This window comes from Rhizobium sp. AN6A (assembly GCF_900215635.1).
GTDB lineage: Bacteria > Pseudomonadota > Alphaproteobacteria > Rhizobiales > Rhizobiaceae > Agrobacterium > Agrobacterium tumefaciens.
Genome location: NZ_OCNC01000002.1, coordinates 114,773 through 345,458 on the forward strand (window position 1 = coordinate 114,773; position 230,686 = coordinate 345,458).

Here is a 230,686-nt window from a genome sequence, read left to right on the forward strand (position 1 = left end):
GCTAGGATTATCCAGCACCGTGATTTTGCAGCCTCAGACCTTTCTCTGGCCACCAAAGTCTGCCTACCCTACCTGTCAACGAGAGCGTCACAACGGCGTCGTGCAACCCTTGGCCTACAAACGCGAGGTTTGTCGGATAGACTTCCGGCATCCAGACTTGGTCAATCAGCTCGCCTTGAGGAGAAATCACCGATATGCACCCGGTTACCAAGGTCGAGACACAGATGTTACCGGAAGCCGCAATCTTTAGGCTATCCAGGCGTTGGAAGCCGCCTAGTCCAATAACGAGCTCGCCGCCATTCTGGCTCGGAAAAGGTCTTTTATGGACTACCCCCGGCCCAGCGATGGCGTAGCTCCAAAGTCGTGCTGTTTCCATTTCGGCGACGTAAAGCGTCGAAAGATCGGGTGACAAGCCAATTCCGTTTGGTGCGAACAGTGGAAACACCACACTCTTTATCGAACTGCCATCGGCTTTTCCGTAATAGACAGCACCATGGTCGCGCTGAAACTCCCGGACCCTGCCCGTGTCTGTGAAATAAAAGCCGCCCTGATCATCGAAAACAATGTCGTTAGGGCCGCTAAGTCTCCTGCCCTCGCACTGGTCATACAAGGTCGTCACCTCACCCGTCGCGATATCGACCCTTTGGACCAATCCACCGGTGTAATCTGCGGCCAGACCAACGGGTCGCAACCACTCGCCTTCCTGCTGCCACGAGAACCCTCCATTATTGCAAACGTAGAGCGCTCCATCCGGCCCTAACGCCATCCCGTTAGGGCCGCCGCCGGTCTGGGCTAGTACTTCGTGTTTTCCGCCTCCGCTGATCCTAATGATCCGACCGGCACCGATCTCTACGACGGCAATCGAACCGTCTGGAAGTTCGACCGGTCCTTCCGGAAAGCGAAGTCCCGTCGCCATTATCTCAATGTCGGTTCTCGTCATTTGGCCCACCGATCCTGAACGAAGTCGGCATGCGACTTAACTATTCATTTCCACGTCCTCAGGTGCTCCACCTCTTTCCGCTGATCGGTATCCCGCCTCAAGCACGGCGAGAGCGCGCTCCGCTTCGAGCAGGCCTGCAACGGGACGGCTTCCGCTCGCTAGATCCGCCCAGCTCCGACGAAGGAAGACTGGGTAATATTCGTCGGTGTTGTACTCGATATTCACGGCAAAAGCCTTCTCCTGTTCGGGCGACTTGGCGTAGAATTGATCAGCATACCCGCGAATATAGCGTGCACGATGAGAGAGCGAAAAGGCAAAGTCTCGTTGATCATCGGCGGTCGAGGGGTACAAATAGCCAGTCTCGATGACCCCTATCTGTCCTGCGGCAGTTCGGCAGGTGAACACTGCCTGTTCGTCGACAGTTACGTCAGGTCGGTAGATCCGAACCTCGCCTGCGACACGGATGATCGGGCTTTGCGTGAGTGTCGAGATCAGGTCGATGAAGTGAATGCCAACATTGAGCATCGATCCACCTCCAGCGTGGTGCTTGTCGAGCATCCAAGCGCATCCATTCCGCTCGTAACGGGCAACCGACCCTACGATGAACCTGAAGGACAAATGTTGAAACCCGTCTGGCGTTAGTCCTGCGGCCGGCGATAAACGATCGGCCAATTCACTTACGCGTTGAATAAAAGGCACACTCACATAAACGCCGCGTTTTTCGGCCAAAGTGCGTATACGACGAACCTCCTCCAGATTCAGCCCGCATGGCTTTTCAATCAAAAAAGGCGTACCCTTAGCAATGAGCTGCTCAGCAAGTTCTGCCATGTCGGAGTGCCGGCTCAATACAAGCGCGAAGTCGAAATCTGCGTTCAGGAGCTCCTCATTGGAGCCGTAGAGTTTACAATTGAGCAGATTTGAAAAACGAGCGCCTGCAAACGAAGCGCTGTCCGATATCCCAACGACCTCGATTCCCGGATCTTTTAACGCAGGGATGTAAAGCGGAAAGTGCCAATGGCTGACGTCGAAAACTGCGATCTTCATCCCGACTCCGTTTATTGCGGGTTTATCAAGCAAGGAGCCGGTGGCTAAAAGTACTGGCCAGCCGGACGCGGACTGACGTGGTGACCGCCGTTGAGCGGCTCCTTGTGAAACGCCCTCCACAATGCTATTGGAATAGTATTCCGACAAACCGAATATCGTGGTACCATGCGCCTTGTCAAATCCCTTCTCGATCGTTGTTTCGACCTCATCACGCTGTTGAGTGAGAATGCCACTGGGTTGTCTTTGGGCGAGATCAGTCGGCGGCTGGACGTGCCTAAGAGCGCAGCGCATCGCTTGCTCAACAGTTTGTGTGACCTTGGTTGGGCCGAACAGGATCCCGAGAACGGGTTCTATCGCCTTTCGCTGCGTCTCGCCGTCATGGGCCAGCGTTTGCTGGCTGGGACAAGGATCCCCGACATCTGCCAGCCGATCCTGGACCGATTGGCCAGCGATACCAAGGGACTGGGCAGGATCGCGATCCTTGATCCTGACGGTCTGACGTGGATATCACATTCGCAAGGCATGCGGTCCGGCCTGATTTACCAGCCGGAACTTGTAGCAAAGGTGCCATTGCACACGACGGCCAACGGCAAAGCATGGTTGGCCACATTGGACCGCGAGGAAGCATTGGCCAGGGCCGTGGCAAGCGGGCTGGGCCGAACGGACCTCGGCGGTCCGCGGGCCATCACGTCCAGACAGACCTTCTCGGCGGCTTTGGACGAGACAGAAGAACGTGGATGGGCCACTGCGATCGAAGAAGCTGAACCGGGAGTCGCCGCTGTCGCAGCGGTTATACGCGTGGGAGGTCAGGTTGTTGGAACGGTGAGCATCGCAGGACCTATACACCGCTTTTCGGCACTTGTTTTACCGCAGTTGGCGGAACAGGTGAAGGCCACTGCACAGGAGCTTTCTGAACTTTGGCCTTATCGAATTGCCTCACCCAGCCCGCAAACGAACGCTTCTAGCAAGTCACAAGTCATTGGAAATATTATCTAAAGTTCGTCTTTAGCTGTGATTGCCACCACAGTCGCGCTGATCCTCCTTGACACCCGCTTTCCTTAATGGAATAACGTTCCGATAGCGATCGGGGAGATCGCACTGGCCAGGTAGCCGCTTCGGTGGCTGGTAGGAGGAAACAGTTGGCTAATGTTGAGCTGAAGGCCGTTCGCAAAGCTTACGGGGCCGTAAAAGTGCTTCACGGCGTGTCCGTCGATATCCGAGAAGGGGAATTCGTCACTCTCGTCGGACCCTCGGGTTGCGGTAAATCAACCCTGTTGCGGATGATCGCGGGCCTTGAAAATATCACGGGCGGTGAGATCCAGATCGGCGGACGTACCGTTAACGACATCCCGCCGAAGGCCAGGGATATCGCCATGGTCTTCCAGAACTATGCCCTTTATCCGCATATGACCGTTGCGGAAAACATGGGTTTCTCGCTGAAGCTCAAAAAGGCTCCGCGGGAAGAACGAGAGACGCGCGTTCAACGCGCAGCAGAGATCCTCAGTCTCACGAAGCTCCTTGATCGTTACCCTCGCGAACTGTCAGGCGGCCAGCGTCAGCGCGTGGCGATGGGTCGCGCGATTGTTCGCAATCCGCAAGTATTCCTGTTCGATGAGCCGCTCTCGAACCTGGACGCGAAATTGCGTGTGCAAATGCGCGCCGAAATCAAGGAACTGCATCAGCGGCTTAAAACCACCACCGTCTATGTCACCCACGATCAGGTCGAGGCAATGACAATGGCCGATAAGATCGTTGTCATGCACGACGGTTACGTCGAGCAAGTCGGCGCGCCGCTTGAACTGTATGATTACCCCGCCAACGTATTTGTCGCTGGGTTTATCGGATCGCCATCTATGAACTTCCTCAACGGTCGGGTGGAGGAAGGCCGGTTCGTTCTAGAGGACGGACACAAGCTTCCTTTACCTGCAGGCGTGGCGGACATCTCCGAGAAAGTGATCTACGGCGTGCGTCCTGAGCATCTCACGATCAGTGACGACGGACTGCCACTTACCGTGACAGTCGTCGAACCGACCGGCTCCGAGACCCAGATCATCGCTCGGCATGGCGCGCAAACCATCGTCTGCATATTCCGAGATCGCGTTCTTCCGAAGGTTGGAGAGACCATCACCGTGGCTCCGGATCTTTCACGCGTTCACCTCTTCAGCGAGAGCACTGGCAGGCGCTTGTCTTAACGACGCGACGTCACCGCCCACTTTGCCTGATACGGCCACAGGGGAATTATCGAATGTCGATACCACCGCTGCAAGTCAGCACCACTCAAAGCGCGGCGCACCTGGCGAGCGACGTTGGGGACGCCACTGAAAACCCGAACCGCTTTAGCTGGGCTCCCTTTCTCTGGTTTACACCCGCGATCCTGATCCTTTTTCTTGTCACGCTCTACCCGACGATCTTCGTGATCTGGTTGAGCTTCCAGAAAACAAAATACTATGAGCTCGTCGGCTTTACCGGTCTCGCCAATTACGTCGAAGTGCTGCGCTCATCCGAGTTCTGGGACACGACGATAATTTCCCTGACCTATGTTGGGGGCTCTCTGGCCGGCGCCATAATCCTTGGCATGGCCTCGGCACTGGTTTTGAACCGAGCGGGCGTTACCGGCTCTGCGTTGCGGGTGTTCATCCTTTTCCCTTGGACTCTGTCCATGTCGGTCGTCGGAAGTATCTGGCTCTGGCTCCTCAACCCCTCGTTTGGGCCGGTGCCCTATGTGATCCAGAAGCTGGGTATCGATCCGGGGTTGATGCTAGGGGATCCAGGTATGGCATTGCCCCTCATCACTATCGTCACGGCTTGGTGGTCGTTTCCCTATGTCATGGTGATGGCTACAGCGGCCATGCAGTCCATTCCGAAAGAACTTTATGAAGCGGTCGAGATCGACGGCGGCGGTGCGTTCGTGAAGTTTCGCTACGTTACGCTTACCGAAATCCTTCCCACCTTGGGAAGCACCGCGCTGACGCTTTCGATCATGTACCTGACCTTGATGACGCTGATCATTGTCATGACCGGCGGTGGACCACTGGGATCAACGACCACGCTCAGTTTCGAAGCTTTTCGTGGAACCGTACAGGCGGTCAATATTGGGCCCACTGCAGTTGTCTCGATTGTCGTCCTTATCATCAATGTCGCCCTTGGTGCTCTTTACAGCCGGCTGACCGGCCGCGCTACCGGATAGGATCAGATATGAGTAACGCTCTCTCGAACCGATCAAACGGACAGATACCCGCGATCCTGGGATCGCTGCTTGTTGCGATTATCGTTCTCGGACCAGTGCTTTGGGCCTTTGCGACGTCGTTCAAGACGGAAGTGGAAGCGGTTGTTATTCCGCCTACTCTTTGGCCGACATCACCGACGTTGGATAACTACACCAAGGTCTTCCAGGACCCGTCTTTCCTCAACGACCTTTGGAACTCTGTTGCCTACTCCGTTGGTGCCGTGATCATAGCTCTCCTCGTTGGAATTCCGGGAGGATACGCCGCAGCCCGCTTTTCTTTCAAAGGCAAAAGGGCTCTTATGCTGGTCATTCTAGGAACCTCAATGGTGCCGGGAGTGGCTCTGCTGGTTCCCACATATTATCTGCTGGAAAAGGTCGGTTTGCTGAACAGCGGCATCGTGGTGACGATCATCCTTTCAGCGAGAATTATCCCGCAAACGGTCTGGTTCATCGCCAATTTTGTTGAAGCCGTTCCAGTCGAGATCGAAGACTCCGCTATGATCGATGGCGCGTCTCGTTTCCAAATCATTTGGGAGCTGATCTTGCCGCTCATCCGTCCTGGCCTCGCAGCTGTCGCGACAATAGGTATCGTGACCACCTGGAACGACTATATCACGGTGGCGGTCTTTGCGCCCGAGGTCGCAAAACGGACCTTGCAGGTCGCCCTCGTCAACCAGGTCTTCGACGCCGTCGGCATTTCCTGGTCATACATGTTGGCCTTCGTGATGGTCGCATCATCACCGGTGATCTTCATGTTTGGCTTCGTCCAAAAGTGGTTCATCTCGGGCCTGACGGCCGGCGCTGTAAAAGGCTGATGACCTACAGAAACATCCACACACCATGTTCAACCTGGGAGGAAGACGCATGCATACCGTCTCAAAACGGAAACTCATCAGATCATCCGCGGCGCTGGCAATTGGGACCGCCATCTTCGCTTTCATTACACCGCAGGCCTTCGCCGAAAGTACGAAGATCATCTATCAGACGTACCTGGATCCGAACAATTCGAAAGACCCACGTTCGGCTGCCCAGACCAAAATGATTGACGCGTTTCAGTCGAAGAACCCTGACATCAAGATCGACGTGCTTGTCGATTCAACCGGAGCTACTGCATCTCGTGCGATCAAATCGGGAAGTCAGACTCCCGACGTGATCCGTGTGACTGGACAGGGTGTCGCAGAATTTGCCGCCACTGGAAATCTTCTTGAACTCGATGATTTGGTGAAGAAGGATGGCATTCCGGAGGACGACTTTCTCCTACCCCTTTCGAACGCACGAATTGGCGGAAAGCTGTTCGTGATTCCCCAAGATTTTCGTATTCCGATCCTGTTCTACCGCAAGAGCATGTTGGAGAAAGCCGGCGTCAAGCCGCCGACGACGTGGGATGAAGTGTGTGCGATGGGCGCCAAGTTTGGCCAATCGGACGTTATCCCGTTCGCTGTTCCACTTGGAGCCACCGGCGGCCTAGGTGGCGCTCAGGCTCTTGGAGAATTCCTCCTAAGTACGATGCTGCCTGAACAGGGTGGTCAATACTTCACCTCTGAAGGCAAGATCGCGTTCTCAAAGGAATCGTTCATCAAGGCGGCAGAGACGATCAAAGGCTTCTACACGACGTGCAACGTAACCCCGCTGCGCAGCGCACAGATGGGCTTCAATGAGTTGCATGACGCGCTCCGGTCCGGTGGTGCGGCGTCAGCGGTGTTCGGACTATATCGCTACAAGACGATTCAGAAGCAACTCGGCGGCGATGATCTAGCCTGGGCTCCGGCGCCTGCATATTCGGCAACCGACAAACAGACGGTCTACAGCTATAATATTGGAATTAATAAGAAATCCGCCAATCAAGACGCTGCTTGGACCTTCGTAAAGTTTATGGTGTCACCAGAGGCGCAGGCTCTCGCAGCCGAGGGTGGCGAAGTCGTATCGCGTAAGTCGGCGTACAATGCGCCATACTTCCAGAGCGACGCCGGTAAAGACCAGAAGAAGTGGTCTGAACTTGTAATACAGCGGGGTCAGACTATGACCTACACCCCCATCATCACAAACTATCACACCATCCTGGGCGAAGCTTTCCAAAGAATGGTCCTGAAGGACGGATCGCCGGCAGATGCTTACGACGAACTGATTGAACGATATGACGCAGCACTCGCGAAGGCGCAGTAGCTAGCCTCATTGTAACGAGGCTGGATGGCGGGTCACCGCCATCCAGCTCCCCATCGACAAGGCCATCTACGGTCGTTGTCGGAACCTCAATGCTAAATCTGGTGGTTTGGGCGGCCTCAGTCTCGCTCAACGGCGGCTGAAAAGCCGATGGGTACTGTTGTGCCATACGCACTCATATGTGGCGCGCAAACCCTGACCAGTGAACCACATTCAGACCGATGGAAGGCATCCGCCATGAGATATCGATACCTTGGAAGAACTGGAGTTCAGGTCAGCGAGTACATGCTAGGCACAATGAGCTACGGTTCTGATGGAAATACTGACGAGAAGGAATGCATCGAGATTGTGCATAGCGCGCTCGATCGCGGCATCAACTTCATCGACACGGCTGACACATACTCCCATGGTGAATCCGAGGAGATCGTCGGCAAAGCGATTGCGGGCCGTCGAGACAAAGTGGTGCTTGCGACCAAGTTTCGTTTGACGGCTGGCGAAGGACGCAACGAACAGGGTGCGTCACGCTACTGGATCATGAAACAGGTCGAGAACAGTCTGCGAAGGTTGAACACGGATCACATCGATCTCTACCAAATGCATCGGCCTGACCTTCAGACCGATCTTGATGAAACGCTCGGCGCTCTAAACGACCTGGTGACCCAAGGGAAAGTTCGCTACATCGGCTGCTCGACAATGCCGAGCTGGTATCTGGCGGAGACACAATCCGTAAGCCGATTGAACAAGACGGCGCGATTTATCAATGAAAGCTCGCCTTACTCTATTTTCCAGCGGGCCGTGGAAAGAGAAACCCTCCCCGCCGTTCAACATTACCGCATGGGTTTCACTGCCTGGAGCCCACTGAATGGCGGCTGGTTGACCGGAAAATACAAGGCCGACGGCTCGGTGCCCTCAGGATCCAGGGCTGAACGCGTCCAAGGACAGTGGGGACAGCACTACCCAATCCTGCAAACCCGCTTCGATATGCAACGCGAGGGTAACAGGCGCAAACTCGAATTGCTTCAGGAACTTGAGGGCGTTGCGATGGAGGCCGGTGTGTCCCTTATGCACATGGCTCAGGCGTTCCCGCTGGCGCACGCCGCTGTGACATCTGTGATCCTTGGTCCCCGCACGCTTGAGCAGTTCAAGAGCATGGAAGCGGGCTTTGAGACAGTCCTCCAGTCCGCAACGCTCGACCAGATTGACGCGCTTGTTCCGCCGGGATCACTCATCGAAGAAGCCGACCGTGGTTATGTTTCTCCGTGGCTAGCGCCAGAGGTTCGTCGCTATCCGGGGAAACCTGCTTGAGTGAAACCGACCGATCTTGCTTCGGTGTGAGAATACCGTCGGTTTGGTGATCGACGACTCGACCCTGACGCCGTTCCCGCGACCGAGCATGGTCTCACAACCATTCATATTCAAAATTAAGAGGGGCCGATGACGAACATTGTCTTCAACCACGCCACGGTGCGCGAGAGAGCAGATATGTTGACCTATCTTCGACTCTGCTCGGAGCGCGGGCTTGATACCGTTTCCATCTGGGGAGACGAGATTGTCAAGGTTGGCGAAAACGACGCCCTGTCTGTCTTGCAAGATTTTGGAATGACGGTCTCGGGATACAATCGTGTGGGCCCGTTAAATGAATATGCATATGACTCGGTTGAGGCGGAACTCGAGCGGGCGGCGAAATTCGAGGCTGACCATGTCTTCCTGTTTACCGGTGGCTTTCGGGGCAATGAAAAGGACTTGGCTTCAGCAAGACGACGGATTGAGGATACAATTGGTAAAGTCCTCGACAGCGCGCGAAAGATCGGCGTGAAGCTCGCCATTGAGCCGCTCCATCCCATGGTCACGGGCGACCGCAGCGTCATCTCTAGTCTCTCCCATGCAAATTCTCTGTGCGAAGCGCTGGGACCGGGCATCGGAGTGGTCGTCGATGTCTATCACTGCTGGTGGGATGAGCGATTGCAAGCCGAAATCGCGCGGGCAGGCGACGCCGGTCGGCTCTTTGGATTTCATGTCAACGACTGGCTCATCCCTACCCGTCATGTCCTGACCGATCGGGGCATGATGGGCGACGGGATCATCGACCTGCGCGGCATCTACTCGATGATGCGACGAGCAGGATACGATGGAGCGGTTGAGGTGGAGATATTCTCAACCGACTGGTGGGCTCGCGACCCGGCGGAGGTGATGGACATCGCCATCGACCGCTGCCGCGACCTGTTCAACGTGGATCGAAATCATGCGGGTTGATATCCCTAACCTTGACGGCAACTCGCGCGTCTACGCTGTGTTTGGTGATCCGATCCACCAGGTACAAACGCCGCGCCTGATCAATCCCATCTTCGCCGCTGCCGGGGTGAACATTTACGCAGTTCCCTTCCAGATTTCCGCTGAACATTTCGCGGCAGCCTGGGATATATTTTCTGCCATACCCAATCTCTGCGGTATAAGCACCACGATCCCACATAAGGTCGCAGCGGCCAAAAAATGTTCAACGCTTACGCCAACGGCGAAGGCCGTAGGTGCCGTCAACTGCATCCAGCGCGCTGAGGACGGGCAGATGAACGGTGCGCTGTTCGATGGCATAGGGTTTGTTGACGGTCTCGGTGAGGCAAAGTCGCGTTTGCGCGGCGCTCGCGTGCTGATTGTCGGAGCTGGTGGAGCTGGCCGCACGATCGCGTTTGCACTTGCTGGGGAAGGTGTTGCCAAGATCGATCTCATGGATCTCTCGGCAGAATCCGTCGCCTTCACTGCGGCAATGGTCAACACTTTGCGCGGTGAAGAATGCGCGGTTGCCGTCGATGGTTCGGCAGGCTGGGACTACGACATCGTCATTAATGCATCCCCGATCGGCGTCAAGGGAAATAGCAAATTCCCTATGCCGGCGTCCGCGATCCGGCCCGACATGCTCATCGCCGATATCGCCAGCCTAAGCGAGGAAACCGCGCTATTACGCACCGCCAAGGCGGCCGGTGCAAAGGTGTCTGACGGCAATGACATGCTGCTGGCGCAAATCCGCTTGATGGCGGGTTTTGCCGCAGGTTTGCCAGCAGGAACGCCACTTTGACAATCAGGAACAAGAGAAAGTGTACATCATGAAGATCCAAGCCCAAGGTATTGTCCCCGTCATGCTTACCCCGTTCACGCCGGATAATCGGATCGATTGGGGGGGTCTGGAGCGACTTGTGGAATGGTATATCTCGAATGGCGCTGACACCCTCTTTGCCGTCTGCCAGTCGAGCGAGATGCAGAAGCTGTCGCTGGAAGAGCGTGTCGAACTTTCGAAAAAAGTGGTCTCTCTGGCTGCCGGACGTGTACCGGTGATCTCATCGGGACACATCAGCGACAGCTCCGATGATCAGCGCGCAGAACTGGTTGCAATGGCGGACACAGGGATAGATGCGCTTGTCTTGGTCAGCAACAGGCTCGACACAAAAAATGAAGGAACAGAAGCATTTCGCTCAAGCATCGACGCGATATTGAGCTGGCTCCCGAGCGACCTGGCCCTTGGTCTATACGAATGCCCGGCTCCCTATCGCCGTCTCTTGAGCGATGACGAATTCAAGCTATGCCGCGACACCGGCCGCTTCGTAACGCTAAAGGATGTTTCATGCGACCTCGAAACCGTAAAGCGACGCGTGGCACTATCTGGCGATTCCGGCTTTGCGATTGTTAACGCCAATGCGGCCATCGCCGCCGCTGCTATACGGGCCGGTTCGAAGGGCTTCTCTGGCGTCTTCACCAACATCCACCCCGACCTCTACGCTTGGCTTTACAAGCATGCTTCGGAAGACAGCGATCTGCGCCACGAACTTGAGAACTTTCTGGCGCTCGCAGCGATGGCTGAACCTATGGGCTATCCTGGCCTTGCCAAGGTTTGGCACAAGCGCCTCGGCACGTTTGACAGCATCCATTCTCGTGTAACGGATTATGACATCGCCGAGCGGCACTGGGCAGTCATGGATCTTCTGGACCACATCCAGCAGGGGACGGAAAGGTTTCGCGAGCGGATCAAGCAGGCGTCCTAAGGGATGTGGTCGGCGCATTTTTCTCTGAGCAGCATATGTCGCCGAACACGCCTTCGTTAAAAGCGCTGGTCGTCAGACGATAGGATGCCTTCATCGTCCAGATACGCCGTCGGAATAACCGAGAGAGAGACATGACTTCTATTCTAGCTACTCCCGAAATAAGTACATTGGCTCAGCAACTATACAACCTCCGTCATGACGGAAGCCAGGTACCAACAGGCAAGCTGCTGTCAACGCCCGTAGCGCTTGAAGATGCGATCGACGTACAGAGCCAGTTGTCGAAGCTGGAAGGAGCAGACCTCCACGCCTGGAAAGTAGCAAAATCGCCTGGCGGCGACCCCGTCGCCGCTCCGCTACACCCCTATCTGAATGATGGTCCCACTGCGACCCTTTCTTGGCGGAGAGGTATGAAAATCGAGGTAGAAATTGCCGTTCAGCTTTGCCAGGATCTGCCTGTTCGCACGGCTAAGTCTTATGAACGGGCCGAGATCGAGACAGCCATTTCAAACGCCTACCTTGGCGCTGAGTTGGTTTGGAGCGGTATCTCGGAAGGCGGCACCATTTCCTTCCCAGCCTTTCTGGCAGATCGCCTAGGAAACATGGGGTATGTGCGAGGGCCAGCTCTGCCCTTAGTTGTGCTTCAGGTCGGTTCGACCATACCTCTCAAGGTTAGGCTCAACGGCCAAGTCACTTTTGACGCTGCTGGACAACATCCGACGAGAGATCCGCTCACTTGGCTCCGCGATTACGCGAACAATCAATCGAGGTCTGCAACGGCGCTCAGAGCAGGCTCGATCATCACGACGGGGAGCCTCTGTGGTGCAATCGAGGTTCCGGGGCCGGGCGACGTATCGGTTCAACTAGGCAACGACGCTGCGATGCACTTCGCATTGGCGTAGGCCCATCCAACACGCCCAAAGGAATCCGACATGATGCAGCCGAACGCTCCTTATACCGTCAACACCTATCCCTACACGGACCGTTACACCGCTTTGGAATGCTTGGAACATCTTGCTGATGTGGGATTTTCCAGCTTCGAGATGATGCTGATCCCGGGCCATTTCTGGCCGAGTACCTCCACAGCAGCCGAGCGCAAGGCAGTCGGAAGACTTCTGGAAGCACGAAAAATACGCATCGAAACCCTTAACCAGCCAAATCTCGACCTCAATCTTGCAGCTGTTACGCCCGAATGCCGCGACTATTCTTGCGGTGTTGTTGCCTCTGCACTTGAACTGGCGGCTGACTGGGGCGCATTCGGCGTCGTCGTCAACCCAGGAAAGTCAAATCCGGTTTTCCCGACGAGTATCGACAAGCTTACCGACGGTTTCCGGTACTCTCTCGATATCTTAGTGCGACGTGCAGCTGAACTGCAGGTCAAGCTGATCGTTAAAAACCATCCATTGTCGTGGCTATACAAGGGAGCCGACCTGTTAGCCTTTTTTGATCGTTACGGGTGGGCGAACATCGGGTTGGGCTATGACGTTGCAAATGCGGCCTTTGGACGCGACCCTGCGGTGGACGCGATTTCTCTAATCAAAGAGCACCTCTCAGCAATCTACCTGGCGGATACGCCGCTGAGCGATTTTCGTCATGATCCAGTCGGAGGAGGCGAAGTAAAGTTCGAAGCCGTTGCCGAGGCTCTAAAGCGCATAGGCTATAACGGACCCTCAATTTTTGAAGTTGTTTCATCTGAACCTGACAGCGCGCTTCTGGAAAGCGCAGACTATCTCAACAAACTTCGCTGGCCCCGATGATCGGAACATCTCTTCCGGAACCGGCACCGGCTGACAGTCGCGGGGAGTCCGCGACGAGAATTTACGTATTTCGGAAAAATAAATGTCGCGTTCGGCGCGGCTAGGAGGCACCGATGATCATCAATACTTTCTCATACCTGTGGAAGTCCACTGCAATTGAGGCAATGTCAGAACTTGCCCAGCATGGCTTCAAGGTCTTTGAAGTTCCTGTGAGCTCCCCACACTGCTGGCCGGACGAGATGTCGGCAAGTTCGCGCTTGGATGCGAGAAAACAACTGCAGGATTACGGGGCAAGTGTCCGGTCGCTAAATGCTGGTGGCTACGATATCAACCTCGCCAGCCCGGCTGCCAATATGAGGCGCAAAAGCACAGACCATATTAAGGATGTCCTTCAACTTGCAGTCGATTGGGGTGTTGCCGACGTTGTGATCTCTCCAGGGACGCGGCGTCCAATGATCTCTCCGACAATTCCACAGGCCCTTGGCTGGTTCTCTGAAAGTCTTGACGTGCTTCTGCCGGTAGCAAAGCAAGCGGGCGTGCGGTTGCTTATGGAGAATACCCCATACTGCTTCAGGCCTACGATCGGAGAGTTGGTCGATCTCGTGGACGATATCGGAGATGAGAGTCTGAGCATTGTCTACGACGTCGCGAACGCCGCTTACATAGGAGAGGATCCAGTTGCCAGTCTTCTGTCGCATCATTCACGCATTGGTCTCGTGCATATTTCTGACACGGGTACAGACGTGTGGGGACATGATCCTATAGGCACGGGCATTGTCGATTTTGAAGGTTTAGGGCAGGCCGTGGCCTCAGTGTTCAGTGTTGATGACGTTGTTCTTGAAATCATTCGTGAAGAACAACCCCTTCAGGAAATCAACGATGGAGTTGAGGAACTGAAGAAACGAGGCTGGAGCATCTCCGCGTGACACTTGCTCCATCCTTCGTGTGCCCTGTTATCATCATCACCGACGAGGCTACGCTCCCGCTTGCCCCGATCCTGGATAACATCCATCGAAACCAGACTCCGCAGCAGCGCGGAATTTGGATCCCGTCGACTTCGATCTAGCAGGAGTTAGTCCCATGAGAGTGTTGGTCAGCGGAGGAAGTCGCGGAATTGGCGCGGCGGTTTGTATCCGAATTGCTGAAGCAGCGGCATCGAGAGGAGAGCGTGCTCAGATTGCGGTATGCGGTCATGGGTTGTCTCGACAACAAGAGGACGTTGCCCAAGCCGTGCGCGCGACAGGCGGACAAGCAATCCTGCTGTCGGGAGACTTGGGTGACCCCGAGGTGCCAGCGACGCTGGTCCAGGCTGCAGTGGCAGCATTCGGAGGTCTCGACGGCCTTGTGGCCAATTCTGGGATAACGAGCCCCGGGAGCCTATCCGAATTGTCAGTTGCTGATTGGGATCACATGCTTGCCGTTAACCTTCGGGGTCCTTGGTTGCTTGCGAAAAGCTGCTATCCGCATCTAAAGGAGAAGCGTGGTGCCGTATGTTTCGTCTCCTCGATGTCAGGCCAGCATCCTCACGCTGGATCCGGCGCTTACAGTCCCGCCAAGGCAGGGTTGACCATGTTGGCGCAGACTCTGGCACTGGAGTGGGCACCGGATGGCATACGGGTGAATGTTGTATCGCCAGGCATGACGCGCACCCCCATGACAGAAAAGATGTATGCCGATCCAACGTTGAAGAAAGCGAGAGAAGACCTCATCCCGCTCTCTAGGATTGGCGAGCCCGAGGATATTGCCAACGCCATCGAGTTTTTAATCGGGCCGAATGCGGGATATGTGACTGGCCAGGATCTCTGCGTGGATGGAGGCTTCTCCAAGTCTATCCTCAGCCATATTCCAGGAAGGCCCACTTCACAGAGCTAGCCTACGTTCGGCCTAGTCTCAAATGTAAGTGTAAAGCCGGCTGCATGGAAGAACCATTTTCCCGCTAAAGCATATGCATGACACCAAAGCGGCTGTTGCCCCACTCGTACAGGAGTGTGAAAAGCCCGCACCTACTTCAATCGAAAATTTCAGAACGTAATTGCATTTTAGAAATGAATTCCATATTCTTTGAATTATCAACCGGAGAGGACGCTATGAGAGTATTAGTCAGTGGGGGAAGTCGGGGAATTGGGGCGGCGGTATGTATTCGGATCGCTGAAGCCGCAGCATCAAGGGGCGAACGTGCGCAAATTGCCGTATGCGGTCGCGATCAATCCGAACCGCAAGAGGAAGTGGCGCGTGCGATACGCTCAATAGGAGGGGATGCTATTTCGTTATCTGGCGACCTGAGCATTGCCGACGTGCCTTCAAGGCTGGTCGACGCTGCGGTGTCCGAATTTGGTGGCCTGGATGCTCTTGTTGCGAACGCCGGAGTGGCAAGTCCCGGAAAAATTTGTGATCTATCGGTGGCCGATTGGGACGACATGTTCGCGGTCAACACACGGGGAGCCTGGCTTCTGGCCAAGCATTGCTATCCACACTTGAAGCAGAGCCGAGGCGCAGCATGCTTCACCTCTTCAATGTCAGGGCAAGTTCCCCATGCGGGATCGGGTGCATATAGTCCAGCCAAAGCGGCGCTAACTATGCTTGCGAAAACTCTCGCTCTGGAATGGGCACCAGACGGAATTCGTTCGAACGTCGTGTCTCCAGGAATGACGCACACTCCTATGACTGAGAAAATGTATATCGATCCAGCGATCAAGCAGGCAAGAGAGGCTCTTATCCCACTCGCCAGGATCGGCGACCCGAGAGACATCGCTAATGCAATCGAGTTCTTGATAAGCCCGCTTGCAAGTTACATCACAGGTCAAGACATCTGCGTCGACGGGGGCTTCTCAAAATCCATCTTAAGCCATATTCCCGGGCGCCCTAGCTCAAATTCGTAGGCAGCGAAGTCGAAACTGCACGCTTTCATTCATTCAGCCGGGCAGCATGTGTGTGGTGCGCTCAGCATGGACGACGACTTCGATGTCGGTAATGGTGATGGTGATGGCGATGTTCTCGTGCTTCATACCCATCGCGGTCAGAAGTTACACGAAGCGATTTGAGCGTGGATCGAGCTCGTCAGGCACGTGCCAAAGGCTTGGTGTTTTGGTTCATCAGAATCCAACCCGCTTTTCCGTTTCGCGTTATCCCACCGGATTCTGCAGTAGTGCATTGTCGGATGCTAATTTTATCCGGAGTAAGTGGAACGCGGCGGAAGTGCAAAATGGATCAAATGCACGAAAACTAACAGCAGCGCTATTCGACTTAGATTGTCTCGTGACGTAACTGAATCAGTGGACGAGCCCCTTTCTTGGTGACATCAGCGCTGTCGAAGCTTGCCTGGGCTGCGGTGACCTCCGGCAGTTTCACCAGCGTCCATCTGTGCAGTTCTTGAAGAGGCTCGAGCAATGTCTGGCCGAGTGGCGTCAGCTGATATTGAACGGCCACCGGGGAGAGCGAAATGACCTCTCTTGCGACAAGACCGTTGCGCTCAAGGCGGCGAAGGCACTGAGTGAGGGCCTTTTGCGTGACGCCTTGCAAGCTGCGGCGGATCGCATTGAACCGCTGGGGCCCCTCGTTGAGTACCGCAATGACCATCATCGACCACTTGTCGGCAATCTGGTCGAACAGGGCTCGGCTCGGGCATTCGGAAGAGAAACAGAGGGGTTGAAGTTGGAGCATAGCAGTTTCCTTCAAGATACCTAGGCGACTTCAAGTGCCTGATTGACGCTAGGTTTCCATCATATACCTAGAGATCCGTTCACACAACGGAGTACTCCAAATGCCTAGTCTCGACACAAGCAGCCTGTTTCGATCCATTACCATCCGGTCGCTGGAACTCAAAAATCGTATTGTCATGGCACCAATGACCCGCCTGTTCGCGCCCGAAGGTGTGCCGGGATCGGCAAGTGCGGACTACTATCGCCGCCGTGCAGAAGGCCGTGCAGGACTAATACTGTCTGAAGGCACGGTCGTCGACCGCCCTGCATCCCGCAATGATGCCGGGATTCCCTTCTTTCATGGTGACGAAGCGCTGCGCGGTTGGAAGAATGTGATTGACGCAGTCCACGGCGCTGGAGGTCGGATGGGTCCACAGATCTGGCATACGGGTGCAACGCGCTACATCAACAACTGGGAGCCTGACGTCCCGGTAGAAAGCCCGTCTGGCCTCAACGCGCCTGGGGAGGCACGCGGCGTCACGATGACTGAGGAAGATATTGCCGATACCGTTGCAGCCTTCGCCAAGGCCGCGGGCGATGCCAAGCGGCTTGGGTTTGATACTGTCGAAATCCACGGCGCGCACGGCTACCTGATTGATCAGTTCTTCTGGGCTGGCACAAACCTCCGGACGGACAGATATGGTGGTCTGACGATCAAAGAGCGCTCGCGATTTGCCGCTGAAATCGTCGGCGCCGTACGAGAAGCCGTAGGACCAGATTTCCCGATCATCATGCGCGTCAGCCAATGGAAGCAGCAGGATTTGACAGCGCGTCTCGCAGAAACACCAAAAGAGATGGAAAGCTGGTTGGTGCCGTTAGTGGAGGCTGGGGTAGACGTGCTTCACGTATCCGAGCGTCGCTTCTGGGAGCCAGGCTTTCCCGAGATTGACGGCGAGAACGGTCTCAACAACGCAGGTTGGGCCAAAAAATTGACGGGCGCTGCGACGATTGCTGTCGGTTCCGTAGGCCTCGACAACGATGTGACTGCGAGCGCTTTTGTTGGCAAGAAATCAGCCAAGGCCAGCCTCGATCGTTTGGTCGACCGCATGGAACGCGATGAGTTCGATCTGATTGCTGTCGGGCGTGTGCTGCTCACGGATCCAGATTGGGTCGCAAAAGTCGAGGACGGCGATTTTGTTGCACTGAAGGGATTTGACCCCGCGTCCCTATCAGAGTTGGCCTGACCGTTGGAGTGACGGATGCAAGTTATTCTCATTCCGTCACTCATTCTCGCTCAGGCGATGCTGCCGCAACAGCGGTAGCGCCATCGAAAAGCATTATTTCGCTCACCGCAGGTATCAATGCACGGTATCGCTGGATGTCATTTCTAACGTGGAAAGACTTTCGGATTGTGGAAGAGTTCGCCTGATTGATAATTGACACAGCCTAGTCGAAAAGGCTTTCCCATTGGCTCATCAGGACAGCCCTCAAGTGGCTAGGGGGCGGCTCGCCGGTTCAGCGTTTGGCCATGCCTTGAACGGCAACGGACGGTGGCCGATGTCAGCTTTCTGGCCGAGATGAGCGAGAGTTCGTTTGTCCTAGGAGATCTGCTGTCGTTGAGACGGGTGACAGGCATATAGCTCAATTGCGCGAACGCATCGGGCGGGCCCTAGGTGGATTAGGCGTGGGCTTCTTCGGGACATTTGATAGGCTGCATCACGGTTTCCAACCTCACCCGGATTGTCGCCAATAGGTTGCGGACCATCGCCCCGCGCGGATTATCTCTTGCCAGCTGGAACGATGTAACAATGCATGTGCTTCTTTAGAGTGATACGGTGATAGCCGTCTTGGACCTCGTACCCCCCGGTGATCGATGACAATATTTACCGTCCGACACGTCACGTCCTATCGTTATAAACGGCTGGTTGAGTTCGGAGAGCACAGACTTTTGTTCAGACCGAGAGACAGTTTCGATCAGACGCTGCTGAGCTCCCACCTCCTCATCGACCCGGAACCGGACTATCTTCGTTGGATCCATGATGTGTTCGGAAACTGCGTCGCAGTGATCGGCTTTGCTCAAGCCTCACGTGAGCTCCGCTTCGAAACCGTCATTCGCCTTGACCATACACCCTATGTCGCAATTGATCTGCAAATCGATCAGGAAGCTTTGAATTACCCCTTTTCATATGATCCAGACGAAGCGCTGGATCTGGAACGAACCATCCAGCGCCATTACGCTGATCCACATGATCAGGTCGGTAAATGGGCGCGCCAATTCGTGCGAATCGGGCAACCCACTGAAACCGGGCACCTGCTGATGACGTTGTGCTACGCCATCCATGAAAGTTTCATCTATGCCCGACGACAAGAGCATGGAACGCAAGCGCCGACCGAGACGCTGCAGCTTCGCAAGGGAACCTGCCGCGACTTCGCGCTACTTATGATGGAGGCCGCTCGATCACTTGGGTTCGCGGCCAGGTTCGTCACCGGCTATATCTACGTTCCAGACCGAGACGGATCCACCACCCTCGGCGGCGGTTCCACCCATGCGTGGTGCCAGATCTATTTGCCGGGCGCCGGTTGGGCTGAGTTCGACCCAACCAACGGTATCGTGGGCAACCGTGATCTTATCCGTGTTGGGGTGGCGCGGGATCCGAAGCAGGCAGTTCCTTTGTGGGGAAGTTACGACGGAACAGCCGCTGACTACGAGGGCATGTCAGTCCAGGTCAACGTCACAACGGATGATCGCATCGAAACTGTGCTCAACTGATCGGAACGCATTGCCTGTCCCGGCGTTTGCCGCCCAAGCTAGTCTCACGGCAATTCGCCGGCGCAAAGGAATTTTATGATGAAGATACGTGCCGGCTTTCATCTCGGATACGAATGCGAGCAACCAACTCCGATGTTGCTTGTTCTCAATATTCATCCGTCCCGCCGCATGGATCTTTTGACAGAGCAGACCTTGAGTTTCGACCGACCGATCGAGGCATGGGGATATATCGACGGCTTTGGCAATGCCTGCAGTAGAATTGTCGCGCCAGCAGGGCTAACAACGATTTCGACCGAGTTTGAAATTTATGATGGCGGTCTGCCGGATCCCATTCCGCAAAACGCTTTTCAGCATGAGATCAAGGATCTGCCCGACGACGTGCTCGTTTACTTACTCGGCAGTCGCTATTGCGATACCGATCATATGGCTGACTTCGCCTGGAAACAGTTTTCCTCTACGCCGCTTGGCTGGCCACGGGTAAAGGCAATTCTCGACTTCGCGCACAACCACATCAAGTTTGATTATAAAAAGGCGGATCCGCTTCGGACAGCGTTTGGTGGATACACAGACCGCGTGGGCGTATGCCGTGACTTCGCACACCTCGCCATAACGCTCTGCCGCTGCATGAACATACCAGCCCGTTACTGCACCGGCTATCTTGGCGATATCGGCGTGCCAAAGGACCCAAATCCGATGGATTTCAGTGCCTGGTTTGAAGTTTATCTGGGAGGACATTGGCATACAGTCGATGCTCGGCATAACATGCCGCGCATTGGCCGAATTCTGATGGCGACCGGTCGTGACGCAACCGACGTGGCACTTACCACCGCGTTCGGATTAGCGAAATTGTCCCGTTTCGAAGTTATAACCGAGGACGCTCTCTAAAAGAGCTAACATAATATCAGATCCTGGTTGACCGATATGGACGGCGCACTGGTGCATGAAAACAAGGCGATTCCAGGCGCAGTAGAACTTATCCAGCACTGGCGGGCGAGCGATACACCTTTTCTGGTCTTGACCAATAATTCAATCTACACACCTCGCGACCTCAGTGCGCGGCTACATAATAGTGGATTGGACGTGCCGGAGGAACGCATCTGGACGTCAGCGCTGGGAACGGCTGCTTTCTAAAAGATCAGACCCCTGCGGGAAAAGCATTTGTCATTAGAGAGGCCTGGCTGACCACCGCCATCCATGAGGCGGGCTTCATCATGACCGACATCGATCCTGATTATGTCGTGCTTAGAGAAACCCGTTCCTACTCGTTCGAGGCAATCACGAAAGCCATTCGTTTAATTAATGCGGGTGCGCGGTTTATTGCAACCAACCCGGATGCGACGAGACCCAGTGCCAAAAGGCGCGCTTCCTGCAACGGGCGCCGTCGCCGCATTGATCACGCGTGCGACGAACCGCGAACCTTGTATAGCGGGTAAGCCAAATCCTATGATGTTCCGTTCCGCACTAAACAAACTCGGTGTTCATTCGGAAGGGACCGGCATGATCGGCGATCGCATGGATACGGACATCGTTGCCGGTATCGCGGCCGGATTGCACACAGTGCTAGTACTCGCCGAGGGAGCAGAGATTACACGCTATCCGTTCCGGGCGAAGCTGGTGATTGATTCGGTTGCGGATCCCCTCGATCACGTCTCGTAGCAGGCGCGTGCACATATAGTAAGCAATCGTCGGACAAAAGTGCCCGTTTGGAAGAAGAACCCGAACTCTCGCGGTTTCTGGAGATCTAACGCTCTTGAGTGGAATCGAACAGCGGTTCACCGGATAATGACTTTGGTCGAGTTCATTGGATTGACAGGCGCGCGTCAAAGCTTGAAGCGAGCATTGGCCATCTGGCCCTGATTGATTGAACCATGTGATGAAGGTCTCCATCTCAGAGGCAACCCGGCGAGACGGGGGAGCCTCGAAGTGGATGGTGGGCTTGTCCAATCGACCTGGCACGATCTGCACGGCGTCTTCATGCGTGCGGTAAGCACCAACCGTTTCAATATATTGGTTTCCCGCCATCAGCATTGAATGCCAGTGGGACAGTCCTTCTTCGGGTGATCGGCGGCGGGGCACCCATAGTGCAAACTTTCCTGCGAAGGTCGGCATCATGACGACGATTTCGAAGAGCCTTGCAAACGAGATTTCGCGAGTGCTTTGGGAGTTCGTTGAGAGTCGTGGCGCCACGCCGATTTAATGCCCAATGCTCAGACTCCCTTGGACCGGCGATTTGTATGACGCCTCATTCTCAGCCCACAAAGACAGATCCCGATCATCGCAGGTCACGTACACATTGGCGAGGGCCAAGATAATTTCTAGCCTACAGCCCCTACTTCGCAGAGCCATAGTAGGGGTGCCCCGCTGTACCAGTGCATCAGATGACTGCGTGGGCCTAACTCTCAAACCCGCCCGAGCTTTTGATGTCAATCGGCAAATACACAATCAACCTTAGATCGTTGGAGCCCTCGATGGTCAATGCAGCGTGTCTGTACGTTTGGGGACCGTAGGCTGGGTGACGGATCGTTTTCAATCCCTCTCCGATCGCCATCACATCCTGCCGCTCCCACATCAGCCGAAATTCCAGGCTTTGTGAGAGAAGATCCGTCACCACTGCTTCAAATGAAGGATCGTCCTTTGCTCGAGCGTAATCGAGGCGGAACTTTGCGACCGTACGATGTGCGTCGCCTTCCCAATCGAGCATGATCTGCCGCATATCCGGTGATGTGAACACGAGCCGGAGGAGATTCCGTTCCGGTAGGTCCAAACGGGCAAAGTCGGAAAACAACTCCCCAGCTGGAGCATTCCAAGTCAGGACGTCCCAACAACTGTTTTTAATATAGGCGGGATTGGGGAGCGATGTCAGAAGCGTCAGGACGGTTTCAGGAATGTCTTGCTGCATCCGGTTGACTACCGGGGGAAGTCGGTAGTGTGCCAGCATGAAGAGATGGCTGCGCTCCGTGGGTGACAGCCGGAAGGCGCGCGAGAGCCTTTCTAAGAAATCCGACGAGACGTTGATGTCCCTCCCCTGTTCGAACCATGTGTACCAGGTGATGCCCACGCCTGCGAGGTGCGCGACCTCTTCGCGACGCAATCCGGGCGTGCGTCTGCGCGACGAAGCCGGCAGGCCCCACATCCGCAGGCATGCTTCTCGAACGAAGGATTCGAACGAACACTGCCAGCGCCGCACGATGTTCAGCACGATCGAGTTTCCCCATTGGTCACCTTTGGTAATAGGATAAAATGTAATCTGGACCTGTTATTTCGAAACCTTATCCTGCCCAAATCGATAAGAAAAGGAGCCGGTATGGGCAGGATTGCAGACAAGGTTGTGGTGATCACCGGAGCAAGCAGTGGCATCGGCGCTGCGACCGCACGTCACTTGGCGGAGAAGGGGGCACGGGTCGTTTTGGCAGCCAGAAGAACGGTACATTTGGATTCGCTGGTGCACGATATCACCATCAATGGCGGGCAGGTGATCAGCTTCGTAGCCGACGTTACTCTCCGCGGCGATGTGGTAAGCCTCGTCGAACACGCCATCGCCTATTACGGGCAAGTCGATGTTTTCGTAAACAATGCGGGTATAGGCCCCATATCTCCGCTGGACGACCTGCGTGTCGACGAATGGGAGCAGATGGTTGATGTGAATATCAAGGGTCTTCTGTTCGGCATCGCCGCCTCACTTCCGGTTTTTCGTGCGCAGCGCTTTGGGCATTTCATCGCCGTCGCTTCAACGGCGGGCATGAAAACTGTCCCAACGCAAACTGTGTATTCCGGAACGAAGTTTGCCGTACGGGCGATTTGCGAAGGTCTGCGGCAGGAAGCTGGCCCTGACTTGCGTGTGACGGTCGTTTCGCCAGGTGCAATCAAAACACCGTTTGTTGAAGGTATAGCCAACGCGGAGGTCAGAGCACGATATATCGGTCTGCGAGACGACATCGCAATCGAGCCCTCAGCCATCGCCCGCGCTATCGCATTCGCGATCGAGCAACCCAGTAACGTCGACGTCGGCGAAATCGTTGTCCGACCGACTGCTCAAGCCTAGCGAAGAGGCTCCTCCTGTACGGACGGCTGAAACGCCTGTCTTTTTCAGTTCTTGACGTTTCCGCGGCGAGCAAACACAACTAACCGGAAATTACACATTAGAAGTGCGGGAACATGAAAACGATAGGCTTCATCGGAGGCATGAGCTGGGAGAGCTCGGCAGAATATTATCGCATCGCAAACGAGCAGGTGCGACAGCGGCGGGGGGGGTGTGCATTCCGCCAAAAGTCTCATGTGGTCCATGGATTTCGGTGAAATCGAAAAGCTGCAGCACGACGGAGACTGGATCGCTCTGGAGCGCGAAATGGTATCTGCGGCGCAAAACCTCGAGCGGGGTGGCGCAGATTTTCTGGTGATTTGTACCAATACCATGCACAAACTCGCTGTCGGTGTTGAACGTGCCGTCAGCATCCCGCTTTTACATATCGCAGACCCCACGGCGGAAAAAATCCGCCATGCCGGACTAACGCGCGTCGGCCTCCTCGGGACGGCATTCACGATGGAGCAGGAATTCTACAAGGGACGCCTGAACGATAAATTCGGGCTGGACGTCCTCATCCCCGATGCAGATGACCGTGCCGCGGTACACAAGGTAATCTACACGGAGCTCGTCGCAGGGGTTATCAATGACGATTCCCGGACAATTTACAGGGAGGTTATGGCGCGCTTGGTGGAACGGGGAGCCGAGGCCATCATTCTTGGCTGCACCGAAATCATGCTCCTGGTCGGCCCGGGCGACAGTTCTGTCCCTTTGTTTGACACCACCGAACTCCACGCCCTCGCCGCTGTCGATATGGCACTGGCTTAGCATGTCAGACGGTAGCATCGCCTTAACTTGGCAGAATTCGCAGCGAGAGTTTGTGTGCCGAGTTTCAGGCGGCGATGAAGGTGGAAGAGATTTGTGACCTGGCTTTGGGTTGAGACGAAGCGGTGCCATTGCCACGCTGTCTTGAAGCGCATTATCCGTCTCTCTCGCCGCCGTAGAGAAAGATGAGAATTCTCAGCCCGGTTGTTCGATCCCTTATGCGAGCGATGCTCAACGCCCGGCATCAACTCGGCCTTTGCGGCGGAGTACGAGCGCAGCTTGTCGGTCACCACGATCCGCGGGGTAACACCCTGGCCTTTGAGCAGCTTCGCATCCGCCGAAGAGCTGCACGCTTGTTCCTGCGGCTTTGCAGCAGAGCATCGAGAACGTATCTGGCGCCTGGGTATTGCGATGACCGCCTATGCGCCGCTTGCGCAAGGCCGGGCGGCAAAGGATCCCGTTCTCGCCAGGATCGGTGAAAAGCACAGCGCCACCGCCGCCCAGATCGCCATAGCCTGGCTTCTGGATCAGGAAAACGTCATCGCTATTCCCAAAGCCGCTCGCCAGCGAGCCAATCTCGATGCGCTCAACATTGACGTCGACGACGAGGACCGCGCGGCTATCGCCGCTCTGCCGAAGGATCTACGCTACGTCGATCCGCCTTTTGCTCCAGACTGGGAGGCTCCAACGCTCTGAAATTGCGGGCGCGGAGCCGTCATCGAGCATGGGCTTCCGTGGGCATCGACTACAATGCCCAAGACATCATCGCCTTGACAGGATGCGAACCACCGACCTAGTCCGCCCCGGAGGCAGACACTTTGCCGTTGAAAATTCATTCTTGACAGATCATTCCAGAATTCCTATTTGGCTTGCATGGCAAGGATAAAAGAGTTCGACAGCGAGAAGGCACTGGATGCAGCAATCGCTGTATTTCGAGAGCACGGCTTCGAAGGCACGTCTACCGAGATGCTGGTACAGGCGATGAAAATCGGCAGACAGAGCCTTTATGACACCTTCGGGGACAAGTGGGCGCTGTATCGCCTCGCGGTGGAACGTTACGCATCGGAAGAAACCGACGCGCATATCGCGATGCTGCGCAGCAAGCCGCGAGCAGTTGACGGTATTGCAGCAATGATCGATCGGGTCGTCGGAACGGCGAACCAGGCTTGCCTCGGCGTCAATTCAATCTGCGAATTTGGCCAGAGTCGGCCAGACCTCGCAGAGGTCCATCGCGCCGCCGATCATCGATTAAGACGCGCAGCAAGCGAACGGGTCAGGCTGGCGCAGGAGACCGGCGACGTGGATAGCTCATTGGCGGCAGATGCCGTCATTGATTTCCTCTTCGCCAGTATCACCGGAATTCGTGTCGCTGCGCGGGGGGGAGCCGGCCGTGACCAACTCGCATCGCTCGGGCAGTTGGCCCTCCGCGCGATCGTGTAGCGGCAAAAAATTTTATCCAATTCTGGAACAATCAGTCAAGAAAGGACTGCAAATGAAAGCTGTTGTCATGAACAGCATCGGGGATACCGATGTCATCGAGGTCGTGAACCATCCTGAGCCAGTCGCAACGCCTGGACATGTCCTCGTCGAAATCGCTGTGGCGGGCGTGAACTTCATGGACATTGGTGTTCGCCAGGGCATGGCTTGGACGGAAACCGCAAACCCGAAAATACTTGGTGTCGAAGGTGCAGGACGCGTGCTTGCTCTTGGTGAAGGCGTGACCGAGTTTGCAATTGGGGATCGCGTCGCCTGGGTCTACGCTCCGGGAAGCTATGCCGAACGTATATCGATCCCGGCGGCGACGCTGGTGAATATCCCCGATTATATCGACGACCAAACAGCGGCATCGCTCATGATGCAGGGATTGACCGCCAGCCATTTCGCGACCGATTTCTATCCCGTGCGCGTCGGGGATACAGCACTTGTCCATGCAGCGGCTGGCGGTGTCGGCCTGTTGCTGACACAGATCATCAAGTTAAGAGGCGGGCGCGTTATTGGTCGCGTTTCATCCCGCGACAAGGTCGAAATTGCCAAGCAGGCAGGGGCCGAGGCCGTTGTCGTGGACACGGAGGGACACTTCGCTGACGAAGTGCTGCGCCTGACTGAGGGCAAAGGCGTGGATGTGGTCTATGACGGCTCCGGCCCAAAGACCTTCAAGGGTTCGCTCGACGCTCTTCGCCGGTCAGGTACGTTCTGCTGGTATGGCCCAGTGCTCGGAGGGCCCGGATCTCTGGATATCATGAGCCTGCCGAAAAGCATCAAGATCGGCTACGCGGTCTTTTCAGACCACATCCAAACTCCCGAACTCCTTCGCGCTCGTACCCAGCAGCTTTTCGATTGGATCCTAGACGGGTCGCTCAAGGTCAACATCGGCGGGAGCTATCCCCTGGCAGACGCGGCAAGGGCGCATGCTGACATGGCAAGCCGCCGCACGACCGGCAAGCTGCTGCTGAATGCCTGTCCGACAGTCGGATGAAGCCAATTACCGTCGCTTGTTCGATCGCGGACGGGTCTTCTTTCAAACTGCCACGACACCCAAGTCCCACTGACCGGAGATACGAAATCGTGACGACGATCAACAATGCCAGCCCCCTGTCGCAGATGCTCAACAATGAGTTTGCGAAATTCGACAAGGACGGAGACGGAAAACTCAATTCTGATGAATTCAAGACATTCAACGAGATCCTGAAACCCGGCATCGCCCTTGATGAACAGGGTAAACCAACCGTCGATTACAGCGAACGCATGGACCACGACGGCGATGGAATGGTCAGCCAGGATGAGATGAACACGACGGGCCTGCTGATGCCGGCGGCCCTTTGCGATCCGACCTTGAAATCAATGCTCGAATACCTTCTTCTCAGCGCCGATCCCTCGGCTCTGGAGGCTGCGGCGCTACTCAAGGACAACGCCGACGAGTCCTGATGGTAAATGGGAGCGACCATTTTCGCAGTCGCTCCCTTTCCGATTTCCGGTCTATCTACCTTCGAAGACCAACGGCTGTGGCGAGCGCCGCCATAGGGGATGGTTCCGGCGAAAACACGTCATAGATGCAAGGCGCTGCAAAGACGGCAAGCGCCAGCATGTCAACGATCAGGCGTTTCATCGTACGCTCCATGGACTTCTCAGACTGCTCAGGCAAGCTTCAGCTCGACCGCGATATTGCCACGCGTGGCCTTCGAATAGGGACACGTCTGGTGGGCTTCGTCGATCAGCCCGCGCGCAACATCGGCATCAAGGCCCGGCAGGCTGATGTTCAAGCACGCCTGCAGGTGATAGGCGTCTCCGGTCATGCCGAGATCAACTTCCGCGTCGATGGCGGTCTCGGCCGGCAACCGGATCTTGCGCTTGGCTGCAGCCAGGCCCAAAGCCCCGATGAAGCAGGCGGACCAGCCGGCAGCAAAGAGCTGCTCGGGATTGGTGCCGGGCTTGCCGCTGCCGGGAGGCGAAAGCTTGACGTCAAGTTGCGCATCGTCGCTGCGCGCCGCGCCGTCGCGACCGCCCGTGGTATGGGTCTTGCCGGTATAGAGGATCTTCTCGATCTTCGTCATGGAACACTCCTTCGTTCTGTCGCATAGAGCGACGTTTTTGACGGGAGTGTTTTGCGGCCTCGATGTATCCGGCATGTTTTCGGAAAGGTCGGAATTGTATCAGAGCGTAGGCGCTGCTGGCCAAGCTGCCTTTTCATACAAAAGCCCACGAAACCGCCCATTCCTCAAGGCAGCGATATCTCCGCGGCAAGTCCCCCGCCCGGGCGATTGTAGATTCGCACTGCACCGTTGACCGAGACGGCAAGCTGCTGGGCGATGGCCAGTCCAAGCCCTGTGCCCCCTGTGTCACGATTGCGCGAAGTCTCGAGCCGGTAGAACGGCTGCATGGCGGCCTCCAGCTTGTCGTCCGGAATACCTGGCCCACGATCGGTCACCGTAATGATGGTAGTTCCCTCACCCGTCCGTTCGACGCTGATCTCGGCAGCCCCTGCAAACTTGAGGGCGTTGTCGATGAAGTTGGTGAGGATACGCCGCAACGCATGCGGTTTCGTCACGGCAGTGCCGTCGACGATGCCTGCAACCGTGACCGCCTTGCCGGTGTCCTGATAATCGTAGGCGATGCTGTCGATGAAGGAAGCAAGATCGATACGGGACGTGTTTTCGCCATTGCCGTGCGAACTCCGCGCATAGGCGATACCGTCCTGCACCAACCGCCCGATCTCGCGCAGATCGCTGATCAGCTTGTCCTTTTCGGGGCTATCATCCGCCATGTCGGCGCGTAGCCGCATGCGCGTGATCGGCGTCTGCAGGTCATGCGAGATCGCAGCGAGGATTTGCACCCGTTCTTCCAGGTAATGGGCGATACGGTCGCGCATGGCGTTGAAGGCGCGCGCCGCATTGGCGACCTCGCTCGGTCCACCTTCGTTCAATGGGGAACCTTTCTTGCTGGGATCGAGCGCATCGGCGGCGGCGGCGAGATCGCCAAGCGGGCGAACCGCCTGACGCACGGCAAACCAGGTGCAGAAGATGAGCAGAACCATCTGTGCGGCAAAGACATAAGGCAGCCATTCGGCCAAGGGCATCACTCCGCGCGGCGTCACGTCGATGGTGAGCGGTGAGCCGTCCGAAAGCGTCAGATGCCCCTGAAGCCGCTTTCCGTCACCTGGAATGGCTTCGACGCGGAGCGGGAACTTGTAGCCTGCCGCCTCCTCGATCCGGTCTGCGATCTCGGAACCACGGCCAGACAAATCCGGCGCACCGGGAAGTCCCGGCCCCAGAACAAGGCGGTAGTAGCTGCCACGGCTCAGGCGGTCCAGCCATTCGGCTCGCTCGTTGGCGGGAAGCCGGTCGAGAACTGCGATCGACGTTGCCAGATCGTTTTCCAATGTCCCGAGCATGACCGCCTTGGCCGACATGTAGCGCTCTGCAAAAAGAATGCTGAAAGACAGGCCATAGGCAACCGCCAATCCAGCAAACAGGATGACAAAAAGGCGCGAGCGTAGCGTGCTTGGCCACCAGCCGGAATTGAACTTGCCGCCCTCACTCATGTCCTGGGCACCGAAATCTCGACCGGCACGGAGAACACATAGCCTTCGGCCCGCACCGTCTTGATGTAGGTCGGCTCGCGTGCATCGTCGCCGAGCCGCTGGCGCAGACGGCTCACCAGAAGGTCGATCGAGCGGTCGAAGAGCTCGGCATCGCGGCCCTGCGTGAGATTCAGGATCTGGTCACGGTTGAGCACGCGTTGCGGATGATCGATGAAAACCCGCAGCAGTCGGTATTCAGCACCACTCAACGCAATCTCCGTCCCGTCCCTGTCGAGAAGATGCCGACCAACGGTGTCGAGCCGCCAGGCGCCGAACGTCAGGAGCTGGCCTATCTCGCTGATTTGAAGGTTGGGCGGCAGCATTCGGGTGCGCCGCAGCACCGCTTTGATGCGGGCGAGAAGCTCTCGTGCCGCGAAGGGCTTAGGCAGATAGTCGTCTGCGCCCATTTCAAGCCCGATGATACGGTCCATCTCGTCGTCACGTGCCGTCAGCATGATGACCGGTGTCGCCTTGTGCTTGCCGGCGCGAAGCTCGCGGCACAGCACCAGCCCATCATCGCCTGGCATCATAACGTCGAGCACGATCAGATCGACCGTGCCGCTCTCAAGAAAATTGCGCATCTGCCTGCCGTCGGCGGCAACCGTGGTCCGAAGCCCGTTCTTCTTCAGATAGCTCGATACCAGCTCGCGAATTTCACGGTCGTCATCGATGATCAGGATGTGGTCGACATGCTCCATCTTCGGTCTTTCAAACATCAAACTCGGCCGTACTTCAGGCGACATTAGTTCCGTGTCGGCTGCCGCGAGTAAAGCGGTTTCTAGCGGCAGCCTGACGGTTCAGAATTTCGCGACATCAAGGATGGCCTGGGCGAACGCCTGCGGCGCTTCCTGCGGCAAATTATGCCCGATACCACCCGTTACATCTCGATGCTCGTATTTTCCGGAGAACCTCTTCGCATAGGAGGATGGCTGCGGATGCGGCGCGGCGTTTTCATCGCCTTCCATGGTGATCGTCGGAACAGTAATGATCGGCCCCATTGCCAGCTGTTTCTCGTAGGCATCGTATTTCGCTTCGCCTTCGGCGAGACCGAGCCGCCAGCGATAATTATGGATTGTGATGTCCACGTGGTCCGGATTATCGAATGCGGCAGCCGAACGATCGAACGTCGCGTCGTCGAACTTCCACGTTGGCGAGGCCGTCTGCCAGATCAGCTTTGCAAACTCGTGCGTGTTGGCGGCATAGCCGAGCCGGCCGCGCTCGGTGGCGAAATAGAACTGGTACCACCAGGAGAGCTCTGCCTTCGGGGCTAACGGCTTTTTGTTGATTTCCTGGCTGCCGATCAGATAGCCGCTGACGGAAACCATCGCCTTGCAGCGCTCGGGCCAGAGAGCCGCCATGATGTTGACGGTGCGCGCACCCCAATCATATCCGCCGAGAATCGCCTTTTCGACGCCGAGTGCATCCATCAAGGCGATCATGTCAGCGGCCAGTGCCGCCTGCTGGCCGTTTCGCGGCGTCTCGTTCGACAGGAAGCGCGTCGTGCCATAGCCACGCAGGTAGGGAATTACGACGCGGTAGCCTGCATCGGCCAGAATCGTTGCAACATCGACATAGCTGTAGATGTCGTAGGGCCATCCGTGAACGAGCAGGACGACGGGGCCATCCGACGGACCGGCTTCTGCGTATCCGATATCCAGCATGCCTGCCTTGATCTGCTTTAGCGCCGCGAACGATGTATGCCCTGCCGCCTTGACCGCTGTTGAGGATACTGCAGGTGACTGGGCATTGGCGATCCCGGTCACGCCGAATTCGGCAGCAGCAATGGTCATGGCGGCGATGCCGAAGAAGCGGCGGCGCTGGTGATTGAATTCAGGGGACATCGTTCTCTCCATCTCGATTGATCGTGATGGGAAGAAAGCCGGCTGCATGTATCCCCCATGTGTCCCGCATCGCCCGAAATTGAATGCGGATGTAGCATCCGGCCGCATTGATACGTTCTGATACAATCAGGCCCGCATCCACGCACGGGCGGCAAACGATTTGTGTCGCTGTGTCGTGGACCCAGCAGGTTCCTACACTGCGGTACACTTCTTATGGAAGCCGGACACATCCCGGATACGTCGCTCCGACCAGATTGGCCGCGTTGCTGGTCGTGCCCCATCGCCGTCCAGAACCCGACCAACCGGTTTCAAGGAAACGACGATGACACTTCTCATCATTGCCTATCTCGGAGGGGCGCTGACCATCCTCAGCCCGTGTATCCTTCCCATTCTGCCCTTCGTCTTTGCCCGCGCGGGACAGCCTTTCATCCGAAGCACGCTGCCCATGCTGATCGGCATGAGTGTCACTTTCGCATTGGTCGCAACGCTTGCAGCGGTCGGCGGAAGCTGGGCGATCCGTGCCAACGAATGCGGCCGCCTCGCGGGGATCCTGCTTCTTGCGGTGTTTGGGGTCAGCCTTTTGTCGCCGCGCGTTGCAAGCGTCATCACCCAGCCGGTCGTTGACTTCGGCAATAGGCTGCTGAACGCGTCGGGCAAACCCGGGTCCTTGTCGACTTTAACAAGCTCCTTCATACTCGGCGTGGCGACCGGGCTGCTCTGGGCTCCCTGCGCCGGGCCGATCCTTGGCCTTCTGCTGACGGGTGCGGCATTGAACGGCGCCAATCTTCAGACAACTTTTCTGCTCGTCGCCTATGCCGCAGGTGCCGCGACATCACTTGCCATTGCTCTTCTTGTCGGGGGTAAGATATTTGCCGGCATGAAGCGGTCGCTCGGCGTCAGCGAGCGTATTCGCCAGGTGCTGGGTGCTGCAGTTCTGGCCGGCGTTGCGGTGATTGCGCTTGGCCTGGACACTGGTGTCCTGGCGCGGCTTTCCTGTGCCAGCACGGCCGCCTTCGAACAGACCGTGCTTGACCAACTGCACGACAAGACCGAAATCGAGACCTCATCCGAGGTTGCCAGCAACGGCACAACGTCGGCTGCCATTGATACAACACAGCCGTTCCGCAGCAATTTGCCAATCGAAGGCCGTGTATCGTCTTTGAATGGCGCCGTCGAATGGCTGAACTCGCCGCCGCTGACTACGGAAGACCTTCGCGGCAAGGTCGTCCTCATCGATTTCTGGACCTATTCCTGCATCAACTGCATTCGAACCGTCCCCTATGTCCGCGCCTGGGCTGAAAAGTACAAGGACCAAGGCCTGATTGTCATCGGCGTGCATGCCCCGGAATTTGCGTTCGAGAAGAAGATAGACAATGTCAAAAAGGCCGTCGAAGATTTCAAGATCGGCTATCCGGTTGCGATCGACAACGACTACAAGATCTGGCGCGCCTTCGAAAACAGCTATTGGCCGGCACACTACCTGATCGATGCCAAAGGCCAGATCCGCTACCATCATTTCGGCGAAGGCAACTACCGCCAGACCGAGCAGGCAGTCCAGGACCTTTTGCGCGAAGCCGGCAGCGAGGTGGGTTCAACTGCGCCAGTGACGCCGGACGCCAAAGGTGCCGAGGCAAGCCCCGACCTCAAGAACGTCCGTTCCGGCGAAACCTATCTCGGCTACAAACGCGCCGCCAGCTTCGTCTCTCCCGAAAACCTCCGCGCCGACGCCGCCAATGCGTATTCCATCAACGAACCGGGCCTGAACGAATGGGGCCTCTCCGGAACATGGACAGTCGGCGCTGAGCAAGCCTTGCTGGACCAGCCGGATGGCAGCATCGTCTACCGCTTCAGCGCCCGCGACCTGCATCTGGTTCTTGGACCTAGCGCCGCCGGCAAACCTATTCGCTTCCAGGTGACGATCGACGGCAAGGCTCCCGGACCCAACCATGGCGCCGATACCGATGCTGACGGCTACGGCACGGTGACCTCAACAAAACTCTACCAGCTCGTCCGCCAGTCCGGCGACGTGGAGGAACGCACTTTCGAAATCCGTTTCCTCGATCCCGGCGTCGAAGCCTACGCCTTCACCTTCGGCTGAAACCTCATCTCCCTTACCCAACACCCACAAACGACAGGAGTCAAACCCATGAACCGTCACTACATCTCGACCCTCGCTCTCGCGTTCGCCACGAGCGTGATTGCCTTCGCCGCACAGGCCGCCGAAGTCAAAAATATCGTCATCGTCCATGGCGCACTTGCCGATGGTTCGGGCTGGCGCAAAGCATCGGATATCCTCGTGCAACGCGGCTTCAATGTCACGATAGTACAAGAGCCGATCACGTCGCTTGCCGATGATATCGCAGCCACCAATCGCGTGCTCGACCTGCAGGACGGCCCGACGCTTCTCGTCGGTCACAGCTACGGCGGCATGGTGATCACCGAAGCTGGCCACAGCCCTGTTGTCGCAGGCCTCGTCTACGTCGCGGCTTTCCAGCCGGACAAGGGGGAAAGCCTGCTCAGTCTTGCTAGCTCCAAGCCGGCTGGCGGCATGAATATCCGCGAAACGAAGGACGGGAAATATCTCTATCTCGACCCCGCCGCCTTCGCGAACGACTTCGCCGCGGACCTGCCGAAAGACAACGCGGCGTTTCTGGCAAGGTCGCAGGTCTTCGCCTCGAAGGAAGCTTTTTCCGCCAAGATCTGGGATCCAGCCTGGAAGACAAAGCGGAGCTGGTCAATTGTTGCTTCCGAAGACCGCTCCATCAATCCTGAACTGGAACGCGAAATGGCGAAGCGAGCCGGCAGCGTGGTGACCGAGATCAAGGCAAGCCACGCTGTGTTCGCGTCGCAAGCCGAGAAGGTTGCCGACGTCATCGAGACAGCGGCGCGGCAAGTTGGTGCAAAGAGCAAGTAGGTCCATCTCCTAGGGCCGCACCCACGATTTCCTCCCCATTATTTATTCATTATTCACCCCCGAAAGGCCACAGTCATGAAACCGATCAACGCATTTGCCGCAGCCCTCCTGTTTCTCATGAGCGGAATGACGCCGTTGCAGGCATTCGCCGATGAACCGCTGCTCCGCACGGATCTCATCAAAAGCGATATCGACGTGCCCGCCCACGAAGTTGTGCAGGTCCGTGTCGATTTTCTCCCGGGCGTTTTGGCCGCCAGGCATTCCCACCCTGGAGAAGAGATAGCCTATGTGATCGAAGGTACGCTCGAGTATAAATTGGACGGACGCGAGCCGGTCACCCTTTCCGCCGGTCAATCATTCTTCATTCCCACGGGTGTTGTCCACTCGGCGGAAAATGTAGGCCCCGGCAAAGCCTCGGAGCTTGCCACCTATATCGTCCGGAAATGCCAGGCCCTGGTCGTCCCGTCCAAATAACGATTTAGCCGACAGCAGGCGCAGACAGCGGTGTTGCTGCCTGCGCCTGCCGGCACTGTCCGGGACATGACAACTCTCGCCGCCTGGCATGGCCGGAACACATTTCGCCAAAAAATTACGTCTGGATCGACAGGATAAGATTGGCCTCAGCCAAGCCGTATCGCTCTTAATGCGCTTCGCGAGCAGCGTTCAAGTCTGTCCGATAACAACGGCTAACACACGTTAATCGCGGCCCTAAGTTCGGGCCGCGATTATTCGTACTGCTCATTCAGATTCTTGAGCTGCCGCGCCGCGCCTCAACCAATGCGTTTATCGTGATATTTTCTGGGGTTGATGAATCTTCCGGTCTACGAGCGGCAATCGAACTTGATGGGCATAATCCTCAACGGCAGCAACATACCGGTGATCACGGATCAGTAGTAGTCGTCTTGCCCGCCATGCGGCCTCGCGTAAGCACGGGCTATATTCATTGCCTTGAAAGGATTTTGAACCGACTACCCAGTCATTCGAGACTTCGTGCATCCTGAACCCTATGGCATGCCAACAACTTATATTACTGCTGGAGAGGCCAGTTTTGGGCCATTCCAGTCTGACGGTTTCTTGATCTCAGTTACCACAAGCGGCAACAAACCGTTCGACAGCTCCGGTCCCAAGGCGGGTTGTTCGCGGAGCCGAGGGCGCAGCCAGAAATTTGCCGCTCGCGCGTGATCGGTCAGCGGCAGATAGCGTCATGTGACGGCAAGCAGGCCAGGACTGACACCGGTGACGTACCCTCTGGCAAACCTGCCCGGGGAGCAGCCGAGCCTTTTGCTAAACGCTGTGCTGAAGGCACTGGCGGATTCATAACCAATCTCTTCCGCGATTCGGTCGAGCGACTTCCCGCCGCTCAGGAGTGCATCCTTGGCAAGTGCAATGCGCCAGCGCGCCAGATATTCGATTGGCGCACAACCAAGAATTCCATGGAACCGCGCGGCGAAGGCCGATCGCGACATGCCCGCTATTCCTGCAAGATTGGCGACCGTCCACCTCGTCCGCACGTCCTCGTGTATGGCACGCAGGACACGGGCAATGGCGGGATCGCGTAGCCCGCTCAATAAGCCTGCCGACACTGCGTTGTTGCCGATAATGTCCCACCGAAATGCCTCTACCAGCAGCGTCTCCAGCAATCGCTGGATGATCAGTTCCTTGCCAGGATGGTTGGTAACGCACTCCTCAGACAGTAGTTCGATCAGGCGGCCAAATCGCGTCGCGCGCCCCGCTGAGGCGGAAATATGGATATGATCAGGCAGCAGCGCGAGCAGTAGCGGCGCGTTGACACTCTCAATCGAGAAGCTTCCGCCCAGTGCCGCGAAATCGGGCTCTCCTTCTTGCTCGCCGTGGCGGACAGCTTTAGCCAGAGGCTCAGCGGGAATGCAGGGTGCGCCTGGTTTGCTGCATAGCGAGAACGCCGGCGTAGTCGGCAAAAGGAGGAAATCGCCTTCGGCAATCCGAAGCGGCTCCCGACCACCTAATGTGACCCATGCTTCTCCGGTCAGGACGACTGTGAACCCGGGTGCGTCATACGATCTATAGCGAACCCCCCATTGACCGCGCCCAGAGATGGGCTTCGCTATTGCGGCGCTCGGCCGCAAGAGGGTGATGATATCGCTGAGAGGATCCATGAAATTGTACGATCCGTAATGTTTTATGGATTGCAAATTATAGATCGTATTGGAATGGCTGTCTATTGGTACCGGACCGAATCCAAGGAGCGTGACATGACCAAGACCATCCTCATTACCGGGACATCATCGGGCTACGGCAAGGCCACCGCGGAACACTTCCTTTCTCGGGGGTGGAATGTTGTCGCGACCATGCGGCGCCCGGACCCGTCGCTGTTTGCCGAAACCGACCGGCTGCGCGTGCTACCGCTCGATGTCACCAGTCCAGAGAGCATCGCGGAACTGATCGGTTCTGCCGGTTCGATTGACTTACTGGTGAATAATGCTGGGATTGGCGGTGTCGGTGCGTTCGAGGCGATGCCGATGTCCCTCATCCGCCAGCTTGTCGAGACCAACACGATTGGCGTCATGGCGATGTGCCAGGCTGTCATCCCGCAGATGCGCGAGCGCCGGTCCGGCACCATCATCAATGTCACGTCGAGCGTTACTTTGGGAGAATTCCCACTCGCGGCAGCCTATACCGCCACCAAACAGGCCATTGAAGGCTTCTCGGCTTCGCTCGCGCATGAGCTCGGCTATTTTGGGGTCCGCGTGAAGCTCATCCAGCCCGGTTATGCACCAACCACCCGGTTCGGGGCAAATGCCATTGTTCCTGTCTCGGAGCTCCTTCCTGGCGGATATGCAGACTTCGCACAGCCAATTCTCGAGGCGTTCGCGAATCCGGCCCTGACCACCACGGAAAGCGATGTTGCAGAAGCAGTCTGGCAGGCCGTTCACGGTACCGAGAATCAGCTCCGCTTCCCTGCTGGAGCGGATGCTGTCGCGCTTGCTCAGGCGCGCTGACGAGGATGGCGGCAAGGGCGGCAGTGGCTGGTTTTGCCACGCTTTCTGCTTTCTCTGTCTCCTCCCGCCCAGTGGTTGGCTTGGGCCGCATGGGCATAACGCTCAGTCTCCGAAGCCGACCATGCCTTTGATTTCGGTGAACTCGTGCAGACCGAACTTACCGTATTCCCGACCGTTGCCCGATTGCTTGTAGCCGCCGAAGGGGGCAGCGCCATCCCAGGCAGAGCTGTTGAGGCGTACTATGCCGGTCCTTAGCCGCCGTGCGAAGGCACGCGCCTCTTCCGGTGAACCCTGAATATAGGATGCCAGCCCATAAGGCGTGTCGTTGGCGATATTCACCGCCTCGTCTTCGCTGCCATAACCAAGGATGGCAAGCACAGGACCGAAAATCTCTTCACGGGCGATCGTCATGTCGTTCGTAACGCGCGCAAAAACTGTCGGCCGCACATAATAGCCGCTGTTCAGATGCGCTGGCCGGTCGAGCCCGCCGGCGACGAGCTCCGCCCCTTCCTCCACCCCCTTTCGGATAAGGCTCTGGATCTTGTCGAATTGCAGTTTGCTGGCAACGGGCCCGATATCCGTCTGGGCATCGCCGGGTGCACCGACACGGACCGATTCCGCCGCCGCACGGGCGATGCCGATCACCCGATCCATATGCTCCGCCGGGACGAGAAGACGGGTCGGCGCATTGCAGGACTGGCCGGAATTGGCAAAGCACCTGATCACCCCGGCGCGCACGGCGGCGTCGAGATCAGCGCTGCGGAGCACGATATTGGGCGATTTGCCGCCCAGTTCCTGATGCACGCGCTTCACCGTCGGGGCCGCCGCCTGCGCGACCGAAATGCCGGCGCGTGTCGAGCCGGTGAAGGAAACCATGTCGATATCGGTATGGCTCGCTAGTACCGCACCCACGGTCGGGCCGTCACCATTGACAAGGTTGAACGCGCCCTTGGGAACACCGGCCTCGTGCAGGATTTCGGCGAAAAGTATGGCGTTGAGCGGCGCGACTTCCGAGGGTTTCAGCACCATGGTGCAGCCGGTGGCGAGCGCCGGAGCCACCTTGCAGGCGATCTGGTTAATCGGCCAGTTCCACGGCGTGATCATGCCGACAACACCGATCGGCTCATGGACGATGCGGGTCGTGCCCTGCATGTATTCGAACGGAAAATCGCTCATGGCGCGGATTGTCTGCTCGAAATGCGCCACGCCGATACCCGCCTGCTCATCCCGCGCCATTTTTCTTGGTGCGCCCATCTCGCGCGAGATCACGTCGCCGATCTCGTCCTGCCGACGTTTCAGTATCTCAAGAATGCGCTCAAGCAGACCGAGGCGCTCTTCCCGCATGGTCTGCGAAAAGGCCGCAAAGGCGCGGCGCGCGGCGGCGATGGCGCGCTCGGCATCCGCCGCCGATCCCATGGCTATCTCCGCGAAAGGCTCTTCGGTGGCGGGGTCCACAACGGGTAGACGCTGGCCGCCAAGCGGATCGACCCAGTCGCCGTCGATGTAGAATTTGAGATAATTGTCCATATCCGTCTCCAATGATCTCAGCGGCCGGCCAGGATGAAGTCGGCGACCCGCTCCGCGATCATGATTGTGGGAATGTTGGTATTGGCGCAAGGGATCGACGGCATCAACGATGCGTCGCAGACCCTCAATCCTTCCACGCCGTGCACGCGGCCCGTAGACGACGTCACCGCCATGGGATCGTCAGCCGATCCCATGCGGCACGTTCCCGAAGGATGCCATGTGCCGCCCACATGGCGGCGGACGAATTCCGTCAACGCATCGTCGTCTTCAAGCAGCCCCCGCATGGTCGTTCCGAGTGTTATCGCCGAATGTACCAATGCGGGGCGCAGCGGACCCGCAACATCCAGAAGGCCCGAGAAAACACCCCGCTGTAGCGCGTTCCATGTCCCGGGTACAGCGACCTTCGCCACCCGGGGCGAATAGCTCGATGGAAAAACAGTGCCGCAGTGCCCCGCCATGAAAGGATCGGACAGGGCCTCCGCTCCCAGACGCAGCGCAAGCTTGAGCCGCCTCAGATCACGCTCGTCGCTCAGCATTCTGAAGTCGACCTCGGGCTCGACATGGGGATCAAGCGAAACAAGCTTCACGAAGCCGCGCGAATAGGACTTGTTGACCCAGAAGAACAGGCTGCCCAGCCGCAAACCGATGGAATGCCAGCCGGATCGCGACAGGATGGCGGCATGCATGTCACCCTGCGGCACGCCGTCGAGACCCGACGAGAAACGCCAGATCGCCTGTTCGTGGTGTTCGCTCCTGTCACGCACCCGCATCTGCGGCGGCAGATAGGCAGCGACGGCGATCGAGGGATGCTCCATCAGATTGCGCCCGACGCCGTTGCGGCTGGCCACGACATCGCCCCCCAAGGCGGCAATGTCACCGACGGGGCCGATACCGGAGCGCATCAGCAACGCGGGTGTGTGGATGGCGCCGGCAGAGACAATCACTTCCGACGCTTGGATCGTCTCCGCCGTCGCACCTGTCAATCTCGCGCCCGTGGCTCGACGGCCATCGAACAGGATGCGGTCCGCGACGCTTTCGGTGATGATCCTTAGATTCGGGCGTTTGCGCACATCCGCCGTCAGATAGGCAACCGAAGTCGGCAAGCGCTCCCCACTATCGCTGACGGCAATCGCACCGCGAAAGACGCCGTCTTCCCATGCTCCGTTCTGATCAGGTTTTATCGGATGGCCGCGGCGGTTGAGCGTTTTCATGACTCGGTCGACGAAAGGGGAAATCCTGTCGTCGGATATGCGCCGGATCGTCAGCGGTCCGTCCGCACCATGAAGCGGCCCGTCGAAATCCCTGTCGGCTTCGATCTTCAGGAAATAGGGCAGGCAATCGCACCAGCCCCAGCCGTCCGCGCCAAGCGCCTGCCATTCGGCGTAGTCGGCAGGTGCGCCGCGATTGGCCATCAGCGCATTGATCGCCGAGCCTCCGCCCAAAAGCCGCGCCTGCTCGTAGCGACGCGGTGGACGGGGCGCCGTGTTGGAACGGGGATGGCCCATCAACGCCGTGAGGTGCGACCAGATATTGCGCGCATCGAGATAGGCCCGACCGGGATAACGGCCGCGCACCTCATCCGGGATATCGTCCGCCGAAATATTACGCCCGGCCTCAACCAGAACGACCGTCCGCCGCGGATCTGCGGAAAGGCGTGCGGCCAGTACACAGCCCGCCGATCCGCCGCCGAGGATCAGGTAATCGACGATCATGTCGCTCGCCCCTGCGAATATTCGGTGTTGCGGGCATTGATCGCTGCCAGCATCAGCAGGATGAACGAGATCGCCGTCAGCAGGGAGCTGATCGAGGCAATGGTCGGATCGATCTCGTCGCGCAGCGCGGTGAACATGCGCTTGGTGAGCGTCTGGTATTCGCCGCCGGAAATGAAAAGCGAAACCACCGTTTCATCGATGGCAGAGATGAATGCAAAGAGCAGGCCGGAAATGACGCTCGGGCGGATTTGCGGCAGGGTGACGATGAAGAAGGTCCGCCAGCGGTTCATGCCGAGACTTCGCGACACCATCTCCTGCGTGTGGTCGAACTTACGCAGCCCAACGAGGACGGAGGTAACGACATAGGGCAGACCAAGCATGACGTTGGCGAGGACCAGTCCGGTCAGCGAGGCGAGAAGCCCGATCTGCGCGTAAACCAGAAAGACACCGACAGCGGTGATGACGATCGGCACGATCAGCGGCAGAAGCAGCAGCGCCTGCAGGCTGCGTACCAGCCGCGATTGCGTGAGGTTGAGAGCATAGGCCGCTGCAGTCCCTAAAATGGTAGCAATGACGGCGCTGAAGACAGCGACGATCAAGCTTACACGCGTTGCCTGCATCCAGGCGGCGCTGCCGAGATAGGCCTCGTACCAGCGCAGCGACCAGGACGGCGGCGGAAAAGCGAGGAAGCGCGCGCCGGAAAAGGACATTGGCAGGATGATCAGGATGGGGATCATCAGCCAGGCGAGAACGAGCGCTACAAAGCCGTAGAGAAGGATTTTCGACAGGCTCATGTGTCACCTCGTTCCCATGATGCGTTCGAACGGAATGATGAGGCTCGCCAGCCGGAAAACCAGAAAAACGCAGACAAGCAGGACGACGCTGATCGACGAAGCCGCGCCCCATTCGTTATACACCTCGATGTTGCGTGAAACGAGCATGGAGACCATGTAGGTGCGTCCGCCGCCCAGCAGTTCCGGCGTGATATAAAAACCAAGGGTGAGCACGAAGACCAGCACCATGCCGGCGATCATGCCCGGCAGCGACAGCGGCAGGAAAACCCGCCAAAAGACATGCATGGGTGAGCCGCCGAGGCTGGCACCGGCCATGGTCAGTTCCGCGGGTATTTTCTTCATCGTTGCATAAAGCGGCAGCACCATGAAGGGCAGCAGGATGTGGATCGTCGCCATGACCGTGCCGAATTCGTTGTTGACCAGCCGGAGCGGCGCATCGATCAGGCCAGATCCCGTCAACGCTGAATTGATGATGCCGTTGCGCTGCAGCAGGATGAGCCAAGCATAGGCGCGCACCAGAACGGATGTCCAGAAAGGCAGCAGTACCATGGCGAGAACGAGCACGCTCCGGCGCTGAGGCAGGCCCGCCGCCACATAGGCGACGGGATAGCCGAGGAGCACGGTCATCAACGTTACGACCGCCGCAATGCGGAAGGTCTGAAGGAAGGTCATCCAGTAGACGGAATCCGTCAGGAACCGCTGATAGTGAACGAGCGTAAAGCCGCCATCCTGGCGGATCGACTGCCAGCCCAGCCACAGAAGCGGCAGGACCAGCAGAACGACGACGACCGCAAGCGCCGGCGCCAGTAGCATCAGCATGAGCCTTTGCTCACGCTGCTCATGCAGCGCCGACGGATTTCGTTTCGACTGTGCCATCAGTGACCCTCCACAGGCCGAACATCATTTCTGGATGAACTGCGCCCAGCGTTTTTGCGCCTCCTCACCGGCTGGTGAACTCCACCACTCATCCGACACCAGAACCTGAAGTGCGGCATTGTTCGGCGAACTCGGCATTTCGGCAGCGCGTTCCGGCGAAATCTTGCCGGTCTTGTACGCTTCAGGATTGCCTGGACCGTAATCGATATAGGCCGGGAAATTCGCCTGGATTTCAGGGGTCAGCGCCGCGTTGACGAACTTGACCGCCGTTTCGAGGTTCGGCGCGCCCTTGAGAATGCAGAGCGACGTATACTGAAGGAAACCTTCGTTGAACGAATAACCGATCGGCGCGCCTTCCTTCACCACCGCAGCAACGCGGCCGTTCCACGCCATCTCCATGTCGACTTCACCATCGGCTAGAAGCTGCGCTGACTGGGCGCCGGAGGTCCACCACACCGTGACATAGGGTTTGATCTCCTCGAGCTTCTTGAAAGCCCGGTCGACATCGAGCGGATAAAGCTTGTCCACTGGCACGCCATCGGCGAGCAAAGCGGCCTCAAGTGTCGCCAGGGGATGGTTACGCAGCGCCCGCGTACCCGGAAATTTCTTTACATCCCAGAAATCCGACCAGCTCTTGGGCGGGTTGCCGCCGAACTTGTCCTTGTTGTAGGCAAGCACGCTCGAGTAGAATTCATAGGCGACCGAATAGGGGCTTTTGTATTCGGCCGGCATCTTTTCCGCATTGGGTATCTTGGAAAAATCGAGTTTCTCGATCATTCCCTGTTTGCCGCCGCGTATGCAATCCTTCGCCGGCGTGTCGATGACGTCCCAGACGATCTTGCCGGATGCGGACTGCGTCTTGATCACAGGCCAGGCATCCGGCGCGCTGTCCTGATTGACAGTGATGCCAAGCAGCTTGGCGACGGGATCGAGGATCGCCTTGGTCTGCGCCTCCTGGTAGGCGCCGCCCTGCGAGACGAAGGTGACCTGTTCCGCCGAGGCCAAGCCAGCCGAAAAGACGGCGGCGGATGCGGAAAGCACGAGCATGGAAAATCTGTATTTCATTTGTCGTTCTCCTCTTTATGGCGAGGCGCTGTCGCCCCTGTTGGCATGCGACTGTCGGGTCTTAGCGCCCGATTGCATCGAGGAACTGATACCAGCCGGCGACGAGCCGGACGGCTGGCTCCCTGATGGGATAAAAAGGCACTGGTTTGAGCAGCTCCGCGGTCAAGAGTCCGAGATCGGGACTTTGCCCGGCAACCATGGCCGCAACGTAGCGGCCCATGTTGGAGGCCATGGCCACCCCGGTTCCATTATAACCGACTGCATAGACGACCCGGTCGTCCAGCCGGCCCAGATGCGGAATGCTGTCCATCGTCATCGCCACGAGGCCGGACCAGCGATGGGTGACCGATACCGCTGCGAGTTCTGGAAACTGCCGCACCATGGCTTTGTGCAGCGCCGCAAACGCGCTTTGGGAATCCGCCTTGCCGAAGGCGCCGCGCCCGCCATAAATCACACGGTCTCCGGCCTTGCGGAACCAGCGCATCATGCGCCGCGTCTCGGTATAGCTGCGTCCCTGCGACAGGAGGGAAGCTTCCGGTCTGCCGGTCAGCGGCTCGGTCGCAATCATTGCGGAGCGGAAGGGAATGATGGATTTGCGGACCGCCGACGTGGCCGGCGTCAGATCGGAATAGGAATTGCTGGCGATCACCACCTGTCGGGCCGAAACGACACCGTCAGGCGTTTCAAGAACGATGCCGGCGCCATCTCGCCTGAATGCCGCCACCGGCGTGTTCTCGTGGATCGCGATGCCTGCGGCACTCAATCCGGGCCGCCATGCCCAAAACGAAATTCAAGGGGTGAATGACGCCGCCATGGGTATTGAGCATGCCGCCGACGAAATCGCGTGAGCCTGTCTCCGCCTCCATTTCCTCCGGTGAGAGAATGGTGCAGGAGTGGTCGCCAAGCGATCCACGTAGCCACTCGACTTCTTTTTTCAGGCCATCGAGCGACAGCTGATTGTGGGCACAGCGCAGCGAACCGGTTGGGCGATAATCGGCAGCGGCGATTGCATAATCGTCTACCAGTTCGCCAACATGATCGATGGCCTCGATACCGAGATCATGCATGCGCCGCGCCGTCTCTATCCCGTAGCGGGCGGCGATGTCGGAGAAGGAAAGCCGGAACTTGCCCGACACCACGCCACCATTGCGGCCGCTCGCGCCCCAGCCGATCCGGCTTGCCTCCAGCACCACCGGAGACAGGCCGCGGCGGGCCAGATAGCGCGCCGCGGAAAGGCCCGTGTAGCCACCGCCGATGATGGCGACATCGAACCGACGATCGCCGGAGAGCCGGTCTAAGGCAGGACGGCTTGAAGCCGTCTCCTGCCAGAGGGAGTTGATATCAGGAAAAGGGGGGCGTGCGGCCATCGGTACGGCTCTCTCGCGTTCAGGCTGCCGTTGCCGTCTTGACGCCGGCAGCAAGCTCCGCGTCCACCGCATCGGCCAGCTGCTTGAGCGAGGAGAAGTGGAAATCGGGCCTGGTCACCACCTTCGGAGCCGGGGTTCCACCGAACCCCGGCTGGCCCTGGCGACGCTCGATCCAGCAGGTCGTGTAGCCAAGTTCGCGGGCCACGCCGATATCGTGATGCTGGCTCTGGGCGACATGCAGGATTTCTGACTGCTTGAAACCGAAAACCGACTGACGCCCCTTGTTAAAGGCAAAAAACTGCGGATTGGGCTTGGCGCATCCGGCCTCATCACAGGTGACGCTGTCGTGAAACGGATTACCAAGCGTATCGGAATAGGCGGAAAACGCCGTCCGGTCGGCATTCGTCATGGCGACAAGACGAAAGTTCTTGCGCAGGCGAGCGAGCGCTTCCACGGAATCCGCGAAAGCAGGCCAGCGCAGCACGGCAAGCTGGAAGGCTTCCGCTGTGGCGTCATCATTGTTGAAACCGAGTTCGTTGGCGAGAGAAAGATAGACGTCTTTCATGGCGAAGGAAGACCGTCCATAGAACTTGTCGCGGCCGCGCTTGTAGGGTTCGAAAATCTCGTCGTCGGTGGCCCTGGCCGCCTTTTCGCCGCCGAGCGCACGCACCGCATTAAGCACACCCGTTTCGAAATCGATCAAAGTGCCGACCACATCGAAGGTCATGACCTTGAATTGCGTAAGCTGCATAGTCTTCATCCTTGTTTACTGCATGGAATGTATCAACCCGCTTCGGGAACGATCACCGTGTCTTCGGGGTGGAGTGAAAGCGCGATCACTTCGCCCGGCGATTTCATGAGCGCGCGGCCTGTGTGGTTGCTGGGAAGCCGAAAACTCAGATCGTCGCCACTGTCCAGCCGCACGAAAACCCGAATGCTTTCGCCCTGATAAAGCGTATCCGTGACAGTGCCTGTCAGCCTGTTGCCGCCATCGGCTTGAGCGCCATCCGCCACCACGAGTTTTTCCGAATGAACCACGAGATGCAGGTTTTCGCCTTCCGGCACGCGATGCGCCGTGTGCAGCAGCCGGTCTCCCAGCCGCACCGCCGTTTCGCTTTCGCGCCGAACCGCAAGCAGGGTCGCCTCGCCAATGAAACGGGCGACGAAGGCGTTGACGGGACAATCATGCAGGCGCTCCGGCGTATCGACCTGCACCAGACGTCCCCTGTGCATGATCGCCACGCGGTCGCTCATCGTCAGCGCCTCGCGCTGATCATGCGTGACATAGACGATCGTGGCGCCGAGCCGCTTATGCAGGCGTTTGAGTTCGATCTGCATGGTCTCGCGCAGCTGCTTGTCGAGCGCCGAAAGCGGCTCGTCCATGAGAATGAGGCCCGGCTCGAAGATCATGGCGCGCGCCAGCGCCACGCGCTGACGTTGGCCCCCCGACAATTCGTGGATACGCCTGCTCTCATAACCGGTGAGTTCGACCATCTCGAGCGCGGCCTTGAGTTTCACCGGCCAGCTCGCCTTCGGCAGCCGCCGCGCCCTTAGCGGAAAGGTGATGTTTTCGCCGACGCTCATATGCGGAAAGAGCGCATAGTTCTGAAAGACGATACCGATATCCCGCTTATGCGGTGGCTCAAATGTAATATCCCGATCGCCTAACCAAATTGACCCCGATGTCGGCTGGACAAAGCCACCGAGAATTCCCAGCAACGTGGTCTTGCCTGATCCCGAAGGCCCGAGAATGGAAACGAATTCGCCGGGAGAGACATCGAGATTGACATTGTCCAGCGCACGAAACGTTCCGTAGCACTTGACCGCCTCTTTGATGGAAACGCCTACCCGCTCTGTATTTGGCTGCTCAATCATATGATTCCACTAAAAAATCCCAGTACATCCGGTGGTAATCCGACGTATGGCAGCGCGTGTTTACAGAACGAAGAGCAGATTTGCAGCCTGTGACGCCCGGCGTCGACCTGAAACCAATCTGTCGCGTTCCCCTCAATTCACGGAAGGTCTCTCGCCTTCGTTGACATCAAAGAGACCAAACAAAAGGCGGATAGGCAATTGAAAAAAAATCTATACGATGTTACATAGTGTAATGACATTTCTCCGTCGCTCCCTGCCCTCCATGAACGGCCTCTTCACTTTCGAGGCCGCTGCGCGCTGCGGCAGTTTTTCAAGGGCAGCAGACGAATTGAACGTAACGCCGGCGGCTGTTAGCCGCATGATGTCCCGACTGGAGGAACATCTTGATACGACATTGTTTCTTCGGCAGCCCGGTGGCGTGATGCTGACGGAACCCGGCCAGCTGCTTTTCGATGCGATTGCCAGAGGCTTCGCCGGAATAGAAAGCGCCTTGCGGGAAATCGAGGATCGCCGAACCGGTATCGAAACCGTGTCCCTTTCCGTCTCGACCGGCTTCACCACGCACTGGATGATGCCGAGAATGGCCGAATTCAAAAGGGAATTTCCCAATGTCGATCTTCGTTTTCAGCTCATGATGGGCGCCCTGGCGGGGCCGGTCAACGACGTCGATCTTGGGATGCGCTTCGTAGACGGACCGGACAGGCATCACGAGGCAGCTTTCGTCATGCCCGAAATCCTGCTGCCGATATGCAGTCCGGGCTACAGGGAAAGCCATGCCATTTCCGGCAACGATATTGATCGCGTGCCGGATACGACGATCAACTTAAGCGATGCGCAACCCAACTGGTCGACGCTGTTCACACCGGCCAGCGGCAGCGACCCGCAGAATTCGATGATCTTCTCCGATTACGCCATCGTCGTGCAAGCTGCTCTTCTGGGCCAGGGCGTGGCGCTTGGCTGGCTTAACGTCGTCGCCCATTGGCTGCGAACACGGACACTGGTTCCAGCGAGAGAACAATTGATGGTCACTGGGCGGCGCTGCCATCTTATCCGGCTGCGTACCAAGCCCGCCCGACCGATCGTCACGCAGGTCAAGGAATGGATGATCGGTGAATTAAAGGCAGACGTCGAAGCGGTGAGCGCGCTTTATCCGAATTTGAATATCGATTCAGTGGGTTCCGACGTAACCATCAATCAAAAACAAGGCTCTTAAAGGGATCCGAACCGACGACACCGACATAAACCTAAGCGTCTTAAAAATTGAGGTTTGCCCCATAAGCAAAGCGTCGGATCGGTCATGCCGAGCCGAAAGCACTATACGATCTCAAACCCAGACGTATTGCCTCGCAGGCTTGGCGCTTAGCCTATAAATGTCGCAAAATCATCCAGCTGGAGCAATAACTTGCATGGCCGGTGTCATCCATCGGGTATAGATTTCATCTCAACGAACCCAATCATGCAGGCTTACCGTGGATCAGATACTCGCCATTCGAACGTTTGTCCGCGTCGCCGAAGCCGGCTCTTTCGCCAAGGCGGCGGATACGATGAACCTGCCCCGGTCCTCTGTCAGTAAACTTGTGCAGGATCTTGAGGCGCATCTCGGGGCAAAGCTCGTGGAGCGCACCACGCGGTCCGTCACAATGACCACCGAAGGCATCGCCTATCACGAGCGTGCGCTCAAGCTCCTCGCCGATCTTGATGACATGGATGGCACCGTCGCCGGCTCCCGCAGCGCGCCCAAAGGAAAGCTGCGCGTGGACATCGGGTCAGTGCTGGCAAATCAGATCCTCATCCCCGCGCTCTCCGATTTTCAGCACCTGTATCCCGATATCGACCTCATGCTTGGCGTCAGCGATCGCCCCGCCGACCTCATCAGTGAAGGGATCGATTGCGTCATTCGCGGCGGGGCGCTGAGTGACTCCTCGATGAAGGCGCGCAAGCTGTGCGAGTTGGACTACGTGATTTGTGCATCACCCGCTTATCTGAATGGCCTGGAGTTGCCGGAGCGACCGGAGGATATCGAGGCACACCGGATCGTCAGTTATTTCTCCGCATCATCTGGCAAGAGATTTCCATTGCGCTTTCAGCGCGGCGAAGAGCGAAGCGAGTATCTCCCTGCCTCTGGCGGCGTTTCCGTCAACGAGAGTACCGCGCATCTGAACGCGCTGCTGTCGGGGCTGGGAATTGGCCAAAGCTTCGGATTTCTCGCGCGGCCCCATTTCAATAGCGGAGCGCTGGTCGAACTGTTGCCTGAGTGGAAGCCGGACAATCATCCACTGCACCTCGTCTACCCGGCCGACCGATTTCCAAACCCGCGCCTGCGGGCCTTTACGGAATGGGCAGCGAAGATATTCGAAGCCGTCGATGTCAGACGCAATGTGCCTGCGGAGACCATCCATCCCCATGGATAATGTCTCCACCCTGAGCGGCTTCTGGCCGACAAACTGATGAACTAACTTCTCCTCATCGGACGGCGACAAGGCCAACAGCCAACGCCACTTCCCGAACAGTTTCAAGATTTCAACAGGCCGCGCATTCGGGCTGAACCCTTTCGCGCGCCCGGCATCAGGAGAGTAAAATGACCAACAGACTTGAAAACAAGATCGCCGTTGTCACCGGTGCAACAAGCGGCATCGGCCTAGCAACTGCCAAGCTTTTCGCCGCCGAAGGCGCACGCGTTTACATCACCGGCCGCCGCAAGGATGCGCTCGACAAGGCAGTGGCTGAGATCGGCCATGGCGCGGTGGGCGTACAAGCCGACTCCTCGAGCAACGACGACCTCGACAAGCTGTTTGCTCAGGTTAAAGCTGAACAGGGTCGTCTTGACGCCCTCGTCGTCAACGCCGGTGGCGGCAGCATGCTTGCGCTCGGTCAGATCACCGAGGAACAGATAGATGAGACCTTCGGCCGCAACGTGAAGGCCGTCATCTTCACGGTGCAGAAAGCGCTTTCGCTTTTGGGCAAGGGTTCATCGGTTGTGCTGACCGGCTCGACCGCAGGCACCGAGGGCACGGCTGCCTTCTCCGTCTACTCCGCCTCCAAGGCCGCCGTCCGCAACCTCGCCCGCTCCTGGGCGCTTGATCTCAAGGGCACCGGTATCCGCGTCAACGTCGTCTCGCCCGGCGCCACACGCACCCCCGGCCTCGTCGAACTTGCCGGTGACGACAAGCAACAGCAGCAGGGCCTGCTCGACTATCTCGCCTCGCGCATCCCGCTTGGTCGCGTCGGCGAGCCCGAGGAAATCGCCAAGGCAACCCTGTTCCTCGCTTCTGACGATGCGAGCTTCGTCAACGGCGCCGAGCTCTTTGCCGACGGCGGCCAAGCCCAGGTCTAACGTCATAACGGGAGCGGCTGACAGCCGCTCCACTTCAATCTCAAGGAGAGCCCGCGATGCGTGCCGCAGTCTATTTCAAGCATGGCAAGCCTGAGGACGTTCTTCAGACAGTCAAAGTCGAAAATCCCAAGCATCCTGAACACAACGAAGTGCTGATCCGGGTGCTTCTCCGGCCGGTCCACCATGGCGACCTTCTCGGTATAGCAGGACGCTACCAGCCGCGAGCAGCGCTTCCGAAAGAGGGCGTGCGCGTCGGTTTTGAAGGCTACGGCATCGTCGAGGAAGCGGGCGGTGGCGTCGATCTGAAACCCGGCACACGTGTCGCCTTCTTCCCCGGCAAGGGTGCGTGGAGCGAGAAGGCCATCGTCTCGGCTGAATACGTCACCGAAATCCCCGATAACGTATCGGAGGAAGCCGCAGCCCAGCTTCACGTCAATCCGCTGACGACGGCGCTCCTTCTGCGGGCCGTCGAGACATCCGGCGCCAAACCGGGTCCTGACGTCGTTGTCGTCACCGCCGCCGGCTCCGCCGTTGCCAGACTGGTGATCGGACTGCTTATCGATCGCGGCTTCGACGTGGTCGGCGTCGTCAGGCGAGAAGCCGGCGTGAACGAGCTCAACGTCGTGTTTCCTGATTTGCCAGTGGTTTCGACCGATAAGCCCGGCTGGCACGAGAGGGTCATTTCCGCGGCCGACGGCCATCCCATCGGCATCGTGCTCGATCCGGTCGGCGGCGAGACGGCCAGTACGGCAGTCGGGCTGCTTGCCCAAGGCGGCAGCCTGGTGTCCTACGGCGATCTCTCCGGACATCCGATCTCGGTGCCCGCGCTTTATTTTTCGACACGCGACATCCGGATGTCAGGAGTGACGGTCGGGCGGTGGGCGGGCTTACCCGTCGAAGTCCGCGAGGCGGACCTGAAGCTGGCGCTTGAGCTCGCAGCCAGCAAGCCGGAGCTATTTCAGGTGGAGCAGACGTTCGATCTCGCGGACGTCGGCAAGGCTGCCGCACTTGTCGAAAAGCCCGGTAAATCCGGCACGGTTCTGATCGCGTCACGCTAGGCACCGCGCAACCGAAACACATCATCAGCCACCCAAAGGAGAAAACGGCCAAGACCGACCACGACAAAACCCTGCCGACGAATATGCTCGATAGCGCCTCTTATCGCGTTCACCTTGCTACCGTGGTCCAATATCGCTGACAACTTCGTGCTCAGGTTGAAATTTGCAAAAAAGGCCGAACGGAAGCTGATCATGCGATTGCATGAAACTAAAGAAGACATGCCCGACAACGCAACCGTCATCGACGCCAGGGCACCACTTGTCAGCGTCGTCGATGATATTCTGGCGAAATGCGGAAAGGTCGATCAAGGCCTGCAGACAGCTTCAGGCTCGCTCCGCCTCAGGCAAGCGCCTTCTTCACCGCGGCCAGACCCCGGCGCAGGAACGGATCGGAATGGACGTAGAAGAATTGCACGCCACGCTCCCGCCAGTGCGGCATTTCATCCAGCGTCGCGAGCGTTCCCGCGATCTTTCCAGCTGCGCGTATCTTGTCGACGGCAACGGCGACCTTCTCCATCACCACCTCCGGGCGCGGTTCGCCGAATGGCGGCGCGGGCGGGTATCCCATATCCTGTGAAAGATCGCCGGGGCCGATGAAGAATACATCGATGCCCTCTACCGCCAGCATCTCTTCAAGCGCGTCGATTGCATCGACCGTCTCTATCATGGCGATCACCAGCCGTTTTTCATAGTCGGACGGCAGGGCGTAACGTACCGCATCGACAATCGCGCGGGCTTCGTTGGCATTTGCGACCATGGGCACCATGATCCCGTCTGCGCCTGCATTCAGGTAGCGGATGATGATCGGTCGTTCATGCGAATGCGGCCGCACGATTACAGAACCACCCACCGAGCGCACCACCTGCCCGGTTGCCCGCACATCCTCGAAGCTCCAGGTGCCATGCTCGCAATCGATGAAGACCGCATCCGCGCCAAGCTCCACCAGCCGGGCAGAAAGACCTGAATGTGTATGGTGTGGCGTGAACATACTGATCGCTTCACCCGCGGCAAGACGGACGCGCAGCTTTGCTCCATTCATGAACGTTTCTCCCTTATTTGTTTTTCGGCATATCCGGCGTTTCGTCCGGTGCCCCTACCCAGCGCGCAACGTCGATATCCTTTGAGGTATCGCGCATATGGGTCGGGCAAATGTGCAGTTCCGGAATGACCGCACTTCCGCTCAGGCTGGCGCAAAGCGTGATGGCGCGGGCCACGTCGTGCGGATCCATCATCACGGCGCGTTCTTCCTTGAGAGGTGGACGCGCGCGGTTGTTCATGATCGGCGTGTCTGTCTCACCCGGCAGGATGGTGGTCGCCCGGATCCCCTGGTTGCGATAGGTGTTGTGAAGGAAGGTCATGAAATTCTTCACGCCCGCCTTCGCAGCGCCATAGGCAACGCCGCCCAGAAGATTGGGATTGAGGGCCGCGAGCGAAGAGACCGTAATGATGGTCCCCTCACCCTTTTCGATCATCTCCGGCAGCACGGCCTGCGTCAGGTTGAACACCGCCGTCAGATTGATGTTGACGGTGGCGTTCCACTCGTCCTCGCTGATAAAGCGGGCGTTGAGAACCTTACTGGCAGAACCGGCATTGTTCACGAGGATATCGATGGGGCCGACCGCTTCCCGGATCGACTTGATCGTGTCGAAGATCGCGTCACGCGAGGCAATGTCCAGCGTACGGGCGATAGCTTTGCCCTTCTTCTTTTCGATCAACTCCGCGACTTCCCGCAGCGGATCGAGGCGGCGGCCGGTCAGCACAACCGTCGCTCCTTCCTTCGCAAGTAGGATTGCAGTTTCACGGCCGATGCCCGAGCCGGCCCCGGTTACCAGAGCGATCTTTCCGTTCAGCAGTCCCATCGTCGTCTCCTATTCGGCTGCGGCAGCAATGGCACCAGAATAGCCGAAGATTTCCTTTGCCGCCTTCGAGGTTACCAGGCCTTCGGCAATATCCTGCTCGATCAATCCGTGCGAGCGTTCTGCAGCACGGCCCCAGCCGCCGCCACCAGGCGTCTGGACTTCGAGACGTTCGCCCGTCTGAAGAACCACCTTGCCCTTCGGGAAATGCGACTTTCCTTCCTTCATCACCTTTCCGGCGGAGCCGCTCTGCCCTTCCACCACGCCAAAGCAGGGATGGCGAACGCGTTCCGATGCCAGATAGATGTTCATCGGGTTCCTGCCGAGATTACGCAGGACGACACGCTGGCCAAGGCCGCCGCGATGTTTGCCGGCACCGCCGGAGTCGGCGATAAGCTCCTTGCGTTCCGTCAGGACCGGAACGGCGACCTCGAACATTTCAATCGCCGTGACCTTGCAGTTGGACGGGAAGCTCAGCGTATCCAGCCCGTCGAATTCGGCGCGGGCCCCCTGCCCGCCATGGAAATTCTGCACGGAGGCATATTGCGTTCCGTCGTTGCGCTGGCCGACGCAATTGGCAGCCCAGATCGGCGCACCGCCACTGTCGCCCAGCACCTTTTCCGGCACGATGCCTTCAAGCGCCTTGAAGATCAGCGAGGGAATGACGTGACCGATGAGGTTGCGCGAATTGCCCGCCGTCCATTCCTGCGGATTGAGAATGCAGCCGAGCGGCGCCTCGTCGGTGATCGGAACGATGCAGCCCTCATTATTGGGGGTTTCTGCATCGAGCAGGCATTTTAACGCGTAGACCGAATGGGCGTAACGATAGTTCGTGCGGCAGTTGATCGAGTGCAGCACCTGATCCGAGGTTCCCGTATAGTCCACATGGATGGAATCGTCCCTGACTATGACCGAGGCTTTGAGTTTGACGTCGACATCGTAGCCGTCGAGCAGAACCTCAGCGGAATAGGTACCGTTCGGCCATTCGCGGATTGCCTTGCGGGTCTGCGCCTCGGAGCGGGTATGGATGGCGTCTGCAAGTCCGTCGACATCGTCCAGCCCGTATTCGTCGAGGAATTTCACCAGTTCGCGGCCCATGACGTTATTGGCGGCGATCATCGATTCCAGATCGCCGCGCACTTCCGTGGGAAGGCGGACGGAGGCTGCGATGATGTCGAACACGTCCTGGTTCGGAACGCCCGCCTTGAGCAGCTTGACGATGGGGAAACGGATGCCTTCCGCGAAAATGTCGCTTGCTTCCGAATGCAGCGGCGCACCGCCAATATCGGGAAGGTGGGCGATCGATCCCGCATAGGCAACAACCTTGCCGTTCTTGAAGATCGGCGTGATCATCGTCACATCAGGCAGGTGGCCGGTTCCGATTTCCGGGTCGTTGGTGGCGAGAACATCGCCCTCTTCGAGCGTTTCGACAGGAAACTTCGGCAGGAAATATTTCTGCGCTGCCGCGGGAAGCGAGGTGATGAAGACCGGGATAGACCAGGTACATTGCGCAAGCGCCCTGCCCTTGCTGTCGAGAAGAACGGTGACGTAGTCATGGTTCTCACGCACGATTGGCGAAAATGCCGTCTTGCCGAGCACGTTATCGGCCTGATCCGCGATGAAGATAAGGCGGTTCCACATGACCTGAAGGTTGATCGGATCGTTGAAATCGGTTGCGGGTTTCGACATCGGATTGCCCCTTAGAGAATGTTGATCACGAGATTGCCGTGGGCATCGACGTGGAAAATGCCGCTCGGTCCGACGACAGCCGTCGATTCACGCTGCTCGACGATGGCAGGTCCCTTGACTTCGTGGCCGACCGGCAGCTTGTAGTGGTCGTAGACCGAGGTCTCGACATAGCCGCTCGCCTCCTGGAAATAGACTGCGCGGCTGCCTTTTTTCGCTTCGGCAACGACGGTTTCGTGCGGCCGGGTGACCTGATCCTTTTCGCCGCTGGCGCGCAGACGCCAGGTGATGACTTCCAGTGGTGCGGCGACGGTACGGCCGAACAATTCGCGGTAGAGCTTGAAGAAGCTGTTGCGCAACTCTTCGAGGAAAGCCTCTTTCGGCAGCGAGCGGTCGGGAAGCAACACGGTAATCTCGTGCCCCTGCCCTACATGGCGCATATCCACGGTATAACGATTGCTGATCGTCTCCTTGGGAACACCAGCGGCCGAGACGACTTCCGCGCCCTGGGCGGAGAGATCGTCGAGCAGACGGTTCATCGCATCGATATCCCAGGCCTCGATTGCCATCGGATGGCTTGCAGAGAGATCGACGGCGACCGGTGCGATCAGCAGACCGATGGCAGAGCTGACGCCAGCACCGGTCGGGCAGATGATGCGCGAGATGCCGAGCTTGCGGGCAATACCATAGGCATGCACCGGACCTGCGCCGCCAAAGGCCACCATCGGCAACGAACGTGGATCAACGCCAAGGTCTGTCGCATGCATGGCGGCGGCCTTGCTCATGGATTCATTGACGAGATCGTGGATGCCCCAGGCGCAACGTTCGACCGATACATCCAGCGAGGCGGCCAGTTTCGACATTGCCTGATGTGCGGCGTCTTTTGAAACCTTGAAAGAGCCGCCGACAAAGGAATCCGTTCCCATATAGCCGAGAAGGATATCGGCATCGGTCACCGTCGGCTCGGTTCCACCGCGCTGATAGGCGGCCGGTCCCGGCATTGCACCGGCGGAATGGGGACCGACGTCGAGGAGACCGAGGGGGTTCTTCGCCGCGATGGAACCGCCGCCGGCGCCGATCTCGATCATCTGGATCGACTGGATCTTCAGCGGAAAACCGGATCCCTTGCGGAAACGCTGGTAGTGCGCGACTTCGAGATCGGTGCCAACGTTCGGCTCGCCATCGGGTATGAGGCAGAGCTTGGCGGTGGTGCCGCCCATGTCGAAGGAGAGAACGCTCGCCTCACCCGCCGTTCGGCCGAATTCGGCGGCAGCGACCGCACCCGCTGCGGGGCCGGATTCGATCAGGCGGACGGGAAGTTCTGCCGCACGGCTGCTCGGGACAAGCCCGCCCGAAGACGTCATCCAGAGCACCTGCCGGTCGATGCCCCTGTTGGCAAATTCTTTCTGTAGATGGGCAACGTGTCCGGACATTTGCGGGCGGGTATAGGCATTGACCACCGTCGTTGAGGCGCGGTCGAATTCGCGCATTTCCGGGCAGACCTCGGAAGACAAGGAAACGAAGATATCTGGGTCTTCTTCGCGCAGGAGTGCGGCGACACGCTGCTCGTGCTGCGGATATTTATATGCATGCAGTAGGCAGACCGCTACCGAGAGGATACCCTTTTCCTTCAGCCGCCCGGCAATCTCGCGGACGGTCTCTTCCTTCAGTTCCGTTATCACTTCGCCATCGGCAGCAATGCGTTCCTCGGCGCCAAAGCTGTTGGCGCGGGTGACGAGCGGATCGGGATATTTGATGTTCAGGTCGTACAGATCGTAGCGTCCCTCGTTGCGGATGCGCAGCATGTCCTGAAAGCCATCCGTGGTGACGAAACCGGTTTCCACGCCCTTGCGCTCAAGCACCGCATTGGTAACGACGGTCGTCGCACCAAGCACCTGCAGCTTGTCAATCGCGATCGTGTTCGCATGTTTTTCGAGTAGTTCCGACACGCCCTGCACAACGGCTTCGGCCGGATTTTTCGGCGTGCTCAGGACTTTATGGAGGTGAAGTTCGCCGCTGTCGTCCAAAAGCGCGAAATCGGTAAATGTACCGCCAGTATCGAAAGCCAGTTTTGCCATTGTTTCCCTCGAGCGACCATGCAGCGTTTTTTGCTGCCTTGTGGACCCACAGGTCGGGCCCGTTCACTGATGGGAAATTGAAACGTTCGGCCGGCCTTTGCCAACACAACCTCGGTCTGCCGCCATAGGGTTTGCTTATAGCGATTCACACGGCACGGATGCCCGGATGATGCCCACTCTTCAGCTTCGTCACGATTTCGAGAAGCACGGAACGCGCCGCCAGCGCCGGTTCGGAGAGCGGCATGTGATCGGAGACGCAAAGCGACACCGTGGCATCGATGACTGGGGTTGTGAGGGGATGCAGCTGCGCGCCGCTGAAGCTCGCGGTTTCCAGTACAACCGAGGCCGGAAGGATGGTCGAGCCGAGGCCATCCAGTACCGCGGCCCCCAGCGCAGGCACCGATTCCAGTTCTGAAATCACCTCCGGCTTCGCGCGCGCCCGTGCCAGGCCCTCATCGATGAGCCGACGAAGGAAATGCGCCTTGCTTGGCAGCAGCATCGGTCGGCCATCGAGCACTGAGAGGGGAAGCGGCTGACCCGGCTCGGCGGGCAGCACCATATCGGCGGGCGAGACAAGGAACATCTCTTCGCGAAACAGCGGTTCCAGCGTCACGCCCTTGATCGGATCGGACGTGTAGATGAGTGCCATGTCCATCTTGCCGGTCATGATCAACTCGCTGAGGATATGGCCGAAGCTGTCGTTGATATGAACCGTGATGGCAGGAAATCGCGCCCGCATCTCCTTGATGAGCGGCAACGATAGCGCACTCGACGAGGAATAGGTCGCAAGTCCGATGGAGACGCGGCCGGAAAGCGAGCGCGTCGAGCGGTCAATGTCAGTCTGCGCCTGCTCGATCTGCTTCAGCATGATCTGTGCATGGCGGTAAAGGATCAAGCCGGCTTCGGTTGGCGTGATGCCGACATTGCTGCGCAGCAGAAGCTGGTGCTTGAAGTGTTGCTCCAGGGAGGCGATCTGCTGAGACAGCGCTGGCTGGGCTACGCGAAGGATGCTGGCGGCACGCGAAACGCTGCCGGTATCGACGATCTTGACGAAGCTCTTGAGTTTTTTGAAGTCGACGCTCATCGGTCCCCACTTTATGCGGAAACCCTAGCGCATCGGCGCAGAAACAGAAATCGATTTCTGCAGCGAGAGTACGTAATTTCAATGGGATAGAGTGCTTTTTCCTTGATCCGAAGGCCAAACTCTGTGGGACGCGCAAAAGAATCCTTCCGCGCGCCCGATCTGTTTTTAACGCAGCGCCGCCACAGCACGTTCGATGCGGTTGCAGGCATCCTCAAGCACGTCCATTGAGGTGGCGAAGGAGATGCGGAAATAGGGCGAGAGCCCGTAGGCGGCGCCCTGAAGAGCCGCCACTCCGACGCTGTCGAGGAGATAGAGGACAAAGTCGAGATCGTTTTCGATCACTTTGCCGTCCGCCGTGGTCTTGCCGATCACGCCGGCGCAGCTTGGGAAGAGATAGAATGCCCCATCCGGAACCATGCAGGAGAGGCCGGGGATGGCGTTCAGGCGCTCGCAAGCGTAGTCGCGCCGCTTTTTGTAGACCGCAACGCTTTCCGTCACGAATGCCTGGTCACCCGAAAGCGCGTGGGCGGCAGCGGCCTGGCTAACGGAGGACGGGCAGGATGACATCTGAGACTGCAACTTGTTGATGGCGGCAATGAGTGCGGCAGGCCCTGCCCCATAACCGATCCGCCATCCCGTCATCGCATAGGACTTGGAAACGCCATTGGTCAGTAGCACCCGATCCTTCAGTTCCGGAACGACGGCAACAAGGGTCTTCATCGGCTCGTCCTTGAACCAGACTTGATCGTAAATATCGTCGGAAAGCACCATGACATTGGGATGGCGCAGCAGCACCTCACCCAGCGCTTTCAGCTCCGCCTCGCTGTAGGCCGCACCCGTCGGGTTCGAGGGAGCGTTGAGGATTAGCCACATCGTCTTCGGCGTGATCGCCGCTTCCAGCGCCTTAGCTGTCAGCTTGAATCCCGTCTGCTCCGGGCAGGCGACGATGACGGGCGTGCCGTCATTGGCGATGACCATGTCAGGATAAGACACCCAGTAAGGAGCCGGGATGATGACTTCGGCGCCGTTTTCCACACTTGCCATCAGCGCCAGAAACAGGATCTGCTTGGCGCCGCCGCCCACGCAGATTTCACTATCGCCATAGGTAATGCCGAGACGTTTCTGGAAGTCACCGATGATCGCCTTGCGAAGCGCGGGCGTGCCGTTGACCGAAGTATATTTGGTTTCGCCCCGGTCTATGGCCGCATGCGCCGCTGCCTTGACGGCCTCGGGCGTATCGAAGTCCGGCTCGCCAACCGTCAGGTCGGCGATGTCGCGACCGGCGGCCTTCAGCTCCCGGGCGCGGGCCGCAGCCGCCGTGCTCGGCGATACCTTAATTCTCGACACGCGTGATGCAGGCACAAAAGTGCTCATGGGATTTCCTCGTCTGGATTGATGGCTATGGGCTTGTCAGTGCGCGGCTTCGAGTTCGCCGCGCATCTTTCCGGTCAGGAACAGTTCGCCGAGTTCGTCATGGGTGATCTCCGCCGGCGTGCCGTCCCAGATCACCTTGCCAAGACGGAGGATAACCGCGCGTTGCGCCACCTCCATTGCCTTTTTGGTGTTCTGCTCGACCAGCAGGATGGTCATGCCGTTGGCATGCAGACGCAGGAGCTCGTCGAACACGATGCCGATAGCGGCCGGTGACAGACCGACCGAGGGCTCGTCGACCAGAAGCACCTTCGGCCGCTGCAGAACCGCCATCGCCACTTCGAGCAATTGCTGCTCGCCGCCGGACATGTTGCCTGCAAGCGTCGAGCGCCGCGTCTTCAGAATCGGAAAAAGGTCGTAGACATAGTCCCGATCCGCCTTCACCTTGGCGTCACGGATGGTATAGGCGGCCATCTGCAGGTTTTCGTCGACAGTCATGACCGGGAAGTTGCAACGGCCCTGCGGCACGAAAGATATCCCCTCGCCCAGAATGGCCCGCGAGGTAGATCCGGCAATGTTCTTGCCGCGCCAGTCGATGCCGCCTTCCTTGATGGTCGTCATGCCGTAGAGCGTCTTGAGCAGAGTGGATTTACCCGCGCCGTTCGGCCCCATGAGGGCTACGAACTGCCCGCCCGGCACCTCCAGATCGACGCCGTTCAGGATATCGAGATTGCCGTATCCCGCGCGCACGCTCTTGATGGAAAGATTGGTGTTAGCCTCCAAGATAGGCCTCCCTCACACGCTGGTCCTTGATGATGTCATGCGGCAGTCCCTCGACCAGTTTCGTTCCCTGATCGAGCACGACCACACGGTGGCAGATGCTGGTGACGACATCGATATTGTGTTCGATGACGAGGAAGCTGACGCCCAGCGATTTGTTCGCATACTGGATCGTCTCCACCACGCGCTCGATGATCTTCGGATTGATACCCGCCATCGGCTCGTCCAAGAGGATAATCTTCGGTTCCGGCATCAGCATCGATGCGAACTGAATGAGTTTCTGCTGGCCACCGGAAAGATTGCCGGCCGGCTGATGGCGAACGTCCCACAGCCCCGCCATTTTGATCAGTTCGCGTGCCCGCTCCCTGAGCCCTGCCACGCGACGGCGCGACATTCTGCCGAGACCGAATGTCGACAAAAGCGAGGGAAAGGTGAACATCTGGCCAGCGATGATGAGGTTTTCCTCCACATCGAGCGCCTTGAAAGTTACCGTTTTCTGGAACGACCGCAGCATGCGGCTTTCGCGGGCGATGCGGTTGAGTGACCAGCCGGTGATGTCCTGCCCGTCCAGTATGACTTTGCCGGTGTCCGGCCGCGCAAGCCCGGTGCTGCAATCGAAGAAGGTCGACTTGCCGGAACCGTTGGGGCCGATCAGCCCCGCAATCTCGCCGCGATTGATGTGCATGCTGACATCATTGACAGCCTTGACTGCGCCATAGGACTTGCTGAGGTTCTTGATCTCGAGAATGGGAAGATGCGCCGTCATTTCGAACCTCCGATCGCGTTCCAGAAGCGATTGATAAGGGGGGCGAAACCCTTCTTAAACCAGAAGACGAGAACGAGAAGGCAGAAGCCATAAGCGATCATCCGCACTTCAGGCGCGACGCGAAGCGCCTCTGTCAGTCCGACGAAGAGCAGGCTGCCGAAGACGGTTCCCGAAATCATGCCTGCACCGCCGCCGAGCACGATGATCAGCATCGTCGTCGAATAATACATCTGGAAGGTCAGCGGGCTGACCACCGTCAGATAGTGGGCGTAAAGGCAGCCCCCTACTCCGGCAAAAACGGCGCTCAGCATGAAGACGATCAGCTTGTAGCGCCAGGTCGGGACGCCGAGGGATTCCGCCAGTGTCTCGTTTTCACGGATGGCGACCATGTTGCGGCCCGCCGGCGAGCGGACGATTGCCCATGCTGCAAGCGTTCCGAGTACGCAGATGGCAAGCGCAAGATAATAGAAATTGGTGGTTCCGCTGACGATGAAGGAAAGCGGGCCAAGTTCGAAGTAGGGTTTGGGGATGCCGGAAAGGCCCATGTCGCCACGGGTCAGCGAAATCCAATTCTTGGCAATCGCCTGGCCGATGATGACGAAACCAAGCGTACACATAACGAAGGACGTTGAACGAAGACGCAGCGCCGGAATGCCGAGCGGCAGGGCGATTACACCGGTAACGAGGCCGGAGGCGATGAGGTTCACGTAAAACGGCGTATCGTAATGGACCGCCAGAAGGCCTGCCGTATAGGCTCCTATGCCGAAGAACGCCGCCTGCGCCAGCGACAGCAGACCGGTGTAACCGACGAGCAGGTTGAGCCCGTGCGCTGGCAACATGAAGATAAGCGCAATGATGAGCGAGTGTGTGACGTAGCGCGTGCCGATGAAGGGCGCGGCAAGTGCGACGACGATCAGGGCGGTGGCAAGCGGAATGCGCAGATCGCGGCGGCGCGCCTGGGGAACGGTGTCTGTGAGAGACATGTCTAGTCCTCAAAATTCGAGAAAACTCGGCTGGCGCGACTTCTAAAAGCGCGCCTGCGTCGAAAACAGGCCGTGTGGGCGCCACATCAGCATCAGGATCAGCGTCGCGAACCCCACAGTGTCGCGGAACTGCAACCCGACATAGGTGGCGACGAGACTTTCGGCGATGCCGAGGATCATGGCCGCGAAGAAGGTTCCGCGAACATTCCCGAGACCGCCCATGATGATGATCGGCAGGGTCTTGAAGGTGATGAGTTCCCCCATGCCGCCATAGACGCTGACATTGACCGGAGCCGTCAGAACACCCGAAAGTGCAGCAAGCGCGGCTCCGAGGACGAAGGTCCGCAACACGACCTGGGACACATCGATGCCGACAACGCCACAGCATTCGACGTTCTGCGAGACCGCCCGCATGGCCATGCCGAGGCGGCTGTAGGTCACCATTAGTTCAAGTCCGACAAACACGATGAGACACACAGCGAGAATGATGATGCGCTGCTGTGCCAGCGTGAAACCGAAGATGGAAATCGGCTCGATATAGCCGCCGGCGAAAAACTTGTAGCCGCCGCCGAAGACGAAAATCACCGTGTTCTGGAGGATCAGCGCGATGCCAAGGGTGGCGAGCACGCCGGACTCCGCCGGCGCCCCCACCATCCTGCGCATCACAAGCTGGCCGACCACATAGGCCACCACCACGGTGGAAAGAACACCGACGACGATGGACGCCTCATAAGAGAGGCCGAGATAATCGATGGCGAACCACGCCCCGAAGGTTCCGAGCATGTAATATTCGCCGTGAGCGAAATTGATGGCTCTCAGCACTCCGAAAATCATGGTCATGCCGACGGCGACGATCGCGTAGACGGAACCCGTGACGATGCCGTTTACGACTTGCTCGAGAATTGTCGAGAACATGGCTGTACCCCTTCCGGTCTGTCAGTTCGCAGGGTACTGGATTTCCGCCGTGTAGGCGCCCTTGATGCTGGGCTTGCCGTTCTCGATCTGAAGCAGGATCATCGGAAGGCGCGCCTGGTTGTGGTCATCGAAGGTGACCTCGCCGACCGGGCTCTTGTACTTGATCTTGGAGAGAGCCTCGCGGACCGCATTGCGGTCGGCGCTTCCGGCCTCCTTGATCGCCTGTGCGAGCAGGTTGACGGTATCCCAATGCACATAGGCGTGATTGTTGGGCGCTTCCTTGTACGTGGCTGTGAATTTCTCGACGAAAGCCTTACTGGCAGCAGAGTCGAATTGCGGCAGCCAGGCTGCAGCCTCCACGGCGCCTTCCATAGCCTTCGGCGCGGCGGTGATCGTCTTTTGCGTGTTGAATTCGCCGTTACCGATCAGCACGACCTTGCCGGCAAGTCCGAGTTCCAGCATCTGACGGGCAACGATGGGGGTGGTGTCGGCCAGCCCATACATGATGATCGCCTGCGCGCCGTTGTCGCGGATCTTCGCCAGCACGCTGCGGAAGTCGACCTCGCCTTCCTTGTAGTAGTCCTCGCTGAGGATCTCGCCCTTGAAGTCGGGCAGGTATTTCTTGGTGAAGGTGATGGCGGAACGGCCATAATCGCTGTCGACCGACAGCACCGCGAACTTGGTGAAACCACGCTGTTCGGCGGCGTATTTCGCCACCACAAGCGCGCGATTCTCGTCCGTCGGATAATTGCGGAAGGTCCATTTGAAACCGCCGACACCCGCCTGATAGGTGATCTTGGGGTTGGAAGAAGCGGCGTTCAGAAGCAGAACCTCCGCATCTTCAGCGACGGGCTGCATAGCTAGTGTGACGGAACTGGAGACATCGCCAATGACGAAATCGACCTCGTCCTGATCGATCAGGCGGCGGGTCGCCGAAACACCCTCGACCGGCGTTCCCTGGCTGTCGGCGTTGAAGAGTTCGATCTGCTGGCCGTTGATGCCGCCAGCCGCATTGATGTCCTTCACCGCCAGTTCAGCGCCATGCATCGAGAAGGCGCCATAGCGCGCATTCGGGCCGCTCATCGGCGCCACGAGGCCAAGCCTGATCGTATCGGCCGCATAAGCGGATACGGACATGGCCGGCGACAGGCTCAGGATCGGAGCGACTGCTGCGGAAACCAGTAGAAGTCTGCGAGTAATGCCGTGTTTCATGTTCCCACTCCTTTTCGGATTTATCTGTTCCGGCGCTATACCGGGCGAGCTTTTGCCGCTTTTGCGGTTCTTGTCGATCAACGTCACGCTAATCTTCAAGGCAGAGTAGGTTCATCCCCGGACGTTTTGCCAACACAAGTCCTTTCTGCCGCTATAGCGTTTCCTTATGCCGGGGGCCGGTTCTCTCATTCCAGACGCGGTGCTTCGTTTTTTGCATGGCTTCCATGCAGGCAAACGCCTGTATTTTTTGCGTCTGAATGGACATATCTTGTGCAACACCATTGAAGGAACATATGAAAATGAAACTCCACGACACCGTTCGCAACTACTTCCGCAATCGCCGCGCCATGGCCGAACTTAGCGCACTCGACGACAGAAGCCTTTCCGACATCGGCGTTAGCCGCTCGCATATCCGTTCTGCCGTTGAAGGCCGCCGCTAAAAAAACAGGATAGCAACTCTAGTCCCCAGTCGGTCTTCGCCCATGACGCAACGGCGTGCCTGGCGTCTGCCAGTTCTCTGCCTGAATTGCGCGTTTAAGGGGTGATGCCGGTTCCCGGCGTTGCACGTTACGGTTCAGAAGCCGGAGTGGCGATGTAAAAGTCGACTTCATAGACCGGACGGTTGAATAGCCCCGAGTTTCGTAGACACCCTCGGGTTAGATTTTCTGCTGCTTCTCGAACTCGACGGGCGACAGCATTCCGTTCCTGGCATGTTTCCGTTTCGGGTTGTAGAACATCTCGATGTAATCGAATACAGCCCGACGTGCTTCATCGCGCGTACGATAGACCCTACGAAGTTCAGGAACTTGGACCGAGCCGGGAGAATATGCCGAGTCCGTTCCCGTCGTTCCGCAACCACTCAGGGATTCCGGCAAGCTGAGTTCGTTTCTCGGATACCGTGCATATGGATTGAGATAATCTAACAGCGTTGTTCGCTGATTTCACTTTGAAGAACGAGACGAGGTCATCCGAACGTGCTGACGAAAAAGTTTTCGGAGCTCTCTGAAACTTGCAAATCCTAGCGAGGTCGCCAGCCTCATAACGGTGGACGGCGAGGTGCCGCAACGATCTGCCACGGACCTCGCCGTGCCAAACGCCATGATTTCTGGACTAGAAAGAATTGTCTTGGCAATCAATGCCTGATCGCTGGATAGCTTTTGGTCAGACGCACAAACGATGTCGACAAGTTCGTCAAGTGTCGTCAGTTCCTCGACGATAAGAATTCTGCACATTGCCAGTTCCCCTCAATCAAAGTTTCACATAGCGACGCGTTAATGCCGAAGCTGGAGCGGACGGGGAAGATGAGGACACGGCCGCATCCGCCCCTGTCTGTAACGCTTTCAACTCACCGGAACCGGCTGTTTTTTCGACACGGATTGAATGGCAGCAAGCGCGATCGCCAGAGCGTTACGAGCGTCAGTTCCGGTTGGCGCACCCTCGACGATGCCGTTTCGGGCTGCTGCGACAAACGAGGCAAGCTGCGCCGTATAGCCGTGGATGAAGTGGTCCGTATCGCGCCGCCATGTGTCGTTGGATACACCAGTTGCATCGAACAGTGTCATGCTTGAACGTCTCACATCGCCCATCGTGACCATTCCGCCCGAACCGAATACTTCGCCGCGAATATCGTAGCCGTACATTGCAGAGAAGTTTGCTTCCGCAACCGCGATCGAGCCGTTGTCAAAACGAATATTGACGACGGCGGTATCGAGGAAGCCTTTATCGCGTGCGTCCGAGCGAACCAGCGCATCTGCCATTGCAAACACTTCGACAGGCTTTGCGCCGGGGTTCAACCAAAGCAGGGTGTCGAAGTCGTGGATCAACGTTTCATAAAAGATGGTCCACAAAGGAATCCTGTCTGGGTCGCCGCCGAACGGACCAGGATCACGCGTTAGCGACCGGATGAGTTGAACCGCGCCGACCTTTCCGGCATCGATCGCTTCGCGGCCTTCGGCAAATGCCTGGTCCCAGCGACGATTAAAACCGACCTGCAGCGGAACGCCTGCGGCCTTGGCGGCCGCAATACCGCGGTCCGCATCTTCAAGCGTGAGTGCCATTGGCTTCTCGCAGAAGATCGCTTTGCCGGCCTCTGCAGCCTGCACGAGGATATTGGTGTGAAAGCGTGCGGGTGTCGCAATGATGACCGCATCCAGACCGGGGTGAGAAAGCATTTCTGCGACGTCGGTGTAAGAAGCGTCGGCGCCCAGCCTCTCCGCAAGCTTTGCAGCGGCTCCGGGGGCGGGGTCGGCGATGGCTATCAGCTCCGCGTCCACAAGCCTTTTTGCGACACTCTCACCATGAAACGAACCGATGCGCCCTGCCCCGATAAGTCCGACGTTGACTGTTTTGACCTTGGTCATGATTTTTAGTCCTGTTCTTGAAATCAGAGAGTGAAAGCTTCGCGGAAGGCAGCAAGCGCGGTGTCGGCATCTCCGGATGCCCATGCTTCCATTCCGATCGGGCCGGAGTAGCCCATGTGGCTCAGGGCTCTTGCGATCCCCTTCCAGTTCACTTCGCCGGTGCCCGGCTCAAATCGCCCTGGTACATCGGCCACCTGAATCTCACCGATCCACGGCAGGCTCCTGCGGCAAAGTTCGATCAGGTTCCCCTCACCGATCTGCGCGTGGTAGAGGTCCAGGTTCAAACGCAGGCGCGGGTGGTCGATGCTCGATACGAGTGCCAACGTGTCTTCGGCGCGCCCGAACGGCACGCCGGGGTGATCCACGGGAAGGTTGAGGTTTTCCAGCGTGAAAACCACGTTTTCTTCTTCCGCGAGGTCGACGATTCGGCGTAGCGTATCCTGAGCCTTCAGCCACATGGCTCCCGTGACGACCTCGACAGGCTGAACCGGTAGTCCACGATCCCCAAGCCCCGTGCCGTGAAGATTGAGGCGTTGAACGCCAAGACGTTTGCCGATCTGAGCTGTTTCGCGCGCGGTTCTCAAAAGTTCGGCTGCACCTTCTTCATCCGTAAGGCGCCCGGTCAGGTAACCGTTCATAATTGTGAAGGTTGCACCGGTGGCTTCGAGCTTGCTAATGTCGTGCTCTGGCCAATTCCAGAGGCCAACGCCAAATCCCTGCTCCTTCAATCGGGAAGCGCGCCATTCGATCGGCCTGTCCCGCCACAGCATCTCCGCGCAGGCGGCTAACGGAAACGGGGTGTTATTCGTACTGCTCATTTGGGGTGGTTCCCTGGATTTTGGATATGGCTGTCCCAAGGCCCGGCGAATGCGCCGGGCCAAAATTCATGTTTCCAAGTGTCTTCAGATGGTGCCGCCCAGCTCCGCGGAGATCGACTGGAGTTCTTTGCCGCCGGCCATCAGGTTCTGCAGGCCATCGAGGTCGATTTCATGTTTGGCAAATGTGCCAAGCGTCTTTCCCCTGTTCAGAGCTGTAAAACGGTTGCCGACGGCAAAAGCGTGTCTGACGTTGTGGGTAATGAAAATCACGCCCAGACCTTTGCGACGAACCTGATCGATGTACTTCAGGACCATCGAGGTTTGCGCAACACCGAGTGCAGATGTCGGTTCATCGAGAATGAGGACTTTCGCCCCGAAATACACGGCGCGTGCGATCGCCACGCATTGACGTTCGCCACCGGAGAGCGTGCCGACGGCCTGCCCGGGTTCACGAACATCGATGCCGATTCTCTTCATTTCGTCGCTGGTCACGCGATCCGCGAATTCCATGTCCATGTATTTGAACGGACCGAAGCCCTTCAACGGCTCGCGACCCATGAAGAAGTTTCTTGTGACAGACATCAGCGGGATCATCGCCAGATCCTGGTAGACGGTAGCAATCCCCGCATCGAGCGCATCTCTTGGCCCGGTAAAGAGATGTCGTTTCCCCTCGACGAGGAAGTCGCCCGATGTCGGTCTGTGAACGCCGGAAAGAGTATTGATCAGAGTTGATTTTCCGGCTCCGTTATCTCCGAGGAGGCACAGAACCTCTCCTGCGTGAACACTCAGCGAAACGCCGTTGAGTGCGATAATCGAGCCGAAGTGCTTTACGAGGTTCTTGACCTCGACGAGTGGTGTCTGGCTCGTGCTCATCAGCGTTCTCCCGTCACACGCTTGCGAATGATGTTGTTGAAAATAACCGCAATCAGCAGCATCCCGCCGAGGAAGACGAGGTACCAATCCTGGTCGATTGACGTGTAGGTGAGACCGATCAAAACCATACCGAAGACGATCGATCCGAAGAACGCACCGATTGCCGAACCATATCCGCCAGTCAACAGGCATCCGCCGATGACGGCCGCAATGATGGCTTCGAACTCCTTCTGAAATCCCCGTCGTGCGTCCGTTGAACCCGCATCAAGCACGGTGAGGATCGCGACAAGAGTGGCGCACATGGCGGTAACAATGAAAAGGGTGGTCTTTACGCGCGCGACGGGAACACCCGACTTGCGAGCTGCCTTCGGGTCGCCTCCGGATGCAAAGATCCAGTTTCCAAACCTCGTGCGCAGCAGAACCCAGGTAGCGACGAGTGCAATCAGCACAAACCAGAGGATTTCTACGGGGATACCGGGGACTTTCGGCGTTCCATTGGGGAAGGTCTCGATGACGCCTGCACTGCCAAGCCATGTGAATAGGCCCGGGAAGGCATCGCCTGAGAACAGCGGCGCAAGGGGACTGTCCGCCACAGCTTCCCTCATGCCGCGAAGCTGTGTTGAACCGCCGCTCGCCCACTTCAGTCCGACGAGCGTGAGGCCACGAAGAATGAAGAGAAACGCAAGCGTTACTATGAACGATGGAAGTCCGGTGCGCATGGTGAGCTGGGCGTTGGTGACACCGATGACCACGGCGAAAGCAAGCGCGATCAGGATCGCGACGCTGAGCGGCAGGTTAAGGACCACAAGGGCCGTGCCAAAAACTAGCCCTGCGAACGCGACCATCGAGCCGATCGACAGATCGAACTCGCCGCCGATCATCAAGAGTGCCGCGCCAACCGCAAGAATCCCCAGTTGAGCAGCTGGCGCCATGAAGTTTACAACGCCTGCAAGTGTGAACATGGCGGGGTTTGCGGTCAGCATGAAGAATGTTGTGACGAGCACCAGTCCTGCGACTGCGCCGAGTTCCGGACGTCGCGCAAGCGCGGTCAAAGTCGAAACCTTTTTCAGGCGCTCGTCGGATCGAGTCGGGGACCCGTTCTGTTCGTTGGCCAGCGTCATGGTCGTACCTCAGATGTCAGTTGTTTACGTGCGCCGTCGGCTGCCGTTCACGCTTCACGCGGATCGGATGTCGGGCGATGAGGGCAGCCCTCGCTGGAGGTGCGGGAGCTGCCGGATGGGTCCCGCTCAGCGGATACCCTGGGAGGATTTCTCAATCACCGAAGCCGCGGTATCCTTCTCGACAAAGCTCGGACCCGAGGCAACGTTTCCAGCAGGAATCGTGCCATATCTTGCATTCAGCGCGAGGAATGTGACTGGCAGATATCCCTGGAGATAGGGTTGCTGATCCACGGCAAAAAGTGCCTTGCCTTCCGAAACAGCCTTCAGGAAATTGGCCGAGAGATCGAAAGAAGCGACCTTGACCTTGTCGCCATTGCCCATCTTCTCGACAACAGCAACCGCTCGCTCACCGACGAGCGGTGCCGACAGGCCAAGTACGACATCGACAGAAGAATCCGAGGTTAAAGCAGCCTGGATCTTTGATTCAATTTCCGCCGGGTCGGCGGAAGTCGGCAGAACCGTTACCTTTCCACCTTCGAAGCCCTTGGCGGTACCTGCGCAGCGCTGGTCAAGGGCGGCATTTCCCACCTCCTGGTTTACGCACAGCACATGCTTCATGCCGAGAGACTTGAGTTTTTCGCCGACCTTGACCCCTGCGGTAAGTTCGTCCTGGCCAACATGAAGCTTGATGCCAAGCTTTTCCGTGGCGGCAATGCCGGAGTTCATGGAAATGACGGGGATACCGGCCGCGATTGCCTTGGCAATCGCCGGGCCCAAAGCATCCGGATCGGGATTGGAAATTACAATGCCCGCCGGGTTTTGATTGACTGCGGCCTCAATGAGCTGAGCCATTGCGACCATATCGAAGGTCTCGGGTGCCCGGTAGTCAACCTTGGCATTGATGTCCTTGCCGGCCTGCATCATTCCGTTTTTCACGATCGACCAGAAGGGGTCAGAAGCTTGTCCATGAGTGACGGCGATGATGCTGGGCTGCTCATCGGCTTTGACGCCAACCGACCAAGCGCCAACCAGTGACACGGCAATAGCCGCAGAAGCGAAATTCTTCCAAATGGATTTCATTTTTTCCTCCTCAATGTCACCCACTCCTCTGAGTGACGAATTCGAATGCTACCGGGTGCAAATGTGTTTGCTACCGGGTGCAAATGTGTTTGCTACCGGGTGCAAGCAGGTGCATGTTATGTCAGAATGCGTTAAAAGCAAGCATTCATTTCACTGAATCAACAAAATGGAATTTACGTTCCATTACCGGAGAGTTTATGCGGAAGAGAGCAACGGCTAAACAGGTGGCAGATGCGGCGGGAGTCTCCAAGTGGACCGTGATACGCGCTTTCACACCGGGAGCATCGATTACCGACGAAAGCAAGCGGAAGGTACTGGAGACCGCTGCAGCTTTGAACTACACGCCGAACCTTCTTGCACGAAGCCTTGCCACCAACTCGACGGGGCAGATCGCTGTATTCGTGGATGACTTTTCCAACCCGCAAAAACTCCCTTTCCTTGAGGCGCTTACCGAGAAACTCCAGGCCGCAGGACTGGTCGTGATGCTGATCAATATCAACAGCCACTTTAACCATGTGAACGCACTTCTCCATGCGGACCAGCGTCAGGTCGATGCCATCATTCTGTTTGGTACAGCGTTTCGCGATGAAACCCTGACAGACCTGCAGCACGGACACGGCATGCCGCCTATGTTCGTGCTTGCACGTGACAGTCAGATCGACGGCGTGCCAGCGGTTGTCTGCGACGCGGAACTTGCGCTCAGGGAGATCGTCGACCACCTTCATGCGCAGGGATACAAACGCCCGGGCTTCATGAGCGGTGCTGCCGCTTTGTCCACGGCTTTAAAAAGAAGCCATTACTTCACGGAGTTCTGGGCGGAAAAAGGCATCCAAAACATCGTCCAGATGAGCGCGGAAAAATATAGTCTGGACGCTGGTGCGGCCTCGGTGAGGAAGTACTTAAGCGAGACTTCACCGCAAGATCGCGTCGATGTACTGATGTGCGAAAACGACATTCTGGCGATGGGCGCAATGGATGAGATCCGGGCAAACTTTCGCCTTCAGGTACCCGAAGATATTGCGATAGTGGGTTTCGATAACTACGAGATATCCGGTTCGTTCGGATACGGCATTACCACCTATGAGCAACCGCGCGACGAAATGATTGATGCAATTCTGAGCATGATCAAGGGGCACTCGGATTTGAAGACTGTAACTCTCCGGGGAGAGCTTGTCGTTCGACGCTCAACATAAGCGCTGTCCACTGATCAGAGTTGACTATTCTTTAGGACAATCCGATCGGAACGTCACAAAGTCGCGGGGAAGCTTGGGTGTCATCCGAACTGGATTTCATCGACGAGGCAGGCATGCAGTGTGCATACCAACCGCCTTGAGAGGAATAGAACCGACGGCAATCGGTCGGACAGGTCCGCATCATTGATTTTCTTGATTGTCGCCGGGGCGATTCTCCAGATGCTGAAGCGACTGACTTGGTACGAAGCACACTTGATAAAGTAGCGATTTGGGAAACTCAGTCTGAGAATGGCGGCGTCAGCCACATATAGAGTGTCGCGGAATGCAATTGTTGAGCAGACCCATCATCAGAAAATAAAATTTTGGATTCGCGGTAAAAATAGAATAGTAAATCCATAGATTTCTTAGACAACTGGATAGGCTCGTGTCACCAATCAAACACGAGACCTCTTCATGATGCCCTATCGGAAACTCATCGCTCTCAGCCTCGGGCTGTTGGCAACCACCACTTTCGCAACCGTCGGCCTCTCCGCCGATGAACCCGTCAAGGGTGGCACGCTCGTTTATCTCGAGCAGCAGGCACATACCAATCTCTATCCTCCGGCGGGCGGCTTTTATCCGAATGGCGGGATTCTCAACCAGATCACCGACAAGCTGACCTACCAAAATCCGAAGACGCTCGACATAGAGCCTTGGCTGGCACAATCTTGGACCGTCAACGACAACGCGACGGAATACACCTTCAAACTTCGTCCTGGCGTGACGTTCTCCGACGGCACGACAGTCGACGCAGCTGCCGTTGCTAAGAACTTCGACACCTTCGGTCTCGGCAACAAGGCGCTTAAGCAACCGGTCTCGGAAGTGGTCAACAACTATGATCGCAGCGAGGTCGTTGATCCGCTGACAGTCAAATTCTACTTCAAGAAACCCTCCCCAGGCTTCCTGCAAGGCACATCGGTCATCGGTTCGGGCATCGTTTCCTTGTCAACGCTGGCGCTCCCCTTCGAGCAACTCGGTGACGCGACTAAGATCATTGGTTCCGGGCCGTTTGTCGTGGAGGCGGAAACGCTTGGCAAGTCGCTCGATCTGAAGGCCCGCGAGGACTACAATTGGGGTCCAGCCAAGCTCGAGCATCAGGGCCGCGCTTATCTTGATGGTATCAACTACATCATCGCCGCAGAAGATAGCGTTCGCATCGGCGCGCTTCTGGCCGGTCAGGCGGATTTCATTCGACAGATTCAGGCCTACGACGAGGGTCAGGTGGAAGCGCAAAACTTCACCATCTACGCACCCAGCACCCGCGGCGTGAACAACTCCATCGTCTTCCGCCCGGACAATCCTCTGGTTTCGGATATCAATGTACGAAAGGCGCTGTCACTTGCCGTCAATCGCGACGAGATCATTTCTACGATCTTTTCCAAGAACTATCCGAAGGCCACATCCGTTATCGCTTCGACAGCAATCGGCTACGTCCCGCAGATCGACAAGCTGACGTATGATCTGGAAAAGGCCGCATCGCTGCTCGATGAGGCAGGCTTCAAGCGGGGAGCGGACGGCATTCGCGAGAAGGATGGCCAGAAGCTCGTTCTCACCTCCTACGAATCCTTGCCGCAGCCACAAAGCCGCGCGGTGCTGCAACTGATCGCCCAGCAATGGTCTAAGCTTGGCGTCAAGCTCAACGTGCTCGCAGGAGACGCGGGTAGCAAGGTGGTAGATGAACTCGATCCGCTGAAGACACCTGTGGCCGTGGCCATGGTCGGACGCGCCGATCCTGACGTCATCAAGAGCCAGTATTACCCGACAAACCGCAATGCCCTGGTGCAGAAGGGCGGCGTCAGCGACAAAGTGAAAAACTTCTCCGATGACAAGCTCAATGCGATCCTCGATGACATCGCGTCTCAGCCGGATCGGAAAAAGCGTTTGAAGGCGGTTGCCGATGCGCAGGCCTATCTGCTCGATCAGGCTTACACAGTGCCGATCTTCGAAGAGCCACAGGCCTTTGCCGGAGCACCCTATGTCAAGGGTGTAGCGTTTGAGGCGGTCGGACGTCCATCCTTTTACAGCACATGGGTCGAGAAATAACAGGCCTCCCAAGCCGAAAAGGGCGGCAGCCCAAAACTGCCGTCCTCCTTTTGGAGCAATCATATGAAACGCTATGTTGTCGGACGCATCGGCCAGGCACTGCTCGTTCTCTGGGCGGCATTTACCTTGTCCTTCATATTGCTACAGGCCTTGCCGGGCGATGCTGTCCTGATCAAATTCCTCAATCCGGAATTTGGCTTGAGCGCCGATCAGGTTGCAGAGATCCGGCAATCCTATGCCGTCGATTCCAATATCGTGGTGCAGTATGGACAAACGCTTGCCAACTTCCTCCGAGGCGATTTCGGGTATTCGTTGCAGGCTGGCGTTCCGGTCTCGGCACAGCTTGCCACCAATCTTCCCCCGACGCTGAGGTTGGCGGGGCTCGGTTTCGCTGCGGCCGTGTTGCTTGCGGTGCTGATCGCCTTTCTGTCTTCAATGGCACCGTTCGCCTGGTTGCGAAACGCCATACAGTCTCTACCCTCTCTGTTCATTTCGGTCCCGGTCTTCTGGCTGGCCATCATGCTAATCCAGATTTTCTCTTTCCGGCTCAGGCTGGTCTCGGTCATCAATCCCGGCCCATGGGAAAGTCTTATTCTGCCGGTGGCAACGCTTGCGGTGCCGATTGCCGCGCCGCTGGCGCAAATCCTTATTCGTAACATCGACGAAATCCGCATCCGTCCGTTCGTCGCCGTGGCCCGTGCCAAAGGGGCAAGCGAAACAAGACTTCTGTGGCGGCACGTCGCTAGAAACGCAATCCTTCCGACACTTACGATTGCTGGCGTGTTGTTCGGTGAGCTGATCGCAGGTGCTGTCGTCACCGAAACGGTTTTTGGCCTGAACGGAATTGGCGGGCTGACTGAAAAAGCCGTCAGCAATCAGGATATTTCTGTCCTCCAAGCCGTCGTCGTCATTTCGGCTGCAGCCTTCGTCACCATCAATCTGGCGGTGGACCTTGCGTATCCTCTTCTCGATCCACGTCTCAGACACAGGAGTGGTGCCGCAGCATGACCAGCATCGACACATTCGTTCAAATCACCACCACCTCCAAGCCTGACAAACGGGTGAGCAAACGCCGTGGCTTCGGGGCAACTGTGCGAAGCTTCCCTTATGGCCTCGCACTCGCCTGGCTGGTGCTGGCAACAGTTCTGGCGTGGGCCTTTCTGCCCTGGCTGTTCACTGCATACGATCCGCTGCAAGGCATACCGGGCGGGCAATTAAAGGCACCATCTGCCGTCCATCTGCTTGGTACGGATTCGCTTGGCCGCGATCTTTTTGCCCGCATCGTTTACGGTGCAGTCCATTCACTGACAGGTGCCATCGCCGCTGTTGGTGTCGGCCTTGTCGTCGGTAGCGCGCTTGGCCTCGTCGCCGGTTCGGTGCGTGGACGCATCGATGAAGCACTGATGCGGCTCGTCGATGTGCTGCTCTCAATCCCAACACTGCTTTTGTCCCTCAGCATCATTATCCTTCTCGGCTTCGGAACGTTCAATGCGGCGATTGCCGTTGGCGCAACGGCTATTGCAGGTTTTGCGCGCCTTATGCGGTCGGAAGTGGTGCGCGTCAGGAACGCGGAATTCGTCGAGGCTGCGTTCGGTAGCGGCGGCACATTCGGCAAAGTACTCTGGCGCCATATCCTGCCCAATTCACTTGTCTCGGTCGTTGCCTATACTGCCGTGCAGTTCGGCTGGGCGATCCTACAGATTTCAACGCTCGGCTTTCTCGGCTACGGCGCGCCACCGCCAACCCCAGAATGGGGCCTTCTGATTGCGGAAGGTCGCAACTATCTTGCCACCGCTTGGTGGCTGACGGCAGCGCCCGGTCTGGTGGTTGTGGCCGTGGTGCTATCAGCCAATCGCGTCAGTCAATCGATCGGAAGGAGCACACGATGAGCACATCCGATAGGCCTGTTCTTGACGTCCGCGATCTTCACGTCTCCTATAGCCAAGGGGACAGCCGCACCGTCATCGTGCATGGCGTCTCCTTTACCGTACAGCCGGGTGAAGTCGTGGCACTGGTCGGTGAAAGCGGTTCCGGCAAGACATCAACCGCGCAAGCGGTGATCGGCTTGCTGGCCGAAAACGGCCGGATCGACAGTGGTGCCATCCTGCTCAACGGCGAGGATATCAGCTGCTGGAACGCAAAACGTCTGCGTGCCATTCGCGGTGCCGTGGTCAGTCTCGTGCCGCAGGACCCAGGAAGTTCACTCAATCCGGTCCTGACCATCGGCGCGCAGGTGCGCGAAATCCTTGAAATTCACGGTCGCCTCAACCGTCGTGAAGCCGATCGTAAAGTCATCGAACTTCTCACCAATGTCGGCCTGTCGGAACCGGAACTTCGTGTGCGCCAATATCCGCATGAACTTTCGGGCGGCATGAAGCAACGCGTGCTGATCGCCATCGCTATCGCCTTGCGACCAGCACTCATCATTGCAGACGAGCCGACGTCCGCCCTCGACGTCACGGTGCAGCGCCGCATTCTCGACCTGATCGATGATCTGCGCCGGGGATACGGAACTGCGGTGCTATTGGTCACCCACGACCTTGGTGTCGCTGCCGACCGTTCCGACAAGATTATTGTGCTTCAAGGCGGGCATATCCAGGAACAGGGCAAAACCGCAGACGTGCTGGCGGCACCGCAAAGTGCCTACACGCGCAAGCTGCTTTCCGATGCCCCGTCGCTTTCCGTTGCCAAGCCACGACCGGCAGTGGAGCCGGACAGACCCGTCGCCCTCACAATATCCAATCTGGTACAGGATTTCGAACTTCCAACCGGCAGCCAATTCCGGGCCGTGGACGACATCTCGTTTACCGTTGCGCGCGGCACCACCCATGCAATCGTCGGCGAATCCGGCTCAGGCAAGACGACGACCATCCGTTCGATTGCCGGATTTCAAAAGCCAACGGGCGGAAATATCCGCATCGGGGATATTGATGTCGGAAGCCTTCGCTCGGAAGGTCTTCGCCAGTTCCGCCGCAAAGTACAGCTCGTCTATCAGAACCCTTGGGCATCGCTTGATCCGCGACAGACGGTTCAGGCCATTGTTGAGGAACCGCTACTCAACTTCGATGCTCTTCCTCGCGACCAGCGCGAGACACGCGTGCGCGCCATCATAGAACGGGTTGGGTTGCCCGCTGCGGTCCTTTTGCGCCTGCCCCACGCATTGTCGGGCGGCCAGCGTCAGCGTGTCGCTATAGCACGCGCGCTCGTGCTAGACCCTGAAATAGTTGTGCTGGATGAAGCGGTATCCGCACTCGATGTCACCGTGCAGGCACAAATCCTCGAACTGCTTGCGCAATTGCAGCGCGATCTTGGCCTGACCTACGTGTTCGTGTCTCACGATCTCGCCGTCGTCCGACAGATCGCCGATACCGTCTCGGTTCTCCATAGCGGCCGGCAGGTCGACTATGGCACGGTAACAGACGTCTTCTCGTCGACATCCAGCGCCTATACCCGCGAACTGATCGAAGCCATACCGGGAACCAAGTTCCCACGTGCCGAGCCGTCTCGGCAGCCGCTGCCAGCAGGACCTCTATCATGACCAAAACCATCACCCGGAAACGCCTGGGTTTTTTCACCCGTCTTCTCGACGATGTACCTGCCGGTGAACGTTATCGCCTTGCGGTAGAGCAGATCATCCACGCCGAGGAAAATGGTTTCGACAGCGCCTGGATCGCCCAGCACCATTTTCATGCGGATGAAGGCGGCCTTCCATCGCCCGCCGTCTTCCTCTCTCATGTGGCAGCCCGGACATCGAGGATACGTCTGGGCACCGGCGTGATTACGCTGCCGATGGAAAATGCGCTGCGTGTGGCCGAAGACACTGCCGTTCTCGATCTCCTTTCAGGAGGACGACTGCAGGTTGGCTTCGGCACCGGTGGAACGCGGGAGTCTTTCGAAGCCTTTGGGATCGAGTCCGATCGGCGTGGCGAAATCTACGCCGAAAACCTCTCGACCATCCGCGATGCATGGGCCGGGAAGTCCTTGCATGGTGGCAACCTTCTTTACCCAAATGCCCCGCAACTTCTCGATCGGGTCTGGCTTGCCACCTTTTCCGCAAATGGTGCGCGTCTGGCAGGTCTGAGTGGTGACGGGCTGATGTTGTCCAGAACGCAGCCCCGCCCCGCCGACAATCCTGCTGCGACGCTGAATGAGATACAGAACCCGATTATCGATGCCTATCTTTCAGGCCTACCCAAAGGCCGAACACCCCGCATTCTGGGTTCCCGCAGCCTGTTCGTCGCTGATGACCGAAAACGCGCGCTTGCATTTGCCGAGATCGGTTTGCGCCGCGTTGCCGACCGTTTTGCTGCGGCCGGTCATCGCATCCCGGGCAACAGTCTCGAGGATTTGATCAAGGCCCTAGACAGCCATGTCGGCACACCCGACGACGTGATCGCTTCGCTCGAACAGGACAGTGCACTTGCACGTGCCACCGACATCACCTTTCAGGTTCACTCGATCGATCCGCCGCATGCAGAAATCCTTCGCTCGATAGAACTGATTGCCTCGGACGTGGCCCCAGCGCTGGGCTGGAGCCAACCCACTGCACAACGGCTCGTCGCAGCGCAGTAACCTTTTCCATTAAAAAGAGACATCCATGACTGATACAATCGACATTATCGACCATCTCATTGGCACTGCATCCGGCTCGACCATTGAAGCCTTGCGCAACAGGCGACCCGTTACGAAAGAACACGCCCAGAAGAGCTGGAGTGCGCTTTTCGAGCCAGCGGATACAAAAGATTCTTCGCTTGCCGAACGCTTTGCAGTTGCCGCCTTCGTTGCGGCGCTACATGGCGAACAGACGATCGCCGCCTTCTATGGAGAGAAACTGGCCGCGTTGGGAAATGGTTCAGCACTTCTGTCCACTGTGAAGTCTCTGGCTGAACTGAATGCTTCGAAAGGTCCTTATGGCCATTATCCTGAAGGACCTTTGAGCAAAGAAAATACTGAGGGGCCGATCCTGACCATTGGTGAGGCAGACAGAACAGTTCTTGGCGAACGGCTCTCGGCGGCTCTCGAACATGCGCATCTTCTGACCTTCCGTCCGAGAGATGCCAACCCGGCATCCCTTCAAAGACTTCTGACTGCGGGCTGGAGCACGACCGGCGTCGTAACCCTCTCCCAGCTTGTTTCCTTCCTCGCCTTCCAGATCCGCATCGTCTCTGGTCTCAGGGTCTTGGCTGCGGCCTAACGGAGAATATTCATGTCCGACACCATCATCGAACCCGCCATCGAAAATCCGCCCGTTGCTTTTACCCAGGACAAGATTGGCTGGACCTCCTGGCTTCAACCGCTCACCGAGGCCGAACTTACAGACCGGCATTACGAAGCCTTGGTCGACAAAGCACGCGCCAAGAACCCCTATTTCGCGCTTCTCGTACGTGACCCTGATATTCTGGAAGCCCGCACAAAAACCGACAACGACATTTTTTACAACACAAAGGACGGCCTTCCCCGCGCCGAGCGGGAACTTGCGGCCACGGCGGCGTCACGATTGAACGGCTGCATTCTGTGCGCTTCGGTGCATTCGCGTTTCGCCTCGCAATATTCAAAACGCGAAGCCGATGTACAAAGGCTGCTAGACGAAGGCGTGACGGCGGACCTCGGCGAGCGCTGGAATGCCATCGTCGCGGCCTCGGTTGCGCTCAGCACCACCCCTTCGGCCTTCGGCTCTGAGCACAAGAAACGCCTAAGCGACGCTGGCCTCTCTGACGAAGAAATTTCCGATGTCGTCCATGGTGCAGCCTTCTTCAACTGGGCAAACCGGCTGATGCTGTCCATCGGTGAGCCGACCCCGGCAATCTAACGAACGGACGAACATTCATGACCCATCCAGTGCTTGGCGTGGACCACACCTATCTTCTGGTCCATGACCTCGATGCCACCGCCGATCTTTATCGTCGACTTGGCTTCACGCTGTCACCCCGCGGGCTACACAGCCCGCAAAAGGGAACAGCCAATTACACGATCATGTTTCAAGACGACTATCTCGAGCTTCTCGGCGTCGTCACCGAAACCGAACAGAATACGTCACAGCGCAACACGCTTGCTCAATATGGCGAGGGTCTCCAAGCCATTGCCAATCGCACGCAAAGTACCGAAGCTGCCAAACCTGCTCTGAACGCGATTGGGATAAGAACCGGAGAGGCCAGCGCCTTTTCCCGACCTTTGCCTCTCCCTGGTGGCGGTGAAGGCATTGCGAGCTTTCGAACGCTGAGCTTCGAAGCCGAGCAAGTTCCCCTCGGCCACTTTTTCCTGTGCCAGCACGAAACGCGCGACATGGTGTGGCGCCCGGAGCTTCAGCAGCACGCAAACGGGGCGATTGGTCTCGGCGGCATCATCGGTATCAGCGACGACCCTTACGCGACGGCAGAAACCTACGCAGGATTTTACGCACAAGGCCATGTGAGCGAGGTTGAGGGTGGTTTCCGCGTGGCAACTGGCGATAACTCAGCACCATTGTTATTTTTCGACCATTCCGCACTTCGTGATTTTTACACCGGACTTGATGTGGACAAGACGCCTCGCAATGGCTTTGCCGCACTTCAGATCAGGGTCAGCGACTTGGAGCAGACACGGCGCTTTTTGAAGGAGCAAAACATTCCATTGACGCAGACATCAAGAGGTAAGCTTGTTATTGGGCCCAATCATACGAGCGGTGTGATTCTGGAATTTCATTGAGACAGAACCGTGGTGAAGCGATCCTATGACTTTCGGTTTCTGCAGCCGTTGGTTTGAACGGATTCAAACAGGAGAACCGCTGTTCCACGTTCCTGCTCTTGAATGGATCGAAACCTTCGGCCCTGCAACTTGACCAGAGCTATGTCTACTGGATTAGCGACCAGTCATCTCTCTTATCGAACGAACGACCGTGTCAGGATTATACGGTTTAGACATGAACCGGGCACGCACGGGAAGGTCGCCCACATCAACAATCCGATGGCCGGAGGTGATGATGATGGTGATGGGCGGCCAGCGATCCCGAACTGAAGCCGCGAGTTTAAGACCGTCTACTCCGCCGGGCATGTCAACATCAGTGAACATCACCGAGATCCGAGTGTTCGCGATCAGAATGCCAATCGCATCGGTGGCATTGGCAGCTTCGAAGACTTCGAAACCCGCATCTTCCAATTCATCGACAATTCCCATTCTTACGAGAGCTTCGTCTTCGACGACCAGAACGGTAGTCCGTTGAGTGATCATGGCTTTAGATTTCTGGTTGGCCGGATCCCATGGAATGGGGACAAAGCGAAGATTTTGCGCGTCGAATTATCCGAGTTTTGCATTAAGAGTACATAAAACGCCGCCGAGTGGGTAAATGATCCGCACCTCGCCCGAGAAATCGGCGGCGAGCACGCGCGAGATTAGCCGAGAGCCAAAACCCTTGGTCCTCGGCTCGGATACAGCCGGTCCACCGCTCTCCTGCCAGACGAAGTTCAGGGCCTGTTTCTCGTCCGCAGTTTTCATCAGATGCCAGGATATTCTGACGCGGCCAACATCGTTCGAAAGCGCGCCATACTTGGTCGCGTTGGTTGCCAATTCGTGCAGGGTCAGCGCCATCGACAGGCTTTGCTTCGGTGTCATCTCGAAGTGGGATCCTTCGATGTCGAACCGGCCGTCCGATCCGCCGTGCGGAGCGAGCGCCGCGCGTAGCGTGTCATGGATGCCAGCGCTCTCAAGTGTGGTGGCCATAAGCATGTTCTGAGCCTGTGCCAGAACATGCAGACGGGCGTTGAAGGTTTCGCGTCGATCGGCAATATCGTCGCCACGCAGCGTCTGTGTCGCTATCGCACTGACCATTGCCAGGAGGTTCTTGATGCGGTGCTGCAACTCACCACTGACCATGTGCTGGCGCGCCTCGTCATCCTTCCGGTCTGAGACGTCGCGCACCGTGCCCACGAACTTTGTCAGGCCCTCGGAGACAACCGTCTTGGCCCGCGCATGGATCCAACGCTCTGGCATGTCAGGACGCTCCAGCATTCTGTACTGGACATCGAGGAGGCCGTTACCGTTGGGATCCAAAGCTTGCGATGCGGCCTCGCCGAGGGCGAGTCTGTCATCGGGATGGACGCGAGACGCAAAGTTGTCGAATGTCGCGTCTTCCTCAGGCAACCGATGGAGTAGCCTGCGTGCCCTTTCGTCTTCCTTGATATCGGTGAATTTTCCGTCGATCACCGTACATTCCCAAACACCCATTTCCGCCGCGTCCAATGCCAGCTCGAGCTGAAGATCTTTCCGGCGCAGCGCAAGTTCGACGTCTTTTAGATCCGTGACGTCGCTGCCCTCAACGAATATTCCAGTGACCTCACCGCTCGCATTGAATATGGGCTGATAGACGAAGTTGAGAAAAGCTTCCTCATAAGGTCCGTCCGGTTTTCGCTGGACTGCGAAGCTGACGCTGCGTCCGATGAACGGTATTCCGGTCGAATAGACCTGGTCCAGCAGATCAAAGAAGCCCTGTCCTTCGATTTCGGGGAACGCGTCGCGCACGGGACGACCAATTAGGTCTCTGTGGCCAACCAGCTGAAGATAAGCTTTGTTGGTGATCTTGAAGACATGATCCGGTCCCTCCAGCACACACATGAAGCTCGGAGCATCCAGCAGCAGGCGCCTCAATGTGTCAGCTTCGGCTTTAGCCGCTTCCTTTTCGGCTGCAAGCAGCTTCTCGACCTCTTCTCTCGCGGCATGAGCCTCGCTGATGTCGCGGGAAATCGACAGGAGATGGGTTGGTTTGCCGTTGCGATCAAGGAGTGGCAAAACCTGGACATCCCAGAAACGCTGATTACCGCGAGCGGTATTGGCGGAGCCCGTGAAACGGGCTGATCGCCCTGCTGCTGCGGTCTCGATCGCATTGCGCGCTGCAGCGTTGCCCTGATCTACCCAGAAATCCGGCCATGGACATCCCATCAGAACATCGAAGTCATCGACTTCCATGACCCGCTTGCCGCCTTCGGACATAAAAAGGAGACGGCCATCTAGATCCAAGATTTTGATGCAGTCGTCAGAGGCGGAAAGAACAGCTTCCAGCAGTGCAGACACGCTTACCTGATCGCCTTCGAGAGCGGTCGCCAGCGTCTGGATGCCACTTGCAGGCATTTTCGGAACATCGTCTTGCAATGACACAGCTTTCAGAAAGACTTTACACCCCTTGTCCGTAGCAGATGTCCGCGGACATAGACAGGCTAGAGACAATCTGAGCGATTTCCTTGGAAAGGTTACCCGAACAGCTCTGATCTACTATTTCAGCCATTCCGATGCGGTGCGGCATATTTTAGCTACTTTTGAAGCGTTTTTCCGCGAGCAGCCGCATGTGTTTCCGGCCGCGGCACCAAGCGGGGAGATAAAATTAGTGCCGGCGCATGAAGCCGGCAATGACCTGCCACTGAACTCTCATCCAGCCGCGATTAGAGCCCCGGCGGTCCTCGAACTGCCCCCCGCAACTCCGCCACAGAAAGCTGTCGACGTCCCTCAATACTTCGGACGCGATCAGATCAAATTTTGATTTCAAGTTGTATGCTTATCACCAAGCGGGATTGCAATGACGGTTGTTGATTGAGGCGATCCAAGTATGGAAGCTTCCGACTGTGCGCGCTTTGAATAAATATTTAAAAGCGGCTGGAGGAGCTCCTAATTTCTCCCAGCCCTTTCAGCTCTTGCAGTACCTCTTCGCATCGAGCGACCACTAGCGGACCATGGCTGCCCCCAAAGTTGGACGCTTCCGGGCAGTTGAAGGGTTATCGAACCTACGACCGAGAACTTAGGTGATCCCAAAGATGCAGTTATTCAAAGTACTGAAGTTAATGTCGGCCAAGGGAGAACTTGTCAGCAACCACTTCCCGATCCCCAATTGTGGTCTCGATCAAGGGTTCCACTGATCACCGCTTTCCAGGCGGTTATCTCTCAGAGCGACAATTTTCAGGCCTACCTTGCTGGTGTACAAGGCCTCTGCCTAGCCGCGGATTTTCCACGCTGATGGATAGGCTGGAATCGGAGGACGTCCTGATCGTGACCAAACTTGATCGTCTCGGCCGTGACGCCATTGATGTCAGCACCACGGTCATATGGAGAACTTGCAGACGGACAGTCGTTCCGGGCCTGACCGCGCCCGAGCAATCGCGGATGTCGCAAGTTTCGTCGGCGCTCTGGTCATGTCCCGGGCGGTGAATGATCCCGCCTTGTCCTACGAGATTCTGAAGAGCGTGCGCGACCGGGTGACCGAAAAGGCCCGGAACCAACCAATTTCAGCTTAACACAAAGAAGACCGCACAGCTCCCTCATGTAATCAAACGTCGAGAGGGCGGATTTCGGGAATGAGCATGACGCGAATCCTACCGATGATCAGGGCATTGGCGACAGCTTAGACGAACAAGCCGTCTGCGACCGTGAAACCGCTCTTTTGCAAATCGCTCAGTGTGGTGTCGAGGAACTGGATCGAGCCGCCATCCGGCGTCGCGACCAACAGTTCATTTGCCGAAACCACCGTTACGGCTGCCAGCAAAGCGGCCTTGGACACAAAAAGATCGCTGGTAAACACCAGAGTGTCGTCGGCCCGCAACTGATACACGATATCGGCGCCGTGACCGCTGCCGAACCAGAACGCATCCGCGCCGGCACCACCCTTCATCTGGTCATTGCCGGATCCACCATAGAGCACATCGTTGCCTTCATTGCCCTCCATCGTGTCGTTGCCGGGACCGCCAACGAGGACGTCGTCGCCGAGCCTGCCCTTGATAACATCGTTGCCGCCCCTGCCTTCGATGATATCGTTGCCGGCCAGGCCGGATATCGTTTCGCCCGCTTCGGTCCCGATGATGGTCGGGACTCCATATCCCGGACCGCCACCGGCCGGCGCACCCTTGACCGTCATCGACAATGTCGCCGTCGCGGTTGCACCCTGGCTGTCCCGGATCGTGTAGTGAAAGCTATCCGTGAGACTGGAGGTTTCCGACAGGCCTACAACTGAGGGGTTCGTTTCTTCTACATCGTAACTCCAGCTCCCGTCCGCTTTGAGAACAAGCGTTCCGAAACTGCCGGCAATTACGCTTCCCGCGCCCGTGACATTGACGGCCGCGCCACTGCCGCTGGCAGACAGGACCGTCAATGCGTCTCCGGTATCGACGTCGCTATCGTTGCCGAGAACGGTTCCTGTCACATTGGCCGCGCCCGCCGTCGCTGTCGCCGCATCATCGGCGGCAACCGGCGCGTGGTTCGCTTCCTTGATGGTGAACACCAGACTGGCCGTCGACTGCAGACCCGTCTCATCGCGAATGGTGTAGCTGAAGGTCTCGGTCAGCGTCGAACTGCCCGAAAGGCCGGAAACCGCCGGATTGGAAATATTCGGAACGTAACTGTACGTGCCGTCAGAATCGATGACCAACAGGCCGTATGTACCCGCCAATTGCGTATCGTTTTCGGTGATGGCAACACTCGACGAGCCATGCACCACTCGCGTCACGGCCATGAAATCACCGGCGTCGGGATCGGTGTCGTTGGCGACGACGTTGCCGGTCGTGCTGGCATTGACCGACACGATGCCGGTGTCCCCGACCGCCACCGGCGCGTCGTTGCTGCCTGCAATCGTGATCGACAGGGTCGCCCTGGCCATTCCGCCGCGACCGTCCAAAACGGTGTATTCGAAACTCTCGACCAGATTATCGAAATAGAGCGCGTTGACGACCGGATTGGTTGCGGATGGCGTGAAGCTGTAGCCACCATTGGCCGCAATCGTCAGCGCGCCGTAACTGGTCTGAATGGTTTGCGACGCACCAAGCGAATAGGTCACGCCCTTGATCACGATCGAGGCAACCGACAGGACATCGCCGTCGCTATCCTGATCATTGGCAAGCAGGTTGCCCGAAGCCGTACTGTCCGGACCGTCCTCCGAAACGGACCTGACCTCGCCTGTCGCAGACGGCGCGGTGTTGGCAGGCCCGGACGGAATCGATGGTGTGACAATGAACTGCGCCGCCTTCACACTCGGCGCCGTAATTCCGCTGAGCGTCGCAATCGTTGCGAAGGCGCCGGGTCCGGAGGCTCCGTCCACGTCCACCTCGACGAGGGTATCCGCGCCCGACTGTGAAACACGGATATAGCCCGCCGCAAATGCGCTCGCGCCCGTCGCACCGGACGGCATTGCCAGAATGCCGGAAAGATCGAAGAAGTCATCCGAACGAAAATCGGAAACGATATCGCCTACCTCGCTCATGCTGTTGATGACGAAGGTATCCGCACCCGCGCCACCTTTCAGCGTATCGACACCCGCACCACCGCTAAGTCGGTCGTTGCCCTCATTGCCCTCCAGATAGTCATTGCCGTCGCCGCCGATGAGGATATCGTCTCCGATAAGCCCCTTGATCGTATCGTTGCCACCCAGGCCGGCAATCACGTCTGCGCCTGCCGTACCACGCAGCGTATCGGCCGCCGCCGTTCCGCTGATTGTCGGTTCGGGTTCGCCACCTGTGGAGGAGGCGCGAATGGAAACCGTCAGCAATGCCGAGGACTGGAGACCTGCGCCATCGCGGACCGTATAGTTGAAGACTTCCGATAACGACGCGGAGCCGGACAGTGCTGCAACGGCAGCATTGCTTTGGTTTGGTTGATAGACCCAGCTTCCATCGCTTTTAAGGATCAGCGATCCGTAGCTGCCGACAATAGTGGTTCCGGCGGTGGTCACGCTCTGCGCCGTCCCCCCGCTGGCGCTGGCGGAAAGCACGGAAAGAACGTCGCCCGTATCCGGATCGAGATCATTGGTCAGCAGATTGCCGTTGCCCGAAACGGTTTTGACGACCGAGGCGGTATCGGCAACCGCCGTCGGCGCATCGTTCAGACCGTTGATCTTCACCGTGACGACGGCACTGGCTGTCCCACCGCGTCCGTCAGAGATACGATAGGTGAGATTGTCCTCGGCGGTCTGCCCGGCCGCGATGGCGTTGGTGGCGGCGAGGGTTGGGTCCACCCTGTAATAATAGCTGCCATTCGGGCTGACATAAAACGTGCCGTATTTGCCGGCAACGGCAGTCTCCGCTGCCTGAATGGCGGTACCCTTGGAACCATGCGTTGCCTGCGTCACCCGCAGGACATCGCCATCCACATCGCTGTCATTGGCAAGCAGATTGAACGTATTGCTGACCGTCGTCCGGTTCTCGGCCACGGTAATGTGGCTGTCGGCAACAGCAACGGGAGCAGTGTCGCCGGGTTCCATCACCTCATCCGGGTCCGGCGAAGGACGCGGCCCTGAAATGGTACCGGTCAACCCTTCCGTATAAGCGATGTAATTGGCGAGCCGGCCTCCAACCACTTCGTAGGATTCGTTATCCGTATGGACCTGATCCTTAAGCGGTAGATCGTCGGTGATCGAACCGATATAGATATCGTCGCGACTGGCCGCGATTTCCCGCTGCGCCTCGCGAACGATATCCTGCCCCCCGTTCCAGCGGGCATCCGAACCGGTATAGGCCGTATCGGCAACCTCCTGTATGAAAACCGGCGCGGCAGGATCGGTCTGGGCTCGGATGTAATCCAGCACCTCGACCGTCGCTTCCTTATAGGTCTCGACGTCGCTCGTACCGTCCATGATGCGCTTGGCATCCGCCTCGCCCTGCGCCCAGACGATTTTCAGTTCGACCGTGTAGCCTTGCGCCTCGAGTGCGGCAACCGAGGCGTTGATGCCCTGTATCGCGGCCAGCGCCAGTGCTCCGGGCGTGTTCGTGTCGGGATACCACCAGAGAAAATCCGAGCCGGGCGCATCGGAAGCATTACCATCGACGCCGCTCGCGCCCTTGGCAAAATCCTGAACCACCACGTTGTCAGCAGTCGCAAATTTCGACAAGGTTCCAGTGCCCTGGATAGTTGTTTTCAGCGTGGACGCCGAAACACCGCCGGAAATGCCGAGATAGGACGAAAGCTCGGTCGCAAGAACCGAAGCACCGGAATCGTTGTCCCCATAAAGGTTGAACATGTTGTCGGCGTTGGATTGCCCCATAAACGCAATAAACTGGATAACTGCCATGGTCCCCTCCGGGCTAACGCTTTTTTTCGTTAACTGATTGCCTTGCTTGATACCGGGCGGAAATGATTTCTCTTGTCCCGGCTCAGTCCTCCCTGAAAACATGATTGAGCTGATCCGTCAGCGGCTTGACGAGATAGGAGATCAGGCGCCGCTCCGCCGCTGGCATCAACACGTCCGTTGGCATTCCCGGATAGAGTTTCAGGTTTCCCAACCCTTCCAGGCTCTCCGCCTCAGGCCTGATCCGCACCGCGTAAAACGGCAGTCCTGTTCTCTGATCGGTCAGCACATCCGGCGAAACGGACACGACCTCACCCTTCACCATTGGTGTGGTCGTGCGGTCGAAAGCGGTAAAATGCAGCTGTGCCTTTTGACCCGGCGTCACCTGATCGATATTGCGCGGCGAAATTTTCGCCTCCACTATCAGACCATCGCCACGCGGTGCGACCAGCATCAACGTTTCCCCTGGCTGAACGATGCCGCCGACGGTGTGAAGCTCCAGCTCGAAAATGCGACCGCTGACAGGAGACCGGATGTCCAATCGGCCGAACTGTTCCGTCACATCGACACGTCGCGCTTCCATTTCGGTGATCTTCGCTTCGGTTTCCGCCAACTCCTTGGCATTTTCCCCCCGGCGGTTTTCATCAAGCTGAAGAATTTGTAGCTCCACTTCGCTGATGCGCCCCTCGGCCTGCGCTTTCGATGCCAGTCGTTCACCAAGATTGCCCTGCAACTCGGCGCGGCGCTGTTTGAGCGACGTCAGGCGTTGCAGCGTGACAAGCTGTTGCCGGTACAATCCGTCGACAGAGGCAAATTCCTCATCGACCGCCGCAATCGACGCTCCCACCGCCTCGATCTGAACGTTTTCACCCTCGATCTCGTCTGCAAGCTGGCCCTTGCGTTCGGCGAGCTGGCGCTTCATGCCTTCAAGACCGTCTCGCCGCGTCTGGAGAAGGTTCTGCTCCAATGCAACGAGCTGGCCATAGGCAGGCCTGGTGAGCCGCTTCTGCTCCAGAAAATCGGCCTCGAAAGTTCTCGTGCCGGCAAGTTCCGCCCTGAGACGCGCAGCGCGTACGAGAGACTGCACCAGCGCATTTTCGATAATCGCCAGATTGGCCTCGACAGTCGTCCGGCTGAGACGCAGCAAAACATCCCCGGCCGCAACGTCGCTGCCCTCATGCACAAGCAGTTCCGACACCGTGCCGCCGCTGAGATGCTGTATTTTCTTGACGTTGTTCTCGATGACGATGAAGCCCTGACCGCTGACGGCCCCCGCCAGCTTTGTCGTCGCCGCCCAGCCACCAACACCGCCGAACAGCGCAAGCCCCAGCCCGACAACAACGGCAATATGTCGTCGGAGTGAACGGCGCCAGAAAGCGATGGAAAGCTCATCGCTCATCGCGGTACCTCCAGCTTTCCGGTTGCCCCGACAACCTTTAAAATCTTTCCTGAACGGGCAGCCGGTTCCCGGCGAAGGACCTGACCCATGATTGCCTCGCGTGGGCCGAAGGCTGCCATTTTACCCTCTTTCAAGACCAGAATCCTGTCCACCTGTGCAAGAATGCCGGGTCTGTGGGTGATGACGACGGCGATCCCTCCGCGCATCTTGATGCTGTCGATGGCGCGAGACAAAGCCTCTTCTCCTTCAGCGTCGAGATTGGCGTTCGGCTCATCGAGAACGACTAAGAATGGCTGGCCGTAAAGCGCGCGCGCCAGAGCGATACGCTGGCGCTGACCGGCCGAGAGCATCGGAAACTGGGGGTCGATCAGGGTGTCGTAGCCACCCGGCAATTGCAAAATCAGATCGTGCACGCCTGCCGTCTTCGCTGCAGCAATGACTTCCGCAGAGTGAATGTTCTTACGAAACCGGGCGATATTCTGGGCGATAGTTCCTCCAAACAGCCCGACCTCCTGCGGGAGGTAACCCATATGGCTGCCAAGCCGATCAACGTCCCACTGGTCCATCGTCGCTCCGTCGAAACGCAGCGTACCGGTACTGACGGGCCAGATGCCCAGAAGCAACCGGGCAAGCACCGTCTTGCCGGATCCGCTATGTCCGATCACTCCAAGAACCGTTCCCGCCTCCAGCGAAAACGCGATCTCCGATATGATGGGCTTTTTGGTTTCCGGCGAACCTCCCGCCATGGCCTCTACCGTAATATTGCGGGATGGGAGCGGTAACTCCGAAAGAGTTTCGCGGTCCGTCTCTACCGCAACGATAGCCTCGAGCCGGAGCCAGCTATGTCTTGCTGCGGCAAAGCCCCGCCAGTGCACAATAGCCGCCTCAACCGGCGCAAGCGCCCGCGACGTCAAGATCGAGGACGCCAGAATGATACCGCCGGACGCATCCCCCCTTATCACGAGCACGGCTCCAACCGCCAAAATGGCGGATTGCAGGGCAAGCCGGAGAATTTTCGTTAGTGTCGCGTAAGTATTGGCCACATCGGCATGACGCGTGCCGAACAGCCGGAATGCCGCACTATTGGCGGCCCACCTTTCCGCCACGTCGCCGGTCATGCCCATGGCCCTCAGCGCTCCGAAATTCAGCCTGACGGAATCGGAAAAACTCCTGCGGTTTGCGGTCAGCACCGCGAGATCGCGTTGAGATTGCCGCAGGCTGAAATGCGCAAGTGCGGTCAAAATCATCAAGACCAGCACGCCTGCCAGCGCCACGAAACCGATGACGGGATGAAGCAGAAAACAGATCGCCAGATAGATGGGCAGCCAAGGAAGATCAAAAAGTGCCGATGGCCCCGGCCCGGAGAGAAAACTGCGCACCGTATCGAGATCGTCGCTTGTCGAAACGATTGCGGGTTTACCGCACAGCAACAGCGATCGCCGATAAAGGACCCGGTCGAGAGCAACTTCGAACAAGGCGCCGAGACGCGACAGCATGCGACTTCTGACGATTTCAAACGCACCCTGACAGACAAACAGCATGCCCGCCAGCAGACAGAGTGCAATGAGCGAGCCGATGCTCCCGCTTGGGATGATGCGGTCATAGACTTGCAGCATGAAAAACGGGCTGGTCAGATACAGCAGATTGATGAAACCGCTGACAACGGCAACGACCGCAAACCCGCTTCTGCACCGGGCGAAAGCCTGATGCAGGAGCGGGGTGCGGGCGTGTCGCCCACCCGTTTTACGATCAAACGCGCCGTCTTTCGGCATACTCATTCGCCTGCTGCTGTTATTGCACAAAATTCCGCGTTGTCCGGCGCGCCGCAAACCGTCGTCAATTGGCGGGATGGGGCTCGTCATCGAGGGTGCTCTCCGGCACCATGTTGAGATCGAAGGCTGACACATCTGCCTCGACGGGAATGAGGTCGAGAACCGTGTCCGCAGTAAAACTCTGCGGCGCGATGGCCAAATTCCGCCCGGAACTGCGCTGCCGGGTGACGACGATAGTGCTTTCCCTGGCCGTGCCGTTGTAAAGTGACAGAATCTCACCTTCTGTCGGCGAAAGGCTGGCCATCGGCACCAGATGGCGAACGAAGCCGTTGAGGATGATGTCGATCTTGCCGGAGGATACCGCCCAGTTCTCCCAATAGCCCTCTGGAATGCGCAGCGCGATCGTCGCGTTGCTGCGCAACGTCACCGTGAATACCGAAAGGTCGCCCTCATCGCTCAGCAGCCGGACCTTTCCCCAGCCATACAATTGCTCTCGCGTGGCGCGCGATTCCGGCATCTTGTTCTGCTTGAGAAGATTGACGGCATCCTTGACCTTCTGCGCGAGCGACATCTTTGTAACGAGGACGGCATCGTCGTCGTCGATCACGATCATGTCCTCCAGCCCAATCAGAACGACTTTTCTGCCGCCGCGTGCATAAGCGAGGGTGTTGGTGGAGCCGATCGACAGCACCGGCCCGGAAAGGGCATTGCCGTTAGCATCCTTGTCGCGGTCGATCTCATGCAGGGCTGACAGAGAACCGATGTCGGACCAGCCGATGCCCTCGCAGCGCACCACCGCACCGCGTGACGTGCGTTCCATGATCGCCGTGTCGATCGGAATATCTGCTGGCGCAGCCCGGAACGCCGAAGATTCCAGCATGATCGCGTGTATATCATCGAACATGTCGATGGTGGCTCTTTCAAACGCCTCTTCGGCCGCACGCAGGGTTTCCGGCGCATGACGCGCCAGTTCTTCCAGCATGACACCGGCCCGGAACATGAAGATGCCGGCGTTCCAGCAGAACCCCTCCTCCACATAACGCCTTGCATTTTCAAGCGACGGTTTTTCCAGAAAATCGCCAGCACTGATGGCGTATCCCCTGACTTCACCATCTATTTCGATTGCCTCGCCCGGGCGGATATAACCGAAGCCGGTTTCAGGATGTTCCGGCTTGATGCCGAAGGTGACGATACGGTCGGCAAAACGTGCGATCGGCAGGGCGCCCGCGACGATCCTGTTGAAGATTGCGGGTTCCGCAATGATATGGTCCGAAGGGGCCACAAGAAGAACGGCGTTGCTTCCTGCCGCATCCATCCGCGAGATGGTGACAGTCAGCGCGGCGATCGCCGCCGCCGTTCCCTGCATCGAAGGTTCGACGATAAGTCCGTCGACGGAAAATCCGCCGCTGGCGACTTGCTCTTCCGCATGAACCAATGTGTCGCGTGCGCACATCAGCCACGGCAGACTATATCCGGGTACGGCAAACCGGCGGAGCGCCTGCTGGAAAAAGCTGCCATGCCCGTCGTCACCCAGCGTGAGAAACTGCTTCGGTTTGTTCGAGCGGGACAGAGGCCAAAGCCGGGTTCCGGACCCACCGATCATGATGGCGGGAACGATCCGAGTGTTCTCGCCTGCAACAGCGGTCAAATCCTGACGCATATGAAACCCTCACAAAACCATAAAATATATTTTCGCAAGAAATTGACCCGCGTTGCCGCCAACTCACCAACAAAGTCCGTGATAGACAATGTGACCGCTACGATTGGGCACCTCGACACGCGCGAGATCCACCACCACGAGCGGTCTGCCGGCCGCTTCGATCGCCCCGGTCAGACCGGCATATTTGTGGCCGACCACCAGAATATCGGCGTTGTCGATGACATCGTTGATCGACGGTCGGATACGTGGCGCAATATGGCGCAGGTAGGTGCGGCCTTCGCTTTCATCCCTCACAACGTTTGGATCGAAGATCGACACTTCTTTGCCGTTGCCTATAAAATTCTCGACAAGGCTCAGCATCGGGCTTTCGCGCATATCATCAGTGTCGGTCTTGAACGTAATGCCGATGAAGCCGATGCGATCCTTGCGCGCATCAGAGATGAGCTGTTTTGCACGATCGATCTGCACCAGGTTTGCCGCCTTTGCGGCGTCAAGCATCGGTGTTGCAACGTTCATTCGGCGGCCGAAGCCGGACAGAGCCCGCAGATCCTTGGGGAGGCACGAGCCGCCATAGGCAAAGCCCGGTTTCATGTAGGCCTTGGAAATATTCAGGCGCGTATCCGCGCACACGACATCCATGACCACATGGCTGTCGATATCCTTGGCCTTGCAGAGATTGCCAATCTCGTTGGCAAAGCTGATCTTTACCGCATGCCAGCAGTTGTTGACGTATTTGACGATCTCGGCGCTCCGCAGCGGAATAACATGTGGAACGACGCTAATATGGGCGACCATTGCCTTAAGAACGTCGATCGAGCGCGTATCATCGCCATACTGACCGAAAACGATGGCGCCTGGCCTGTAGTAATCCGCAATCGCCGAACTCTCGCGCAGGAATTCGGGATAGTAGGCGACGCCGAAATCCACTCCGGCGATTTTTCCGGACGCCTCTTCGAGCGCCGGTATGACAACCTCCTCCATCGTGCCGGGCAGGATGGTGGAACGCATGACGACAACGTGGAATTCGCTTTTGTTGCGCAAGGCCCTGCCGATCTCAAAAGAGACTTGACGCACGTAGTCGGTATTGAGTGTACCGTCGAGAAGGCTGGGCGTACCCACGCAGCAGAGCGACACATTCGTCATTTCGACCGCTTCTTCCGCGGAGGTTGTCGCGGTCAGCATGCCGTTGAGGTTGGCTTTTCCCAGAAACTCGGCAAGGTCTGGTTCAATGATCGGCGCTTCGCCACGGGCAAGGCACGAAACCTTGAAACTATCCGGATCGACCGCCACGACGCGGAAACCGTCGTTGCTCAGACAGGCGGCCGACACGCAACCGACATAGCCGGCCCCGAAAACACTGACCCTGAGACCCATTGCACTGACGTTAATATCAATTTTGGTCATGTGAACCCCTGAAAGCAACTAAGGAAATACTTAAATAACCATGGGAAAATTCTGCAAATTCAGAATAGACGCGCCACCGGACCGGGCCGGAGGGAGGCGATCAAAAGCAATGCAGGATCAGGCTCGACAGAACCCGTTGGCAACATAAAACTTATATTTTATCGCGAAAGTGCTTCGCCGAAAGCAAAAGAATAAACGGCAAAAAATCTAACGGAAAATTACAACGTATTGATATTAATGCAAAAAAAATGCATGTATCATCGAAAACAGCCGAATTGACAAAATTTCAAATAAACATATATGAAGGCAACGACAACGGCGAACAAAGAATTACATGACCGTGTTGACTTCGCTATTAATTACAAAATCATTAAATATGAATATACAATATAGTCAACAAATATTTAACGATTAATACGAAATAATTACGAATACAGGCAATACCCGCAAATATTTTACCGCCCGTTGCTTACGCGCGTCACTCAATCTGCAGCATTAACTAGACGTTTCCTTAAACCTGCTTCAATGGCCGCTTGCCTTGTCGGGAAGTGAACCATGTTGCGTTTTGCGTTGATTGCCTTTTCTACGTCCTTTCTGTTCAGCTTGCCTATGCTGGGCGTTGGCAACGTTTCAGGCTCGAATGACGCCATACATGAAATCCTCACACCGAATACGTCGCCTGCTCGCCCGCCGAACGTTCAGGTGAAACTGGAAAGATCCGGCAGCGCAACGATCTCGAACGGCATGAAGGAAAGGGGCATGAGTTGCGATGTGGCGACTTCCCAAATCGAAACCCCGCCGCAAAAAATTGCCACAAGCTCGAAATATCTTTCCCAAGGGGCGATAGAGGGCGAAGGGCAGGACACCTCCCATATCGTCGTTTTCAAGCCGATCTGGCGTTCTATTCTTGAGCTGGAAAACATTGAGACGCGCTTTGGAGCTGAATGCGCCATGCGTGTCCTTCTTCAATGGGCGACGTCCCGCGCCCTGATCGACGCCACGACACCCGACGCCAAACTCACCCGCGCTCGTGTGCTTGCAGAAATATCCGGTCTCATCGCCGCCTGGGGTGTGGCAGGCGATCTCGACAGAAAAAAAACCATTACGGAATGGCTGAACATCATGGCAGACGACACCATGGTGTTTTTCGACACCAAGGCCGGCCCCAGAAGCGCCCGCAACAACCATCGTTATTGGGCAGCACTTGCCCTTGCCACAGTCGGCAGCCTGACGGGAGACCACAACAAGATCGAATGGGCCCGCCAGTCTTATCGAATCGGCGTGTGCCAGGTCACCGAAGACGGCACTTTGCCGCTCGAAATGCAAAGGGGAGCGCTTGCGCGCAACTACCATCTCTATGCTTTTCGTCCGCTGGCTGGCACATTCGTCACGTTCCGAAAGATCGGTCAACCACTCGATGACATTTGCTCTGGCTCTCTCGAGCGACTGGCCAAAGCCACGTTGAACGGTGTTGATGATGCAGCGCTGTTCGAATCGGCGACCATGAAACAGCAAACCAAGCCGCCGCGTGAAGACAGCTACCCTGCCCATCTGAGGCTGGATACGCTTAAACGCGAACTCCAACAGGGATAACGCCGACAACACCATCATCGTCTACCTCGTCATGCCGTTTAGCGAGATAAGCGCGGATCGCGCCAGAAGGTAGCCGCCATCGGCAGATTGGGTCAGCCAATATTTGGCCTGCCCGATATCTTTCACTACGCCGGTCGCCTGCGCATACATCAGACCGAGCAGATATTGCGCCTCGCTGTCTCCCTGTGTTGCAGCCAGTTTTCGATAGGCCGCCGCCTTTTCAAACGACCGGCTCGTACCACGCCCTACGAAATAAGCCTCGGAGACCGCACGGATGGCGTCCATATTCCCGCGGTCGGCATAGGGTTCGAGAATTTGCAAAATTGCATCATGCGTGGTCGCCGGCACGCCAGAACGGTTCAACGCCTTGGCCAGGAAAGGCACGGCTTTTTCATCGCCCGCCTTGGCGGCCTCGGCGAACATGTCCACACCCTTTCGGATTTCGGCCGGGTCGTTGCTGTTCCATAGAGCGCGGGCGATCTTGCCGTCTTCTGAAATAGGACCGCCCTGCGGCGCTGCGGCGATGATCGCCTGTGCCTTTTCCCGCGCCGCCGCACTGAACCGACTGTCGGAAAGTTTCGTCGCGGCGGAAAGACTTCGCTGCGGCGTCAGATCGATCGCCGAGAGCAGAAGTCTCTCGGCGCGTGCCGTTGCGTCGGCGTCGACGCTTTGCATGAGCAGGGATGCGGTTTCGACATAACGAGCCGCGCGCCGCTCCGGCCGCAACCTGTCCAGCAAGGCAATCGCTTCATTCACATCCCGGGTGATGCCGCGCCCTTCCAGCAAGGCAAGCGAAGTCTCCTCTATGCCGCGGAGATTGCCCACCAGCGCTGCCCACCTGTACCATTTGTAGGCAAGGGCGTCGTTTTTGGGAATATCAATGCCGAGTTGCTGCATGCGCGCCCACGCGATGACGCAGCTGGAAGACCCTCGCATGGCTTCCTTCGCCAACAGGTTCATAACCTTGCCGGTATTGGTGCCAAACGAATAATCGTTGTTGACGATCCCCTTGGCCAGCAGACGAACCGCCTCGCGGTTCCTGGGGGCCGCCGATATCAGAAGGGAAAAACCGAGATCAGGATTACGAAGATCGCGGCGAGATTCATTCAGGGCAGCCGCTGCGATTTCCAGCTGCCGGGCGACAGGAAGCTTTTTTGCCGCTTCAAGCGAAGGCAGACGCGTTGCCGGTAAAGCTTGCGGGCTGACGGTGATCGTCGCGCGCGCCTTTGGAACCGGCACACTGCCCTTTCCTGCAGCCAGAGCCACGCTCGTCGCAATCGGCAAAACCGTAATCAGGGTGAAAATGACAGAAAGTTTCATCGAGCGGTCCTTTCTCCACCATCCGGATATCGTGACGGAGGTTTTGCTATTGAGTGATCGTTGCAGCCTTACCCAACCACCGTTCCGCTTCTTTCGGATCGGTGGGGACGCCGTAACCAATCTGCAGTGCAATGGCGTAAGGTTCGAAAGCCTGGCGATAACCGGAAATCGCCGCCCGCGCGAGCCATGCCGTACTGTCTGCGGCCGAAAGTGGAAAACCACTGGTGCCGGTCGCAAAAGCGTCGGCAACCGTCAACATGGCAGCGCCGTCGCCGGTTTCTGCAGCTTTCATCATCCAGACCCTGGCCTTCTCCGAATGGGCCCCGTCCTCTTTCGCCAATGTCGAAAGAACGCGCGCCAAAGCCTGAATGGCATTACCGGCCCCTGCTTTCGCGGCATCTTCAAGTGCCACCAAGGCTTCGGCGACGATTAAAGGATTTGTCGACGCCTTCGGCGCCTCGTCCCCTACCAACTGCTCGACAAGCGTCTTCAAAGCTCCGTCGTCTCCGGCGCGAACTGCGGCAAGCAACCACCGCTTCGCTTGCTGCGGATCGGCGTGGGGCGACAGGAGGTACATGCGACCGGCTTCGCGCATCGCTTCCACCTTGCCCGCCTCCGCAGCCTTGACCATCGTCGCAAGCGCCAGTTCGGGATTGGCAACTCCGCGTTTGTCGTCGTTGAGCAAATTTGCGAGCTGATAGAGCGTGCTGGCGTCATCCGTTTCCGAAGCAATCGCCCGCTCGACCAGGTTGCGGGTCGGTATGGCGTAATCAGCATCCCGCGATATGGCATCGGCCAGCGCAACCTCGTCTTTGGCGCTGCATAGCGGTTGTTTCAGGGCCATATCGAACATGGCGCGGCGCGATGTCCGGTCGCTCGCACGGTCGGCTGTTTTCAGTATGGCGCGGATATCGCCATCATTCACAGCCTGCCCCAACCAGAGATCGGCTGCCCTGCCACCACCGGTCTTTGTGTCCACACCGAGATCGGCAAGCTGGATCATCGAAGCCGTGTGACCCAAACGTGCAGCTTCGACAAGAAGTTTGATACCTTCCTCGGGTTGAGGGGTGAAACCTGCAGCTCCCTTCAGATAGAGCTTGGCAAGATCATAACGCACCGAGGTATCGCCGGTTGACAGACCATCTCTGAGAAGTTCGATCGCCACCTTCACGTTCGCCTTGTCGGCGTTTTCAGATGAAAGCTGCAGTCGCGCCAGCAGAACCAGCGCCTGACCGCGTTCCTGGCCCGCCGCCAATGCCTTTTCGTACCACTGGCCGGCCTCACGGCTATCGGCGCCCGTGCCGATGCCGTCACGATAGGCCAGCGACAGGAGAACCATCGCCCGCCGGTCCCCAAGAGCCGCCGCCCGACGAATATTGCGGAAATACATCAGCTTTCCGTCATCACCGGATTGCTCGGCCAGCGCCTGTCTGGCGACGGCGATCAGGCTGGGGCGGTTACCCGCAGCAGCGGCTCGCTCCTGCCAGCGTCGCCCTATCCCCGCGTTGCGTTCGACACCGATGCCGCAGCTATAGGCGTCTGCCAGTGTGGCCATCGCTTCGCTCAAGCCGTTATTGGCGGCGCGCCGCAATATCGCAACCGGATTGACACTTTTTGAAATATTATGCGTGCTGTCGACCATCAGCTGGTAAAGCTCAAGAGCGGCGGTATCAGATCCCAGAGCAACCGCACGCGTCAGATATTCCACGGCCTTTTCCGTGTTGCGCGCCGTTCCCGTGCCGCTGGCATAAGCACTGCCCAACTGCTTCAGAATATCCGTATCAACGACAGGATTGCGCGCGGCCTGCTCGAGATAGCCCACCATGGCGGAATAGTTGGGCTTTCCGCCAAAATCTCCATGGGAGATCTGCGCCAGAAGTTCGAAAGCGCGCACATTTCCGCGCTGGGCCTCCTGTTTAAGCGCCTGTGTCGCCTTTGGAAGCGCGTCCTTGAGATCGAGATTTGCCAGCAACAGGCGAGCAAGCGAAATGCGGCTACCGGTGTGTCCTTTCGCAGCAGCGGTTTCCAGAAGTTCCACTGCCTTGTTGCGATCCACCGGAACGCCGTCGCCGATCATGTAACGCTGCGACAGACGTTCGACCGCAACGAAATTTCCGGCCTGTGCGGCAGCCATCAGCCACCTGGCGGAAAGCTGCGGATTATAAAGGCCGAATTCTTCATTGGCATAAATGCCGGAAAACAGGTTGAGAACGTCGCATTCCCCAGCGCCGAGCGACTGGCTGAGTCGGTCGATCGCCTGATTGAAAAGAAGCTGAGGCGCGTTCTCCGACGGCGCCAGATCCGGATTGTTGCGATAAAGCCGCGCAAGCAACAGAGCCGCATCCGGATCACCGTTTTGCGCACCCATCTTGAGGTACTTTTCGCCCTTCAGCTTGTCCTGCGGCACCACATCGCCCGTGGCATAAAGACGCCCCAGAAAGGTCGCCCCTTCCATGAAGCCACGCGCTATCGCCTCGTCCTGGAGCGCGAGACCTCGGCCAAGATCGGGCGATCCTGACGTTGCGTCGAACATCAGGCGACCCAGTGTGTGTGAGGCACGGCCAGCCAATTCATAATTGGCGTTTTTCAGATATTCGAGCATGCGGCGCGCAAGCACCCTGTCACGCGGGACATTGCCGGTTCCGCCGATATAAGCCTGTGCATCCAGCAGCATATCGTCCAGATTGCCGGGAACCGGCCCGCCGTCCCACTTGCTCCAGTCGAAGGAAAGATCGCGCTGTTGCGCCCTGACCCTGCAGATCGGCGCGTAATCGAAGTCGGGGCTTGGCATAAGACCGTCGTGCAACGGCAAGGTCGTCTGCGCCTGCGCCGGCTGCACCGCAAACACCAGCGCTACAAACAACAGGCCCGCACCAAACCTCGTCTTTTCCCGCCGACCGGAGAGGAATGATGCCGCGCTTTTGAATGTTGTCATGTACCTGATCCCTCTCATCTTCCTGCTCCTACTCAGGCTTTCGCCGAAACGGATGTGAGAACGATATCGTCCGGCCCGTTGCCCAGAACGAAGATGGACGTCACCGAACGGCGTTTCAGCGTCGTTTTTTCGAAAGTCCTGGCAATCGCCCCTGAAATCTCGACGTTCAAATCGATTGCAACGGCATTGACCTCGAGAGAGACGCCGCTCATCGGTGCGACGGCCTTGATGACGGGTGAGCGTTTGGCGAGCGCCGTCAGTGAAACCGGTGTTGTCGTGAGGTTGTAGAGCGCAAGCGCACATTTCGCCGGGTCGGACGTAAATACATCCGCAACGACAACAGGCTCTTTTGTGTCCGTGCCCGCGAGAATCGTCAGATATTGTCCCTGCCCCACCGAAAGCGGCGTGGACCGCCCTTTGACCAGCAGGGCGTAGTCTCCGGGAGCTCTTGCGATATAATCGGAAATCCCGCTTGCAGATACCTTGAACGGTTTCTCGCCAATGGTCGCCGTTACAACAGCCGACGGATCGGTCGAGGCAATACGAATGAAGCTCCAGTCTTTCGGAACATCCGCATCATAGATGCCGGCATCGTCGCCAGCCGCCAAAACGGACTGGTTTGCCGCCATCAGGCCCGCAAAAGCGGTAACAAGGCGAACGAACCGGCGTCGATTTATCTTGAAGGCAATCTCATCCAAAGACATCTGCTTCAGCCCTGCTTCTTGATGAATTGATCGGGAACGCGGCAAAGACGAGCGGTAACCGTGATGTCGCCGAAGTTTCCGTTGACGGATACACCCGTAATGGGCGTCGGAAACTCGTCGTTCAGCATCAGGTAAAACGTGCCGTCATCGACGAAACGGGGAAAGCCGCCTAGCGTCAGCGTATCCTCATCGCCATCGCGATAACGCACGGTGACAGTCATCTGGTTCAGGCCAGCCTGCGAGGTAGCGAACTCCAGATACGCGTCCCCATATTGCTGCCCCCTGAGGTCTGCGGCGGCAAGCAACACCGTCTCGCCGTTGATTTTCTTCGGCTGAGAGTTCGCGATGCTGCTGTTACCCTCGCAGGAGCCGTAGACGGCCGCCAGCAATTGGCGCGATGCCTGGAACATCGTCTGGTCCACGGCATAATATGACGGCGCCTCCCAGATGATCAGCGGAGCCGGCTTTTCATGAAAGCCTTTAGAGAACACGAGAGTCGCAAGAGACGAGATGAACTGCGCGCCGTTTTCGGCATAGTTCGTGATATCCAGACCGGTTTCCTGCGCCAGAAAGCCCGCAAAATTGAATTCAGGCGTTGCACTGAAAGAGGAGCCGACGAGAGCAACCGGTGAGGAGGTTTCGGCAACATTCCCCAGAAGATCGCTCGCATCATCTGCCGATCGCGTTGTCTGCCAGACCGTTTCCTTCTCGGGCTCCACCGCGCTGCCGCACAGGGCCTGAATTTCGTGGCCCATCGGCGCGATGTAATCGAGACTGCCGACAGCCTTGGTCTCGAAATTGTAGGTAGACAGGGATGGGTATTCGGCGAGCTTCTTTATCGTTTCGGCGGCAGCGGAAGCAACCAGACGGGCGCCGGATGACGTCCAGTGATGGTCCCGCGCAAAGAAGAAATTGTCCCTTGCCTGATGATCGTCAATCGCCTTGAGAACATCTACCGTCGTAATGCCGTTCTTTTGCAACTGCGCGACATAGTGACGGAACTCCTGTTCCGCAGCGGGGGCATTGTAGCGTGCCTGGATCTCGTCGCTATCATCGAGTTTCGCTTGCTGTACGATACCGCGGGACGGCACCGGCATGAAAACAAGTTCCGTTCCCTTGATGCGCAACGCATCGGAAATGGCGCGCAGGGAGACCATCGTTTCCGACGTTCTGACGAAGAACTCTTCAAAATCCGTATTGGTACGGAAAAACACGCCGTCGAGCCCTTCGGCCAGATTGAATTCCGTTTTTTTGTTGCCGATATCCGGGCAGGCCTTGCCTGCAAAAGCAGGCGTTGCGGCGAAAACGAACAACGCACTCATGAAACGGAGGGCGAACCGGCTCGCCTCACCTGCACCGCAAAGATGGTAAACCTCAAGGCTCTTCGTTTTCATCGACCACCTCCATCTTGGGTATCTCGAAACGGGGATCAGCCGCCGCCATCTTCATCAGAATTTTGTTGGCCTGATTGTGCTTGAGCGCCTGCGCGCGCCTCAACCAGAGGAGCCCCTCTGCCCGCAGGGCTTCGGAACTGTCTGCGCGAAGGACGAGTGCTGTCTGAAACATGGCGGACGGATTGTTGGCGGCTGCCGCTCGGGCCAGCCATTCATTCGCCTTGTCAGCGTCCCGTTCGACGCCCTGCCCCGACCTGTACGCCTCATAGAGCCGATACATGGCGAGCGGACCTTCTTCCGTGCGTGTCGCTGCGGCTTTCTCCAACCAGCCAATGCCCGCCTCGCCATCATGCGGAACACCGAATCCGGAGAGCAGAGACAGCCCGACATCGATCATCGCCGCCGCGTCGCCGCGCTTTGCACCCTTGTAATTGAGGGCAAATGCCGCTTCCGGATCGATGGGTGCGGCGAAACCGGAACTTTCCAGCGCCGCGAGATCGTGCCATGCACGATCAAAACCGGCATCTGCCGCCGCCTGCAAATTCTGTTTTGCAAGCTCCCTGTTCTGCGGCACGCCTGCACCCCAGAGATATGCGAGACCGAGTTCGCGCCGCGCCGAACGGCTGCCGGCGTCGCTTGCGGTTCGCAGGTAGTTGGCGGCGCGCGTCTTGTCGATGTCGACGCCAACGCCATCGGCATACATGCGGGCAAGCTTCAGGTTGAGCGATGGGTTTTTCGGCTGCACGGCAAGTGCTCGATCGTAATAGGACAAAGCCTTGGACGGGTCGGCAGGTGTATGAACGCCATCCAGCAGAAGATCGGCCATCATGATCGTGGCTTCGACGTCGCCATTGGCGATCCCTTCTTCGAGAACACGCTGCGCCTCTCCAAAATTCCGTTCGCTTTTCTCTTCACCGAGATAGGTTGAAGCCAGCATGGCGGCCGCACCCGGATACCCCGCACCTGCCAGCTCCCTGGCGAGGTTGGCACCCCGCAGGCTCAACAGCGAATCTGTTGATTTCAGCAGAGCACCGGCGAGCACGAAACGATCGGCAGACGAGAGATCGGGAATGTTTGCAGCAAGTTCCAGAAACTCTCTTGCCTTGCCGCTCTCTCCACCTTCCAGCGAAAGAACATCAAAGAGATCGATCGCCGCAGAGAAACTCCCGGCTCGCGCCGCTGTTTCCAGAAGCGGAACTGCTTCCTCCAAACGGCCATTCGCTCTCAGAAAACGTGCCATCTCGACCGATGCCTCGACATCGCCCCTGTCGACCGCCCTTTGGAAAATCGCATGTGCCTTTTCAAACGCATCTGGACCGCCGACGCGCATGTGCAGATTTGCAAGCTCTATGAGACCATCCGTCCTGCCCCTTGCAGCCGCTCTTTCCAGATATTCCGTCGCCTTGCCGACATCGACCGGAACGATCTGCCCTTCCGCGTAAAGCTTACCGAGCTTCAGCATCGCCGCATCGCTGCCAAGGATATCGGCCTTCTCCAACCATCCCATCGCGAGAATTTTTCGCTCCGGGTCTGAAGACAGAAGAGCGGCCTCTGCCAGCCTGTTCAGCACACGAACTGACGACCGTACCGCAAGCGCTTTCGAATACCACGCCATGGCATCGTCGATATCGACCGTCTGGCCGATACCATGAAGACTGAAATCGCCCCTCAGCACGATTGCGTTGATGCTGCCGGCTGCGGCGGTGGCGACAAGCCCGTTGCGGGCCGCTGTCAGACTTTCTTCCGTCCGCAATTCAGGCTTTTCGAGAAGCAATTGCGCTAAAAGGACTGTGCCATCCTTGGACTGGCGCGCCAACGTTAACCCATAAATATCCAGTGCTTTTCGCGCATCAGCGATAACGCCGTCCCCATCACGGAACATCGTGCCGATGCGCAAAAGCGCATCCACATCGCGCGTCGCGCCATTCATCACCTGGGCGAACAGATCGTCGGAAAGCTTCTTGCGGTTTTCCAACGTGTTCTGAAGTTGAACGGAGAAATAGAGGACGGCCTTGGCATCTTTGATGCCAGCGAGACGCCGCATCCATTTATCGAAGATCGCTTGATCGACATTGATGTCGCCGCTCTCGGTAAAGTCCTTGACCAATTCCTGCGCCGCCTCGACATCGCCGGTCTCGGCCGCCCGGTCGAGATAATCCGCCGCCTCAGCGGGATTGAACAGGCTGGTCGCGGAATCCATTTGCAGACGCGCGATCCAGAAGATCGATCGCTTGTGCCCAAGCTCGCCCGCTTTCCGATACCAGCCCAGTGCCGCTTGTAACGCCTCATCGGAATTCCCATTTTCCCGGTAGTAGGTCGCAAGGTCATAAGCCGCACGCTCATCGCCGGACACCGCACGCCGCTCAAGCAGCCCGATGCCGAAGCGGGTCATCGATTGTGCTTCGGTCTCAGGCGTTCCAGCCAGACCGGCCAACTCGAAAGCGGCCGCGCCATAACCGAGCCGCAGCGCCAGTTGCAGCCGGGCCTTCGCATCGGTAGAACCGAGCTGCCGCTCCACCATCGTCCGCCCGGCAATATAGGCTGCCTCGGCGACCCCCGCCCGGCCAGCCTCTTCCAGAAGCGACAGGGCCCGATTGATATCAAACGAACCGCCCTCTCCCGCAAGCAGCATCTTCGCCAGCGTCAACCTGGCTGCGGACTGGTGTGGGCCGGGGATGGTCAGCGCGGCCTCGAGGACAGTCCGTGCCTTGCCGAAGTCGGACACAAGCAACGGATTTTGCGCATCGACCGGCACGCCTGCCCGCAGCAACCTTGCATAATCCAGCATGCCCTGACCGTCGCTCCGCTGCGAAAGCGCGGTCGCGGCTTCGATAAGTCTGCCCGGCACTTGCGCATCAGCGGCATATACTGGAAGGCCGTTTAAAAACGTCGATCCAACCGTAATAGCGAGGGTGAAAAGGTGACGCTTCATCATCACTTCCCCCAGAAACAGGTGGCATTGCCACCGACAAATTCATCGATCAACGGCCGTTCGGTCGCGGCATCCTTTTGCAGCAGCGCAATCGCGCGCTGCATGGAGATGTTCTCGGCAGGAACGGCAGCCAAAGCTTCGAGGAATGCGAGATAGTGGCGACCATTGCCACGGTTATCGAGAAAGCCCGTATCCTGCTGAAGATAATCACGGCTTGGTCCGGGAATATAATTCTCGGCCGCATAGGCATTGACGAGAACCGTATCGTTGATGCCGTTCAGCCAATAACCGAAGACCGTCCAGATCGACCGTTTGACGGGGTTGGCATCGCCGGATGTCTTCACATAGAGGTTTTCGCCGTGTCCGCGGGCAACCTCTGCCATCACCACCATGCTGGTCAGCGACTGCCGCATATACCAGAGCGCCCGTGCACCCCGGCGCGTTTCAAGCGGCAGCCCGCCATTGGCGCGCGCCTCATCGAGAATGGAGAGAAAGCGCGATCTGCCTTTTTCATAAAGGCCGTCATCCCCGACGATCCCGCCCCATGTCATCAGCACACTATCCGCCAGATACCGGTGATTGTTGACGTCGACGTCGCCGTTGAATGTCTGGTCGACGCGACGAACCAACGGATCGAGCCATGTCTGGATTTTCGACCGTTCCCCGTCCGGCAAGTCGTCGCGAATGATCGAAAAAGCCGTGATGGCCGGCAAGAGTGCACGCTTCAGCGCATAATAAGCGTCGTGCCCCACCTCCGTTTTTTCGAAGGCGCCACGATCCGCCCAGGTGTTCAGAAGGGTACGCAGCATCTTGGTCGACGCGGCGTCACCGCCAAGCGAGCGCCCGGAAAGCACCATCACCGCCCAGGCGAACTGGGCACCGGCACGATCGCTGCCGTAACCGGCGGTCGGACGAAATCCATCGACGACCTCGAGATCAAGCCATTTGCTATCGGCCTTGATCGCAAGGCATTGTTTGCGAAGACGTCCCGAGGTATCGGCCGCGATTGCCGCCTTGCGAGCTGCGACATCGAAAAGACCGTCATAGGTAGGCGCAGCGGTTGCGGCCGAGGTGACGCAGAACCAGACACCGAGGGCGACAACGATTCCGTGTCTCAGAGGGGTTTTTGCGCCAGGAATCCCGGAGAATATTGCCATCAGCTTCGGCCTCCCGTCCCGTTGAAGTTCTCGTATTGAACGGAGTTTGAAACATTGGTGCAGGTGTCGGTCAGCGCATCTTCCGCGAAGATTGCGGATTGACCGTCGCCATCGAAAAACCCCGCATCGCGGAAACGGCAGGTATAGGCTTCCGGGCGTTTCGGTCGGCACACCGTCGAGGTTATCAACACGCTTTCGCGCTCGTTGAAGCGCAGCATGTGACCTTCCATCGCCCGACCATCGCCATCGATCAACCGGCCGACCTGATTGAGATAATCGTTGCCGGAGAGGCTGAAACCCGACGTACCGTCAACCTTGATGCCGCCGCCATTTCCATGGATGCGGTTGCCGCTGGCCGCAAAGGTCGTCAGCGGCAGATAGGGATCGAACTCGAAATCGCGCAATGCGTTTGCAGGGGATGTCCGCAAGTTACTGATATAACCGTGGATCGCATCCTGAGCGTTGTTTTCCAGAACATTCTCGTGAACGCCAACATCCCAACTGTTGCGGATCTTGATGCCCGCACGCTTGTTGTCGAAGAACCGGTTACCCACAGCCAGGTTGCAGCTGCTTTCGAAGAGTGTCAGGCCATCCTGTTTGTTGTCGAAGGCGACATTGGCATAAATGAAATTGTCGACGCTGTTGCGGTCGATCATGAAGCCCGACCCGGTGTTGGTGTGTGACACATTGCCGACGACCCAGGAAAAATTCACCTCACGCGAGACGATGATGCCGTGTTTGGCCTTGGTGTCATAGGTGGTGTTGAGGGCAATCAGAAGCCGATGAGAGCGGTCATGCGGGTCGATCGCGTAGAGCACGTTGTCGCGATATTCATTGCCCACGAGGCTGACCTCGTCTGCCTCGTAGGAATAGAAGCCATATTCGAAATTGTGGAAGAAATTGTCGACAACGACCCCGGTCGGCGCACGCGCGTCAGTTATCCGCTGCGCCACGGTCTTGGGACCGGCAGAAAAGGCCAGGCCGAAGGACTTGGGCGCCGCGTAACCCAGCGAATCCAGCACGGAGCCACCGATCATCAGCCGTGAGTTGCTCCAGCCGATGATATAAGGCCGGAAAACATGACGCTTTTCCTTGTCCGAGTAACGTGGCGTTCCGGTCGCCTCATCCCAGGATGTAACGGTCGTATCCTGGACGTAAAGCGTCCCAGCCACGGAAATGAAACTGCCGGCCGTCGCGGAAAGACGATAGGTGGCCGCTTCCTGTCCGGACAGGATCAATGTCGCCCCCTCCGCCACCAGAACAGGGGCGCGCAGTGTCACGACATCGTTTTCGCGCGTGACCAACGGAAAACCGCCGCCAGCATCCAGTTCGCTTGCCAGACTGCCGAGAGTGTAGACGCCGCTCTGGATAACGATAATGCGCGGATAGGGAATGCCCTGCGCTTCGGCCGCGAAAGACAGCCCCGTATTGCCCGCAGCCAGATCTTCCATGAACTTGTCGCTATAGGGACTGAGATTGGCAAGCGTAACGGCAGCATGACCGGGTCGAGGCAAGGGCACATCCTTACGCACCATGCCGGCACGCGCGGAAATGTCGGGATAGGTGTAGGTCTCGGGAAGGCTCATCCTGCCTTCCAGTCGGGCAAGTGTCAGCCTGCCATCGCTGAAGGCGGCAGCGGGTGTTACCTCTGCCACGGCCTCAAGCTCCGGTGCCTTTTGCATGGCCCGGTAGTCGCCCGGGCTCCCTTTGCCCCAGCCGAGATTACGCACATCGAGAGACCGAAAATTAGCTTCCGCGATGGAACGCGCCGTGCGGACACGCAACATGTGATCCTTCAGCGTGGTCGCCTGAACCGATGCGAATCTGAGCATCGCCGGATTTGCCGCAGCCGCAACCAGAACTTCGGCCTTGAGCGCCTCATCCTCCCCTGCACCGGCGAATGACGCGAGATAGGTCAATGCCTCACCGCCGAAGCCATCCAGCGCAGCACGTTTGCCAATCATGCTGGCAGCCCGCGCCTTGATCTTTTCGTCGGCAATACGATCAATCAGTTGCTTGGCTGCGTCGGTCTTGCGCGCATCGGTCAGCACTTCGACGATCTTCAGATACCCCTTGTCGCGGTTATCTTTTTTGTCCTCACCAGCTGCAACTTTCACCGCTTCGCCGACCAGCGCATCGAAATCGCCGTTACCCTTGCTGTCATTGGCAACCGAGGCAAGCCGCAGCAGCGCCTCTATCCGGAACTCCGTGTCCTGAATGGAAAGGGCAACCGACTTCGCATCATCCGTCTCGCCCTTTTTGGCAAGCGTGCGCGCCAGTTCGGACTGCACACGTCCTTTGTCACGGCTATTGGTGATGATTTCGATCGCGCTCTTGCCCGCCGAAATATCACCTTCCCGCACCTTCACGCGGGCGATACCGGCAACAGCCTTGTCGAGGTCATTGCCGCCTTGGAGAAAGGGCAGCAGCTTTTCCGCGTCCTTCAGCCTGTCGGCATCCGCCAGGCTTTTGGCGAGATTGGCAATCGTGTTGCCGCCATCCTTCACCGTACGCAATTCCTGCACCAGCGCCAACGCGTCATCCAGTCGCTCCAGGCTGATGGCGCTCTCGGCCGCCGCTACCACCGCCACTCCCCGCTCAGGGCCGGACAGGCCGGCAAGAACGGCGTTTCCGTTGGCATAGGAAGCATCCGCCATCTTCGTCAGATCGTTCTTGACGAACACCGTTGCCAGCGTGAAATCAAGCTCGGCGCGCAACGCGCTTTCCGGCAGGTATTCTGCCAGCTTTGCTGCATCCAGCCCACGCCCGGCCTCGATGCGCTGCTTGACGATCTTCTCGATCAGATCTTCCTGATCGCTGTTGTCCGCAAGACTGGTGGCCAGCACGGGCATCCATTCCAGCTTGCCTTCCCTGAGGGCCAGATCCGCTACATTGCCGACTGCCTTCTTGCGCGCTTCGGAATCTTCCGGATTGATCGCCAGCGCCCACAACAATGCCGACTCCAGATCGTCTTTCTCAAGGGCACCGACGCTCTGCACCACAATGCTGTCCGAGGAAGCGGCGCTGACTTGTTTACCGTCGATCTGCTTGCCCGCAAGAATTCGCAAAGCCAGATCGTAGCGGGCATAACCACGCATGCGTGTTGGCCACATGCGCGAAACCGCCTTATCGGCAAGGGCGGAGGATATTTGAGGATCGATGATCGTGGCCGTCTGCGCCAGGATGTTCAGCGCCGCGTTCTTTGCCGTCTCGTCCTTGATGAGATCGACACGGTCGGCTGCCTTTTCCATCAGGCTTATGGCATTCGGCTTGTCGCCCTTGGCAACGAGAGCGGCATAACCTCCCAGGGCAGCGACCTGCAATTCCGGCAGAGAAAGAGCTTCGATCAGCTCCATTGTCCGCACACGCATTTCGGTTCTTTGCTCCGGGTCCGCGATACGGCCCTTCATCTGTTCCTGCAATGCGGAGATACTGGCGGAAACCAGACTGTCGGCATCGATGCCACCGGAAGCCAGGCTGCTCAACGCAGTCTTTGCTTCGACGGAATTCGTCGCCATCCACGATTTCAGTTGCGCCATGCCAGCACGCGCCGCATCGAGAAACGCAAGGCGCTGCCGAGGATCTGTCGCACCATCGGCCTTCAGAACGTTCGCAGTAATGTCTGACACGGCGGCATCGGCTTTGCCCGACGCTGGTGCCTGCATTGCCGAGGCCTGCTGGGCGAAAGCAACCGAGGAGGCAGCTGGCCAGTGCCCGACGGTAAACACGAGGCAGATCGACAACGCCGCCATGCGCAGCGATAGCCAAGTGCTCGCCCTTTTCCGCAGCCACCGGCAATTGGAACTTGATAGGTGGATGATGTCGTGTGTCATCATGCTTCCTTCGTCAGGTCTGTGTCGTAAAAGCTGCTCGATAATTGCGTGCAGAACCGGAATTCTGACAACGGATGTCCCTTCAGAGACCAAGACGTCCCCTGCACATGAATTTCCTGCAACTGGCATGCAATATGGCTGCCGACCGGCGGCCCTTTGGCGGAAGGAGGCAAAACCTCCCGCAACCACTCATTTCGGCAGGAGTCTGCTCGTCATATCCGCAAACCATTGGTTCAGACCGAACCACGGTCCGTTGTCGAAGCGAACGGCAGCGGGTGTACCGATTTCAGCCGACAGGTCATGTCCGCCAAAATCGATCCTGACTGCTACCCGGTCGCTGGTCGCGGCGGACTGTTCGCTGACCTTTGGCAGTTTAGACACCACCACATCATGCAGAACCGTGCCTTGCGGCAGGTCCACGCTCACATGCGGCGCCTTATAGAGCGCCATCAGATGTGAACGATCCACCATGGCGACCACGTGCGGTTTGGAATCCGCATGACGCAGCCCCAACACCTGGGCTCCGACCTTGATCTGCGTATCGACAGCCGGACCGGTGGGCTCGGCGGCGCAATCGCATGATGCGACGACCGACGTGCTTTGTCCGCTTTCGGTCAGAACGGTCAAAATCCGCTCACCACTTTTTACCGGTCCAGTCACCAGATTGGTGATGATGCCGTTGGCAGGTGCAAGAACCGGAACCGTATCGACCGTGACCACCGCACTATCGGCTTCGAAGACCCAGAGACGCTGATAGAGGCTGCTTGCCAGAAACGCTGCAAGCGCGAGCGAGATGGCCAGCGTGGCGACAATACCCAAGGCTTTTCGGAATTTGCCAGCGCCCGGCACCACCTCGTCCGATTTTCGTGGCCGCAGCTTCACCTCGCCGGAAGCGCGCCTGGCGAAATCGAGAATGTCGTTACCCTCGACGATCTCGCCACTGAGATATGAATCGTGAATGTAACGCAGCATACGCTGCGCGGCCGGAGACGTATCGACGAACTTGAAACCCGTACGGCCGGTTTCCGCGCTAGAATGACGCACTTCCGCTTTCACGGGCAATAGCATGTCGAAACCATCGAGAGGGATCTGCAACTGCAAGGGCAGCACTTGTCCTTCTTCGAAGGTGACATCGCCTGTTGCGACACCCACCCCACCCAAAGACCAGTCGATCGAGGAATATCTGTGCTGATCGATCACGCATTTCAGCGGCAACTTGTAGCGCGCATGCTGGCGTTGCTCATCCGCTTCGAAACTCACGATGCTCATATTCATTTTGGGCTCCTTCGCGGGTCAGCGCATACCGAAAATCGCCGTCGTCGCCCCAAGGCCTGGGACGGACAATTGTCCGACGAGCAACGATATGAGGGTTACAAACAGGGTAATCGATAAAACATGCATGTAGGTGGAAGAGGCGTTTTTCAGCGCGGCGGCTCGACCCGTGCCATTGGCGGACAGTGTTGTTTTCTGCCGCGTCCACTTCTGGCGATCGAGATGGAAGAAAATGTATGTTTTTATGATCGAGCCGAAAACCTGATTGAAATAGATGAAAAAGGGATAGAAAATCGAAACCCGCGGCCGGGAATTGAACAGCATCAACGTCATGATGTAGCGGGTCAGCAGAACCCAGGCGAAATAGGCCGGGAAAATGAACGGGTTGTCGAAAAGCCCGATCAGTATGACCATGACAAGGCCGGCAAGCGACGTCCACATCGAGATGCGCTGATCGAAAATCGTCCACCAGGTAAAATAACCGATATGCCAGGGACCAAGGGCCAGTGCGCGGCTGTTCGTCCGCAGCATGTTGCCGAACCAGCGCGTCATCAATTGCGCCGCGGCCTGAAAAAAACCTGATGTCGGCGGGTCTTCGACTGTCGCGACGGTGACGTCGGGCACATACAGCATGTGATAATTGTTGCGCAGGAGCCAATACCAGCTCGACTTGTCGTCACCGGTGAGGAACTTCAGCCTGCCAAGACGCCAGTGCTCGATATAGTCCCGTTCCACCTGCCGAATGAAATCGGAATTGGTGACGACAGAGGCGCGGAACATCGACATTCTGCCCGTCAGCGTCAGCACGCGCCTGGAGAGCCCGTTCGACGACATGAGAATATGGCGTTGCGCAAACCGCAAGGAATACCAGACGTGAAATGACGATTTTCCACGCACCCGCGAGGTTTCATCCGTGGTCAACGCACCAACGCGACCATCCGCGAAGAAACCGGCGCACCGATCGACGAGGTTTTCGGGCACAATGGAATCGCCATCGATAACTGCCACGACGTCATCGCTTCGCGGCTCCAGCTTGGAGACGGCCCGAAACGCATAGGCCAGCGCATCCCGCTTGCCGCTGCCATTGATGCGCACGATCACCAGACGGATATCCGTGTTCTCGCCGCAAATAAGGCGATGCATCGAACGGATCAGGCGCTGGTCGGACATTTCGACGATGGATGCGATGACCGTCGCACCGCCGCGAGACGCAAGCGCTGCGCGGAATGCGGCGCGATAGACCTCGGCTGTTGTGTCGCCGTCGATGCGAAAACTGGTTACGATGAGATAGGCATGAGGCGCTTGCCCGTTTTCCGCACTCAGCTGGAGATGACGATCCGCTCGAATGCGCATTTTCGGGAAGACAACGCTACGGTAGATGTTGGACCGCACGAAATGCAGGATACCCCAGAAATACCGCCACACGGCCAGCGCGCCCAGACCGAACAAAAGACCCGCGTTTGCGCCAAAGAGCACGCCTTCCGGGACGATCACGATCAAGCTGGCGAGGCCAAGCACAAACAGCAAATGGGCTGGAAGACTTTCGCTCCAATTGACGATAGCGGATTGCTCCCCCGCCTGAGAAACCGGCACTGTCGACAATCTATCAACAGGCAATACTTCATCAGGAAGACCGAGCACTCTCTTTTCAAGATAGTGTCTCATAGCATAATCCATCAATGAAATAAATTTACAAAACTTACGATCAAAACTCGAAGTAAATTATATGAAATTCGCTATATATTCGTATATTATATTTTATTAATGGAATTAATCAAACTATAAATCATTATACACAGCGTGAAATTCATATATTTATACGATATCATCCAGATAACGTACCGGTATCTCCCACAGCACGACTTTTGGTGCTGCTTGCGAGCGAAGTTTCTCCAGAAAATCCTGCATGGGCGCAAAAGGCCCCTTTCCTTCCCTGGCATAGTTGAGAACATCCACCTCGCATGTCGTTTTCAACTGATCTTCAAACGACCAGAGCGGATTCGCGCTATAGCTCGTCCCGACCAGCACGACCTGATCCGCCGGTGCAGCTCCAGCCTCGCCATCAGCAAATAACGCATCGGCATGATCCGCCCTGGCCGCAGCCGATATCGGCTGAATAATGTCTAAGCCCGTGCCGGCTCCGGACAACATCCAGCCGGCATCGACAAACTTTGCGAGGTCGCCGACATGGTTGACGTCGTGCTGGGATACACTGTCAAAAACAGTTTTCATCAACTGATCGCGACGGGGAATGGCGGCACACGCCGCCTTGGCCGCCAGACCGCTACCTTTGACCGTCCAATGCGTATCCGATCGCAGAAAAAGTTCTTCAGGCTTTGCCGAACTGAACGTCGCGGCCACGTCTGCCGCCGCGATCCCCTTCTTGTTCAGGAAGGCCATAAATCTCTCGTAGAGATCGGCATTGGTTTCCGGCAAAACGTTACTGCCCAACTGCCCGGCCACGACTTGCGCTTTGGGCGGGATCGGCACGATAACCAGAATAGTGCCTTTTTCCGCCAATATCGAGCGAACATCCGCAATCGTCTGGAAAGACGTTGCAAGATTGGCCTCCGATGTCCGGCTCCACGCAAACTCCTCCGCCGTGAAAAGCCAGCCGCTCCGGCCAACGATTGCACCTTTCCTGGCTTCCCCGAAAACGCCGAGAGAAACTGCATTAAAAAACTCGACGGCGAAATTGCTGAACGGCAATTCCCGCTCGTAGCCTTCTTCAAACCGACTGGCGACTTTCCCGGTCCAGATATCGGCAAGATCATCCACTTTCAGGTCCTCATCCGGTATATCGACCACATAATTGGTGGTAATTCCGGCACCAGTCAGCAAAAGAAAGAGAACCGACGCGGTTGAAAGCAAACGTGGTGAGATCATGCGCCGTACTCCCTAAAACTGAAAATAGAGGAAGGGTGAATCATTGTCGGCCGTCAGCTTCAATATCGAAATCATGCCAAAAAAACAGACAATGCCCGTTGCCGCCAAAGCCACGCCCGCAGTCGACGGATGAAGCGGCATATGGATCAATCGCTCGGCCGGGAAAGTCCGGTTGAACCACGGCTCAATAAACACCACCGCCACACCAACGGCCAGGGAAGCAAGAGCGAAGTTCTTGATCTGCCACGCAATATCCGGCTGGATATCAAACCCGTTGAAACCTGACAGTCCGCGATACATGTCAACCGCGCTGTGCACGTCGAGTGATCGGAACATGACCCACCCGAGCATGACCAGCAACAGGGTGCCACCCAACGCCACGACAGAGCGTTTATCGGACGGCTTGACCCCGAGCAGGCGCTCCAATGCCAGAAGCCCACCGTGCCAGACACCCCACAGTATGAAGGTCCAGTTCGCGCCATGCCACAGTCCGCCCAGCACCATTGTAATGAACAGGTTGAAATACGTCCTTACCGTTCCCAGCCGGTTTCCGCCGAGTGGAATATAGAGATAATCCCGCAGCCAGGCCGACAGGCTGAGATGCCAGCGACGCCAGAATTCCGTGATGGAACGGGAAACATAGGGACAGTCGAAATTTTCGATAAAGCGGAATCCCATCATCATTCCCAATCCGATAGCCATGCTGGAATAGCCCGAAAAATCGAAATACAGCTGTATCGAATAAGCGATGGTTCCAAGCCAGGCCTCGGCAAATGTCGGGTCGGCTTTGGCGAATATCGCATCCGCTATAGGTGCCACGGAATCCGCAATCAGTACTTTTTTGGCCAGCCCGGCAAAAAACCGAATGCCACCTTCGGCAAAAAGCTCGAGCGAATGCTGGCGATATGTGAACTGATGGGCAAGGTCCTTGTAACGCAGGACAGGACCGGCAACCAATTGCGGAAACAGGGCCTTGAATGCTGCAAAATCGAAAAAGTTCTGCGCTGGTGGCGCGTCTTCCCTATAAATATCGATAAGGTATGAGATCGCCTGAAATATATAAAAAGAGATGCCAATCGGTAGCAGGATTCGTGCATGCCACGATTTGAACGGGTCACCGCCATTGAAGAGGTCGGCGAGGCTGTCCATGAAGAAATTGCAGTATTTGAAATAACCGAGCACAAGTAAAGGCCCGGAAATCGCAGCAATCAGCAATCTTTTGCGCGCTTGCGCCGTGCGTTCCACATAGATCAGCTTTCCGAAGATATAGCTCCAGAGCGTCACGAGGAAAAGCAGGGCAAGGTAATCTATCCTCCACCATCCGTAGAACAGGTAGGAAAACAGAAGTATAACGAGTGATTTGTACCGGAATGGAACGGAAAAATAGACACCGAGCGCAATCGGTAAAAACATAAATATGAATAAGCTTGATGAAAAAACCATCTTTATCGACTTTCTTCATGAAGGTCGAAATTAATATTCGTATATAAGAATATGAAATTATGCAGGAGTCAACAACCTGTTAATAAAAAATTAAACTACTTGTTGTTGACCCGCACATGGGCCGGTGTTGATGCGCTCCGACTACGCTTGAAGTCGAAAGGAATCATACCAAAGCGGTATCATTTGGATACGATCGCTGCTTGGGCGCTTCGGTACGCATCCTCTTTTCCGAAACCCTCTAGCCTTCCGCCAATCATCACACCTCGTGGCAACCAGTGGCCTACAGTCTACCAAGCCGCACATCAGCTCCTCGCCTCAGGCAGCGTTGACGTAGTAATAAGGGCCTTGTACTCCATGGTGCTGGTAGACGAATATCAGGATTGCACGATCAGCCAGCATAAGACCGCAAAAGCGCTTTCTCGCACAGTTCCTGTGATAGTGTTCGGTGATCCCCTCCAGGGAATTTTCGATTTTGGGGCAGAACCGATTGTCAATTGGACAAATAACGTGCTGCCAACGTTTCCTCAGATCGATGAGCTGAAGACACCTTGGCGATGGACGAAAAAAGGAAACGACGCTCTCGCTGAGTGGCTGAATAAAAGTGGCGCCGCCGCCCACAGGACCAGCGCTATTGGAAGACCGATAATGCTTACCGCCGCAATCGTTGCCAATTGAGGGAAATTGATGACGAATATTGTCAGGGCCGTGAGGGCAAGAAGTACCGGAAAAAACGCCTTGTAGACCACAAAGCCATGTTTCCCAGCTTCTGAGAGACGACGTGAAGAAATCCAAGGGAGAGCCTTTAGCTACGATCGTACGTCTCCATTCCTTCACACCATATAACGACAAATGCCAGTTGGTATGCAAGGTCGCGCTGCACGTTTCTTAGCGTGAGGTTGTTAAGATGTAGTCTAGAGTCGGTTCTCTTCAGATAGTTCAGTCGCTCGGCCTTTGCCAACAGGCCGGTAACGTGGGCGCGACTAATCCCGTAAGCCCGAGCGGCCGCCTTTCGGGAAAACTCACACCCTGTGCCATCAGCTTCACTTGCTGCGGCTGCCGACAGCAACTCAAGCAGCAACGGGAACCCGGGCGCGTGGCCAAGAAACATCCGCATCTCATCAGACATCTGAGGCAGTTCCTGCGAGTGTGCCAAAAGCCAGCACACACCATCGATCAAGTTCCTTTTGACAGTCGCGGTTTGCTCTGGCGTATTTATTTGCTGACGTTCGATCCAGGGGGATGCCGCGGCCAAATAGATTTCAGCCAATGTGCCTACCGTAAGAACCAGCCAGCCATTTAAGGACCATGGACGCTCCCGGTTATCGAAAAATGGTGCATGACGCTGAGCGGTATTCTCCAGCTCCAGCCAGTCTATCAGCGCACGTATCCTGCGGCTAGACGCCCAACCCTTGGGAACGACTACCCGCTGAACCGTAGCCAATGTAAACCGACCGCCTTGGATCGAGCACAGAGCGAGCGCACACGTGACAGCGGTGAACGCCCCGAGATCACCGAACGCACGGACAAGGCGCCGCTCCTCTTTATAAACGCGTGTTATCTGGTCACAAAGATAGGTGACGGCTTGATCGAAAGCCTCATCGTTCATGATCCGGTTCGCAAGCGGGGTCAGCCTCTGAAGAACTATCTCCGGCGCAGGTCGATCGGCGTTCCTTTGCGGGACCGGTTTCGAATCTTCGGAAATCTATTTTCGAGACGCCTTTCTCCCGAGGGTTTCTGAGTCTTTGCTACTTTATCGCGAAACTGACGGCTCTGGTTTGTACGCGCCTGCTGCACCCGCTCGCTGAAGGAGCGACAGCTAAAAATGGCGATCATGACGATATGTGCAGTTTGTTGCACTCCCGTTCCGGCTTGTTCAAAGGTATTAAAAAATACTCTCATAAATTGAACGTTAAGGAGCGTGACAAATGCGTACCCTTTTAAAACAGTTTGCGAACGTGACGCCTATTATTGGGGTAACCTACCGTTTTTATTATTTTCTCACATGGGGCTTACGATAACGTCTGCTTCGTGAAACGCTCGGAAAAACAATCTTAGAGGGTTTCTTTTCTTGAGGCATGCAGAGCTAAAGAGACTGCATCTGAAACTGGGTTCCCCCCATATTTTCCAGCCTGCCTGTCATTCGGTCGATCGCAACGCTGCGCGACCGTCAGCCTGAGCGATGTTCTTATTCTCACCCCCGAATTCTCCAAAGGAGGATAAAGCGATGCAACTTCGGCATGTTATTTTTGCGAGTATCTTCGCACTCGCCACGCAGTTCGATGTGCCCGAAATGCGGTATGCGCCACCTGCCCAGGCCGCCGCCCTCTCCACAGAGCAGGTAGCGGCCTTCCAGTCGAAGCTGGCAAAGGCCGAAGCGAGCCGAGATTTGCTAGGCCGCCGGTCCGTTTGCCTGATGGAGCACCTGACGGCGCAACAGCAGTTCAGCGCCGATCGCGAGCGGGCGCTTGGGCAGGCCATGTATCTGCAGATCGAGCTTGAACGGCAGGTCGTGCAGTCCGAAGCGGCCGTGAAAGGTTACGAGGATCTTGTCCAATCCGAGAACCAGAACGTTCAGGCGCGCCGCGCTGTTTTCGAAAAGGCGCGGAGGGAACGGGACGAACAGGCGGATCGTGTGCGGACCTGCAGCCAGGTTCTCTTCTTTTTGCCTGGAATTTGCCAAGGCGGTGAAGCGGTCGTCAAAGGTCTGGGCTGGATGAACGATGCGGAGAGGGAATTTCAGGCAGCGCTACCCCGGTTGCGCAATGCCGAAGAGGCCCTTTCAGGGGTTCGCAATCAGCTTGAAAACAATCGCCGCCAGTTGGCGGCGGCCCAGCAGAGCAATGTGGAAAACCAGAGCGCGGTCAAACAGCTGGAAGAACAGATCACCAGGCTCAAGACGGCGATTTCCACCATCAACGTCAAGGTCCAGGACTTCAACGTTCTGGTGGGCACCTTCACCAATACCCTCAAAGAAGCAACCGACGTCAATGCCGACGATGTCAGAATCCGTCAAATTGACAGGCTGTCCGCCGAAATCGACGGTCTGACCAACGACGTACCGCACTTTATCTCGTCCAACGAAACCGGCCTGCCGGACGAAGCCAGGCGAGCATGCGGATCATGAGAATGCGCATGACTCTCATTAACCACACTTCAACAGGAGCATGAAAATGACCAATGTCGCGACTTTTGAAAGCCGGGAAGCCAAAATCAACAGCGCAATCGACATGAATGTCGACGCGATCCTTTCGCAGCCGAAATTCAGCCTTCCAAAGGCGGATACGGCACTTGTCCGTTCCTATGTCGACAAGATCCAGGGAACATACGATGTCGAGCGCGCCAAGCGCGATACCGACAACGCGATTGATCTGCTTTACATCGCTTACAACACCACGCCGCAGGAGGAAGGCGACGTCCGTGTGCGCATCAGTGCAATCATGAACAAGCTGATAACGGCTCAGCAGAAAAGCGAGATCACCATGAGACGGGCGATGGATGTCGCCAATGGCATCGGAAAGCAGATCGCCGATCTCTTCCCGGATTGGCTCGACGTCCGCGAGGCGAACGACCAGTCAGAGATCAAGACGTTCGTTTCAAAAGACCTGATAAAGCTGGCGAAAAACATCCGTGACAAGGCCCTTGGTGTCCGCGATGACCTTCTCGTCATCGCCGCTTCCTATGATGGCATCATCAAGGATACGGTTCAGACTACGGACAAGAGCGAAACTGTTCTCAGTAAACGGCTTGTCGACAAGGCGGCGATCGAAAAGGAAATTGTGGAAGCGGACGCCCGGCGCGAACAGCTTGAATCGCTTGTGAACGATTTGAAAGTTCAGGTCGCGGAATTCGAAAAGAAGGCCGCTGAATACGAGACGCGGGCGAATACCGCCGAAGAGCGCGCCTTTGTCATGTCAATTGTGCGGGTCGGCGCGCAGATGATTTCAAGCGCTATTCCTGCGATCGCCCTGGTGGCTGGCGGTCCGGCATCTATGCTGGCATCATCGGTCGGCGGCGCGCTTTCGGGACAGTCCAAAGGTGGGCAGGATGTCGACGGGCAGCCTCAGGGAGGAAGCTCCCACACATCGACTGGTGGCGGCAAGGAGAATGGGGCCGCCAAGCAAAGCGAGCTTTCCGAGTGCAAGGCCGAACTCCGCAAAAGCTTGGAAAAACGCGACGCTTTGAAGGTGGACATCAAGTCGCTCGAGGAGTCCAAGTCCAAGCTAGCCGATGACGCTGCGGGCGCCGATCCGAAATCGAGCAAGGCTGTCGAACTCGCCGAACTTGAGAAGCGCCTGAAAGCGCGGTCCGACGAGCTCACGGCACAGGAGGAAAAAGTTGCGAAACAGGAAACACTGGTTTCCAGCCTGCAGGCGTCGCTCGACGCTCTGGACAAGGGGCTGGGCAAGCTCTCAGACGAGCAGCAGCAGCAGGCGGCGAGCCTGCGCGAAATCCAGATGCAGATGATTGACAAGGCGGAGGCTTATGAAAAGGAACGCCGAACCCAATCCGCCGAGCTCGTAAAGATAAACGCCTTGCTCAAAGGCAAGCAGACTGAGGACGACAAGATCAAGCTTGCGGTGCAGTCGCTGAACGTCAGCCTCTCAGCCTTGAAACGGATGAAGGAAATCATCGAGGAGGTTGCGTTTTTCTTCAAGACATTCGCAGATTTCATGCAGGCAGTCGCCGATGATGCCCAGCATCAGGTCAGCGGTATCGAAGCCGTTGCTGAACTGGACGTTATTCGAAGGAACCGCTTCGTACAGCTCGTCCGCTCCGTCGATGAGTTTTTCGTGCGGCAGACCGGCCAATGGCATGCCGTTGGGGTGGTCTGCGACAGGTTCAACCGCAGCTTTTCCGAAGGCTGGACAAAGCTGAACAAATTGAACGGCACCTATCTCACCGGCGATAGTCTCAAAGCTTATCTTTCAGTCGCATCTGAGAAACTCACCGAGATCGTTGCGGAACGCGAAGCCGCAGCGGATGCAAAAATCGCGTCACTGCAGGCTTATCGGCAGGATTTGAACGAGAGAGCCTGACACAGCCCAGCCAATGGCGGGCAGCCGGGCAGCGAGGATCGCTCTCGCTGCCGCTCTATCGAACGCCCGCACTGACGCTTCAATCACTGCATCTACCGCACTGCACCATCAATCTTTCGATCAACTCGGCGCAATGCGACCACGAGGTTCTCGGCGATCTTACCGCATCGCCGAAACAACCGTCGAAGACCGACGGATATATCACAACCCCCAAGTTTTGGAAGGAACTACACATGATTATTGCAGCGTGCAACGATGACCCGATGGTGGTCAATATCGCTCAACAAGCCGCAAACGCCAATGCCGGTGTATTCGGTGCCTGGTACAAAATCTTCGACTCCCAAATTCCCGATCTCGGTGCGTCGGAAGACTTATATATTGTTGCCCATGGCGCTGCGATCGGCGACGAGAACCAGCCCGTTATCGGCAACAAGCTGGATGCATTTTATCTGACTGCCCGCGACCTCAATGCCAACCTTCACATTTTTCCGGAGAACTACGCAGGGGGTGTCTACATCTACGCTTGCAAGTCAGCAAAGAAGGGAAAAGATGAGGTGAGTTTTATCGAGCAATTCAAAAAGATCGCCGGCTCCAGCTATCCGAACATGAGCATCTTCGGCCAAGTTGGTTCACCCTCGGGCCCGCTTCCAGCATCTGATCACGCCTCTTGGAAGAAAGCCTAAGTCTCATTCTGGGGCAAAATAGAAGGATTTCAGGCCTAATCGGCCTGAAATCTACACGCAAGCGATTTTTAAGATTAAAAGATCGTTGAGCCTTCGGCGTCCGACTTAGTCCGAGGCTGGAAGACCCGAGGCAGTTTGACGTTGCCCCCAAGTTTTATCCAGTTTTGAGTTCGCTCCAGCGGTTTTGTGAGGTGCTCCCCGTTTTTGGGCCAGCGGGAGCTGGAATTTTCCGGGGTTTTGGCTCCGGTCGGCGTTTGCGCCGATGAGCCGTTCATGAGCGAAATCGGCACCTTGTTGCCGATTGCGCTGTGTGGCCGGAACTCATTGTAGTCTCTACGCCAATCGCAGGTGCGCGCACCAGTGACTCTTCAGTGGTCGGTGACACAATCGGCTTCGACATCCTCCAGGCTCGGACGACGTCTATAATTCGAAGACCGGCCAGTGGGACAAGCTTGCGAGCGGCCCGAACCATGCCCCGAACATGGCCTACCTCGGCTGGGGCGTCTATGTGATGGCGCGTGTTGACAACGACGAGAAGAAGAAAAAGGCGGCGTGGAGCGCATCCGCGCATCTCGGCGGCAAGGATCTTGCTATCTGGACGGCCGCTTACCCGTCCGGCTTCCAGTGCTACCGCAAGAGCCAGTTCTACATCAAGGAATGGGTGTCTGCCGGTTACGACGAGGCGTTCATTACAAGTTACCTCGCCTCGCAATCGAACTCCTACAACCATCCAAACGCTGCCATCGAACCGCGCATTCCCGGCATCTTCCAATATTACAGTGTCGCGGAAGACGAACTGGCCAAGGTATTTGCGGGACAGGCAACGGCGCAGGCCGGTGCGGACTCCATCGCTGCGGCGTGGGAAAAGCTGACGGATCAGCTTGGGCGCGACAAGCAGATTGCACTCTACAAGGCCTCGCTTGGGGCATGATGCCCGGTGCCGGTTTTTAGTTGCAATAGCTCAGGCGGCGGGATTTTGCCGCCTGAACCACAAAGTCTTCCATTCGGCTCACCAGCCCAGAGGTCTGCCCATGTCGCATACGATCACGCAAACCATCAGCCCCGTGGAACGGACCATCGTTCCACCCAGCTCCGCGCGGCGCGGCAAGCTGTTGCTGGTGGCGGCGACGGTGCTGCTCCTTGGCGTTCTTCTCGCGCAGATCACTGACGTGGCGGGCATCACGGCCTTTGGTTTCGTCAGCTGGCGACCGCTGCTGTTTGCGTACATCATCTGGGCGGTGGCGCTTTGCGCAGCACAAGTGATGATCCGCGGAGAGGCGGGCCAGCGGGCGGCTTTCGTGTTGCCTGCCGTTCTCTTTACTGTTGCCATGGTGGTCTTTCCCACGGTTTTCGGCCTCTATATCGCCTTTACCGACTGGAACCTCAGTGCGGTGGCGGGCCGCCGGTTCAATGGACTGGATAATCTGCGCACGCTGTTTGCGGATCGCTATTTCTGGAACGCGCTGCTGAACATGGTCTATTATGTTCTGTCGGTGCTGGTGCAATATGCCATCGCCTTTGCGCTGGCACTGCTGCTGAACGCGGAGATCAAGGCGCGAAAATTCTTCCGTGTCACGTTCCTGCTGCCCCTGATGCTCAGTCCCGTTGCCGTCAGCTGGATGATCGGCAAATCGCTGATGGAGTATCGTTTCGGACCGGCGGCCACGCTTGCGCGCCATCTCGGATGGGATAATCCGGCATTTTTCTCCACCCCGTGGCTGGCGCGCTCCTCGATCATGGCCATGGATGCCTGGGTTTCCATACCCTTCATGATGATCCTGCTACTTGCGGGCCTTCAGGCCTTGCCTTCGGAGATCAAGGAGGCGGCGAAAGTGGATGGTGCTTCCGGCTGGCAGAGTTTCAAGGAAATCACCTTTCCACTGATGCTGCCGGTCAGCATCACCGTCATCATTCTGCGCATCATTTTTCAGCTGAAGCTGGCCGATATCGTCATCAACGTCACGGCAGGCGGGCCGGGCGGCGCGACCGATACGGTGTCGAGCTTCATCTTCCGCGAATATCGAGACCGTTCCAATGTCGGTTACGGCACGATGCTTGCGGAATTCTATCTCGTCATCATCATCATTTTCGTCGCGCTCATCCTCAAAGGGGCGAGCCGGTGGATGCAACGTGACAATTGAGGCTGAGCCGATGGCAACACATGTTGAAACATCCACCCCGCAACCAAGCCTCTGGTCCCGCCGCCCGCAGTTTCTGACCAGCAGTCTGCTGATCTATGCTGCCTTGGTGTTCTGGGCTTTCGTCTCGCTTTTTCCAATCTACTGGACTATCACCACATCCTTCAAGACGGCGGTGAATGTGACGCAGGGGCATCTCATTCCCTTTGTTGACTTCACGCCGGACTGGAAAGGCTGGCGCTCGCTGGGCCTCTCGCCCGATACGATCCTCGCGCAATCGACGGTGCGCGATGAATTCATTCGCCGCTTTCTCAACAGCATCGTTGCCTCGGCTGGCGCATCGTTTCTGGCCGTGTTGATCGGCTCGCTGGCGGCCTATGGCCTCAGCCGGTTTTCCTACAAGTTTCTCTGGATGAAAAACAAGGACATTTCCTTCTTCTTCCTGTCGCAGCTCATTCTGCCGCCGGTGGTGTTGGCGATGCCCTTTCTGGTTCTCTACAAGCACCTGATGCTGCTCGACACGCTCGTCGGACTGATCCTCGTCTATACGCTCATGGTGCTGCCGATCGTCATCTGGATCATGCGCGACCAATTCGACACCATCCCCGTCGAATTGGAGCAGGCAGCGCTTGTCGATGGCTGTTCCATCTGGGGCGCCTTCCTGAGGATCGTTCTGCCCATCGCCCTGCCCGGCATGGTCGCGGCCTTCATCCTGTCGGTCATTCTCTGCTGGAACGAGTACTTCTTTGCAGCACTTCTGACGAGTTCGAATGCCAAGACGCTACCGGTGATGGTCGCAAGCCAGACCGGCTCTCAGGGCATCAATTGGTGGTCAATGGCGGCTATTGCGACAGCGGCTATCATGCCCCTCGTTCTCGTTGGTATATTCCTGGAGCGTTACATCGTGAAGGGTCTCACCGCAGGTGCCGTAAAGTGAGGTCTTGAATGAATTCTGGCGTTTCCACCCTTGGTATTTTTGATGCCGATACGGCCTATCTCGCTCCACGCATGCCTGCTCTCGGGGAAACCATCACCGGCAGCGGTTTCTCGGTTGGACCGGGCGGCAAGGGTTCCAACCAGGCCGTCGCTGCGGCGCGGGCAGGTGCCGAGGTATCTTTCATTTCGAAGATCGGTCGCGATACTTTTGGCGATCTGGCGCTGAAGACTTACGAATGAGCCCGGGTAAACGCCAAGTTGAAAATTATGGACGACCAGCCGACGGGTGCGGCCTCACGGCGCGCTGACGCCAACGGATTGGCTTCTTAGTTCATGGCCTCTGTAATGCCTGACCATTGATGGCTGCCGGGATTCTGGTGGCTGACTTCGCGCGTCCTAAGGGGCGCGGAATAAGGTCGAAAAAGACGGATCCAAAACGAATTAATGCATTGCACAACACATTAAGCTTTACAAACTTTCTTTATTTTGTGAAGTTAGGTCAACAACGAGTGAAGTGAGCAAGACCAGTGACCCAATTGAAATTCGCCACCCGACTGAATTCCTTTGCCTCGAAGCCTGCTGCCGAATGGCCTGATCTTTCCGGCAAGCCGACCATGTTGCAAATGGCAAAGCGCGCCGCAAAGGTGGAGGGTCTGACGGATCTAGACCTGAATTATCCCGACCATGTGGCCGATGATCCGGCACTTCTTGCGCGCCAGATCGGCGATCTCGGCCTTGCGATCAATGGCTTTGCCATGCGCTATTATACCAATCCAGCCTTCAAGATCGGTGCTTTCACCAATCCTGACGCAGCTGTGCGGCGTGAAGCGATTGATCTGACGAAGAAGGGTATCGACGCCGCGCGCGCCGCTGGCAGCAATCTGATGACGCTGTGGCTGGGCCAGGACGGTTTCGATTACGCCTTCCAGGCTGACTACCACACACTTTGGCAACACGAGATTGACGGAATTCGTGAAGTTTGCGCGCATGATCCGGATTGCCTCGTCAGCATCGAATACAAGCCGAACGAGCCGCGTTCCTACAGTCTGATGCCTGATTGTGCGACCACCCTTCTGGCTATCAAGGATGTAGATATGCCCAACCTTGGCGTGACGCTGGACTTCGCTCATGTGCTTTATGCAGACGAGCAGCCTGCTTTCGCTGCCGCCCTGATTGCCCGCTACAGCCGCGTTCTCGGCGTCCATCTCAATGACGGTTACGCCAAGCGTGATGACGGCCTGATGGTTGGCGCTGTTCACACGCAGCAGACAATCGAGCTTCTGCGCCAGATCCGCAAGGATGGTTATGGTGGCGCGATCTATTTCGACACCTTCCCTGACATGACGGGTCTCGACCCGGTTCACGAATGCGAAGTCAACATTCAGACCGTCAAGCGGATGCTGAAAGTGGTGGATCGTATCGAGCAGGACAATCGCCTGTCCGGTGCCGTTGAACGTCAGGATGCCGTTTCTGCGCAGGCCGTCATTCAGGAGCTGATGCTCGGTTGATCTGGGCAGGAAAAATCCGAAAACCTAGTCACAACGCATGCCGAAGGCGTGCCGACACATTCCATCCGGGAGGAAACCGATGAAGACCTTTTTGAAGACGACACTTGCTGCCGGGCTTGCCGCCAGCTTCCTGTTCAGCGCAGCCTTTGCGCAGGAACTTGCGCCGCTGAATTCCGACACGGAAAAGGATCGCATGGACTGGTCGCAGCTTGAAGCCAAGCTTGGGCCTTTCCCGAAGCTGCCTGAAGGCACGAAGGCAGGTGCGGTTTCCAAAACGCTGACCAATGAATACTGGCGCTCGCTCGGTCTCGGATATGAGGCTTTCGGCAAGAAAGTCGGCGTTCCCGTTGCCTATCAGGCAGCGCAGAGCGAAGGCGACCAACTGGGCCAGCTGACGATTGCCGAAGGCATGATCACGCAGGGCTATAATGTTCTGCTCGTCTCGCCGCAGACCGATGCCAATCTCCAGCCGGTCATCGAGCAGGCCAAGGCCGCCAATGTTCCCGTCGTCAACGTCAATGACGCCGTCATTCCGCAGGCTGAGCATTATGTCGGTAACGTTCAGCGCGATAACGGCGTGCGTGTTGCCAAGTGGTTTATCGAAAACCGTCCGCAGGGCGGCAAGGTTGCCATTGTCGAGGGTCAGGCTGGCGTCTATGCCGCCGTTCAGCGCACCGACGGTTTCAAGTCCACGATCACTGAGAATGACAAGTTCCAGGTCGTTGCCAGCGTTCCTGGCAACTGGGACCGCCAGACATCTTACGACGCTGCTACAAACATCCTCAACCAGCATCCTGATCTGATCGGCTTTTACGCCAACAATGACGGCATGGCGCTGGGCATCGTTGAAGCGGTCAAGGCTGCCGGTCTTGCTGGCAAGGTCGCGGTGTTCGGCACCGATGGTATCTCCGATGCCTATGCGTCGATCAAAGCAGGCGAACTCACCGGCACCGTGGATAGTTTCCCGGTTCTAACGGGCGAAGTTGCGCTGGAAACCGCGCTGCGTCTCGTTGCCGGTCAGAAGTTGCCACGCGTGGTTGCCACTCCGCAGGCGCTGATCACTGCCGATAATCTCAGCCGCTATCAGGGCGAGGGCGTCGATGCGCGCGCCGTGCTGATGGAAGATGCCAAAACTGCAAAGTAATCGATGCTCAAGGAGATGCCGCATCAACCTCGGCATCTCCATCAGCCAAGAGATGGAACGATGACGCCACGACTGAGATTCGAGACGATTTCCAAGAGCTTTCCCGGTGTCAACGCGCTGACGGACGTTTCGTTTGACGTGGCTCCCGGCGAAATCCATGGACTTCTCGGCGAAAACGGAGCCGGCAAGTCAACGCTTTTGCGCATCCTGTCCGGTGTGTATCGCCCCACATCCGGTACCGTCTTCGTGGACGGAGAGGCCGTCGCCTTCAAAAAGCCGATGGACGCACGTGCCGCCGGTATTGCGATGATCCATCAGGAACTTCAGCAGGTCCCACACTTAAGTGTCGCCCAGAACATGTTCCTCGGACATTCGCTGACGCATATGGGCGGCATGTTCGTGTCCCGCCGCGAGCAGGAAGCGCGCGCAGCCGAAGCACTGTCCATGATCGACAAGACTATCGACCCGTCTGCACCGATATCCTCGCTGAAAGTCGCGCAGCGCCAGATCGTTGAAATCGGTCGCGCGCTTCTGGACAGGGCGAAGTTGATCGCCATGGATGAGCCGACATCGAGTCTGACGCCGAGCGAGTTCGATCGTCTGGCCGAAGTCATCGGCAGCCTGTCGCAAAGCGGCGTTTCCATTATCTACGTTTCGCACAAGATGGATGAGGTGTTCCGCATCTGCCAGCGCTCCAGCATCATGCGCGATGGCAAGCTGGTTGATATCGTCAATCTTGCGGACGTTTCGGAAACCGATGTGATTGCCAAAATGGTCGGTCGCGAGTTGATGCAGGAAGAGCATCAGTCATTCGTCACCAATACCATCAAGCTCGAAGCCAGAAACCTGTCCTCGGCCACCAGAATTCGTGACGTGTCCTTCACTTTGCACAAGGGCGAAGTTCTCGGCATTGCCGGGCTGGTTGGCTCTGGCCGCACGGAACTCTTGCGCCTGCTGGCGGGTGTTGACCGCGCAAGTGCAGGATCGATCAGCATCGATGGCAAGGAGCAAAGCTTCGCCAATCCGCGTGATGCGATTGCGGCCGGTATCGGACTGGTGCCGGAAGAGCGCAAGCGTGAGGGTATCATCCCATTGCGTCCCGTCTCCACCAATATGGCGCTGGCTTCCCTCGGCAGCTTTTCATCCGGCGGCATGATCAGCAACTCCAAGCTACGCGCCACCGCGCAGGATCTGTTGAAGCGAGTCAATCTGCGTCCGTTCCAACTGGATCGCCCAATCCGCCTGTTCAGCGGCGGCAACCAGCAAAAGGCGATTATCGCGCGCTGGCTGGCGGCCAAGTCGCAAATTCTGCTGTTCGATGAGCCCACCCGCGGAATCGATGTCGGGGCCAAGTCGGAAATCTATCACCTGATTGAATATCTCGCCCGTGAGGGCCATTCGATCATCGTCGTCTCTTCCGAACTTCCGGAAGTCATCCGTCTGTCTGACCGCGTGCTGGTCATGCGGGAGGGGCGGATTGCCGCGACCATTGAACGTGATCAACTGAGCGAAAGCGCGATTGTCGCGCATGCCATTCCAGGGACGAATGCAGATGCGGATGACGCGCGCATTGCGCGACCCGTGTGAACCTACAGGACAACCCATGACCAGCACTTCGAATGCACCCGCCACCTCTGCTCCGGCTTTCCGCCGTTTCTCGTTTTCACTGCGCGATGGGGGAACGCTGATCGGTCTCATCGTCATCATGGCGGTGTTTGCCGCACTGGTGCCGGGCTTCATTTCCGAGCGAAACCTCGTCAACATTCTCCAGCAGTCCAGCATCAATGCCTGCCTGGCGCTTGGCATGACGCTGGTTATCATCTCCGGCGGCATCGATCTGTCGGTTGGCCCGACGGCAGCGATCTCAGCGGTCGTCACCGCTAGCCTGCTCGTTGCTGGCACACCGATACCGCTGGCAATCCTCGCCGGTCTCGGCGTTGGCGTTCTTTGCGGATTCATCAATGGCGCGCTCGTTGCTTATGTCGGCCTGCAACCCTTCATCGTCACGCTGGGAACGCTCAGCACCTACCGCGCCATTGCGTTGATCTACACTGGCGGTAACCCCGTTCTCGGTATTCCTCCCGGCTTCCGCTCACTATTCAACGGCAATCTCTTCGGCATACCAACGCCTGTTTTGATCGTTGCTGTCGTTGCCATTGCCGCATGGATCCTGCTCAAGAAGACGCCGATTGGCGAATACCTGATGGCTGTCGGTGGCAATGAAGAAGCCGCTTATGTCGCTGGCGTTCCGATTGCCCGCACGAAGATCACGGCCTATGTCATTTCCGGCGGTCTAGCAGCTCTCGCCTCGCTCATCCTCATCGGACGCCTCGGTGCTGCCGAACCCATTCTCGGCAATCTATGGGAACTGGACGCCATTGCTGCAGCAGCCATCGGCGGCGCATCGCTTATGGGCGGCAAGGGCAGCATTCTCGGCACCATTCTGGGCGCGATCATCTTGGGTGCAATGCGCAATGGTTTGACGTTGATGAATGTTCAGGCCTTCTATCAACTCCTCGCCACCGGCCTTATAATCCTCGTCGCAATGATGATCGATCGCGCGACAAGGGGAAGAGAATGAATTCCGAAAGCTTCGACACAAAGGCCGTCGGCCCACGCATCCGCATGATGATGCCCCTGCTGACGCCACTCGAAGCGAAGGTTGTCGATACCGTGTTCGCCATGCGCGACTTCAGCGATGACACGTCCTTGAAGCAGATCGCAGATGATGCGGGTGTGTCGGAAGCCATGGTGGTGAAGATCACCAAGAAGCTGGGCTTTGCCGGTTATCGAGATTTCCGCACGGCCGTCAGCCAATATAACCGCCAGCCGACTGCGGACATGCATCAGGAACTGTCGGTGGACGATACCTCCCAGGAAATCGTGCAGAAGGTTTTCCGGACATCTATCAATGCCCTGGAGGAAACCCTCTCCATTCTCGATATGGTCGCGTTCGATAAGGCAGCGGACCTGATCCACGGCGCAAAACATCGGGATTTCTACGGTGTGGGTGGCTCTGCGCAAATCGCACGGGATGTATCGCATAAGTTCCTTCGCATCGGCGTGCGCGCCAGCGTGTTTGACGATGTACATATGATGCTGATGTCGGCAGCCCTATTGTCCGAAGGCGATATCGCCATCGGCTTTTCCCATTCTGGCAACACGACGGCAATCATTGAGGGGCTTCAACTCGCCAAGCGTAATGGCGCACAGACAATTGCGGTTACCAATTACAACTCATCTGCCTTGGCGCAGGCCGCCGACGTTGTCCTCTGTTCTACGGCTCAGGGCTCTCCCCTCATGGGGGAAAATGCTGCGGCCCGCATCGCACAACTGAATATTCTTGACGCCGTCTTCATGGCGGTCGCGCAACGCGACTATCAGGCGGCTGAACGAAATCTTGACCGGACCATGTCCGCGGTCAAATCCAAACGGAAAGATAAACCTTCATGACATCCTCGCCTCTCGTCACTGTTTTCGGCAGTCTGCATTATGATATTGCCGTCATGGGGCCATCGCGGCCACGCAAGGGCGAGACGGTCACCGGCACGTCATGGCACCCCAAAAGCGGCGGCAAGGGCGGAAACCAGGCGGTTTCGGCAGCACGCACAGGCGTGGCGACCTCAATGATCGGAGCCGTCGCCAATGATGATTTCGGGCGGTTCCTGCTTGCCAATCTGGAACGCAAAGGCGTTGATCACAGTTTCGTTCGACGCGATGCATCCCAGTCCACCGGCATGAGCGTCGCCATCTTTGATGATGAGGGGGATTACGGTGCAGTTATCGTGTCGGGTAGCAACCTGACCCTTGGTGAAGCCGATGTGAGTGCCGCTCGTGAACTGCTGTCCAGGACAACACTGCTCGTCCTTCAAAACGAGATTCCTGATGCCGCCAATGTCGTTGGCGCGCGCGCCGTCAAACAGGCAGGTGGCCTGGTGCTTGTCAATGCTGCCCCCGCGCGCGCATTGTCCAGCGATCTCCAGCCACTGATCGACATCCTCGTCGTCAACGCCATCGAAGCCGAAATGCTGGCAGGCGTTCCGGTCGTTGAGACCCTCGAAGGCGCTTTGGAGGCCGCGCGGAAACTGGTGCAGACCTTCCCGCAGATCGTCGTCACCGCTGGCGGTTCAGGGGTCGCTTACGCAAATCGCGATGGCGAGGAGATCGTCATTGAGGCTGTAAAGATAAAAGTCGAGAGTACGCATGGGGCGGGAGACGAGTTTATTGGCGTCCTGGCCGCGGAAATCGCGTCGGGCAAAACGATGAACGAAGCGCTTCGAAAAGCAAACTTCGAAGCTGCAAAACTGGTTGGGACACCAGAGGAAGACCGTCTTTGACGAACTCATTGATGATAAAGCGCAGCGCGCGTGCCAATTCGACACGTGTTCAGAAGGTAAGGCGGCAAACTGTCAGCCACTCAGGTTCCATAAGATTATGCGATCTGAAGGTGCATAGAAATTCGATAGCAATTAGATGAGAGGCGCCTCGTGATCTGTTCCACCTGACAATTCAGGGAGTCGAAAGCCTGCGGTCCAATAATGAGCCGGTCCGCAAGCCTCGATACCGATGAGGCAAGGCGGCACCTGTGCGAAGAATTTCAGCATCTGCTGACCACGCAGCTGTCGCCGCACAACTATGTTGCCACAGACATCAATTGCATGAACTTGAAACACCGATTTCGCTATATCGATGCCAACAGTAGAGATCTCTTCCATTCGAACGCTCCCGGTTTGTCCATCCTAACCGATGCCATTCTAGCACCGGGGGGAGCGGGAGCCTTCCATCCCATCGATTTTGCACTCCTCTTGTTCCAACCCAAGAAGTCTCACGCACCGGTCGGAACAGATGCAATGACCGAAAGGGGATATATTGCTGTAAACTGTCCGTTCTCGACATCCACTCTGCGGCAATCCACGCCATAGACCGAAGCGATCATCGCCGGTGTCAGGACGTCGCGCGTTGCACCGAACGAATGCGCGGCACCTTCTGCCAGAACCAGCGTGCTGTCGGCGTAGCGCGTGGCGAGGTTCATGTCATGCAGAATGGCCAACGTCACGATCCGGTGTTGCCTCGTATAGGCCCGGACTGCATCCAGCATCTGCAACTGATTGGCCAGATCCAAAGCAGAGGTCGGCTCGTCCAGCAAGAGCAGTTTCGGTCTCCGCACGAGCGCCAAGGCAAGAGAAATCATCTGCCGTTCGCCGCCCGAAAGCCTGGCCGGCTGGCTCCTGGCAAAGTGTGAGAGGCCCAGCATGTCGAGGGTTTCCTCGGCAAGACGAAAGCTGTCGTCTGTTGCCCGCCAGGAATGTCGCCCGCCGTTCTGCGCCAAAAGAAGCAGCTCGAAAACACTCAACTGGACATTGAGGTGGCTGACGTCCTGGGCAACATAGCCAACCAGTCGGGACCGCAGGGCGGGCTTTACCGAAAGAAGATCCATTTCGTCGATCGTCGCCCGCCCCGATGCCGGCCTAAGCCCACATAGACCCTTCATGAAGGTCGATTTCCCAGCGCCGTTCGGTCCCATCACAGCGAGCAATTCACCGGCCCTAGCCTCGATCACTATGTTGCGGACGATCGTCTTGCGCCCGATCGAGACACCGTAGTTGTAAAGCTTCAGTGTCATCGTGCATCTCCCTTGGTCTGGCGAAGCACAAGAAATATGAAGAACGGCAGTCCGGTCAGCGAAGTCACCATGCCGAGCGGTAGAACAGCACCGGGCACGATGATCTTGGTAGCCAGCGACGCCATGGTGGCAAACACCGCGCCGACGGCAATCGTTGCCACAATCGTGAACCGATGATCCTCGCCGACTAGCATGCGTGCCACATGCGGAGCGACCAGGCCGATGAAGCCGATGATGCCGACCACTGCGGTGACGGCGCCCGCCAGCATGGCAGCAATTGTCAGCATCAGGACGCGCAGCAAACGGACATTTACGCCGTATACGGTCGCCTGTTCACCAAAGCTGCGCAACGTCGTCAGCGACCAGGCATGAAAGAGTACCAGCGGTAGCGTCACCGCGCAGATCGCGGCAGAAATCCCAACCTTTAGCCAGGTGGCACGCTGCAGCGACCCCATCAGCCAGAAGACGATGCTTTGGAGCTGATCGACGCTTGCCATATACTGCACCAGCGACAGCAGTGAACTGAAGACGAAATGCAGAGCGATACCAAGCAGCGTGATGGACTGGACGCTTGCGCCACCCCGAGACAGGCCTAGCACCAGGCCAGCGGCCAGGAGTGCAAACAGGAACGCGTTGACTGCGGTAATCAGCTCGGGCGGCAACCAGGGCATAATGCTGGTGATCGAAACGCTGAAACCAAGAGAAAGCGCGGCACCAAAACCAGCCGCCGACGAGACACCAAGGGTAAAGGGTTCGGCGAGAGGATTGTCCAGAATGCTCTGCATCAGCAGGCCGGATAGAGACAGGCTAATTCCCGTGATCAGGGCCATCAGCGTCATCGGCATGCGCAGTTCCCACACGACAAATCGAGCACTGGCGTCGGCAGAGCCTGGAAACAACAATACATTGACGACTTCGTTTAGCGCCAAAGTGCCCGATCCAACCAGGATATCGATGACGAATATGCAGAGCGCTAACAGCGCCAAGGCCACTAGAATAGCCAAGCGACGGATGACGGATTTGCCATAATCTGTTGCTGCCGGCTGCAACGCTTGGCGTGCCAACTCAGTGTCGGAAATCGCTGCCATCATAAAACCGCCGTCGTTTAAAAACTGAGGTGACGGACCGCCCACTTTTTCCATAAGGCGACCCATCCTGTTGAAAATCTGATCTGTCTGATATTTCGCCTTATTTGATGGTCGGCGCCTTTGCACCAAACGTGACCGGCAGGTCGGCTGGAAGACCTGTAAACTTCGAAATCAGGGTGTGCAGGTTGGCGTCGGGATCCAGCGCCTTCAATTGTTCCGGATAGAATGCCTTGGCCATGTACTCGACGGCATAGATATTCCAGGCGCTAGCATAAAGCTGGTGGTAGAGCCCGAAGACGCGGCCATCCTTGACGGCCTTGATGTGCTCAAATCCCTTGCGCTGTTCGAGCACGGCGAGCGCAGCCTCAATCTTGCTTGGATCACTGTTGATGCCGAATGGCGGCGAAATTGACCCGTCGTTTGAAAATGGCGAGCCGGTCATTACGAAAACGTCAGGTGCCTTGGCAATCACAGTTTCGAGGGTGACGTCGCCAGTGCGGCCCTTCACAAGTTCGCTGCCCAGATTGACGCCCCCGGAGGCCGTCGCCAACTTGCCCCAGTAGACGTCGCCATGGGTAAAGCAGCAGGAATCAATTCCCTTCTGACCGGCCTTCGCCTCCACGAAGACGCTTGGCTTTGGCTGACCGGCGATTGCCGTGTGAATGGCGGCGATATGCGAAGCGTAGAAGTCGGTAAACTCCTTGGCTTCCTTTTCCCGGTTAAAAACGGTCCCGATCAGTTCGACCGTCTTCGGAACATTGGCGACTGGCTCCATTTCTGTGTCGACGAGAATGACCGGGATGCCCAGTGTCTTCAGACGATTAAACAGGTCCGCATCTTCCAACGCCTGGCGCACGCGAACCTGGAAAATCAGCAGATCAGGCTTGCTAACGGCCAGTTGTTCCAGATTGATCTGCCCCTCATCGCCGAACTTCATGTCAATCGGCTTGGCCGAACTTTCCGGCCATGTTTTCTGAAAGGCTGCCCACGTCTGGGGATCGGAGCGGACCAAAATATTGTTCCACGCCACCATGCGTTTGAAAGGATCATCCCGATCAAGCAAGGCCAAAGCGAACAGATCGCGGCCGTCCTGAACGACAACTCGCTGCGGCTCTGCCTTGATCTCAACGCTGCGGCCTGAGACATCGGTGACCGTGATCGGGTATTCCGTGGCGTCAGCGGTGGACAGCGTGAGAGCAAATGTCGCGGCGAGGCCAAGCGAACGGAGAAACTGGTTATTGATTTTCATTCGGGAGTCCTTTGATCAACAAGTCCAAAGGAAACGCCCCTCCCAACCACGCAAGATTGCGTGGGAAACTGCCTGAATTCAGGCAGTTACCGATTTCCGAACGTCTTTTGTCTGAAAAACATGAGGACGTCAATCAACAATAACTTTTAAAAAACGCCTGGCATCCTAAACTTTAGTGTTTAAAAACCGCTGCTGGCTCATGAGAGCGAGTAACGAAACACGAACGCGATGAAGGGATACGAACCAGAAACCCGTAATTCCCAGCGCTTAGGCGAAGATCGGCGCGATGCCGCCGTCTTACAAGACATTCGCCGAAACATTCGCATATGGTACGACCAATGGTCTTTCGTCATCGAAATGCCGTTCAACATGTTCGGCAGTGACGGGCTTCTCGTTCGCGCTTGCGCACTTCACAAACAGGTTCACTGGCTAGTCAATCAACCTAGGGAAGACGGATCCACGGTTGGTGAACTCGACTGCCTCGAGCCCCATGTCGAAGAAAGCCGAGATATCGCCAGCTTCTTCGACGAACTACGCTTCTATGGCAACAGCATCAACGGCGAGTATCTATGCTGGCGGCGCGACCAGGACGGCTCGTTCAAGTTTCACGTCATCGACGGCGCCTGCATTTCGATCCGTTTTGCTGGAACAAGCATCATAGATTTCACCCGCAGAACACAGACCAGTGACGTTGAGACCTTGCTCGGTTTCGGATACTCGCCATTAGCGCGTACCTTTGAAGGCGCGACTGCGGAGGAACGAGTACAACATCATCTGGAGCACAGGTGATACTTTTAAGGCGGCATCGATCTGAGGGGCTTGATTTCAGTTGAGAGCCTTAGGTCCGCTTTGGGCCAAAAGCGGACATTCAATGCAATCGCGTTTCTTGGCTGCCGATCGCTGACCGGGAGCACGACAGAAAAGCCGCATCCCGCATGCGGGGCGCGGCTTTGTCTCAATGAGCAGAAACGCTAAGGCCGAACGGAATGTGAGCTTCCAACGATAGACCCCTCGATTCGCGGACGACAATGGTTGGGATCGGGTCTATAAGTCACGCAAGCAGATTGCGTTTCCTCAAGACATTGGCGACCAGCGTGAAGTGATTAAGGCCTCGCCAGTCACCGTAACCATGTCCTTGTTATTCGGATACCAATGGCGCCGAACATGACGCATCGCTACCGCTGTGAAATCGATCGCAAAAGCTGGGCATTCCTTGGCCGTTTTCTGGTAAATTACCCCGATACCGTCTCCCCAGTTTTTAAGGTTAGCTTCGGAGCACTTGGTGCGGAAAATATCCAGTAGGTCAGTCCGCCCCTGGTAGCTTTCCAGCAGACCCGCCGCCGCATTCACCCCGTAACTTGCATTCCAGCTCGTCTGGAATAGCCCAGCCTCGGCGGTATCATGCGAGACGTTCTGTTCCGCGGCGTCCTTACCGCAACAATGCCTGCCGGACGATTCATGCATGCCGAGGCTCACCATGATCGTGAGCAGTGCCTGCAGTGTGGTGGCGGGATAACTGCCGATACCGTCGGCGAAACCGAAATTGCCCGCATACTTAGTGAGCACGTCGTTCTTGGGAGCCAGCCCACGAGCCATATCGGCGACGTAAGGATCGGCTGCATCGAGACGAACGAGCATGGCAGCAAATGCTACCGTCATTCCCCGCAAATAATATGCCGGGGCTTTGCCCTGACCATGGCCCCAGTCTACCGACCTCATCTCACTTTCATCAACGACACTCAGGAGCACGGCGCGCTCCTCGTTGCTAAAATCGACCGTAATAAGGCCCGAGGGGTGCTTATGCGTATCCATTACCAACTCGCCCGGAGAAAATACTCGGTCTCGGTGTAGGTGCCAACATTTTTCAACGATCTAGGGTGCGGCTCTACATCCTGGTTGTCTGCCGTAAGGACCTCATCGTTTCCCAACACACCAAGGATCAGGAAGATGTGATCAGCGCCGTCCACCCCCCCAGTGTCGTAAGTCACACCGACATCACCTCTTCGGTGACTCCCGACAGCGACCCTCTTCCAATCGCGGTTCTCTTCGAGATATTTCGCCAACTGACCGGAATTGTCGATTAGCGGAATATCTGCGCCGGCTTGGTGTAGCATGTGCGACAGCGTCAGTGCGCACCCATTCGTAATTGATTTCTTGCTTGGTGAAGTTCCAAGTGCCTCGGCAGCTACTTTCCTAGCTTTACCGAGACCTTTGCCCTCAGCGAGAGCGAGCAACTCGTTGATGCGACCGGCGTCCAAATCCGCCTCCATAATTGGACATTACGAAATCAGCCAATCATGAGACACCAATAGCCTGTTTACACCTCGTGATTGACATCTTCCACTTTAAGGCGATATTGTTGTAGTATTCAAGTATTCATCCACATTCTTAATGCAATAATCCAAAGTGTTTCTGGAGGGGAAAGGCTAATGGTTGCGACTGATCTTACGACTGTAAGCTTGCAGGACCGAATCGACGCCGATATCGCGGAACGAACTCGAGTGCATCAGAAGGCGATCGCACGATTGCAAGCGGCGTCCGATGTCGCCTCGAGCATGTCTGTGTCAGCCATCGCCCGACCCTTTGTTATGCTCGCAGTCGGGGATTCCTGGCATGACTATCCACTACTCAACAACGGCCCTTCCCTTCAACAGACCGACCTGATCTTCCAGCTCCAGAGCTACGGAACGCATCCTGTCACGTCCTTGAACTTGGCGCATTTCGGTGACGCATCTACGGACATGATGTCGGTGCCGAAGCAGGAACGCATAATCGCCGCGCTTAGAGACAAGAACAACTGGCTCGGCGGCAAGCCCCACGGAATACTGGCGTCGGCGGGAGGGAACGACGTTGTCGGCCGGTTCGGCGTGTTTTTGGAGTTCAACAATGGAGAGAGCAGCGGACTAAATCTGCAGCGTTTCAACAGGATCCTCGATGTCGTGAAGGACTCTTATCTCACGCTTTTTGATATCCGAGACAAATACGCTCCGGAAGCTCCGATATTCGCCCACGATTACGACTTCCCTATCCCTAACGGCGTGCATCCCATTTGCGCCGGGCCGTGGCTCAAGCCTGCACTGGACGTCAACCATTGGTCACAAGCCGACGGTGAGCGTATTGTCAAGGATGCACTGACGCGCTTCGCTTCGATGCTGTCAGGTCTTGCAGGCGATCCTAAAAACAATTTTCACCACGTAAAGACGCAAGGGACGCTCAAACGGGACGAGTGGGCGAACGAACTCCATCCAACCTACTTGGGCTTCCGCAAAGTGACCAAGATATTCTATGACAAGCTCAAGGGCTTGGCTGCGCCCGGACCCACCGCCGAGGCGGCAAGGAAGCGGACATCAAAGAAGCCCAAAGTGGTCACTTCTTAGAGGCTGGACGTCTCCCTTTATAACTCGTCCCGCTGCGCCGAGGCTATTGGGCATCCGATTTAAAAGATATCTCATACCACGACCGCTTAGGGCCAATTGCGGTCATTGCGGCGGCTGCTAAACTTTCCTACTCTGCGGCTTCGCAAAAGCCAGCGAAACAAGTTTGGCTTTTATTTAAGATGTTGTGAGAACAGCTTAAATCCTAATGAATTTGGTACGGGTTTAGATTTGGAACATTTCTCAGCGATAGTTAATACTTTTGAATTCCTTCGAGGAAACGCTGACGGCATCCATCGCTCGGTGAAGAGGATAGAGCGACTTCCTGCTCCAAGCGAATTGAGTTGGTGCATAGAAGGTGCTCCGCTAGCAGATTTCTGCGGACTCTCTGACGTTGAGCACGTAACGTCGCTTTATCTTGTTGAATGCCGCAAGCTCACCTCCTTTCGGGGGATCGCTACGCGATTTCCGAAACTCAAAGCTCTTTGGGTCTATTCATGTGATCAACTGACTACCTTTGATGGGCTTCAATCTTTGAGGGAACTTCAAGCTTTAACGATCTGGCCGTCCTTCTCCGGTAAGATCAAAGTTGACACGCTTTCGCCACTCTCTGACTCCACCGCACTGACCACGCTAGTCTTCTCGGGCAATGTCGGCGATGGTTCATTGAAGCCTCTTTATGGGTTAAAACTGCTTCACCGGCTTTTTCTATCAAACAATTTCTCTTGGCAGGAATTTACTCAGTTCGAGGCCAAGCGACCTGATGTCGATTTCTCTTGGAAAGGCGGCGTTGTCTATAACGCCAACCCGGCAACATTGGCCTGTCCATCCTGTGGTAAAGCGCAAGCGCTCCTGACTGGTAAGGGGATTAGGCTGTGCTGTCCCGATTGCGATGGTGATCGTCTAGCTAGGCACATCAAACGCTATCCCGAATTGTCGCGCAACTCCTGATTTTTCGACGGCCAATGACCGTTTTGGACACCCAAAGGGGACATGACTGCAACAGTCTCCGCAAGGCCGAGATGAGGTGTATTCAGGCTCGAACTGCCGAGTTCACCGTCCTGGTTCTTGCGCAGCTGTTCAATTGCTTCAACGCACGTTCTGAGACGACCAGTGCATTCCGCCATCCGTTTACGAATCGGTGGCTGTGGGCAGCCATTGGAGTTTCACTCTTGCTCCAGGTTGTAGTCGTCAACTTCGGACCGCTGAACGTGGCATTTGGAACACTCCCCCTGCCGCTCGAACAGTGGCTCGTTTGCATAGCCATCAGCAGCAGCGTCCTTTGGTTCGGCGAGGTCCACAAATGGGTGCTTCGGCGCTGGGACAGATGATACAAGTCACCTACTCAGCCGCACAACACCGACCAGCCAACAAGAAATCGTCGCCTTGAAAGGATACGAACCGGCGACGCCGTTATTACAAAATTCCCTCAGTACGAGATTCGTATGCCAACCAAGAGCTTGGCTTCACGGCTCGACTGATTTGGGGCTGGGACCGAATGACCCGTTCCAATATACAAACTGAGATAGCGGTCATTGATCGACAATTCTGAAGGAGGCATCTCGGAACCTCCAAGTCATTCCCAGCTGGATCGTGGCATCACAAAGCGGCACGGGGCGCCAGACGAGACGGGTAGCAGGCTTTGGAAGATTTGCGACAGCACGCTTGATTTCAAACTCCAGAACTCTCCGCAAAAATGGTCGCCCCTGCTGTTAGCTATCTGCCGATATTCCTCTGTAGAGCCAGTTCCAGGTCCTGTCGAAATGGAGATCGACAGACTGTCTTGTATCAAATTCGGCGCTGCCCATCATCGCGGATGAGGTGGGCATTGCAACAAGACAGTGGATGAGATGGTTGGCGATCAGGCTCACATCCCCGGTCGTAACCATGCCCTCATCCTGCGCTGTCTGTACGGCATCGAGGAGCCGGTTCATGATCGGATCGGGCTGCGGCGGGATCGGTCTTTTCTTTTCGAACACGACAGCTTCACTGAAGGTGATGCGCTTCAGCGCAATGAGGTCCGGCTCCATGTTGATATGCAGCAGTTCGCGCATCAGGGTCCGCAGGCGCTCAAGAGCGTTGCCCTGTGCCATCGGCAAGTCTTTCAGCCGCGCCACCGCTCGGGCGTGTGCGTGTTCCACTACGGCCTCGAACAGGGCGACTTTCGAAGGAAAGCGGCGATAGACAGTATCCTTGCCTGCGCCGCACTGCGAAGCGACCTGCTCCATGGACGTGCCGGCAAAGCCGCGCGTCGCAAAGAGCGTGGTCGCAGCGTCGATTATCCTTTCGGCTGCGGCGTTCTGTTCCGCCTTTAAGGGACGACCGACCCGCGCTGTCGCGTTTCTTCTTTCCGACACCAGATTTCCTCCGCACTTGCCCGTGCCCGGATTGTTTGAAGACGTCGAACAGGATTGCCAACATAAAAGTTGACCAACGCCTTCATATTAACTGGACAGGACGGTCCCGTTTGATTTATTCACTCTAGCAGATTTCCCAAGCTTCGACCATGGGGGCGAATTCGTGAAGCAAGGCCTTTCCTTTAAAAACATTCTGACAGCCACAACCTTTCTGGTGGCGACCCATGCCCTGGCGCAAGAGCAGGGCACACGGCTGGAAACAATCGTTGTGCAGGGCAATGCCGCAGCGGCTGGGACATCCGCTGGGATTGTCGCCAAGTCCACTCGGTCGGTAACCAAGACCGGGACACCTTTAGCCGAAACGCCGCAATCCGTTACGGTGATAACGCGCAAGCAGATCGACGACCAGAACCCGCAAACGGTCAGTGAGGCGCTGCGTTACACGGCCGGTGTATTATCCGACCGGGACTCGAACTCGCGTTACGATTCCGTATTTCTGCGCGGCTTCGGCGCGTTCGGCACGGCGACCAATTATGTGAATTATCTGGATGGCTTGAAACTTCAACGTGGTCAGGCCTTTGCAACACCCTCCATTGATCCTTTTCTCCTTGAGCGCATCGACGTCCTGAAGGGGCCGGCAGCGCTGCTTTATGGCCAGGTAAGCCCCGGCGGCCTTGTCAATCAGGTCAGCCGGAAACCATCGAGTGTGCAGTCGAACGAGGCCAAGCTTGAAGTCGGGACCGATGGAAGGGTGCAGAGCGGTCTTTATTCCACCGGCCCCATCGCCACGGATGGAACATGGCAATATGGTATCGGCATTGTTGGCCGTTCCTCCGGCACACGCTACGACGATGTGGATGAAAAGCGTCTCGGCATTGCGCCATCCCTCAAGTGGCAGCCGGACGAAGATACCTCGCTCGTTCTTTCCGGTTATTATCAGCGCGATCCGGAAGGGGGCTATTTCAACTCGCTTTATCCGAAGTTTCTGGCGCCTGCAGGCTATGCCGGTTTCCTCAGTCGGGACCTCAATGTCGGGGATCCGAATTATGACGCTTTCAGGCGCACCCAGTATGGTGCAGGTTACGAATTCGAGCACAGGTTCGATGATCAGGTGACCATCCGCTCCAACTTCCGGTATTCCGGCGTGGACAGCGATATGCGTTCGCTTCAGATGAACGGGCCAATGTCCGCGACAGGCATTATTCCCCGCTGGGCTGTCCATTCCATCGAGGACGTCGAAGGCTTTTCCTTCGACAACCAGGCTGAATTCAAGTTCGAAACCGGTGCCGTCGGTCACACGCTTCTTGCCGGCCTCGACATTCAGCACTCAAGCAGCAACTGGGAATATTTGCTGGGCGGAGCAACGCCGCTTGATGTGGCAAACCCGGTCTACGGCCGGCCAGTCGGTCCGTTCATGACGGCGATCGACAATGATCAGTCGCTTCGCCAGACAGGCATATATCTCCAGGATCAGATCGAGATCGGCGGGCTGCGCGGTGTTTTTGGAGTGCGGCACGATTGGGCCAGTCAGGACACTGACAATCTCCTCGCCGGAACATCGTTGAAACGATCCGACAGCGCAACAAGCTATCGCGCCGGCCTGCTTTACCTTTTCGATAACGGCATAGCGCCTTATGTCAGCTATTCCACCTCGTTCGAACCCTCCACCAGCATTGGCGCCAATGGTAGTCCGTTCAAGCCGACGGAAGCGCAGCAATATGAGGTGGGCGTCAAATACCAGCCTTCAGGGCTGGACGCCACGTTCACGCTCTCCGCTTTCGATATTCGCCAGCAGAATGTGGTCTATTACAACGCCTCATCAGGCTTCAATGAACAACAGGGTGAGATCCACTCCCGCGGGCTGGAGTTCGAGGCGAGGGGGAACCTTACCAGCAATCTCGAACTGATCGCTGCGGTTTCCCTGCTCGACACGGAAGTTTCCGAATCCGGTATCACATCGATCATAGGCAACCGGCCGCAGGCTGTACCACGCTACTACGGTTCTCTCTGGGCGAACTACACCATCGATTCCGGTGCGCTGGAGGGCTTAAGCATCGGTGGCGGAGTGCGTTTCGTCGGTTCCAGCTATAGTAACGACACCAACTCGGTGAAAGCCGATGGCTATACCCTGCTGGACGCCGCACTTCGCTATGATTTTGGAGCAACGAACCCGAAACTCAAGGGGCTGCAGGCGACACTGAACGTCACCAACCTGCTCGACAAGGACTATTACTCCTCCTGCAGTTCCGAATATTATTGCCAGTACGGCAACGGCCGCACGGTGCTCGCCGGCCTCAGATACAAATGGTGATGTCGCCGTGATCATAACGAGACGAGGCTTTTGCATCTCCTTTGCGGCAGCCGGCACTCTTTCCGGCATTCAGCCCGCTGGAGCCGAGCAGCCGGTTACCGTGAGGGATATGGCGGGGCGCGAGGTGCACCTCCCTGCCCTGCCGAAAAGGATCGTTCTGCTGGAGGCGCATGACCTGCTGACGATGTCGCTCCTGCATCGCGATCCTGCTTCGCTGGTCGTGGGCTGGGCTGCCGTCGATCGGCTCGACAGCGGTGAATTGCAGACGATCCTGCTGAACGGCCATTCCGTCAGCACGGTCGGAACGCTGAGCCCGGACACGCTTTCCCTTGAAGGGCTGATCGCGCTGTCTCCCGACCTGATCGTGACCACGGCCTTCATGACGCCGCAGGGTGATGAGAATTCCCTGTTGCAGAGGCTGCAGGAGATCGGCATTCCCGTGGTGTTCAGCGACGCCTCCTCAAACTCGGCCGATGAGGCGCGGGCAAGCGCGCCCGTTGATGCGATGAAAGCATCTGTCCGCATGTGGGGAACACTTCTGGGTGCTTCAAACAAAGCCGAGGCTTACATCGCCTTTGTTGAGCAAGAACTGGCGGGCATTGCCACGCGCGTTTCGGGTGCGAAGCCCGTCACGACCTATCTGGAGGTCCAGTCGACGCTCGACGACTGCTGCTGGGCGGCGGGCAGAAAGAACTGGGGCGAATTGCTGGCGCTGGCCGGTGGTCAGCCACTTCCGGGCGTGCTCGCGCCGTGGTTTGAGAAGCTGTCGCTCGAACATCTTCTTGCCACACCGCATGAGGTCTACATTGCCTCCGGCGGCGGCTGGGCTTCGGGTGGCCGTCCGTCCATCGGCCCTGGAATCGACGCCGAACAGGGTCGAAGGGGATTGCTGCACCTCATTGATGGCCGCCCGAGTTTCGAACATCTGCCGAGCGTTCGTTCAAAGCGTGTTTACGGGATATGGACCGGGTTGATTACCAACTTGCCCCTCAACGTGCTGTTTATCGCACAGGTAGCCAGATGGCTGCATCCGGATCGATGTGCCGATATCGATCCAACCGCCATTCTCGACACCATCAATCGCGACTTCGCAGCATTTCCCATAAAGGGACCGCTGTGGGCGGCGATCTGAGACACGGAGCCACGCCCGATGCCATCGACCAGCAACAACCGATACCGAGCACACGCCGCGGTCCAGTTTGAAAAGATCGACGACTATATCGAATCGATTGTTGAATCGATTGCAACTCACGACATGACCGTTAGGAAGGCAGGTGACATTCATCATATCCATTCGCCATTCGGCGACGCCACATTCGAGGCGACCGGAAACGGTTTTCGGCTGACGGCAGAAGCCTCCGATCCCGGCGGGCTGAACCGGCTGAAACACGCTTTGGTCGGGCCGATCGGTTTTATCGCCGCCCGTGAAAATTTCGATATTCAATGGGAAGGCGACCATGCAGACCCCGCCTTACCCAACGATCTGCGCATTTTGCAAGTGCAGACCATTGGGGACCTGTCGCCACGCTTTCGCAGGATCGTCTTCAAGGGAGAGAACCTCGAACGTTATAACCGTAAAGACCAACTCCACTGTCGTCTCATTTTCCAGCCACGCGACATCGCCGCACCACGCTGGCCACTACTTGACCATCGCGGGCATGTTGTCTGGCAGGACAATATTGCGGTTCCGACGCGCGTCTATACGATCCGCTTCATCGACACGGCCAGACAAACAATCACAATCGACTTCGCGCTCCATGCTCATCCCGGTCCCGCGACCCTGTGGGCGATGAATGCACGGGCAGGCGATGTCGTCGGCATTCTGGGCCCTGCGGCGAATGGCCCGGCACCGGCAGACTTCTACGTTCTCGCCGGCGACGAGACAGCATTGCCCGGCATCGCCAGAATTCTCGAATATCTGCCGCCGACGGCAACCGGCCACGCCTTCATCGAAGTCGACACATCCGCCGATGAACTGCCACTTTCCCCTTCCAGCGGCGTTTCGATCCAATGGTTGTATCGCAACGGCAGGGGTGCAGGCACAACGACGCTGCTTCACGACGCAATTCGCTCCATTCGATGGCCGGAATGTCCGGCGGGCATCTTCTTCTGGGGTGGATGCGAACACAAAGCATTCAGCGCGATTCATCGTCATCTGAGGAAGGATGTCGGGCTTCCCCGTGACCGCTTCGTGCTCTATTCGCACTGGCACCGGTCCCTCAGCGAGGATGACATCATCGCCAGGGGCGGCGATGCCTATCTGCCTCAGTGAAGAGAATGAGTTTGCTCTTGAAAGGATAAGAACCGCAAGCACCTTGATCCGAAAGCTATCAGACTAGGCTAACTGATTGAAAAAGCTTCAGGCCATTCCTGAGCCCCGTGCAAGACACGCAGTACTCGAACCGTAGCGTCTGTGAGTGTGTACGCTGCTACGTAAGGCGTTCCGCCGATTACAAGCTCACGTGTCCCAGCAATTCTCCCGACTCTGCCACTTGCTGGAAAAATCGATCAGACGACGGACTGCAACGACGATGCGTTCGTCGACCAAAATGACGGCGGCCGGGCTCTCCAACTCGATAAAAGTAAAAATTGCATCGCGATCCGATAAGGCAAATGCCGACCAGGTTAGTCTCAAGACGTCATACCCGCCGCCTTATTGCGTGCAGTCTGTCGACGCTTTTTGAAATGAGCCTCGACTTCATCGTCGGGAATATCCGGTCTTGTATCATTTAGCACCTCAAGCACCTTGGCACGAAACCAAGTATCGTGAGTCTCGCTGCCTGAAAAAAGTTCAAGCGGCAACACGCCCTCGTTGGCGGTTCTCGTAAGCAATATGCGGACCGCGTCTGACACCGTAAGTCCCATACCTTCAAGAACTAGGGACGCCCGGTCACGAATGTCAGCATCGATACGAGTTTGAACGAGCGCATTTGCAGCCATAGCTATCTCCAGATTGATATCTAATAGTAATGCAATTGAATTACAAAATCGTTCGTCTTTGGCCAATCTACTTTTCAAGTGCGATACCAAACTGCGATGATAGCTGCTCAGAAATATAAGCGACAGCAACTGCCTTCGCGATCTCGAAGGTGCCTCCTCCCGCCTTTTTCAAAATAGCGTTGGTATGATCCCAAACGTCTTTGCGTCGGACACTGTCTAGGAACTCGTGGCCGCTCCAACTCAGTCCACGAAAGGTTACTGAAATTGAAGGCTGCTTTTTGATCCTCAACGGCATAAGGAAACCGGCATCATCCAGCAGGTGTAGATGATAATGGATAACGTCGTCACGGTACCCCTCAACGGCAACCTCAGGACTACTCCCCGTTAACAATAGACCGCCGGGGCCATCAATTTCTGTGGTTTCTAACCTAAGCAAAAGCTCTCGGACCAGCGCCATATCGCGCGTCATGATTTCGTATCTCCTGCCCCATCATGTGGAAGCTAGCACACCCGAAAATCTCCTTAAACGGAGGTACCTTCGATCAAAATTGCGCCTCACATATATTCTGTGGAGTAATCTTAGGCTGTTGAGATCTCGTTAACCTCATTCCCTTAGCAAGCCGCCCCCGGGCTGGGCTATAATCTGCAAGGGAAAACCCTTTTTGCGGAACTCACCCCTAGATGTAGCGCCGGCACTCAACAGCACGCTTAACGCTACGCCAACCATGTCGGCAATATGAGAGGCGACGTAAAGAATCCTATAAAGACCACCCTGTAGGCTTTGACGCAAGGCAGGCAGAGCAATGCAGATCGATTTACAAACCCTTTGGTACTTAACCGTCGGAACGCTCCTGGTGTCAGCGTCGCTTCTCCTTTGGGAAAGGCAGGCTCATCCAGGCCGCGCACGCGTGCTAGGTGTTCTGGCCGCGGCACTCTTCGCGTTCGTGCTTGGCTGCATGCTTGCAATGAACCTCAGCCACTTTCCGGTCGCGCTCGGCATGGGGGCGATCAACATCCAAATGATGTTGGGCTACCTTCTGGTTCTTAACGCCGTCGCCGGTCTCGACGGTCACCGGTATCTCTGGTCGTCCGTCGCAGCGCTAAGCTTCCTAGCCATCGCCTGGGCGATCGCTGGCACGCACTTCCCGGCCGTCTTCTGGAACCATGTCTCGTCTATCCCCATCGCGCTGACCTGCGGCCTGACAGCATGGATACTTCTGCGCAGCCGCACGGTCCAGCGATTGCGCTCACGTCCGATCGCAGTATCGATCTCGGCTGTCCATGCCGTGTTCTACCTCGGCCGAGCGTTCATTGTCCCTGTTCTCGTTCAGCGGTACGGGCAAGATATCATCTCAATCGTCGGGAAGGCGACGATGTACGAGGCCGTCTTGTACTCGGTAGCGATGCCGATGTCCTTTCTGATGATTATTCGAGAGGAGGAAAAGCTCCAGCTGCTCCGCATGTCACAAACCGATCAGTTGACCGGGCTTGCAAACCGTCACGCCTTTTTTGAGCAGGCATCTCGGATCCTCAGGGAGCGGCATGGTGACCCCGTCTCACTGCTCGCCTTCGACCTCGACCACTTCAAGGCGATCAACGACCGTCATGGACATCAAACCGGAGATAAGGTTTTGCAGCTGTTCGCCGAAACCGCTCGCGAAGAAGCGGGGCCCGACGCGCTTATTGTCCGGCTGGGCGGTGAGGAATTCGCTGCGCTTCTGCCACGGTGCGACCATTCCCAAGCTCTCAGTCGCGGCTCGGCGATCGCAGGCCGGTTCGCCAAAGCGGCCGCTCGGGCACAGGGCTTGAAAACCCAGGCCACTGTCAGTATCGGCCTTGCGGCACCAGACTGCCACGACCTCACCGAGATGCTTGCAAGCGCCGATGGCGCGCTGTACCGCGCGAAAGCCCTTGGGCGAAATCGCGTTGAGACCGCAAGGCCAAACGAATTGCTGCAGCATCCCCCAGCCGATCCCTTGCATCATCAATTGCGGGTAGTGGCGACTGGGGCGTCCTGATTCGATGTAGCGCTGTTGGACGAGAGCGCCTTGAACGGACTCGAACTATCTCCACCCTTGACAGCCTGCGGGAGGTCGATGTGCTTCGGTGGCCGCCTCACAGCGGTCAGTCCTGCAGGTATCTCTCCGCTAGCCTCGCCCACATCGCGGCGCCAACAGTGAGACTAGCATCGGCAAAATCGTAGCGCGAACTGTGCAGGATTGCGGAGTTCTCTCCGTTACCAAGGCGCAGGAAGCTGCCGGGCTTTTGTTCGAGGTAGTAAGCGAAGTCTTCACTGCCCGGGATCAGCTGGCAAGTCGAGACATTATCGACTCCGATCAATTCCTCGGCCACAGACTGGGCAAATGCGGTTTCGGCTTCGGAATTGACCACAACCGGATAGCCACGGTCGTAGTCGATCTCGATCGTCGCGTCGTGGCCTTCCGCGATCGAGCGGGCAAGGCGGGTGATGCGCGTCTGCAGCAGGTCACGGATCTTCGGCTCGAAGCAACGCACGCTGATGGCAAGCTTTGCAGTTTCCGGAATGACGTTGACGGCCTCACCCGCGTGGATAGTGCCGACCGTGACGACGGCGGTCTGGGTCGGGTCGACATTGCGCGATACAACGGTTTGCAGCGAAACGACCAGATTGCAAGCAACGACCACAGGATCGATCGTCAGATGCGGGCGCGACGCGTGTCCACCCTTGCCCTTGATCGTGATCGAGATGGTATCAGAGGACGCCATAATTGGACCGGACCGCAAAAGAAGTGTTCCCTCTGGCGCGCCGGGGTGATTGTGCAAGCCGAAGATCGCATCGATGGGAAAGCGCTCGAACAGTCCGTCGGCAATCATCTTCTGCGCGCCGCTCGGCTTGCCGGCTTCTTCGGCCGGCTGGAAGATGAGCGTGACCGTGCCATTGAAGTTGCGTGTGCGAGCAAGATAATCGGCTGCTCCCAGAAGCACGGTCGTATGTCCGTCATGACCGCAGGCATGCATCGTGCCCGGCACCTGACTGGCATAGGAGAGCCCTGTCTCTTCCAGGATCGGCAATGCGTCCATGTCGGCGCGAATGCCGATGCTCTTCTTGCCCGATCCGACCGTCAGGCAAGCGACGACGCCATGCCCCCCCACATTGCGGGTCACTTCGAAGCCATAGGATTGCAGCTTGTCTGCCACGAACCGCGCCGTTTCGGCTTCCGCGAAGGACAATTCGGGATGGGCATGCAGATACTGGCGGATCTCTGTCAGTTCAGCCTCAACGGCGTGGAAGTTGGAGACACGGGCGAACTGATTGTCGTTGAGCATAAAATCCATCCAGTATGTTCGAAAAAGAACACCGGCGCTGTGACCGGCGTCAAGTTGGGGAGACTGTCAAATGTGGAAGAGGCCTAGAGAAACCGCGACAGGAAGGCCTGTGTGCGCGGATGTTGCGGATTGCCGATTACATCTTCGGGCGTACCCATCTCGACAATGTGTCCACCGTCCATGAAGACGACGCGGTCGGCGGCCTCACGGGCAAAACCGATCTCGTGGGTGACGACAATCATCGTCAGACCTTGGCTGGCCAGATCGCGCATCGTCGCCAGAACCTCGCCGACAAGCTCGGGGTCAAGCGCCGAGGTCGGTTCGTCGAACAGCATCAGCTTCGGCTTGATCGCCAGTGCGCGGGCAATGGCAACGCGCTGCTGCTGGCCGCCCGAGAGCTGACGCGGATAATTGTCCGCCTTCTCCGACAGGCCGACACGCTCCAGCAGACGCCTAGCATTTTCGATCGCTGAGGACTTCTGCTCCCCGTGCACGCCGACCGGTGCCTCAATGACATTCTGCAGCACCGTCATGTGCGGGTAGAGATTGAACTGCTGGAAAACCATGCCGATCTTGCGGCGCTGGCGGGCGATACCATTGGACGAAAGCTTCTCCAAGCGATCCTTGCGGAGACGATAGCCGATCTGTTCGCCATCAACCTCGATAAAGCCTTTGTGAATGGACTCGAGATGGTTGATGCAGCGCAGGAAGGTAGATTTGCCCGAGCCGGATGGGCCAAGAATGACCACAACCTCTCCCGGCATGACATCGAGATCGATGCCCTTCAACACTTCAAGCTGGTCAAACTTCTTGTGGACGTCACGCGCTCGCACGAGGGGCTTTAGTGTAGTCTCACTGGTGCTCAATGACTTGCCTCCTCAGCAGCGGCTGGCTTGGTTGCGGCCCCGTTTCGGCGGTCACTGCGGCCGTAATAGGCCTCGATGTAGCTTTGACCAACATTGAGGATCGAGGTGATGAGCAGATACCAGATGACCGCAACCATCAGCATCGGGATGATCTCGAATGTGCGGTTGTAGATCGACTGGACCGAGTAGAGCAGATCCGCCATGGCGATCACGCTGACCAGCGAGGTTGCCTTGATCATGCTGATCAGCTGGTTTCCAGTCGGCGGTACAATGGAACGCATGGCCTGCGGGATGATGATGCGCCAAAGCGCGCGGGCCTTTGTCATGCCGAAGGCTTCAGCCGTCTCTGCCTGCCCGCGATCCACGGACAAGAGGCCACCACGGATGATCTCCGCCATGTAGGCGGCTTCGTTCAGAGCAAGGCCGACGATCGCGGCCGTCATCGGCGTAATCACCGAATTGGTGTCCCAGCTGGCAAGCGTCGGTCCAAACGGAACGGCGATCGACAACTGCGGAAAGAGTGTCGACATATTGTACCAGAAGATCAGTTGAACAAGCAGCGGCGTGCCACGAAAGAACCAGATGAACAACGAGGCAAACGAGCTTGCCAGCCGGTCGTTCGACAAGCGGGCAATCGCGATGATCAGGCCGAGAACGGTACCGATCGCCATCGCAACGACGGTCAGGCCCAGGCTGATATAGAGACCGCTGATCACCGTCGGATCAAAGAAGTACTGCGCAACGACCGGCCAGCCGAAATTTTCGTTGTGAGCGACGATCCATGCGAAATTCGTCGCGAAGAGTACGATGATGATCCAGAGAACCAGGCGACCCGGCCTGAAGGGAGTGTGGGCGGTGGCCACATCCCGGAAGTCGGCACCACCCGAAGGCGGTGCACTCATATTCGGAATTGCACTCATTTCGGCAGCTGGCCCCCGAGGTTGATACCGGGCTCGGTCAGCATGTTGTTCTCGAGGCCCCACTTCTTCATGATCGTCGCATAGGTGCCGTTGTCCACCAGAACCTTGATCGCGTCATGCAGCACGGGTCCGAGCACCGAACCCTTGGGAACCACGGCGCCCTGATAGAGGTCGTCAAAGCCGTTCTTCTCGCCAACGCCCGAAAGCTCGAGCTGGCCGTTGGCTTGAGAAACGAAGTAGGTGAGCGGTGCCTGCGAGGAGAAGAAGGCGTCGGCGCGCTTCGAACGGACAGCCAGGATCGAGCTTGGTTGGTCGGTGTAGGACTGCACTTCGACGGGGTCCTTTCCATCCGTTTTGCACTTTTCGGACTGGGCCTGGATCACCCGCTCGGCAGATCCGCCGGCCATTACGGCGATGCGGGTGCCGCAGGCGCTGTCGAGCGATGCAATGCCCTTGGGATTACCCTTCTGAACCGCGAATACCACGTATTCCTTGACCCAATCGACAAAGTCATTGGCTTCTTCACGGCTCTTGAAGTCACCGACGGGACCGAAGGCGAACTGATAGCGGCCGGAATTGATGCCGGCCAAGAGGGCCGGCAGGCCGCCAACCGTGGCGTGTTCGATCTTGACGCCCAGAACCTGGCCAAGCGCCTTGGTCAGATCCTCGCTGGCCCCGCTCATTTCCGTGCCGGTGACGATCTCATAGGGAGGAAACGAGCCGTTGTTGACGGAAATCATCTTGCCGTCGGCGCGGATGTTTTCCGGCAGGCGGGCGCGAAGCTCTTCATTCACGGTCTGCGCGGGGATGGCGGCATCCTCGGCAAGAACAGGGCCTGCCAGCATGATGCTGGCGAAAGCGACGGAAGCGATCAGTTTCGAATGCATTTCATTCCCCTTTTATTGTTCGACTGCTGGTGGTTTTTCTAGAAAACGTCGTAGGCGCGCTCAATGCGAGGCGGTGTGGCGCGGAAACAGTTCAGCCGGCGTCAACGGGCGCTCTAGGATCTTCTGGTCATGGAGTGCCTGGGCGAAGTCGCGGATCATCGTCTCGTTCGCGGCCATTCCGCTCCTGTTCCACGATGGTGGCAGGTCGGCCGCACATCGCCGCAGTTCATCGATCATCCAGGGCGTTGTATCCGCGTACTTCTCGCGTTTCTCAAGCCAAAGGCGCTGGGATTCATCAATGAGTCCGCTGAGCTCATCCATGATCCAGGGATGCTCATCGACGATGGTCGCCTTGAAGCCGATCAGATGCATGCCCGGGACGTAGCCGGCATCATGGAAATAGGCCACTTCGGCGTTGCGATAATCCTCAAGGACCGGACGGAACGGTGAGTCCTGATCAAAGAAGCCCTTTGGCATGAAAGGCGTAAAGATGGCATCGAGCACGCCCTCCTTTAACAGGTCGACCATCGGGCGTTCGCCAGGGGCGGCCTCGATGCGGCCGGGGCGTCCAAAACCGTCGAGTCGATCGACAATCGGATGCGCCTCGGTCAGGCGACCAGCATACCACATGGCATCCTCCACGCCGACGCCCTCACGGTTGCAGGCGGCGCGGGTCCAGGTATTGCCCGAATCGCGCCAGCCGGTAACGCCGATATTTTTGCCGGCAAGCTCCGGCAGGGCCCGGATCGGGCTGTTGCGGGTTGTAATGATGCATCGGTGGCGAAAGCCACGCATGATGAAGTTTGGCATTCCGACAACGCTTGTATCGCCATCGTGGCAAAGTTGGGCATAGCGGCTAAACGACATTTCGGCCGCGTCGTGCAGGTCGTCATTGGCGATGTTGGACACCAGCGTGCCGACCCGATCAACGACGATTTCCAGTCTCGGCGATGCGACATCGCCAAGAACCAGCGGTGTCACATAGTCCCAATCACGGAGGGCAAGCCGGAGTTTTATAGGCATTTGAATGCTTCCAGAATCCATTCGATATCTGCAAATTAAATGTTCATTTTCTTGATAACAAATGTTATTATGTTATTGAACATTTAAAATGGTGAAAAAATGAACGTGCCTATTCAAGCGGCATTTATTGCTGAAAAAATAACTGACCGGACAACTCGCGGAATAGCGTTGGAAACCAGTGCCTTGATCCGCGCGGGTATCTTGTCTGTGGGAACACGGCTGCCAGCGATCCGCGATATCGCTTATGAATTGGGCGTTAGCCCCGCAACCGTGTCCGATGCCTGGAGCGAGTTGCGCCGTCAAAAGATTATTACTGGAAGAGGAAGAAATGGCACCTGGGTGAGTGGTGAGCGCTTTGTCTCCAAGCCAGAGCGCCTAGCGAGTTCCGGGAATTACGGAGACGGCTTCCTTGATCTTACGCTTGCCATTCCCGATCCGCGTCTGCTTCCTCCATTGGCGGAAGCTATGGCGCATGGCGCATCGGCGACCGGCATCAATAGTTATGAGCGCAGTCGGATTGTTCCCGAGTTGCAATCCGCCGTAGAGCGTCATTGGCCTTATGTGCCGGAAGCATTTCTAGCGATCAATGGCGGTTACAACGCGATATACACACTGCTGCATGCGCTGGTTCCATCAGGATCAGCGGTGGCAATCGAAGATCCGACCGCCATGCGCCTGCTCGACATCCTCGAAGACCATAGGGCGATGATCGTTCCCGTTGTCTGCGACGAAAATGGGCCAACGCCGGAGTCGCTGAAGCAAGCGATGCAACATCGCCCCGCCGCCTTCATTTTCCAGCCACGGATCCATTCAGTAACCGGACGTTCGCTGAATGAGACGCGTCTCCAGGCGCTTGGTGATGTTCTAGAAGGAACAGACACCCTGATCATCGAGGACGATGGAACAGCTGACATTTCTCCATGCGTTCCCCTGTCGCTCGGTGCAAGATTTCCGGACCGAACCATCCACATCGTGTCCTACTCCAAGACGCTCAGCCCCGATTTGCGGCTCGCTGTATTGTCCAGCACGGCGGCTATCGTAGAACAAATTCAATCCTATCGAAGCTTCAGCGCTGGATGGACCAGCCGTGCCTTGCAAGGCGCTACCGCCTGGCTGTTGGGGCAGCAATCGACATGGGACACGTTGGCGTTGGCGCGCGAGCGTTACCGTGAGCGTTGCGGTGGGCTTGCAACTGCCTTGCGCGCCCGAGGAGTCGATGTTGCTGACGGTTGTGGACTTGCACTTTGGGTGCCAGTCGCCTCTGAGGCGTTCGCTATGGTAACGCTCGCTGCGCGTCGCATTGCAGTCAATCCCGGATCTAAGTTCTCCACCTCGCCGATCAACCATATCCGTGTCGCCACTAGCACATTGACCGATCGCACAGATGAGGTCGCTGATGCGATCGCACTGGCACATCGGCTGTAGTAGCGAGACTGATGGCAGCACCAGTTTCCAACTTCGTCTCATCTTCAAAATTTCGAACGCAGACATTCGCTCTTCGTCGCCTAATGATGGTAACCGGTGTTCTGGTCCCACGTTGCTCGCTGCCGCCTGATCTGTGATCGACATTCCATGGATGAAGAACGGGAGTTTCTCCATGGAGACTACATTGGAGTTTCTCGCAACCAAGAAGCTTGGACGTGAGGTTACCGACACGGGCGGCGCGAGTGATCATATCTTCGGGCTCTTCGCCTTGATCGGAAAGCGGTTGAGGTCTGTCAGTCCAGGCTTCATCCGCCATCCCGTCGCTCACTACATGACGGACAGAGTGACGGGATGGTCAAATTGCTGGTTCACTTTGAATCGAAAGTGGAGCGAAGCAGATGCTGGCTCCGAGGCAAGTCGAGCTGCGTGATGACACCTTAGTGAACAAGCGCCGTATCGTCCGTCAAACGGTGATTGAGCGGACCGCTGCTGACGACGGTTTCTTGGCGCAACGGTTGCGGCGACTAGAAACGAGAAAGAAAAAATAATCGAGCGCCAAGCGCGAAGGGCGGATCAAGAATGCGGACCACCCTCAAACGCAGCTCCAACTGCCATCATGATCAAAGATGCGCTGGGTAAGCTCCCCTTGTTCGCCATCCAAGGATTTTCAGTGGGAATCTCTGACGTTGCGCAAGATTTCATGTAGGTGAAAGGTTACTCCAGCTGCTTTATGGTCCAGCATTGAAGCGGCCTACTTATCGTCAACAACCATATTTACCGCATCGTTTAACGGCTCATGGTCGATATCTGTTCCGTCATCTGCTTCGTTTTGATTGTCCAGCCACTGCCCTGCCCAAACACCGGCTTCATTCGCGTCTACGCTTACAAAGGGTTTATCAGAATCCAACGCTTGCGATACTGAGGCAAGAAATTCTTCCCACTGCTTGCTACCCCTAATCACCGACGGGCAGTTTTTTCCGGTCCAAAAATTGTGCTGTTTAACTGCATTAATTTTCCATCCGAACTCTTTAAGGATTCCCGCGACCAGTCCGGCAGCTCGACGATTTGCTAAAGCTTGATCATTGTCTGAGTTCATGCAGATTTCGATGCCAATACTCGAACTGTTTGCGGCGGCACCAGCATGCCAAGCCTTTTCGGTGAGCGGTAGGTGCTGGATCACGAATTGGTCGTCCACCGTGAAATGCCATGAGCATTTAATCGTCTCGCCGTTGTGAACGTAGGATCCAACCTCACTTAGAAACTTAGAGTGCGCCTTGGCGTTGGCACCCTTCCGAGAATTGTCAGTATTGTGGATAGTCACTGAAGTGGGTGAAATACGGTTACCTGGGCGATTGGGCCGCCCCACTGGAATGAAGTCCTTAGTTACTTCGCTTGATACTGCCTTATCCATCAATATCTCACCCCAAATATTTTAGATAACTTATAGTTGCACTTTCCTAGATTCTGTCAAGGAAGAAATATGAGCGACCGTATTCACCTTGACTCGATCCAGAGTGGGAACATAATAAGAACAAACCTTACGAATGCGGCCTCCATCAACGAAAAATAAGCAGATCGAGGATAGTCACGTCCGCCCAGAATTCCAAAAGCCGGAAGCCGATCCGGTGGACCACATCATCGCATGGCATGACGGAGATAGTCGCGCCGCCAATGAGACGCTCATGGATGACATTCTGCATCTGAGGATGCAACTCGCTCTGGCAACGGCTGCGATGGGCACAGGATTTACGAGAGGATGCAAGCCAGACGCCGATCTCGATGCCCGGTGAGGGAGCGTACTTGCTGCCGGACTACGGCGGCGAACCTGTGGGCGTCATATGTGAGGAATGCGAGATTTCTCGCAGGATATAGGAGGCTTTCGCTTGTCCATCGATGTTCGGCAACCACCGGTCCAGTTTGAAAAAAGCTTTTTGGGTTGCATTCTTAACTAAAGCCGGGTTTTTTGGGGCCTGCAATTCAATTTTCAGTTGACGAAATCATGCGGTTTGTTTTCGGGGGCGAAATGGATCAGCACAATATTCCCAGCGGGTCGCATGTTGCAGGCAGTCGGCTTTCTCTCGTCGATGTTCGATTGCGAACTCAAGTAAGCTAGGAACATGTTACACCATTGAGTTTGGAGCGCTTAAGTGGAAACTCCCTCGCGCACGAATGTCTACGCTCAAAATCTCACGAAAAAGCTGTCGCACTAGCTGTGCGGAAACGCCATGGAGTTCGCCTGATTGAGGGGCGGCGCGCCAGCCAATCACTTGGCGAGACGTCCAGTTTGGCATTATAGCTACTTAGAGTTTCAAGCAGGCCAAAATAGTTCGCCAATGAATGCTACTCGGCGATAGGATTACGCAGTGACGGAAGATTCAATCATCTTGTTAGAGAGAAAGTTCATTAAGGCGTCTGCCGTCACGTATTTTGCAGCTTATATTGCCGGAAGCTTGATATCGGCACTTGTCTGGTTCGGAATTGACCACCTCAATGCAGCGGAGTTCTGGATGCTTTGGCCAGTAAACTTGCGCTACATCAGCCAAATAAAAGAACATTTTGGCAGCGTCGACGGCTGGAATGGCTTTTTATTCTCTAATTACATTATCAGTTCGTTAATGATCACGCGGATGATCTATCTTTTTTCAGTGGAGCTCTCAAAGCCCCCCGATAGCTTTACTTGGGGAATTACTAAAGTCCATCTGATGGTCATGCCCTTCGCGTTCATCGCTTTATTTTTTCCCTTCCGAGAAGGGCCACGATCCTACGGAATGACGTTTTATTATGGTCCATTCAGCAACTCCCTGATTAGCAACTTTCTCGTTGCAACCTTTTATTTCGGCATCACAGACCCGGTCGTGAAGTTCGTAAGCTGGCTGAAATTCTCCTTTTATCCACGAGGTATTTAAATGGCCGAAACACCGAAAACGAAATCGGAAAATGGCTGGAATCTCTACTCCAAGAGAATATCTCCCATTGCAGACGGCCCCAAACCGTGGCGCGAGACGCCATACCCAATCCCGACGCTCAGGCCATGGAGGAACAGGCCGCTCCGCAGTTCAGGAGTGTTGTTCCGGGCGGGAATGTGCAGCGGCTGCAAAACGTTGTTTACCCCCGCGACGATTGCTCTCGATACAACAGAGATAAATGTTGATGGAGTTATGCGTCCACTGTCGCCTGGCATGGCGGTCTCAGTCGAAATCAAGACCGGCACTCGGCGGATAATCGACTATTTCTGGTCACCGGTCGCGCAAGTGGCGTCTGAGGCAATGCAGGAGCGCTAGCAGTTCTCCAGTGGTGATCACGGGCCGTGCGTCTGATCGCTTCGCGAGGCGCTCCCTGCGATGGAACGTCGATTGCTGTGAGCCTAAAGCTTAGAGCGTATCGCCATCGAGATCCATCGCCTTGAGCCAATAGGAGACATCGTTACCACGTTCCGGAGATCAGTCTAAAAAACCAAGCTGCACTGCGTGGGAATCGTGCTGCAAACTTCCAGTAGCTATTTCTAAGATATTGTACGCACCGCCACTTCGTCGACAGCATGAGGTAGTCAAAATGTGTGAACCGGAGGACTGATCGTGTGCGATTGCGTAACGCTTCCTCTACCTCAGTCTGGTTTTGCGCTAATGCGCGTCCGAGCGTGACGCCGTCCCAAACAGCCAAATTAAGGCCTTGGCCGCCAACGGGAGATTGTACATGGGCCGCATCCCCAATAAGCCATACGCGATCTATTCGTGGCGAAGGCACGCGCCGAAGGGAAACTCGAAACTCCCTTTCATAAAGCAACTTGGCATCTCGAAACATATGAGAGAGCCTCAAGGCCACACCCTTCGCATTCACTATGCCCTGAATGACCCCTCGACGAGGTTGTGAAAGAAAGAGGCCAACCCCATCTGCTTGCAGAAACAGTTGCGCTTGTGTGTCCTGCGGCCACTCCTGGGTCTCTATCTCGGCTACCGACCACTCTTCGGGATAATCACATCCGACGAACGGGACGTTCAGGAATGTTCGGACTGCGCTCCTGCTCCCGTCAGCGGCGACAAGCCAATCGGCCTCGATGACTTCCGTCTCATGGCCGTGACTTACAGTAGCTTTAATTCCATCGGCATTCTCCACTACGCCTATGAATGTTCGGCCGTACTCAACCTTTACACCATAAGAGGCCAAGGCATCTTCCATGGCCTGCTCAAGCATGGCCTGCGGATAAAGATGCGCGGGCGGTTCGCCATTTACATTCGGAACCCGAATATCCGCCACCAAGCTCGCATCGTCGTGAAATATGAAGCGCCTCAAGGGTATGGCTTCCGAGATCACCTTTTCGGTTATCCCAAAATCCGCCAATTGGTTCCAGACGCCTTGAGCGACCCCAGTCGCCTTCTGCACCGATACCCTTGAAACTCTCTTCTCAATTATCCTGACGGCTACTCCGAGACGAGCGCAACTGAGTGCGCAGGCAAGGCCGCTCGCGCCGCCACCGACGATCAAGACCCTTGCGAAGTGAACCATGGTAACCCCGACGAGTGATCCAACACGTCTCCGTGTCAGCCAAGCAAGATTGCTGCCATAGCTTTACCAGCAGCATATCGTAGCCAATCAAATTCTTCATTGTGATACAAGCGTCATGGAGATCGGCGCTATGTCCGAAATGGGCTGAGAGGCGTCTTCCGCTTCGCGCCAATTGCGGACGATCAGGTATGCCGTCATCCTCCGCTTACAGTGAATTGAAGGGACGACCTTGAGCGACATGCTTGCGAAAGCTATTCGGACAGCAGCAAAAGGAAGCGGCTGGTCCGTGAAACGGGATGTGCTTTCAAAGCGCATGGATGACCACCTCCTCGCCGTCCATCCCCGAAGGGGATCGATAGGACGGATCGAGTTCCGGGCGAAGCCAGCCGCTTGGGACCGCATGTTATGGTCAATCCTGCAGATTGAAGGGAATGATCTGCAGCCAGCGAGCTTTCATTTCACCGGAGCCTTCACCTGCGACAGTCCCGCACTACTTCAGCAAGATGTGGAACCATCTGCACCAAATGAGCAATTTGCTCGCGAGATGGTCCAGCTTGCGGAGCGCATCCCGCGTATGGTGAGCCTGTGGCAAGAATATGATCTAGCCCGCGCTATTGCAGACGAAACACCGCAGGAACCATATCGCTATCATATGACCCGTGTTGTGGAGCGCATCTGTTGCCGAGATCGGCAAACTGCATGTGAAATATGTGATGCCGCATTGCAGGGAGAGCTGGACCTGCGAGGCTTTTTCTCTTCGACCGACAAGTTGACACAACCGGACGCGAATGGACGCAGGCAAAGCCTATCGTTCTTCGATCTGGCGCGGCTATGGATGGGCCGCCACTGACCGCAATGGGCCAATCACGGCCTTGGCGTTGGTGCACCAACTGCGATCTTCCGCTTCGCGCCAATAGGAGACATGATTGCACAATTCGATATTGTCGTCTTTCGCCCTTTATTTCGGCCACTCGGAGTTTACTCACAAGTTCCCAAAAGCCGCTATAAGGTGCCGTGAACACGACCGTTTGCGAGACCTTCCACCACGTACACTGTGGTGGAAGCAGACCGCTTCTCAGTGCAAGCGGCCTTCCGCGCCTATGAGTTTATTAGCCTCGATCAAACATCCTCCGCCGGCGCACGTGCTGCCACATGCGTGTACAGAGTAGCACGAGAGGGTGCTTGCGTAGCCATCCGTTTACGAATCGGTGGCTGTGGGCAGCCATTGGAGTTTCAGTCTTGCTCCAGGTTGTAGTCGTCAAGTTCGGACCGCTGAACGTGGCATTTGGAACACTCCCCCTGCCGCTCGAACAGTGGCTCGTTTGCATAGCCATCAGCAGCAGCGTCCTTTGGTTCGGCGAGGTCTGCAAATGGGTGCTTCGGCGCTGGGACAGATGATACAAGTCACCTACCCAGCCGCACAACACCCGACCAGCCAACAAGAAATCGTCGCCTTGAGTAGATTCGAACTCAGGACCTCGCGCTGGCGCCGACATCAAGGTCCAAGGGAAGTATCGCCCTGCGAGGGTCAACTAACCTCGGTTCCAAATCGTGCCACCATCGCCCTCAAGAGTGATAGCTGTGCCGTGGGGTATGGACCGCGCCGCCAGATCCTTCATCATCTCATTTGCCAGTGCTGACCGTGCCGGAACCGGTACGATCCGCTCATGATAATTGGACCCCTCCAACAGGTCGCCGCCAATGACCACTGGAAGTAGGTCTATAGACTTGAGGCGACCCTCAGCGTCGAAATGACACGTGGCAATCACGCTTTTCCAGACGTCGGGATCGGTCCAAACGACTTCGCCTTCCTCCAAATGAAACAGGAAGTTGCCAAGACCAAAGAAGATCGGCGCATCACGATAGATTTCGATCGGCTGCAGCACCGGTGCGCCATGGCTGACAAACGCGCCGGCGCCTGCATCGATACAGGCGCGGGCGAGCGTCTGAACCCAGCCAGGAACCTCGCGCCAGCTCGGCTCCCAGTGATGATGATGGAGATAGGCGATGACGAACGCACCTTTGGCGGCCGTCTCGCGGATCGTCGAAAGATGGATGTCTAGACTTTTCTCGTCCACCAGTATTCGCCGCTGGTTTTCCTCGGCACGGCGAAAGACAGTACCGTAGAAATCCATATCCTGTGCATCGTTGAGAACGCGCGGATCTTCCGGCTGTGTGTAATTTGCCCGCTCCATGGGGGTGCTTTGAAATGTCTGCTGGATGCCGGCCAAGAACCCAAACGTCGCGGCATCGACGTCAAAATGCCGCGAGACGTCGAGATGGTTCACACCGGGCCTAGCCGGTCGCCTCGCCGTCGCATCGGCGGCATACATGTTCGAGGGTCCCGGTCCCGCATCCACGGCGACAAGCGCCACCTCCCTGTCGCCGAACATCCTGGTCCCTGGCAGGCGCGCATGGGCGGCGTCGACGCCGATACCCGCATGCAGAAAGTCCCTCGCTGCCACTTCCTCCAGGGTCGATAATACGCCGGGAGGCCCCAGATCGAAGGCATGATTATTGGACAGCGCCAGCGCGTCGAAGCCGATATCCTTCAACGTATTCAGCACGACCGGGTCGGAACAGCCGAAATAGAAGCCCTTCATGGGCCACCCGCCATGCCGGCCATAGATCGTCGTCTCCAGATTGGTGAAGGCGATATCGGCCCGACGGATCACCTGCTTGATCTCGTCGAAGCCGCTGTCGACGACCTCTCTGACATCGTGATGAATGAGGGATTGGCCCGTCAGGACGAGCGTGAACGGCGAAGACATGATGACAAACCTAAATGGTGGAAGGAAACAGGCGGCCAGCAGGGCCGCCCGGAACTATCGTGAGAGGGTCACTTGGGAAGCTGCGGCGCGATATCCATGCGGAACCACTTCGTGGCGATCCGGCTGATCGCGCCATCCTTGATGCTGGCTTCCAGCACCGCATCGAAAGCGGCGGTTAGATCGGTATCGTCCTTGCGCAACCCGATGCCCACACCCGGACCCCAAGTGCCACCGGAGAGCTGTGGGCCGAAGAAGTCCACATCCTTTCCATCCGGCGTCTCGATAAAGTCTCGCCAGACGAAATAGTCTCCCAGTCCACCGTCGACGCGTTGGGCGACGAGGTCGAGCTTGAGGTTTTCCTGGCTGTCATAGCTGCGCACTTCGGCGATGTCGCCGAATAGCTCCTTCACCACCGCTTCGGAATTGGATGATCGAAGAACGCCAAGTGTCTTGCCGGTCAGACTTTCCCGCAATTTGGCGACGGCCTCTTTCTTGGCGTCATCCATGTCTGTGAGGTTGAGCTTTGCCGTGACGTCGCCATGCTCGAGCCCCAGGTTGCGGCGCATAACGATCTGGTTCGGCCCGACGGCGTAGGGCTTGGAGAATGCAATCGATTTCTTGCGTTTTTCGGTGATGGACATGCCTGCCATGATCGCATCGTATTTCTTCACCAGCAGGCCCGGAATAATGCCGTCCCAGTCCTGCGCCACGAAGGTGCATTCGATCTTCATTCGCGTGCAAAGTTCCTTGCCTACGTCGATGTCGAAGCCGACGAGCGCACCGGTTTCGTCAATATAGTCCCAAGGCGGCGATGCGCCTTCCGACGCAATGGTGATAGCCGTGCGCTGCCCGGCCTGGCCCAGGCCCGGACCGAGCACGAGCGCGGCCAGTATGAAGCTCAGATGTTTTCTCATGTTCATTCCCCTTTTTCTTGGTTGAGACGCGAAGGATGAGCGGCGTAGCACCGCACAAGACTGTCCCTGAGGCCGCAACTGACGCCAACCTCGTCGGTATTCCAGGCCGCTGCGATCTCTGGCAGCGTGATCCGGGATGTACCCGAATAGCCGAGCAGGATGGCTTCGTCGCCCAACTTGATGTCGGGGACGTCGGTGACGTCGATGCGAAGATGTTCAAGATGGGCAGGAGGCACGATCGGCACACGCCGCCCGCCAACGATCGCTGCTGATCCAGGCGCGAGCCGGCGTGGCACCCCATGCCCCCAGCCGATTCCAAGGACCGCGAGACGCATGGAGGCTTGATAGCCTGGCAGACGCGGAGTAGGCCCCAAGCTGTCGTCGCACTGTTTGAGCGCAATGATCCGCGCCTTGATCGCCGACAGGGCTGGGCGCGTGACCAGATCACGCCCGCCAGGTTGCGGGCACGCCACGCCGAACAGAAGGGCGCCGGGATCTACGGCGTCGAAATCAAATTCCGGATGCCTCATCATGGTGTCACTGCTGGACACCATGACGGTTGCCGGCAGACGCCCGCTTGCTTTCAGCCGTTCGAGGATCGGCGTGAGACGCGCCACCTGTTCGGCTGCAGACGAGCCGGCCTCGCCGAATTCGCTGAGATGTGCATAGACCCCGTCCAAGGTGATAGCAGGTTCTGTCGCGCACAGATCCAGCAGACGCTCGAGACCGGCAGGCGCGACACCGGCACGCCAGAAGCCGAGATCCACCTTGACGAAAACTCTGAGCCGCACACGGGTCAAAAGCCAGCGCCGCAAGTCTTCCTCGCCAGAAATCGTAATGGTCAGGTCGAGATCCCGCACTAGATCGACCGCCTTGGGGCCAATACCGGCATACATCAGGATCTGCGCTGCCGGTACCGCCTTGCGCACCGCAAGGGCGTCGCGAATGGACACCACGCCAAAGGAGTCGACACCCTCGGTGGCGAGGGTCGCGGCCACCTGGCCTGCGCCGCAGCCATAGGCATCCTGCTTCAGGCAAGGCAGGATCCTGGTCGTCGGACTAACGACGGCCCTGATGGCGCGGTAGTTGGACGCGACGGCGGACAAATCGATCTCGCGCCAGGCGGTCTCGCCGGCAAGAATGCTGTCCTGACGGAGACTAATGTTCATAGCGCACCTGCTTGAGAACTGCGCGGCCGGCACGGGCCTTCGTCCGCGGAGTACCTGTCAATCGAATCTCCAGCGCTCGCAAGAAACGTGTGAAGATGATGGTGAGGCTGAGATACAGAAGGCCCGCGGCGATGAAGATCTCGTACGGAGCAAAAGTCTCCGCAACCAGCTTCCGCGACAGCCCTGTTACTTCAAGCAGCGTGACGGTGCTGGCCAGCGAGGTTGCTTTCAGCATCCCGATCACTTCATTGGCGTAGGAGGGTAAGACGCTTCTGAAGGCGATGGGAAAGACGATCCGGCGCCTGATCTGCATCGGGGTCATGCCGACGGTCTCGGCCGCCTCGACCATGCCGGGCGACACCGCTTGAATGCCGCCGCGGAAGATTTCTGTCATGTAGGCGGCGCCGTTGAGCGAGAAGGCAAGCAGGCAGCACCAGAAAGGCTCGCGCAGGAACACCCAGGCGAAGCTCGCGCGAATAAACTCTATCTGGCCGAGGCCGTAATAGATGATGAAGAGCTGGACCAGCAGCGGCGTTCCGCGAAAGACGTAGGTGTAGACGAGAACCGGGAGGGAGAACGTTTTACGTGTGGATGCGCGCATGAAGGCAAGCGGAACCGAAAGAGCCGTACCGGCGCCCAGGGAGGCGAATGTCAGCAGCAGGGTCAGCGGAATGCCACCCGCGAGCATGATCGTACTGTCTAACAGGAGTGCGATATCCATGGTGTCGCTCCTCAGCGGCCGGGCACGGCAAACCGCCGTTCTAGAAGGTTGAAGGCGACCAGTGCGATGCTGGTCAACACGAGATAGAGAGCGGCCGCGGCGAGATAGAAAGTCAGCGGCGCCCGCATCGAACCCGCCGCGATGGAGGCGACCCGCATGATGTCTGTCAGCCCGACGATCGAGATCAGCGACGTCTCTTTGATGAGAGAAATCCACTGATTGGCCAGCGCCGGCAGAGCGATGCGCATCATCTGCGGCAGGATGACCAGCATCCAGGTCTGCCAGGGATGCATGCCCAGCGACCGGGCGGCCTCGACTTGTCCTTCCGGAATGCTGAGAACAGCGCCGCGAAAGATCTCGGCCATATAGGCGCCGGAAACGATGGTAAGTGCGACAACCCCCGCCAGGAAGGCGTTCACCTCCACATACCGGCCGAAGAGAGCGCTCATCGCAATGGTTCCGCCAAAGAAGATCAGCAGAATGACCAGCAGTTCCGGCACACCGCGGACGATCGTCGTGTAGCAGCCGACGGCAGCGCTCAGCGGTTTGAGCGGCGACAATCGCCCTGCTGCAGCGGCCAGTCCGAGCGCCGTGCCGAGCAAGCCGCTGACCGCCGCCAGCAGTACGGTCGTCTTGAGCCCGTCAATGAACTGGATTGCAAAACCATCCATGGGGTTGACCTTCTATCGATGAGAGGCGAGGAAACCGCGGAGACGATCGGATGCCGGCGACAGGAAGAATTGTGGTGGCGGCGCTTCTTCCTCGATCAGCCCACGATGCATGAAGGCCACTCGCGTCGACACTTGCCGTGCAAAGGCAAGTTCGTGGGTCACGATCACCATCGTTCGCCCCTCGCCCGCCAAGACCTCGATGACGCGGAGCACCTCGCCGACGAGTTCAGGGTCCAGCGCGGAGGTCGGCTCGTCGAATAGCAGCGTCAGTGGCTCCATGGCCAATGCGCGTGCGATCGCCACACGCTGCTGCTGGCCGCCCGAGAGATGCCGCGGATAGGCATCGGCCTTCTCGGATAGCCCGACCTTGGCGAGGTAGTGATGCCCCAGATCCGCTGCGGCGCCACGCCGCATTCCCTTCACGTGCACAGGCCCTTCCGTGACGTTCTCGAGCGCGGTCTTGTGCGGCCAGAGATTGAAGCTCTGAAACACCATGCCCATCGAGGCGCGGATGCGGCGAACCTGCCGTTGGTCGACGATCGAGGCAGGTGCGCCCTTCTGGGCAGCGGGCCGGATAGCCAGTCTCTCACCATGGACCCAGATATCGCCGCGATCAGGGACGGTCAGTAGGTTGAGACACCGCAGAAGCGTGCTCTTTCCCGACCCGCTGCTTCCGAGGATCGAAAGAACTTCGCCGGGCCGGACATCCAGGCTCACCCCCCGAAGGACATCGGTGGGGCCAAGCCGTTTTTCGATGCGGTCCGCGCGTATGCCGTGAGATGACGCTGGTTCAGGAAATGAGGCGCCGGACGTCATTGGTACCGCCTCGAATGCGATGCATTCCCTACAGGGGATCCGACAAAATTCGGGCACGATAAAGCTCTTGTTGCGCGCATGGAGCGGCACCATCCTCTTGCTTCTTCAAGTTTCGAATGATTGGAGCGTTTGTAGCTCCTCCGGGCCGAGTGCGTCCTCGGCGGCGTCTGGACATGAGAATTGCCCCGAAATTCGGCAGGCGTCAATTTATAAGCAATAATATTTTGTGATAAGCCATGCTTATCGGATGACAGCCATACTTCGCCAAATTTGCATATTGTTATAAGCTCTGCTTTACATATAAATGGATCTGCACGTTCCGGGAGCTCCGCCATGGTCGAAATCGCAGGCACCGGAATTACGCTTCGGCATCTTCAAATCCTGCGCGAAGTCATCAGGGCGAGGTCGGAACGTGCGGCAGCGGCAGTGCTCGGCATCACGCAACCCGCCGTCAGCCAGCAGCTCAAACAGCTCGAGGCGCTGCTCGCCGTGCAATTGTTCGTACGCGACAAGGGTCGGCTTCTCCCGACCGCACAAGCGACGGCGCTCTTTCGCGACACGGACGCAACCTTTGCCCAGATGGACAGGATCGCCAAGACGGTGACCTCGATAAAGGGTATTGACAGCGACACGATCAGCATTGCCGCGCCTTATGTGTTCTCAATGAAATTGATTCCGGAGGCCATACGCGCGCTACGCTTGCGTCAGCCGGTTCATGGAATTCAGCTCAAGTCAGGCAGCTATCACGAGATTGCCGCGCATGTGCTCGAAGGGCGGGCGGACATCGGGCTCGCCCGCCTGCCGCTGGACGAGAAGGTCTTCGACTGGCGCCCTGTCGCGATAGCGACGAATGTTTACGTCTTCTATCCCGGCCACCGGTTCTCCGGGAAGGAGATAATTCGGCCGGAGGATCTGATCGGCGAACCTTTGGCGGATGTCGAGCCACAGATGCACTCACACCAGATGAACGAAAATGCGCTGCGCTACATGGGCGAGGAGCCGCATCTGGCAATTCAGGTCGATATCATCGGCCAGGAGATAAACTATGTCGCCGCGGGCCTCGGCATCACGAGCAGCAATACTTTTGCCGCGCGCCAGTTTGCGGCCTTCCCCGTCGAGTTTCGTCCATTCGAGCCTAGCGCGCTCTATCACTACGTTGTCTTCTGGCAGAAAGGCCGAAGACTCGGGCCGGTGCTGCAGGAAACCATCGACATCATTGTTGAATGCGCAACGGCCGGAGGAAGCACCACTCAAAAGGCGGAATAGGCGAAAAGCAGTTGAACGGAATCGAACCCGAAGCCTACAAGTTCCGAAGAGCTCATCGCCTTGATTGTTAATGGTAATTTTCTGTTATTGCGGGCGTAGGTAGCAACATCCTCTACGCAACATCGTCCAACGCTGCCATTATTGATCGCCGCCAATGGCGGTCGGTGGTCTAGCGCTGGCATTCACGGAGCTTGCCGACACACGATAATCGCTCCTCTGGAGCTGCCAGCCGGTACTGTAACTGCAGTCATACAGTCATAGGTGCACGGTTTTCGTCGTTTGATGCGGCCGAAAGGGTCCAGGAAGCATCGCCGAGAAATCCTGTCGGCAGTTCATGTGCGTGGCATGATATTTTGACCTTGGCGACCTGAGCGCCGGTGACAGATCAATATGAACCTGTTGGTACTTGTAGCGTAAGAAGTTCATCGGGTTGGTGACTTCGAGTCATGGAACAATTCTCATCGAGACATAGCGCGCCCGGTGGGATGCCTTCGCCCACCGCATCGTCGCGTTTAGCGATTGAGCCTGGCGGACCCATGCCGGGTTCGTCCTTGATGCCCAGGCCTTGATGAGCGGCGTCCCGCGAATGGCGGTGCCCTCCTCCATCACACCGATCGCGACGCCTATGTGGCAAGCATTGAGCGGTATTTAGCGGCGCAGAAGCTGCAAGTCGTGGGGGCACTTTTTGGTCACGCTTTTTTGGAATTTGCTTCAAGGTATAGGACTACTTCCTTCAATAGCCCGATGAACTCTGGCACCACTAAACGATAGTAGACAACAAGTCCCTTGCGTCGCGTGCGCACAACGCCCGCCTCGCGCATTTTGGCGAGATGCTGAGAAAGCGCCGATTGCGATATATTAACTTCGTGAGCCAAATATGTAACGCTTTGCTCACCGTTGGCCAGCGTTAGCACGACCTGCAGCCGTTTTGCGTTCGACAGGATGTTTAGCAACTGACCACATCGCTGGAAATACACCGCGTTCTCAGCCGCGCTCCGCATATTGCTTCGCCCTCCACATTTCTATGGGTTCGGTCAAAAAGAAGAAATCCTCGACGGGCATGACGACGCGACAACACTCCTACCCCGCCCGGCACGTCCGTGGCGACTGGCATTCGAGCCTCCGTAAGACGTCACTCTCCGTGTAAGGAGACCATCGCCACATTCTCATGCACTGTCAAATATCGTAAAAACGCTGAAAAAAGCTGTAATTCGTGACTTTTGTGCTTAATATTTAAGCAAAAATTTAAATGCAATAGTTTCACGCAGTAATACCTATCCGAAAGGATAGGAAATTTGCTGCGGGAGCGCCCGTACTACCCACCCGAAAGAGCGCATGCCCTATTCGCCGAGGCCCTTCCGTCCGATGGCAAGCGGATGCACCGTAACAGCAGATAACGCAGCACAGCGCCCGGCTTTTCGATGCACCGGATACGCAGTTTTCAAGGTTTGAGTTTGCCCCGCATATGCAAGTCGTTGCAGTGCTGAAGGAGAGATCGAGAATGCGTGACGTCCATATTCGTGTCGTATCCCCCATCGTAACGCGCGGCTTTCGCAAGCTGGCGGATCTCAAGGCGCTGGAATATCCCGGAATCCGTCTGTCCCACGCCGAAATAGCCACGGGGCCGGGGTCGATCGAAAGCGAATTCGAGGCGGCGATGTCCGTTCCCGGCACCCTGCTTGAAATAGCCCGCGCCGAACGTGAAGGCGTCGATGCCGTCATCATCGATTGCATGGGTGATCCCGGCCTGCGTCCGGCCCGGGAGATTTCCGGCATGGTCGTTCTCGGGCCATGTCAAACCGGCATGCATGTTGCTTCCATGCTGGCGCACAAGTTTTCCGTCATCACTGTCATGCGCCGCCTGATCCCGTCTTTTGAAAACACCGCCACCCTTTGCGGCCTTTCCACCAAGCTGGCCTCGGTGCGCAGCGTCGACATTCCCGTGCTCGATCTCGAGGCGGACCTTGTCGCCACCGCCCGCCGCCTTGTCGAGGAAGGCAAGAAGGCGGTGGAGGAAGACGGGGCGGAAGCCCTGATCTTCGGCTGCACCGGTCTGATGGGATGCGCCGCCGGCCTGCGCGAGGGGCTGCTTGTCGAAGGTATCGACGTTCCCGTCATCGATCCCATTCCTACGGCCGTTTCCGTTGCCGCCAGTCTCGTCCGCGCCGGTCTTTCGCAAAGCAGGATGACCTATCCGGCCCCGCCGGAAAAGGAACTGATCGGTTACGACACATTGCACAGGGCCATGTTGCCGCAAGCAGTTGAATGAGGAGATCGGGCAACATGGCGGCATCCGCAATGACGACATTAGATAAAAAGGTGGATGGCCTGCCCCGTTCTCAGGCTTCGTCGATGCGAAGGCACTTCGGCGAGGGGCTTGGTTTCTGGCTGCTTCTGCTGCCGGCCCTGATTTTCTTCATCGCCTTTTTCGTCGTGCCCACCGCTTCGCTTTTTGCCCTTGCCTTCAACAAATCGGTGGCGGGCGTCATAACCCTCTCAAGCGCGATCACTTTCGACAATTTCGCGCGCGTCTTCACCCGCGCCATTTATTACGAGGCCATTTTGCGTTCCGTCGGCATTGCCGCCATGGTGGCGCTGGTCTGCCTGATGCTCGGATATCCGCTTGCCTATGTCATCGCCAAAACGGTCAATCCCGGCCGAAACACCCTGCTGATGATCCTCGTATTATCGTCCATGCAGCTCGACATGGTTATCCGGCTCTATGGGCTGATGGTTCTTCTGGGCGATAACGGTCTCATCAACGGCGCACTCATCCGCATGGGCATCGTTTCGCAGCCGCTGCCGCTGATGTACAACATCTTCGGTGTCGTGGTCGGGCTGGTGCAGATCACGCTGCCTTTCATGATCCTGTCACTGATCGGCATCATCAAGTCCATCCATCCAGCGCTCGAAGAAGCGGCCAGATCGCTTGGCGCTTCCCGTGCGAAGGCTTTCTTCTCCATTGTGCTGCCGCTTTCCATGCCGGGAATTCTGGCTGGTACGCTGCTGGTCTTCGCACTCGCCATTTCATCCTATGTCGTGCCGGCGCTGATGGGCGGATGGAAAGTCATGGTCATGCCGATCCACATCTACCAGCAGGTGGCGGAAACCGGACGCTGGCAGTTCGGTGCGGCCATCGCCACCGTCCTCTTCGTCACCAGCCTGATGGCGATCGCCGTCTATCACCACGCCGCCATGCGCACCACGGGAGGGCGCAGCTGATGCGTGAGGAATCATCCATTCCGCTTCTTTTCAGGCTTCTGTCGGTCCTGACACTGACTGTTTTGCTGGTCCCCGTCATCATCGTCATCCTTTCCGGCCTGAATGCCGGCGATTATCTGACCTTTCCGCCACAGGGTTTTTCCCTGCGCTGGATCTACGCCTTCCTGACCTCGCCGACCTTTCTCTCGGCCTACGGCGTTTCCTTCCTCGTTGCCGGCATCTCGACAGCGATTGCGACGGTGCTCGGCACCATGGCGGCCCTTTTCCTGACACGTTCTTCCAGTCGTCTTGTCGCACCGCTTCGCGCCTTCTTCATGATGCCAATTGTCCTGCCCGGGGTCGTGCTTGGCCTGGCGCTCTATGTATTCTATGTCACCACGGGCATCGGGCTCGCACGGAGCATGACCGGGCTTATCATCGGCCATGTCATCGTCACCTGCCCCTTCGTCATCGCCACGGTCACTGCCGCCCTGGTCGGCTTCGACCGCAGCCTGGAAGAGGCGGCCCGTTCGCTCGGGGCTTCTCCGTTCACCGCCTTTCGGCTCGTGACGCTGAAGATCATTTCACCGGCCATCTCGGCGGGCACCATCTTCGCTTTCATCATTTCCTTCGGGCAGTTCGAGGTGACGCTCTTTCTCTCGACGCCAAACCTGCAAACCTTGCCGATGGCCATGTATGTGGCACTGCGCTACGCCTTCGAGCCCACCGCAGCGGCGGCAGGCATATTCGCCATCCTCCTCGTCGTCGTGTCGATGGTGGCAACCTCCAGGCTCATCAATCTGAAGCGCGTTTTCGGCGGCTAGAGCACCGCTGCACATTTAATGAATGCCCGCATCCATAGGTTCAAAAAACAAGGGGAACATGGACATGACTGGAATGACATTCGATCCCAATCGCCGCAAGCTTCTCAAGATCGGTGCCGCAGCAGCAACCTTGCCGCTTTTCAACATCAACCACGCCTTCTCGCAGGATGTGACCTATGACGGGTCTGTCTTCGATGCCGGCGGGGCGGTGTTGCGGATAGGCGAATGGGGCGGTCCATGGGGCGAGCTGGTCAATAAATATCTGCTGACCGATTTCGCGAAAGATTTCAACTGCAAGATCGAATATGATTCAACCTGGCCCTGGTTTCCCAAATTCGTCGCCAACGGACCAAAGAAACCGCCGCTCGACATTACCAACTGGAACCTGCCGGAAATGTTCAAGACGGCGGCGGCTGGCGACTTCTTCCACACGATCGACGAAATTCTTCCCAATGTGCCGAACGGCAAAAATCTCTGGCCCTTTGCCACCTCGAACGGTGTAGGCGTCACCTGGGCCTTCAACCAGTATGTGCATGCCTATCGCACCGACCTCGTCACACCGCCGCCGACAAGCTTCAAGGACATGTGGAAGCCTGAGTTCGCCGGTAAGCGCGGTACCTACATTACGTCCAATACGCTGCAGATGGACTTCTTCCTCGTCGCCTGCTCGCTCTTCGGCAAGGATCAGTATGATCTCGACGCCGGTTACAAGGCGATGAAGGAACTGATGCCTGCCAAGATTTCGGATTTCACAGGCAACATGCAGACGCTGATGGATCGCGGCGAAGTGGTCATCGCCGTGCAGAGCGACGCCGAACCCATGCAGGCCCGCGACAAGGGCGCTCCCTTCGCCGTCATGTACTGGAAGGAACTCCAGCCGATATTGACCCAGACCTACACGGTCAGCCGCTATTCCGAGCCTACCCAGAAGAAACTTGCCTATGCGCTTCTCAACCGGGCGCTGGAGCCGTCCTTCATGACCAATATGGGCAAGGAATTCTACCTGCGCCCCACCGTCTCCAACGCCGTCCTGCCGGATAATCTCGTCAAGGCCGGCATCGTCAACAGCGCCGACGCCATCAAGGATTTCTGGCTGCCGGACTGGAAGGCCTATCTCGAAAACGAAGACGATATCGTCGAGACCGTGAACGAAATCTTCGCCGGCTGACCTTCGCGCCGGAGAAAGCGCGGCGCCCGCAGAACGTCGTGGCCGGCCCCGCCGGCCATGCCTCCAGAGGAAAGGACAACGGAAGCCGATGTCGGATATTCAACTGAAAAGCCTGGTCAAATCATATGGCGACAATGTCGCGGTCGCGGGCATCGATCTGCATATAGAACAGGGCGAGTTCTTCTCGCTGCTGGGACCTTCCGGCTGCGGCAAGTCCACGACATTGCGCATGATCGCCGGCTTCATCCGCCCGACGTCGGGGCAGATCCTGATCGGATCGGATGACGTCACCTATCTGCCGCCCGAAAAGCGCGACATCGGCATCGTCTTCCAGAATTATGCGATTTTTCCGCATATGAGCGTGGCGGAAAATATCGCCTTCGGCCTTAAGCTGCGAAAGAAATCCAGGGAGGAAATCGACAGCTCCGTCGCCTTCGCATTACGCCAGGTCGGGCTGATGGGATATGAAAACCGCTATCAGCGCCAGCTCTCCGGCGGCGAGCAGCAGCGTGTGGCGCTTGCCCGCGTGCTGGTCACCGAACCACGCATCCTGCTTCTGGATGAGCCGCTTTCGGCGCTCGACAAATCGCTGAGGGAGGAGATGAAATACTGGATCAAGGATTTGCAGAAGAAGCTCGGCATCACCACCGTTTACGTGACCCACGATCAGGATGAGGCGCTCACCATGTCCAACCGCATCGGTGTGATGCAGAAGGCCAAAGTCGAGCAGGTGGGCACGCCGCAGGAAATCTACGAAAGGCCGAAGACGCTTTTCGTCACCACCTTCATCGGCCAGTCCAACGTCATCGATGCCACGGTGAGAGGCCGCGAAGGCGAAAGGCTCGCGGTCCGCTTCGGCGACAGCACGGCACTGACCCGGCTTCCATCCGACAATTTTGCCGAAGGCAAGGCCGTCAAGCTGGTGGTCAGGCCGGAAAACATCATCATTGGCGAGGCCGGGACCGGCCTTGCTGCAACCGTCGTTTCGGAAACCTATCAGGGTGCGCTTGTCCGCTACCATCTTTCGGTTGGCGGGCAGGATATCGTCGCCGAGCGGCAGAACCAGTCCCACCTTGAACGGCTGTCCCCCGGACAGGCGATCGGCGTGACGTGGGACCCGGAACGATCCGAAGTGCTGGTGGCCTGAGGCCCGGCACCGGAACCAGAAAATCGGGAAGGATGCAATGTGCGGTGACCAACCGCGCAGACGCCCTTCCCTTGTCAATCGATAGGAGAAAGACATGCGTATTGGCATTGATGTGGGTGGAACGAATACCGACGCCGCCCTTATGGACGGTTCGGCCGTCATCGGCGCCTGCAAAAGCCCGACAACGGCCGATGTCGGCTCGGGTATCGTGGCGGTGCTGAACAAGCTTCTGGCCATGACGGGCGTATCCGTCTCGCAAATTCAGGCGGTGATGATCGGCACGACCCATTTCACCAATGCCGTGGTGGAGCGCAAGCGCCTGCTGCAAGTCGCCGCCATCCGCCTCGGCCTGCCGGCCACCAAGGGCCTGCCGCCGCTGACCGACTGGCCGAAGGACTTGGCCGACACGCTCGGCCGCCACACCTTCATGCTGCGCGGCGGACATGAATTCGACGGGCGCACCATCGCCCCGCTTGACGAGAAGGGTCTTATGGAAGTTGCCGCCACCGTGCGCGAACGCGGCCTGAAGACGGCGGCCATTACTTCGGTTTTTTCGCCGGTGACGCCGGAAATGGAACTGCGTGCCGCCGAAATCCTCCGTGATGCTGTTCCCGACATCGCGATTTCGCTCAGTCACGAAATCGGCAGGGTGGGCTTCCTCGAGCGTGAAAACGCCTCGATCATGAATGCTTCGCTAGCCGAACTCTCCCGCAAGGTTGTGTCCTCCTTCCGCAGCGCGTTGAAGGAACTCGACATCAAGGCGCCCTTTTTTATCAGCCAGAATGATGGGACGCTGATGTCTGCAGACTATGTGGAGCGATATCCCGTCCTCACCTTCGCCTCCGGCCCCACCAATTCCATGCGCGGTGCGGCGATGCTGGCGGGCGTCAAGGAGGCCATGGTGGTGGATATTGGCGGCACGACATCGGATGTCGGCATGCTCGTGCACGGTTTTCCGAGAGAATCGGCGGTTGCCGTCGATATTGGCGGCGTGCGCACCAATTTCCGCATGCCGGACGTGCTCGCCATCGGGCTTGGCGGCGGCTCTCTGGTGCGTGATGAGGGTGCGCGCATCGGTCCCGATTCCGTCGGTTACGAGATCACCAGCAAGGCTCTGGTTTTCGGCGGCGATATCCTGACGACCACCGATATTGTCGTGGCGGCCGGGCTGGAGGATATTGGCGACCGCTCCCGCGTTGCGCATATTCCCGCAAAAACCATCGAAACCGCGCTCGACACCATGCACCGCATGGTCGACGAGGCCGTGGATCGAATGAAGACCAGCGCCGATCCGCTCCCCGTCATTCTGGTGGGCGGCGGCTCCATTCTGGTCTCGCGCGATCTGCCTTCGGCTTCGAAGGTTCTGAGGCCACAAAACGCCTCTGTCGCCAATGCCATCGGCGCGGCCATCGCGCAGGTGGGAGGCGAGGTGGACCGCATCTTCTCGCTGGAAGGCACCTCGCGTGACGCCGTTCTGGCAAGCGCAAAGGCCGAGGCTTCGGAACGCGCGGTGAAGGCAGGGGCAGCAGCAGCCTCCGTCAAGATCATGGACATCGAAGAAGTGCCGCTTGCCTATCTGCCCGGCAGCGCCACCCGCATCCGCGTCAAGGCGGTCGGCGACCTGGTGATCGGTTGAGGACATGGCGATGAAACTCACACGCGAACATCTTGCCGATCTTGCCGTCGGCGCGGCTTTTCTCGGAACCGGCGGCGGCGGTGATCCCTATGTCGGGCGCATGATGGTACAGCAATGCCTGGACGAAGGCTGCGAGGTCGAGTTGATCGACCCCAGTGAGTTGCCGGACGACAGCCTCGTCATTCCGACAGCCATGATGGGTGCGCCGACCGTGCTGGTGGAGAAAATCCCCTCCGGCGAGGAGGCCATCTTCTCGCTCCGTCGCCTTGAGAAACGGCTCGGCAGAAAAGCCAGCTACACCATGCCAATCGAGATAGGCGGCATCAATTCCACCATTCCGCTGGTCGTCGGCGCCCGGCTCGGCCTGCCCATCGTCGATGCGGACGGGATGGGCCGCGCCTTTCCCTTTCTCGAAATGGAGACATTCGGCGTTTACGGCATATCCGGCTCCCCCATGGCGGTGAGCAACGAGTGGGGTGATTGCGCGCTGATCGAAGCCGTCGACAACAGGCAGATGGAATGGCTCTCCCGCGCCGTCGCCATTCGCATGGGCGGCTGCGCCTATATTGCGGAATATGCCATGAGCGGCGCGGAAGTGAAGCGCACGGCAATTCCCAATACGCTGACACTGGCGATCCACATCGGCAAGGTGTTGCGTAAGGCGCAGGAGGACCACATCAATCCCATCGAGGCGCTTCTCGGTTTCCTGCCGTCCACGCTTTACCGTTACGGCCGCGTCATCTTCAAGGGAAAGATCGTCGATGTGATGCGCGAAACCAAAGCCGGTTTCACCATCGGCCGCGCCCGGATCGAAGCCGTCGCGCCATTCACCTCGCAGATGGAAATCGAAATCCAGAACGAGAACCTGATCGCCAGGCAGGATGGCAGGGTAAGAGCCATCGTGCCGGATCTGATCTCGATCATGAACACGGAAACCGCCGAGCCAATCACCAGCGAAAACCTGCGTTACGGCCAGCGCGTCACTGTGGTCGCCGTCTCCGTGCCCGAGATCATGCGCACCCCGGAAGCGCTCAACGTGTTCGGTCCGGCCTGCTTTGGCCTGAAGGAACCCTTTACCTCCATCGAGGAGATCGACTGACATGGCAATCATCACGGAGCAGGACATAGACGATCTGGCCGTCGGCGCGGCCGTTCTCGGCACCGGCGGCGGCGGCGATCCCTATATCGGCAAACTTCTGGCCAAGGCCGCCATCGAAAAATACGGACCGGTGGACCTGATCGCGCTCGACGCGGTACCCGATGGCGCAGCCGTTGTCGCCTGCGGCGCAATGGGAGCGCCCACCATCCTCATCGAAAAAATCCCCTCCGGCGAAGAGGGCGACCTTGCCCTTGAAACCTATGAAGACCACACCGGTATCGATGTCGGCGCCATCATTCCCTTTGAGGCGGGCGGTATCAATTCGATGATACCGATCGTGCTGGCGGCCAAAAAGCGCGTGCCCGTCATCGATGCGGACGGTATGGGGCGCGCCTTCCCGCAGCTTGAGATGGAAACCTTTAACGTCTATGGCGTGCCGGCAAGCCCGGTTGCGGTGGCCGACGAACGCGGCAACCGAGTGCTAATCGAGACCGAAGACGCCGCCAAGGCCGAGTGGCTGGCCCGCGGCGTGACTATCCGCATGGGCGGGCAGGCCTATATCGTCAACTACGGCATGGATGGCGAAACGGCAAAACGCGTTTCGGTGCCCGCCACCATGTCGCTCGCCATCGGCATTGGCCGGACCCTGCGCGAGGCGGCCGCACGGCATCTCGATCCGGTCGCGGCGCTTCTCGATTTTTTTGCGGGCACGCATTATGGCCATGCCGAAATCATTACCTCCGGCAAGGTTTGTGATGTCGCCCGCAAGGAAGAAAACGGCTGGTCGGTGGGGATCGCCACCATCGAACCCTTCGACGCCTCGAAATCGAAAGTCAAAATCCGCATCCAGAACGAAAACCTCGTGGCGGAGGAAGAAGGCGGACGCGTGCTGGCGATCGTTCCCGATCTCATCACGGTGCTCGACATCGATACGGCCGAAGCCATCACCACAGAAAGGCTGCGTTATGGTCAGCGTGTGAACGTGCTTGCCGTGCGTGTGCCGCCCATCATGCGCACGCCCGAAGCGCTGGCTGTCTTCGGTCCCAGCGCCTTCGGCCTCACGCAGGCCTATCGCCCGCTCGGCTCTTGACGAATGCCCGGCATCGGGCACTGATAATATCCCTCCCTTCCCGGACGCCATTCCGGCAGGGGCGGGTCGTTCAGTAACGAAAGAGGACCGATGCCGAGCCGTGTCTTGCGTGAAAAGCCATTGCATGCCGTCAGAACCTTTACCGGTGCCGGGCTACGCTTCAGCCCGCCCCGCATGCTTTTTTCAGGCATCGAAAGACCCTATCTGCTTTCCAAGCTGGCCGCAGGGCTTTCAAGGCAGATCGTCGTGCTTCGCGCCCCGCCCGGCTTCGGCAAGACCGCCTTGATGAAAGCGGCCTATGAGCGTCTTGTGGACGGTACCCTCACTTTGCCGGGCATGCGCGACACGGCGGTTTCCCATTGTTCCTGGCTCAACGCATCCGGGCTTGCATCGCCCGAACGTTTCATTTGTGAACTGCGTCAGTCGCTAGGTCTCGCCGTTATGGCGGACACACAGAATGCCATGACGGACGCCATGGAAGCTGTGGCGCGGCGTGAGGGTCTGACCATTCTTTTCATCGACAATGTCGACGAAATCGATACCGGCAGCCGATACCGGTTTCTGGAACAACTCATCCTTTCCGCGCCCGATACGCTTCGCATCGCCTGCTCGTCCTGTTCTCCTGCGCAATTGCAGCTTTCCCGGCTGAAGGCTCGCGGAGTATTGACGGAGTTGACGGCGAGGGAACTCGAATTCGGGCGATCCGACCTGCGGCGGCTTCTGTCCCGTGGCGCTATGTCGGCGCTTGTCGATCCCCTGATGGAAATTACCCGTGGCTGGCCCGCGCTGGCGCAACTCGCCACCGGCATCGTGACCGGAGGCCCGACGGAAGAAGAACGCCGCCTGTTGCTCGCCGGGACCCATGCCGATCTGATGGACTACACGCGCGAAACCGTCATCAACCGGCTTTCTCCGGCGCTCCTGTCCACCCTGCGCCGATTGTCGCCTTTCTCGGAATTTCGTCTTGATCTCGCCTCCGACCTCGGTTTGCCCGGCTTGACGGAAGACGATCTGGTCATGCTGGAGGCGTTGCATCCCATTATAGAAAACGGGCCGAATGGCTGGCTCTCCCTGCACCCCGTGCTTCGCACCTGCCTCGAACGGGACACCGCCTTCGTTTCGGAAACGGAAAAGAAGGCGCTGCATCGCCAGGCCGCCCTCTGGTTTGCAACCCGCGCTCATCTGGAACGCGCCGTTTCCCACGCCGCCCAGAGCGGCGATTTCCATATGGCGGAAGAAATCATCGGAAAAGCTGGCGGCGTCGATATTTTCCTGCGGGCCGGGCATCAGGTGCTGGAGCACCTCATCGATAATTTTCCGCCGGAAATCCTGCATGCATCGCCCGGCCTCATGGTCTGTTATGCCGTGGTGCTCTCCAAGCGCGGCAATGCGGCAGCCGGGCGCGAACGGCTCGATATTCTGAAAGAAAACGGCGAATGGTCCTCTGCCGCAATTGCCGCCGTCGACCGAAGCGTCCTCGACCATATCGACAGCCTGATCGATGTTTATGAAGACCGCCGCATGAGCGCTACCGAGGCGCAACGGCTGGAACGGGCCGCCGCCGCCCTGCCGCCGCATGCCACGTGGGAACTGGCCTGGCTCTTTAACCACCTCTGTATCATTTACACCCGGACCGGCGAGCTTGAGGAGGCGCGGCGCGCGGCGCTGAAAGCGCTCGGATATTATCGCGAGGAGAAAACGCCCTATGCCCAGGTCTTCATGCTCATCCATCTCGGCCTCGTCAGCACGCTGACCGGTGAATTTTCCGCTGCCCTGCAATTTTGCCGGGAGGCGGAGGAACTGGTGGAACGGGTGCACTGGACAGACAGGAATCTGCTGGCCATCGTTCGCCTTGCGACAGCCGACGTGCTTTATCAGCAGGGTGAGGTGCTTCAAGTCGAGCAGACCCTGACCGAATGCGTGGAGCCGCTGATCCGGGGGGAAGGCTGGGTGGACCTGTTCATGCGGCTGTTCTGGCTTCTGGCCCGCAGTCGCCTGCAGGTGAGCGGCTTCGATGCCGCGGCTGCCGCAATCGACAAGGCGGAGGAAGTGGCAGTGGAGCGTAACCTGCCCCGCCTGAAGACCGCGGCTGCGATCATGCGTGTCGATCTGCTCGTCAGGGCTGGCATGATTGAATCTGCAACGCAAGCGGTGGAACGGGTAGAAACCCTGAAGCAGGCGGGCGGCCCCGGCAACTGGACATGGCGGGAGGCCTATGATTTCGATATTGCGACAGCCCGGCTGGCACTCGCCCAGGGGCAGGCGTTGCGGGCGCTGCAAGTTCTGGAGGCTCTGATCCTGTCCGCTCGGGCGTCAGGCCGGGCCTATCACCGCATGCTGGCCGAGGTCATGGCCGTCCAGGCATCCTGGAAGGCGGGGCGCCAACAGCAGGCTTTCGCCTATCTGCAATCGGCCATCGCGCTTGCCCGCACACACGAAGCGACGCAGCTCTTTACCGATGAGAGGCATGATTTGGCTGCCACCTTGCGCGCCATCGTGCGCCGTTTCGGGCTGAAGGTCTTTAGCCCCAACGCCGTGGAATTCATGAGCCGCATTGTTGGACATGGCTTCGGTCGCAAGCCTCACATGATAGTTTCCGCACAACAGAAGCATGACGGCGTAGTGCCAGCGTCCGGGTTGCTGAGCAGTCGCGAACTCACAGTCCTCAAGCTTCTTTCCGAAGGCCGCAGCAATAAGGAAATCGCCCGCGAGCTAGGGCTTTCGGAGGCCACGGTCAAGTTCCACCTGAAAAATATTTATGCCAAGCTCGGCGTCAGCCGACGTGGCATGGCCGTTTCCGTCAGCAAGCACCTTAAGCTGACTGAACCTGAATAACGTCTTTGATTCGCCAGCGTCGTCCCACGCCTTGATATGAATCGAACTGCCGACCCGAGATGACGCGGCCTTTGGAGAGCTGAAAGGACTGAGGTTATACCAATGACCTGAAACCTCTGCCCATAGCCGCGACCAGTGCGCAAACACGCACATCAATGATGCAAAAGAATCCAGTTGGATAACTGGCGACAGCAACCGTGAGGTATGCGCCGTTCGCCGTTTGGCTGACTTATCGATGTAGCTGCATTTTCGCTCGTATTGATATACAACGCGGTCCACACGACGTTTGAAAGGTGGCACGTGCGGCGCCGATTTACACCGGTGCCGGATACCGAGCTGCACCTTTACGGAGCGCTCTGGCTTCTCACACAGGGCGAGACGCGCAAGACAACGCGTGTGGCTCTTCACCGAGTTTATGCCCCACAGGCTCGCCGCGTAAACGCCGCTACTTGCGGGACTGCCGCTATCGCGAAGTTGACCTTAAACCCTATCCGCTGCTTTTGGGCGTGCCGAGATAGGTGAGCAACAAAACGTTCTAGCTTTATACAGCATCGCCCAGCCTGTGCCCGGACTCTTTAGTTCTCAGGTCTTATTCCTGCGTTTCTCAGCAACCGGATACACCCGTCTCTACGACCAACCTCGACATCAATGGTGCGCGCCATGGTCTCGCCGAGGCCGAACCTGTCCGGAAGCGTCAACGGTTTGCCGAATAGTGTGGCGTGATGCTCTTCACAAATGTTCGAACCGGCGGCCCAAAAAGTGCACTTGGCAAAGCGTCCGGAATTGTTCAGATAAAACAGGCTACCTCTTATCGTCAGTGGTTGTCGCTTTGCGACGCAGCCACATCTGCAGGTCATGGGGCTTTTGCAAGCTCTTACGCGCGCTGTGTTAGCCTACCGGGATCGGGATACCAAAAAGCACGCGATAGGGGCTTTATGAAGATTCAACTCGTGTCCAGGCCGCGGCATTGCGCGATGTTTCGCGATGCACCATAAAGACGGTGTAGCGATTAAGCCTCCGGAGACATGATGACATCGGCGAACCCCACTGTTTCTGGCCCCAAGGCCGAGACGAACAAGTTTCTCGTGCTCCTGATTGGGTCAATTGGTGTCGTCTACGGGGATATCGGCACCAGTCCTCTTTACGCCTTCAGGGAATCGCTGCGCCCGTTCACGGCTAACGGCGTTCAGCACGAGCATGTCGTCGGCCCTGATCTCTCTCATGATCTGGACACTGACGATCATCGTCACGTTCAAGTATGTGCTGTTCCTCTTGCGCGCAGACAATGACGGTGAAGGTGGCACGCTTTCGCTTCTTGCTCTCTTGATGAAAAAGACCGGAAGCTACATGCCTGTCCTCTTCTTTGCGGGCCTGATCGGTTCTGCTCTTTTCATCGGTGACGCGATGATAACACCTGCCCTTTCGGTGATGTCGGCGCTTGAAGGGATGAAGCTGGTCACGCCTGCCTTCTCCGACTACGTACTGCCGTTATCGGCGCTTATCATGGTCGGGCTGTTTGCCGTTCAGTCGAAGGGTACGGGGGCCGTCGCAAATTTCTTCGGCCCCGTCACCGTCGTCTGGTTCCTGGCAATGGCTTGGGCTGGGTTAATCCATATCGGTGACGACTGGACAATCCTTGAATCGCTCAATCCGGTCAACGCGCTGTGGTTCATCACACACGCAGGCTGGGCCGGGCTGATTGTCCTCGGAGCTGTTTTCCTGACGGTGACCGGCGCGGAAGCGCTCTACGCCGATCTAGGTCATTTCGGCCGAAGACCGATCAGCGTTGCCTGGTTCATCCTCGTGTTTCCCGCTCTCGCCCTCAACTATCTCGGTCAGGGGGCACTAGTCCTCAGTACGCCCGCGGCAATCGACAACCCATTCTACCTGCTCTATCCCGAATGGGCCCTGCTCCCGATGGTTATCCTTGCGACGATGGCAACGGTTATTGCCAGCCAGGCCGTCATCACAGGAGCCTTCTCGCTTGCTCGTCAGGCCGTGCATCTCGGCTTCCTGCCGAAGCTGATGATCCGCTTCACATCCGAGACGAACACCGGACAGATATATGTGCCCGCCGTCAACATGGTTCTGTTTATCGGCGTTCTGGTGCTGATCTTCTCATTTGGGGATTCGGAATCGCTTGCGACCGCCTACGGCATCTCGGTCACCGGTGCTATGGTCGTGACGACACTGATGGCCTTCCAGTTCCTCCGTTCCGTGAGGGGCAAATCTGCCTTCACCGCTGCGATCCTGCTCGCTCCGCTCCTGTCAATCGAAGCTGTATTTCTCGCAGCAAACCTTCTCAAGGTGCACGATGGTGGCTGGGTACCGCTCGCTCTGGCGGGCGTCATCATCCTAGTCATGTGGACATGGACGAAGGGTTCGCGATACCTGCGCGAAAAGATCTCGAGAAATGACATGCCCCTCGACACGTTTATCAGTTCGCTTGAAGGCTCGATCAGTCGCGCTTCTCGCAGCGCTCCCGTCATCGTGCCGGGAACAGCTGTGTTCCTCACCAGTGTGCCCGATAAGGTGCCAAGCGTCCTCCTCCACAATCTCAAGCACAATCATGTCCTTCACGAGCAGAATGTGATCCTCACGATCTGGACGCACGATAAGCCGTACATCCCAGCCTCCGAGCGCGTCGAAATCACCCGGATCTCAAAGCATTTCATGCGCCTCGAGATGAATTTCGGCTTTATGGACGAGCCGAACGTCGTCAAGGCGCTACCGCTGTGCAAAAAGAAGGGTTTCAAGTTCGAGATCATGCAGACCTCGTTCTATCTCGGCCGCCGCAATCTGATCGCAACGCCTAACGCTGGTTTGCCTTGGTGGCAGGAAGACCTTTACATTGCCCTGGCGGGTATCGGGATTGACCCCTCCGCGTACTTCAAGCTTCCACCCAACCGCGTTATTGAACTGGGAGAGCAGGTAGCCATCTAGGACACTACGATCGCGCTGTAGTGATATGATCGGTTTGTACGGACCCGCCATCGTTTTGGCGGTGACAGGAGCACTGCGTTATGCGGTAGCTGGTGGGAATCCCTGGGTTGAACTGGCCGGTACGTCCTGGCGCCCGAGCCCTACCCTGATTGCGGTGCGTTTCATCAGAATTTCATCGAGATTTGTCACAACCAGCCGACGATTTAGCCGGCGGAGCCGGGATGCGCGAACGGAAATTGCGAGAAATTGAGAATATTGCGGTTACGATTCCGCGAACTCGCCCGACCCGGCATGAAACCCAGGCATTTGATCGACGCCGTCAAACAGCGTCATTCTGATGCAACGAGAAAGCAAATCGCACGTGCGGCGTTCCTGAGTGTGACATTTTCGGTTGAATGCAGCCCTGAGGACGTGAAAGCACTTCACGATCTTGCCCGCAACGCACGGGACAAAGACGGCGACTAGGCGCCCCTCGACCGCAGCTCACCGCAGCTTGAAACAGGGAAAGACTAAGCAGGTGTACTCATGACTTATCTCAGAACGCCGGTACCGCGGATTGAAGCAACAGCCGACCGCGTCACGAGCTCCTCCGCTTTCAGTGCCAGAATCTCTTGGCATCGAGAGCATCGTCCAATGCGTCCTGCGCCATCCGACCTGCTTTGCCGTGTCAGCGTCAACGATCAGGTCATCCGCTCCAGGTAATCGCGCTCGTCGTGTCCCCAGTCCATTACGGTCAGATAGGGCGCGGAGAAGCGCCGGCCTGCGGATTTGGGCGGCCTTGGCAGGCGGGTGATCAAGGAACAAATCTCGTCGGTCTGTTGCAGAAGGCTCTCGCGATTTTGCAAAGCGACAAGGTCGTTGAAGATCGTTCCGGCCACGATATAGAGCCCTCGGCTCGATAGCGCCGAAGAAACCAGGTCTATATCCAAAGGCACGTAACCATAAGGGCCAAGCTCCATTCCGCCGTACCCGGCCGCCTTGACCTCATCGAACACAAGCTCCCATGGGGGCAGGTTCGGATTGCGCACGTCATCGACGCCCCAGCAACACGGCGCCGTGGTGACTGTAATACTCATGATGTTCTGGTCCTTCCCCGGTGTCGCTCACCTTGTGGGCGACCCTCCTCGACGCAGAGATGTAGCTTGAGATATTCGGTTTACGAAGTTCGATTTTGATGGGATCCCATCAGAATGAGCGATGGAGAGGCAGATGGTTGCGCGAAAGGTGAGCATTACGGATGTCGCGAAAGCAGCCGGTGTCTCGACTGCCACAGTCGATAGGGTTTTGAACAATCGCGGAGGGGTGTGCGCTGATAAAGAGGACCTCGTACTGGCCACGGCGCGTGCGCTTGGTATTGATCGGGCGTTAGACCGCACGCCCTCCCGTGCCCTGCGCGTCGCAGTCCTCATGCAGCCTCCGGTCAATCCATTTCATGCAGCGTTGCGAGAAGGCATTGATCTGGCTGGGAGAATGTACACAGCGCTGAATGTGCAATTCTTCGTTCGTCACATTGACCCTCGGAAGCCCGAGGCAATTGCCGCAGCCGTCCGCGATTGTCGTTCATACGACGGTCTCGACGGCAGAACTGCAAAAGCAGCTCCGGCCAGGCTTGGATGCAATCATCCGCTGGCTCAGTGTACCACCAGCGGCCGAAGAACGACGACCGCCAAAGCCGACAGTTAGCTCTGGCAAAATGGCGCCCGCCAAGAAGGCAGCTTCCGCACGCTCCGTCCGACAGGCACAACGCGCGGCGACCGACGGCACCTTTGTCGGGTCTGTGTCGACATCGCGCGGCCCAGCACCAAAACCGATAAGCCCCTTTCCCAGAAGCACTATTTGAAGCGACAGAAGATCCGGCGAGCTTTCAAGACGCCTTGGTCTAAATATGCGTCGGTTCGGCAACGCATATTGGCAGCTGTACGTCGCGCACCCTCAGTGCAGTCCAAGACCGCATTCTAGAACAGCACGATGCATCGATTCAAAGATCGAAAACGACCTACGGCTGTGAAACTTTTCAGCTTACAGTCTCTCTTTGCTGAAACTTACATCTGAGCCACTGATGCATGGATGGCGCCCCTGCGAGCAGTGAGCCGCCGTCCTGACATATTTCACTGGAGAGTGACGTAACTAGCGCTCCCGTCTCCTCTGCTATGAGTTTGCCAGCGGCGTAATCGTAATGGCTGAGGCCATCTTCGAAGTAGCCATCGAGCCTGCCGGCCCCGACATAGGCGAGATCGAGTGCCGCCGAGCCAAGACGCCGGACGCCTGCCGTCTCATTGGTGATTACGTCCAGGGCCTGAAAGAATGTGCTGCGGTCGATTGCCTTCAACTGTCCGTGGATCGGCATCGATAGGGAGATGATCGCCTCTTCCGGCGGTTTCTCCTCTAACAGGGCTAGTTTCTTGCCGTTCAACTGGGCGCCCCGGCCTCGAACTGCGGTGAACATCTCGTCGCGCAAAGGGTCCAGGACCACGCCTAGCAGCTCGCCTTCGTCGTCGCAGAGACTGATGCTGACGGCAAAATAGGGAATGCCCCAGATAAAGTTGCTCGTCCCATCTAGTGGATCCACCACCCAGCGACGTTTCGCATCGGCGTTGCGCGCGCCTGTCTCCTCGCCGACGAAGCCGTAGTTGTCGCCTGCCTTTGCCAGGATTGCAGCAATCGCTTTTTCGGCTGCGAGATCTGCTCTGGAGGCATAATCTCCGATCGCTTTTCGCTGAACACTATCCCGCGACATAGCGCCAAAATAGGTCTTCAATTCAGCGCCGCCAGCCATGGCGGCGGTGGATGCAAGCTGCATCAGTTCGTCAAGCGAAAGGTCTGCCATCACTCATGCTCCCGCGGGTAGAAAGGTTATGGTTTCGAAATCGACACCCACGCGCGAACCTAGATCGAGTGCTCGTCTTGTTTCAACAGAAATGGTCGAACCGTTCTCAAGCTGAAGGCTTTGAATCCAGGCTTTGCCCATGAAGCGCCGGTCCTCGACCGTCGCATCGGCAAGACCGTTGCCGAATTCGCGGATCATTACCTGTTCGGGCCGCACCACGAGGGTGCCCTTGCCCCTATGGCTGTTTCCAGTCATGGCAAATCTTGGCCCGTCCGCCATCAGGAAGCCTGTTTCGTCAAAACTTCCTTCTATAAAGTTGGCACTGCCGACAAACTCGGCAACGAAGCGGTTTGACGGTCGGGAATAAATGGTTTCGGGATCTGCAAGCTGCTGCACGATGCCATTCTGCATCACGGCGATCCGGTCCGACATTTCAAGAGCTTCTTCCTGATCATGCGTCACATAGATTGCTGTCAGACCGAGTCTCTTCTGCAGACTGCGCAGTTCATGGCGAAGAGCCACGCGAAGACGCGCATCAAGGTTGGACATGGGCTCGTCCATGAGAAGCAGCGGCGGGTTGATGACGAGTGCACGCGCCAGCGCGATGCGCTGCTGCATACCCCCACTCATTTCTGCGGGATAGCGCTTCTCGACGCCGTGAAGCTCGACCTGGGCCAGTGCGGCTCGAACCCTTTCAGCAACTTCGCTCTTCGGAACCTTACGCAGCTTGAGCCCGTAAGCGACATTGTCGAACACGGTCTGGTTTGGCCATAGCGCGTAGTTCTGGAAGACGAAGCCGATATTTCTGTCCCAGGCGGCGAGTGAAGTCACGTTCTGCCCGTTGAACAGGATTTTTCCGCCATCGATTGGGTGGAAGCCTGCAATGGCGCGCAAAAGTGTCGTCTTGCCGCAACCGGACGGCCCTAGCAGCGTGAAGAATTCGCCGGGCCTGATCTTGAGGCTGATGTCTTTCAGAACTGCATGATTGCCAAAGGTCTTGGAGACGGCGTCGATGACGACCTCGCAGCCTTGGGTTGGAGTTTTGGAAGATGAGGTTTCAACCACCGGAATTTCCTCGAATTTGGCCGTAGCGGACAATGAAATAGAGAGGGATGTAAATGATCAGCATCAGCAGGATGGTCTGTGCTGCGGAGACACCGAAATCGGCATCGACCAGCGTGTTCTCGAAGATCACGGCTGTCATCGGCTTCCACGGCGGACGATAGAGAACGATGGTAGACGACAGTTCCGTGACGATGTGAAGGAAGGTGAGCGTTGCACCGGTTACCGCACCCGCCAGAACCAGAGGTGCCGTTATGGTGAAGAAGACCCTGAATGGACGCGCTCCAAGACTGATTGCGGCCTCTTCGAGAGCCGGGTGAACGCGCCTCAGGGCCGCCTCTGACGCCTTCACCGTAAAAGGCAAGTTACGAATGAGATAGGCAAGGAGAAGGATGAACCAGGTGCCGGTCAGTTGCAGCGGCGCCTTGTTGAACATCATGATGAGACCGATACCGAGCACCGTGCCGGGAATGACGTAGGGCATCATGACGGTGAGGCTGAGAGCGGGGGCGATGATCCGGTAGCGCTTGCGTATAATAACATATGCAATCCCCAACCCGATTGCTGTTGCCGCCAGCGTTCCGGCAATACCAAGCGACAAAGTCACCCAAGCCGGCCCCATGCCGGTGCGCCACATAGTGGCGTAGTTTTCCACCGTAAAGTTCGCGCTGGGTAGGCCGACCCGCCATTCCATGAAGCTGGAAACCAGCACCGTCAGGTGTGGCGTGAATGCCATGAGAAGGGCAATGATGACCGCTCCAAGCACTATGCCATGAGCAAGAGGCGATAGCGGCTTGCGTTCCAGCGCCCGCGACGACACCACGGCAAAACCGCGTCGCGCCAAATAGATTTGCTGCGCCATGAGGAAGAGGCTCGAGATGGTGATGAGCACAATTGATCCTGTGGCCGCAAGCGCCGGATTGCGTCCAGCCTCGCTCAGGAAGGACGTATAGATCAGAACCGGCAGTGCGTTGACATCGAGGCCAATGATGCGCGGCGTTCCGAAGTCAGACAGGGCTGCCATCGTTGCCAGATAGAGACCGGTGATGATGCCGGGAAGGGCCAGCGGAATTTCGACCGTCATGCGCACACGAGGCGGCTTGGCACCAAGGCTTTCCGCTGCCTCGATATGGCCAGCGTCCAAACTCTGAAACGAGCTGTGACTGAGCAGAAAGATGATTGGAAAGACCAGCCAGGTGATGACCCAAATGACGCCATGCAAGCCGACAATAGAGACATCGAGGCCGAGATAGTTGGTCAGAACGCCGTTTCGTCCCAGGAGCAAGCGCCAGGCGTACGCCCCCAGAAATGGTGGAGACACGGACGCCATAGTGACAAGAAAGACGATAGCAGTGCTGCCCGCGACCCGGTAACGTGCGATAAGATAAGCCAGCGATACGCCGATCAAAGCGGCAAGTCCGGTGGACGTCAACGCGATCAGCAGGCTGTTTACCGTGGCGGAAAGGGTTTCCGAGCGTGTAAAGAAATCGGTATAGTGGACAGCAGAGAGCGCCAGCGATTTGTTTTCGAAGGTGATGTAGGCGTTCGCGGCATGTGAGAGCAGGACGGCGTTGAGCGACTGCGCGTTGATATCTAAAGGCGCGGGTGCAGTTGTCGCGAATAGCCCCCGGGGCGCCTGCTGCGAAAGCGTGAACCGAGCCGAGCCCAGATCGAGTTCAAGTAAACCTGCCTCGTCCTTACCAACCGAAATCGGCTCTTGCGAAGAGAGGCGCAGCGTTCGGTCATCCTCGACGTCTACAGTCAGACTGTCAGTCGAACTCAGCGTTATCGCAACGCCGTCAGAAAGTTTAGCAACGCTGTATCGGGCGGTCATTTCCGGGACGAATTGCAAGCCGTCTTTATTATGCAGAAGAGTAAAACGGCCGCCCTCCTCCAGGAGGGAGGCGGCCATGAGACGAACCTGCGGGACAACAATCGTCAGGCCGCAGAGCACGAGCGCGACGATTGAAAATATCAGCCAATTGTCGCGCAGCACCTTCATTTTCCGCGAAGCTCCTGAAAGCGAGCCACGACCACAGGGCGCGGATCGACAGCGGATACGATCGTGAGCGTAGCCATGTCAGGCAGAGCGGCGGGAGGCGTTACATCCTTGCGTGCCGAGCGTCGAACGGTGGCGTCGCGAACGATTTCATGCGCCGTCTTGCTGCCGAGGAAATCGATGAAGCTCTTGGCGTCTTCGATGTGCTGCGCGCCCTTGACTATGGCTTGCGCATCGATCTGGCCGGTAACCGCATCGGTCGGATAGACGATTTCGATCGGCAGACCTTGAGCCTTCCACTTGGCACCCAGATCTTCGTTAATCCAGCCAACTGCTGCTTCACCGTCGCGTACGGCGTTGAAGGCGTCATCGGAACCGGGAGCAATGCGCGCACCCTTGGCCATTTGACCGACGAAATCCCAACCGAAATTGCCAGCAAGGGCGGAAAGAATGACATAGCCGGTGCCGGATTTTGCAGGGTCTGGAATAATCAGGCCACCGTTCTTTGCGAAGTCCTGTGAGACGAGGTCTTTCTGCGTCTTGGGTATGGAGCCGGCCTCGACGCGCTTGGTGCTGACGACCAGCGGCTGCAGCAGCACCGTGAACGGATGCCAGATGTGATTGGGATCGTTAGTCACCATGTCGGCGTCGGACTTGCTTTCGAACGATTGGAAGAGCGCTGCATTTTCTTCGAAGGTCTGCGTCGGTCCGCCCCACATGACGTCTGCCGAGGAATTGCCACCTTCTGCACGCAGGCGCTCGATCAGCTCGCCAGTACCGCCGCGCACGACGGTCACCTTCACATCCGGATTTTCCTTGGCAAAAGCATCGAGGATGGGAGCAGATGTCGCCTCCCCATGAGCGGTGTAGACCACCAGTTCTCCGGCATTCGCAACACTGATGATCGACGCCGACGCCAACGCGCCCGCTATGATACGCCGCAAGGTCCATTTCAGCATGACTATGTTCCCTTTTTAAAGTCACTGAGAAGAAGGCGATCCTATTAATCCATTTAACAGATTAAAAATCAAGCCGCCTTTTCTTCGGAATTACGGGCCTTTCGTTACAGTGTTATGACTGAAGGCTAAGATTATCTGCATTGCGAACTGCTTGACGCCCATAGGCCGGGCTGATAAATTCCATTTAATTTATTAAATAGGAATTGGCCCCGATGAGCTTGATGGGCAGCAATCACACATATTCCGGCCGCTACAACCGTCGCCTCGTTTTCGATCTGATCCGATCTGGCAATGGCATAAGCCGGCGTGACCTTGTTGATGTGACAGGCTTGAAGCCGCAGACCATGTCCAATATCTGCAAGGACCTGATAGACCGTTCAGTGGTTGTGGAAACCATCCAACAGGAGGGCGCGCGCGGTGCGCCGCAAAAGAAGATGTGGGTCAGAGCCGAGGCCGGTTGCTGCCTGGGTATTCACGTGGATCGCGACGGGCTTCTGGGCATCGTCTGCGATCTGGCGGGGCGTGAGTTGGGTCGCGAAACCGCATCCGCATCGCTCGAAGATCCATCCGACACCATCCGTGCCATCGCCGATATGACACAGCGTCTGCGGTCGGTTACGGTGGATCGTCCCGCCTGGGGCATCGGCATCGCGATGCCCACATTGCAGGAGGCGGAATTCGAACATCCCGTCGGCCCGCCGGGTTGGGATGCGTGGAGCCGTATTCCGGTGGCGGAAGCCATCGAAGATGCATGTGGCCTCCCCACCATCGTCGAGAATGACGCCACAGCCGCAGCAGTTGCCGAACTGAGGGTGGGAAGTGCGGGAGGACTGAGCCACTACGTCCATATCTTCGTCGGGCACGGACTTGGGGCAGGCATTATCAATGACAGCATGCCGCTCCAGGGATTTTGGAACAATGCCGGAGAAATCGGTCTCCTGACATGGCCGGCGGAACTTGCCAATCCAGATGCGGGGAAACAGACACCGTTTTCGATCGACGAGCTTGCAGCGATGCTGTCGTGCGAAAGCAAGGAGATTGCGCGGCCTGGGGCATTGGAGAAACTTTACGCTCAACGCGACAGTATTCTGATGCGATGGCTCGATCTCAATTCAAAGCGTCTGCGGTTGCTGGTGTCGCTGCTTGAAAACATCATGGACCCGCAGACCATCGTGGTTGGAGGGCACTTTCCACCAGCGCTCATCAATTCCCTGATCGACCGGGCCTATCCTCTTTTGCCGTCAGTCAGCGCCCGAAGCCACCGCGAAATTCCCCGGCTGTGTGCTGGCGCTCTAGGGCCGGAGGCCGCCGCGATCGGCGCTGCCATGCTACCTGTGATTGCTCATGGCAGCCCAGACTTCAGGCGCCTCTCATCCATGCGCGGACGCAGCCAGACGATTGATTTCGAAAGACGCTTCGATCGGGTCGCAGGCGCGCCAACGGATGACGACACGTCATCCTGATTTACATAACTCTTGCCGACAGGACTAAAACATGAAAATCGCAATTGCCGGGCTCGGCTTTCGGCTTGCCAATGTCATTGCCTCCTTCCGCAAGGCCTGCCCTGAACTGGAAATTGTCGGCTTGATGGACCCGCAGCCTGCTGGGCTGCCAGCCATGCAGTCCGCAGGCATGGCGGCGCCGCGACGTTTCGAAACCATCGAGGCTATGCTGACGCAGACGAAGCCGGATCTTCTTATGGTCGGCTCGCCCAATCTTTTCCATCTGGAACATATCACCGCGGGATTGCGCGCAGGCGTGCGGGTTTTCACGGAGAAGCCGGTGGTGATCGACGAAAACCAGACGATGACGATGGCGCGTTTGCTTGCCGAATATGGCGATGAAAGCGTTATCGTGGGGCTCGTTCTGCGCTACTCTGACCTCTACCGGGATCTGCGTGCAGCACAGGCTGAAGGTTACATCGGCGCGGTTACGTCGATCGAGGCGTCCGAGCATATTGCACCCTACCACGGCGCCTTTTTCATGCGCGACTGGCGGCGGCATACGCGCTACGCAGGCCCCTTCATCCTGGAAAAATGCTGCCACGATATCGATCTCTATGGCAGTGTGGTGGGGCAGCGGGCGATGGCCGTCGCCAGCTTTGGTGGTCGAAAATCGTTTGTTGCAGAAAACAGGCCGGATCGGCTCTCCGAATTTCAACAACAGGAGTTCTACAGGAAACCGAGCGGCTGGCTGGAGAGCGATGCAGTCTTTGAGAGCGACGGCGATATTATTGACTATCAGACCGCGATTATCGAATATAGTGGCGGGTCGACGATGACGTTTCATACCAATCTCAACGTTCCAGATCAGTTTCGCCGCTTCTGCGTGATCGGTAGCAAGGGAATGGCCGAGGGCGATTTCATTCGCAATCGCTTCGAGGTTCATTCGGCCGTAACGGGTGAAAAGCTTGTCGAGCGACGTTACGAAGGGCATGAAAGCGATCACTATGGCGCCGATGACCAGATGGCTTTGGATATCTATCGGCATCTGACAAAGGCTGCACCGTTGCCCGTGAATATCGTCGCGGCTTTGGAGGCGGGGCTTGTTGCAATCAAGATCGATGAGGCACGTCGTTCGCGGCGCACGATCGAGCTTGCCGAGACCTGGCAGCGTTTCGACGACGCGCTTCGCATCCCGCATGCTGCTGCTTGAGCGGCGATTATGACCATGCAAGCGCTTTCGTCATCCGTTATCATCCGCAACGCTCAACCGTCCGATGAAGCGGCGATCCTCGATATCTGCGTGCGCACTGCCGATCGAGGGCAGGACGGATCACAATACTACAGTGACCAAAGACTTCCGGGATTAGTATGGGCGCTGCCATATGTCCGCTTCTGCGCAGAAAATGCATTCGTGCTGACGAATGATGGCGTCGTCATGGGCTACTGTGTCGCAGCACCCGATACGATTGCCTATGAAAATTGGCTCGAGGCCGCATGGTGGCCGTCCTTGCAGGAAGAGCTTCGCGATTTCTCAACGCGGACGGTAGAGGATGAGAACGTTCTTTCTTATATTCGAAGCGCAATAAGGACCCCAGCTCAGGTCACGGGCCCCTACCCCGCCCATCTGCATATCAATCTTTTGCCGGAGGTTCAAAATGGTGGGCATGGGTCGGGGCTGCTCCGCCATCAACTTGATGCTTTGAAGAGATCAGGCGTTACTGGCGTCCATCTGGGCGTGAATCAGCATAACGAGAAAGTCGTCAGCTTCTACGCCAAATTCGGCTTCGTGGAATTGGACCGGACACCATCGATCCTGATGGCGAAGCGGCTGATTTGATAAAATACTTAAAACGCGGCACGATTCATAAGGTCGCTCTTTACGCTGTAGCGCCTTTTGTTTTCACTTGTGGAAGCGCGAGGACAACCAAGACTCTTTCAGAGAAGATTTTCATGAAGAAGCTGGCTTTGATAGCCCGCTCCCATCTGCAACGAAATGTCTTTTCGCCTCGATGGGATTCGAACCGTCGGACCGCCATCTCGGTCGACCTGATCGCGAATTCGCTCTGACTCAGCCGTATTAAGATGGCCTTGGTGAAGGCGGGCGCGAACATTCCCTTGATAGAATTCGAGCAGGAGCCTCAACAGACACTAGAACTCTCTTCGTGGACCCGGGTCAAAGCCAAGCGTGAGTTTCCTCAACTATGGTTGGGGACGACACTTCCGAACTAGATGTAATCGAGCGAGTGCGCCGCCACGGCCACCAAGCGGCTGCGGCGCACAGCTTTCTATAGAATTTATTCAATACTTTTGATCGGATCTTTCGGTGCAGGATCGAAACCCACAAGCTCCACCGTAAGCTTGGCATAGGTGCCATCCGCCACGATGTCGGCGAGCGCCTTGTTCACCGCCTCCACCAACTCGGGCTTGCCCTTCTTGATAGCGAAACCTTTCTGGACGTGGCTGACGAAATCCGGTGTCATTTCGAGGGGAAGGCCGGAATTCTTGATCGCCCATGCACCGGCGATCGCATCTGTAATGGTCGCGTCGATATTGCCGTTGACGAGGTCCTGCATCGCGTCCGATTCAGCCTTGTATCCTTTGACGATTGCACCTTTTTCCTCGGCGATTTTTGCGAAGGTGGAAGAGACGAGCGCACCGACGGTCTTGCCTTTGAGATCATCGGCGCTTTTGATGCCCGAGCCTTTCTGGACGACGATGCGGCCGCCCGATTCCAGCCAGCCGTTGGCAAAGGTGACGCGTTTCTGCCGCTCTTCGGTTATATCCATGGAAGCGCTGATGATATCGTACTGATCCGCCTGAAGACCGACCAGCAGGGAGTCCCATTTGATCAGAACCGGCGTGTAGGTGAGGTCGAGGCGCTTCGCCACTTCCTTCATCACACGGATTTCCAGACCGTCGAGCGTTCCATCAGGAGCGCGCATGCTGAAGGGCGAAAAGGTTCCTTCCGTTGCGACCTGCAGCTTCCCGGGCTCCAGCAATTCAAGCTCTGCGGCAAAGACCGGAGCATTGGCGATGGTCGCAGCGAGTGCCGCGACGACAAATGCGATAGATTTGAATTTCATGACTCGTTCCCTTATTGATTTTTTGCATTTTCCTGTTCGTCAGGCGGCATTTGCGTCACCCGCAGTCGATCCTGCGGATCGCTCCGCTGAATATTTCAGGCATCGCTGAGAACCGTCTTGGCCTTAGCTTGAAAGGGCATAACGGCGTTCCAGCAAAGCAGCGAGCTGTATCAGCACCGTCGTAAGCAGGAGATAGATGACGGCCACGGCGATGTAGAACTCGAAAGGCCTGAATGTTGCGGCAATCAGCGTCTGGGCATAAAGCGTCAGCTCCACGACAGTGATCGTCGAAAGCAGCGATGTATTTTTCAACGTCGAAATGGCTTCATTCGTGACCGAAGGCAGGATGATGCGGAATACCTGCGGCAGGATAATGCTGCGCATGGTTTCCGCCGGGCTGAACCCCAGCGCCAGAGCCGATTCCGTCTGCCCGCGCGGGATGGCCGACAAGCCTCCCCGGATGATTTCCGCGACATAGGCGCCGCTATTGACGCCGAGCGCCAGCACGCCGGCAGTAAAGGGTGAGAGCTTCACGCCGAATTGCGGCAGGCCGAAATAGATGATGAAGACCTGGATCAGGGTTGGTGTGCCGCGAACGAACCAGACGTAGAAGGCGGAGGCGGCACGCACCGCGCGCCACGGCGAACGATGGCTAAGCGCCGCAAGCAAGCCGCAGCCCCAGCTGACGATAATGGTCAGGATCGTCAGCCAGAACACCGTCCAGGCAGCCAGAAGAAAGCCCGGACCGTAAAGCTGCACTTCGTCGATAAAATTTGCCATCGTCGTCACGCTCCCCCGGCGCCATCTGCTGCGCCGCTGGGGGCAAGCTGGTCATGCAAAATGCGGTGAAGAAATTGCCGCAGGCGATCGCTCTGCGGATTGCGAAGAATGTCGGGCGCGCCGGTTTCAGCGATGACACCCTTGTCGAAAAAGAGCACACGCGATGAAACGTCGCGGGCAAAGGCAATTTCATGGGTCACCAGCAGCATGGTCATGCCGTCCGCGGCCAGCGAAGCCATCAGCACCAGCACCTCATGGACAAGTTCGGGATCGAGCGCGGAGGTCACTTCATCGAAAAGCATCAGGCGCGGTTTCATGGCGAGCGCCCGCGCGATGGCGACGCGCTGCTGCTGGCCGCCGGACAGGCGTGCGGGATAGCTGTGGCGTTTCTCATAAAGGCCGATGCGGGAAAGCAGGGCCTCCGCCTCTTCGACAGCTTGGTTTTTGGGTCGTTTCAGCAGCCGGACCGGAGCATGGATGACATTTTCCAGAACCGTCAGATGCGGCCAGAGATTGTAGCTCTGAAACACCATGCCGACGCGGGCGCGCAGGGCCTGCAGTTGCGAGGGCGTCGGGAAAAATCGCGATTCCGGCCGAAAATCGAAAGACAGGTTCTCGAATTCGAGATAGCCCGACTGGGGCATTTCCAGACCGTTTATCGAACGCAGGAAGGTGCTTTTGCCCGAACCGCTTGCGCCGATGATGGATACCACTTCACCCGGTTCGACACTGAGCGAGACGCCTTTCAGAACCTCGTTTTCCCCGAAGCTCTTGCGGATATCCCGCAGGTTCAAAACCGGTCCGGTCATAGGGTCGTCTCCTTATATTCATCAACGATCTGCACCGCGACATCCCTCGGCGTGCGGTCCACACCGTTGATCTCCGTAATGTCCTGCGGACAGGCGGACAGCACGAGCAGCAGATCCATCTCGGCCCTCAGCGCCACATGGTCACCCGCCGCGGAGGCCGGCGGGCGGCGGTCGAGACTGCCATCGGCGTTCACCGCCACATTCATAAAAAGGTTGAGAGACGCCGGCGTCTGGGCGACGGCAAGCCCCTTCTCCCCCAGCGCCTCATGGAAATTTCCGGAACAGCTGCGATGAAAACCCTCGCATCCCAGTTGCCGGTAAAGATCCGCATTGCATGGGCAGAGCAGCGTATCATGCCGCAGGGCGCCACTGTCGCTCACTAGCGTCATCATGGCTCTTCTGCGGTTGCTGAAGATACCCATGCCGCGCTCAATGAAAATATTGCTGTTAACCGAGCGCGTATGATCCATCGAGCTGATCTCAGATGGATCGGCTGCCGCGACAGCCCACGCATCCACGACCTGGTTTCCGCGGGAATTCGTAACGATGGCAACCTCGCCGGCCAGCATGCGATAGGCTGCGCCATGACCTGCCAATAAATTTTGCACATTTTTAGTCATCGGACACCGTTGAAAGGAATGCTGAAACCGGTGAGACGGCGGCAAGCAGGCGATAGACCCGGATCGATACCGCTCGGTCGAAACAATTTATATTCAGTATACCAGCGGAATTCAATAAAGATTTTCAAATATTTATAGCAAACATATTAGGCTAAACAGCCATAAAACGAGCAGTAAAATGCACAAAATTGCATCATTTATGCCTCCCGCATCATTCGCTTGCACTGTCATCAATCACGGGATACGTTTGGTGTACCTAAAAGTTCGATCCCACAGTCTTCCAGTCGAAATTCGCAAATGCGGGCTTCCGGGAGGATCAGGCATCGGTGGAAATGCTGCCCGAGTTCGCCGCAGGTCCCGGTGGATCGGCGCGCGAAAATCGCTAGGTAGAACAGCAGATTGAATGGAGTGCAACGCGTGATCCGGTATTTTGCGATCGAGGAATATGAAAGCCGCTGGGAGCGGGTTTTGCGGGAAATGCAGCGCCGTGGCTATGAAACAGCGGTGGTCTTCGGCCGGGGCGGCGGCACCACGGACAATTGCGGCGACATACTCTATCTTTCCAACCACTACGCCATCAGCGGCGGCATGGATTCGCTGATATGGACCGCACGGTCCTTTTCCGGGATCATTCTACAGCAGGGCCAAGAGCCGCAGCTTCATATCGATGAGCCGGAAGTGCGCACCGATCTCGTCTCGATCCGCGATACGCATTGTTCCAGCCACCCTTTCCGAAGCGTGGCGAAAGCTTTGGTCGAAAGGGGCATAAAAGGGCGTGTCGCAATCGTCGGCACGCAGTTCATCCCCGTCAAATATTATCAGCAATTGCTTCAGGACGCTCCAGACATTGAGTGGATAGCCGAGGACGATGTGATCCGCTCCGTCCGGCGCATCAAAAGCCTGAAGGAACTGGAGTGCTATCGCGTTGCCGGCGAAGGCGCGACGGCCGGCCTGAACAGGTTGATGGAAGGCCTGACCGGCGGCCTTTCCGAGCAGGAAGCGGCGGGAGAGGCGGCCCGTGAAGTGGTGCGGCGCGGCGGCCGGCTGCAGATGATCGGCTGCAACCATGGCGAAACGCTGGGTTTCGACCAGCGTTTTCCCCTGACCGGCTATAGCGCGGACACACCAAAGCCCGGCGACATCGTTACGGGCACCATCCATGCGGCATTTTTTCAGGGCTATTATCTCGACCCCGGCCGCACCGGCATATGCGGCAAACCGACAACGGACCAGCGACGGCTGATCGAAGCTGCGGCCAATATCGTTCATCGTCTTTCCGACATGATGCGGCCAGGCGTGAAGCTCATCGATATTGCCGCTGAAGGCGACCGTCTGACGCAGGCCTTCGGAGGCTCGGTATCCGCCATCATGAAGAACTTCCCGTTTTATGGCCACAGCATCGGTCTCGGCTTCGAACAGCCGAGAATTTCGACCAGCATGTCGCAGCCTGAAGATATCGCCGAGGAAAACATGGTGTTCGGTATCGAATCCTTCCTTTCGCTCGACGGTGTCGGCGCGGCTTTTTATGAGGATATCATCATCATCGGGCGCGACGGCAACGAGCTTCTGACCCGTTCGCCCAGCCACTGGTGGTAGTGTCTCCGAGAAGGCGACGGTCCGCATGCGGCTACAGAGTCCATCGGGGGCGGCCAACAGCCGCCCCCTGTTTTTTATTTTAGTGGGCGAAAACGCCGTCGAAATCCTTGAAGCCCTTCACCTCGATCGGATTGCCGCTCGGATCGAAGAAGAACATGGTGCGCTGTTCCCCCGGCTCGCCTTCAAAGCGGACGACCGGCGGAATATCGAAGGCCACGCCGGCGTCTTCCAGGCGCTTCGAAAGCGCGAACCAGTCATCGAGAGGCAGTACGACACCGAGATGCGGCATCATCACCATATGATTGCCGACCTTGCCGGTCCGGGTAACCTCGAACGGTTTGCCCAGATGCATCGATATCTGGTGGCCGAAAAAGTCGAAATCCACCCAGCTGTCGGTGGAACGGCCTTCCTCGCACCCAAGAACGCCGCCATAGAAGCGACGCGTTTCGTCAAGGTCGGTGACGTGATAGGCAAGGTGAAAAAGTGAACGCATTTCGGACTCCTTTCAATTTTTAAAGGGAGATGGCCGCTATCGGGCCATCAGCGGATGGTCAGGTCACGCGGCAGGCTGGAGAGAGGTTCGGCCCCCGTCTCTGTCACAATGACCGTTTCGGATGCGCCAACCGTCCACACGCCATAGCTGCGCAGGGTGGCTGGCAGGTGGAACACCATGCCGGGTTCGATTATCCTCTCGACGCCGGTAAACAGGCTCAAGAGCGCTCCTTCGCCCCAGTCCGGCGCGAAAGCGGTTCCCATGGAATAACCGATGCGCTTGCGGAAGGCGGCATTGTAACCCGCCGCGTCGATCACGCGTTGCGCGGCCTCATGGGGTTCGGCACATGAAACACCGGGCCGAATGGCGGCCAGCGCCGCATCGAGGGCTTTCAACGCGCAATCCATCATCCGCCGTGCTTCGGCGGGCGGAGAACCGATCCACACGGTACGCATCAGCGCGGCGTGATAGCGCGCATGGCAGGCGGCGAGCTCCAGAAAAACCGCATCGCCATCCTCAAGCTTGCGGCGTCTCCAGGTCATGTGGGGCAAACCGCTGCGCGGCCCGGAAGATACGAGCGGCTCCATGGCCATGACCTCCGAGCCCGCCCTTGTGGCGGCACCCAGCATGGCGGCGGCTATCGCGTTTTCGTTGGTTCCGGCGGCGCAGGCGGCAATACCGGCCGAAAGCCCCGCCTCGGTATATCCCGCCGCGAGCCGAATGGCCTCCAACTCGGCTGCGGACTTTATCGTCCGCAGCGGCGAAAGAATGGAGGAACCGTCCGGGATGGACGCAACACCCATCTGTTCCGCGATTTTTGCGGCAAGTACCGGAGAAACAAACCAGCCGTCCAGTTCGATGGCCGGCCGCTCGATATGCCGCTTTTTCAAGAGATCAACCAAGGCGACCGCCGGGTTTGCGCCATCCTGATAGGCGACGACGTCGTCCAGCCAGGTATTGGCGATGGATCCTGCCAGTTCAAGCTGCCGGACGAGAAGCGTCGGCGGTCCATTCACCGGCATGATCAACGCCTGGAAAGCGAAATATCCGGCCGTCTGCCGCCCGGTCAGCCAGTAGATGTTTTCAGGACCGGTGACGACGAGCGCTTCATGACCCGCATTGCGGATGGCGGTGCGCGCACGATCTTGCCTCGCGGCGAACTCCTCCCCGGGGAAAGAGGCGTCACACCCCTGCAAATCGGCAAATTCCTGCATGAAACTGTCCATATCGTCGTGCTCGGCTTTTGCATGAGAAGCCTCCAAAAGCGTCTCAAGACCGGAATGAAGAAAGAAAAAACGCTGGCGGGTACCGGTTTCAGGGGCGGCTCAGCCACCCCAGAAAACGGCTTTTCACGCTTTCGAAATGTGCCTCCATGGCGGCGGAAGCCTTCTGTGGATCCTGCGCCTTGATGGCGTCGATAACCGCAATATGTTCGCGTGCCTGCTCGGCAAAACGGTCATGCGTACGGGTGATGGTGCAACGTCGGGCGATACTGCGCATTTCGGTCAGCATGGCAGGCAAAAGCTCAAGCCCGGCGGCAGCTGCCACGGCCTCGTGAAACTGGTCGTCGTCCAGCCAGAACTGATCGAAGGCCACGTTCCTGCCATCCGCATAAGCCTGCATGATTTGCCGCGAATGTTCGAGCGCCTCGGGAAAGGGGCGCTCAGCGGCGCGCGCCGCCGCAGCACTCTCCAGCAAGCGCCGTATCTGCACGATTTCCAGCAACTGCTCCACCGTGACGGGCCGCACCATCAATGCGCCATTGGCGAGCCGCGAAATCACGCCCTCTTTTTCAAGCCGGGAGACTGCCGCCCTCAGCGGCGTGCGGGAAATGCCGGATTCGAGCGCCAGGGCTCTCTCCGTCAGAACGTCACCGGCTTTGAACTTCCCCTCCAGAATACGTTGCTTGACATCCGTATAGGCCTGCTGGGTCAAAGTTTCCTTTTCGCTCATGCTCCCTCCCCTTTACCGAGCCGACCAGGTCTGTTGCAGAATATCAACGGCAAGCGCCAGATCGGCCGGATCCATGGCCTCATCCGGGTTATGGCTGCCGTTCCAGTTCCGCAGAAAGACCATCACCGATTCCCATCCCGCCTGGGCAAATGCCGCCGCATCATGCCCGCCGCCCGATAACATCTGCCGGGGCGAGATGCCGGTCCGTTCGGCGGCAGCGGCTATCTGCCGGCCGAGGTCGGAGGACAGACGGGTGGGCTTGCTGCGGGACTGGACGCCGGTGACGACGCGCACGCCCCTTCGTTTTTCGATCTTCTCGATTTCCTGTCGGAAAATTCCATCCGCCCGGTCCAGCACCGCGTCGTCGGCGCTGCGGACATCGATGCAGAAATCCACCCGGCCCGGAACCTTGGCGAAAGCGTGTTCACTGCTTGCCGCATCCACCCGGCCGAAGGTAACGGCAAGATCGTGCCCTTCCGCCAGAATTCCTTCCCAGACCCTGTCCATGGCAACGATGAGATCCGCAAGGGCAAAAACGGCATCCGAACGCGCATCACGCGGCGCGCCGCCAGAATGGGCCCAGACCCCTTCAATTCGCGCTTCACGGTAACGCAGGCCGCCGCGCACGCCATCGACGACGCCGAAAGCCTCACCAGCATTGTCAAGCACCGGCCCCTGCTCGATATGCAATTCGACGAAACGCGCCGGCGGCAATCCCGGCCCGCGCAGGACGGCGTCCGGGTCGCCCCCGAGTTCCCTCATGTGCTCGGCGAGTGTTCTGCCGCTGTCGGCGCGACGCGCCTGCATTTCCGGCCCCGTGAGCCGGCCAAGCGCCGCACGCGACCCGACATAGGAGACTGGAAACCAGACGCTCTCCTCCGCTCTCGTCACCGTCACGACAATATCTGCCGGCGGGGCCTGCCCGCTTTTCACGAATGCGGTGACGAGTGCCATGGCGCCCACCACACCCGCCGTGCCATCAAAGGCGCCGCCCATCGGCACGGTATCGAGATGCGAGCCGATATAGAGCGGCGTGGCCTGCCGGTCTCTGCCGGGCAGCCGGGCAAACAGGTTCAGTGCGGCATCTTGCGTAACAGTGAGGCCAAGGGCTTCACATTCTTCGGCAATCACCTGATGCGCTTCGCTTTCCAGCGCACTGTAGGAAGGCCGGGTAAAACCGGGGCCTTCCGCTGAAATGGCATTGATGCGGTCCAGCAGACGGTTCACCGTCTCTGCGATCACGGTTTGCGTCATGCCATCATCTCCTGCGGCGCATTGAGCGCGGTGACCGGGCGTTCGCCCGCAAGCGCCGTCAAAACATGCCTTGCAGAGCCAAGAGCCACGCGGCGAAGCGCTTCCAGCGTCGTGCCGCCGAGATGCGGTGTGAAAATCACCCGGCCACCGGCGGCCAGAGGTCCGGTCGGCGCGCCAGGTGAATAAACATCCAGCCCGGCTGCGGCTATGCGGCCGGTTTCGATGGCGCGGGCAAGCGCTGCCTCATCCACCAGTCCCGCCCGGGCTGTGTTGATAAATATCGCGCCCGGTTTCACCGCTGAAATGGCCTGCTCCCCGAACAGACCGCGTGTTTCCGCGCTGAGCGGCGTATGCAGGGAAATCAGATCGGCCTGCCTCAGCCCGTTTTCAAGATTGTCAGCCCGTTCGAAGCCATCGAGATCGGCGACCCGCGGCGAATAGACCAGAACCCGCATATCCAGAGCGGCCTTCAGCATCCGGCCGAGCCCGGCACCGGTCGCTCCCCAGCCGACGATAAGGGCGGTCTTGCCGGACAATTCGGAAAAACTCTCCGTCTCGCGAAAGCCATGGACCCCGGCTCTTTCGCTGCGGTCGGCAGCGGGAATACGTCTTGCGGCAGCCAGTGCCAGACCGAGCGCCAGTTCGGAAACCGAGCGGGCATTGACGCCGGGGGTGTTGCAGACCAGAACGCCCTTCGCCGTCGCCGCTTCCTTGTCGACAGCGTCATGGCCCGTGCCGTGAACGGCGATGACCCGCAGTCTGTCGCCCGCCTCGATGGCCGATGCAGACAGGCCCGCATCGCGCGTGATGACGGCATCACAACCCTTGATCATTGCGGCCACGGTCGCCATGTCCGGTTTTGGACACAAAACCGGTTCAACCCCCGCCTCGCGCAGAAGGGCGAGGCCGTCGGCATGAATAGGCTGGACAATAAGGCATTTCATGCGTCCCTGTTCCTTTCGGGAAATTGTTCCAGTTTTTCAAGAATGGCGTCGCGGGCGTGAACGATATGGCGGGCCATGAGCGCGCCTGCCCGTTCCCCGTCGCCGGCGCGCAGGGCGGCAATCATCTCCAGATGTTCGTCGCAGCTTTTCAGAAAACGATCCGGCACCTGGGCATGATCGAACATGCAGGTACGGCGGCGCAAATCTTCGATCGTGCTCACCATCATCTCGCTGCCTGTGGAAAGCGCGAGCGTCCGGTGGAGAGCATCGTCCACGCGGCGCTGCTCATCGTCCTCGCCGGGGCCATGCTGTTGCAAATGCCGTATCCGGGCTTCCAGCTCGCCAAGCTCCGGCCGGGCCATCGCCGCCTGTCTGGCGCAATGAGTCTCCAGCACCTGACGAAGGAAGAAAATCTCCTCGACCTCCTCCGCCTTCAGCCGGCGAATTTTGAGAAACCGTCCTTCCTGCGTGGCGAGACCCTCGGCCTCGATCCGCTTGATCGCCTCACGCACGGGCGTCCGGGACATGTCCAGCAGATCACCCAGTTTCGCTTCCTGCAAAGCGTCACCCGGCGTCAGCGCACCGGACAGGATCATTTCGATGATCTTCCCATAAGCCTGCTTGGCAAGTGGCTGATTCATGATGGCATACCTCCTGAAACATCATCCGTTTCCGGCTTTTCTACCAGATTTGCCAGGCGTTCGCGCAAGGCCGTGCGCTCCGCAATTAGAAGCTCTTCGGCTTTTTCCCGTGAAATGGCCGCGAAAGAGACATGTCGGCCGCTCGGAACCTGCGCAAGCCGGGGCAGATCGACGGTGGCGACCGTTGCGATTTTCGGATAGCCGCCTGTCGTCTGACGCTCCGCCATCAGCACGATGGGCCGTCCCGATGCCGGGACCTGTATCGATCCCGCGCAGGTTCCGTCGGAGACGATATCGTGCCCGCCTTCGGCATGAACAGCGTGTCCGTCCAGCATCTGCGCCATGCGATCCCGGGCCGGAGAAACGATGAAAGAGGCTTTCAGGAAAGCCCGCTGGGTTTCGGCAGAGAAATAGTCGTCCTGTGGACCGAGAACAATTCGGACGGGACCGCCGGACCGCCGCCAGAGTTGCCGGAGCGCCAGATTGACGCCGGGATTATCCCGGCCGAGCGGCAGGCGGTCACCCGCCTGCAAACGACGCCCTTCGTAACCGCCGAGACCCGTTCGCACATGGGTGGCACGCGAACCGAGCACCGGCACGGTATCCACGCCGCCGGAGACGGCGAGATAGCCCCAGACGCAATCGCGCAGGGCGCCGATCGAAAGCACGTCATCCGGCAAAAGAGTATAGCTCTCCCAGGGCGACAGTTTTCGTTTACCGAGGCGGATATCGACGGCGCCTCCGGTCACGGCGATGCGTGCCGGCCGCAAAACGGAAAAGCTGCCCCCGCTGCCGCCAAATTCTATTGCCGCGCTGTTTTCGACATTGCCGACCAGCGCGTTCGCAATTCGGAAAGAAGGCATATCCATGGGGCCGGAACCGGAAACGCCGGCATGACTCAATCCCCTGCGGCCGAGATCCTGAACGGTAGCCATCGGCCCTATCTGCTGGATGACGAGAAAACTCATGAAAGCTGCGCCTCCATGACGGGCTGGCCGGCGGCGACCGCCCGGTCAAGCTCTGCGGCCTCGTTTTCGCTCACCGGCCGAAAACGAACCCTATCTCCCGCCTGCAACAGAAACGGCTCCGGGCGATGCGGGTCGAAAAGCCGAAGCGGCGTGCGGCCGATGAAGCGCCATCCGCTTGGCCCCGGCACGGAATTGATGCTTGCCTGCTTGCCGCCGATTCCAATCGCACTTGCCTCGATCCGCTGACGCGGCGTGGCAAGACGCGGCGTATGCAATTGTTCTGGCAGGCCGCCGAGATAGGCAAAACCCGGCGCAAAACCGATCATATAGACACGATATTCGGCGGATGCGTGCAGCTCGATCAGGGCGGCAGTCGTCATTTCCTTCATGTCCGCCAGTTCCTGCAGGTCGAGCCCGACCGATCCGCCATAAACCACAGGCACATCGAAGCGTCTGGCCGGAACGCTGTTCACCGTCAGCGTCATCAGGCGCCGGTGCAACTCCCGGTCAAGCGCATGGCCGCGAATGACGGACGGATCATAGCTGACCATGAGGGACCGGTAGGTTGGCACCAGTTCCTCGATGCCCTCCACGGGCGTTGCAGCGAGATTTGCCGCAAGCGCGATGATGCGCTCGCTCACCGTTTCATCGATGGTATCGGCGAGTTCAACGGACAGGGCGCTGTCACCACAAGCAAGAATGCGCGGAAATTTGCCGCCCATCGATTACACTCCCTCACGTCCACGCATGCGAATTCGATTCTCCCGCCAATCCTTCCTTGCTATTTCAGTATACCAATTGTATGTCAATGAAAAGATGCAATGAATGCGTGCTGCCTGATATCACGCGTATGAACTGGACGAGGCCGGGCAACATCTTGCCCGGAAAGAGGGGCTATGGCGACGATCGATCTGAACTGCGATATGGGAGAAAGCTTCGGGGCCTGGACCATGGGCGAAGACGAAGCGATGATGGAGCTGATTACCACGGCAAACATCGCCTGCGGTTTTCATGCCGGCGATCCGGTTGTCATGCGCGACACCATTCTTGCCGCCAAGGCAAGGAACATCGCGGTCGGCGCCCACCCGTCTTTCATGGATATTTACGGCTTCGGCCGCCGTCGTATATCCGGCGAACGTCCCGAGGATGTGGAGGCCCAGCTGATCTACCAGATCGCCGCAATGCAGGGCATGGCCGCGGCGCTTTCCTGGCCAATCACCCATGTCAAAACCCATGGTGCGCTGGGCAACATCGCTGCCGTCGATCAAGATCTCGCGCAGGTCTGCATCCGGGCCATTAAGGCGGTGGATCCGTCGCTGGTCTTCATTACGCTGCCCTATTCGGAAACCATGAAGGCCGCCGAAAAAGCGGGGCTGCGCGTTGCCTGCGAAGTTTATGCCGACCGCACCTATGACGATGCGGGAATGCTCACCTCCCGGCAGATGCAGGGTGCAGTGATCCACGATCCCAACCAGAGTGTGGATCAGGTTCTGTCCATGGTCTGCGACGGTGTAATCCCGACAACGGGCGGAAAAAAACTGCCGGTGGAAGCCGCCACCATCTGCGTTCACGGCGACACGCGCGGCGCCGTGGATATGGCGCGCGCCCTTCGTTCATCGCTCGCCCGATATGGGCTGCAATTTGCTCCTTTCGCCACACCAAACACCTGATCCGGGGACGTTCCATTGACACGCACTGTTTATCTGAATGGCGACTGGCTTGCCGAAGCCGACGCCAAGGTTTCCGTTTTCGACCGCGGTTTTCTGTTCGCGGACGCCATTTATGAAGTCACCGCCGTGATCGGCGGGAAGCTGATCGACTATGCCGGCCACAGCGCCCGCCTTCAGCGCTCGCTCGCCGAACTCGGCTTGACCTGCCCCCTCGAAGCGGAGGAACTTCTGGCCGTTCACCGTGAAATCGTTCGCCTGAACCACATGGACGAAGGCCTGATCTATCTGCAGATCTCCCGCGGTGCGGCGGATCGCGATTTTGCTTTTCCCGCCAATGCCACGCCGACGATAACCCTGTTCACCCAGGCAAAACCCGTGCTGGACAATCCGCGCACGGAAACCGGCATTGCCATCGCCACGATGCCGGACTGGCGCTGGGAGCGACGTGACATCAAGACGGTACAGCTTCTCTACCCCTCGATGGCGAAGATGGAGGCGCTGAAACGCGGCGCGGACGATGCATGGCTGGTGGAGAATGGTTTCGTGACCGAAGGCAGCGCCGCCAATGCGCATATCGTCAAAAAGGACGGCACGCTGGTCACGCGCGAACTTTCCAACGCACTTCTGCACGGCATCACCCGCGGAAGCATTCTCGATCTTGCGCAGGGTGCCGGAATTGCCGTCGAACAGCGGGCCTTTACGGTGGATGAGGCAAAGGACGCAGCCGAAGCCTTCATCACATCGGCGACAAATTTTGCCATGCCGGTCGTCAAGATCGACGAAGCTATCATCGGTGACGGCAAGCCCGGCCCGGTCTCGAAGACACTGCGTAAGCTTTACATAGAGACCCGCCTCGCATCGGCGATCTGATTTTCGGCCCGCGTTCAGCGAGCCGCCGCACCCCCGGCGGCTCCGCAAGCCTGGCCCCTGTTCGGCACACAGCGGCAACTCCTTGCCTGCCGATCCGCGCCTTTTCGGTAATTTCCCTGGAGTGCATTCCACTGACGCCAGCCCGGCACAAAGGCTGGTGGGCAAGGCAACCCGCTCGAAATCGAACAAAGATTAATCACCTTATTGCGCCGCTCAAAAAACGCCCATATAGTTCCCCTCATTCGGAGCACATGCTGTATACCGAAAATAACCGCGCGGCCCTGTCGCCAAGGGACAGGGTGAGCCGGAAACAATAAGTGAGGGGATCACAACCATGAAAAACGCAATTTTCGTCGGGCTGGCTTTGACGATTGCCGGCTTTGCAACCTCCGCGACCGCTGAAACGGCCTGGGACATGTCGGTCGTTTGGCCTGAAGGTAATTTTCACACCAAGAACGCGGTAAAATTCGCTGAAACCGTTAAGACAGTCACGAATGGTGAGGTAGCCATCACCGTGCATTCCGGCGGGTCACTTGGCATCAAGGGCCCGGAAGGTATGACCGCCGTGCGCGACGGCATCGTGCCCATCGCCGATATTCTGATGAGCCAGCAGGTGGGTGAAGCACCGGTACTCGGTGTCGAGACACTGCCATATCTGGCCCCGACGATGCCTGACCTGGCGCTGCTGCACAAATTCTTCCGCCCCAAGATCGAGCAAGTCGCAACCTCGATGAACCAGAAGCTGCTTTACATGGTGCCCTGGCCGGGTCAGGCAGTCTATGCGCCGAAATCGATCGAAAAAATTGAAGACGTCAACGGCCTCAAGATCCGCGTCGTCGATGCGAACGGCCATAATTTCTTCCACGCCCTTGGCGCTCTTCCCGTTCAGATGCCATGGGGCGAAGTCGTGCCGTCGCTGGCCGCCGGCACCATCAATGGTGTCACGACCTCCTCTTCGTCCGGTGTCGATGGCGCTTTCTGGGAGTTCATGAAAAACATGAGCACCTTCAACTGGCAGGCATCTTCCAACATCGTCACCGTCAATCTCGATGCCTGGAATGCCCTGTCGCCCGAAAATCAGGCGGCGATCGAACAGGCATCGAAGAAACTCGAAGGCGAATTCTGGCTGGTCAGCCGGGCCGAGGACGAAACCAAGCTCGCCACCCTGAAGGAAAAGGGCATTACCGTCACATCGCCTTCTCCCGAACTCAAGGCCGCCCTCATCGAGCGCGCCAAGCCGTTGTGGGACGATTTTCTCAAGCGCGTGCCCGATGCGGCGCCCTATGTCGAAGCCTATCTGAAGGCGCGTAACTGACTTTCTCCCGTCGGAAATGAAAGGGCAGCCGGCAATCCCGGCCGGCTGTCCGCCTCCTTCTGCGCACTCCGGAGAAACATCATGAGAAATCCAGCCAGTCCCGCATTCGCTGCCATCATAACCCCGATCGACCGGTTGACGGAGGCTGCAAACGTGCTCGCAGCGCTGTCTCTCCTCGGCATTTTCATTCTCATCGCTTGCGAAATCTTTCTCAGAAACCTTGCCGGCTATTCCCTGCCATTCGCCTGGGATGTCGCCGCTTACCTGATGGCCGCGAGCTTTATGCTCGCCGGCGCCAGCGCGCTGAAATCCGGTTCGCATGTCCGCGTCACCGCAATAGGCGAGGCACTTTCTTCAACCGGCGCAAGGCGGCTGGATATGGTGGCATGCCTTGTCGGCCTTGTTATCTGCATTGCGCTTTCGGTCGCATTGACGGACATGGCCATGCTGTCCGCGCTGCGCGGTTCAACCTCCTCGTCGGTCATCCGCATTCCGCTCGTCTATCCGCAGAGCGCGCTCGCAATAGGCGCGATCATCCTCAATTTACAGATGCTGGCGCAGTTCCTGCGGCTTCTTCGCGGCGAAACACTTTCAACCGGCCCGGGACTGGAATAAATCATGGGAAAGATCACCTTCAGCCTGCTCGGCCTGATGACGCTCATTCTGGGTACGGGGGTCTGGATTGGCCTTGGCCTCGTCGGCACCGGAGCGGCGCTGGCCGCACTCTATCGCCCCGCTTTGCCGCTTTTCAAACTGCTGGCCCAGCAAACCTGGAATACGCTGGTTTCGCCGGAAATGCTGGCCCTGCCGCTGTTCATCTTCATGGCGGAAATCCTGTTCCGAACGAAGATTTCAGAAGCGCTGTTCTCCGGCCTCGCCCCCTGGCTTCGGCATGTGCCCGGCCAGCTTGCCCATATCACCGTTCTCGGCTGCACGCTCTTTGCCTCCGTCTGCGGCTCATCCGCGGCCACCACGGCAACGGTCGGGCGCATCACCGCAAAGGAACTTATTTCGCGCGGTTATAACCGCGACCTCATCACCGGCAGCCTTGCGGGGGCGGGAACGCTGGGCTTTCTCATTCCGCCATCAACGATCATGATCATCTATGGGGTCATGGCGGAGGAATCGATCCTCAAGCTGTTCATGGCAGGCATTCTGCCGGGCCTGCTGATGGCCGCATCCTATATGGGCTATATCGGCATCCGGGCGCTGATGAATCCGGCCCTTGTCGGGGAGGCCCTTGCGCCAACCACTTTCATCGAAAAGCTTGTGGCGTTGAAGGACCTGGGGCCGCTGCTGCTGCTCATTATCGGCGTGGTCGGCTCGATGTATGGCGGCATCGCCTCGCCGACGGAAGCAGCCGCGGTCGGCGTCGGTGGCGCAATCCTCATCGGCGCTTTCCAGAAGACGCTGAACCTTTCGAACCTCATGCAGGCGGCGAAACAGGCGGCCGATTCCTGCGCCATGATCGGCCTCATCATGGTCGGCGCGATGTTCCTGTCGACCGTCATCGGTTATCTCGGCATGCCGCGCTATATCGCCGGCATCATCGAGGGCTGGGGCCTTTCGCCATTCATGCTCATCATCGTGCTCCTGATCTTCTACATCATCCTCGGCACGGTGATGGAAGGGCTGGGCTGCATCGTCATGACGCTGCCGATCACCCTGCCGCTGGTCATGGCGGCCGGTTACAGCAAGGTCTGGTTCGGCATATTCATCGTCATCGTGGTGGAGATGGCGCAGGTGTCGCCGCCCGTCGGTTTCAACCTCACCGTCATCCAGCGCCTGACCGGCGACAGCATGGCCCGCATTACCCGCGCGACCATGCCGTTCTTCTTCATCATGTGCGCCTTTGTCCTGCTCATCGCCATCTTCCCGGAAATCGTTTCGATCGTTCCGGACATGCTGGCGAATAATTGACTCAAACGGTTTGCCGGCCAGCGCGCTCTCCCATGCGCAAGGCCGGCATCCTCCAAACCCGTCACGCTGCGGGCCGTTTCGGATTGGCAGCGAAATCGCCAATCGACCCGGCTCCGCTGCGGTCAATTCCACGGATTGGAACAGAACCCTTGCAACACAGGCGGCTCAAATAGGAACATGTCATGTCGCTCATAAATTCCAGTACCAAGGGTGTGTTCGTCATTGCCTGCACACCGTTTACCGAAGACGGTTCGCTCGATGGCGAAAGCATCGGCCGCATGGTCGACTTCTATTATGAAAAAGGCGCGGACGGGCTGACGATCCTCGGCATGATGGGGGAAGCACCCAAGCTCACCCAGGCGGAATCGATCGAAGTCACGAAGCTGACGCTGAAGCGCTCCGAAGGAAAACCCGTGGTGGTCGGCGTCTCCGCACCCGGCCTTGCCGCCATCGGCGAACTGACCAAGGCAGCCATGGATCTGGGGGCTGCCGGCGTCATGGTCGCTCCTCCATCCGCGCTGCGGACCGATGAGCAGATCGTCGCCTATTACCGCAACGTGGTTGAGACGGTCGGCGCCGACGTGCCTTTGGTGCTACAGGACTTCCCGCTCTCCACCGGCGTTCAAATAGGCGCAAAAACGCTGGGCGTCATTTTCGAGGCCCATCCGAGCATCGTCATGCTCAAGCATGAGGATTGGCCGGGCCTGCAGAAGATCACCGATCTGCGTGAAGCGGAGGCCAAAGGCCGTCGCCGAACCTCCATCCTGTGCGGCAATGCCGGTGTTTTCCTGCCCGAGGAAATGCAGCGCGGCGCCGATGGCGCCATGACCGGTTTCGCCTATCCGGAAATGATGGTCGATGTCGTCCGTCTCAGCAATGAGGGGAGATACGAAACCGCGCAGGACTTGTTCGATGCCTATCTGCCGCTGATGCGCTATGAACAGCAGCCCAGTCTCGGCCTTGCCGTGCGAAAACATGTTCTGGCAAAACGCGGCGCCATCGCCAGCGCAACTCAACGCCGCCCAGGCGCACCGCTGAGCGCACTTGCCGTGAAGGAAGTCGAGACACTGATCGAACGCCAGACGCTCAAACTGGGCTTGTTGCGTTGACAGACTTAATTCACTGCCGTTGTGAGTGGCCCTGGGTTTGCTCCGAGACATGCGCCAGCGGGAAACAATGCTAGCTGTACGCAATCTGTCGTCTCTTCGGCAGTAGAGTATTATCGCGAAACGAGGACTCTCCAAGATCGATATGGCGGGGAGTTTTACGGTCGCTTGGCGAGAGCACGTGAAAGCCAAACGCAAACCCTCGTCTGGCGGCTTGCTACTGAGCACGTGATCTGGCAATCGGGAGCTTTGCGCCTGACAACGGGGCGACAATCTCAATCTCCTCGTCACCTCGGTCACATAAAGAAGCTGTGCCCTCGACGACGGTCTGGTGGCGGCAGAAGTCAAGGCATAGCGGGGTCAGATCAAGAGCAGTCCCAAATCGGGTTTTGTCGCAAACTTTTTAAAGGCCGCAGAAGCGGCCATCGCTGGACACAGTTATGCGGCGAGTGCTGCGAATTGCTGAAATGCGGATTGGCCACTGATTGGAAATTGCCGCTTGCGGATCATGTGCGCCACTTCGATGCCATCCAGCGTTGCTGACGCCGATTGAAAGGATTTGAAGCCTTTCATGGGGCGGGTCAGCTTCTTGATAAACGGTGGTCCTGCTCAATCGTGTTGTTGAGGTATTTGATCTGCAGGATCTCGATCAGCGAGAACCATCCATACAACAGCAGCAACCAGTTGATGTTTTGCAATCCTGCCAGGTTCGCGCCACTCTTGTCGATGACGACCTTTTCGGGCCAGCCATTGTTCTTAATCGTGCGGGCGAAGAATGTGCAGGCCGCGGCCTCATCGCGGTGCTCAGACAGCATGAAATCAAGGGTTTTGCCGAATTTGTCGACAGCCCGATAGAAATAGATCCACTTGCCTTTGACCTGGATATAGGTCTCGTCCATCCGCCAGGAGCTGCTGGTTGCGGATTTGCGCCGCTGGACTTGGCAGGCAATCAGGGGCGAATATTTCACGACCCATCTGTTCAGCGTAGCGTGGTCAACGGTAACGCCGCGCTCGGCCATAATCTCTTCCAGATCACGATAAGAGACCGCATATCTCACGTAGAAAAATACCGCGTTTAAAATCACCTCTTTCGGGTAATGACTGCCTTTGAAATCGACCATGATCGGGAAACTCAATCTACCTGCTCATCTTCAACCCGGATCTACACCTACCATACTGGTTGCAAACCCGATGAAAAGTTTTGCGACAAAACCAATGAAAGGCCCCGGCATCGCCTGGGTCTTTCAACTATTTACTCCGCAATCGATGAGTACCGACTTTCTTGTAGAAGTTATGACGCATTGAATCAGTTTCGACTCCATGCTTCAGTGTGTAAGGGACTGCGTGATGGCTCCGAGAAACACACGGTAATAACCGGCGATCAGATTCCACTTGTCTAGCTTGTTAAGGGTGCGGCGCGCATTCTTCACATCGTCCGGGCCCGTTGTAGGTAGATAGTAGCCTATCCCCTTGCCAGTATGCGGCTTCTTACTTCCGTTCCAACGACCATCGCGCAGACCACGGATGAGAACTTTGGCGCTTATAACGGGGTCGAGCATCATGTCAGGATTTGCGACGAGATCCACGCCAGCGTCGCCAGAGGATGTGCGGTAGTTGTCCTCCCAGGTTAATTGCGCCTGCCCGCGACCATAGTAGGCGTGGCCGTATTTTCCGCTCGACCGCGAGTAAGGCCTGTTTTGCAGTCTGCGACGTGCTTGCGCGTCGCTTTTAGCGAAGCCTTCCCGCACTGGCAGCATGCGAAACCCGGTTTCATGCGCCGCCGTAGCGAAAGCATAGGCTAGGGTTTTTGGGTTTCCATCGCCGTCGGTCTGGAACGCAGTGAAGATCCCTTCCATACCTTCGATCTGGCCGGGTTTCAGGCGAGTGCCCATAAGCTTGGTAGCCCTTAGGGCCTTATAGAACTCGTCGTTTCGGATTGCGAGAGCGCCACCGGTGGGAGCGGGATCGGGGCCGTTGTTGTTGTCGTTGTCATTGGCGTGCCGCTGCTTCACATCGCCGCCGCCACCAAGTGACAGGTTCACGCCCGCGCCGATAAGCAACATGAAAGAACGGCGATTGGTGCTCTTAATAAGAAGATTGCGCATGTGGTGGCCTTTCCGTTGGGATCGAGTGGACCGAAGCCCTGTTCAACTGATCCAACGATAGCTTCTGTCTGATTGGCCTTTTTCAGCTTTCGGTTTCTCGCAGACTTGTGTGCAGAGGAGGAAGCCCCATCTCATACATTGTATTCAGCGTGCGAGAAATTCTTAGTGTTTCTGAAAAACATAGTCCCGGCCCGAGTTATGATGGTGTCGTAAAGTCCGATCCCCGTCTCAGGAGGCGTCCTTGGGAAAATTGCTCAAGACTACAAAATTGCCGCCCAAACAACGCGCGCTCGATAATGTCGTTCTTCTTGAAGGTCTGCAGAATGCAGGTCTCACCTATAGCGACATCGTGAAGGCAAGCCGCATCGCAACCCGCCGAAATAAGCTCCTGGGTCGTGCGGCAAACGTTAGTACCCTGTGGCGTATCAAGAATAAGGGGCGCAAGGCCGACGACATTGCTGGCCTGACCGAAAGCGCCATCCAAGCCTTTTTCGGCACGCAGAGCCGGGTTGCTTATCGCGCCCAACTGGCCGAGCATGCGTTGCGTGCTGCAAAGCATGAAGAACTGCCGGTCATTCTCGAAAGTGTTCGCTCCGTCCTGGCAGATCTCACTGGTGAAAAACACGACGAACTTGAAGTCTCTGATCGTTTTGCCGTCGCATCACTCGATGCGCAAATTGATCTCTATTCTGTTCGCTTTGCTCAACCTGGACCGGAAAGCTATGGTCTTTATGTGTCTGCGCTCGCCAAGTTGATGCCACATCAGCCGGAGATCGAACGCCTGATGACTGGCAACCTTGTTGCCGAAGATCCGGGTCTCGCCGTGCTTTCTGTTCGTATGATGCTGAACGCTCTGTTTGCCTCCTACGAGATGGATGCTGGTGGGCCGTTGGTGACCACACGTGCGAAATCGAACAAATTCATGAGCGCAGACTTCGTGAAGAACACGGAAAAGGTGACTATGAAGTTCGGCGATGCGCGCCTGGGCTTTTACGCAGCCGAGGCTGCAGCGTTCTTGGGCCGCCGATATGTTGCGGAGCGCCTTATCCGCATTTCCATGAAAGCGGATGGTTATGATGGCCCGTTCGCCTTGTGGAAGCCGGGCTGGCATCCTCGCCGGCCATCCGAGGAGCCTCACCTCGCTGATGTTCTGCCTCTCTTAGTCTAGCCGGCCGCCTAACGAAGGAGTTTATATGATGAAATCTCTTGGAATCTTTTTGATCATTGCCGCACTGTCTGGTGCAAGTGTTCCGACTGATGCTCTTGCTACCATCGGCCCCGGCCATGTCACAGGAGTTGTTTGCAATCTTACGCATGAAAGCGTCTTGGAACTTTATGAACAGACAAGCGCCATGCCGGGACACGTCACCGTAGCGTAAAATGAACGACGGCTAGAGACGCGAGCGCGCGCTTCTGCGCTGATATTCCGATTAGGGGCGGGAACAAGAGCAGTCCGAAATCGTACGCTAAGAGCGAACGGAAGGGGAACTTATGCGACCCGCCGTAGCCCGGCTGGCAGACGAAGCGATCGAAATCCGTCGGGCATCTGGTGTTCGGCATCCCAGGTGTAGATGCCGGTAAGGTTGATGTGCTCCCAACTGAGCGGCGAAATATGCTTCAACAAAGTATCGGGAATATTTCGACCCTCTCGCTTCAACTGCGTGATTGCGCGGTCGAGATAGACTGTATTCCAGTGGACGATTGCACTGACAACGAGGTTGAGACCAGAGGCGCGGAATGCCTGGCTCTCGAACGACCGGTCGCGGATTTCGCCCCGCTCGTGGAAGAACACAGCGCGTTTCAGCTTATGAGCGGCCTCGCCCTTGTTGAGACCAGCTTTGCATCTCCGCCGTAGTGCCGGACTTGAGTACCATTCGATCATGAAGAGCGACCTTTCGATACGGCCGAATTCGCGGAGCGCCCTCGCGAGATGGCTTTGCTTTGGCGTTGCGGACAATTTCTTGAGGATGGTAGATGGCACCACGGACCGCGTCGTGATCGACGCCGCAAGATGGAGCAGATCGTCCCAATGGTCGAGGATCAGATTGGCATTGATCGGCGCCCCGATGTGGTTCGACAGCGCCGGATATGCATCACCCTTCTCGAACGTATGGAACCTCCGATCTTTGAGATTACGCAGTCTTGGTGAGAACCGCTTTCCGATCAAGGCGAACAGCCCGAACATATGATCACTGGCACCGCCAGTGTCGGTAAAGTGCTCCTGGATATCGAGGACCGTGTCCTGATCGAAGAGCCCGTCCAGCACATAGGCCGCCTCGCTCTCGGTGGGACTGATGGGCAAAATGCTGAAGTAGCCGTATTGATCTGACAGATGGCTATAGAATTTCGATCCGGGCTCGCTACCGTAATGCAAATTGATGTCGCCGCGCTTTGCAGCCCGGTCGCTCGCACGGAAGAATTGGCCATCGGACGATGACGTTGTGCCATTGCCCCAAAGGCGCGAATGCGGATGCTGGGTGTGGGCATCGGTGATGCACGCTTGAGCCGTGCGGTATGTCTCCGATCGCGCGTGGAATGTGCGCATCCACCCAATCTGGTGAGCGCTAATCCCTTTGGAAGCGCCCGCCATTCGTTTGGGGCCAAGGTTCGTAGCATCGGCCAGTACACCAGCGAGCATTGCAGAGACATTTTTTGGTACGTCGCCGGTCCGAACATGCGTGAACTGGTCCGCAAAGCCGGTCCATTCATGCACTTCCCTTAACAGATCGGGAACCTCGACCAACGGATACATATCGCTGATCTCGGCATTCAGTGCCTCGGCGGCCGCAGGGATTTCGCTGGCGGTTGGTGTGATGATCAACGTTCCGGCCTCAAGACGAACTCCTTCGAGCTTTCCGGATCGTGCCCTGTGCGCCAGACGCTGCAGGTTGAAGTCGAGCATCTGACGCGCTTCGGCAAGCCACTGCGCGCCATCAGCTTGGACGCCTAATCCGAGACGATCCTCCTCCTTCAACGTGATGAATGTTGTTCGCGGCATCAAATGCTCGTCAATGGGCCGGAAAGATCGGCTGCCGTCGACCCATATCTCCGCAGATCGAAGCCGGTCTCGCAAAGCAGCGAGCGTTGCGATCTCGTAGAGTCGGCGATCAGGTTTTTCTCGTTCGAAGATGAGCCGCCGGTCAGTTTGGCTAAGGTGGGTGAGCGGGACGCGATCAGGGAGCGTCCGTCGCTTCTCGGCATGAAGCCGTTTAAGCAGCGCAATTGCCGCTAGAAGTGGATCGTGGCGGCGCGCCGAGCGGAACGTGAATGCCTGAAGGAATGCACCAGTGTATTTGTGGACGGTCGCATATTGCTCGGCCGCTACGATCAACGACGGCGCCTCGTTGTCGTCGACCATCGACTCGAGCTCAGGCTTCATCCGAAGCAGTCGATCCCAGCCGACTCTTTGGTCGAGAACATCCATTGCATTCCGACCATTGTTGTTGGCGGACTGCAGCGCGGTGATCGTATCGAGAAACATGCGCAGCGCTTTGGCGGTGTTCGCTCTGCAGTCCATCTGCCGCTGCTTCTTTCGGTTGTTGGCTTGCGAGAACAACTTACCCATCAGCTTGATGAACATCGTCACCGCATCGTCCGTGAGCTTCTGGCAAAGCTTGATGACTTGAGCCACAATCAGAGCGTGGCGACGGCTGGCATTGAAGTCGTTGGCAAGCCAGGCCGGGGTTGCGTTACCCTCCCGGATCATCTGGCCCCACCGTCCTGCTGATATGCGCGCCTGTAACGTCGGATCGATCTCCAGCTGCCGCAGAAACGCTATCCGCTCTGTCAGCCCGACCAGATTCGACGCACCTGGCGCTTCTGGCGCCGAGCGTAGCCAATGGAAGCGCGTCTGGCCGATCGACGGGTCCACTTCTAACAGCCGGTAGAAGAGCGCCGCGTTCACGAAACGCGACGACAATCGAACTGACTATCGCAGCACCGTCGTCGGACGTCGCCGCCGCCTGAATTGCAGACAATAGCGCGGCGCGGCGATCTTGCAGCGTCGCGCTTCTCGTATCCAGATACATCATTAGCCGTGCTGTGTGATCCCGACGGGTTTCTTCACGGCGTGCATAGAGCGAAAATGCTTCCGGGGCGGCGCCGATCTGATCAGCAACATATTTAAGCATGGCGCGTGGCGGAATTTCTTCTGCCCCCAGCACTCGACCCGGGTATCGCATCAGACATAACTGAATGGCAAAGCCAAGCCGGTTGTGATTACGTCTGCGCAGTTCGATCTCCAGGCGATCGGCCGGTGACAATGAGTAGTGTCGGATTAAGCTGTCCTCGTCGACAGGGATATCGACAAGCTTTCGGCGATCTTGATCTTTGAGAAGCTTGCGCTTTGCCATAGCCCGACTCCATTCATAACCAATCTGCGCTTAGCGTTGTCGAGTCGCGCCGGACACAGAAATCAAAACCAGCGAATATCGATGGCAATCCACAGAGATCCAATGCCCAAGATCTAATCTACGGCATTGTTCATGCTTCGTTCGGCCTTAGCGTACGATTTCGGACTGCTCTTGTTCTGACCCCAATATGTGAATTCTCGATAAGCTAAAGGCTGTCACCGATATGCGTGGTTTAAATAACGCCTTTGACGGGCCGATTGCCCTCGCCCTGCTACCCTTGGTGCTGATCGCGATCCAGACGCAGGTGATCGCCCGCGAGGAGCGCTATCTCGAAGCAAAGTTTGGCGACGAATACCGCCGCTATAAGGTCGAGGTTCGCCGCTGGCTCTGACTATTCCGCCGCTCCCTTGGAGGCTTTTGACAAACCAGCCTTGGCTTACTTGCCGCGAAATATCAATCATGGAAGGTCGCGGGCCGGTGTCAAAGACCGACTGGTCGCCTTCCCGCCCGACTGCTCCTGAAAAGGCTGACGCATATGGATTTTGAACACGTCACCTTCGATCTGCCACACGGCACCTTCCACGCGTTGCAGGGGGGCGACCCCGATGGCCAGCCGACGATTGTCTTGCACGGCTTCCCGGACCATCCGCCGACCGCGAAGCCCTTCCTTGCCGAGCTCGGCCGCCGGGGGCGTCACGTCGTTGCACCCTGGCTTCGCGGTTATGCGCAGTCCCCGACCGCGGGGCTGTTCGACTTTGCAGCCCTCACCAGCGACGTGCTCGCGCTGATCGACCGCTGGTCTCCGGGGCGACCCGTGGAGCTGATTGGCCACGATTGGGGCGCTCTGATCACATATGATACCTGCGTCACTGCGCCGGAGCGGATTGCTCGCGCGGTCGCGCTCTCGATCCCTCACCCGCTCACTTTCATGAGCAGACTGGCGCACCCTGCTGAGTTGTGCCGGAGCTGGTACATGGGGCTCTTCCAACTGCCAGGAAGCGGCTGGATCGCCACGGCCCGCGATCTGGCCCTCATCGACCACCTCTACATCACTGCGTGCGGCTTAGTTGCGGAGCCAATCTTATGCCACCGTTTCGTTCCGCCGTCGGAAGCGGAGAATAGAAAACCAGCCGCAATTCTGTCCATCGTCAAGAGTTATAAACCGATAATAATTCAATTTGTAATTGACGAAATCAAACGTGGTGATAACGATCAAATCGCGGTGATTTTCGGGGGCGGAATGGATCAGCAAAATATTCATTGCGGCACACATGCCGTAGCGCGGTTGACCCGGGTTCGTGGTCGGCATGTCACAGCATTTGAGCCGCCTGGCCGGATTGTGCTGACGTCGAACCAACCCAATTCAATTCAATGCGGCACCACATGACCCACCACGATCAGGCCTCTGCTGAAAACTCTGATCCGGCGAATAAACCCGAGGGTTCGTCTTTTTCGCAGAGAGCGGCGCGCCCGCTTTTAATAAAATCATAAAGCAACAACACGCTTTTACGGTATTTCGCAACTGTCCTACTGGCGTAAAACGACGGGCATCCTGATGAAAAGTGTGAGTAAGTGGATAAGTCCAATATTACCTCGAGGGGCCTCGAAGTATTTTGACGACAAAGTTTTTAGGTTGATAAATTACTTCAATATATTTTTTATATCCGCGCTGTTCCTTATCTACGTTACCGACATATCAACGATGGCTCTTAGTGTGATTGAGCCGGCGACCACAATCCCTGGAATTTTTTCTTTCATGCTTGAAAGATATCGAGATTTTGAATCTGTTAAACCCGGCCAAGGGGCGTTCTTTGTTGTCGCCAATATAATCCTCCTCGCGGGCACAATGGCGCTGCTCGTTGCCATTTTATCGAGATTTATCAGCTTCAAGGAGCGTCTTCCGGCTAAATTCACAAAAAGTAATATAGCGACGCCTTTTGTGGCTACGATCTTTATATTCTTGTCATTTAGATTTTTATTTTTTTCAGATTTAACGTGTAGCACGTGCGGCACCATAGCGTCCCGCTCTCTCAATTCCCCACTGATTATAATCATCATCCCCGCGATTTACACGGTCTTGATAGAGTCATTCATTCAAATATTTAGCGCTGGAATAGTCGCGTTGGCCACGAAGGAGTAAGGCGATGGACTCAAAATATAGCGACGGCCAGGAAAAAGATGATCGCACGGGTGAACTTCCAGAGTGGGCAGCTAAATTATTTGCCGCTACTATCGAGGGCACCAACTATCTTGTTACAAAGCATGGATTCGTAGGTCTGGCTTTTGGAAGAGGCCTTGCATGCGGCTCAAGGCGACGCACCGAAGACGAAAACGGCGTGCATCAATAAAGCTTGTGGTAAACAACAAGTTGATCTGTTGCAATCAACGTGCTATTTATCGGCTATGTTATACACTCAGGCGCAACTTAGGCACGCTATAGGCGTCGGGACCGAGGTCATACGACACTGGAAAGGTGTTGTTCCTCTACTGGCAGCTAAAAGTGGGCCTTCTCCGCAGTTCACCTTCGCCGATTTGCTGTGTTTGGCAATAATGCGGGATCTTACGGAGCGCTTGGGAATTTCGATTGGCCGACTTGGTCCTGCCTCCGAAAGCCTTTTCAAGCTATGTAACTGCTCTCCTGCTCACGGCCTCGAGCGAGGCTACATCACCTTCAATGGGGAGGCTTTTACTTTCCGCAATGATAATCAGCAGTCAATATTCGCCGAAACGATAGCTTCTGTAGCTGTCGGCCCGATTTTGATTAAGCTGCGAGAAGATTTGCTTGCAAGTCAAGTATTAGACGCGCAAGCTGTCTTCCTTTTTCCGCCATCGGCGGTGAAAGGGTGATAGTGGAGACATTTAACCTTTCAGGTCTATTGGTTATGAACGCCTTGAAGAATCGATGGTGGGAGCGAGAATGAGTGAAGTATCAGCTATCATCTCTGCGCGGCCAGCAGTAGAAGTTCTTGCGCAGATGCTCGACGATATACAGGAGGGACGTAAGGACGTCAGCATTGCTCCAGGAGTTGGGAAACAGCCCTCATCGGATCAAACTCTCGTGTGTCTTTTTAATTTCGAACCGCGTCTGCGTTATCTGCGTTATATTGTCGAATTTAATCGACTTTTGAACGAGTACACTGAGTATAATTTTGACGTTTACTCGATCCGTCGAGGTTGCATAGATGTGTGTTACTATTCAAAAATGTTTTCCTCGGGGGAGAAGAACACAGTGCGTCGGCAGATCATCAAATTGGTGAGAGATTATGACATAGCAAAAAGCTTTCATATCTCTCAGTACATCCTTTTCGGTAGGCATTATTCAGGTAGTATAAATGAGCACACCAGCTGATGAGCTGACTGCGCCAAACTCCATGTCTTCCCTCAATACACGACTACGAAGGCCAGCCGACCTCAAGGAACCGGTTCTGGACATTGTTGTTCTGGGGGCACGACTTGAGGAGCAGGAGGCGCTTCAAAAAGAATTTGAACGACATGCAGACCAGGTCGCCACGCAGCAGCTCGAAGATCGGATGAAGGCCGCTCTTTACGACGGATTGCCGGTCTACGCCATGAAGGATCTTAGCTCATCTTCAGGCGGGAAAACGATCAGTGTCGGGGTTATTGAGTGCACGGACATGGGCAATGTGGCTGCAGCAATCAATACCGCCTATGCTATTTGTGAGTACCGGCCTTCATTGATAATTTTTAGCGGGATTGCGGGAGCACTCGATAGCGGCAACATTCGAATTGGCGATGTTATCTTCCCCCGAACTATCGTGACGCGCGACTTTAACAAACTGAAGTCGTTTGAGGGCGAATTCGACGCGTTAGAGGATAGCGACAAGAATGAGTCCCTAAGCCATTTGAAAGCTAAGCTACATTCCTATCAGCGTACCGTGTCGATTTCGGAACGCGCAAAGAAAGTTCTGACCCGCATACAATCTGACACCGTAAACAGCGAACTTCGAAACGAAAACATTCCTGCCGAATGGCTGCGGGAATTCGCCATACCTGCTCGAGCACCACACGTTATACACGAAGAGGCTGCCTTTTCCTGGAACGCCGTGCTCAGTAATGAACCTTACGTGCGATTTCTGAAAAAGCACATTGGAAACGCTTGGACGAGTGTCGAAATGGAGTCTTACGGATTTCTCAGTGCTGTTGAGCGGGTGAAGAATATATTCCATACTGACGGATTGGTCATACGAGCAATCTCGGATTTTGCTCAACACAAGGATCTTTCTCGCTCAGACCCCAAATGGCGGAAGCTTGGCCTAGCGAACATGGCAATTGCGACTCGTTGTGTGATTGAGCGAGCGTTTTCGAGAGTATATTGAGCGTAAGCCCATTGCTTCAGGCGCGCAGGATCCTTTGCTCATCGTCCTGCGTTTATTGCTCTTGAAAGGAATCGAACTGCCGACCCCAAGATTATACGATCCATATGTGGTTGAAGAGACCTGAGTGGTGTTGCCATCGATTTGCACCCCCCCAGCACCCACCCCGAAGGCGCTGCGTTGGCCTCACTCCGGCTCGCTGAAGAACTGGCAGGATCAGTCCAAACCTCACATCAAGCCTATGTCGTTTTGATTGCTATCATTCCTCGCGCATAGCCCTGTTGATTTGATCTGCGAGGGGTTTCACCAGGTACGACAAAGCAGTCCGTTCGGTCGTCTTGATGTAGGCTTCGACCGGCATGCCGGCGAGCAGGCTCAAGTTGCTTAGCTTCTTTAGCTCCTCTGAATCTATTTGAATACGAGAGGTGTACCAGCTTTCGCCCGTTTGCGGGTTGCTGACGAGATCGGCCGCAACTGTTTTCACATACCCGGCAATTTCAGGAGTTGTACGCTGATTAAATGCAGAAAAACGCAGGATCGCCTGTTGCCCGACATGTATCTGGTCGATGTCGGCTGGCTGAATTTTCGTCTCCACCACCAGCCGGTCGTTAACAGGCACGATCTGCATCACTGTTTCCCCGGGGGTGATGACGCCACCGATCGTGTGGACGGCGAGTTCATGTACAACACCGTCATGCGGGGATCGTATATCGATGCGCCTCAACTGGTCTTCGGCCGTAACCTTTTGCTCCGAGAGTTCGGCAAGCTTGTTCTCAACATCGCGCAGTTCTGTCAAAACTTCAGCCAGCCGGTCCTGGTCGAGCTGTAAAATCTGAAGCTCTGTTTCTGTAATTCGAGTCGCGGCTCTAGCAATCTCGGCCATGAACTGTCCGCGTTCACCATCGAGTTGAGCTCGCAGTCGCTCCAGTTCCGCGAGACGGTTGAACTGGATCAACTGCTGACCTGCCAGGCTTCGGACCCGAACGAGTTCCTGGCCGATCCAGGACAATTCCTCTTCCTTGGCATTCTTGCGAACAACAAGGCCCTCATTTTCCTGACGTATCTGGTCGATACGTTGTTTCAGCTGAGCCTTCTGGCCATCAATGGTTTGTCTGCGAGCCCTAAAAAGGGCCACCTCGGCTTGAATATACTCAGCACCATCTAAGGCTGTCGTATTTGCTGGTGATGTCAACAAAGCCGTCATCTCTCGAGCGTTCTCGCGTTCGGCCGAAAGACGCAAGCGCCGCGCATTGAGCTGCTCGATCTGTTTCTCAACCATGGCCAGCCCGGCTCGCGTCACTGTATCGTCAAGCCGGATAAGCAGGTCACCGGCCTTGACGACAGCCCCATTGCGCACCCGGATATCGCCGACAATGCCGCCTTCTCGATGCTGGATGCGTTTGACGTTGCCGTCGACAACAACGGTCCCCGCACCCACCACTGCACCGGAAAGATTTGCAGTCGCGGCCCAGCCACCAACACCCAAGACCATCAAGGCAATGGTTCCCGCTCCCGCAATCGTATAAAGCCGGATAGAGTGGCTGGCAGCGCTTGGTTTCGAGGTGTTAGGATTCATGCTTTTTCCGATACAGCGCGCATTGTCGTTTTACGTAGCACCTCGTCACGCGGCCCGAAGGCAACCATCGCGCCTTGCGCAAGAACGAGAACATTGTCTACGGCAGAAAGCGCGTTCGGCCGGTGCGCGACAATCACCACAATGGCACCTCGATGACGGGCGACGACAATCGCATTCGTCAGCGCCATTTCGCCTTCCGCATCAAGGCTGGCGTTTGGTTCATCCAGAATGATCAGGAACGGCTCGCCAAACAACGCGCGGGCGAGCCCAATCCTCTGGCGCTGTCCGGCAGAAAGAGACGCGCCGCTATTACCGATCCTTGTGTCGTATCCGTCCGGCATGGACAGAATGAGCTCGTGCACATCTGCCTGTTTCGCCGCCTCGATGACATCAGACGGGTTAGGCGATCCGGAAAACCGACTGATATTTTCCGCTATTGTTCCATCAAACAATTCCACACCCTGTGGCAGGTAACCGATCGATGGGCCAAGCGCTTCCGGATGCCACTGGTCAATCTCCGCCCCGTCCAGCCTGACGGATCCGCGTGCTGGTGGCCAGATGCCGACCAGAGCCCGGACAAGCGTGGATTTCCCAGAACCACTAGGGCCAATGATGCCCAGTCCCTGCCCCGCTGAAAGCGAGAAGGTGACGTCCCGGACAGTGGGGGATTGGTTGCCTGGAGCCACAACGGCAACACCGGATACAGACAGTGTTTTTGATGGCGTAGGAAGAGCCATTCTTTCCTGATCGGGGCCAATCCTGTCGAGGAGTTGACCAAGGCGCGCCTTTGCCTGCCGAAAGTTGATGAATCCACGCCATTGACCAATCGCCTGCTCAATTGGGGCAAGCGCTCTCGATGTCAGAATGGAAGACGCAATCATCGCTCCCGGTGATGCGAGCTGCTTTATGGCAAGCCATGCTCCCAGCGCGAGAACGGCAGATTGCAGTGCCAAGCGAAAAATCTTCGAGAAGGTTGAGAAGCTGCTCGTCGCATCACTCGCCTGCCGCTGCTCCTCAACATAGGCTGAGTTTGTCTCGTGCCATTTGCGAGCATAGGCACTTTTCATGCCCATAGCATGCAACGCTTCTGCATTCCGCCGCCCAGCCTCGATGTAATCGGCGCGCGCCGATGAGAGCGCGGCCACTCGCCGTGTCGGGTCACGCAGAACAGCGTCGCTACAGAGCGTCAGCGCGATCAGCAGGGTAGCTCCGGCAATTGCCAGCCAACCGAGATAGGCGTGAAAGAGAAACAATATGCCGATGTAAAGCGGCAACCATGGCATGTCGCAGATGGCCACCGGACCCGGTCCGCTCATGAACTGGCGCATATGTTCGAGATCGCGAACAGGCTGTGCCGCCACCTCCTTTTTTGACATTCTGAGGGGAAGCAACATCACCGCATCGAAAGTCGGACCGCCGAGTTGTTCTTCAATCCTTTCGCCGATGCGCGAGAGAATTCTGGACCTTATCAGCTCAAGAATTCCCAGAAACAGGTAGAGAACGATGGCGAGCATCGATAAGGCGACAAGTGTTGGAACACTGCGGCTTGAGAGAACCCGATCATAAACCTGCATCATAAAAAGCGGGCCAGTCAGCATCAGAATATTGGTGAACGCGCTGAGAAGAGCAACGGACCCAAACGCATTGCGTGTCGCACGCAAGGCAGCGGCGACCGGAGGTCGCCGCACTTCACTATTCGAGTATTTGGACAAGAGTCAGATCCTATGCAACGAAACGCACGTCATCCCGATGCAGGTCGGCAAGATTGACGTTCGCGAGCGTAATGCCATTTGTGCCGTCAATGTTGATAATGGTGTCATTACCAACCTGTGACGCCGCGGCCAGAACTGCCTCAAAGTCGGCCAGGACGCCACCGTGGAACTCGAGAACGTCATCAGTTCCCGCGCCTGCGACAAAGTCACCAATCGTATCCCAACCGAATTCGGGTTTGAACACGAAAGTATCGTTGCCCGCACCGCCTTCGAGATAATCGCCGGTGTTCCGAAAACCTTCGATCAGATCGTTTCCGGCGGTTGTCGCCTGAGAAAGGATTGTCGAACGGACATCTTGTTTACTGTAAGTCCAGTCATCAAATACGAACTGTTCGATCCCTCGTGAATCATCTTCGAGCGTACCTGTGATCAGTATCTGACCACCGGGGCCCTGACCTCCAGGGACGCGAATTACCAAATCACTTTCTCGACGCTCAAAAAAGACGTCATCAAAATTGAAACCCTCTACGACCAGCTGATCGATAGAGTTGTTATCAGAATACTCGACAATAATGTCATTACCGTCGTCTTGAGCGTAGGAGAATATGTCAGATCCATCCCCACCCCACAAAACATCGTTTCCATGACCTCCAGATATAGCGTCGTTGCCGACTCCACCTGAAATTATATCGTCGCCCTCGCCTCCAGCGATAACATCATTTCCGCCACCTCCTCGCAAATAGTTGTCAGCGGCATTGCCGGTAAGAGTATCGGCGAACTCGGAGCCCGTAACATTTTCGATTGAAACATAAGTCTTTCCGTCGGCATCCCCTCCGATGCCCGTTCCCAAACTCAGGTTGACGTCGACTCCGGATTGAGAGTCGGAGTAATCGACCGCGTCAGCTCCTCTGCCTCCAGTAATGGTTTCCTCGGCACCGTCAGAACCATTGGCGGTTTGAGCGTCACCTGCCTCGCTCGCGCGCAGAAGTTCGGGACCTCCGGCACGGGACCGAGAATAGCCATCGAGCGTGATACCAAAATCACCGTTATAGAAATCCTTGATGGCGACGACCGGATGCAAAGGATAGCCAGCCATGACAAACAAATGAGGGATCAATAGTCCGCTTCCGTCAGCAATATAGGTTAAAAAAACCAAACTTTCGCCGGACTTGAAAAAATTGGGAGGATAGAACTCAGCCGCGGCGTACTGACCCCCAACGGCGATTGCTTGAAACTGCTCGTTTGGCTCCCAAGATGGATGCCGCATCTGTATCAATATGTTTCCGACACCGTCACCATCGCCCTCATCAATCGTATCAATGATCGAAAGAAGTGACGCATAGTTGTCGCTATTGGAATCCTGGCCATAGGCCCAATCCCACGTTTCGCCTTCGGTGATCGAAATCAGGTAGGTGTCGTTGCCCATACCACCTTTTAAAAGATCGCCTACACCATCGTTCCACTCGGTATGATCCGCAGTCAGGTCGAAACTGCCAAGTTGAGTGGGACTGGAAATAGTTCCGCCGGCGAGAACATCCGCGCCGGCGCCGCCGATAATTCTATCCCGATGCTGGTCACCAAAAAGAACATCATTACCATCTCCCCCATCCACAATATCGGTATCAATGCCCCCGCCAATTATATCGGATCCACCGCCTCCTATGAGGATTTCAGCATCCATTCCTCCATACAATTCATCCCCGTCGTGGGATAAACCAAAAATGGGTGTATAGGCGGCTACATCGACAGCGCGAAGACCATAGAGGGAGTAGATAAACGCGTTAGTAGCTTGCAAGCTCCCGGCTATACGGTCAATTCCATTGTTTTCAATAGCAATCGACATGGAGCTAGCCGCCAACGCTCCCATATAGAGGAATGATATAGCTACGTCAGAAAATCCGGTAATCGGGCTTGAGCCAATCGTTGTCGCAGCAAACGCCGATGTTGCGCTTTGCAAAAAAGCCGAAAACTCGTAACCCGTAAAATCTACATTGATGATGTTGTTTTGATAAAAAGAATCATCGCCCAGGAATATGAAGAGCGGGTTTCCTGACCATCCACCCTCATCACCGTTGAAATATTGGGAGATGGTTACGTTGGCATCTTTTTCCCCGAGCGTATTGAGATCCGGAGCTACGCCGTTGAGCAAAATATCCTCTGCGACGGCCTTGGCCACATTGTTAGACACTGTCTGCAGAGGCACTGTCGATGACTGTCCGAAGCGGATGAAATATTGGGAAAGCGAGTATTCTCTGATGAAGTCGCTATACAGCGTATCACCCCTGTTCACGCCACTCGCACCGACAAGCCAGGAAAGCACCGAGGGATCCACACCATCTTTGGGCTGTCCTCCCGGCTCAGTCAGAACAGCAAGGATTGTTTGGTAGACTTCATGGTAGGGAGCCGCGCCGGAGTTTGCCGCGTCCAGCGCCGAACCGACAGCACTGAGCTCTGAATTAGTCAGTAGATACGCCATGATCAAATGCCCCTGATGAGTTTTTGGCCGAAAAGAATTACGTTGTCGTCGATTATACTTTCGATTATACCTAAAATATTTCTTTGCCCATCCAGCCTAATACGTACATTTATCTCCAAATTATCGTTGATGGTGTAAACAAAATAGGCTCCGTTCAGTGAAGATTTACTTGGGAATACGGTTTTCTTTATATTTATATTGTAAACATTTGCTAACGACTTCCTGATCCAGCCGGATCTTTTCTCGTAATCACGCCTAAACTCATCATATATGTTTATAGATAATATCTCGACCACCACATTTCTTTCGAAGGAAAGAACGCTGTAAGCGCATAGATCCGGGTTTAATAACCCGGCGTCGCACGCGTGCTTAGCCCAGATATCGGCCTCATCGAGACGATACCCTTCAGAAATCAATTCCCTGAAGTAAGCAAGTTTTTGCAGTCGACCTTTTTCGCCCGTGTCCAATTGAACGTGAGCGCGTTGATCACCTCGCGACAACGAAAATCTCCAAGCTCCTGTAAGAGGGAGCTTGTAGACGGTACCGTTGGCGTCGAAATCCACATAGCTCTGCACTTGAGCCCAACTAGGCCCCTGTTGGAGGAAAATCAGTAGAAAGAGCAAGAAAGCAAATACACGTCTCAAAATCAGGCTCCGCCTCCTTAGTAAAGTTCCTGCCAACGGGAGAACTCGATCGTGGGCTCCGGTTGTTATGCAACGAAACGCACGTCATCCCGATGCAGGTCGGCAAGATTGACGTTCGCGAGCGTAATGCCATTTGTGCCGTCAATGTTGATAATGGTGTCATTACCAACTTGTGACGCCGCGGCCAGAACTGCCTCAAAGTCTGCCAGGACGCCACCGCGGAACTCGAGAACGTCATCAGTTCCCGCGCCTGAGACAAAGTCACCAATCGTATCCCAGCCGAAGTTTGGCTTGAAAACGAAAGCGTCGTTGCCCGCACCGCCTTCGAGATAATCGCCGGTATTGCGGAAACCTTCGATCACGTCATCGTTTGCCGTCATTGCTTGCGACAACAAGACACTTTGAACATCCGCCTTCGTGTAGGTCCCTTCCATCAATGTAAACAGTTCGATGCCACTGTTTGAGTTCTCGCCGAGAGTATTCTTTATCGTGATTGATCCACCATCGTTGGCGCCAGCAGAACTGTCCCACACTGAGATAATGAGATCGTCGCCCATGCGGCTTAACCCAATGTCAGCAGTCGACAAACCGTTAAAAACCAGTCGATCGGCGTTTCCGGCCAATTGGTCTTCCGCAACCGTATCGTGGCCACCCCCACGTCCATAGTTGTAAACATCGTCGCCCTTACCGCCAATCAGTTCATCGTCGCCCGCTCCGCCGTCTAGGTAATCATCGCCTGCCCCTGCGATGAGCACTTCGTTAGCGATTCCGCCTGTCAAATTGTCATTACCGGAGCCGGTCACAATCTTTTCGATGGAGATTAGGGTCTCAATTCCCTCGGGATTCGCGAGAGTGTGGGCCTGCCCCCCCAGAAGATTGATGATCCAGCCGGCCCCAGAATAGCTGAAGTCAACCGTATCGAAGCCATTTCCACCATCATAACGATCAAGCCCAAGCCCCCCTTCGAGGGTGTCACTACCATCACCTCCGAACAGGGCATCATTGCCGGCGTCACCGAAAATGAAGTCATCTCCTCCCGCTCCGTTCAATTGGTCGTCGCCTGCGCCACCCCGAATGATCTCGGATGCCACACCACCGTTGATGATCTCGTTGGTAGAGTCGCCAATGATCGTCCCAGCATTCCCGGATGCAAGGCTGTTGTAGTACGCTTGTTTAAGGCTAGTTTGCGTCCACACTACATTGTCGGCAAACCTGAACTCTTCGATCCCACCAAACTCGCCCACCAAGGTAATCGACCAAGCGTTGTTGTCGCCTTCGATTCTGTAAAGACCGCTCGCTTCACGCAAGATGCGAGCCGATGTCGAGAAAATCCCCGCGCCGAAGACAAGAACGTCGTTAGCGGGATTCTGACCGCTGTCCTGAATGACATCGTGCCCATCGTTGACCCCGAAATGATAGGTGTCGGAGCCTTCTTTGCCGTCTGCTACATCATCGCCGGCCCCGCCGCTTATCACATCGCCTCCCCCCGTGCCGGCGATCACGTCATTTCCGGAGGTCATCGAAGATGCGAGGACAAGGATCTCGACGTCGCTGCGGCTCAAATGTTCTCCCGAGGAGAATGTCACCAGATCGATACCATGACCGGAGCCGTCCAACTGGTTTTCGATAACGATCGATGAGCCACCGACCGTGATCAACAGAGAAGACCCGTCGCTGGCGCGTTTGAACGCAATACCCGACCCCGAATAAGCAAATTCGAAAACGAGTTCGTCGATTTCATCCACCGGCGAAACGTCGGAGATCCTGTCGTTTCCATCGCCAAGCGAGTACAGGTAGCGGTCTGCCCCCAGCCCACCATTTAGAACATCATTTCCGGTTCCACCACGCAAGACGTCGGCGCGATAGGTTCCCGTAAGAATATCATCGCCGTTTGAGGGTTGGTTACCGCCAGCGGTCACCGTGATACTCTCTCTCGTCCAAACTGTTCCATTGGCAAACAGCAGGCGCTCTATTCCGGCCCCATTGGTCGCCAACTGATTTTTTAGAACGATGGTCTCTTCGCGCGATCTGATGCGCAAAACAAGATCGTCAGCATTCTGTGCGGAAACTTCGAAGAAGACATCAGCAGTCGTTATTCCACTGCCCAGTTCAAGCGCATCGGTTGAGATGGTATCGGCGTCTTCTTCAATTATATCGTGGCCGTCGCCTAACCCGAATACGTACGTGTCGCCCCCCCTTCCTCCCGACAGCCGGTCGTCACCACCGAGACCGTGCAATCTGTCGTTTTCTCCTGTTCCAACCAGGATATCATTTGCCGAAGTGCCTACAACCGCTCCAGCACTTGTTGAGGACTGCTGCAGGCTCTTAGGCAGATCTGACACAGAAATACGCGTTCCATCCGCAAACTCTACGAATTCTACGCTCGAAATCTCAACAATATCGCCCGTATCAGGCAAGAATATCGTGGTCCATTCAGACGGACCGCTAAACACGCGCAAATCACCCAGACCGATTGTCGGCCCGAAACGTAATGTGTCCGAACCACTGCTCCCATAGAAGACATCTTTCCCGTCACCACGGTTGAAGATGTAGACGTCGTTTCCGGCATTGCCGTCGACATAATCATCGCCGATACCTCCTGCGATGACGTCGTTTCCTTGGTACATGATGACACGGTCGTCACCTGCACCAGTATTGACAATCGCAGTCCCCGACGAAAAGTAGAGGTAATCGTCACCAGTCGTCGAGTTCTGGTCAGCGTAAATCTGATGAACTTGAGCCTCCGTCCAAAACACGCCGTTGGCAAACGAGATTTTCTCAACGGATC

Annotated in this window: 193 protein-coding genes and 18 pseudogenes (1 of these 211 only partly in view); 104 read left to right on the forward strand and 107 right to left on the reverse strand. The window is 57.2% G+C overall.

Annotated elements, in window-relative coordinates:
• Window positions 1-7 precede the first annotated feature (7 nt).
• Window positions 8-940 carry an SMP-30/gluconolactonase/LRE family protein gene (locus CRO62_RS01890; protein ID WP_097098965.1) on the reverse strand — a complete coding sequence of 311 codons (933 nt, stop codon included), beginning with the start codon at window positions 938-940 and terminating at the stop codon, window positions 8-10.
• A gap of 36 nt (window positions 941-976) precedes the next feature.
• Entirely contained in the window at window positions 977-1,984 is a 1,008-nt protein-coding gene (locus CRO62_RS01895) for a Gfo/Idh/MocA family protein (RefSeq protein WP_179784433.1), read from the reverse strand.
• A 165-nt stretch (window positions 1,985-2,149) separates the two neighbouring features.
• On the opposite strand from CRO62_RS01895, the gene CRO62_RS01905 reads away from it, so the two are divergent.
• From CRO62_RS01905 to CRO62_RS01970, 14 genes are all read left to right on the forward strand, one after another.
• Window positions 2,150-2,980 carry an IclR family transcriptional regulator gene (locus CRO62_RS01905; RefSeq protein WP_141682942.1) on the forward strand — a complete coding sequence of 277 codons (831 nt, stop codon included), beginning with the start codon at window positions 2,150-2,152 and terminating at the stop codon, window positions 2,978-2,980.
• 143 nt (window positions 2,981-3,123) lie between these two features.
• On the forward strand, window positions 3,124-4,176 hold the full coding sequence (locus CRO62_RS01910; RefSeq protein WP_097098967.1) for an ABC transporter ATP-binding protein: 1,053 nt from the start codon (window positions 3,124-3,126) through the stop codon (window positions 4,174-4,176).
• A gap of 53 nt (window positions 4,177-4,229) precedes the next feature.
• The gene (locus CRO62_RS01915) at window positions 4,230-5,171 is read left to right on the forward strand and encodes a carbohydrate ABC transporter permease (protein WP_065662690.1); all 942 of its coding nucleotides are present in this window, start codon (window positions 4,230-4,232) and stop codon (window positions 5,169-5,171) included.
• A gap of 8 nt (window positions 5,172-5,179) precedes the next feature.
• Window positions 5,180-6,025, forward strand: a complete 846-nt coding sequence (locus CRO62_RS01920; RefSeq protein WP_097098968.1) for a carbohydrate ABC transporter permease — start codon at window positions 5,180-5,182, stop codon at window positions 6,023-6,025.
• Window positions 6,026-6,074: 49 nt separating this feature from the next.
• A complete protein-coding gene (locus CRO62_RS01925; protein ID WP_179784434.1) occupies window positions 6,075-7,373 on the forward strand; it encodes an ABC transporter substrate-binding protein in 1,299 nt (432 codons plus the stop codon).
• A 294-nt stretch (window positions 7,374-7,667) separates the two neighbouring features.
• Window positions 7,668-8,675, forward strand: a complete 1,008-nt coding sequence (locus CRO62_RS01930) for an aldo/keto reductase (protein WP_210201846.1) — start codon at window positions 7,668-7,670, stop codon at window positions 8,673-8,675.
• Window positions 8,676-8,804: 129 nt separating this feature from the next.
• Window positions 8,805-9,623, forward strand: coding sequence for a sugar phosphate isomerase/epimerase family protein (locus CRO62_RS01935; protein WP_097098971.1), 819 nt, complete (start codon window positions 8,805-8,807; stop codon window positions 9,621-9,623).
• Entirely contained in the window at window positions 9,613-10,440 is an 828-nt protein-coding gene (locus CRO62_RS01940; protein ID WP_097098972.1) for a shikimate dehydrogenase family protein, read from the forward strand. The genes CRO62_RS01935 and CRO62_RS01940 overlap by 11 nt, the downstream gene beginning before the upstream one ends.
• A gap of 28 nt (window positions 10,441-10,468) precedes the next feature.
• On the forward strand, window positions 10,469-11,401 hold the full coding sequence (locus CRO62_RS01945) for a dihydrodipicolinate synthase family protein (protein WP_097099271.1): 933 nt from the start codon (window positions 10,469-10,471) through the stop codon (window positions 11,399-11,401).
• Between the two features lie 131 nt (window positions 11,402-11,532).
• On the forward strand, window positions 11,533-12,300 hold the full coding sequence (locus tag CRO62_RS01950) for a 2-keto-4-pentenoate hydratase (RefSeq protein WP_097098973.1): 768 nt from the start codon (window positions 11,533-11,535) through the stop codon (window positions 12,298-12,300).
• A gap of 30 nt (window positions 12,301-12,330) precedes the next feature.
• Entirely contained in the window at window positions 12,331-13,155 is an 825-nt protein-coding gene (locus CRO62_RS01955; RefSeq protein WP_097098974.1) for a sugar phosphate isomerase/epimerase family protein, read from the forward strand.
• A 113-nt stretch (window positions 13,156-13,268) separates the two neighbouring features.
• Complete coding sequence (locus tag CRO62_RS01960; protein WP_097098975.1) at window positions 13,269-14,081, forward strand: sugar phosphate isomerase/epimerase family protein; 813 nt, start codon at window positions 13,269-13,271, stop codon at window positions 14,079-14,081.
• Window positions 14,082-14,235: 154 nt separating this feature from the next.
• A complete protein-coding gene (locus CRO62_RS01965) occupies window positions 14,236-15,027 on the forward strand; it encodes an SDR family NAD(P)-dependent oxidoreductase (protein ID WP_097098976.1) in 792 nt (263 codons plus the stop codon).
• 215 nt (window positions 15,028-15,242) lie between these two features.
• Window positions 15,243-16,034: an SDR family NAD(P)-dependent oxidoreductase gene (locus tag CRO62_RS01970; protein ID WP_097098977.1), complete on the forward strand. Its 792-nt coding sequence runs from the start codon at window positions 15,243-15,245 to the stop codon at window positions 16,032-16,034.
• 364 nt (window positions 16,035-16,398) lie between these two features.
• Here the strand turns inward: CRO62_RS01970 and CRO62_RS01975 are convergent, their stop codons facing one another.
• Complete coding sequence (locus CRO62_RS01975) at window positions 16,399-16,815, reverse strand: winged helix-turn-helix transcriptional regulator (RefSeq protein WP_097098978.1); 417 nt, start codon at window positions 16,813-16,815, stop codon at window positions 16,399-16,401.
• A gap of 100 nt (window positions 16,816-16,915) precedes the next feature.
• Between CRO62_RS01975 and CRO62_RS01980 the strand changes: the two genes are divergently transcribed.
• The 6 genes from CRO62_RS01980 (at window position 16,916) to CRO62_RS27475 (ending at window position 21,219) form a co-directional block, all read left to right on the forward strand.
• The gene (locus tag CRO62_RS01980) at window positions 16,916-18,037 is read left to right on the forward strand and encodes an NADH:flavin oxidoreductase (RefSeq protein WP_097098979.1); all 1,122 of its coding nucleotides are present in this window, start codon (window positions 16,916-16,918) and stop codon (window positions 18,035-18,037) included.
• A 629-nt stretch (window positions 18,038-18,666) separates the two neighbouring features.
• Complete coding sequence (locus tag CRO62_RS01985) at window positions 18,667-19,563, forward strand: transglutaminase family protein (protein ID WP_097098980.1); 897 nt, start codon at window positions 18,667-18,669, stop codon at window positions 19,561-19,563.
• 78 nt (window positions 19,564-19,641) lie between these two features.
• Window positions 19,642-20,448, forward strand: a complete 807-nt coding sequence (locus CRO62_RS01990; protein WP_097099272.1) for a transglutaminase-like domain-containing protein — start codon at window positions 19,642-19,644, stop codon at window positions 20,446-20,448.
• 36 nt (window positions 20,449-20,484) lie between these two features.
• Window positions 20,485-20,694 carry a hypothetical protein gene (locus CRO62_RS27465; protein ID WP_323455434.1) on the forward strand — a complete coding sequence of 70 codons (210 nt, stop codon included), beginning with the start codon at window positions 20,485-20,487 and terminating at the stop codon, window positions 20,692-20,694.
• A gap of 80 nt (window positions 20,695-20,774) precedes the next feature.
• Entirely contained in the window at window positions 20,775-20,996 is a 222-nt protein-coding gene (locus CRO62_RS27470) for a hypothetical protein (protein WP_323455435.1), read from the forward strand.
• A 13-nt stretch (window positions 20,997-21,009) separates the two neighbouring features.
• Window positions 21,010-21,219, forward strand: coding sequence for an HAD hydrolase-like protein (locus CRO62_RS27475; protein WP_236761651.1), 210 nt, complete (start codon window positions 21,010-21,012; stop codon window positions 21,217-21,219).
• A gap of 736 nt (window positions 21,220-21,955) precedes the next feature.
• Here the strand turns inward: CRO62_RS27475 and CRO62_RS02005 are convergent.
• Entirely contained in the window at window positions 21,956-22,762 is an 807-nt protein-coding gene (locus tag CRO62_RS02005; RefSeq protein ID WP_143539373.1) for a helix-turn-helix transcriptional regulator, read from the reverse strand.
• Window positions 22,763-22,867: 105 nt separating this feature from the next.
• Here CRO62_RS02005 and CRO62_RS02010 point away from each other — a divergent pair, with 105 nt between their 5' ends.
• Entirely contained in the window at window positions 22,868-23,605 is a 738-nt protein-coding gene (locus CRO62_RS02010) for an SDR family oxidoreductase (RefSeq protein ID WP_097098982.1), read from the forward strand.
• A 113-nt stretch (window positions 23,606-23,718) separates the two neighbouring features.
• Window positions 23,719-24,412 (forward strand): annotated as a pseudogene (locus tag CRO62_RS02015) (aspartate/glutamate racemase family protein).
• Here the strand turns inward: CRO62_RS02015 and CRO62_RS02020 are convergent.
• Window positions 24,409-24,800 (reverse strand): annotated as a pseudogene (locus CRO62_RS02020) (DDE-type integrase/transposase/recombinase); the annotation flags it as partial. The pseudogenes CRO62_RS02015 and CRO62_RS02020 sit on opposite strands and share 4 nt — an antisense overlap.
• A gap of 14 nt (window positions 24,801-24,814) precedes the next feature.
• Between CRO62_RS02020 and CRO62_RS02025 the strand changes: the two are divergent.
• From CRO62_RS02025 to CRO62_RS02040, 4 genes and pseudogenes are all read left to right on the forward strand, one after another.
• Window positions 24,815-25,105 (forward strand): annotated as a pseudogene (locus tag CRO62_RS02025) (aldo/keto reductase); the annotation flags it as partial.
• Window positions 25,106-25,282: 177 nt separating this feature from the next.
• On the forward strand, window positions 25,283-25,849 hold the full coding sequence (locus CRO62_RS02030; RefSeq protein WP_097099273.1) for a TetR/AcrR family transcriptional regulator: 567 nt from the start codon (window positions 25,283-25,285) through the stop codon (window positions 25,847-25,849).
• A gap of 52 nt (window positions 25,850-25,901) precedes the next feature.
• Window positions 25,902-26,885 (forward strand): quinone oxidoreductase family protein, encoded by a 984-nt coding sequence (locus CRO62_RS02035; RefSeq protein ID WP_097098983.1) that lies wholly within the window; start codon window positions 25,902-25,904, stop codon window positions 26,883-26,885.
• 89 nt (window positions 26,886-26,974) lie between these two features.
• The gene (locus CRO62_RS02040) at window positions 26,975-27,334 is read left to right on the forward strand and encodes an EF-hand domain-containing protein (protein ID WP_097098984.1); all 360 of its coding nucleotides are present in this window, start codon (window positions 26,975-26,977) and stop codon (window positions 27,332-27,334) included.
• Window positions 27,335-27,389: 55 nt separating this feature from the next.
• On the opposite strand, the gene CRO62_RS27485 is transcribed toward CRO62_RS02040, so the two are convergent.
• The 5 genes from CRO62_RS27485 to CRO62_RS02060 form a co-directional block, all read right to left on the reverse strand.
• A complete protein-coding gene (locus CRO62_RS27485) occupies window positions 27,390-27,515 on the reverse strand; it encodes a hypothetical protein (protein ID WP_323455436.1) in 126 nt (41 codons plus the stop codon).
• 28 nt (window positions 27,516-27,543) lie between these two features.
• The gene (locus tag CRO62_RS02045) at window positions 27,544-27,960 is read right to left on the reverse strand and encodes an organic hydroperoxide resistance protein (RefSeq protein WP_097098985.1); all 417 of its coding nucleotides are present in this window, start codon (window positions 27,958-27,960) and stop codon (window positions 27,544-27,546) included.
• A 164-nt stretch (window positions 27,961-28,124) separates the two neighbouring features.
• Window positions 28,125-29,447 (reverse strand): sensor histidine kinase, encoded by a 1,323-nt coding sequence (locus CRO62_RS02050; RefSeq protein ID WP_097098986.1) that lies wholly within the window; start codon window positions 29,445-29,447, stop codon window positions 28,125-28,127.
• Window positions 29,444-30,184, reverse strand: a complete 741-nt coding sequence (locus tag CRO62_RS02055; protein ID WP_097098987.1) for a response regulator — start codon at window positions 30,182-30,184, stop codon at window positions 29,444-29,446. Before CRO62_RS02055 ends, CRO62_RS02050 begins: the two co-directional genes overlap by 4 nt.
• Window positions 30,185-30,283: 99 nt before the next feature.
• Complete coding sequence (locus CRO62_RS02060; RefSeq protein ID WP_097098988.1) at window positions 30,284-31,327, reverse strand: alpha/beta fold hydrolase; 1,044 nt, start codon at window positions 31,325-31,327, stop codon at window positions 30,284-30,286.
• Between the two features lie 322 nt (window positions 31,328-31,649).
• Between CRO62_RS02060 and CRO62_RS02065 the strand changes: the two genes are divergently transcribed.
• The 3 genes from CRO62_RS02065 (at window position 31,650) to CRO62_RS02075 (ending at window position 34,715) form a co-directional block, all read left to right on the forward strand.
• Entirely contained in the window at window positions 31,650-33,425 is a 1,776-nt protein-coding gene (locus CRO62_RS02065; RefSeq protein WP_097098989.1) for a cytochrome c biogenesis protein DipZ, read from the forward strand.
• 48 nt (window positions 33,426-33,473) lie between these two features.
• The gene (locus tag CRO62_RS02070; RefSeq protein WP_097098990.1) at window positions 33,474-34,241 is read left to right on the forward strand and encodes an alpha/beta hydrolase; all 768 of its coding nucleotides are present in this window, start codon (window positions 33,474-33,476) and stop codon (window positions 34,239-34,241) included.
• A gap of 75 nt (window positions 34,242-34,316) precedes the next feature.
• A complete protein-coding gene (locus CRO62_RS02075) occupies window positions 34,317-34,715 on the forward strand; it encodes a cupin domain-containing protein (RefSeq protein WP_097098991.1) in 399 nt (132 codons plus the stop codon).
• 728 nt (window positions 34,716-35,443) lie between these two features.
• On the opposite strand, the gene CRO62_RS02080 is transcribed toward CRO62_RS02075, so the two are convergent.
• Complete coding sequence (locus CRO62_RS02080) at window positions 35,444-36,376, reverse strand: AraC family transcriptional regulator (protein ID WP_097098992.1); 933 nt, start codon at window positions 36,374-36,376, stop codon at window positions 35,444-35,446.
• A gap of 96 nt (window positions 36,377-36,472) precedes the next feature.
• Here CRO62_RS02080 and CRO62_RS02085 point away from each other — a divergent pair, with 96 nt between their 5' ends.
• Window positions 36,473-37,219: an SDR family oxidoreductase gene (locus tag CRO62_RS02085; protein ID WP_097099274.1), complete on the forward strand. Its 747-nt coding sequence runs from the start codon at window positions 36,473-36,475 to the stop codon at window positions 37,217-37,219.
• A 102-nt stretch (window positions 37,220-37,321) separates the two neighbouring features.
• Here CRO62_RS02085 and CRO62_RS02090 read toward each other — a convergent pair whose 3' ends face one another.
• The 8 genes and pseudogenes from CRO62_RS02090 to CRO62_RS02125 form a co-directional block, all read right to left on the reverse strand.
• Entirely contained in the window at window positions 37,322-38,746 is a 1,425-nt protein-coding gene (locus tag CRO62_RS02090; protein ID WP_097098993.1) for an aldehyde dehydrogenase family protein, read from the reverse strand.
• Between the two features lie 17 nt (window positions 38,747-38,763).
• Entirely contained in the window at window positions 38,764-40,458 is a 1,695-nt protein-coding gene (locus tag CRO62_RS02095; RefSeq protein WP_097098994.1) for a GMC family oxidoreductase, read from the reverse strand.
• The gene (locus tag CRO62_RS02100; protein WP_097098995.1) at window positions 40,455-41,252 is read right to left on the reverse strand and encodes an ABC transporter permease; all 798 of its coding nucleotides are present in this window, start codon (window positions 41,250-41,252) and stop codon (window positions 40,455-40,457) included. Before CRO62_RS02100 ends, CRO62_RS02095 begins: the two co-directional genes overlap by 4 nt.
• A gap of 3 nt (window positions 41,253-41,255) precedes the next feature.
• Window positions 41,256-42,128, reverse strand: coding sequence for an ABC transporter permease (locus CRO62_RS02105; protein WP_038496560.1), 873 nt, complete (start codon window positions 42,126-42,128; stop codon window positions 41,256-41,258).
• 24 nt (window positions 42,129-42,152) lie between these two features.
• On the reverse strand, window positions 42,153-43,193 hold the full coding sequence (locus tag CRO62_RS02110) for an ABC transporter substrate-binding protein (protein ID WP_097098996.1): 1,041 nt from the start codon (window positions 43,191-43,193) through the stop codon (window positions 42,153-42,155).
• Window positions 43,194-43,254: 61 nt separating this feature from the next.
• Window positions 43,255-44,560, reverse strand: a pseudogene (locus CRO62_RS02115) (NAD(P)/FAD-dependent oxidoreductase).
• A gap of 19 nt (window positions 44,561-44,579) precedes the next feature.
• Window positions 44,580-45,311, reverse strand: coding sequence for an HAD-IA family hydrolase (locus CRO62_RS02120; protein WP_097098997.1), 732 nt, complete (start codon window positions 45,309-45,311; stop codon window positions 44,580-44,582).
• A gap of 32 nt (window positions 45,312-45,343) precedes the next feature.
• Window positions 45,344-46,435, reverse strand: a complete 1,092-nt coding sequence (locus tag CRO62_RS02125) for an ABC transporter ATP-binding protein (protein WP_097098998.1) — start codon at window positions 46,433-46,435, stop codon at window positions 45,344-45,346.
• A 232-nt stretch (window positions 46,436-46,667) separates the two neighbouring features.
• Between CRO62_RS02125 and CRO62_RS02130 the strand changes: the two genes are divergently transcribed.
• The 4 genes from CRO62_RS02130 (at window position 46,668) to CRO62_RS02145 (ending at window position 50,827) form a co-directional block, all read left to right on the forward strand.
• A complete protein-coding gene (locus CRO62_RS02130; RefSeq protein ID WP_097098999.1) occupies window positions 46,668-47,648 on the forward strand; it encodes a LysR family transcriptional regulator in 981 nt (326 codons plus the stop codon).
• A gap of 256 nt (window positions 47,649-47,904) precedes the next feature.
• A complete protein-coding gene (locus CRO62_RS02135; protein ID WP_097099000.1) occupies window positions 47,905-48,846 on the forward strand; it encodes a LysR family transcriptional regulator in 942 nt (313 codons plus the stop codon).
• A gap of 167 nt (window positions 48,847-49,013) precedes the next feature.
• Window positions 49,014-49,769 (forward strand): SDR family NAD(P)-dependent oxidoreductase, encoded by a 756-nt coding sequence (locus CRO62_RS02140; RefSeq protein ID WP_097099001.1) that lies wholly within the window; start codon window positions 49,014-49,016, stop codon window positions 49,767-49,769.
• A 56-nt stretch (window positions 49,770-49,825) separates the two neighbouring features.
• Window positions 49,826-50,827, forward strand: a complete 1,002-nt coding sequence (locus CRO62_RS02145; RefSeq protein WP_097099002.1) for an alcohol dehydrogenase catalytic domain-containing protein — start codon at window positions 49,826-49,828, stop codon at window positions 50,825-50,827.
• Here the strand turns inward: CRO62_RS02145 and CRO62_RS27145 are convergent.
• The 12 genes from CRO62_RS27145 to CRO62_RS02210 form a co-directional block, all read right to left on the reverse strand.
• Window positions 50,824-51,069, reverse strand: coding sequence for a hypothetical protein (locus CRO62_RS27145; protein ID WP_179783908.1), 246 nt, complete (start codon window positions 51,067-51,069; stop codon window positions 50,824-50,826). The two genes, CRO62_RS02145 and CRO62_RS27145, sit on opposite strands and share 4 nt — an antisense overlap.
• Before the next feature lie 98 nt (window positions 51,070-51,167).
• Window positions 51,168-51,866 (reverse strand): HpcH/HpaI aldolase family protein, encoded by a 699-nt coding sequence (locus CRO62_RS02160; RefSeq protein WP_097099004.1) that lies wholly within the window; start codon window positions 51,864-51,866, stop codon window positions 51,168-51,170.
• 13 nt (window positions 51,867-51,879) lie between these two features.
• A complete protein-coding gene (locus tag CRO62_RS02165; RefSeq protein ID WP_097099005.1) occupies window positions 51,880-52,686 on the reverse strand; it encodes an SDR family oxidoreductase in 807 nt (268 codons plus the stop codon).
• 9 nt (window positions 52,687-52,695) lie between these two features.
• Window positions 52,696-54,372, reverse strand: coding sequence for a hydantoinase B/oxoprolinase family protein (locus CRO62_RS02170; RefSeq protein WP_097099006.1), 1,677 nt, complete (start codon window positions 54,370-54,372; stop codon window positions 52,696-52,698).
• Window positions 54,373-54,383: 11 nt separating this feature from the next.
• Window positions 54,384-56,447, reverse strand: coding sequence for a hydantoinase/oxoprolinase family protein (locus CRO62_RS02175; RefSeq protein WP_097099007.1), 2,064 nt, complete (start codon window positions 56,445-56,447; stop codon window positions 54,384-54,386).
• A 145-nt stretch (window positions 56,448-56,592) separates the two neighbouring features.
• Window positions 56,593-57,531: a nitrogen assimilation transcriptional regulator NAC gene (gene nac / locus CRO62_RS02180; RefSeq protein ID WP_097099008.1), complete on the reverse strand. Its 939-nt coding sequence runs from the start codon at window positions 57,529-57,531 to the stop codon at window positions 56,593-56,595.
• Window positions 57,532-57,696: 165 nt separating this feature from the next.
• Complete coding sequence (locus CRO62_RS02185; RefSeq protein ID WP_097099009.1) at window positions 57,697-58,905, reverse strand: aspartate transaminase; 1,209 nt, start codon at window positions 58,903-58,905, stop codon at window positions 57,697-57,699.
• Window positions 58,906-58,941: 36 nt separating this feature from the next.
• Window positions 58,942-59,685: an ABC transporter ATP-binding protein gene (locus CRO62_RS02190; protein WP_097099010.1), complete on the reverse strand. Its 744-nt coding sequence runs from the start codon at window positions 59,683-59,685 to the stop codon at window positions 58,942-58,944.
• The gene (locus tag CRO62_RS02195) at window positions 59,675-60,448 is read right to left on the reverse strand and encodes an ABC transporter ATP-binding protein (RefSeq protein WP_097099011.1); all 774 of its coding nucleotides are present in this window, start codon (window positions 60,446-60,448) and stop codon (window positions 59,675-59,677) included. Before CRO62_RS02195 ends, CRO62_RS02190 begins: the two co-directional genes overlap by 11 nt.
• Window positions 60,445-61,431: a branched-chain amino acid ABC transporter permease gene (locus tag CRO62_RS02200; protein WP_097099012.1), complete on the reverse strand. Its 987-nt coding sequence runs from the start codon at window positions 61,429-61,431 to the stop codon at window positions 60,445-60,447. Before CRO62_RS02200 ends, CRO62_RS02195 begins: the two co-directional genes overlap by 4 nt.
• Window positions 61,432-61,473: 42 nt before the next feature.
• Window positions 61,474-62,346, reverse strand: a complete 873-nt coding sequence (locus tag CRO62_RS02205; protein ID WP_097099013.1) for a branched-chain amino acid ABC transporter permease — start codon at window positions 62,344-62,346, stop codon at window positions 61,474-61,476.
• Window positions 62,347-62,367: 21 nt separating this feature from the next.
• The gene (locus CRO62_RS02210; RefSeq protein WP_097099275.1) at window positions 62,368-63,558 is read right to left on the reverse strand and encodes an ABC transporter substrate-binding protein; all 1,191 of its coding nucleotides are present in this window, start codon (window positions 63,556-63,558) and stop codon (window positions 62,368-62,370) included.
• A 293-nt stretch (window positions 63,559-63,851) separates the two neighbouring features.
• On the opposite strand from CRO62_RS02210, the gene CRO62_RS02215 reads away from it, so the two are divergent.
• Window positions 63,852-63,998: a DUF1127 domain-containing protein gene (locus tag CRO62_RS02215; protein ID WP_020008944.1), complete on the forward strand. Its 147-nt coding sequence runs from the start codon at window positions 63,852-63,854 to the stop codon at window positions 63,996-63,998.
• Window positions 63,999-64,214: 216 nt separating this feature from the next.
• Here CRO62_RS02215 and CRO62_RS02220 read toward each other — a convergent pair.
• The 7 genes and pseudogenes from CRO62_RS02220 to CRO62_RS02250 all read right to left on the reverse strand — a co-directional run.
• A pseudogene (locus CRO62_RS02220) lies at window positions 64,215-64,352 on the reverse strand (IS3 family transposase); the annotation flags it as partial.
• Window positions 64,353-64,499: 147 nt separating this feature from the next.
• Window positions 64,500-64,790, reverse strand: a complete 291-nt coding sequence (locus tag CRO62_RS27775) for a MurR/RpiR family transcriptional regulator (protein WP_097099014.1) — start codon at window positions 64,788-64,790, stop codon at window positions 64,500-64,502.
• A 108-nt stretch (window positions 64,791-64,898) separates the two neighbouring features.
• Window positions 64,899-65,918, reverse strand: a complete 1,020-nt coding sequence (locus tag CRO62_RS02230; protein ID WP_097099015.1) for a Gfo/Idh/MocA family oxidoreductase — start codon at window positions 65,916-65,918, stop codon at window positions 64,899-64,901.
• A gap of 23 nt (window positions 65,919-65,941) precedes the next feature.
• Window positions 65,942-66,736: a TIM barrel protein gene (locus CRO62_RS02235; protein ID WP_097099016.1), complete on the reverse strand. Its 795-nt coding sequence runs from the start codon at window positions 66,734-66,736 to the stop codon at window positions 65,942-65,944.
• Between the two features lie 84 nt (window positions 66,737-66,820).
• Window positions 66,821-67,609, reverse strand: a complete 789-nt coding sequence (locus CRO62_RS02240) for an ATP-binding cassette domain-containing protein (RefSeq protein ID WP_097099017.1) — start codon at window positions 67,607-67,609, stop codon at window positions 66,821-66,823.
• Entirely contained in the window at window positions 67,609-68,730 is a 1,122-nt protein-coding gene (locus tag CRO62_RS02245; RefSeq protein ID WP_080802569.1) for an ABC transporter permease, read from the reverse strand. Before CRO62_RS02245 ends, CRO62_RS02240 begins: the two co-directional genes overlap by 1 nt.
• A gap of 126 nt (window positions 68,731-68,856) precedes the next feature.
• Window positions 68,857-69,810: a sugar ABC transporter substrate-binding protein gene (locus tag CRO62_RS02250; RefSeq protein ID WP_097099018.1), complete on the reverse strand. Its 954-nt coding sequence runs from the start codon at window positions 69,808-69,810 to the stop codon at window positions 68,857-68,859.
• A 197-nt stretch (window positions 69,811-70,007) separates the two neighbouring features.
• Between CRO62_RS02250 and CRO62_RS02255 the strand changes: the two genes are divergently transcribed.
• The 9 genes from CRO62_RS02255 to CRO62_RS02295 all read left to right on the forward strand — a co-directional run bounded on the left by CRO62_RS02255 (window position 70,008) and on the right by CRO62_RS02295 (window position 79,769).
• Window positions 70,008-71,003, forward strand: a complete 996-nt coding sequence (locus CRO62_RS02255) for a LacI family DNA-binding transcriptional regulator (protein ID WP_097099019.1) — start codon at window positions 70,008-70,010, stop codon at window positions 71,001-71,003.
• A gap of 453 nt (window positions 71,004-71,456) precedes the next feature.
• A complete protein-coding gene (locus CRO62_RS02260) occupies window positions 71,457-73,085 on the forward strand; it encodes a TIGR04028 family ABC transporter substrate-binding protein (protein WP_097099020.1) in 1,629 nt (542 codons plus the stop codon).
• Between the two features lie 63 nt (window positions 73,086-73,148).
• Entirely contained in the window at window positions 73,149-74,093 is a 945-nt protein-coding gene (locus CRO62_RS02265; RefSeq protein WP_097099021.1) for an ABC transporter permease, read from the forward strand.
• Window positions 74,090-74,974 (forward strand): ABC transporter permease, encoded by an 885-nt coding sequence (locus CRO62_RS02270; protein ID WP_097099022.1) that lies wholly within the window; start codon window positions 74,090-74,092, stop codon window positions 74,972-74,974. The genes CRO62_RS02265 and CRO62_RS02270 overlap by 4 nt, the downstream gene beginning before the upstream one ends.
• A complete protein-coding gene (locus tag CRO62_RS02275; RefSeq protein WP_097099023.1) occupies window positions 74,971-76,623 on the forward strand; it encodes a dipeptide ABC transporter ATP-binding protein in 1,653 nt (550 codons plus the stop codon). The genes CRO62_RS02270 and CRO62_RS02275 overlap by 4 nt, the downstream gene beginning before the upstream one ends.
• Window positions 76,620-77,657, forward strand: a complete 1,038-nt coding sequence (locus tag CRO62_RS02280; RefSeq protein WP_097099024.1) for a putative FMN-dependent luciferase-like monooxygenase — start codon at window positions 76,620-76,622, stop codon at window positions 77,655-77,657. The genes CRO62_RS02275 and CRO62_RS02280 overlap by 4 nt, the downstream gene beginning before the upstream one ends.
• Window positions 77,658-77,682: 25 nt before the next feature.
• The gene (locus CRO62_RS02285; RefSeq protein ID WP_097099025.1) at window positions 77,683-78,279 is read left to right on the forward strand and encodes a CMD domain protein; all 597 of its coding nucleotides are present in this window, start codon (window positions 77,683-77,685) and stop codon (window positions 78,277-78,279) included.
• A 12-nt stretch (window positions 78,280-78,291) separates the two neighbouring features.
• Window positions 78,292-78,894: an alkylhydroperoxidase domain protein gene (locus CRO62_RS02290; protein WP_097099026.1), complete on the forward strand. Its 603-nt coding sequence runs from the start codon at window positions 78,292-78,294 to the stop codon at window positions 78,892-78,894.
• A gap of 17 nt (window positions 78,895-78,911) precedes the next feature.
• Window positions 78,912-79,769 carry a VOC family protein gene (locus tag CRO62_RS02295; protein WP_097099027.1) on the forward strand — a complete coding sequence of 286 codons (858 nt, stop codon included), beginning with the start codon at window positions 78,912-78,914 and terminating at the stop codon, window positions 79,767-79,769.
• Between the two features lie 153 nt (window positions 79,770-79,922).
• On the opposite strand, the gene CRO62_RS02300 is transcribed toward CRO62_RS02295, so the two are convergent.
• A complete protein-coding gene (locus tag CRO62_RS02300) occupies window positions 79,923-80,291 on the reverse strand; it encodes a response regulator (RefSeq protein ID WP_097099028.1) in 369 nt (122 codons plus the stop codon).
• A gap of 66 nt (window positions 80,292-80,357) precedes the next feature.
• Complete coding sequence (locus tag CRO62_RS02305) at window positions 80,358-82,205, reverse strand: PAS domain-containing protein (protein ID WP_143539374.1); 1,848 nt, start codon at window positions 82,203-82,205, stop codon at window positions 80,358-80,360.
• Window positions 82,206-83,042: 837 nt separating this feature from the next.
• Between CRO62_RS02305 and CRO62_RS02315 the strand changes: the two are divergent.
• A pseudogene (locus CRO62_RS02315) lies at window positions 83,043-83,147 on the forward strand (recombinase family protein); the annotation flags it as partial.
• 298 nt (window positions 83,148-83,445) lie between these two features.
• Here the strand turns inward: CRO62_RS02315 and CRO62_RS02325 are convergent.
• The 5 genes from CRO62_RS02325 to CRO62_RS02345 form a co-directional block, all read right to left on the reverse strand.
• A complete protein-coding gene (locus CRO62_RS02325) occupies window positions 83,446-87,096 on the reverse strand; it encodes an Ig-like domain-containing protein (RefSeq protein WP_179784435.1) in 3,651 nt (1,216 codons plus the stop codon).
• An 82-nt stretch (window positions 87,097-87,178) separates the two neighbouring features.
• Window positions 87,179-88,492, reverse strand: coding sequence for an HlyD family type I secretion periplasmic adaptor subunit (locus CRO62_RS02330; RefSeq protein ID WP_097099031.1), 1,314 nt, complete (start codon window positions 88,490-88,492; stop codon window positions 87,179-87,181).
• A complete protein-coding gene (locus CRO62_RS02335) occupies window positions 88,489-90,264 on the reverse strand; it encodes a type I secretion system permease/ATPase (protein WP_097099032.1) in 1,776 nt (591 codons plus the stop codon). Before CRO62_RS02335 ends, CRO62_RS02330 begins: the two co-directional genes overlap by 4 nt.
• 64 nt (window positions 90,265-90,328) lie before the next feature.
• Complete coding sequence (locus CRO62_RS02340) at window positions 90,329-91,924, reverse strand: mannose-1-phosphate guanylyltransferase (protein WP_097099033.1); 1,596 nt, start codon at window positions 91,922-91,924, stop codon at window positions 90,329-90,331.
• A 63-nt stretch (window positions 91,925-91,987) separates the two neighbouring features.
• Complete coding sequence (locus CRO62_RS02345; protein WP_097099034.1) at window positions 91,988-93,328, reverse strand: nucleotide sugar dehydrogenase; 1,341 nt, start codon at window positions 93,326-93,328, stop codon at window positions 91,988-91,990.
• 555 nt (window positions 93,329-93,883) lie between these two features.
• Between CRO62_RS02345 and CRO62_RS02350 the strand changes: the two genes are divergently transcribed.
• The gene (locus CRO62_RS02350; protein WP_097099035.1) at window positions 93,884-94,921 is read left to right on the forward strand and encodes an alginate lyase family protein; all 1,038 of its coding nucleotides are present in this window, start codon (window positions 93,884-93,886) and stop codon (window positions 94,919-94,921) included.
• Window positions 94,922-94,942: 21 nt separating this feature from the next.
• On the opposite strand, the gene CRO62_RS02355 is transcribed toward CRO62_RS02350, so the two are convergent.
• The 11 genes from CRO62_RS02355 to CRO62_RS02405 all read right to left on the reverse strand — a co-directional run bounded on the left by CRO62_RS02355 (window position 94,943) and on the right by CRO62_RS02405 (window position 114,797).
• A complete protein-coding gene (locus CRO62_RS02355; protein ID WP_097099036.1) occupies window positions 94,943-96,241 on the reverse strand; it encodes a tetratricopeptide repeat protein in 1,299 nt (432 codons plus the stop codon).
• A 46-nt stretch (window positions 96,242-96,287) separates the two neighbouring features.
• A complete protein-coding gene (locus CRO62_RS02360) occupies window positions 96,288-99,176 on the reverse strand; it encodes a tetratricopeptide repeat protein (RefSeq protein ID WP_179784436.1) in 2,889 nt (962 codons plus the stop codon).
• 32 nt (window positions 99,177-99,208) lie between these two features.
• Entirely contained in the window at window positions 99,209-99,880 is a 672-nt protein-coding gene (locus CRO62_RS02365; protein ID WP_097099038.1) for an alginate O-acetyltransferase AlgF, read from the reverse strand.
• Between the two features lie 5 nt (window positions 99,881-99,885).
• On the reverse strand, window positions 99,886-101,274 hold the full coding sequence (locus CRO62_RS02370) for an alginate O-acetyltransferase (protein ID WP_097099039.1): 1,389 nt from the start codon (window positions 101,272-101,274) through the stop codon (window positions 99,886-99,888).
• Entirely contained in the window at window positions 101,255-104,206 is a 2,952-nt protein-coding gene (locus CRO62_RS02375) for a tetratricopeptide repeat protein (RefSeq protein WP_179784437.1), read from the reverse strand. The genes CRO62_RS02370 and CRO62_RS02375 overlap by 20 nt, the downstream gene beginning before the upstream one ends.
• Before the next feature lie 2 nt (window positions 104,207-104,208).
• Window positions 104,209-105,363 carry an alginate lyase family protein gene (locus CRO62_RS02380; RefSeq protein ID WP_097099041.1) on the reverse strand — a complete coding sequence of 385 codons (1,155 nt, stop codon included), beginning with the start codon at window positions 105,361-105,363 and terminating at the stop codon, window positions 104,209-104,211.
• Complete coding sequence (locus tag CRO62_RS02385) at window positions 105,363-109,199, reverse strand: right-handed parallel beta-helix repeat-containing protein (RefSeq protein ID WP_210201847.1); 3,837 nt, start codon at window positions 109,197-109,199, stop codon at window positions 105,363-105,365. The genes CRO62_RS02380 and CRO62_RS02385 overlap by 1 nt, the downstream gene beginning before the upstream one ends.
• Before the next feature lie 186 nt (window positions 109,200-109,385).
• Window positions 109,386-110,471 (reverse strand): PilZ domain-containing protein, encoded by a 1,086-nt coding sequence (locus CRO62_RS02390; protein ID WP_097099043.1) that lies wholly within the window; start codon window positions 110,469-110,471, stop codon window positions 109,386-109,388.
• Window positions 110,472-110,489: 18 nt separating this feature from the next.
• The gene (locus CRO62_RS02395) at window positions 110,490-112,133 is read right to left on the reverse strand and encodes a glycosyltransferase (RefSeq protein WP_323455438.1); all 1,644 of its coding nucleotides are present in this window, start codon (window positions 112,131-112,133) and stop codon (window positions 110,490-110,492) included.
• A gap of 150 nt (window positions 112,134-112,283) precedes the next feature.
• Window positions 112,284-113,354, reverse strand: coding sequence for an alginate O-acetyltransferase AlgX-related protein (locus CRO62_RS02400; protein ID WP_097099045.1), 1,071 nt, complete (start codon window positions 113,352-113,354; stop codon window positions 112,284-112,286).
• Between the two features lie 12 nt (window positions 113,355-113,366).
• The gene (locus CRO62_RS02405; protein WP_097099046.1) at window positions 113,367-114,797 is read right to left on the reverse strand and encodes an MBOAT family O-acyltransferase; all 1,431 of its coding nucleotides are present in this window, start codon (window positions 114,795-114,797) and stop codon (window positions 113,367-113,369) included.
• Window positions 114,798-114,848: 51 nt separating this feature from the next.
• On the opposite strand from CRO62_RS02405, the gene CRO62_RS27490 reads away from it, so the two are divergent.
• Window positions 114,849-115,472 carry a UvrD-helicase domain-containing protein gene (locus CRO62_RS27490; RefSeq protein ID WP_097099047.1) on the forward strand — a complete coding sequence of 208 codons (624 nt, stop codon included), beginning with the start codon at window positions 114,849-114,851 and terminating at the stop codon, window positions 115,470-115,472.
• A 127-nt stretch (window positions 115,473-115,599) separates the two neighbouring features.
• Here the strand turns inward: CRO62_RS27490 and CRO62_RS02415 are convergent, their stop codons facing one another.
• Window positions 115,600-116,403 (reverse strand): hypothetical protein, encoded by an 804-nt coding sequence (locus CRO62_RS02415; RefSeq protein WP_097099048.1) that lies wholly within the window; start codon window positions 116,401-116,403, stop codon window positions 115,600-115,602.
• Window positions 116,404-117,021: 618 nt separating this feature from the next.
• On the opposite strand from CRO62_RS02415, the gene CRO62_RS02420 reads away from it, so the two are divergent.
• The 3 genes from CRO62_RS02420 (at window position 117,022) to CRO62_RS02430 (ending at window position 120,516) form a co-directional block, all read left to right on the forward strand.
• Entirely contained in the window at window positions 117,022-117,921 is a 900-nt protein-coding gene (locus tag CRO62_RS02420) for a hypothetical protein (protein ID WP_097099049.1), read from the forward strand.
• A gap of 46 nt (window positions 117,922-117,967) precedes the next feature.
• Complete coding sequence (locus CRO62_RS02425) at window positions 117,968-119,833, forward strand: tyrosyl-tRNA deacylase (RefSeq protein WP_097099050.1); 1,866 nt, start codon at window positions 117,968-117,970, stop codon at window positions 119,831-119,833.
• A 233-nt stretch (window positions 119,834-120,066) separates the two neighbouring features.
• On the forward strand, window positions 120,067-120,516 hold the full coding sequence (locus tag CRO62_RS02430) for a hypothetical protein (RefSeq protein ID WP_097099051.1): 450 nt from the start codon (window positions 120,067-120,069) through the stop codon (window positions 120,514-120,516).
• A gap of 248 nt (window positions 120,517-120,764) precedes the next feature.
• Here CRO62_RS02430 and CRO62_RS26995 read toward each other — a convergent pair.
• Window positions 120,765-120,860: pseudogene (locus CRO62_RS26995) on the reverse strand (integrase core domain-containing protein); the annotation flags it as partial.
• 12 nt (window positions 120,861-120,872) lie between these two features.
• Between CRO62_RS26995 and CRO62_RS02435 the strand changes: the two are divergent.
• The 10 genes and pseudogenes from CRO62_RS02435 to CRO62_RS02480 all read left to right on the forward strand — a co-directional run.
• Window positions 120,873-121,447: pseudogene (locus CRO62_RS02435) on the forward strand (sugar ABC transporter substrate-binding protein); the annotation flags it as partial.
• A gap of 100 nt (window positions 121,448-121,547) precedes the next feature.
• The gene (locus CRO62_RS02440; protein WP_097099052.1) at window positions 121,548-122,657 is read left to right on the forward strand and encodes a carbohydrate ABC transporter permease; all 1,110 of its coding nucleotides are present in this window, start codon (window positions 121,548-121,550) and stop codon (window positions 122,655-122,657) included.
• A gap of 10 nt (window positions 122,658-122,667) precedes the next feature.
• Window positions 122,668-123,591 carry a carbohydrate ABC transporter permease gene (locus CRO62_RS02445; protein ID WP_097099053.1) on the forward strand — a complete coding sequence of 308 codons (924 nt, stop codon included), beginning with the start codon at window positions 122,668-122,670 and terminating at the stop codon, window positions 123,589-123,591.
• 8 nt (window positions 123,592-123,599) lie between these two features.
• Window positions 123,600-123,827 (forward strand): annotated as a pseudogene (locus tag CRO62_RS02450) (PfkB family carbohydrate kinase); the annotation flags it as partial.
• Between the two features lie 299 nt (window positions 123,828-124,126).
• The gene (locus tag CRO62_RS02455; RefSeq protein WP_179784449.1) at window positions 124,127-125,098 is read left to right on the forward strand and encodes a sugar phosphate isomerase/epimerase family protein; all 972 of its coding nucleotides are present in this window, start codon (window positions 124,127-124,129) and stop codon (window positions 125,096-125,098) included.
• A 79-nt stretch (window positions 125,099-125,177) separates the two neighbouring features.
• On the forward strand, window positions 125,178-126,242 hold the full coding sequence (locus CRO62_RS02460; RefSeq protein ID WP_097099055.1) for a substrate-binding domain-containing protein: 1,065 nt from the start codon (window positions 125,178-125,180) through the stop codon (window positions 126,240-126,242).
• Between the two features lie 60 nt (window positions 126,243-126,302).
• Window positions 126,303-127,829 (forward strand): sugar ABC transporter ATP-binding protein, encoded by a 1,527-nt coding sequence (locus CRO62_RS02465; protein ID WP_097099276.1) that lies wholly within the window; start codon window positions 126,303-126,305, stop codon window positions 127,827-127,829.
• Between the two features lie 16 nt (window positions 127,830-127,845).
• Entirely contained in the window at window positions 127,846-128,823 is a 978-nt protein-coding gene (locus CRO62_RS02470) for an ABC transporter permease (protein ID WP_097099056.1), read from the forward strand.
• On the forward strand, window positions 128,820-129,695 hold the full coding sequence (locus tag CRO62_RS02475; protein ID WP_097099057.1) for a MurR/RpiR family transcriptional regulator: 876 nt from the start codon (window positions 128,820-128,822) through the stop codon (window positions 129,693-129,695). Before CRO62_RS02470 ends, CRO62_RS02475 begins: the two co-directional genes overlap by 4 nt.
• On the forward strand, window positions 129,692-130,579 hold the full coding sequence (locus tag CRO62_RS02480) for a ribokinase (RefSeq protein WP_097099058.1): 888 nt from the start codon (window positions 129,692-129,694) through the stop codon (window positions 130,577-130,579). The genes CRO62_RS02475 and CRO62_RS02480 overlap by 4 nt, the downstream gene beginning before the upstream one ends.
• A 195-nt stretch (window positions 130,580-130,774) precedes the next feature.
• Here the strand turns inward: CRO62_RS02480 and CRO62_RS02485 are convergent.
• The 4 genes and pseudogenes from CRO62_RS02485 to CRO62_RS02500 all read right to left on the reverse strand — a co-directional run.
• A pseudogene (locus tag CRO62_RS02485) lies at window positions 130,775-130,957 on the reverse strand (IS110 family transposase); the annotation flags it as partial.
• A 110-nt stretch (window positions 130,958-131,067) separates the two neighbouring features.
• Window positions 131,068-131,865, reverse strand: a complete 798-nt coding sequence (locus tag CRO62_RS02490) for an ABC transporter ATP-binding protein (RefSeq protein WP_097099060.1) — start codon at window positions 131,863-131,865, stop codon at window positions 131,068-131,070.
• On the reverse strand, window positions 131,862-133,007 hold the full coding sequence (locus CRO62_RS02495) for a FecCD family ABC transporter permease (RefSeq protein ID WP_179784440.1): 1,146 nt from the start codon (window positions 133,005-133,007) through the stop codon (window positions 131,862-131,864). Before CRO62_RS02495 ends, CRO62_RS02490 begins: the two co-directional genes overlap by 4 nt.
• 46 nt (window positions 133,008-133,053) lie before the next feature.
• The gene (locus CRO62_RS02500) at window positions 133,054-134,202 is read right to left on the reverse strand and encodes an ABC transporter substrate-binding protein (protein ID WP_097099062.1); all 1,149 of its coding nucleotides are present in this window, start codon (window positions 134,200-134,202) and stop codon (window positions 133,054-133,056) included.
• A 228-nt stretch (window positions 134,203-134,430) separates the two neighbouring features.
• Between CRO62_RS02500 and CRO62_RS02505 the strand changes: the two genes are divergently transcribed.
• Window positions 134,431-134,991: a hypothetical protein gene (locus CRO62_RS02505; RefSeq protein WP_097099063.1), complete on the forward strand. Its 561-nt coding sequence runs from the start codon at window positions 134,431-134,433 to the stop codon at window positions 134,989-134,991.
• Between the two features lie 285 nt (window positions 134,992-135,276).
• Here the strand turns inward: CRO62_RS02505 and CRO62_RS02510 are convergent, their stop codons facing one another.
• Both CRO62_RS02510 and CRO62_RS02515 read right to left on the reverse strand, forming a co-directional pair.
• Window positions 135,277-136,014: a hypothetical protein gene (locus CRO62_RS02510; RefSeq protein WP_097099064.1), complete on the reverse strand. Its 738-nt coding sequence runs from the start codon at window positions 136,012-136,014 to the stop codon at window positions 135,277-135,279.
• On the reverse strand, window positions 136,014-136,460 hold the full coding sequence (locus CRO62_RS02515) for a hypothetical protein (RefSeq protein WP_143539375.1): 447 nt from the start codon (window positions 136,458-136,460) through the stop codon (window positions 136,014-136,016). The genes CRO62_RS02510 and CRO62_RS02515 overlap by 1 nt, the downstream gene beginning before the upstream one ends.
• A 171-nt stretch (window positions 136,461-136,631) precedes the next feature.
• On the opposite strand from CRO62_RS02515, the gene CRO62_RS02520 reads away from it, so the two are divergent.
• The 3 genes from CRO62_RS02520 to CRO62_RS02530 all read left to right on the forward strand — a co-directional run bounded on the left by CRO62_RS02520 (window position 136,632) and on the right by CRO62_RS02530 (window position 138,907).
• Entirely contained in the window at window positions 136,632-137,579 is a 948-nt protein-coding gene (locus CRO62_RS02520; protein ID WP_179784441.1) for an SGNH/GDSL hydrolase family protein, read from the forward strand.
• Between the two features lie 228 nt (window positions 137,580-137,807).
• Window positions 137,808-138,527 (forward strand): hypothetical protein, encoded by a 720-nt coding sequence (locus tag CRO62_RS02525; protein ID WP_323455439.1) that lies wholly within the window; start codon window positions 137,808-137,810, stop codon window positions 138,525-138,527.
• A gap of 71 nt (window positions 138,528-138,598) precedes the next feature.
• Window positions 138,599-138,907: a cation-translocating P-type ATPase C-terminal domain-containing protein gene (locus tag CRO62_RS02530; protein ID WP_323455461.1), complete on the forward strand. Its 309-nt coding sequence runs from the start codon at window positions 138,599-138,601 to the stop codon at window positions 138,905-138,907.
• A gap of 381 nt (window positions 138,908-139,288) precedes the next feature.
• Here the strand turns inward: CRO62_RS02530 and CRO62_RS02535 are convergent, their stop codons facing one another.
• Window positions 139,289-139,933, reverse strand: coding sequence for a TetR/AcrR family transcriptional regulator (locus CRO62_RS02535; RefSeq protein ID WP_323455440.1), 645 nt, complete (start codon window positions 139,931-139,933; stop codon window positions 139,289-139,291).
• A 163-nt stretch (window positions 139,934-140,096) separates the two neighbouring features.
• On the opposite strand from CRO62_RS02535, the gene CRO62_RS02540 reads away from it, so the two are divergent.
• From CRO62_RS02540 to CRO62_RS02550, 3 genes are read left to right on the forward strand one after another with little or no spacing between them, the layout of a single operon-like run.
• Window positions 140,097-142,244, forward strand: coding sequence for a TonB-dependent siderophore receptor (locus CRO62_RS02540; RefSeq protein WP_097099067.1), 2,148 nt, complete (start codon window positions 140,097-140,099; stop codon window positions 142,242-142,244).
• Between the two features lie 7 nt (window positions 142,245-142,251).
• Window positions 142,252-143,376 (forward strand): ABC transporter substrate-binding protein, encoded by a 1,125-nt coding sequence (locus tag CRO62_RS02545; RefSeq protein ID WP_323455441.1) that lies wholly within the window; start codon window positions 142,252-142,254, stop codon window positions 143,374-143,376.
• Window positions 143,377-143,394: 18 nt separating this feature from the next.
• Window positions 143,395-144,516: a siderophore-interacting protein gene (locus tag CRO62_RS02550; protein WP_097099069.1), complete on the forward strand. Its 1,122-nt coding sequence runs from the start codon at window positions 143,395-143,397 to the stop codon at window positions 144,514-144,516.
• Between the two features lie 68 nt (window positions 144,517-144,584).
• On the opposite strand, the pseudogene CRO62_RS02555 reads toward CRO62_RS02550, so the two are convergent.
• From CRO62_RS02555 to CRO62_RS02565, 3 genes and pseudogenes are all read right to left on the reverse strand, one after another.
• Window positions 144,585-144,879, reverse strand: a pseudogene (locus tag CRO62_RS02555) (type II toxin-antitoxin system RelE/ParE family toxin).
• Window positions 144,876-145,184 (reverse strand): type II toxin-antitoxin system RelB/DinJ family antitoxin, encoded by a 309-nt coding sequence (locus CRO62_RS02560; protein WP_097099158.1) that lies wholly within the window; start codon window positions 145,182-145,184, stop codon window positions 144,876-144,878. The pseudogene CRO62_RS02555 and the gene CRO62_RS02560 overlap by 4 nt, the downstream one beginning before the upstream one ends.
• A gap of 67 nt (window positions 145,185-145,251) precedes the next feature.
• Window positions 145,252-145,653: a DUF2513 domain-containing protein gene (locus CRO62_RS02565; RefSeq protein ID WP_097099070.1), complete on the reverse strand. Its 402-nt coding sequence runs from the start codon at window positions 145,651-145,653 to the stop codon at window positions 145,252-145,254.
• A gap of 334 nt (window positions 145,654-145,987) precedes the next feature.
• Here CRO62_RS02565 and CRO62_RS02570 point away from each other — a divergent pair, with 334 nt between their 5' ends.
• Window positions 145,988-147,202 carry a sensor domain-containing diguanylate cyclase gene (locus CRO62_RS02570; RefSeq protein WP_097099071.1) on the forward strand — a complete coding sequence of 405 codons (1,215 nt, stop codon included), beginning with the start codon at window positions 145,988-145,990 and terminating at the stop codon, window positions 147,200-147,202.
• A gap of 106 nt (window positions 147,203-147,308) precedes the next feature.
• Here the strand turns inward: CRO62_RS02570 and CRO62_RS02575 are convergent, their stop codons facing one another.
• The 5 genes from CRO62_RS02575 to CRO62_RS02595 form a co-directional block, all read right to left on the reverse strand.
• Window positions 147,309-148,490 (reverse strand): M20 aminoacylase family protein, encoded by a 1,182-nt coding sequence (locus tag CRO62_RS02575; protein ID WP_097099277.1) that lies wholly within the window; start codon window positions 148,488-148,490, stop codon window positions 147,309-147,311.
• An 83-nt stretch (window positions 148,491-148,573) separates the two neighbouring features.
• The gene (locus CRO62_RS02580; RefSeq protein WP_097099072.1) at window positions 148,574-149,356 is read right to left on the reverse strand and encodes an amino acid ABC transporter ATP-binding protein; all 783 of its coding nucleotides are present in this window, start codon (window positions 149,354-149,356) and stop codon (window positions 148,574-148,576) included.
• On the reverse strand, window positions 149,353-150,276 hold the full coding sequence (locus CRO62_RS02585; protein WP_097099073.1) for an amino acid ABC transporter permease: 924 nt from the start codon (window positions 150,274-150,276) through the stop codon (window positions 149,353-149,355). Before CRO62_RS02585 ends, CRO62_RS02580 begins: the two co-directional genes overlap by 4 nt.
• Window positions 150,273-151,163, reverse strand: a complete 891-nt coding sequence (locus tag CRO62_RS02590; RefSeq protein ID WP_097099074.1) for an ABC transporter substrate-binding protein — start codon at window positions 151,161-151,163, stop codon at window positions 150,273-150,275. The genes CRO62_RS02585 and CRO62_RS02590 overlap by 4 nt, the downstream gene beginning before the upstream one ends.
• Before the next feature lie 60 nt (window positions 151,164-151,223).
• Window positions 151,224-152,186 carry a nitrate ABC transporter substrate-binding protein gene (locus tag CRO62_RS02595; RefSeq protein WP_097099075.1) on the reverse strand — a complete coding sequence of 321 codons (963 nt, stop codon included), beginning with the start codon at window positions 152,184-152,186 and terminating at the stop codon, window positions 151,224-151,226.
• Window positions 152,187-152,285: 99 nt separating this feature from the next.
• Between CRO62_RS02595 and CRO62_RS02600 the strand changes: the two genes are divergently transcribed.
• On the forward strand, window positions 152,286-153,611 hold the full coding sequence (locus CRO62_RS02600; protein WP_097099076.1) for a PLP-dependent aminotransferase family protein: 1,326 nt from the start codon (window positions 152,286-152,288) through the stop codon (window positions 153,609-153,611).
• Between the two features lie 751 nt (window positions 153,612-154,362).
• Here CRO62_RS02600 and CRO62_RS02610 read toward each other — a convergent pair.
• Window positions 154,363-155,022, reverse strand: a complete 660-nt coding sequence (locus tag CRO62_RS02610; protein ID WP_097099078.1) for an N-acetylmuramoyl-L-alanine amidase family protein — start codon at window positions 155,020-155,022, stop codon at window positions 154,363-154,365.
• A gap of 214 nt (window positions 155,023-155,236) precedes the next feature.
• Here CRO62_RS02610 and CRO62_RS02615 point away from each other — a divergent pair, with 214 nt between their 5' ends.
• The gene (locus CRO62_RS02615) at window positions 155,237-155,401 is read left to right on the forward strand and encodes a dehydrogenase (RefSeq protein WP_373694507.1); all 165 of its coding nucleotides are present in this window, start codon (window positions 155,237-155,239) and stop codon (window positions 155,399-155,401) included.
• A 573-nt stretch (window positions 155,402-155,974) separates the two neighbouring features.
• Entirely contained in the window at window positions 155,975-156,517 is a 543-nt protein-coding gene (locus CRO62_RS02620; protein ID WP_097098690.1) for a hypothetical protein, read from the forward strand.
• Window positions 156,518-157,034: 517 nt separating this feature from the next.
• Here the strand turns inward: CRO62_RS02620 and CRO62_RS02630 are convergent.
• Entirely contained in the window at window positions 157,035-158,153 is a 1,119-nt protein-coding gene (locus CRO62_RS02630) for an NAD(P)/FAD-dependent oxidoreductase (protein ID WP_323688302.1), read from the reverse strand.
• A gap of 190 nt (window positions 158,154-158,343) precedes the next feature.
• Here CRO62_RS02630 and CRO62_RS02640 point away from each other — a divergent pair, with 190 nt between their 5' ends.
• Entirely contained in the window at window positions 158,344-158,964 is a 621-nt protein-coding gene (locus tag CRO62_RS02640; RefSeq protein ID WP_143539359.1) for a hypothetical protein, read from the forward strand.
• A gap of 302 nt (window positions 158,965-159,266) precedes the next feature.
• A complete protein-coding gene (locus tag CRO62_RS02645; protein WP_236765669.1) occupies window positions 159,267-159,512 on the forward strand; it encodes a cation transporting ATPase C-terminal domain-containing protein in 246 nt (81 codons plus the stop codon).
• Window positions 159,513-159,646: 134 nt separating this feature from the next.
• On the opposite strand, the gene CRO62_RS02650 is transcribed toward CRO62_RS02645, so the two are convergent.
• The 6 genes from CRO62_RS02650 to CRO62_RS02675 all read right to left on the reverse strand — a co-directional run bounded on the left by CRO62_RS02650 (window position 159,647) and on the right by CRO62_RS02675 (window position 165,176).
• Window positions 159,647-160,885: a CapA family protein gene (locus CRO62_RS02650; RefSeq protein ID WP_097099081.1), complete on the reverse strand. Its 1,239-nt coding sequence runs from the start codon at window positions 160,883-160,885 to the stop codon at window positions 159,647-159,649.
• A 68-nt stretch (window positions 160,886-160,953) separates the two neighbouring features.
• Complete coding sequence (locus tag CRO62_RS02655; protein WP_097099278.1) at window positions 160,954-161,799, reverse strand: transporter substrate-binding domain-containing protein; 846 nt, start codon at window positions 161,797-161,799, stop codon at window positions 160,954-160,956.
• Between the two features lie 2 nt (window positions 161,800-161,801).
• A complete protein-coding gene (locus CRO62_RS02660; RefSeq protein ID WP_097099082.1) occupies window positions 161,802-162,968 on the reverse strand; it encodes an alanine racemase in 1,167 nt (388 codons plus the stop codon).
• Entirely contained in the window at window positions 162,958-163,689 is a 732-nt protein-coding gene (locus tag CRO62_RS02665) for an ABC transporter permease (protein ID WP_097099083.1), read from the reverse strand. Before CRO62_RS02665 ends, CRO62_RS02660 begins: the two co-directional genes overlap by 11 nt.
• An 11-nt stretch (window positions 163,690-163,700) precedes the next feature.
• Window positions 163,701-164,360 (reverse strand): ABC transporter permease, encoded by a 660-nt coding sequence (locus CRO62_RS02670; RefSeq protein WP_097099084.1) that lies wholly within the window; start codon window positions 164,358-164,360, stop codon window positions 163,701-163,703.
• A 12-nt stretch (window positions 164,361-164,372) separates the two neighbouring features.
• A complete protein-coding gene (locus CRO62_RS02675) occupies window positions 164,373-165,176 on the reverse strand; it encodes an amino acid ABC transporter ATP-binding protein (RefSeq protein WP_025591064.1) in 804 nt (267 codons plus the stop codon).
• Window positions 165,177-165,509: 333 nt separating this feature from the next.
• Between CRO62_RS02675 and CRO62_RS02680 the strand changes: the two genes are divergently transcribed.
• The gene (locus tag CRO62_RS02680) at window positions 165,510-166,442 is read left to right on the forward strand and encodes a LysR family transcriptional regulator (RefSeq protein WP_097099085.1); all 933 of its coding nucleotides are present in this window, start codon (window positions 165,510-165,512) and stop codon (window positions 166,440-166,442) included.
• A 689-nt stretch (window positions 166,443-167,131) separates the two neighbouring features.
• On the opposite strand, the gene CRO62_RS02685 is transcribed toward CRO62_RS02680, so the two are convergent.
• On the reverse strand, window positions 167,132-167,443 hold the full coding sequence (locus CRO62_RS02685; protein ID WP_097099086.1) for an ArsR/SmtB family transcription factor: 312 nt from the start codon (window positions 167,441-167,443) through the stop codon (window positions 167,132-167,134).
• A gap of 500 nt (window positions 167,444-167,943) precedes the next feature.
• Here CRO62_RS02685 and CRO62_RS02690 point away from each other — a divergent pair, with 500 nt between their 5' ends.
• The 11 genes and pseudogenes from CRO62_RS02690 to CRO62_RS02740 all read left to right on the forward strand — a co-directional run bounded on the left by CRO62_RS02690 (window position 167,944) and on the right by CRO62_RS02740 (window position 182,385).
• On the forward strand, window positions 167,944-168,711 hold the full coding sequence (locus CRO62_RS02690; protein WP_097099087.1) for an aspartate/glutamate racemase family protein: 768 nt from the start codon (window positions 167,944-167,946) through the stop codon (window positions 168,709-168,711).
• Window positions 168,712-168,725: 14 nt separating this feature from the next.
• Window positions 168,726-169,664, forward strand: coding sequence for an ABC transporter permease (locus tag CRO62_RS02695; RefSeq protein WP_097099088.1), 939 nt, complete (start codon window positions 168,726-168,728; stop codon window positions 169,662-169,664).
• Window positions 169,664-170,467, forward strand: coding sequence for an ABC transporter permease (locus tag CRO62_RS02700; protein ID WP_097099089.1), 804 nt, complete (start codon window positions 169,664-169,666; stop codon window positions 170,465-170,467). The genes CRO62_RS02695 and CRO62_RS02700 overlap by 1 nt, the downstream gene beginning before the upstream one ends.
• A gap of 64 nt (window positions 170,468-170,531) precedes the next feature.
• Complete coding sequence (locus tag CRO62_RS02705; RefSeq protein ID WP_236765670.1) at window positions 170,532-171,635, forward strand: ABC transporter substrate-binding protein; 1,104 nt, start codon at window positions 170,532-170,534, stop codon at window positions 171,633-171,635.
• A gap of 88 nt (window positions 171,636-171,723) precedes the next feature.
• On the forward strand, window positions 171,724-172,782 hold the full coding sequence (locus tag CRO62_RS02710) for an ABC transporter ATP-binding protein (RefSeq protein ID WP_097099091.1): 1,059 nt from the start codon (window positions 171,724-171,726) through the stop codon (window positions 172,780-172,782).
• Between the two features lie 94 nt (window positions 172,783-172,876).
• Window positions 172,877-174,418 (forward strand): hydantoinase/oxoprolinase family protein, encoded by a 1,542-nt coding sequence (locus CRO62_RS02715; protein WP_097099092.1) that lies wholly within the window; start codon window positions 172,877-172,879, stop codon window positions 174,416-174,418.
• A gap of 10 nt (window positions 174,419-174,428) precedes the next feature.
• Window positions 174,429-175,517: a DUF917 domain-containing protein gene (locus CRO62_RS02720; RefSeq protein ID WP_097099279.1), complete on the forward strand. Its 1,089-nt coding sequence runs from the start codon at window positions 174,429-174,431 to the stop codon at window positions 175,515-175,517.
• Window position 175,518: 1 nt separating this feature from the next.
• Window positions 175,519-176,607: a DUF917 domain-containing protein gene (locus CRO62_RS02725; RefSeq protein ID WP_097099093.1), complete on the forward strand. Its 1,089-nt coding sequence runs from the start codon at window positions 175,519-175,521 to the stop codon at window positions 176,605-176,607.
• Between the two features lie 90 nt (window positions 176,608-176,697).
• On the forward strand, window positions 176,698-179,442 hold the full coding sequence (locus CRO62_RS02730; RefSeq protein ID WP_236765671.1) for a LuxR C-terminal-related transcriptional regulator: 2,745 nt from the start codon (window positions 176,698-176,700) through the stop codon (window positions 179,440-179,442).
• A 321-nt stretch (window positions 179,443-179,763) separates the two neighbouring features.
• A pseudogene (locus CRO62_RS27495) lies at window positions 179,764-179,881 on the forward strand (LysR family transcriptional regulator); the annotation flags it as partial.
• Window positions 179,882-180,470: 589 nt separating this feature from the next.
• A pseudogene (locus CRO62_RS02740) lies at window positions 180,471-182,385 on the forward strand (potassium transporter Kup).
• Window positions 182,386-183,083: 698 nt separating this feature from the next.
• On the opposite strand, the pseudogene CRO62_RS02745 reads toward CRO62_RS02740, so the two are convergent.
• Window positions 183,084-183,461: pseudogene (locus CRO62_RS02745) on the reverse strand (AP endonuclease); the annotation flags it as partial.
• A 133-nt stretch (window positions 183,462-183,594) separates the two neighbouring features.
• Between CRO62_RS02745 and CRO62_RS02750 the strand changes: the two are divergent.
• Window positions 183,595-184,068, forward strand: a complete 474-nt coding sequence (locus CRO62_RS02750) for a LacI family DNA-binding transcriptional regulator (protein WP_323455443.1) — start codon at window positions 183,595-183,597, stop codon at window positions 184,066-184,068.
• Window positions 183,962-184,312 (forward strand): annotated as a pseudogene (locus CRO62_RS27780) (hypothetical protein); the annotation flags it as partial. The gene CRO62_RS02750 and the pseudogene CRO62_RS27780, both read left to right, overlap by 107 nt.
• Before the next feature lie 87 nt (window positions 184,313-184,399).
• On the opposite strand, the gene CRO62_RS02760 reads toward CRO62_RS27780, so the two are convergent.
• Genes CRO62_RS02760 through CRO62_RS02775 form a run of 4 tightly spaced genes read right to left on the reverse strand, consistent with a single transcriptional unit; the run spans window position 184,400 to window position 189,232 of the window.
• The gene (locus CRO62_RS02760) at window positions 184,400-185,212 is read right to left on the reverse strand and encodes an inositol monophosphatase family protein (RefSeq protein ID WP_097099094.1); all 813 of its coding nucleotides are present in this window, start codon (window positions 185,210-185,212) and stop codon (window positions 184,400-184,402) included.
• A 3-nt stretch (window positions 185,213-185,215) separates the two neighbouring features.
• Window positions 185,216-186,277, reverse strand: coding sequence for an ABC transporter ATP-binding protein (locus CRO62_RS02765; RefSeq protein ID WP_097099095.1), 1,062 nt, complete (start codon window positions 186,275-186,277; stop codon window positions 185,216-185,218).
• Window positions 186,270-188,276, reverse strand: coding sequence for an ABC transporter permease (locus CRO62_RS02770; protein ID WP_097099096.1), 2,007 nt, complete (start codon window positions 188,274-188,276; stop codon window positions 186,270-186,272). Before CRO62_RS02770 ends, CRO62_RS02765 begins: the two co-directional genes overlap by 8 nt.
• Window positions 188,273-189,232, reverse strand: coding sequence for an extracellular solute-binding protein (locus tag CRO62_RS02775; protein ID WP_065660617.1), 960 nt, complete (start codon window positions 189,230-189,232; stop codon window positions 188,273-188,275). Before CRO62_RS02775 ends, CRO62_RS02770 begins: the two co-directional genes overlap by 4 nt.
• Before the next feature lie 212 nt (window positions 189,233-189,444).
• Between CRO62_RS02775 and CRO62_RS02780 the strand changes: the two genes are divergently transcribed.
• Genes CRO62_RS02780 through CRO62_RS02790 form a run of 3 tightly spaced genes read left to right on the forward strand, consistent with a single transcriptional unit; the run spans window position 189,445 to window position 192,514 of the window.
• Window positions 189,445-190,695 carry an ROK family protein gene (locus CRO62_RS02780; RefSeq protein ID WP_097099097.1) on the forward strand — a complete coding sequence of 417 codons (1,251 nt, stop codon included), beginning with the start codon at window positions 189,445-189,447 and terminating at the stop codon, window positions 190,693-190,695.
• Window positions 190,696-190,726: 31 nt separating this feature from the next.
• Window positions 190,727-191,887, forward strand: coding sequence for a Gfo/Idh/MocA family protein (locus CRO62_RS02785; protein WP_097099098.1), 1,161 nt, complete (start codon window positions 190,727-190,729; stop codon window positions 191,885-191,887).
• Between the two features lie 9 nt (window positions 191,888-191,896).
• Complete coding sequence (locus tag CRO62_RS02790) at window positions 191,897-192,514, forward strand: GNAT family N-acetyltransferase (protein WP_097099099.1); 618 nt, start codon at window positions 191,897-191,899, stop codon at window positions 192,512-192,514.
• A 457-nt stretch (window positions 192,515-192,971) separates the two neighbouring features.
• Here CRO62_RS02790 and CRO62_RS02800 read toward each other — a convergent pair whose 3' ends face one another.
• The 4 genes from CRO62_RS02800 to CRO62_RS02815 all read right to left on the reverse strand — a co-directional run bounded on the left by CRO62_RS02800 (window position 192,972) and on the right by CRO62_RS02815 (window position 195,969).
• On the reverse strand, window positions 192,972-193,760 hold the full coding sequence (locus tag CRO62_RS02800; RefSeq protein WP_097099101.1) for a transporter substrate-binding domain-containing protein: 789 nt from the start codon (window positions 193,758-193,760) through the stop codon (window positions 192,972-192,974).
• Window positions 193,761-193,883: 123 nt separating this feature from the next.
• A complete protein-coding gene (locus CRO62_RS02805) occupies window positions 193,884-194,540 on the reverse strand; it encodes an amino acid ABC transporter permease (protein ID WP_097099102.1) in 657 nt (218 codons plus the stop codon).
• A gap of 5 nt (window positions 194,541-194,545) precedes the next feature.
• Window positions 194,546-195,349 (reverse strand): amino acid ABC transporter ATP-binding protein, encoded by an 804-nt coding sequence (locus CRO62_RS02810; RefSeq protein ID WP_097099103.1) that lies wholly within the window; start codon window positions 195,347-195,349, stop codon window positions 194,546-194,548.
• Window positions 195,346-195,969, reverse strand: coding sequence for a DUF1989 domain-containing protein (locus CRO62_RS02815; protein ID WP_097099104.1), 624 nt, complete (start codon window positions 195,967-195,969; stop codon window positions 195,346-195,348). Before CRO62_RS02815 ends, CRO62_RS02810 begins: the two co-directional genes overlap by 4 nt.
• A 417-nt stretch (window positions 195,970-196,386) precedes the next feature.
• On the opposite strand from CRO62_RS02815, the gene CRO62_RS02820 reads away from it, so the two are divergent.
• Window positions 196,387-197,565 carry a M24 family metallopeptidase gene (locus CRO62_RS02820; RefSeq protein WP_097099281.1) on the forward strand — a complete coding sequence of 393 codons (1,179 nt, stop codon included), beginning with the start codon at window positions 196,387-196,389 and terminating at the stop codon, window positions 197,563-197,565.
• Between the two features lie 79 nt (window positions 197,566-197,644).
• Here the strand turns inward: CRO62_RS02820 and CRO62_RS02825 are convergent, their stop codons facing one another.
• The 8 genes from CRO62_RS02825 to pxpB all read right to left on the reverse strand — a co-directional run bounded on the left by CRO62_RS02825 (window position 197,645) and on the right by pxpB (window position 204,540).
• The gene (locus CRO62_RS02825) at window positions 197,645-198,058 is read right to left on the reverse strand and encodes a VOC family protein (protein WP_097099105.1); all 414 of its coding nucleotides are present in this window, start codon (window positions 198,056-198,058) and stop codon (window positions 197,645-197,647) included.
• 47 nt (window positions 198,059-198,105) lie between these two features.
• Entirely contained in the window at window positions 198,106-199,272 is a 1,167-nt protein-coding gene (locus CRO62_RS02830; RefSeq protein ID WP_097099282.1) for a M24 family metallopeptidase, read from the reverse strand.
• A gap of 100 nt (window positions 199,273-199,372) precedes the next feature.
• A complete protein-coding gene (locus CRO62_RS02835; protein WP_097099106.1) occupies window positions 199,373-200,011 on the reverse strand; it encodes a GntR family transcriptional regulator in 639 nt (212 codons plus the stop codon).
• A 12-nt stretch (window positions 200,012-200,023) separates the two neighbouring features.
• Window positions 200,024-201,265, reverse strand: coding sequence for a Zn-dependent hydrolase (locus CRO62_RS02840; protein WP_097099107.1), 1,242 nt, complete (start codon window positions 201,263-201,265; stop codon window positions 200,024-200,026).
• Window positions 201,262-202,209 (reverse strand): NAD(P)-dependent oxidoreductase, encoded by a 948-nt coding sequence (locus CRO62_RS02845; RefSeq protein ID WP_097099108.1) that lies wholly within the window; start codon window positions 202,207-202,209, stop codon window positions 201,262-201,264. Before CRO62_RS02845 ends, CRO62_RS02840 begins: the two co-directional genes overlap by 4 nt.
• Window positions 202,206-202,850 carry a GntR family transcriptional regulator gene (locus CRO62_RS02850; RefSeq protein ID WP_097099109.1) on the reverse strand — a complete coding sequence of 215 codons (645 nt, stop codon included), beginning with the start codon at window positions 202,848-202,850 and terminating at the stop codon, window positions 202,206-202,208. Before CRO62_RS02850 ends, CRO62_RS02845 begins: the two co-directional genes overlap by 4 nt.
• Complete coding sequence (locus tag CRO62_RS02855) at window positions 202,847-203,818, reverse strand: biotin-dependent carboxyltransferase family protein (RefSeq protein WP_097099110.1); 972 nt, start codon at window positions 203,816-203,818, stop codon at window positions 202,847-202,849. Before CRO62_RS02855 ends, CRO62_RS02850 begins: the two co-directional genes overlap by 4 nt.
• Entirely contained in the window at window positions 203,815-204,540 is a 726-nt protein-coding gene (gene pxpB, locus CRO62_RS02860) for a 5-oxoprolinase subunit PxpB (protein ID WP_097099111.1), read from the reverse strand. The genes CRO62_RS02855 and pxpB overlap by 4 nt, the downstream gene beginning before the upstream one ends.
• A gap of 174 nt (window positions 204,541-204,714) precedes the next feature.
• Here pxpB and CRO62_RS02865 point away from each other — a divergent pair, with 174 nt between their 5' ends.
• The 6 genes and pseudogenes from CRO62_RS02865 to CRO62_RS02890 all read left to right on the forward strand — a co-directional run bounded on the left by CRO62_RS02865 (window position 204,715) and on the right by CRO62_RS02890 (window position 210,702).
• Window positions 204,715-205,488, forward strand: a complete 774-nt coding sequence (locus tag CRO62_RS02865) for a LamB/YcsF family protein (RefSeq protein WP_097099112.1) — start codon at window positions 204,715-204,717, stop codon at window positions 205,486-205,488.
• A 15-nt stretch (window positions 205,489-205,503) separates the two neighbouring features.
• Window positions 205,504-206,358, forward strand: coding sequence for a D-amino-acid transaminase (locus CRO62_RS02870; protein WP_097099113.1), 855 nt, complete (start codon window positions 205,504-205,506; stop codon window positions 206,356-206,358).
• Window positions 206,359-206,692: 334 nt separating this feature from the next.
• Entirely contained in the window at window positions 206,693-207,673 is a 981-nt protein-coding gene (locus CRO62_RS02875) for a TRAP transporter substrate-binding protein (RefSeq protein ID WP_097099114.1), read from the forward strand.
• Between the two features lie 81 nt (window positions 207,674-207,754).
• Window positions 207,755-208,288 carry a TRAP transporter small permease subunit gene (locus CRO62_RS02880; protein WP_097099115.1) on the forward strand — a complete coding sequence of 178 codons (534 nt, stop codon included), beginning with the start codon at window positions 207,755-207,757 and terminating at the stop codon, window positions 208,286-208,288.
• A gap of 21 nt (window positions 208,289-208,309) precedes the next feature.
• Window positions 208,310-209,593 (forward strand): annotated as a pseudogene (locus CRO62_RS02885) (TRAP transporter large permease); the annotation flags it as partial.
• Window positions 209,594-209,775: 182 nt separating this feature from the next.
• Window positions 209,776-210,702: a dihydrodipicolinate synthase family protein gene (locus CRO62_RS02890; RefSeq protein ID WP_097099117.1), complete on the forward strand. Its 927-nt coding sequence runs from the start codon at window positions 209,776-209,778 to the stop codon at window positions 210,700-210,702.
• Between the two features lie 435 nt (window positions 210,703-211,137).
• Here the strand turns inward: CRO62_RS02890 and CRO62_RS02895 are convergent.
• Both CRO62_RS02895 and CRO62_RS02900 read right to left on the reverse strand, forming a co-directional pair.
• Window positions 211,138-211,820, reverse strand: a protein-coding gene (locus CRO62_RS02895) for an IS6 family transposase (protein WP_323455462.1) whose coding sequence is annotated in 2 segments (ribosomal slippage) — window positions 211,138-211,295 and window positions 211,295-211,820 — 684 coding nt in all. Because the reading frame shifts where the segments join, the coding sequence is not laid out codon by codon here.
• 204 nt (window positions 211,821-212,024) lie between these two features.
• Entirely contained in the window at window positions 212,025-212,804 is a 780-nt protein-coding gene (locus CRO62_RS02900) for a glycoside hydrolase family 19 protein (protein ID WP_097099118.1), read from the reverse strand.
• 241 nt (window positions 212,805-213,045) lie between these two features.
• On the opposite strand from CRO62_RS02900, the gene CRO62_RS02905 reads away from it, so the two are divergent.
• Both CRO62_RS02905 and CRO62_RS02910 read left to right on the forward strand, forming a co-directional pair.
• Window positions 213,046-213,972, forward strand: coding sequence for a hypothetical protein (locus CRO62_RS02905; protein ID WP_143539376.1), 927 nt, complete (start codon window positions 213,046-213,048; stop codon window positions 213,970-213,972).
• Between the two features lie 25 nt (window positions 213,973-213,997).
• Complete coding sequence (locus CRO62_RS02910) at window positions 213,998-214,183, forward strand: hypothetical protein (protein ID WP_097099120.1); 186 nt, start codon at window positions 213,998-214,000, stop codon at window positions 214,181-214,183.
• Between the two features lie 110 nt (window positions 214,184-214,293).
• Here CRO62_RS02910 and CRO62_RS02915 read toward each other — a convergent pair.
• Window positions 214,294-217,156: pseudogene (locus CRO62_RS02915) on the reverse strand (Tn3 family transposase).
• Between the two features lie 229 nt (window positions 217,157-217,385).
• Here CRO62_RS02915 and CRO62_RS02920 point away from each other — a divergent pair.
• The 5 genes and pseudogenes from CRO62_RS02920 to CRO62_RS02945 all read left to right on the forward strand — a co-directional run.
• Window positions 217,386-217,547: pseudogene (locus CRO62_RS02920) on the forward strand (methyltransferase family protein); the annotation flags it as partial.
• 144 nt (window positions 217,548-217,691) lie between these two features.
• A complete protein-coding gene (locus CRO62_RS27500; RefSeq protein WP_323455444.1) occupies window positions 217,692-218,543 on the forward strand; it encodes an alpha/beta fold hydrolase in 852 nt (283 codons plus the stop codon).
• 896 nt (window positions 218,544-219,439) lie between these two features.
• Complete coding sequence (locus tag CRO62_RS02935; RefSeq protein ID WP_179784442.1) at window positions 219,440-220,003, forward strand: hypothetical protein; 564 nt, start codon at window positions 219,440-219,442, stop codon at window positions 220,001-220,003.
• Between the two features lie 70 nt (window positions 220,004-220,073).
• Window positions 220,074-220,505 carry a hypothetical protein gene (locus CRO62_RS02940; RefSeq protein ID WP_143539377.1) on the forward strand — a complete coding sequence of 144 codons (432 nt, stop codon included), beginning with the start codon at window positions 220,074-220,076 and terminating at the stop codon, window positions 220,503-220,505.
• The gene (locus tag CRO62_RS02945; RefSeq protein WP_097099124.1) at window positions 220,489-221,493 is read left to right on the forward strand and encodes a hypothetical protein; all 1,005 of its coding nucleotides are present in this window, start codon (window positions 220,489-220,491) and stop codon (window positions 221,491-221,493) included. The genes CRO62_RS02940 and CRO62_RS02945 overlap by 17 nt, the downstream gene beginning before the upstream one ends.
• 256 nt (window positions 221,494-221,749) lie before the next feature.
• On the opposite strand, the gene CRO62_RS02950 is transcribed toward CRO62_RS02945, so the two are convergent.
• From CRO62_RS02950 to CRO62_RS02970, 5 genes are all read right to left on the reverse strand, one after another.
• Entirely contained in the window at window positions 221,750-223,066 is a 1,317-nt protein-coding gene (locus tag CRO62_RS02950) for an HlyD family type I secretion periplasmic adaptor subunit (protein WP_097099125.1), read from the reverse strand.
• Complete coding sequence (locus CRO62_RS02955; protein WP_323455445.1) at window positions 223,063-224,778, reverse strand: type I secretion system permease/ATPase; 1,716 nt, start codon at window positions 224,776-224,778, stop codon at window positions 223,063-223,065. Before CRO62_RS02955 ends, CRO62_RS02950 begins: the two co-directional genes overlap by 4 nt.
• 10 nt (window positions 224,779-224,788) lie before the next feature.
• On the reverse strand, window positions 224,789-227,254 hold the full coding sequence (locus CRO62_RS02960; RefSeq protein WP_097099127.1) for a calcium-binding protein: 2,466 nt from the start codon (window positions 227,252-227,254) through the stop codon (window positions 224,789-224,791).
• A gap of 2 nt (window positions 227,255-227,256) precedes the next feature.
• Window positions 227,257-227,898, reverse strand: a complete 642-nt coding sequence (locus CRO62_RS02965) for a hypothetical protein (protein WP_143539378.1) — start codon at window positions 227,896-227,898, stop codon at window positions 227,257-227,259.
• Between the two features lie 65 nt (window positions 227,899-227,963).
• Window positions 227,964-230,686: the final stretch of a calcium-binding protein gene (locus CRO62_RS02970; protein ID WP_097099129.1), read on the reverse strand. It continues 7,624 nt past the right edge of the window; only the last 2,723 of its 10,347 coding nucleotides appear in the window; its start codon lies beyond the right edge, outside the window; its stop codon occupies window positions 227,964-227,966.

Excerpts from the sequence above, each read along its gene's own strand:
- CRO62_RS02510 (WP_097099064.1), bottom strand. The coding sequence starts at position 136,014 with ATGGATACGCATAAGCACCCCTCGGGCCTTATTACGGTCGATTTTAGC.
- CRO62_RS02075 (WP_097098991.1), top strand. The coding sequence starts at position 34,317 with ATGAAACCGATCAACGCATTTGCCGCAGCCCTCCTGTTTCTCATGAGC.
- CRO62_RS02565 (WP_097099070.1), bottom strand. The coding sequence starts at position 145,653 with ATGACGCGCGATATGGCGCTGGTCCGAGAGCTTTTGCTTAGGTTAGAA.
- CRO62_RS01915 (WP_065662690.1), top strand. The coding sequence starts at position 4,230 with ATGTCGATACCACCGCTGCAAGTCAGCACCACTCAAAGCGCGGCGCAC.
- CRO62_RS01905 (WP_141682942.1), top strand. The coding sequence starts at position 2,150 with ATGCGCCTTGTCAAATCCCTTCTCGATCGTTGTTTCGACCTCATCACG.
- CRO62_RS02610 (WP_097099078.1), bottom strand. The coding sequence starts at position 155,022 with ATGGATAAGGCAGTATCAAGCGAAGTAACTAAGGACTTCATTCCAGTG.
- CRO62_RS01960 (WP_097098975.1), top strand. The coding sequence starts at position 13,269 with ATGATCATCAATACTTTCTCATACCTGTGGAAGTCCACTGCAATTGAG.
- CRO62_RS02835 (WP_097099106.1), bottom strand. The coding sequence starts at position 200,011 with ATGAGCGAAAAGGAAACTTTGACCCAGCAGGCCTATACGGATGTCAAG.
- CRO62_RS02060 (WP_097098988.1), bottom strand. The coding sequence starts at position 31,327 with ATGTCCCCTGAATTCAATCACCAGCGCCGCCGCTTCTTCGGCATCGCC.
- CRO62_RS02350 (WP_097099035.1), top strand. The coding sequence starts at position 93,884 with ATGTTGCGTTTTGCGTTGATTGCCTTTTCTACGTCCTTTCTGTTCAGC.
- CRO62_RS01950 (WP_097098973.1), top strand. The coding sequence starts at position 11,533 with ATGACTTCTATTCTAGCTACTCCCGAAATAAGTACATTGGCTCAGCAA.
- CRO62_RS02520 (WP_179784441.1), top strand. The coding sequence starts at position 136,632 with ATGGTTGCGACTGATCTTACGACTGTAAGCTTGCAGGACCGAATCGAC.
- CRO62_RS02280 (WP_097099024.1), top strand. The coding sequence starts at position 76,620 with ATGACCAAAACCATCACCCGGAAACGCCTGGGTTTTTTCACCCGTCTT.
- CRO62_RS02775 (WP_065660617.1), bottom strand. The coding sequence starts at position 189,232 with ATGCTGAAATGGACCTTGCGGCGTATCATAGCGGGCGCGTTGGCGTCG.
- CRO62_RS02585 (WP_097099073.1), bottom strand. The coding sequence starts at position 150,276 with ATGAGTGCAATTCCGAATATGAGTGCACCGCCTTCGGGTGGTGCCGAC.
- CRO62_RS02665 (WP_097099083.1), bottom strand. The coding sequence starts at position 163,689 with ATGGATATCGCACTCCTGTTAGACAGTACGATCATGCTCGCGGGTGGC.
- CRO62_RS02195 (WP_097099011.1), bottom strand. The coding sequence starts at position 60,448 with ATGACGGCGCATCTTCCCATTCTCGAGATCAAGAACCTCAGCAAGTCC.
- CRO62_RS27145 (WP_179783908.1), bottom strand. The coding sequence starts at position 51,069 with ATGACGGTTGCGTTGTCGGGCATGTCTTCTTTAGTTTCATGCAATCGC.
- CRO62_RS02495 (WP_179784440.1), bottom strand. The coding sequence starts at position 133,007 with ATGGAAAAAGTGGGCGGTCCGTCACCTCAGTTTTTAAACGACGGCGGT.
- CRO62_RS27465 (WP_323455434.1), top strand. The coding sequence starts at position 20,485 with ATGGACGGCGCACTGGTGCATGAAAACAAGGCGATTCCAGGCGCAGTA.
- CRO62_RS02330 (WP_097099031.1), bottom strand. The coding sequence starts at position 88,492 with ATGAGCGATGAGCTTTCCATCGCTTTCTGGCGCCGTTCACTCCGACGA.
- CRO62_RS02875 (WP_097099114.1), top strand. The coding sequence starts at position 206,693 with ATGAAAAACGCAATTTTCGTCGGGCTGGCTTTGACGATTGCCGGCTTT.
- CRO62_RS02260 (WP_097099020.1), top strand. The coding sequence starts at position 71,457 with ATGATGCCCTATCGGAAACTCATCGCTCTCAGCCTCGGGCTGTTGGCA.
- CRO62_RS02165 (WP_097099005.1), bottom strand. The coding sequence starts at position 52,686 with ATGGGACTGCTGAACGGAAAGATCGCTCTGGTAACCGGGGCCGGCTCG.
- CRO62_RS02445 (WP_097099053.1), top strand. The coding sequence starts at position 122,668 with ATGGCAACACATGTTGAAACATCCACCCCGCAACCAAGCCTCTGGTCC.
- CRO62_RS02270 (WP_097099022.1), top strand. The coding sequence starts at position 74,090 with ATGACCAGCATCGACACATTCGTTCAAATCACCACCACCTCCAAGCCT.
- CRO62_RS02880 (WP_097099115.1), top strand. The coding sequence starts at position 207,755 with ATGAGAAATCCAGCCAGTCCCGCATTCGCTGCCATCATAACCCCGATC.
- CRO62_RS02530 (WP_323455461.1), top strand. The coding sequence starts at position 138,599 with ATGAGGTGTATTCAGGCTCGAACTGCCGAGTTCACCGTCCTGGTTCTT.
- CRO62_RS02235 (WP_097099016.1), bottom strand. The coding sequence starts at position 66,736 with ATGAGCAGTACGAATAACACCCCGTTTCCGTTAGCCGCCTGCGCGGAG.
- CRO62_RS02725 (WP_097099093.1), top strand. The coding sequence starts at position 175,519 with ATGGCAATCATCACGGAGCAGGACATAGACGATCTGGCCGTCGGCGCG.
- CRO62_RS27500 (WP_323455444.1), top strand. The coding sequence starts at position 217,692 with ATGGATTTTGAACACGTCACCTTCGATCTGCCACACGGCACCTTCCAC.
- CRO62_RS02175 (WP_097099007.1), bottom strand. The coding sequence starts at position 56,447 with ATGGCAAAACTGGCTTTCGATACTGGCGGTACATTTACCGATTTCGCG.
- CRO62_RS02340 (WP_097099033.1), bottom strand. The coding sequence starts at position 91,924 with ATGCGTCAGGATTTGACCGCTGTTGCAGGCGAGAACACTCGGATCGTT.
- CRO62_RS02230 (WP_097099015.1), bottom strand. The coding sequence starts at position 65,918 with ATGACCAAGGTCAAAACAGTCAACGTCGGACTTATCGGGGCAGGGCGC.
- CRO62_RS01965 (WP_097098976.1), top strand. The coding sequence starts at position 14,236 with ATGAGAGTGTTGGTCAGCGGAGGAAGTCGCGGAATTGGCGCGGCGGTT.
- CRO62_RS02705 (WP_236765670.1), top strand. The coding sequence starts at position 170,532 with ATGACTGGAATGACATTCGATCCCAATCGCCGCAAGCTTCTCAAGATC.
- CRO62_RS02780 (WP_097099097.1), top strand. The coding sequence starts at position 189,445 with ATGAGCTTGATGGGCAGCAATCACACATATTCCGGCCGCTACAACCGT.
- CRO62_RS02800 (WP_097099101.1), bottom strand. The coding sequence starts at position 193,760 with ATGAAATTCAAATCTATCGCATTTGTCGTCGCGGCACTCGCTGCGACC.
- CRO62_RS02690 (WP_097099087.1), top strand. The coding sequence starts at position 167,944 with ATGCGTGACGTCCATATTCGTGTCGTATCCCCCATCGTAACGCGCGGC.
- CRO62_RS02770 (WP_097099096.1), bottom strand. The coding sequence starts at position 188,276 with ATGAAGGTGCTGCGCGACAATTGGCTGATATTTTCAATCGTCGCGCTC.
- CRO62_RS01940 (WP_097098972.1), top strand. The coding sequence starts at position 9,613 with ATGCGGGTTGATATCCCTAACCTTGACGGCAACTCGCGCGTCTACGCT.
- CRO62_RS02185 (WP_097099009.1), bottom strand. The coding sequence starts at position 58,905 with ATGAGCACTTTTGTGCCTGCATCACGCGTGTCGAGAATTAAGGTATCG.
- CRO62_RS02825 (WP_097099105.1), bottom strand. The coding sequence starts at position 198,058 with ATGCGTTCACTTTTTCACCTTGCCTATCACGTCACCGACCTTGACGAA.
- CRO62_RS02660 (WP_097099082.1), bottom strand. The coding sequence starts at position 162,968 with ATGAACATTAGTCTCCGTCAGGACAGCATTCTTGCCGGCGAGACCGCC.
- CRO62_RS02035 (WP_097098983.1), top strand. The coding sequence starts at position 25,902 with ATGAAAGCTGTTGTCATGAACAGCATCGGGGATACCGATGTCATCGAG.
- CRO62_RS02210 (WP_097099275.1), bottom strand. The coding sequence starts at position 63,558 with ATGAAACACGGCATTACTCGCAGACTTCTACTGGTTTCCGCAGCAGTC.
- CRO62_RS02855 (WP_097099110.1), bottom strand. The coding sequence starts at position 203,818 with ATGAGTTTTCTCGTCATCCAGCAGATAGGGCCGATGGCTACCGTTCAG.
- CRO62_RS02265 (WP_097099021.1), top strand. The coding sequence starts at position 73,149 with ATGAAACGCTATGTTGTCGGACGCATCGGCCAGGCACTGCTCGTTCTC.
- CRO62_RS02245 (WP_080802569.1), bottom strand. The coding sequence starts at position 68,730 with ATGACGCTGGCCAACGAACAGAACGGGTCCCCGACTCGATCCGACGAG.
- CRO62_RS02650 (WP_097099081.1), bottom strand. The coding sequence starts at position 160,885 with ATGTCTTCGCCGTTCACGCTCGTCCTGACGGGCCAATCCCTCATTCAT.
- CRO62_RS02850 (WP_097099109.1), bottom strand. The coding sequence starts at position 202,850 with ATGAATCAGCCACTTGCCAAGCAGGCTTATGGGAAGATCATCGAAATG.
- CRO62_RS02670 (WP_097099084.1), bottom strand. The coding sequence starts at position 164,360 with ATGGATGGTTTTGCAATCCAGTTCATTGACGGGCTCAAGACGACCGTA.
- CRO62_RS02385 (WP_210201847.1), bottom strand. The coding sequence starts at position 109,199 with ATGATGACACACGACATCATCCACCTATCAAGTTCCAATTGCCGGTGG.
- CRO62_RS27475 (WP_236761651.1), top strand. The coding sequence starts at position 21,010 with ATGTTCCGTTCCGCACTAAACAAACTCGGTGTTCATTCGGAAGGGACC.
- nac (WP_097099008.1), bottom strand. The coding sequence starts at position 57,531 with ATGAGCGTCGACTTCAAAAAACTCAAGAGCTTCGTCAAGATCGTCGAT.
- CRO62_RS02830 (WP_097099282.1), bottom strand. The coding sequence starts at position 199,272 with ATGCAGGAATTTGCCGATTTGCAGGGGTGTGACGCCTCTTTCCCCGGG.
- CRO62_RS02845 (WP_097099108.1), bottom strand. The coding sequence starts at position 202,209 with ATGAAATGCCTTATTGTCCAGCCTATTCATGCCGACGGCCTCGCCCTT.
- CRO62_RS02355 (WP_097099036.1), bottom strand. The coding sequence starts at position 96,241 with ATGAAACTTTCTGTCATTTTCACCCTGATTACGGTTTTGCCGATTGCG.
- CRO62_RS02785 (WP_097099098.1), top strand. The coding sequence starts at position 190,727 with ATGAAAATCGCAATTGCCGGGCTCGGCTTTCGGCTTGCCAATGTCATT.
- CRO62_RS27470 (WP_323455435.1), top strand. The coding sequence starts at position 20,775 with ATGACCGACATCGATCCTGATTATGTCGTGCTTAGAGAAACCCGTTCC.
- CRO62_RS02815 (WP_097099104.1), bottom strand. The coding sequence starts at position 195,969 with ATGACTAAAAATGTGCAAAATTTATTGGCAGGTCATGGCGCAGCCTAT.
- pxpB (WP_097099111.1), bottom strand. The coding sequence starts at position 204,540 with ATGGGCGGCAAATTTCCGCGCATTCTTGCTTGTGGTGACAGCGCCCTG.
- CRO62_RS02325 (WP_179784435.1), bottom strand. The coding sequence starts at position 87,096 with ATGGCAGTTATCCAGTTTATTGCGTTTATGGGGCAATCCAACGCCGAC.
- CRO62_RS27485 (WP_323455436.1), bottom strand. The coding sequence starts at position 27,515 with ATGAAACGCCTGATCGTTGACATGCTGGCGCTTGCCGTCTTTGCAGCG.
- CRO62_RS27490 (WP_097099047.1), top strand. The coding sequence starts at position 114,849 with ATGAAATTATGCAGGAGTCAACAACCTGTTAATAAAAAATTAAACTAC.
- CRO62_RS02335 (WP_097099032.1), bottom strand. The coding sequence starts at position 90,264 with ATGCCGAAAGACGGCGCGTTTGATCGTAAAACGGGTGGGCGACACGCC.
- CRO62_RS02890 (WP_097099117.1), top strand. The coding sequence starts at position 209,776 with ATGTCGCTCATAAATTCCAGTACCAAGGGTGTGTTCGTCATTGCCTGC.
- CRO62_RS02465 (WP_097099276.1), top strand. The coding sequence starts at position 126,303 with ATGACGCCACGACTGAGATTCGAGACGATTTCCAAGAGCTTTCCCGGT.
- CRO62_RS02130 (WP_097098999.1), top strand. The coding sequence starts at position 46,668 with ATGACATTTCTCCGTCGCTCCCTGCCCTCCATGAACGGCCTCTTCACT.
- CRO62_RS02345 (WP_097099034.1), bottom strand. The coding sequence starts at position 93,328 with ATGACCAAAATTGATATTAACGTCAGTGCAATGGGTCTCAGGGTCAGT.
- CRO62_RS01930 (WP_210201846.1), top strand. The coding sequence starts at position 7,668 with ATGAGCTACGGTTCTGATGGAAATACTGACGAGAAGGAATGCATCGAG.
- CRO62_RS02425 (WP_097099050.1), top strand. The coding sequence starts at position 117,968 with ATGACCAATGTCGCGACTTTTGAAAGCCGGGAAGCCAAAATCAACAGC.
- CRO62_RS02285 (WP_097099025.1), top strand. The coding sequence starts at position 77,683 with ATGACTGATACAATCGACATTATCGACCATCTCATTGGCACTGCATCC.
- CRO62_RS02655 (WP_097099278.1), bottom strand. The coding sequence starts at position 161,799 with ATGAGAAAACATCTGAGCTTCATACTGGCCGCGCTCGTGCTCGGTCCG.
- CRO62_RS02730 (WP_236765671.1), top strand. The coding sequence starts at position 176,698 with ATGCCGAGCCGTGTCTTGCGTGAAAAGCCATTGCATGCCGTCAGAACC.
- CRO62_RS02430 (WP_097099051.1), top strand. The coding sequence starts at position 120,067 with ATGATTATTGCAGCGTGCAACGATGACCCGATGGTGGTCAATATCGCT.
- CRO62_RS02125 (WP_097098998.1), bottom strand. The coding sequence starts at position 46,435 with ATGATTGAGCAGCCAAATACAGAGCGGGTAGGCGTTTCCATCAAAGAG.
- CRO62_RS02715 (WP_097099092.1), top strand. The coding sequence starts at position 172,877 with ATGCGTATTGGCATTGATGTGGGTGGAACGAATACCGACGCCGCCCTT.
- CRO62_RS02045 (WP_097098985.1), bottom strand. The coding sequence starts at position 27,960 with ATGACGAAGATCGAGAAGATCCTCTATACCGGCAAGACCCATACCACG.
- CRO62_RS02100 (WP_097098995.1), bottom strand. The coding sequence starts at position 41,252 with ATGAGCCTGTCGAAAATCCTTCTCTACGGCTTTGTAGCGCTCGTTCTC.
- CRO62_RS02910 (WP_097099120.1), top strand. The coding sequence starts at position 213,998 with ATGATGAAATCTCTTGGAATCTTTTTGATCATTGCCGCACTGTCTGGT.
- CRO62_RS02110 (WP_097098996.1), bottom strand. The coding sequence starts at position 43,193 with ATGAAATACAGATTTTCCATGCTCGTGCTTTCCGCATCCGCCGCCGTC.
- CRO62_RS02900 (WP_097099118.1), bottom strand. The coding sequence starts at position 212,804 with ATGCGCAATCTTCTTATTAAGAGCACCAATCGCCGTTCTTTCATGTTG.
- CRO62_RS02685 (WP_097099086.1), bottom strand. The coding sequence starts at position 167,443 with ATGCGGAGCGCGGCTGAGAACGCGGTGTATTTCCAGCGATGTGGTCAG.
- CRO62_RS02595 (WP_097099075.1), bottom strand. The coding sequence starts at position 152,186 with ATGCCTATAAAACTCCGGCTTGCCCTCCGTGATTGGGACTATGTGACA.
- CRO62_RS02295 (WP_097099027.1), top strand. The coding sequence starts at position 78,912 with ATGACCCATCCAGTGCTTGGCGTGGACCACACCTATCTTCTGGTCCAT.
- CRO62_RS02300 (WP_097099028.1), bottom strand. The coding sequence starts at position 80,291 with ATGATCACTCAACGGACTACCGTTCTGGTCGTCGAAGACGAAGCTCTC.
- CRO62_RS02680 (WP_097099085.1), top strand. The coding sequence starts at position 165,510 with ATGGTCGAAATCGCAGGCACCGGAATTACGCTTCGGCATCTTCAAATC.
- CRO62_RS01970 (WP_097098977.1), top strand. The coding sequence starts at position 15,243 with ATGAGAGTATTAGTCAGTGGGGGAAGTCGGGGAATTGGGGCGGCGGTA.
- CRO62_RS02440 (WP_097099052.1), top strand. The coding sequence starts at position 121,548 with ATGTCGCATACGATCACGCAAACCATCAGCCCCGTGGAACGGACCATC.
- CRO62_RS02050 (WP_097098986.1), bottom strand. The coding sequence starts at position 29,447 with ATGAGTGAGGGCGGCAAGTTCAATTCCGGCTGGTGGCCAAGCACGCTA.
- CRO62_RS02415 (WP_097099048.1), bottom strand. The coding sequence starts at position 116,403 with ATGAACGATGAGGCTTTCGATCAAGCCGTCACCTATCTTTGTGACCAG.
- CRO62_RS02200 (WP_097099012.1), bottom strand. The coding sequence starts at position 61,431 with ATGTCTCTCACAGACACCGTTCCCCAGGCGCGCCGCCGCGATCTGCGC.
- CRO62_RS02400 (WP_097099045.1), bottom strand. The coding sequence starts at position 113,354 with ATGATCTCACCACGTTTGCTTTCAACCGCGTCGGTTCTCTTTCTTTTG.
- CRO62_RS01980 (WP_097098979.1), top strand. The coding sequence starts at position 16,916 with ATGCCTAGTCTCGACACAAGCAGCCTGTTTCGATCCATTACCATCCGG.
- CRO62_RS02480 (WP_097099058.1), top strand. The coding sequence starts at position 129,692 with ATGACATCCTCGCCTCTCGTCACTGTTTTCGGCAGTCTGCATTATGAT.
- CRO62_RS01925 (WP_179784434.1), top strand. The coding sequence starts at position 6,075 with ATGCATACCGTCTCAAAACGGAAACTCATCAGATCATCCGCGGCGCTG.
- CRO62_RS02375 (WP_179784437.1), bottom strand. The coding sequence starts at position 104,206 with ATGAAGCGTCACCTTTTCACCCTCGCTATTACGGTTGGATCGACGTTT.
- CRO62_RS02095 (WP_097098994.1), bottom strand. The coding sequence starts at position 40,458 with ATGATCGTCGATTACCTGATCCTCGGCGGCGGATCGGCGGGCTGTGTA.
- CRO62_RS02805 (WP_097099102.1), bottom strand. The coding sequence starts at position 194,540 with ATGGCAAATTTTATCGACGAAGTGCAGCTTTACGGTCCGGGCTTTCTT.
- CRO62_RS02275 (WP_097099023.1), top strand. The coding sequence starts at position 74,971 with ATGAGCACATCCGATAGGCCTGTTCTTGACGTCCGCGATCTTCACGTC.
- CRO62_RS02030 (WP_097099273.1), top strand. The coding sequence starts at position 25,283 with ATGGCAAGGATAAAAGAGTTCGACAGCGAGAAGGCACTGGATGCAGCA.
- CRO62_RS02550 (WP_097099069.1), top strand. The coding sequence starts at position 143,395 with ATGCCATCGACCAGCAACAACCGATACCGAGCACACGCCGCGGTCCAG.
- CRO62_RS02215 (WP_020008944.1), top strand. The coding sequence starts at position 63,852 with ATGAAAATGAAACTCCACGACACCGTTCGCAACTACTTCCGCAATCGC.
- CRO62_RS02750 (WP_323455443.1), top strand. The coding sequence starts at position 183,595 with ATGGTTGCGCGAAAGGTGAGCATTACGGATGTCGCGAAAGCAGCCGGT.
- CRO62_RS02080 (WP_097098992.1), bottom strand. The coding sequence starts at position 36,376 with ATGGATCCTCTCAGCGATATCATCACCCTCTTGCGGCCGAGCGCCGCA.
- CRO62_RS02145 (WP_097099002.1), top strand. The coding sequence starts at position 49,826 with ATGCGTGCCGCAGTCTATTTCAAGCATGGCAAGCCTGAGGACGTTCTT.
- CRO62_RS02700 (WP_097099089.1), top strand. The coding sequence starts at position 169,664 with ATGCGTGAGGAATCATCCATTCCGCTTCTTTTCAGGCTTCTGTCGGTC.
- CRO62_RS02085 (WP_097099274.1), top strand. The coding sequence starts at position 36,473 with ATGACCAAGACCATCCTCATTACCGGGACATCATCGGGCTACGGCAAG.
- CRO62_RS02590 (WP_097099074.1), bottom strand. The coding sequence starts at position 151,163 with ATGCATTCGAAACTGATCGCTTCCGTCGCTTTCGCCAGCATCATGCTG.
- CRO62_RS01955 (WP_097098974.1), top strand. The coding sequence starts at position 12,331 with ATGATGCAGCCGAACGCTCCTTATACCGTCAACACCTATCCCTACACG.
- CRO62_RS02370 (WP_097099039.1), bottom strand. The coding sequence starts at position 101,274 with ATGAAAACGAAGAGCCTTGAGGTTTACCATCTTTGCGGTGCAGGTGAG.
- CRO62_RS01920 (WP_097098968.1), top strand. The coding sequence starts at position 5,180 with ATGAGTAACGCTCTCTCGAACCGATCAAACGGACAGATACCCGCGATC.
- CRO62_RS02490 (WP_097099060.1), bottom strand. The coding sequence starts at position 131,865 with ATGACACTGAAGCTTTACAACTACGGTGTCTCGATCGGGCGCAAGACG.
- CRO62_RS02395 (WP_323455438.1), bottom strand. The coding sequence starts at position 112,133 with ATGAGACACTATCTTGAAAAGAGAGTGCTCGGTCTTCCTGATGAAGTA.
- CRO62_RS01985 (WP_097098980.1), top strand. The coding sequence starts at position 18,667 with ATGACAATATTTACCGTCCGACACGTCACGTCCTATCGTTATAAACGG.
- CRO62_RS02250 (WP_097099018.1), bottom strand. The coding sequence starts at position 69,810 with ATGAAATCCATTTGGAAGAATTTCGCTTCTGCGGCTATTGCCGTGTCA.
- CRO62_RS02710 (WP_097099091.1), top strand. The coding sequence starts at position 171,724 with ATGTCGGATATTCAACTGAAAAGCCTGGTCAAATCATATGGCGACAAT.
- CRO62_RS01975 (WP_097098978.1), bottom strand. The coding sequence starts at position 16,815 with ATGCTCCAACTTCAACCCCTCTGTTTCTCTTCCGAATGCCCGAGCCGA.
- CRO62_RS02290 (WP_097099026.1), top strand. The coding sequence starts at position 78,292 with ATGTCCGACACCATCATCGAACCCGCCATCGAAAATCCGCCCGTTGCT.
- CRO62_RS02865 (WP_097099112.1), top strand. The coding sequence starts at position 204,715 with ATGGCGACGATCGATCTGAACTGCGATATGGGAGAAAGCTTCGGGGCC.
- CRO62_RS27775 (WP_097099014.1), bottom strand. The coding sequence starts at position 64,790 with ATGTGCAGAATTCTTATCGTCGAGGAACTGACGACACTTGACGAACTT.
- CRO62_RS01945 (WP_097099271.1), top strand. The coding sequence starts at position 10,469 with ATGAAGATCCAAGCCCAAGGTATTGTCCCCGTCATGCTTACCCCGTTC.
- CRO62_RS01935 (WP_097098971.1), top strand. The coding sequence starts at position 8,805 with ATGACGAACATTGTCTTCAACCACGCCACGGTGCGCGAGAGAGCAGAT.
- CRO62_RS02405 (WP_097099046.1), bottom strand. The coding sequence starts at position 114,797 with ATGGTTTTTTCATCAAGCTTATTCATATTTATGTTTTTACCGATTGCG.
- CRO62_RS02010 (WP_097098982.1), top strand. The coding sequence starts at position 22,868 with ATGGGCAGGATTGCAGACAAGGTTGTGGTGATCACCGGAGCAAGCAGT.
- CRO62_RS02720 (WP_097099279.1), top strand. The coding sequence starts at position 174,429 with ATGAAACTCACACGCGAACATCTTGCCGATCTTGCCGTCGGCGCGGCT.
- CRO62_RS02255 (WP_097099019.1), top strand. The coding sequence starts at position 70,008 with ATGCGGAAGAGAGCAACGGCTAAACAGGTGGCAGATGCGGCGGGAGTC.
- CRO62_RS02105 (WP_038496560.1), bottom strand. The coding sequence starts at position 42,128 with ATGGCACAGTCGAAACGAAATCCGTCGGCGCTGCATGAGCAGCGTGAG.
- CRO62_RS02365 (WP_097099038.1), bottom strand. The coding sequence starts at position 99,880 with ATGTCTTTGGATGAGATTGCCTTCAAGATAAATCGACGCCGGTTCGTT.
- CRO62_RS02120 (WP_097098997.1), bottom strand. The coding sequence starts at position 45,311 with ATGCAGCTTACGCAATTCAAGGTCATGACCTTCGATGTGGTCGGCACT.
- CRO62_RS02170 (WP_097099006.1), bottom strand. The coding sequence starts at position 54,372 with ATGTCGAAACCCGCAACCGATTTCAACGATCCGATCAACCTTCAGGTC.
- CRO62_RS02380 (WP_097099041.1), bottom strand. The coding sequence starts at position 105,363 with ATGGCAATATTCTCCGGGATTCCTGGCGCAAAAACCCCTCTGAGACAC.
- CRO62_RS02840 (WP_097099107.1), bottom strand. The coding sequence starts at position 201,265 with ATGACGCAAACCGTGATCGCAGAGACGGTGAACCGTCTGCTGGACCGC.
- CRO62_RS02140 (WP_097099001.1), top strand. The coding sequence starts at position 49,014 with ATGACCAACAGACTTGAAAACAAGATCGCCGTTGTCACCGGTGCAACA.
- CRO62_RS02460 (WP_097099055.1), top strand. The coding sequence starts at position 125,178 with ATGAAGACCTTTTTGAAGACGACACTTGCTGCCGGGCTTGCCGCCAGC.
- CRO62_RS02945 (WP_097099124.1), top strand. The coding sequence starts at position 220,489 with ATGAGCACACCAGCTGATGAGCTGACTGCGCCAAACTCCATGTCTTCC.
- CRO62_RS02160 (WP_097099004.1), bottom strand. The coding sequence starts at position 51,866 with ATGAATGGAGCAAAGCTGCGCGTCCGTCTTGCCGCGGGTGAAGCGATC.
- CRO62_RS02570 (WP_097099071.1), top strand. The coding sequence starts at position 145,988 with ATGCAGATCGATTTACAAACCCTTTGGTACTTAACCGTCGGAACGCTC.
- CRO62_RS02475 (WP_097099057.1), top strand. The coding sequence starts at position 128,820 with ATGAATTCCGAAAGCTTCGACACAAAGGCCGTCGGCCCACGCATCCGC.
- CRO62_RS02575 (WP_097099277.1), bottom strand. The coding sequence starts at position 148,490 with ATGCTCAACGACAATCAGTTCGCCCGTGTCTCCAACTTCCACGCCGTT.
- CRO62_RS02675 (WP_025591064.1), bottom strand. The coding sequence starts at position 165,176 with ATGACGTCCGGCGCCTCATTTCCTGAACCAGCGTCATCTCACGGCATA.
- CRO62_RS02560 (WP_097099158.1), bottom strand. The coding sequence starts at position 145,184 with ATGGCTGCAAATGCGCTCGTTCAAACTCGTATCGATGCTGACATTCGT.
- CRO62_RS02600 (WP_097099076.1), top strand. The coding sequence starts at position 152,286 with ATGAACGTGCCTATTCAAGCGGCATTTATTGCTGAAAAAATAACTGAC.
- CRO62_RS01990 (WP_097099272.1), top strand. The coding sequence starts at position 19,642 with ATGAAGATACGTGCCGGCTTTCATCTCGGATACGAATGCGAGCAACCA.
- CRO62_RS01890 (WP_097098965.1), bottom strand. The coding sequence starts at position 940 with ATGACGAGAACCGACATTGAGATAATGGCGACGGGACTTCGCTTTCCG.
- CRO62_RS02695 (WP_097099088.1), top strand. The coding sequence starts at position 168,726 with ATGGCGGCATCCGCAATGACGACATTAGATAAAAAGGTGGATGGCCTG.
- CRO62_RS02070 (WP_097098990.1), top strand. The coding sequence starts at position 33,474 with ATGAACCGTCACTACATCTCGACCCTCGCTCTCGCGTTCGCCACGAGC.
- CRO62_RS02390 (WP_097099043.1), bottom strand. The coding sequence starts at position 110,471 with ATGAATATGAGCATCGTGAGTTTCGAAGCGGATGAGCAACGCCAGCAT.
- CRO62_RS02940 (WP_143539377.1), top strand. The coding sequence starts at position 220,074 with ATGAGTGAAGTATCAGCTATCATCTCTGCGCGGCCAGCAGTAGAAGTT.
- CRO62_RS02055 (WP_097098987.1), bottom strand. The coding sequence starts at position 30,184 with ATGGAGCATGTCGACCACATCCTGATCATCGATGACGACCGTGAAATT.
- CRO62_RS02960 (WP_097099127.1), bottom strand. The coding sequence starts at position 227,254 with ATGGCGTATCTACTGACTAATTCAGAGCTCAGTGCTGTCGGTTCGGCG.
- CRO62_RS02360 (WP_179784436.1), bottom strand. The coding sequence starts at position 99,176 with ATGACAACATTCAAAAGCGCGGCATCATTCCTCTCCGGTCGGCGGGAA.
- CRO62_RS02090 (WP_097098993.1), bottom strand. The coding sequence starts at position 38,746 with ATGGACAATTATCTCAAATTCTACATCGACGGCGACTGGGTCGATCCG.
- CRO62_RS02065 (WP_097098989.1), top strand. The coding sequence starts at position 31,650 with ATGACACTTCTCATCATTGCCTATCTCGGAGGGGCGCTGACCATCCTC.
- CRO62_RS02760 (WP_097099094.1), bottom strand. The coding sequence starts at position 185,212 with ATGGCAGACCTTTCGCTTGACGAACTGATGCAGCTTGCATCCACCGCC.
- CRO62_RS02505 (WP_097099063.1), top strand. The coding sequence starts at position 134,431 with ATGAAGGGATACGAACCAGAAACCCGTAATTCCCAGCGCTTAGGCGAA.
- CRO62_RS02420 (WP_097099049.1), top strand. The coding sequence starts at position 117,022 with ATGCAACTTCGGCATGTTATTTTTGCGAGTATCTTCGCACTCGCCACG.
- CRO62_RS02205 (WP_097099013.1), bottom strand. The coding sequence starts at position 62,346 with ATGTTCTCGACAATTCTCGAGCAAGTCGTAAACGGCATCGTCACGGGT.
- CRO62_RS02645 (WP_236765669.1), top strand. The coding sequence starts at position 159,267 with ATGCGTGTACAGAGTAGCACGAGAGGGTGCTTGCGTAGCCATCCGTTT.
- CRO62_RS02790 (WP_097099099.1), top strand. The coding sequence starts at position 191,897 with ATGACCATGCAAGCGCTTTCGTCATCCGTTATCATCCGCAACGCTCAA.
- CRO62_RS02950 (WP_097099125.1), bottom strand. The coding sequence starts at position 223,066 with ATGAATCCTAACACCTCGAAACCAAGCGCTGCCAGCCACTCTATCCGG.
- CRO62_RS02500 (WP_097099062.1), bottom strand. The coding sequence starts at position 134,202 with ATGAAAATCAATAACCAGTTTCTCCGTTCGCTTGGCCTCGCCGCGACA.
- CRO62_RS02470 (WP_097099056.1), top strand. The coding sequence starts at position 127,846 with ATGACCAGCACTTCGAATGCACCCGCCACCTCTGCTCCGGCTTTCCGC.
- CRO62_RS02810 (WP_097099103.1), bottom strand. The coding sequence starts at position 195,349 with ATGACCGGACCGGTTTTGAACCTGCGGGATATCCGCAAGAGCTTCGGG.
- CRO62_RS02240 (WP_097099017.1), bottom strand. The coding sequence starts at position 67,609 with ATGAGCACGAGCCAGACACCACTCGTCGAGGTCAAGAACCTCGTAAAG.
- CRO62_RS01895 (WP_179784433.1), bottom strand. The coding sequence starts at position 1,984 with ATGAAGATCGCAGTTTTCGACGTCAGCCATTGGCACTTTCCGCTTTAC.